We start from the raw sequence: 178,610 nt of genomic DNA, 5'->3' as shown, positions 1-178,610 counted from the left end.
TCCTTTTCCATTCCGAACAGGACAGTGAAACGCTTTCGCGCCGATGATAGTGGGCTGCGCGCCTGTGAAAGTAGGTCATCGTCAAGCTCTTATACTAAAAAACCCCTGTTGGTGATCCGACAGGGGTTTTTTTTCGTCTTTTTTGCTGAGTTACAGCACGATTTCGCGCTGAACCCGGGCACACCGTGCTGCCGCGAGGTCCCAGGCGGCACAACCAATGGTTTTATACAGCAAGGGGCGTTGGTGTTTGCGGTGGGATTCATCGTGATACAACGGCTGAACTGCTGCCCAATTCACACGAGCTTGAATTAAGTCGCCTGCTTCTTGGCGTGCCGCATCACTATTATCAACAAAAATATCACTACCCTGTACAGTAGCAGGATGAATTTCAGCCATTTCAGGTGTATAAGCCCCTACAGCAATGACTAAGCGATCTAATAAAGCCGTTTCGCTATAGACAGGCTTTGAGCTGCTTGTAACGGTAATGACCACATCCGAATCGCTAGGAACCGCTTGTACTGCCTGTAAAGTATGAGGTGAGCCAAGTCGCTCGATGAGTTTTTGGGCATTATGTGGCTGACGAGCTAATAAAGAAATAGTGGCTTGGGGATATAACGTCAGCAGCGCTTCGGCGTGACCATAAGCTTGGACCCCAGACCCAATCAATGTGACGTGTTTGGGTTGTTGCCACAGTAATTCAATACCCATCATCGACAATGCAGCAGTACGCCGTTCGGTGACGGTTGGCCCATCTAACACAAATAGCGGTGCGCCCGTATGGCCATCATAAGCACAGACTAAACCTTGAATAACAGGCTCACCTTGAGCGGCATTATGCGGCATCACGTTAACGAGCTTGTGCACCCCTATATCCTGTGCGGTTGCTGGCATAGAAAGTAATGTGCCGCCAGCTGGAAAAGCCAGTGCTTGGCGGGCGGGTGTGCTGATTTTGCCCTGAGCTTTTTCTTGGGCTGCGTGGATCAGCGCTTTAACTAAGGCGGGATAGGGAAGTACAGCTGCAGTTTGAGTTCGATCTAAGGTGGCTAAATGAGCTGGCATTATGGTTCCCTCTTGGAGTTATTCAATTAAGTCGGGTTTAGTACTGATCCACAACACCGTCGCGTCTTCGTCTGTATGATTTAATACGCGGTGTTGCATTCGGCTATCAATGTAAAAACAATCGCCAGGGTTCAGTACCGCAGGTTGGTAAAACTCGGTATGTAATTCAATCGAGCCCGTTAGTACATACACAAATTCTTCGCCAGCGTGGTGACTCCAGCCTTCATCTTTTTCTAGGGTCTGGGCTTTAATGCGGCTAATAAAGGGCATCATGCGTTTATTGGCTAATTGAGAACACAGCACAAGGTGTTCGTAAAGGGGCGTTTCATGCAGTTCCCCTTTGCCTTTACGTTCGATAGTGCGACGTCCTGCGCCCATGTGTTCTTGAGCTGGTGCAAATAGCTCGGCAACATCCAACCCAAACCCTTGAGCTAAACGTAGCAAAACATCATAAGTGGGTGAGCTGAGCCCGTTTTCTATTTTGGATAGACTAGAAGGGGCTACGCCACAGGCTTTGCTGGCTTGATCTAGCGTCCAATTGCGTTCTGTACGTAATGAACGAAGACGTTTAGCCAATGCAGAGGCGCTGGATTTAAGGGTATTAGTTGTCACTGTTGTATCCTAAGAAGTCTAGGGTAATGCCGTACACGTTTGATTGGATTTTCTGCCCCCCAGATAGGCGTCACGAACTTCGGGGTTTGCCAAGAGCTCGGCACCACTACCACACATTGCAATGCGTCCATTCACCAGTACATACGCTCGGTGTGCTAGAGACAGCGCATGATAGGCATTTTGCTCGACCAAAAATATGGTTTTACCTAGACTAGTAATGTCTTTAAGAATGTCAAAAATTTGTTTTACGATAAGAGGCGCTAGTCCTAGACTAGGCTCATCAAGCAATATTGTACGAGGTCTAGACATCAAAGCACGAGCCATTGCTAGCATTTGCTGTTCACCCCCTGATAAGGTGCCTGCACGTTGATTACGTCTTTCTTTTAGACGAGGAAAAAGAGCAAACATGTCTGCTTTGTCTTCTTCCATGTGTTCCATACCTATGGGCAGAGTGCCGATCAGTATGTTTTCTTCGACCGTCATGCCTGGAAAAATGCGGCGCCCTTCAGGGACTTGCGCAATACCGTGCTTGGCAATCTCGTGCGGTTGAAGTTGGTCTAGACGAATACCGTCGTACAGAATTTCTCCTTGTGTAATTTTAGGGTCACCAAAAATACTCATTAACAAGGTGCTTTTACCCGCGCCATTTGCGCCTATTAATGTCACGATTTCACCTGCGTGTACCTCAAGGCTGACGTCGTGCAAAACTTGAATTGAGCCATAACCACTGCAAATGTGGCGTATGTCTAATAAAGGCGTTGTCATGTAATAATCTCCGTGCCTAAATAAGCCGCAATAACGTGGGGGTCTTGACGTACTTCATCGGGTGAACCGTCAGCAATGACTTCGCCGTGGTCTAACACAATCACATGCTCTGAAATATCCATGACCAGACTCATATCGTGTTCAATCAGTAAAACAGTGACTTGATACTCATCACGCAATGCGTAGATTAACTCAGCAAGTTGCTCTGTTTCTGCTGGGTTTAGACCGGCAGCGGGCTCGTCTAGGCAAATTAAACGGGGGCTAGTACACATAGCACGCGCAATTTCTAGGCGACGTTGGCGTCCATAAGGTAAAGAGCCTGCTAGGACGTTAGCATCAGCACTAAGATGTAAGCGCTCAAGCCATTGCATCGCGCGGTCTACCCCGTCTTGTTCCTGCTGCTCGAAGCGGGAGCTAGCCAGCATCCCACGGAATAAATTGCCATCTAACTGTAGATGTTGTGCGACTAAGAGATTTTCTAACACCGTCATGTCTTGAAAGAGACGAATGTTTTGAAAGGTTCGAGCAATGCCTGCCCGAGCAACTAAATGCGAGCCACCAGTAAAAGGGCGCGTCAGCAGTTTGGCAATAGTGTGTTGTTTTTGTCCGTTATCATCATAAAGGTAAATGTTACCGGCAGAGGCATGATAAAAACCCGTCACGCAGTTAAATACCGTGGTTTTACCTGCTCCGTTAGGGCCAATCAAGGCAGTGATGGAGTTTTGATAAACCTTAAAGCTGATGTTGTTGTTGGCGATGATACCGCCAAAGCGCTGGGTCAGACCTTCGACTTCGAGTAGGATTTTTTTCATGGTTCAGAGCCTTTAAAGCTAGGGCGGCGGCCGCGAATCAAGCCATGAGGGCGCCAGATCATCATGGCAATCATGAGCAAACCAAATACCAGAACGCGGTAATTAGCAAAATCCCGCAATAGCTCTGGCAGTAAAGTCAGGACCAATGCCGCAATAATGACTCCTAGCATGGACCCCATACCACCTAACACCACAATAGAAAGAATGAGTACGGACTCAAAAAAGTTAAATGACGTTGGGTTGATAAAGCCTTGGTAAGTTGCAAAAAACACCCCCGCTACGCCGCCTGCTACAGCCCCCATCATAAAGGCTGAGAGCTTAACGTTGACATGGTTAATACCTAATGAACGGCACGCAATTTCGTCTTCTCGCAAGGCTTCCCATGAACGGCCTAAAGGCATATAGCGTAAGCGGTTAAAAAAGCGTAAGGAGATGGCGACAATGACAAACAAGACCACATAAATAAGCAATGACTTGTAGTCGTTGCTGTAAGGGATGCCGAAAAACTCGTGGAAGGGTTCGCCTCCACGTGTGGCTCGGCGTGAGAACTCTAAGCCAAACAAAGTAGGGCTAGGCGCTGCGGCACCGTTGGGGCCGCCAGTGACTTCCACCCAGCTGGTTAAAATTAAGCGAATAATTTCACCAAAGCCCAAGGTGACAATGGCTAAGTAGTCGCCTTGCATACGCAACACGGGAAAACCTAAAAGAGCACCGCTTAAGGCGGCAAAAATAGGGGCTAATAATAAGGCGGTCCAAAAGCCCATATCAAAATACTGATAACCCAAAGCAAGAAAATATGCCCCTACGGCATAAAAGGCGACAAAACCGAGATCCAAAAGCCCCGCCATACCCACTACAATATTCAGCCCTAACCCTAACAACACATAAATTAAGGCCAATGTGAGGTTGTCGAGCCAGGTTTTGGGTAACAGCTCAAAGTAGTTAAGCAAAATAGGCAAACTAAAGCCCAGCACGAAAAGCACTGGAACCAGATAACGCCAACTGTTAACTTGGTGCTTGATTTTAGGAATGCTGATGCCGTAGGCAAACAACACAAAGAGCACCATAAGAATCAAAGCCGAGGCAGCCCCTAAAGGCATATAGCCCAAAAAACCTAAACTGAGCAGCACGACGCAGGCGCCGAGTGCCAGGGCAAATAAACTCAGGGTTTTAGATAAGGGTGGGGCGGTACGCGACTCAACCTGCACATTGTGGGCGTCAGAACGTTTGAAATAATTTAAAAAGCGCACGCCACTAGCTGTTTGGGCCAACACCGCCACAGCAAATCGCCCTAAGCAGACCAGTAAAGCAATAGCAATCCCATTGACTGCCAATGGCTGACGCCAAGGCAGAAATACGAAATCATATTGTTTTAAGACGAGGTTGGTAATGGGACCCAATACCAATAACGTTAGCACCCCAGCTGTAAGCGCGTCTTTTAGTGCATGCAGCCAATTAATGGATAACGTGGTTTGATGGGTTTGAACGGAGGATTTATGCGTCAGTGTATTCATCACACTTTCTCCACCGCAGGTCGGCCTAATAAGCCACTGGGTTTAAATATGAGGACCAAAACTAAAATACTAAAGGCAAAAACGTCTTTGTAATCGCTGCTGACTAAACCAGAAAAAACCGATTCCAGCACACCTAATAGCAAACCGCCTAACATGGCACCTGGCAATGAGCCAATGCCCCCTAGGACGGCAGCACTAAAGGCTTTGATGCCAATGATAAAACCAACATAAAAGTCAAAAGAGCCATAATTCAGTGTGACCAACACCCCAGCAATGGCTGCTAAGGCTGAGCCAATGACAAAAACAGACGAAATGACTCGGCCGGTATTAACGCCTAGCATCGTGGCCATTTTTCGATCTTGTTGGGTGGCCCGAGACTGACGTCCCATACTGGTATTTTGAATAATCCAGGTCAGTACAGCCATCGCAATTAAACTGGCCGCAATAATAATGAGACTCATGTAGCGAATTTGAATGAATTCTGTGGCATTGCCTAAGCGAAAGCTGCCGGCAATTAACGTGGGTACCCCTTGAACATTGGGCCCTTGCGCCAGTTGAACGTAATTTTGTAAGACCAATGACACACCAATAGCGGTGATTAATGGCGCCAAGCGAGTGGTGCCACGTAAGGGTCTGTAAACGGTGCGTTCTATGCTCCAACCGTATAAGCCTGTAATAAACATGGTCACAATCAGTGTGGTGATCAAAGCAAACGGTACGGATTGAATGCCAAAATAACTGATCACTGCCAAAGTAATTGCACTGATATAGGCACTGACCATATATATGTCACCATGGGCAAAGTTAATCATGCCAATAATGCCATACACCATGGTGTAGCCGACAGCAATCAGGCCATAAATGGAACCGAGCGTCAGGCCGTTAATTAACTGTTGCCCTAAAATATAGCTATCCATGGGATACGTCTCCTGTTTCCGGTACAGCAAAGCGCTACGCCTTTAGGCGTAGCGATGAGAGGAAGGTGGGTTAAGGAAGTTCGTTGTAACCGCCGTTACTATCCCATTGATACATCACATAGTCGGGTTCTTTTAGATCGCCTTTCGCATCCCACTCTTTAGGCCCAAGTACCGTATCAACGCGGTTCTTTTTCAACCACTCTGCTAACTCCGTACCGCTCGTGCTATTAGCACCTGCTAGCGCTGCCGCTAAAGACTGGATCCCTGCGTAGGCATAGAGGGTAAATCCATCCGATTTTTGACCGGCGGAGCTAAGTTCAGCAATGACCCCTTTGCTGGATTCCATATTGCGTGGATCACGTGGAAAGCCCATGTACACGCCTTCGGCGTATTGATTGCCCCCAGCGGCAGTGACAAAGGCGGGGTCTACAATACCGTCATCCGACACATACGGCATTTGTAAACCTTGTTCACGAATTTGACGTACTAAGGTGCCTGCTTCCGCATACAGACCGCCAAAAAATACAGCGTCTACATTTTCACCACGAATTTTAGTGACTAAGGCGTTGTAATCACGTTCGCCACGGTTGACCCCATCAAAAAGCACCGTTTCAGTGCCATGGGTTTTAGCGACATCACGTGTGGCTTCTGCCAAGCCACGACCATAAGTGTCTTTGTCATGGACGACAGCAATCCGTTTAGCGCCGAGCGTATTGGCAATAAAATCACCGATCACCGTGGCTTGTTGGTCATCGCGACCACAAATACGCGTCATGGTTTCTAACCCGCGCTCGGTGACATCAGGGTGGGTGGAACCGGTTGCCATAGAAATAATATCGGCGTTGTCATAAATTTCTGAGGCGGGGAGGGTACTGGATGAGCAAAAATGACCTAGCACCGCAGCCACTTTGTCTTGATCAACTAAACGGTTTGCCACGGCGACGGCTTGTTTAGGTTCACACGCGTCATCGGCTTTAACTAAAACAAGCTCTTTGCCGTTAACCCCTCCTGCCTCGTTGATGGCTTTGGCTGCAGCAGTAGCGCCAATCCAAAGCTGATCACCAAAGGCAGCATTTGGGCCAGTAAACGGGCCAGCAACACCAATTTTTACTACCTCCTTCGCTTGCAAACCAAAAGGCAGAGTGCAAGTTAATGCTACAGCAAGTACATGTAAACGAAATCGTTTGTGCATGTTTGTCTCCTTGTCGTAATGAAAGCGCTTGAACCGCTAGAATTTATAGTGTGGGTTCAAACGAATGAGGTGTAGAGCTTAAACAATATTGAATTCCACAATGGGTTTACGCTCTAGAATGCGATCCCAACCAAGTCGGCTTAGATCTAAACTACGGAAGTGGCCATAAACAATGAGTTCGCTTAGGGCCCGTCCTACTGCAGGGGCTTGCTGCATGCCATGGCCACTAAAACCATTAGCAAACAGCACGTTATCAAGTTGGGGGTGCGAGCCGATAATGACGTTTTGATCTAAGGTGTTCATGTCGTAATGCCCTGCCCAACTGCGAACTAAACGCAGCGCTTCGAACGCAGGCACGCGTTCGGCTAATAAGGGCCATAACAACTCATCGAAGAGCTCGTGTTGTACATCAAAGTCGGTGCTGATTGGGTCGTTGTCAGCAGGCGGTGAAATGCCAGCGATAAAGCCGTCTCCTTCGGGGCGGAAGTAGGCACCGCTTGGGTCAATGGTCATTGGGCAATTGGGTAGCTGAGCAGGGCTTTGGAAATAAAAAACACAGCGTTTTTTTGACTCTACGGGTAGCTCGATACCCATTTTTTGTGCTAGAGCCGTAGCGCCTGTACCGGCTGCATTGATCAGCATATCGCAGGTTATTGTGGTGTGATCGTCAAGGGTAACGGCAGTGACAGTTGCATTTTTCTTGACCACATCCACCACGGTGCCTTGATGATAACGAGCCCCTAGCGCGGTGGCTTTACGGCGCATACCTTGCATCATGCCATACGCATCTAACCAGCCTTCACCCGCTAAGCCTAAGGCACCCGCGGTTAAATCAGCGGTATTCATCCAGTTGAATCGCTGTTGAATTTGTGCAGGAGTAAGCAGTTCTATTGCTGCTCCGAGCTGAGTTTGGGTGTGATGATTTTGCTCTAGGTGACGTTTGCCTTCTGCGGTGCTGGCTAAAAATAAATAGCCTCCTTCGTGGAAGGCGGGATCAGGGGCGTCATCGTTCACTTTCATCGTATCCGCAAACTCACGCAAAAACTGGGTACCAAATTGGGACATTTGGATGTTTTCTGGGGTGGTGAACTGATGACGAATAGAGGCTGCCGACAAAGTCGTGGCACAGTACTGATAGCTTAGGTCTTTTTCAATGACTAAAACGGAGCCAGTGAAATCGGGATTAGCAACGAGAAAATAGGCAGCGGCACTGCCTACCGCGGCGCCACCAACCACAATAACATCATAGTGGGAGTTCAACATGAGACGCAGACTCCTGAGTGCGAAGTAAATTAAGGTGACCCATGCCATAAAGCAGGCATTGGCTTATTTACATTATTTTCATAATTCAAAATAAAAGCGCTTGGTGTTTTCCCTTGGGCAATAAATTTCCTAAAAGAAAGGTGTTAACCTTAAAGTGAAAATTAACGTAGTAATAGAAAAGCCAAATGGGAATTTATTTAGCCTGTAGTGACCTCACTAAGGAGTCGATATGCAAATTGAAGAGTTGTTAAAACGCTTGGGTGTGGATCAGAACCACCATGCAGGACAGCAGTTGAAGGTCCATTCTCCGATTGACGGTGCTCAGTTAGCGGCCTTGGCAACACATAGCGTCGAAGACGTCGATACCGCCGTAGAAAAAGCACAAAAAGCATTTAACGAATGGCGTACTGTGCCAGCCCCACGACGCGGTGAGCTCATCCGATTATTGGGCGAAGAGCTACGTAAAGAAAAAGAAGCGTTAGGGCAACTGGTGTCGATGGAGGCGGGTAAGATCGTTGCCGAAGGCCAAGGCGAAGTGCAAGAGATGATCGACATCTGCGACTTTGCGGTGGGTTTATCGCGCCAACTGTATGGCTTAACGATTGCATCAGAACGACCAGGTCATCGCATGATGGAAAGCTGGCATCCCCTAGGCGTAGTCGGGGTGATCACTGCATTTAACTTTCCTGTGGCGGTATGGTCATGGAATACGGCGTTAGCTATCGTGTGCGGTAACCCTGTTATTTGGAAACCCTCGGAGAAAACTCCGTTAACCGCCTTGGCCTGTCAGGCTTTATTTGAGCGTGCCTTAGCTCGATTTGGTGATGCGCCAACGCATTTATCACAAGTGCTTGTAGGCGAGCGCGACGTGGGGGAACGCCTCGTTGATCATTCGGGTGTTGCTTTGGTCTCAGCGACTGGCTCTACGCGCATGGGCCGCGAAGTCGGACCGCGTGTGGCGGCACGTTTCGGACGCTCTTTGCTTGAGCTCGGTGGGAACAATGCGATTATTGTGACGCCGACGGCAGATTTGAGCCTAGCGGCTCGGGGCATTTTGTTTGGAGCGATTGGTACCGCTGGGCAGCGTTGTACTACTACCCGTCGATTAATCGTGCATGAAAGCGTTGCCGATGAACTACTAGAGCAGCTACGCCGTGCCTACCAAAGCGCTCAAGTCGGTAATCCACTCGATGCGTCTACGCTTGTGGGGCCTTTAATTGATAAAGCGTCATTCGACGCCATGCAAGAGACACTTGAGCAAGCTAAAAAGCAAGGGGGCACCGTGTTTGGCGGGGAACGCTGCTTAGAAGACCGCTACCCCGATGCGTGGTATGTCAAACCCGCTCTAGTGGAAATGCCAAGTCAGACCGAGGTGGTTAAACACGAAACTTTTGCACCTATTTTGTATGTGATGCGTTATCAGGACTTTGACGAGGCGATTGCCATGCAAAATGATGTGCCGCAAGGTCTGTCATCGGCAGTATTTACCAACCATTTGCGTGAGGCTGAGCGCTTTTTATCGGCAGCAGGCTCGGATTGTGGCATTGCTAACGTCAATATCGGCACCTCTGGGGCGGAAATTGGTGGCGCATTTGGCGGAGAGAAAGAAACGGGGGGCGGCCGTGAATCGGGCTCCGATGCGTGGAAAGTCTACATGCGTCGTGCTACCAACACCATTAACTACTCTACCGAATTACCGCTCGCGCAGGGCATTCAATTTGGTAGCTAACAACCACTCGCTCCAAGCCCCGTTCTTAAACGGGGCTTTTTATTATAAAAAACTAATAAAAATTGGCGGCTGATAGATTGTGTTAATATGAAGTCCCATTGACTTATAGAATTTACATGTCTAAATCTGCTCCTTATCAAACTCAGCTTCGTACTATTCAAATTCGGGGTCAAAAGCCCTTAGAAATCTATACTTTATTAGACCGCCAACAATACTATGACCCAAAAGGGGCTGCCAAGCGCTTGGGAATTTGTTCCGCCTCATGGCCATTATTCGGCATGTTATGGCCGTCTGGTTTACAACTGGCTAAAAAAATTGTGCAGCGTCCGGTCCAGCCTAATCAAAAAATATTAGAAATAGGTTGTGGGTTAGGGTTAGCGAGTTTGATGGCGCATCGTTTAGGCGCGAATGTCACAGCCAGCGATAGGCATCCATTAGCTCAGCATTTTTTAAATAAAAATGTGGTTAAAAACTTTCTCCCCGAGATTAATTACCGGCATGGTCAGTGGGGCTTAGAACAGGAAGTCAGTCTTCAAGACACAGGGGCAGCGCTCGTTTCAGAGCGTTATGATTTAGTGATGGGCAGTGATTTATTGTATGATCCCAGCAGCCCTAAACAGGTCGCTGACTTTATTCATCAGGTGGCGGCTCTGACTTCGGAAGTGTGGGTGATGGATCCAAACCGCGGCTATAGGAATCAATTTAGTCGAGCCATGGCGGCGTATGGATTCAGCTTGGTACGAGATAAAAAAATTCAGCGCCCCTACACGTATAGTCTGGAAGACACACCCCAACCGTACTCGGGCCGATTTCTCATCTACCGCCGAGACATTGCCCTAAACTAAACACAATTGCCTAGGCAGCAACAGTGTATTGCAAATGAGAACCATTGCTATTTGCAGGCGGGCTTGATACATTGAGGTCCTATCAAGCTATATATACAGAGAGAAATTATGAGCGCCCCTGCATCTGCCTTTACAGTGGAACGTGTACGTCATCCTATTGTGGTGCGTACCCTTACCGTCGTCACTATTGAATCATTATGTCCTAATTATGTCCGTATGGGTCTTGCTGGGCCTGACCTGGATGGCTTTGTTTCAATGGGGTTTGATGACCACGTTAAAATCTTTTTTGCGGCTTCTGCAGCGAAAACCCCAGTTATTCCTTATACGACCGAAACGGGGGTTGGCTTTCCAGAGGGCAGCGAAAAACCATTAGCTCGTGATTACACACCGCGCCATTATGATGCTGAAAAAGGGCTGTTGGAAGTGGATTTTGTATTGCATGATGATGGACCTGCTGGCAGCTGGGCGCGACAAGCTAAGGTGGGCGATACCCTAACTTTAGCAGGGCCTCGAGGTTCAATGGTGATACCTAAGGACTTCGATTGGCATTTGCTTATCGGGGATGAGACCGCCTTTCCTGCTATATCACGGCGTCTAGCTGAACTGCCAAAGCAGGTGGTGCCAATCGTGGTGTTGGCATTGACCGACCCTGAGTTAGCACACCATTTACCTTTTCACCCCCTTGCTCGAGTCCAAGTTGTAGCGCACTCGGATCAAGGCCAGCGGTTAACGGAAGCCATTGATGCATTAGAACTGCCTGCGGGTCAAGGCTACGCCTGGGCCGCAGCCGAATCAGCGGTAGTAAAGCACGTTCGCGAAAGCTTAGTGCAAACGCATGGCCTAAGCAACAAACAAATAAAGGCGTCCAGTTATTGGCGTTGTGGCGCTGCAGGCTTTCATGAAACCTTGACGCATTGACATCCTCCCGCCCTAAACGACGAGGCTTGATGTGCATTTTGGTAAACTGCCCGCGCAGAGTTGCCTAGCATTCATTATGTCTTATATAGACTGTTGTCCTCATACTAGTTATGTTTAAATAAGATGTTTTTAGTTTTGTATTTAGATTAAGCCTAATAGGGCTTAGTCAGTATTAAGGGAAACGGGAATGCAACCGCTCAATACGCTGGTACGAGTTAAACATCGTTTGGTTTTAGGTATGGCCTTAGGGGTATGGGGGCTTGCGAGCCAAGCGCAAAATACCCTTGGGCTGGGCACAGGGATTATGCCTAAGTACGAAGGGTCTAAGCACTATACCTCGCGCCTTTATCCTGTTCTTAGTCATCAAAACGAAATCTTTTTTATTACTCCCAAAGCGGAAATGCCCGCAGTAGGTTTGCAAAGCAAACTGACCGATGATTGGAAGGTAGGCGTATTTGCAGGATACCAATGGGGGCGTAAAGCCAGTGATGCGCATCGATTGACGGGTACCGACAGAATCAAAAACTACGGCAATGTAGGGGTGTTTAGTCAGCATCAAATAGGTGATCTCAATCTGGATGTGACGCTCTATCATGCCCTTAAGAAAGACTATGGCTTAGGGGTACAGCTAGCCGCCTCATACCCTATCTGGCAAGGAGGGTTAAGCGGCTTGCGTATTGGTGGTAATCTTGCGTTTATGAATACCGATGCCATGCAAACGCATTTTGGCGTTAAACCCCACGAGGCCGCAGCTAGCCAAGGGCAATTGCACACGCACAATGCCTCAGGGGGCTTAAAATCGGTGACTATTTATGGTTTATATACGTATCGCCTTAGTGACAGCTTCAGCCTAAACACCGCCTTAGGTTTAAAAAACCTGACTGGCGATGCCCGTAATAGCCCATTAACCGAGCAGAAAACCAGTGTGTATGGCTCAGTAGGTGTGGGCTATTCCTTTTAAGCACTAGCGGTTTAAAGCGGGTTGGTTTTTTTCCAGCACGCTTTTTACCGCAATGGTGATTAGTGCCATACTAGCTAATAATAAAGCGGCACTAAACGCACCAACAACTTTATGGTCATCGCTAAGCTGTTCAACTAACAAAGCCAAGGTTAATGTTTGCCCGCGTATCGCACCCGAGACCACCGAGACTGCCCCAAACTCGCCAATAGCGCGCGCATTACATAACACCACCCCATACAGCAGACCCCATTTGATTTTAGGTAGGGTGACATAGTAGAAGATTTGCCAGCCGGTGGCGCCCAGCGTCAAAGCAGCTTGCTCTTGATCTGAGCCTTGCTCTTGCATCAAAGGGATTAAAAGTCGAGCAATAAATGGGCTAGTCACAAACATCGTCACCATGACCAAACCAGGCCAGGCAAACATAAGCTGAATATCGTGATCAGCGAGCCATTGACCAAAATAGCTTTCAGCGCCGTACACCACCAAATAACATAACCCAGCGACAACAGGTGAGGTTGCATACGGGATATCGATAAGGGTCATGAGTAATTGACGCCCTTTAAATTGGTAGTGAGTGACACACCAAGCAAGCAGCACTCCAAAGACTAAATTAATAGGTACTGTCATGACAGCAACCAACAGCGTCAAGCGAATAGCATGCTGCATGTCAGAGTGAGTGAGCGCTTGCCAAAAACCGCTGAGCCCTTGACTGAAAGCTTGGCTAAAAATAAGCAGTAAAGGCAAAACCAATAAAATAAAAACCAAACTGACCGCTAAGGTGATCAGGCCACGTTGGGTAGCTGTTAAGTTTGTTTTCATGAGCTTAGTGTTTTTTATTAAAAATACGGTTTTGCATAAGCTGTAAACCGAACAGCAAAAGTAGCGAAGCCGCTAGCACGACCGAAGCAATTGCCGCAGCAGAGGCATAGTCGTATTCCGCTAAACGTACAAAGATCATTAAAGAGGACACTTCGGTTTGATAGGGCGAGTTGCCTGCAATAAAAATTACGGCGCCAAACTCGCCTAGACAGCGAATGAACGCTTGGGAGGCGCCTGTAATTAACCCAGGTAATAAAATAGGGACAACGACTAAATGAAAGCGTTGCCAAGCCGTTGCACCCAACGTATCTGCAGCTTCTTCTAGGGATTGATCTAAGTTTTCGATCAGAGGCTGCACAGATCGAACAATAAAGGGCAGGCTAGTGAAGCTCATGGCCAACACAATGCCATACCAGCTAAACGCTATTTTTATGCCCAATGGGGCAAGTAATTGACCCACCCAGCCATTTGGAGCAAATAAGGTAGCCAGCGTCAACCCAGCCACAGCAGTAGGCAAAGCAAACGGCAAATCAATTAAACCATCAATAAAACGGCGCCCAAAAAACTCGTAGCGGCTTAATACCCAAGCAAGCAATAAACCCATTAGGCTTACTAAAACAGTTGACCAAAAAGCGGCGCTAAGTGTGGTGCGATAACTGGCTAAGACACGAGGGTGCGTCACGGCTGCCCAGTATTGAGCTGCACTCATATCGCTGACATACACAAACAAAGCAGACAAGGGCAATAAAATAACGAGGCTAATATAAAGCACACTGACTCCCAGGCTTAAACCAAAGCCTGGGAGCACGGTTTTTTGCTCTATAAAACGCCAGTTAAATGTGGTGCTGGACATAATCAGAGACAAAAAAGTTATTGAGCTAAAAGCTGATCTAAGATGCCATCGCTACCAAAGTGTTGGCTTTGAATATCGCTCCATGACCCTAGTACTTCATTTGGATTAATTAAACGAACTGGCGCTAAATCGGTTTTTACGCTGTCATCATGAACCCGATAGTTATAGCGGCTTAGTAACTCTTGAGCTGGCGTAGCATAGAGATAATCTAAGTAGGCTTTGGCTTGGGCTGTGCTTTTTTGACGTTCCGTTACGCGTTCTACGACGGCAACCGGAAATTCGGCCAGTACGCTAACAGGCGGTACGATAACCTCGAACTCATGGTCTTTGAACTCATCGCTGTTAGCAATATTGATGACTTCGGACTCGAAAGTTAACAAAGCATCACCTTGGTTATTATTAGCAAACGCAACGGTGGCGCCACGGCCACCCGTAGGAAAACTTTCTACGTTATGAAGCAATTTTTTAACAAAGTCTTTGGTCTGAGCTTCGTCGCCTTTAAATTGCTCGTTGGCAAAGAGCCACGCCCCTAAGTAGCTGTAACGAGCATTCCCTGAGGTTTTGGGGTTAGGGAACACCACTTTCACGTCATCGCGTACTAAATCTTCCCAGCTTTTAATATTTTTTGGGTTGCCTTTGCGTACTAAAAAAGCAATGGTGCTGTAGTAAGGCGAGGCATTGTTAGGGAATTGTTCCTGCCAGTTTTTATTGACAAAGCCTCGTGCGGCTAATACGTCAATGTCTGGCACTTGGTTAAAGGTTACTACATCGGCTTTTAAGCCTTGCAAAATGGCTTGAGCTTGGCGTGAGGTTCCCGCATGCGATTGCTCTACAGAAAGCGGCTGTTGATGCTCTTGCTGCCAGTGTTGCTCAAACAAGGGGTTGTATTCAGCAAATAACTCGCGTGCAATATCATAAGACGCGTTCAGTAATTTGTCGTTATTGGCTGTCACCGTAAAAGGAGTCAGTGCAGCGGCACTAAACAAACTAATAGAGACGAGGGTTTTTTTCATTAGACTAGGCCCGATAGAGTAAGAGTGAATGTGTCTATTTTTCCTCAGCCCCTATATATCGGTAAACGATAGTTTTACTGTTTGCTTATTCTTAATTGATCTATTTCTATATTCTATTAAGATATAAAGATGCTTTCGCTTATGCGATAACATTGAGTCATTCCCTCTTTTTTATCGATTGCCATGTCCATTACTGTTCAGCATATTTCGCGTCGCTTCGATGACTACCAAGCTCTAAGCCGTATTTCTTTAGACATTGCTTCCGGAGAACTCGTGGCATTGTTAGGCCCATCAGGGTGTGGCAAGACCACATTGCTGCGTATTATTGCTGGGTTAGAGTCCGCCGATGAGGGACAAGTCTTTTTAGACGGCGCCCAGGCCACTCACACTCCGGTAAGAGAACGAGGCATTGGCTTTGTATTCCAGAACTACGCCTTATTTCCCTCAATGACAGTAGCGGATAATATTTCTTTTGGTTTACGGGTTTTGCCCCGAGCAGAACGCCCCAATAAACAGGCCATTAAAAAAACGGTGACCGAGCTGCTCGAGCTTGTGCAGCTAAGCGCCTTGGCTGACCGATACCCTGCCCAACTATCGGGTGGTCAGCGTCAACGGATAGCTTTAGCTCGAGCCTTAGCCATCAAACCCAAGGTGTTACTGCTTGACGAGCCTTTTGGGGCGTTGGATGCGAAAGTACGTAAAGAGCTACGTCAATGGCTACGCGAATTACACCACGAGCTAAAAATTACCAGTGTATTTGTTACGCATGACCAGGACGAGGCCGTAGAGGTCGCTGACCGTATTGTGGTGATGAACAAAGGCCATGTTGAACAAATGGATACCCCGGCAAAACTGTTCGCCTTTCCGGCCTCACCGTTTGTAAAAGAGTTTTTAGCCGCTTAGGCGAATGTTACACGCCCAATAATTGGCGCAAGTCCTGCAATAGGTCTTGCGCTTTTTGCCGTTCATAAGGCTGGGTGGCTAGATTTAACCAAGCAGGCTGCGGCCAAGCGGGATCCACGTGGTGACGCGCAATAATATGAAGATGAAGTTGAGGAACTTGATTGCCAAACGCGGCGAGGTTCATCTTATTGGCTGTGCTGTAGCGAGCCAGTTTCTCGCTGACGTGGCTGCATTCCATCATGAGTTGTTGTTGATCCGTCGGGTTAAGCTCGTAGATTTCACGAACTTCTGCACGGCGTGGGACTAAAATCACCCATAAATAACTGCTATTATTATTGAGCAATACGTCGCATAGCTCGAGCTGCCCTAAAAAAAATGTGTCTGCTTGCAGAGTGGGGTGGAGTTCGAACATAAATTACTACCCTTTAGAGATAACAATGACAACCAATTCATCTAGTCGAGTGTCTTCAGCGCACATAGCAAAACGCTATGCTGCAGGGCAACCCCCTCAAACGCTAGACCTAGATGGCTTAGCACACCCAGTGCAAGCTAATAGTATCGTGTGGTTAAGTTTAATTCATCCTACTGACGACGAACTACTGGAAATTTTACCGCACTTTATCGGTTCCCAATCGCGAGTACTGGATGAGGTAGTGGTCAAACACCGACGCCCTAAAGTGGTTGAGTACGATGCGGTCAGTCTTGTGGTTGCCATTACTTATAAAGTGGATCATGGGGTGTTACGTTTTGGTGAAACGCAGATTATTTTTGGGGCGGGCTACCTAATTAGCATTTGGCGCCATACTGCTATGACTGATACTGAAAGTCGCGCTGAACTCGAGGCCAAGCCCGATTTGCTTTTACGGGGTGCTGATTATGTCGTGGCAGAACTGTTAAACAGCATTACAGATAGCTATGCCAGTCAGTTGCTAACGCTAGAGTATCAAGTAGAAAAAGTAGAAGCCCAATTTTTTGGGGGGCGTTTTCACCATAAAGATATCGAAAAAGCCTACCATTTACGACGCACTTTATTACGCATTCAAAGCAGCATTGGGCCGTTAGCCGAACTGTCACGTCGTTTTAGTCGACAGCCTGCTTTAAGTTACGTAGGCGCATCTAGCCAAGCCTATTTTGCCGAGGTCGCCGACCGTATTGCCCGTCTATCAGAGCTAATAGGGGTGCTACGCGACACCACTGCTTTTGCGTTTGAAGGGGGCATGATGATTATTCAGCTGCAGCAAAACGACATTAGCCGCAAACTGGCCGCTTGGGCAGCTATTTTAGCCATACCTACAGCCCTAGCCGGTATTTATGGGATGAACTTTACATTGATGCCCGAGCTGGATTGGAGCTTTGGGTATCCGATGGTGATTGGGGTGATGGCCCTGGTGTGTAGCGGCTTGTATTACCGCTTTAAGAAAATGCAATGGCTCTAGCAGCCCTAGCGTAGCACGTCGGTTAAGACTGAATACAAAGCCGCTTAAAAAGACGAATCAGGCCCTTTCAGAAATTCTCGTTCAGCCGCCGTAGAGGCTCGCCCTAAAATGGCATTGCGATGGGGGTAGCGCCCAAATCGATCAATGATGACTTTATGTCGGATCTCATATTCAGTCGTGGTGGCATCGGTGTACTGCTCAAATAAACCCAGCGCTTGGTCATGAATTTTTTTAGATTCCGAATGCATAAATGGCATTAAAATAAATTGCCTCTCGCGTTGAGTAAGCTGTACGAAATGGGGGTGACGTAGCGCTTCTTGGGCCAAGGCTAAAGCCATTGGGTCTTGAGCAAAGGCACGTGGCCTGTTGCGCCAAATGTTGCGCGAGAATTGATCTAATACAATAATTTCAGCTAAACGCCCGTGCAAGCTATGACGCCAGTGTGCGCATTCGCCTTGGGCAACGGCTTCGGTGGTATGTAAAAATTGCTGCGTAAGACGTCGATCAAACTGCGCATCTTTAGTGAACCATTGTTCAGGCGTTGTCACATGTGCCCAAAAGTGTAAAACAGCCTGTGGGCTAAGAGCGGTAGACATAGTGATCCTCGTAGTTATTGCACTAAGATTTTATTTAAGAAGTCTTTGGTACGGGCTTGGCGAGCATCTAGATTACCAAAGAACTCATCGGTAGGGCAGTCTTCAAGAATATGTCCCCCTACATCCATAAAGATCACTCTGTCACTGACGCGACGGGCAAACCCCATTTCATGTGTGACACACATCATGGTCATGCCTTCGTGAGCCAGTCCAACCATCACATCTAAGACTTCACCCACCATTTCTGGGTCTAGGGCGGAAGTGGGCTCATCAAATAGCATGACGATGGGGTCCATGCTGAGTGCTCGCGCAATCGCTACCCGTTGTTGTTGTCCCCCCGAAAGCTGACCAGGAAATTTATCTTTATGGGCGGCAAGCCCAACGCGTTCGAGGTATTTTAAACCATGGGCGTAGGCGTCACTTTTACTGCGCCCCAGTACACGCATTTGGGCAATAGTGAGGTTTTCTGTAACAGAAAGGTGGGGGAAGAGTTCGAAGTGCTGAAACACCATACCCACACGACTGCGTAATTTAGGTAAATGGGTTTTGGGGTCGTGCACAGGCGTGCCCTCTACCCAAATTTCGCCTTCTTGAAAAGGCTCGAGGGCATTGATGGTTTTAATTAGGGTGGATTTTCCCGAACCAGAAGGGCCTGCTACCACGACTACTTCGCCTTTATTCACTACAGTGGAACAGTTAGTGAGTACTTGGAAGTCCCCGTACCATTTAGAGACATTTTTCATTTCAATCATTGTGTATCCCTTAGCTTAGCGAATGATGGCGATTTTTTTATGTAAGCGTTTAACTAGCCACGACAGTGAATAACAAATAATAAAATAAACCACGGCAGCCCCAATATAGGCCTCGATAGGGCGACCAAAGTTCTTGCCGGCGGTTTCAAAGCCTTTAAGTAAATCGTAGGCGCCAATCGCATACACCAATGAGGTATCTTGGAAAAGAATAATGGTTTGTGTTAATAGCACAGGTAACATGTTACGAAAGGCTTGAGGCAAAATAACCAAACGCATGTTTTGGCCATAGGTCATGCCTAGCGCCTGACCCGCAAAGACTTGGCCCCGTGGAATGGACTGGATACCTGCGCGCATGATTTCACTAAAGTAGGCCGCTTCAAAGGCAATAAAGGTAGCAATAGCCGAGGTTTCGGCACCTACGGCTACCCCTAAAATCATAGGCATTAATAGAAAAAACCACAGAATGACCATGACTAATGGGATGCTGCGCATGCCGTTGACATAGATGGTGGCTGGTAAAACAAGCCAAGGTCGTCCTGATAAACGCATTAATGCTAAAAGCGTACCAAACACTACCCCGCCTAATGTAGCGACTAGGGTAAGCCATAGACTGAAGTAAAGCCCTGAAAGAACATAGTCGCTAAGCAGGCTCCAGTTATAAAAGGCGGCATCAAATTGCATGTTAATGCCCCCCTTGTGCGCTGCTAATAAACCCCGGGATTTGTGTGCGTTTTTCTATGAACGCCATGATTCGGTTAATCGCAAAGGCGGTAATAATATAGAGAGAGGTAACCGCTAAATAAATTTCTACCCCTCTTGAGGTTTCTTCTTGGGCTTGCATGGCAAACATAGTGAGTTCGGCTATCGAGACCGCAAATGCAACCGACGAGTTTTTCACTACGTTCATGGACTCGCTGGTTAACGGCGGAATAATAATCCGAAAAGCCATGGGCAAAAGCACATAGCGATAACACTGTATCGTCGTAAAGCCTAACGCTAGACCTGCATAGCGTTGGCCTTTGGGCAGGGACTCGATGCCAGAGCGTACTTGCTCGGCAATACGAGCTGAAGTGAACACGCCTAATGCGCAGACCACAAGGAAAAAGCCCGACACATCGCGTAATACAGGCACAAACGTAGGGGCAACGTGATACCACAGAAAGATTTGAACTAATAAAGGAATATTGCGAAACAGTTCAACCCACGCGTTGCCAAGTCGAACCAGCATAGGCTGGTGCGGCAGGGTGCGGATGGCCCCTACAATAAAGCCTAAAAGTAAAGCAATCGCTAATGCGCTGAGAGAAACAGAAATAGTCCAACCCCAAGCCGAAAGCATCCAATCCAAATACGTCGTGGAGCCGTTTTCTCCAAAACAACCTTTAACGACTTCCATGTCTAGGTCATCTCGACAAAATACTTGCCAATCCCAAGTCATGCGACCCCCTGAATATAAAGCCAACAACAATAAATACGCCTAGGGCATGAGTACGATGTAACGACAAAACCCCTGTAGAAGGGGTTATGCCATAAAACTAAAAGGGAGAGTGATTAGAATTTGTAGTCTTCCATGGGTTTGTCATTGGGGTTAGCCCAAGCGTCTTTGGTGGCTTCGGAAAGCTCGAGCCCAATCACAGTGCCTGCTGGCGGGGTAGGCTGCAAAAACCATTTGTCCCACAGAGTATTGAGCGTGCCGTCTTCGATTTGACGTTGGATGCTCTTGTTGATGGCGGCTTTGAGCTTGTCATCATCTTTGCGCAGCATGCAAGCGATAGGCTCGACACTGAGGGTCTCGCCTACGATTTTGAAATCAGCCGGATTACGGGCTTTTGAAATATTGGCGGCTAGAATGGAGCCATCCATTACAAACACATCAGCGCGACCGGTTTCAAGTAAAAGAAAGCTGTCTGCGTGGTCTTTACCCATGACCTCTTTGAAGTTGATGCCTTCGGCGCGTTTGTTACGGCGTAGCGTTTGGACTGAGGTAGTGCCTGTTGTTACCGCAACGGTTTTACCATCGAGGTCGGCAATAGAGCTAATGCCAGAGTCGGCCTTGGTGGCCATACGCACCTCTTCAACATAGGTGGTGTTGGCAAAATCAACGTCTTTTTGGCGGGCTTTGTTATTAGTGGTTGAGCCGCATTCAAAGTCAACACTGCCGTTTGTCACTAAAGGAATGCGGTTTTGTGATGTCACTGGCTGGTATTTGATTTCTAGTTTTTCCAAGCCTAAGTCTTTGCGTAAGTCGTCTACAATATTTTCTGCCATTTCCGTATGGAAACCGACATATTTTCCATTACCTAAGGTGTAGCCTAAACCAGAGGACTCTCGCACCCCTAAGGTGACAGATCCAGAGTCTTTGATTTTTTGCAACGTATCTGTAGCTTGGGCCAATGCACTGCCTGAGGCTAGAGCAAAGAGTGCAGCAGCGATGAAATGTTTTTTCATACAGGTTCCTTGAGTCGAACTACCAATAGATAATTAACTACTCTTAGGTTAACTAAGCCATTTGATTCTAGAAGCAATTAATTACAACGACTAGTAGGTTTATACCTATATACAGGACTTCCTTTGACATCCTCCCCCGCCTAAAGGCCGGGGATTCCTACGGCGCTCAAGGGAGGCATTGAGCCGTCCCAGAGTCGCTTCGGTGGGTTCCTGCTGCTGGCGGCCTGACTGCACCACTCACTTCACAGGCGAACTGGGCGTGTCCCGCCCTTAATACATTGATCGCACCAACCACATCGGCATGCTCCTCGAAACTGCATTGCACACAGGCGAAGGCCGCTTGCGTAGGACGATTTGATTGACTGCAATGCCCACATTCAGGGCAAGTCTGACTGGTGTAATGCGGGGGCACCGCAACAAGCCACCCCCCCGCCCACGCCATTTTGTAGTCTAGCTGACGGCGGAACTCGAACCACCCTTGATCCAGTATGGCTTTATTCAGGCCGGACTTGGACCGAACGTTTCGCCCCGGTTGCTCGGTGGTGCCTGCTGCCGACTTGCTCATGTGATTTACGGTGACGTTTTTCACTGTGTCCCGTACCTCGCGACGGTTGCGGTAGCGCACCCAGCTCAGTTTCGGCAGAAAGATACGGCTGTTTTCCTGATCGAGTTTGCAGCCTCGCGGGTAACGGAAACGGTCTGACTGGCCTTTTTTCTTGAAGCGGGGAAAAGCGGCGCGTTTGGCAAAGAAGTTTTTGTAAGCACGTTCTAGGTCTAAGACGCTAGCGCGTCCGCGCTATTCATCTGCGCCCTGAACGACGGGGTTTTCCGCGCGATTTGATAAAACAGGTCAACCCACAAGGGGAGCCAATCGGCATGAAAAAAATAACAGCCAACAGTATGCACTGAACACGTTACGTTAATTAAAGCGTACCTCGTCTAAGTCGAGTTTTTGAACTAAATCTCGGGCTAGCTCATCGGAAATCTTGTGCTCTTTGGCAAGCTGATAAATGCTTTGGCGAGCAGCAGTAATAATTTTTAATCGCAACAAGCGCTCGGTATGGTGTTTTTTGTAATCAAGACTTGTGCTGTCAGTAGGATAAGTAAAGCTATTGGCAAAATCAGATAAAAGCCTGGTTTTGACTTCGTCATAATAGGCTTGATCTAAATCGTGTTTATCTAGGCTAGTAATAAGCTCATCAATGTGTTCAGCAGCCACGGCATGGGCTGTTTGAATAGCCATGTGCGTTTGTTTTTCATGAGAAGCGGTGGTTGAGCGAGTGGGTGCTAAATCTTTCAATAACCACGGCAACACCACACTAGCTAAAATAAGCGAAATAATAATGACCGTTGCTGCCAGAAAAATCGCCAGATCACGCCCTGGGAATTGAGCACCGTCAGGCAATAACAACGGCAATGTCAGCACACCCGCCAAGGTCACGGCACCCCGTACCCCAGCAAAAGATAAAATAAGAATATGGCGCCATTGGGTAGCAAGGGTTTCAGGTGTGTGCGTGAACAAGCGCATTAAAAACAAGGAAAGGCTGACCCACACAAAACGCAACGCCGTCAAACTTAAACAGATAACTAATGCATAAATCACTAACCACCACGGGTTGTGATGGCCGGTTTCCTGTACTAAGCGCACGGCATTAGTAAAAATGCCGGGTAGCTGTTCGCCAAGCAACACAAACATAATCCCGTTCAGGGTGAATTGCAACGTGTCCCAGAGCGCAGTACGGCGAACCCGAGTTAATGGAGCAATACGCCCGGAAAACTCAATGGTGCTCATTGTGAGGCCAGCAGCGACAGCCGATAAAATCCCAGAGCCGCCAATTTTTTCAGCCACAATATAGGCAGCGAAAGGGGTCAAAATACTTAAAAGCAGCTCGGAGCCTTGTTCTTCGCCAAAACGGCGGGTAAAACGTTCACGTATAAAGGACAAGCCCCACGTGACCATGACACCTGTCATCAAACCAGCTAAAGCGACCCAGATAAAAGACGATGCGGCTTGCGTCAAAGAAAAAGCGCCCGTCATGGCGGCAAGCACGGCCATTCTAAAAGCCACTAGGCCACTGGCATCATTAAATAGAGCTTCCCCCTCGAGGATGGACATAAGGCGCTGTGGCACAGGGAGGCGACGCGTGATGCCGGCCACCGCCACTGGGTCAGTAGGAGACACAATGGCTGCCAAAGCAAAGCTCACTGCCAATGGCATAGCAGGGATCATCCAGTGAATGATATGGCCTAAGCCCAAAACAGTAATAAACACCAAGCCAAAAGCCAGATGAAAAATACCTGCTTTATCACGCATCAAGGCGTCTTTAGGAATACGCCAGCCATCAAGAAACAGTAGAGGAGGAATAAAAAGCAAAAAAAACACCTCGGGGTTGAGGCTGATGCCCTCTTTAAACACCCCTGCAATCACAATACCAAAAAGGATTTGGATTAAAGGAAGAGGAACCCCCCAAGGCAAGACTCGGCCAATCACGCCGCTAAGCAAAATAGCAATGAGCATGGTGAAAATTAACCCAATGCTTTCCATGACCCTCTCCATATAAACGTGACGCTAAGTATTCTAATCGAGTGTTCTGTAAACAGCATCAAAAATAAACACATAATGCTATGCTAAGGCCATGGAATCCAGAGTACGACGTGGATCCACCGTGCAGTTTTGAATTCAGCTCGTACAATCCCCAGGAGGAGTAAGATGAATTTAATCGATTTGAAACGGTTTGGTATCAGTCTCGACTTTCCCTATAAAAAACGCTATGAAAACTATATAGGAGGAAAATGGGTAGCACCGGTAGGGGGTGAGTATTTTGAAAATATTACACCTATATCTGGCGAAGCATTCTGCGAGGTGGCGCGTTCCAATGCTGATGACGTCAATTTAGCTTTGGATGCGGCTCATGCTGCGTTTCGGTCTTGGGCAGATACACCTGTAGCCGAGCGTTCAGCGGTATTATTGCGTATTGCCGATCGCATCGAGCAAAACCTAGAGCGCCTTGCGGTGGCAGAAACACTGGATAATGGCAAACCCATCCGTGAAACCATGGCAGCAGATCTACCTCTGGCCGTCGATCATTTCCGTTATTTTGCTGGGTGTTTGCGCGCTCAAGAAGGCGCGATTTCAGACATAGAAAAAAACACGGTTGCCTATCACTTCCAAGAGCCCATTGGGGTGGTAGGGCAAATTATTCCATGGAATTTCCCTTTATTAATGGCCGCATGGAAATTAGCGCCTGCCTTAGCGGCAGGGTGCACCATTGTCATGAAACCCGCCGAGCAAACACCGGCTTCGATTATGGTGTTGATGGAAACAATTGGCGATATCTTGCCTCCAGGGGTGGTCAACATCATTAACGGGTACGGTAAAGAAGCAGGAGCAGCTTTAGCATCTAGTCCACGCATTGCAAAAGTCGCTTTTACTGGGTCTACACCCGTTGGCCAACAGATCCTGCGCAACGCGGCAGATACGCTAATCCCCGCAACCGTAGAACTAGGCGGTAAAAGCCCTAACATTTTCTTTGAAAATGTGATGTCGGCTGATGATGCGTTTTTGAATAAAGCGCTCGAGGGAGCGGCTATGTTTGCACTTAACCAAGGCGAGGTGTGTACCGCTCCTTCTCGTTTATTAGTCCAAGAATCCATCTATGAATCCTTTATAGAAAAAGTGATCGCTCGAGTTGAACAAATCAAAAAAGGCCACCCGCTCGATAAAAGCACCATGGTGGGGGCGCAAGTCTCTCAAGCCCAGCTTGATCGTATTTTGGGCTACATTGATCTAGGTCGCGAAGAAGGGGCCACCTGCTTAACGGGGGGCGAACGTAACCGCATGGGCCAAGAGCTTGACGAGGGGTTTTTTGTTAAGCCCACCTTGTTACTGGGCAAGAACACCATGCGCGTGTTTCAGGAGGAAATTTTTGGTCCTGTAGCGGCCGTCACCACCTTTAAAGACGAAGATGAGGCGTTAGCGATTGCAAACGACACCATCTTTGGTTTGGGGGCAGGGGTTTGGAGCCGTGATGCGTCTCAAGCCTACCGAATGGGGCGAGGCATTCAAGCGGGGCGCGTTTGGACAAATTGCTATCATATGTATCCGGCTCATGCGGCCTTTGGCGGTTACAAGCAATCAGGCATTGGGCGTGAAACCCATAAAATGGCCCTAGCTAATTATCAACAGACCAAGTGTTTGCTGGTTAGCTACAGCGACGAAGCTTTGGGTTTTTTCTAATTACTTAGATTAGGTCTGCACCCCACTCGATAGGAGTGGGGTTTTTTTATGGCATCACGCACGGATTGGGTCGGGTCGTGCTAGCCACACTAAGCCTAACAGCACCACAAAAATAATAGCAGACGCATAGAAAATATCAGTAGCCGCTAAGGTTTGGGCTTGTTGGGCAATAATGTCGTCAATCAGATTAAGGGCCTGCTTTGAGCTTAAGCCTAACTCGTGCAATTGCTCTGTATACCAATCAAAGGCGGGCTCTCCGGGACGAGCGAGTTCGGTCATCTGAGCATGGTGCAGACTGGTGCGGTCACTCCATAATGTCGTGGTAATCGAGGTGCCAAAGGCGCCAGCTAATAAGCGGGCAAAGTTTGATAAACCTGCAGCAGCAGGGATGCGATCCGGTGCTAAGCCAGACAGCGTGATGGTGGTAAGTGGCGTAAAGAAGGTCGCCATGGCCGCCCCTTGAATGAACGTAGGCAACATGACGGTGTAAATACTAACATCGGTGCTAAATTGCGAACGCATATAGCTTGTTAATGCAAAAATAACAAAGGCAAAGCTAATGATCCAGCGCGGATCATAATGCGATAAAAGTCGCCCAACCAAAGGAGACAAAATAATCGCTAATATGCCTACGGGTGCTAACGCAATGCCTGCCCAAGTCGCCGTGTAATGCAGTGTGCTTTGTAACCATAAAGGTACTAAGACCACGGCACCAAAAAATACCCCATAGGCAACCGAAATCATAATCACACCAGAGCTAAAATTGCGTTGCTTAAATAAGCTTAGGTCAACAATGGGGTGAGCGGCGGTAAATTCCCAAATTAAAAAATACACAAAGCCCACTACAGTAATAACGGCCAGCGCAATAATAAAAGGGCTAGCAAACCAATCAAGCTCTTTGCCTTTATCTAGCAAGATTTGTAACGCGCCCACCCAAATCAGAAGCAACGTAAGGCCCATGAGATCAATAGGTAGACGACGGCGCTCTGAGTCACGATCTTTGTAGATATGCCAACACACCCAGCCAGCTACGAGCCCAATCGGTACATTAATATAAAAAATCCAAGGCCAACTGTAGTTATCGGAAATCCATCCGCCAAGTAATGGTCCTGCAATGGGACCAACTAAAATGGTCATACCCCACATGGCAAGGGCCATTCCTGCTTTGTCGCGCGGATAACTTCCTAGCATAAGCGCTTGCGATAAGGGAATCATAGGGCCAGCTACCGCACCTTGCAATATTCTAAAAAACACCAACGATTCCAATGACCAGGCTAAACCGCAAAGCCAAGAGGCTAAGACAAACAGCAACATGGACAGGACAAAAAGGCGTACTTGTCCGAAGCGTTGGGTTAACCAGCCTGTCAGAGGTACGGTAACAGCGTTAGCCACACCAAATGAAGTAATGACCCATGTGCCTTGGGTAGTACTTACGCCCAAATCGCCGGCAATAGTTGGTATGGAGACATTGGCAATTGACATATCCAGTGCATTCATAAAGACAGCCACGGATAAAGCAATCGTTCCGGCAACTTTGGCTTTACCTTCTAAAGGTGGGTAGGTTTTAGAGGGGGTGGTGGTGTCAGAGCTCATGAGCTTAAGTTATCAGTGATTAACGCATGTATACGCTGCTCTACTTGTTCCGTGTCTGAACTCAGTGGAATAGAGGGGGTAGACGCCGCCGGTAGGAGTTTTTGTACTGGCTCGTCTAACGCCACCTTGGCATGCATGGATAGACCCGCCCGTAAAGGAAATTGAGCTAACTCATCGGGGTCTAATTGAATACGTACCGGCACACGTTGGATGACTTTAATCCAGTTGCCACTGGCATTTTGTGGGGGTAATAGCGAGAATACCCCACCTGTGCCGGCTGAAATACCTTCGATCACGCCATGAAAACGTTGTTTTTTACCGTAATAATCTGAATACAAACTAACAGGAAGACCTGGTTTGAAATGAGTTAATTGGTTTTCTTTAAAGTTAGCCTCGACCCAAAGCTGCTCGGGGGCAATCACACTAAAAAGGGGTGTGTTCACATTAATGGACTTACCTAACTGCGCAGAGCGTTGCGCTAACACACCGCTAATGGGGGCGCGAATAGTGGTGCGCTCTACGTCCAACCAGGCTTGGCGCACCGCTTGTGCTGCGCGGAGCACATCTGGATGTTGAGCAACCTCCGTATGGGCAGTGAGAGCTTGATTCGTTTTAAGCTTAGCTTGTGCGGCTTCTCGTGCTGCACGTGCTCGAGTTACAGCAGCCTGAGCCTGTGCTTGAGCTGTACGGGCATGTAAGAGCTCTTCACCGCTGACACCACCCGCTTTACCTAGTGTCTGGCGGCGCTTTAGATCTTGATTAGCACGAGAAAGCTCGCTGTTAGTGGCTTCGATATTGGCCTCTGCCTCAAGAATGCTGGCTTTAAGCGCCTCGGTTTCTGTGTATAACGTTTGCGTATGACGAACCACTTGGGCTAATTGGGCCTCTGCTGTTTGCAAAGCAAGCCGGTAATCGGTGTCATCAAGCTGCACAATCACGTCACCTTGTTGTACGGTTTGGGTTTCATCGGCGTATAGCGCAATCACCGTGCCGGGAACCCGGCTACTGATGGGAACCAAATTGCCATGCACATACGCGTCCTCAGTACTTTCAAATTGCGCAGCAAAACTAAACCACCAAATGGCATAACACACGCCAATAACAATGAAAAAGAAGGTGGCAAAGCGCAGCAAGGGTTTGCGTTTAGGATGAGTGGGGGTTTCAGTTGAGCTCATGGTAAGAGACAGGAGAAATTGAAAAAGAGGTTAAACCTGGGGTCGGGTTGAGGTTTCGGTGGCAAGCGCACCATTGGCAATAATACGTTGTAGTAAACGCAAGCAGAGTTGAATTTCATCATCACTAAAACCCGCCACGTGCAGATTTAAACTGTCGGCGACCAAAGGCAAGATGGCTTCGCAGACGTTTTCCCCAGTTGGGCTTAATTTCAGTTTCATGACGCGTCGATCTATAGGGCAGCGCTCTCTGTAGAGCAAGCCTTTGGCTTCTAGACGATCCAGCGTGCGCGTCATTGCACCGGTATCTGTATTTTCTCGTCGTGCTAATTCACCGGCGGTGTCTAACCCTGCATAGCGAATTAAGACTAAAGGCCGCCATTGCATAGCGGTGAGTCCCAATGGGGCGCTTTGCTCATTCAGCATGGCATTGATGCTGGCTAAGGCTTGTCTGAGTAAATGACTGAGATTGTTATTGGCTTGTAATGAGTCGGGAGTGGGCAAGTAATACGTAGAGGGGATCATGAGCACCTAAACAAAATCCAATGTTTAGGTATTTTGCACTCAATTAGCTGCTTAGGCAACTACTGACTAGGCAGTAATGACTTGAAGGGTTAACCCTAGTTACTTTTCAGGTGTAACCTGATTAAGTTTGCAGTGAACTATTTGAGCCATAACCGTAATACCTATACATAAACTGGGGTTTAGATGCTGCAAGGCCAGCATTGGTGCGGCCTAACGGTAATAACCATTTATTTTATTCAAGGAGAATCCATGTCAAACAACAATAAGGCCATGGACGCAGTACCTAAAGCTGCACATAAACGTGTGTTGCTAGCCAGTCTAACGGGCAGCTCAATCGAGTGGTTTGATTTCTTTTTATATGCCACCACAGCCGCATTAGTTTTCAATAAGCTTTTCTTTCCTACCGATGATCCGGTGGTGAGTTTGATGTTGGCTTACTTGTCGTTCTCGTTAACTTTCTTTATTCGCCCATTGGGTGGATTTATTTTCGCTCATATTGGTGATCGGATTGGCCGTAAAAAAACCTTAGTGATTACCTTGTCGTTAATGGGAGCAGCCACGGTACTTATTGGTCTGTTGCCTACGTACGAGATGATCGGTGTTTGGGCACCCATTTTATTGATTACATTACGCTTAGTCCAAGGGATGGGCATTGGGGGCGAGTGGGGCGGGGCGCTGCTTTTAGCGTACGAATATGCACCAGAAAATCGCAAGGGGCTATTTGGTAGCGTACCGCAAATGGGTGTCACGATTGGCATGCTATTGGCGACATTAGCGATGGCGTTAATGAGTCAGCTCCCCGACGAGCAGTTCATGAAATGGGGCTGGCGTGTGCCTTTTGTCGCAAGCGCAGGCTTGGTCTTGTTGGGGTTGTGGATTCGCAATGGCATTGATGAAACACCCGCATTTAAAGAGGCAAAACGGACTGGCGATGTATCTCGTCTGCCTCTGGTTGAAACATTGAAAACGCATAAACGAGAAGTGTTAATTGCCGTCGGTGCTAAAGTCGTAGAAACCGCACCCTTTTATATTTTCTCTACCTATGTGGTCAGTTATGCCACGGGTGCTTTAAGCTTTAGCCGCATTGAGGTATTAAATGCGGTGACGATTGCTACCTTAGTTACCACCCTGTGTATTCCGTTAATGGGGTTGTGGTCGGATTATATTGGCCGTAAGCGTTTATTTATTTTTGGCGCGATTGCCATGGCGTTGTATGCGTTCCCTTATTTTATGCTGTTAAATAGCGATAGCTATGCACTCTTGGTCTTAGCGACGGTATTAGGCTTAGGCATTATTTGGGCGCCGATCACAGCGGTATTAGGCACCATGTTTTCAGAAATTTTCGCCACACGAGTGCGTTATACCGGGATCACCTTAGGCTACCAAATTGGTGCCGCTTTAGCAGGTGGGACAGCGCCACTGATCGCCACATGGCTCATGAGCCGTTATAACGGGTCTTGGGTTCCAGTAGCGGTTTATATTATTTTGACTGCTATTATTTCTTTATTTGCTGTCGCCACAGTACGAGAGCAAACTATCTCGAGGTAAAAATGATTGTCCTGGACTCAACGACTACCAACGAATTATTGCCGTTTGATCAGCTTGTGCCTGCATTACGGCAGGCTTTTCAGGCAGAGATTACGGTTCCTCTGCGTCATAACCACAGCATTGAATGCGGTATGGAAAAAGGCATTACGCTGATTATGCCTGCTTGGGATCAGCATCAGTACATGGGCATAAAAACCGTCAATATTTTTCCTAATAACAGAGAAAAGAATCTGCCTGGCTTACACTCTACCTACTTATTATTCGATGGTACTACGGGGCAGCCGCTAGCTACTATTGATGGGGATGCGATTACATCTAGGCGTACGGCCGCTGCTTCTGCTTTAGCAGCCAGTTATTTAGCTCGTAAAGACGCGAGCCGTTTGTTGGTGGTGGGTTCAGGTCAAGTCGCTGCGTATTTGCCAGCTGCTTATGGGGCTGTTCGTGATCTCACCGAAGTACTGGTATGGAATTACAATCCAGCAAGTGGCCACGCATTGGTTGAACAGCTGCAGCAACAGGGCGTAAATGCGCGTTGGGTAGATGATTTAGAGCACGGGGTGCGTGCCGTAGATATGATCAGCTGCGCCACGTTATCTGAACAGCCCTTAATACGTGGTAGTTGGCTACAGCCTGGACAGCACCTCGACTTAATCGGTAGTTTTACTCCCACTATGATCGAAAGCGACCCAGACTGCTTTAAGCACACTAGTGTGTTTGTAGATACGGATGAGGCACCCATGAAAGCGGGCGACTTGCTAGAAGCATTTAAAGTCGGTGTATTACAGGCTGATGCAATTCAAGCTACGTTATTCGATTTGTGCTTAGGACATCATTGTGGACGTCGTGCCAACGAAGAAGTCACTGTTTTTAAAGCCGTGGGAAATGCACTTGAAGATCTAGCTGCAGCCGTGTTAGTTTACGAAAGCCATACGCGCAGTTAATGGTGTTCTGTGTTGTATAAAAATGGCCTCTTTTAAAAGAGGCCATTTTTTGTTAGGCGCTTTAGCTATCTCTAGAGATAATGGATATATACGAAACTAAAGGAGTTTTATATGGTGGAATGGATTTTAGTCGGGGCCGCTATCTTGCCTTTAGTGGCGGCCGTCAGTGCCAAGGCAGGAGGTTCACAATTTGATAATCACGAGCCAAGGGCTTGGTTAGCGCATCAAAGTGGCTGGCGCGCACGAGCTCATGCTGCCCAAAAGAACACCTTTGAGGCCTTGCCGCTTTTTTATGCCGCCGTGTTATTTGCGCTTTATAAAGGGGTGGACACCGATGTTATTGTTCAGTGGGGCTGCATTTGGTTAGGTCTACGATTAGCATATATCTGGATCTACATCAAAGACTGGGCCTTAACGCGTAGTATTGTGTGGGGACTCAGTTTTATAGTCAGTATTTTTATTTTGTTTTTGTAAAAAAGGACTGAGTACCAGTCCTTTTTGCTTTTGTTATTTAGGTTTTTTGTCTGGGGCAGGCGCATCAAGGCTAATCGTAGCATGCTCGATGGTCTCGATAGACCCAGAGTGCATTTCTATGTGATCGCCCTCGAGTATTTCGTCCTGCCGTTGAATGGCTGAAGGAAACAGATCCCAACATGCCATAAAGATGGCAGCAATAAGAGGGCCGATCACAAAGCCATTTAAGCCAAATAAAGACAGGCCACCTAGGGTGGAAATTAAAATAATGTAATCAGGAATTTTAGTGTCTTTACCAACTAATAATGGGCGCAGCACGTTATCTACTAGGCCAATGACAAGTAGGCCATAGGCGGTCAAGACAATGCCTTTGACTAATAAACCGGTACTGAAATAATAAATAGCAACAGGGATCCAGATAAGCGAGGCGCCCACGGCAGGTAGTAATGACAACACACCCATCAGCACACCCCAAAATAACGCGCCCTCAACCCCTAACACCCAGAAAATAATGCCCCCCAACGCCCCTTGCGTGGCTGCCACGGCGATGTTGCCTTTGACTGTAGCACGAACAACAGTGGTGAACTTTTTAAACAAATGGGATTTTTGATCCTCGCTAAGTGGCACTAGCGAACGACAATGTCTGGCAAGATCAGAACCATCTTTCAAAAGAAAGAAAAGCAAATACAACATAATGCCCAGACTAATAATGAATTGGAACGTATTTGAACCAATGTTAACGGCTTGTTTGGTTAGAAACTGCCCAGCACTCATGGCAAATTGAGAAAATTTAGTGCTGACGTCCTCTAGGTTTGTAATGCCAACTCGCTGTAAAGAGTCTGTGATAAAAGGAGGTAGCGAAGCAATAATTTGCTCTAAATAATCGGCCACATCAATTTCACCGTTATCCATGCGTTTATAGAGCATACCGATCTCTTGAGCGAGCGCACCAGTAAGTAAAATAACGGGAATAATGACAATTAGAATAATGAACACTAAGTTCATTAATGCAGAAATCGTACGCCGGCCTTTAGTAAATACCAGTAAACGGCGCTGTACGGGGGCAAAAATAATTGCAAGGATCACCCCCCAAAAAATAGCCCCATAAAACGGTAGTAAAATCCATATAAAAGCGACAGATACTATACCTAGCAAAATAATAAAGCTACGAAAATAGAGACGGCTTTTCGTTGACATATGGACCCTTAAGCTAAAACGATGAATGCCATGATTATATTCAAAGCGCTACCCCTAAGGGACATATGTTTGCGACCAGTCGTATAAACAACGTAAAATAGCAACATTATTGCTATACCCTTATTAAGTCAGAAGGTCTTTTATGGTTTTGAAAGCGTTTAGAAATGGCTTGGGCAATTTGATTGCCTGTGTGGAAACATTAACTCGACCTGCTAAAAAGCAGCGTAGTCCAGAGGCACAAGCGCGAGTTGACCAAGAGGCTGCCAGTCTTGCCTTGTATCAGTTTCATGCGTGTCCTTTTTGCATAAAGGTACGCCGAACGCTGCATACCCTAAATGTACCCGTCACACTGAAAGAGGTTCAAAAAGACAAAGTCGCCGAGCTAGAGCTCGTGCAAAAGGGCGGCAAGCGTCAGGTGCCGTGCCTACGTATTACTGAAGACGACGGCCAAGAGCGTTGGCTTTACGAGTCTAAAGCTATTATTGATTACTTAACGACGCGGTTTGGGGATAAATAACATCCCATTGTCAATGATGCTAACCCCAGCCCTCATGCTGGGGTTTTTTTTGTCTTAAAGAATGGCTTCAGGGGATTCAGGCAGTACCTGACCACCATCAACGACGATGCCTTGACCTGTGATGAAGCGGGCTTCTTTAGAAGCTAGAAAGCAGACGGTATAGCCAATGTCTTCGGGTTTGCCTAGAGCTTTGACAGGAACGGCTCGCGTCATTTGTTCTAGGTAAGCCTCGCCTTGATCTGCGAGCCCTTCGGTGAGGATATTGCCGGGCATCACTGCATTAATAGTGATCCCGTATTGGGCGTATTCTAAGGCGGCGCTACGCATAAAACCCAGTTGACCCGCTTTGCTAGCTCCGTAGTGGCTCCAGTGGGGGTAACCGGTGATAGCGCCAGTAATGGAAGAGGTGATCACTATGCGCCCGTAACGTTGTGCTTTCATGATGGCAAGGACAGCCTGAGCCATGAAAAACGTGCTTTTTAAATTCACTGCTTGCATTTGATCCCATTGGGCTTCGGTCATTTCCTCTAGGCTGGCTTGAGGAAAAATACCGGTATTGGAGCAAAGAATATCGATACGACCCCATTCGTCGACGACTTCTTGAACAAGCTGCTGACAGGCACTTTGCGATGTGACGTCTAAGGCTTTAAAGTGGCAGTTAAGTTCAGCCGCAGTGCGAGCACCACTTTCGGTATCAATATCTGCCACAATAACCACTGCACCGGCTTTAACTAAGGTAGCGGCAATTCCTTTGCCAATGCCCTTGGCACCGCCCGTTACGATAGCGATGTGTTGGCTTAAGTCGAACATAGTCTCTCCTTGATAACTCAATGCGAACTGGACATCTAGTATACGAGATACATCACTGAGGCAAGCTGGCGACTAAGGGTTTGTTAACTTAAATCAAGGTTCTAGGCCCTCGTGAGTCTCGTCTGTAACACGACGCGATGTATTGGCCTTTTCTATTGATGGATAACGAGACGAGGCAAAACGAACCACCAATACGGCAATGGCTAAAAGCAAAATGGCACCCGAAATATACACAACCCCCATGTTCGGTTCATTGTGATGCGAAATGTCAGAGATCATTAAACGAGTTAGGGCGGTGATGGCAACATAGATCAAAAAGCGCACTGGCATATGGTTGGTTTTGAAATAAATGCCGACCATAGCCCCCAGCTCTAAATAAATAAAAAGTAGCAAAATGTCATCAATAGAGGCTTTGCCTTTTAGGAAAATTTCAATGGCTGTTAATGTGCCGGCCCAGACAGTCATACCACCGATGGCAAACAAAGCCAGATAGTGAAACGCTTCAACAAGCAAGTTGCCCACCGATTCGGCGTAATTATGCAAACAGTCGCGCCATTTGTCTGCTTTGTTTTTGTGCATAACGGGATCCTAAAAGAGAATTAATCCAAAAAAGCCTAACTAATTAAGTAGATTAAAAAATAGAAATAATGAATTGTAATCATCCCTGATGTGCTGTGCCATGAGATTTTAGTTAAAGGGAGTCTGTTAACCCGTAAAAATTCAGTGCAAAAAGGCGTTATAAGCGATAAAAAAGGCTTTAGCTGTGACGCTAAAGCCTAATTTTCTAAAACGCTATTCAGTACAAAGCAGACTTAGCTTGCTTTTTTAAATGCAAGCGACATAAAGCCTTCTAGGCTGTCATCCTTAATCTCTAACCAAGGCCGTGGCAATTGGGCTGCCAACGTACCGGTAATGGTTGAGGCATAAGACTTATTACGAAAACCCATAATATCGGCTTGCTTATCTTGCAGCCATTGCTTGAATAAGTCAGCTTGTTGGTGCACAGGAAAGCTAGGGTAGTCAGTGACGCGAGTTAGGTCATCAATATAATTGGCTTGAAAATCAATGGATTTTGCGTCGGTATCCAGTTGCTCGTGACGGGCTAGCCATGCATCAATATCTTGACGTCGGGTTACAGCGTCGGGAAGCGAAATTTTGCCCATAATGACATCGCGCACAAACCAGGCTTGGGCATCAAACATATTGAAGGTGAACCATTGGTCTTGCATGCCTAAATACATCAGTTTGGGGTTTGACTGGAACACCACCCCTTTGTAGAGATTGTCTGGGTACAAACAGTTGTGGGTTTCCAGACGGAGCTCGTCCGGCAAGAAAGGGAAATGGAACAAGTAGCCAGTACACATGATGATGGCATCTACCGTTTGAGAGGTACCATCAGTAAAATAAACCGTATTGCCCTCAATGTGATCTAAGCCAGGTTTTTCACTGACATTGTTAGGCCAATCGTAACCAAACGAGCCACCGCGATGGCTAATGGTCACGGATTTAGCACCGTATTTATAACATTGTGAACCTATGTCCTCGGCAGAGTAGCTACCGCCCACTAGTAACACATCTTGGCCTTCAAACTCGAGCGCATCTCGGAAATCATGAGCATGCAATACACGACCTGGGAATTGTTCCATACCCTTGTAGTAGGGCATGTTGGGTGTAGAAAAATGGCCAGTAGCAACAATGACGTAATCAAACTCATCGGTTTCTTGCTCGCCCGTTTTGTGATTCATGACTGTTACGGTAAAGCGTTCAGTCTGCTCATCATAGGTTACCCAACGAACCGGACACTCAAAGCGAATGTAATTAAAGATAGCGCGCTTATCAATACGGCCCATGATGTAATCTTTTAAGACTTCACGGGGTGGGTAAGACGGAATCGGCTGATTAAAGTGTTGATCAAAACTGTAATCCGCAAACTCTAAACACTCTTTGGGGCCGTTAGACCATAAGTAGCGATACATACTACCGTGTACTGGCTCGCCATTGCGGTCTAAGCCTGTACGCCAAGTGTAGTTCCACATGCCACCAATGTCGTTCTGTTTTTCATAACAGGTGATTTCTGGTAGGTCGGTTACGCCTGCTTTGCGCAAGGCTTCAAACGCACGCAACTGTGCCAATCCACTAGGGCCAGCGCCTAGTATAGCTATTTTTGTTTTAGCCAAAATAAAACTCCGTTTCTTTGTGAGGCGCTAATACATTGAGCGCTCTTTTTGTAATAATTGTTAATAAAGAAAGGCCGTTTTTAAGTGTTCATACTTGCTTTGTATTGAACTTAAAAAATGCCCTCAGACCCATCGTAGCGATAGTGGGTACAAGTAGTGAATGTACCTATTGTACCACGGCTTGAGTTTTAAGGCCATTAGGGCTAACAGTAGGTGTTTGAAAACATTGTGGTTTTTATTGACTAGCACGAAAAACCCGCTCTAAAGGGCGGGGAGGGGTCAAGTCCACAGCCAGACCCATAAATGAGTTAAGTATTGTCCAGCGACTGTATTTTGATGCGCGTATAGCCAACTGCCTACACCAAAGAGGGTAAAAACAGTCACCATCATTTTTTCGTTTTCACCCGAGCGCCATAAACCACCAAATATGGCAATGCGTTTATGCGGCAAAACCCATGGAATGCCCAGCGGATTAGGGGCATCGGCAAGAATATGCGCTAAAGCGCCTACGCTCATGCCTATCAGTGCACAGGCATAATAAGGCTCTAAGTAGTAATAAGCCCCATACATGATTCCAAACCACAGAGGGGGCCAATGGGTAATGGTGCGATGAGGAATCAGCGTCCGCGTTCGCGCGCCTCGCTTATAAATAGGAATTTCTATTAAATCAGGTAGTGTGGTTGAAAAAGCGGCGGCAAGTGCTGCAATGGCCTCTGCGCTATAGGAAAAACCTAAAACATGGACGAATGCTGCAGCAAAAAAACCTGCGCCGACTCCGGTTAGTCGATGTCCTTTACCTGTCATGTGTTTCTACTGCCTTAGTGATACTGGGAAAAAATCCAGTACCCTATCATAGCAGCTGTGTAAACACCAGAGATTTTGTTAACCGTGGCTTTAAAAAGCTCAGCAGGAACAACTGCTGAGCTTTTAGGGTAAGCAGATCTACTTTAGTTAAGACAAATTAACAGCCTGGTTCAAGAACTCTTTCACACTATGATTAAAACTTTTTGGTTGCTCTAAATGCGCCACATGACCCGCAAAAGGCAATATGGCTAAATGCGCGTGGGGTATAGCAGCGTGAAGCTCTAATGCACTATGCGGTGGATGGCTGCGCTCCGCTTCGCCTAAAATAATAAGCGTAGGCACGTCCACTTGCGCAAGCAAGTGAGTAAAGTCAGCATTTGCCATCGCTTTTATGGCTGCGCTGCCGGCCTCGACTGTCATGCCGTCAGCTGCATGCATGCACTGTTGCAGCGCGTGTGGGTCGCGATCTAAATCATAAAACCACGAGTGAATCACGCGCTGTGCACTGACTGCTGCGCCATCGTGATGCAACCGCTGTAATGTAGTCTCAATGCTTTCAAAACGTCGTGTGGCATCTAACTTTAACCCCGCCCCATATAACACCGCACTAAGCAATGCTTCTTTATGCTGTGATAATAGTTGTTGCACCACAAAACCGCTCATGGAATGTCCCAGAACATGAAAGTGCGGGATCTTTAACTCTTGAGCTAATTCCAGCAGACCTTCAGCAAAATCCTCAAGCTTCGTATAGGGCGGCAGCATGTGACTGGTTCCAAAGCCAGGCCAATCGATAGCAATTACATCAAATTGTTTCTCTAAGTCTGAGATTAAAGAGTGCCAAATCGCTGATGATGAAGCATAACCGTGTAATAAAAAGACGGGCTCTCCTGCGCCTGAGCGGCGATAACTCATCATACTAGTTCACCTCTAGATTGGCTTTTTGAATAATGGTTTGCCAATACGACGCTTCGCTTTGCATTTCCTCTTTAAATTGTTGTGCCGTACTGGATGTCACCACAAAGCCTTGGGTGCTTAATGCGTTTTGAAGCGCTGTGTTTTGCAAAACAGTATGCAAAGCGTGCTCTAATTGAGTGAGTATAGCGGGGTCAGTGTTAGCCGGAGCCGCTAAGCCCCACCAGTTACTAAGTACCACGTCTTCGATACCTACCTCTTTGGTGGTGGGAACCTCTGGCAGCTCAGCATAGCGTTCAGGTAATGCTACAGCTAATGCCCGCAGCTTTTCACTTTCAAGATGCGAGGAGGCAATACCATAGCCACCGATGTACACCTGAACTTCATTAGCTAATAATGCCAGCACGCCAGGTGGGGAGCCACGATAACTGACTTCAATCATGTCGCCTTGTATTGCCTCGGAAAGCATCCAACCCGATAAGGCGGGGGTAGTGCCAGCGCCGGGCGTACCATAATTTAATTGCCCCGGGTGACGCTGCGCATAGTCTTTAAACTCAGCAAAGTTTTTGGCTGGCACCTCCGCATTAATATAAATAAATGCAGGCACATAGACAACTTTAGTTATAGGATCTAAGTCAATCAACGGGTCATAGCCAAGATCTGTAAATAAGAACTGGTTAATAACAAAGTTATTGGTGGCACCTAATAGCAGGGTATAGCCATCCGGTTTTGCGCGGGCTACGTACTGTGCGCCAATATTACCGCCAGCCCCTGATTTATTTTCAATAATAATAGGTTGGCCTAGCTCTTCAGTTAATAACGGCTGTATTTGGCGAATAGCCAGATCACCCGTAGACCCCGGTGCGTAGGGCACCACAATACGAATGGGGTGCTCTGGGTAGGTACTAGCCAACGCTGTACTGCTTATACCAGCGGCTAGGGAAAAGAGCATCGGTTTTACTAGTTTTTTTAGCATGGTTGTCTCCTTAAATCGTCCTACTTATTGATGTAAAAAGGACTGCTCAGATGTCATTTAAGCAAACGACATGCAAACACTATAGTCTAAAAGTCCTATCTTTAGAACTTTAGGGTTTTTACTTGGATGACGTCCATTGAAAGAGACTAAGAGCAAGAAAACTCTATGCTAAATGACGGTTGGGGGTATGATGGGTAGGGTAAAAACAAACTAATAGACTTACCAATTTATTTATTTGTTCATATTTTGCCTTTATTTATATTTAAGTAGTACGTGGTATATGTTGACATCCTCATCTGAGCCAGATGCTTTTATTATGCAAGGTAGCCGCGAATACAAACGCGCTACCTTTGCTTTATTTTGTGCGGGTTTTGCTACTTTTGCATTACTTTATTGTGTGCAACCCTTATTACCTCAATTAGCTATTTACTTTTCTATTACGGCGGCTAATAGCAGCCTAGCACTTTCTGTCACGACATTTAGCTTGGCAGCAGGGTTGCTTATTTCAGGGGCTTTAAGTGAAAGCTGGGGGCGCAAACGGGTCATGGTGGTGGCCCTGATTGGTGCCTGCACTTTGGGCTTAAGCACAGCTTGGGTAACAAACTGGCATGTATTGCTCGTGCTGCGCACTTTGCTGGGAATTATGTTAAGTGGTTTGCCCGCCTTAGCGATGGCATACATAGTGGAAGAGTTCGACCCCAGTTCATTATCGGTAGCCATGGGCACCTATATCAGTGGTACGGCGTTAGGTGGGTTGTTAGGGCGATTAGTGACTGGCATTCTTAGTGATTGGGCAGGCTGGCAAGTGGCCTTAGGGGGCATTGCCACCTTAGCGCTTATTGCTTGTGGTTTATTTATTTGGTTGCTTCCAGCCTCTAAACATTTTTTTGCTCAGCCGCTCTCCTTAAAAGCAGTGGTGCAAAATTATGTTCAGCATATAGCCAATAAACAATTACGAATTTTGTTTTGGTTGCCTTTTTTATTAATGGGCAGCTTTGTGGCTTTATTCAATTACATTGGCTTTTATTTATCACAGGCCCCTTTCGAGTTATCAAGCAGTGTCATTGGCTTTTTGTTTTTGGTGTATTTACTTGGGATTTGGAGCTCAAATATTGCGGGGAAGCTGGTCGCAAAAAAAGGCGCACGTCCTGTCTTACTTAGTGCTATTGGGGTAATGCTGCTTGGGGCCTTGTTGTGTCTGACTTTTCAGCTCAGTGTGATTATTATCGGCTTAGCTTTGTTTACCGCTGGGTTTTTTGGTGCCCATTCCGTTGCGAGTGGGCTGGTAGGACGCACAGCAACCAAAGCACGAGCCCAAGCCTCAGCGCTTTATCTTAGTTTTTATTATTTAGGATCCAGTGTATTAGGGTATGCCATTGGGTGGTTTTGGCTGCATGGAAGTTGGCAATGGGTAGTGGGTGTTATCAGTATCATTTTGTTGGTGGCGTATCGACAGGCACAACTGATTACAAAATAACGAGGGCAACCCAGTCCAAACGCTTGCGCTCTCGTTGACTGCTTAGGGCAGGAGGTAGAAATATCTTTTCATATGGATACCTCTTGTAGCGCTTGCATAAGGCTAGCCGACTATGATGAGACCTCTAATAACAACCCGATCGAATTAGGCTAAGCGAAATATAAATAAAGATCTCGCTCCGCCTCGCTCAATACAAAGGAGCCTCCCGTGCTAGCTGCAAAAACACGAATCAAATGGAATGTCATGATGGCTATAGGTACCCTCTACGCACTTCCCACTTTCGCGCAAACTGTTCCCAATCCTCATGCAAAAGAGGAAATTGGCACGGTGCAACAAGTTTATGATGGGGTGTTACTACCTGACGTTCAAGCCAATACGTTTCGTAATATTGACCGCCTATTTGCTACACGAGCAGTAAAACACGATCCGGCGCATGTTTATCCTCTGCCTCAAAGTGACAAGAAGCTGACCCAAATCGAGGTCAAAGCACACGACAAAACCTACGACTTAGTGGATTACATTACCATCAATCGCGTAGCAGGTTTGTTAGTGCTAAAAGATGGCAAAATTGCTTACGAGACCTACCAGTTGGGTAATACCGACCAAACCCGTTGGATGTCCATGTCAGTGGTTAAATCCATTACTGCGACCTTAATCGGTGCCGCCATTAAAGATGGTCATATCAAAAGTATTGATGACCCCATCACGAACTACTTACCCGAGCTTAAAGAAAGCGCCTATGACGGCGTAACCGTGCGTCATTTATTGCAGATGGCTTCCGGGGTACAGTGGAACGAAACCTACACCGATCCCAAGTCCGACCGCCGTGCCATGCTCGAGGTGCAGCATGCCCAAGAGCCCGGTGGCGTGCTAAAACTGATGGCCTCTTTACCCCGTGCCGCCGAGCCCGGCACAAAATGGAATTACAGCACAGGGGAAACGCAAGTTGCCGGTGCCTTAGTTAAAGCAGCAGTAGGTAAACCCGTAAGCGAGTACTTATCCGAACGTATCTGGAGCAAGCTCGGTATGGAGTCGGATGCCACCTGGTGGCTTGAGTCCGATGATGGCTTAGAAGTGGGTGGCAGTGGTCTATCCGCTACCTTGCGTGATTACGGTCGCTTTGGTCAGTTTTTACTTAATGATGGAGTGATTGACGGCGAAGAAATATTGCCTAAAGGCTGGGTTAAAGAAGCCGGCTCACCTAAAGATATCAATGGCGAGCGTGTTAATTATGGGTATATGTTGTGGCCTATCCCTAATGCAGACGGTACCGTACACGAAGGCGCGTTTGAAGCGCGCGGTATTTTCGGGCAGCATGTATACGTGAACCCTAAGCACAATGTGGTCATTGCGGCGTGGGGTGCATTGCCTAAACCTCAAAACAAAGCCACCGTACCCGATAATGATGTGTTTGCGGCTATTGTCCAAGCATTAAAATAAATAACGGTTTGGTTTTTTAAAAATGCGCTCGCGACGTTTAAAGTCCGAGCGCATTAGTATTGGCTTAACATGACTAAGTTGGCGTTGCACGAACACGACAAGCCCATTGGCCAGTGGCTTAGGCGGGTCGTTTTCTGTGTGCCAAGTCCTTAAATGCCATCCACAACGACAAACTCATAATACATAAAATAGCAATAAAACCAATAATCACGGCTGCGGTCCAAGAGGTACGCGGCTGCAAGCTAAATACCAAGGCGGTAATAACGGCTATACCTACTGAGGTGCCAATACGTTGCCCGGTTTGCATGATAGCGCCCGAGCTGCCCGCGTAATTAAGTGGCACTTCAGCTAGGGTTAAAGTCTGGTTGGGGCTGATCGTAGCGCCTTGACCTAAGCCAAAGAGGCCAAGACTGACTAACAGCCACCAAATACTCAGCCCAACGTAATAATGCAGCAAAATGAATCCAATGCTGAGCACAAGGCCAAGCATGGCCATACAAAGCCCACCAATCACGATTTTACGTCCGTAGCGATTAATATGGCGTCCAGACCAGTTTGAAGCCAGCGCAGAAAGTAATGCCGATGGAATACCAATTAGGCCTGCCTCAAAAGCCGTAAAGCCAATATCCTGCTGTGTATAGATAGGAATCAGCACCCACACGCTGGTCATACCTAAAAAATACAGGGCCATAATTAAGCTGCCATTACGATAGCTAGTAATAGAGAAAATCGTTAAATCCACCATGGGGCTATAACCACGACGCGTATACCAGTTTTCCCATTGAACCCATAAATAAAAAAGTAACAGCCCTAAGGGAATAAGCAGCCAAATGAACCCAGAAGATTGGGACTCCACAAAGGGAAACAACACGCTGAGCACCCCCGCGCCTAATAACAAAGCGCCAATGGGATCCAAAGAGCTTAGGCCATGGGGTTTTTTCAATTCGGAAAAGTTGACTAAAGGACGAGGGAACCAGAGCCAAGCTAAAAATAACGTTAAGATACCGATAGGGACATTCATTAAAAAGGTTAAACGCCACCCAAGATCGGGACCTCCTAACTGGATAAGAAGCCCCCCTAACACAGGGCCGATAGCAACAGACACCCCCACGGTGGTGCCAAACACTCCAAAAGCACGACCGCGTTCAGGCCCTTTAAAATACTGCTGAATCATGCCTATACCTTGGGGGTTCACTAAACCTGAGCCCACCCCTTGGATAAAGCGTGCAATGTTTAATGATTGCGCATCGGGGGCAAAGCCTGCCGCAATAGAAGACAGTGTAAAGATGCTCACCCCCAGCATAAACAAACCACCTCGACCAATCAGGTCTCCCGCTCGTCCTGCACTCACCAGTACCACTCCAAAAGTGAGCGCATAGCCAGACAGCACCCACTGTAAATCAGAGTGGGTGGCTTGGAGTCCTGTTTGCACAGCAGGTAACGCCACGTTAACCACGCTCACACTGATGAGCGTCATGAAAATGGCTCCGATAATCACAGTGAGTAAGCGCCAACGCATGGCATTAAAGGAAGAGGAAGGGGTTGAGGGGGCAGAGGAGGAATCAGGAATAGGAGGCGGGATAGGCATAGGCAATGAGGTCATTGAAAAAGACTAGAGCTTATACAATACAACATCATAGGCAAAAAGGCTGTGCCTCTGGACGCGATAGAGGAGCTGTGAGCACATTAAATTGAGCTTAAGCAATATGGAAAGATACATTTTTACTCTGATTAGCTTCACTCGGTTGGGTAAAATATGCTTACATAAAGATAGAGCCCCTACGTTACTCAAAATGAAGCGCAACCAAACATATCATTAATAAAAAAGTGAAGAGTCGTCTTAGGGGTTGATGCAGTTATCGGGGTGAAGAAGCTCAGGATGATCAACATACATTTTATGTACTAAATGCTGCATGGCTTGGATATACCACGAGTTGTCTTTTTTGCGGTGACTGAAAATGATGGGAGAGCTGACGTCATCATCACGAATTAAGCGATAGAAAATGTCCTGACGGATTCGAGCAGCAGTAGGAATGACACAGAAACCTTCACCAGCAGACACCAGTCCTAAAGCAGTTTGTAAACTAAGAACCTCTTGAATATCCGCAGGGTAGATGCGTTTATCGTGGAGTACATTTAACACATAATCCGCAAAACTCGGTCGAGGTTGGGAAGGATAGGTGATTAAGGTTTGGTGATTTAAAGCGCTTAAACAGATAGGTTCTTTTTCTAAAGCAAAAGGGCTGGTTGAGGCCATCGCTAAGGCGAGACGTTCTTCTCGGAATGTGATTCTTGCAATAGCTGGATCATGGACTCTGACACGACCAAAGCCGATATCAATTCGTCCTGATTTTAAAGCTTCGAGCTGCTCGGTAGATGTTAGCTCTAAAAACTGTAGCCGTATATTTGGGTACGTTTTTCTAAAGCTTTGAATCAAAATTGGCAGCCCACCGTATAAAGACGAAGCAGCAAAACCAATAGTTAAACGCTGCTGATAACTTTGGCCTAAACGGCTAGTAGCTAGCTGCATATGCTCAATACGTAGCAGTATTTGTACACTTTGCTCGTAAAAAAGTCTTCCGGCCTCGGTAAGTTGTAAAGGGCGGCTATCGCGCTCAATAAGCTGGACCCCCAACGACTGCTCAAGCAACTGAATCTGTCGACTAAGGGGGGGTTGAGTTATGTGTAATTGTTCGGCAGCTAAGGTAAAACTACGGGCCTCTGCAACTGCGACAAAATAGCGAATTTGTTTTAGATCCATGGTGTTCAGAGTACTAGTTTAGTAATGGTTATTTTAATAAAAGAGCATGGGGGTATCTTTTAGCTGATGATAATGCTGCGTCAATATGATCCTTAATTAAAGCCTTTTTAATGCTAAATCCGTGTCTAGGGAAAACCATATGTTTTTGTTTTATTCGCTTTTATCTTTTTGATTTTATTGAGTTTTTTACTGATTATACCTTATCTGAATAAAGCTAGGTAGAGAAGGTATTGGACGCTTAAACGCCCTAGTCTTTAAATAAAAAAACAGACAAAGACATATCTTTACAAAGGGTTTAGGTGAAATGGTAACAATCGATCGGGTGGAGACACTGCTGCTAGATTTGCCCACTATTCGACCTCATCAACTTTCCATGACCACCATGCAAGGTCAAACGTTGATGATAGTGCGTATCTATTGTTCGGATGGCTCGGTTGGAATAGGTGAAGGTACGACCATCGGAGGTCTTGCGTACGGAGCAGAGTCGCCTGAAGGGATGAAGCTCGCTATTGATACGTATTTTTCTCCTTTACTACTTGGTCAACGTGCTGATGATGTGTCTCAGTTAATGCAACGTTTACAGTTAGCAATCAGAGATAATCGTTTTGCGAAAAGTGCAGTAGAAACAGCGCTTTACGATGCACTTGGACATCGTCGTAATTTACCTGTATCCGAGCTATTGGGGGGGCGTATCTGTGACCGTTTGCCTGTGGCTTGGACATTAGCTTCAGGTGATACAGCCAAAGATATCGATGAAGCAGAAGCCATGTTGTCTATGCGTCGCCATCGCATATTCAAATTAAAAATTGGTAAACGTACTGTAGCTGAAGATGTAGCGCATGTCGCAGCCATAAAAAAAGCATTGGGTGATCGTGGTGCTGTCCGTGTGGACATTAATATGGCTTGGAGTGAGCTAGATGCCCGGTATGGTATTCCTGCTTTGGCTGATGTGGGATGTGAGCTCGTCGAGCAACCTGTAGCAAGCGCTGCGGCGTTAAAGCGTTTATCAGGAAAATATCCTATTGCTGTGATGGCGGACGAATCCTTAGTGGGACCAGAATCCGCTTTTGCCTTAGCACAAGCAGAAGCCGCTGATGTGTTTGCTATCAAAATTGAACAGTCTGGTGGATTACGTGCGGCACAAAAAGTCGCTGCAATAGCAGAAGCTGCGCATATTGAACTTTATGGTGGAACCATGCTTGAAGGCAGTATAGGAACGGTTGCCTCAGCCCATGCTTTCTCTACCTTTCATGCTTTGGAATGGGGAACGGAGCTATTTGGTCCCTTGTTATTAACCGAAGACATCGTAACAACCCCCCTAATTTATAAGGATTTTGAGCTTCAAGTTCCACAAGGAGCGGGATTAGGCATTGCGCTAGATGAGGAGCGGGTGCAGTTTTTTAATCGAGAGCAGCGCAAAAAAAGCGTGATTTTAGCAGCAGTCAAGTAACAGGCTGTATGTGAAAAAGCCGTTTGTTGACTATTTACATTTAAAGGGAGACATCATGAGTGTAAAGCTTTTTGACACAGAAGAAGTCCAAAATTTTCTTAATTTAGCCTGTGGGTTGAGCTACGAGGGAGGCAATCCACGAGTTAAAGAAATTATTCACCGTATCGTCACTGATTTGTATAAAGCTATAGAAGACTTAAATATTACGCCAGATGAGTATTGGGCTGGTATTGCTTATTTAAATCGACTCGGTGAACGCCAAGAGGCAGGCTTACTTTCACCTGGGCTTGGCTTTGACCGCTATCTAGATATGCGTATGGATGCTGAGGATGAAAAGCTAGGTGTGACAGGCGGTACGCCTCGTACCATCGAGGGTCCATTGTATGTAGTGGGAGCACCCGTCGAGCATGGCTATGCCCGTCTGGATGATGGCAGTGATAAAGACGGTCATCCTCTTATTATGCATGGCACTGTGTATGGGGCAGATGGTCAGCCTCAGCCTGGAGCCAAAGTGGAAGTATGGCATTGCAACACCAAAGGCTTCTATTCTCACTTTGATCCGACAGGTGAACAAAAGCCTTTCAACATGCGCCGCACTATTATTGCCGATGATCAGGGACAGTATAAGTTTCGCAGTATTGTTCCAATGGGCTATGGCTGCCCACCTGATGGCCCCACACAAGAACTATTAAATTGCTTAGGCCGTCACGGAAACCGTCCCGCACATATCCACTTTTTTGTTACAGCAGATAACCATCGCAAATTAACTACGCAAATCAATATTGATGGCGATCCACTTGTTAATGATGACTTCGCTTATGCAACGCGTGAAGGGTTGGTACCGCCATTGACGGAGTGTACTGATGAGGTGCGTATCAACGCAGAGGGCTTAGACGGTCCCTTTGCTGAAATTCAGTTTGATATACATTTGACTCCTTTGGTTGACAGTAAAGACAACCAAATTGTAGATCGTCCTCGTTTAGTTGGTGCCTAACCCCACTGAGCCGTTTGTTTTTCACAATGGTTTGTGCTTGCTGCCGTGCTAGGGATTGATCATAAGTAGGCACAAACTAACGTATTGGAAAGGATAAGTCATGGATAAGCTTTATGACGTTGAGCAGCTTTTAAATACAGCAATGCAGGTCGATGAACAAGCGGGTATTTACCGCTGCCGTCGTGATGTGTTCACAGATCCAGATCTGTTTGAGCTGGAAATGAAGTATTTATTTGAAGGTGGATGGGTATATTTGGCGCATGAAAGTCAAATCCCTGAAGTGAATGATTACTTCACCACCTACATTGGACGACAACCGATTGTAATTACTCGAGGCCGGGATCAACAGCTTAATGCCTTAATAAATGCTTGTGCCCACCGTGGAGCAACATTGTGTCGTCGTAAACGGGGAAACCGAGGCAGCTTTACCTGTCCTTTCCATGGTTGGACATTTAGTAATACGGGTAAGTTGCTTAAAGTAAAAGACGAGAAAACTACTCAGTATCCAGAGCAGTTCAATACTAATGGCTCGCATGATTTAACTCGTGTCCCTCGTTTTGAAAGCTATAAAGGGTTTTTGTTTGGCAGTCTCAATCCTGACGTGCCCTCACTTGATGACTATCTCGGAGAGACAAAGGTGATTTTAGATCAGATTGCTGATCAGTCTCCTGATGGCATTGAGGTAATTCGAGGTAGTTCAACCTACGTATATGACGGTAACTGGAAACTGCAAATGGAAAATGGTGCAGATGGTTATCACGTCAGCAGCGTGCACTGGAACTATTTAGCGACCATGGGACGTCGTAAAGAGGGCGGTACCCAAGCAGTAGATGCGCAAGGGTGGAGTAAGAGTGTTGGGGGTGTCTACGGATTTGAAAATGGACATATTTTGTTATGGACCAATACGTTGAATCCAGAAGTGCGCCCAATTCATCAGCAGCGAGAAATGCTTAAAGAAAGGCTAGGTGAGCACCGTGCTGAAATGATTATCAAGCAAACGCGAAATTTGTGTCTCTATCCAAATGTTTACATTATGGATCAGTTTTCCACACAAATACGTGTAACGCGTCCTATCAGCGTAGATAAAACAGAAGTCACTATTTATTGTTTTGGCCCAAAAAATGAGAGTGCTGAAAACCGTGCGATACGACTGCGCCAATATGAGGATTTCTTTAATGTGTCTGGAATGGGGACTGCAGATGATTTAGAGGAGTTCCGTGCTTGCCAAGAAGGCTATAGCGCCCTTAATGCGCCTTGGAACGATCTAAGTCGTGGTGCGCCTTTGTGGGTTAAAGGACCGGATGAGAATGCGAAGCAGTTGGGGATTAACCCTTTACTAAGTGGAGAGCGCAGTGAAGATGAAGGCTTATTTGTGTGTCAACACGAGTATTGGCTCAGTGTAATGAAAAACGCATTACAGCAAGAAAAAAATCAGTTAGAGCAAAAAGATCCGCAAGTGGTGGGGGTATAAGTCATGGATTATCAAACGGTTTGCACTTTTTTGTATCGGGAAGCACGTTATTTAGATGATAGAGAGTGGGATGCTTGGTTAACGTGCTATGCAGAGGAGGCTGAGTACTGGATGCCGTGTTGGGACGATGATGATCAGCTCACAGAAGATCCTCAAAGTCAGGTGTCCTTAATTTATTACGCGAATCGCAATGGTTTAGAAGATCGTGTATTTCGTATTCAAACAGAGCGGTCTAGTGCTTCTACGCCTGAGCCGCGCACAAATCATATGTTAAGCAATATAGAAATACTTGAAGCACGAGATGGCGAAGTGGATGTTCGTTATAACTTCCATACGCTTAGTCATCGCTATCGCTCTACAGATCATTACTTTGGCACAATTTACGTCACTTTAATGAAAAAAGATACTGATATAAAAATCAAAAAGAAAAAAATCGTCTTAAAAAATGATTATATCCGACAAGTGATCGATATCTATCATATCTAAGTAGTAAAGAGGAGAGCGAGATGAGCAGTTACCAAATTGCTTTAAATTTTGAGGACGGAGTGACTCGATTCATTGAGTGCGGATCGCAGGAAAAGGTATTAGATGCGGCTTACCGTCATCGAATTAACTTGCCTATGGACTGCTCAGATGGCGTATGTGGCACCTGTAAATGTCATGCTGAAAGTGGTGAGTATGAGCTGATTGATGACTACATTGATGAGGCATTAACTGAAACAGAGGCCCAAGAGGGGCTAGTGTTAACTTGTCAAATGATCCCGCACTCTGACTGTGTAATTCGAGTGCCTGTTGATTCCACTATGTGTAAAACCGGTATCGAGGGTTTCACAGCATCTGTAACAGAAGTTTGTCGGTATGACGATGCTGCCTTTGAGTTAACCCTAGCTGCTAATGACAAGCAACCGTCTTTTCTACCTGGGCAGTATGTCAATATTACTGTTCCGGGTAGTGAGGAGCACCGTTCTTACTCGTTTAGCTCCGCGCCCGGAGAGCAGATTATGAGTTTTCTGATTAAACATGTTCCTAACGGTTTAATGAGCGGGTGGCTAGAGCAAGCCAAACTAGGACAAGAGTTACAGGTAGTAGGACCTTTAGGTAGTTTTTACTTGCGCTCTGTAACTCGTCCCTTATTGTTTTTGGCGGGTGGAACCGGTTTAGCGCCGTTCCTATCCATGCTAGAGGTTTTGGCACAAAAAGGATGTGCGCAACCCATTCAAATGATTTACGGGGTGACACGAGAACAAGACTTGGTTTTGGTTGAACAGCTCGAAGCCTATGCTGAGCGTCTAGCTAACTTTTCTTTCATCACTACAGTCGTCGATCCTGAATCTAAGCACCCACGTAAAGGTTACGTAACACATCACTTGGAGCCCACCATGCTGTATGAGGGCAATGTAGATGTGTACTTATGTGGCCCTCCCCCAATGGTTGATGCGGTCAGTGATTACATGCGTGAGCAAAATATGACGCCAGCGCAATTTTATTACGAACGTTTTATTCCTAGCGTATAACGCACCTCCTCAGCTTTGACATCACCTCCAATCAAATTAGAAAGATTGTGATGAGGGCTGAGGTTTTATTTCTAAGAGGAAAACATGAATCAAGAGCGCTTTCGCAATAAAGTGGTATTGGTCACAGGAGCAGCTCAAGGTATCGGACGCAGAGTGGCAGAGCGACTAGAGCAAGAGGGCGCAACCCTTGTTCTGGTGGATCGCTCTGAACTTGTGCATGAGTTGGCTAATGAGCAAGTCGTAACCTTAACTGCAGATTTAGAAACTTATGCGGGGGCTGAGAAAGCAGCCAACGCTGCATTAACCCGCTTTGGACGCATTGATGTGTTAATCAATAACGTCGGGGGAACGATTTGGGCGCGTCCTTTTGAGCATTATTCTCCTGAGCAAATAGAGAAAGAAATCCAACGTTCCTTGTTTCCAGCTTTATGGTGCTGCCGTGCAGTATTACCCACCATGTTGGCACAACAACAGGGCGCAATTGTGAACGTTTCATCAATTGCTACACGTAGTGTAAATCGTGTCCCCTATGGAGCAGCCAAAGGGGGGGTCAATGCGTTGACAGCCTGCTTAGCATTTGAGACAGCTGACCGAGGAGTACGAGTTAATGCTGTTGCCCCAGGAGGTACCGAAGCGCCTCCACGAAAAATTCCACGCAATACAGAACAACCAACAGCGCAAGAACAAGAGTGGTATCAGCAAATTGTGGATCAGACTGTACAGAGTAGCTTAATGAAACGCTATGGCAGTTTAGATGAGCAAGCAGCAGCTATTTTATTTTTAGCTTCAGATGAAGCGTCTTATATAACAGGAACTACCTTACCCGTTGGCGGAGGAGATCAGGGCTAATTCGGAAAGAGGTACCACATAAAAAAAGAGAAATAGGGTATGAGAAAAATTGACATTAACGAAGTAATAGACCAAGCGAGTTTTAATCGTTTTCATTGGTCTGTTATATGGGTCTGTGCGTTGTTACTTATTTTCGATGGGTATGACCTTTTTATTTATGGTGTGGTTTTGCCCGTTTTGATGGATGAGTGGGGACTGACTCCTGTACAAGCAGGAGCATTAGGCAGTTATGCCTTATTTGGCATGATGTTTGGTGCGTTTATTTTTGGTCCACTTGCAGACCGAATTGGACGAAAAAAAGGGGTCATTATTTGTTTTGTAATTTTTAGCTTTGCGACTTTTTTTAACGGTTTTGCAACTAGCGTTGCAGAGTTTGGCATTTATCGCTTTATAGCTGGTTTAGGGTGTGGTGGCCTTATGCCAAATGCGGTGGCGTTAATGAATGAGTACTCGCCTCGTCGTTCACGCGGAACTCTGGTAGCGGTGATGTTTAGCGGTTACTCATTGGGTGGGGTGCTATCGGCGGGGATGGGTATTTACATGTTGCCTCGTTTTGGTTGGCAGTCTATGTTCTTTGCAGCAGCCGTACCTTTGCTTTTGTTACCACTACTTATGTGGAAACTGCCTGAGTCAGTCGGCTTTTTACTGCGCCAAAATAAAGAAGACACTGCGCGCCGTATGTTAACTAAAGTTAATCCTCATTTGGATTTAGCTAATGTTCAGCTAACTCAACCAGTGCAGAAAGCGGCTACCGTGCCAGTATTAGATCTATTTAAAGATGGGCGCTTACTCGGTACGTTAATGATTTGGTTAGCTTTCTTTTGTTGCCTATTAATGGTTTATGCACTTGGGTCGTGGCTACCTAAATTGATGGCGAATGCAGGTTATAGCTTGGGTTCTAGCTTGTCTTTCTTATTAGCTTTGAATTTTGGCGGAATGTTTGGTGCCATTTTAGGTGGTTGGATGGGGGACCGATTTGGTCTACCTCGTGTTATGGCCTGGTTTTTTGTATTGTCGGCCGTCTCTATTGGTTTACTCGGCTTTAAGAGCCCCATGATAGCGCTTTATGGGTTAATTATCGTGGCGGGAGCGACCACCATCGGTACACAGATTCTCTTATATGCCAATGCTGCTCAATACTATCCATTAGCAATGCGTTCATCAGGTTTAGGCTGGGCCTCAGGTATTGGTCGCACGGGGGCAATTGTAGGACCTTTTTTAGGGGGGACCCTAATGGCCATGGCATTGCCGTTAAAAATGAATTTCTTGGCCTTTGCAATACCCGGAGTGATCGCTGCGCTAGCTATCGGTGTATTCATTATTTCAGTTCAACAGCAAGCTAAAGGGCAGCGGCTAACTGCAGTTGCAACCTAAGGAGTACGACACAGTGATTGATAAAACCGTAGCCAATGTGGCAGAAGCTTTAAAAGATGTACAAGATGGTGCCACGATTCTAATCGGAGGGTTTGGGACAGCAGGTATTCCAGAAGCACTCATTGAGGGGTTGATTGAGCAGGGGGCTACCGATCTAACTGTTGTTAATAACAATGCAGGAAATGGTGATCAAGGTTTAGCCGCTTTGTTGAAAATAGGACGGGTACGAAAAATTATTTGTAGCTTTCCTCGCCAAGTTGATTCGTATGTTTTTGATGAGTTATACCGTAGTGGAAAAATTGAACTCGAACTAGTCCCTCAAGGAAACTTAGCAGAACGGTTACGAGCAGCAGGAGCCGGAATAGGTGGGTTTTTTTGTCCCACTGGCTATGGCACCCAGTTGGCAAAAGATAAAGAAACCCGTTTTATTGATGGCCGTTGGTATGTGTATGAAACCCCTATTCATGGCGATGTAGCGTTAATTAAAGCGGAAGCGGGCGACCGTTGGGGAAATCTAACGTACCGTAAAGCGGCACGGAATTTTGGTCCTGTGATGGCAACAGCGGCTAAACAAACCATTGCTAGCGTGTACGAGTTGAAAGAATTAGGGGGGCTGGATCCCGAGAGCATCGTAACCCCTGGTATTTATGTGGAAAAGTTAGTAAAAGTTCCGCGAGTTGTAACACAAGCCGGCGGTTTTTGAATCATTTGAAGGAGATGTAGTGATGAGTTTGTATCAACCCCGTACTCGTGATGAGTTAGCTGCTCGTGTTGCACAAGATATTCATAACGGTGCTTATGTCAATTTAGGGATTGGTATGCCAACAATGGTAGCTAATCATTTACCCGATGGGTTTGAGGTTGTTTTACACAGTGAAAACGGCATTTTAGGAATGGGGCCCGCTGCAGCAAAAGGAACAGAAGACTATGACCTAGTTAATGCAGGAAAACAACCTGTAACTCTGCTTTCAGGAGGAGCTTATTTTCATCATGCCGATAGCTTTGCCATGATGCGTGGAGGTCATTTAGACATTTGTGTTCTGGGAGCATTCCAAGTTTCAGCAAAAGGGGATTTGGCTAACTGGAGTACAGGCGAACCTGGAGCGATCCCAGCGGTAGGGGGCGCTATGGATTTAGCTATAGGGGCTAAACAAACTTGGGTCATGATGAGCCTGTTAACGCGTGATGGGAAAAGCAAGTTGGTGCCTGAGTGCACTTATCCGTTAACGGGAATTGAGTGTGTGAAACGGGTGTACACAGACTTAGCCACATTTGCCTGCTCGCCAGATGGGTTACATGTTATTGACCGAGTTTCTAATCTTACGCATGAAGAGTTAGAGCGTTTAGTAGGAATGCCTTTGCATTCGTAAAAGAGATGATTCATACATGTGTAACTAATAGGAAAAAAGATGAGTGATTCTGTTTTTATTTGTGATGCTGTGCGTAGCCCTTTTGGTAGATATGGTGGCGGGCTTGCCCCTGTGCGTCCAGATGATCTAGCAGCGGCAGTCATTAAAGAGTTAGTGCAGCGACAGAAACAGCTCGATGTCAGCTTAGTAGATGATGTGATTTTAGGGTGTGCAAACCAAGCGGGTGAAGATAACCGAAATGTGGCCCGCATGGCGACACTATTAGCTGGACTACCTTTAAGCGTACCGGGCAGCACAATCAACCGTTTGTGTGGTTCGGGCTTAGACGCGATTGGAACTGCTGCGCGTGCAATTAAGTCGGGTGAAACGCAACTAATGATAGCGGGCGGAGTAGAAAGCATGAGTCGGGCTCCCTTTGTTATGCCTAAAGCGACTCAAGCTTTTACACGGCAAAATAGCATTGAAGACACGACAATTGGATGGCGCTTTATTAACCCCTTAATGCGCGACATGTATGGGGTAGATACTATGCCAGCGACTGCAGAAAATGTAGCGCAGCAGTTTGCAATTAGTCGAGAAGATCAAGACCTTTTTGCTTTAAGAAGTCAGAAAAACTATGCCGCAGCTCAGGCCAGAGGCTTTTTTCAGAGCGAAATAGTTCCTATTGAGTTAGCACAACGTAAAGGTGACCCGATCATTATTAGTGCAGATGAGCACCCCCGGGAAACCTCTTTAAATGCTTTGGCGCAACTTCGTCCAATTGTGCGTACTGACGGTAGCATCACAGCGGGTAATGCCAGTGGGGTAAATGATGGTGCTGGTGCTGTGCTTTTAGCTAATGAAAAAATAGCGCACCAGTTTAATTTAACGCCTAAAGCCCGTGTTATAGCGATGGCTACATCGGGTGTTGAGCCTCGAATCATGGGAATTGGTCCTGTATCAGCAACGAAAAAAGTATTGGAAATTGCTGGTTTAACCCTTGATCAGATGGATGTGATTGAGCTTAATGAGGCTTTTGCAGCCCAGGCATTAGCTGTGACCCGAGAGTTAGGTTTAGAGGATGATGATTTACGTGTGAATCCTAACGGAGGCGCAATTGCTATAGGTCATCCTTTAGGAGCAAGTGGTGCAAGGTTAGTGGCAACGGCGATAAACCAATTGCAGCACAATCAAGGCAGATATGCTCTCTGCACTATGTGCATAGGTGTAGGTCAAGGTATTGCGCTCGTGCTTGAGCGTATCTAGGAGTAAAAAAATGAACCAATTTCCTTTTCAGCTGGATACGGTCCGAGGTGTATTCAGAGTCATGGTGGAAGGAGATGCGCACGCGCCAACGTTATTATTAAGTAACTCGCTTGGAACCACTTTAGAGATGTGGGATCCCCAAATTAACGCGTTAACAAAGCAGTTTCGGGTTGTTCGTTACGATACCCGTGGGCATGGTGGAAGTGATATTACCTCCGGCCCTTATAGTTTTGAGCAGTTAGGGCTTGATGCTCTTGCTATTTTAGATGCTTTGCAGATTGAAAAAGCAAGTTTTTGTGGCGTGTCCATGGGTGGACATACGGGGCTTTGGTTAGGTATCCATGCTGCAGAGCGTTTTGAAGCCATTGTTGTATCTAACAGCGCAGCAAAAATAGGTACTGAAAAAGGGTGGGAAGAGCGTGCTGCGCTTTTAAGACAGGGCGGCCAACAATCGATGCAGGAGCTTGCACAAACAGCACCTGAGCGTTGGTTTACCCCTCAATACATTCAGCATCATGCTGCTACTGTGCAAGAGGCTCAAGCACAATTAGCACAGCAAAAAGTAGAAGGATACGCTGCTTGTTGTGATGCTCTGGCGCAATCTGACCTACGAGCCGATTTACATCGTATCGCAATACCGACGTTATTTATTGCTGGTTTATTTGACCCGGTTACTACAGTTGAAGATGCAAAAAACATGCAAGCGGCCGTAATAGGGTCTGAGCTAGTTGTTTTGGATGCTTCACACCTTTCAAATATTGAAGTGCCTCAAGCTTTTAATGATGGCTTGGTGTATTTCCTAAACTCTGTGCTGAACCTAGCATAGAGAAGTGAATCTTCTCGATTTTTTCAAGGATAGAACTCCATGTTATTTCTGGTACATATGATTGTCGATATTCCTAAAGATTTGCCACAAGATGAAGTGCAAAGGATTGTGACTAAAGAAAAGGCGTATTCCCAAGACTTACAACGAGCAGGCAAATGGCCTCATTTATGGCGTGTGGTTGGTGAGTATGCGAACTACAGTATTTTTGAAGCGGAAAGCAATGATGAGTTGCACGAAATGTTAAGTCAATTACCTTTGTTTCCTTATATGACGATTAAAATAACTCCACTGGCTAAACACCCTTCCGCAATCTAGTTACAGGCGTTCTGTAGCTTTTTACGCTCAACATCTACTATAAAAAGGGGGCGGGATGCGAGACTGGTCCGTCACAGCATGGATGACAGGTTTTCTAGCTGTGCTTATTTCTTATAGTGGCCCTTTGGTTATATTTATTCAGGCGGCACAGGCTGGTGGGATGTCAGCAGAGATGTTGAGCTCTTGGATTTGGGCTATTTCTATCGGTGCGGGCATTAGCGGTATTGTTTTAAGTCTATGGTTACGCGCACCCATAATCACAGCGTGGTCGGCACCCGGTACTGCTTTATTACTGAATTTATTTCCTGCTATTTCGATGGCTGAAGTGGTTGGCGCGTATTTAAGTGCCGCGGTGATCACGACAGTCATTGGACTCAGTGGGTATTTTGAGCGAATTGTTCAATTTATTCCGCGTGGCATTGCGGCTGCAATGATGGCTGGTATTTTGCTGCAATTTGGGCTAGAGGCATTTGCTGCGATGAAAGAGCTGCCCTCCGTCGTTTTACTGATGTTTATTGTGTATTTACTAAGTCGACGGCTACTTCCAAGTTTTAGCATTATTTTAGTGGCCTTAACGGGTTTTGCCAGTGTCTATTTTTTAGGCAGTACTGAAATTGCTCCAATTCATTTGTCGCTAGCTACGCCAATTTTTACTTGGCCTGAGTTTAGCATGGCGGCCTTCTTTAGTTTTACTGTACCGTTAGTTGTAGTAAGTCTAACGGGGCAATTTTTGCCAGGCTTGGTAGTGATGCGGTTGGCCGGCTATGAGTCATCATCGCGTGCCATTGTTAGTGTGACAAGTCTGGTGTCAATCGGAGTGGCTTTTTTTGGTGGGATTTCAATCGTGTTGGCGGCAATTACCGCAGCATTATGTACAGGCAAAGAAACCCACAAAGATCCAAACAAGCGTTACGTAGCAGGTATAGCAAATGGCGTCTTTTATTTAATAGGCGGTACTATTTCAGGCACATTGGTTCTGTTGTTCGGTGTTATTCCTTCTGCTGTGATTGCCGCTTTAGCTGGCTTAGCGCTTATTGGTGCCATCCTATCAAATATCAAATTATTTAGTGCTGATTCTGCCTATGTAGAGCCAGCAGTGATTACTTTTTTAGTCACCGCTTCTAACATGAGTTTAGGTGGTATGGGGTCTGCTTTTTGGGGCATTGTGTTTGGGATGGTTTCCTATTGGGTATTAGGCCAAAAAGCTGAAAAAAAAGTTAACCCCTCTTCCTCATAGCAGGGGACTGTATCCCTAACCGATATAGTCAAAGGAGAATTAATAATGAGTAGTACAAAACAGTTGGCAGATAAAGAGGTTGTTTTAATGGTGCTGCCACAGTATGAAAATAAAGTGAAACGATTAGAGGTATTACTCCATAATGAAGCACCGGTAGTAACTGTTTTAGGTAAATATAATCACGGCAAAAGCCGCTTACTTAATGAGTTGATTGGTTTGCCTTGCTTTGCTGTTGCAGATAAAAGAGAAACCATTGCATTGCAGCGAGCGGAGCACAATGGAGTGGTATGGTTAGACGCTCCGGGTTTGGATGCTGATGTGGATCAGCAAGATGATCAGTATGCTGAGCGCGCGCTTTGGGTTGAGTCTGATATACGTTTGATGGTGCATGCTGCAAAAGAGGGGGAGCTAGATGCAAGTGAGCTTGATCTGTTCGCCCAGTTAGAGCTGGATTGTGAACAAACCCAGCGTCAGTTCGTTTTTGTATTGACTCAAATTGATCAAGTGGCAGATGAGCAGACTCTCGACCAAATTATGCATCAGCTACGCCAGCAACTAGGAAAAGTGACCATTCATCCGGTATCTGCAGAGCGTTACCGAAAAGGGCTTGATACAGAGATTTCTCTATTTGTAGAAAAAAGCGGTATTCCTGCTTTAACAGAGCATTTGGCCGCAGTGCAAAAAAAGGTAGTTAGTGCACGTCATTTTGAGCAAAAAAGTTACCTAACACAGCTGCAGAAATCATTGTCCCAAAAGCAAAAACATCATCACGGACAACTAGAGCACTATAGTGAAAAAGCGCATGCTGAAGAGATAAATTTCAGCAACGACTTACGACGGACTCTTGAAAAAATTGCTGAGGATTTGTCGGATATTATGCAAGAGCCAGAGGTGGATCATGCATTAGATACTGATACGATTCAAGACGTTTTCAAGGTGACAGCTGGCAAATTAGAACGATCACGTTTACAAATAGCGTATTCACGGGCCTGTATACTCATTCGCAGTGTGCTGACCCAATATGGTGTAGTGCATTTACCCAAAACAGGGCAAGTGGGTGCTGCTAGCCTAAATACTGTAATGATAGCGGTGCTAGGAATCTCGGTAAAATATCGTGCAGATTTGCGTAGGCTATTCGGTAAAGAGGAAGGGAGAGATCGTTTATATCAAGATTTTAAAGTTCATTTTGACGCATCAGAGAATCGTGTACAGCTCTTTAGCGAAATTGCCCGTCAGCATGCCATATTAGAGCAGGTAGAGTCAGCATCGAAAGTAGTACAAAGTTGGGAGTGCAACTGATGTCGCAGGCTTATCATAGAGAGCAAAGCTGGATTGAGCACTTACAGGATGTGGATTTTTTAAATCATGACATGACTGAGCAACAAGGCAGCCTAGATTCGTGGTTAAGCGAGCTAGAGAGTGCTCTAACTGCCCATACTGTCTTGTCTTGTGGTTTAACACCGTGTCATCCGCTAGCTCAGGTATTACAAAGCCTTAAACAGCATCTGGCTGTGTATCCACAGCAATGGCACCTAGCAAGACAAGCATTAAAACCAGCATTAGACTTAGCCTATCATTTTGACAACAGCATAGTATTACTCGTTTTTGGAAAATTTAATGCGGGTAAGAGTTCTTTTTGTAATTTAATTGCGGAACGCTTTCTATTTCATAAACAGTCGGTGCGTTATTTTGTCTGGGACAATGGAGAAATCCAATATCACAGCGGTCCTTTCCAAGAAGGAAGCACCGAAACGACTGCTCAAATTCAAGGTGTAATCCTGGCGGATCGCTTAGTATTAGTAGACACACCGGGCTTGCACTCAATGACGGGCGAGAATGCACAATTAACGCAGCAGTTCTTAGAAAGTGCAGATGGGATGTTGTGGTTAAGTAGTTCCACTTCCCCTGGGCAAGTGCAAGAGTTAGAAGAGCTTACCCAAGAGTTGAAACGTAATAAAACACTCCTGCCTGTTATTACCCGTAGTGATTATTTGGACGAGGTGGTGGTAGGGCAGACTATTCAGAAAGAGCTAAAAAATAAATCGGATGAAAACCGTGAGTTACAAGAAAAAGATGTGTGGGAACGAGCGCAAAATAAATTACAAGCAATACAGCTCGATCCGCAATTGGTAGCTGCTCCTATTTCTATCTCTGTCTATAGTGTACGACAACAAGAAAATACAGATCAGGCGTTAGAAGAAGCAGGAGTCTACCGTTTATACGACGCATTGTTAGGCATAATTAAACCTGTAATTACATATAAAAAAAATAAACCTGTAGAGGTTTTTTTTCATTACCTGGAAGAAACCGTCCTTGAGGATGTAAAAGCACTCGTACAGCGGGTAGAGGAAATACTGGCTCAGCTTAGTATCTATCGACAGGAAGCAGAGGGAACGGCTTATCAGATAGCGCAACGAGTTTGGCAACGGACTATGTCTACTGTTCCAACGTTATTAGATAAATATCTATCTCGTGAGCAGGGTGCAAGCTTATTAAAGCAAGCATTAATCCAAATGGTTTTGGACTCTTGGGTAACAGCTCTTGAAACAGATTTTTCACACTATAAGCTAGACTCTAAAGAACTCTTTTCTGAAGACCCTGTAATGATTAATACGTCAGTCGTTCCGTGGGGAATAGAAAATTACGAAACTATTTATTTAAGTATTGAGACGCAGTTAGAGCAGTGCTTAAATGACTTAGCTAAATGTGTGATCGAGCCAATTCAAGATGATTTATTGCTTATACGTCAAAGCTTGGAGAACTTGATTACTTTGCTTCAAGAAAAAACATCACAGCTAGGTGCACTTAAAGCTACCTAGGCTACAGGGTTATATGTTTAATTACCTTGATTTTTTCTCACCCTATATAGGGAAAGCCTTATGTATTTTGATAAAAAGCTAGTTGAGAACAATAGCTGTACTATTGATAATTAATGATCTATAGCTAGGGATTAATCTTTCATTTGACATGGACTCAGCCTCGCATCGGGTTATACTTGCACACTCATAGCTAAAATGAGCTCACCCCACATCGCTACCGCCATGCTTTAACCAGCGCGTTTCAGTAAAAACGTTTACGCCGCGCGTAACAAAAAATCATTTCGATTCTTAGGTTTTGTCGTCACATGACTCGTTTTAAGCATGGGTTTAGGTAGCTAGGGTTAATGTTATCTTGACTAGTGAAACAACGCTTACATACACTCAGAGACTATTTTGTTTCACTTAGAAAAGTAAATAATAAGACGCAACAGTCGGAGTCATCCGATTGTTTATTTGTCAATGAAAGGAGAGGTTTACTGATGAAAGTAAAAAAAACGCTTTTACGCTTCACGGCAGCGAGTGTCGTCTCGATGGTTGCTGCATTAAGTTCTGCCCAAGCAGCTCGTATTGCTATTGGCCCGCCCGCCAGTGAAACCAACTCGGTGTCCAAGGTTATTTTAGAGGCCTATGGCATCAAAGATTACCAGCCTTTCCAAGAAAGCTTCGGTAACGCCGCTGATTTAGTTCAAGATGGCAATATCGACATCTCTTTTGGTATTCTTGGTGTACCAGCAGGCAGCATTGAAAGCCTTAATGCTTCAACAGGCGATGTGGTGATGCTTGGTCTTTCTGACGAAGTCATTGCCAAAGCCGAAGAGTCTAGCGGCTACAAAAGCTACAATATCTCTAAAGATGCCTACGGCTTTTTAGATGCCGATGTGCCCACGATTGCGGCGTTTGCCATTATGGTCGCCAATAACGACACCATTGACGAAGAGCTAGGCTATCAGCTGGCTAAAATTATGGTGGAAAACGCCAAAGAAATCACCCATGCCCAAGGTGCACAGCTTACCTTGGAAAATGCGCTTAACGGTGCCGAAGGTCTGCCTATTCATCCTGGCGCAAAGCGTTACTACGAGGAACAAGGCCTAAAAGTCGAAGGCCCCGTAGCAGAGCTTAAAGCCAAGGCCGACAAGCGCAAAGCCGAATTCACCCTCGGTACAGGTAGTCAAGGCGGTACCTATTACCCACTGGGCGGTGAAATTGCCAATATCTGGAATAAACACAGTGATGGTAACTTTACTAACGTAGAGACAGGGGCTTCGCTGGAAAACCTAGCCAGTATTGGTCGCGGCCGTATGGACGTAGGCATGTCTGTGCACGTTCCTGCGCTAGATTCAGTCAATGGTACTGGCCAGTTTAACGGCCGTAAAGTAGAAAACGTGTCCTTTATCGGTCACGTTTATCCTGAGGTTGTTCAGATTGTGACCCGTAAAAGTACTGGTATTAACAGCCTAGCTGATCTTGCCAAGTAATTAAAAAAGCAGAAAGGACTTTATAGTCCTTTCTGCTTTTAGTAGATTTTCTCAGTGCTATAACTCAAAGTGGTGTTTCTATGGTTGACACAATTAACAAGTTAACCCCGTCTGAACAAGCAGCAAAAGCTGAGCTAGACGCAAAAGCCTTATTACAAAAATACGATCGCGAAAGCAACTTCCGCGAGCAAATCGGCGTCTGGGCATGGGTAGTAACTTTTCTAGGGATATCACTCACCGTATTCCACATTTACACCGGATACTACGGCACGTTCCCCTCACAAAAACAGGGAGCAGTGCACTTGGGTACGGCCTTAGGCCTTATTTTTCTTTTATTCCCTCTAAAAAAAGGGCAGCAAGTTTTTCAAAAAACAGTGCCTTGGTATGACGTGCTGTTAGCCTTCTTGGCGATGTATGTCACCTATTATAAGATCATTAATTTTGACTCCCTCATACAAAGCATTACGTGGGGCTACGACCAATACGATACCTATTTATCGGTGCTTGGGGTATTGCTGCTTTTAGAGGCTACACGCCGAACGGTTGGGGTACCTATTGTTATTGTTGCAGCGGTCATGATTGGCTATGCGCTGTATGGCAACTATATCCCTACGGCTACGTTATCGCACCAGGGCTATGACTTTACCGATGTCACCACTCGACTGTGGTACAGAGACAGCGGTGTATTTGGTACACCATTACAAATTTCGGCCAAATACATTTATTTATTCTTGTTTTTTGGCGTCATTTTAGTTAATACCCGTATTGGCCAGTTTTTTAATGACTTGGCTTTTGGCCTGACAGGGCGTTTTACGGGTGGCACAGCCAAGGCCGCTGTGGTGGCAAGCGCTCTGCAGGGCATGGTCTCGGGCAGCTCCGTAGGTAATACAGTCGCTTCGGGTTCATTTACTATTCCTATGATGAAAAACTCAGGCTTTAAGCCCGAGTTTGCTGCGGGTACAGAAGCCTCTGCCTCGACGGGTGGGCAAATTATGCCTCCTATTATGGGTGCGGCCGCCTTTATTATGATGGAATACTTAGGCGTATCCTATGCGGTCATTATGGCTGCTGCGGTAATTCCCGCTACCCTCTATTTCCTCGGCATTTTTATTGGCACTCACTTCGAAGCCAAGCGCCTTGGTATTCTGGGCTTACCCAAATCGGAGCTACCCGATATAGGGCAGCAAATGAAGCAATATGGCTATATGCTGCTGCCCCTGATCGTCATTATTACCACGGTCATGATCGGGTACACGCCACAGCGTGCGGTGATTTATGGTATAGCTACGGCCTTTTTGGTCAGCTACGTACGCAAAGAAACACGCTTGGGCTTTAAAAAGTTTTTTTATGTGCTCGAGCAGGGTGCGCGCGTCGCATTACCTGTGATTGCAGCAGTGGCTACCGCAGGTATTATTGCCGGTGTGGTTAGCATGACCGGGCTCGGCGCAAAGTTTGCTGCTAGCATCATTGCTTTATCGGGTGGGCATTTATTCTTAGCGCTGTTCTTTACCATGATTGCGTGTTTGGTGTTGGGTATGGGCTTGCCAACCACAGCTAACTACGTAGTCACTGCAACCATTGCTGCGCCTGCATTAATCAATGGCTTTGATTTAACGCCTTTGTCGGTACACATGTTTGTGTTTTACTTTGGCATTTTGGCAGATATTACTCCACCTGTTTGTTTGGCAGCGTACGCGGGTGCGGGTATCGCGCAGGCTAATCCATTCAAAAGCGGCGTAACCGCGGTGAAACTAGCTATTGCCGCCTTTATTGTGCCTTATATCTTTGTGTATAGCCCGATTTTGGTTATGGAGAACGTAACGGCTTTACCATTGATTGGCACCATTATTACTGCTGTATTAGGTATGGTGGCTGTCAGTAGCTCTATGATTGGGTTTTTCATTCGCTATTCACGTTTTTACGAGCGCATTCTACTTTTTGTTGCTGGTATTATGCTGATCATTCCGGACCTGTTAGGGGCGGTGATTGGTATACCGCTTATCGCTCTCGTCTGGTTTTTACAAAAACAGCGTGTGGATGATAGCGGTGCCGCAGTTAAAGACACGGCAGCAGTTTGATTTAAACCCTAACTAAACGCAACCTCAGGCCTCTATTTTTTACTCTTAGTCTAGGACGACGAGTGTAAAAAAAGAGGCCTGATCGTTTAATGGTTGTTTTAATGTCATGTCTTTTTGTGCTTGTAGGGCTTGATGAGGCCAGCTGCTTTTAATATAAGCTAATACAGCTCTAATCGCCTCGTCGGATAATACCGAGCCATAGGCTGGCATATCACTTTAATACCCAAAGGTGCGGTTCTGCCTGGAATCAAGTCACATGTTGCTCGTACAGCTCAGCCGCAAGCCTTAGCGCATACAGGGCCGCTTGTTGGCAGCGCTCTTTTTCAGAGCCAGAGAAAACGTGGGTGCGCGTAAATAGTTCAGGCTGTGTAGCATCCCTTTTATACAACCACGCAAAACAAACTGTACCTGCTGGAATTTCAGGTTCAGCCGTATCATCTAACACACCAGTTGTAGCGATCACAGTATTAGCACGAGTCAGCTTTGCTGCGCCCAATACCATCTCTTTAGCTACTTTTTCACTGGTAAGGTTGTATTCCTTGAAAATATCAGGGTGAATACCTAACAGATCCATTTTTGATTCAGGCGTATACGTTACAAGACCGCTTTCTAATAAGCTGCCCGCTTTTGGGTGTTCAGATAAAAGCGAAGCCAACAAACCCGCCGTGCATGACTCAACCGTAGTGATAGTTAGCTTGAGCTTAAATAAACGATCTATTAAAGGCTGGGCTTGGGTAGACATGACTAGATCCTTTCTAAAAGCTTGGCTTCAGTAAGAGTACAAAAGTATTCTAATATCATTCTATGGTATTTTCGTCGCTCTGAAGATTAATCTCTCTTGCTAAGGTCAAATGTCGGTAGGCTATTACTTCAGTAGATGATTTAGCTACCTTTCTCTCCTACAGCTTAATTTATTATGTGTTGAAACTAACACGCACGTTAACCTTTTAACTGTATATCCGTTCAGTGAAATATTATCTATTGCCCCAATTGACAATGGGGCTAGCGAATTCTTTTCGCAATTGAGTCTCAGGAATTAAGGATTATATAAGTAGCATTTTGGGTTAAGTCTTAGCTGTTCTATATAGTTAAGCTGGTCAAACCGACTGGATGTTTCAGAACAGATTTAGCATTTTATAAGCATAAATATAGTTTAAATATTTTACAAACCCGTCAATATAAAAATTAAAAAATTAAATTATAGCTATTTAAAAAGTTATCAAAATAAGAGTGATTTTAAAAAATGGAGTATTAAGAGAACAGAAGCTTTTTTAAAGATGGCTTTTAAAGGATATGTACCAACTAGGGTTTATACCTAATTGATAATAAAGTTAAAAAAATCTCCTGTTTTATAGCGTTCTCTTAGATATCATGCCTAAATTGTATAGTTTTAGAGTTAAATGGTCTTAGACTAAGATGCATGATTAATATAAAAATCAATCTAGAATGAAAAAATTACATCTTGCTTATAAAGATTATGGAGACAAATATGAAAATTAAAACAGCTTTTCTTGCAACAGCATTGGCGCTAGGAGTGAGCCATTCCGCACTTGCTGTGGTTAAAGTTGGTTTTATGCTGCCTTACAGCGGAACATATACGGCCCTAGGCCAAGCCATTGAGAATGGTTTTAAAATGTATGTGGACGAGCAAGGTGGTAGCCTAGGTGGTGAAAAAATTGAATTCTATCGTGTGGACGATGAATCTAACCCTGCAAAAGCATCAGATAATGCAAACCGGCTTATTAAACGAGATCAAGTAGATGTATTAGTTGGTACTGTCCACTCTGGTGTCGCTATGGCATTAGCAAAAGCTGCTCAAGATACAGATACCACATTAATTATTCCTAATGCTGGCGCAGATATGTTAACAGGTGCCTTGTGTGCGCCTAATGTTTTCCGCACTTCTTTTACGAATTGGCAACCTGCTTATGCTATGGGGCATGTGGCACGCGAAAAGGGTTATGAGAAGGTAGTTAGCGTGACATGGAACTATGCTGCGGGCAAAGAAGCGATTAGTGGCTTTAAACAAGGCTTCGAGGAAGAGGGCGGTAAAGTAGTAAAAGAGCTTTTGTTGCCTTTTCCTGATGTGGAGTTTCAATCTATCTTAACTGAAATAGCCGCTTTGAAGCCCGATGCCGTCTTTACTTTTTTTGCTGGTGGCGGAGCTGTGAAATTTGTTCAAGATTATGCTAGTTCAGGTTTAGGAAAAGAGGTTCCTTTACTTGGTAGTGGCTTTCTAACTGATGGAACACTAGAGGCTCAAGGCGAGTCCGCACAAGGATTATTAACCACATTGCATTATGCGGATGGTTTAAATATAGAAAAAGATAAAGCTTTCCGAGCGTCATACTCAGAACGTCATCCGAATATGGTGCCCGATGTCTATGCTGTGCAGGGCTATGATGCGGCACAGTTATTAGATGCTGGCTTAGCTGCTGTTAACGGAGATAAAAGTAATAAAACAGAACTACGTAAAGCAATGCGTAATGCCACGATCGATAGTCCAAGAGGGACATTCACTTTATCTGCAGCAGGAAATCCTATTCAGGATGTCTATTTACGTGAGGTTCAGGGTAAAGAGAATATTATGGTTTCTATAGCCAGAGAGAAGTTAGAGGACCCAGCTTTAGGTTGTCGTTTGTAATTTAACGAAAAGAGGGATTTTGTGGAAATAAAAATTTTCCTCATACAAAGCTTAAATGCTGTCCAATACGGCTTGCTACTTTTTCTAGTAGCAAGCGGTTTAACACTGATATTTGGCATTATGAATATCATTAATTTGGCACATGGTAGCTTTTATATGATTGGGGCCTATATGGCCTTTGCTTTGCAGCCAGTAGTTAATAATTACCTAGGTGGAGGATTGTTTACTGTCTTATTGCTATGTACTTTATTAGCGGTGTTAATTGGTTATGTATTAGAGTGGGCTTTCTTTAGTTACTTATACCATCGAGATCACTTACAACAAGTGTTAATGACTTATGGCTTAATTTTGGTTTTTGAAGAGCTTAGAAGTTTACTCGTCGGTAATGATGTGCATGGAGTCACTGTTCCAACTTGGTTGAGCGGCACTGTCTCTTTAGGAGGGGTAATGACTTATCCCGTTTATAGGCTATTTATTTCTGCAGTTTGTCTTTTACTTGCAGGGGGCCTGTATTGGGTTTTAGTGCGGACTCGACTAGGGATGAAAATCCGAGCAGGTGCTTCAAATCGTGAAATGATCGGTGCTTTAGGGATTGATATTAATCGATTGTTCCGGATTGTATTTGCTATGGGCGTTGCATTAGCTGCATTTGCAGGTGCTGTTGCTGCGCCAGTAACCTCTGTCTATCCAGGAATGGGGCATTCTATTCTTATTATTTGTTTTGTGGTTGTGGTGATTGGTGGCATTGGCTCGATTAAAGGGGCTTTTATTGCTGCAATGCTAGTTGGATTTGTCAGTACATTTGGACTGGTGTTTTTCCCAACCGCTTCAGGTATGTTGGTGTATGTACTGATGGCCATAGTTTTACTATTAAAGCCAGACGGTTTGTTTAAACAAGGGTAATAGGTATGGAAAGCAATACGAGCAAAAATTATATCTTTTTAGCTTTGGTCATTGGGTGCGCCTTTTTATTCCCCTTATATGCAAATAGTTACTACACAGGTTTGGCTTTAGAAATCATTATCTATGCAATATTTGCGCTAGGGCTACAGCTTTTAGTAGGTGGAGCAGGCTTGGTGAGCCTTGGACATGCCGCATTCTTTGGTTTAGCTGCTTATACAACAGTATTAGTTGCACCTGAAATGGGTCCAGCTAACCTATTTGTGGTGTTGTTTGCTTCAGTGGTAGTGACTGGAATTTTTGCTTTGGTAACAGGAGCTTTAGTGCTTCGAACCACGGGGATTTATTTTATTATGGTCACGTTGGCTTTTGCGCAAATGGCCTACTTTATATTTCATGATACTAATTTAGGTGGGGGCAGTGACGGAGCGTATCTATATTTTAGGCCAGAAGCAAGACTAGGAGACACAGTTCTTTTCAGTATTGGCAATAATCTGCATTTTTTCTATTTTTCTTTAGTTTGCTTGATCATTGTCTGGTTTTCACTTTATTTAGTAATGCGATCACGGTTTGGCGCGGCTTTAACAGGTATCCGTCTTAACGAGCAACGCATGAGATCTGCAGGCTTTCCCACTTACGCGTATAAGCTTGTCGCGTATGTCATGTCTGGAGTTATTGCTAGTTTAAGTGGGTTGTTATACGTGGTTAAAGATGGTTATGTTAACCCTGAGATTTTGTCTTGGGAGCAATCAGGGTTGGTTTTATTAATGGTGATTCTGGGGGGGCAGTTTAGATTATGGGGGGCAATAGTAGGTGCTGCTGCATTAATTTTGCTTCAGGAACTATTTCAATCCCACGAGATTTTCGGGAACTTCGCATCACATTGGAACTTGAGTTATGGCCTAGCGATTATGGCGCTAGTGGCCTTTTTACCAGAGGGTATTGCTGGGATAAAAGTACGCTTCACAAAAAATAAAATAACTAGATTGTCAGAGGCACAGGATTCTATATGACTAAACAAGTTTTATTATCGACTAAAAACATTAAGCGTAACTTTGGTGGTTTACAAGCGATTAAAAATGTTTCTTTAGATCTATGTAAAGGTAGAATCCATGCTGTGATTGGTACGAACGGTGCAGGGAAATCTACGCTAATTAATATAATTTCTGGTGAAATTCCGCCCAGCGAAGGGTTCATTGAACTTAACGGACAGGATGTGACTAGCTGGGCGCAACCTAAACGAGCTCAAGCCGGATTAGGGCGTAGTTACCAGAGAACAACAATATTTGCCCCTTTAACTGTACATGAAAACTGCAGGTTAGCAGCGCAGGCTACTCACCAAAATGTGTGGAGCTGGTTGCCAGCAAAAAAATGTAAATATAGTGTGGAGCTAGCAGATGAGTCCTTAGAGCTTGTGGGTATGCTTGAGGACAGGAACTTAATTGCGGGAGAGCTTTCTCATGGACGAAAACGCCAATTGGAAATTGCAATGAGCTTAGCAACCAAGCCTTCTGTATTGCTATTAGATGAGCCTTTAGCTGGTATGGGAGCAGAAGAAACAGAAAAGCTTTTGTGTTTATTAAATGATTTACGTTCATCAAGAGCCATGATGTTAGTTGAGCATGATATGGATGCCATTTTTAGAATAGCTGACGAGATCACTGTGATGGTAAATGGTGAAGTCATCGCTTATGGCAATCCCGAGGCAATTCGTAATAATGCCGAGGTTCAACGTGTTTATCTTGGAGAGGACGAAGAATGAGTGCATTGTTACGAGCTGAACATATCCATACGCATTATGGTGAAAGTCATATTTTGCATGGTGTAAATATTGAAATTAAACCAGGTGAGGCAGTAGGGCTATTAGGACGAAACGGAATGGGCAAATCCACTTTAATTCGTACTATGCTTGGGCATGTCAAAGCGACGACAGGAAAGGTGTATGTAAGAGGTCAAGACAAAACAGGAGTAGAGCCCTTTAAAATTGCACGATTAGGCGTAGCGTATGTGCCCGAAGGAAGAGGGGTCTTTCCTAACTTAACCGTGCAGGAAAACTTAATGGTTGCAGCTCGCCCTGGGTATAGTCAACAAATGGATTGGGGTTATGAGCGTGTGCTAGAGACGTTCCCTCGCTTGGCTGAACGGCTTAGTCATGGAGGTCAACAGCTTTCAGGGGGAGAGCAACAAATGCTTGCAATAGGTAGAGCATTAATGACAAACCCAGATGTGTTGATTTTAGATGAGGCGACTGAGGGTCTAGCGCCTATTATTGTGGCTGAGATCTGGAAAGTAATTGCTACTGTCAGTGCTACGGGAATGGCAATTTTAATTGTAGACAGAAATTATAAAAAAGTATTAGCACACACTAATCGTAGTGTAGTGTTAGAAAAGGGCTTAGTTGTTGAGGCTAATGAGAGCGCTACATTGCTAGCGAATCCAGAATTACTTACGCGCTATTTAGGTGTTTAAGTAAAGTTCGTCTTCTTAACTTTACCTGCCAGATTAATTAAGAGGACGAGCAAATTATTCCGAAAGATAAAGATAGTAACTTTATATGCAAGACTCTACTGAACATGTCTTTTATCTCGTCTTTTTGGTGCTAGAGCTTTTTCATTGGTAATCCGTAGCGCTACTGAGACCATGCTCGCGACAAATAACGATTACCCTATATGCTCTCCGAGTCCTTAGGTATTAAAGCCATCATGCATGGTTTAGCTCTGGTCGTGCCCACGCGCTATCTGAGATACTGATAGCAACCTTATCGAGTAACGAGCTCGACCCTTTGCATTGAGCCGAAGAGGGTTACGATGTCTTTATTGCGACCCCTATGAGTCGTAGTCAAGATCATTGATTAGTGTTCGGTAAATGGTGTGACAGAACCAGGTTTGAGCACTAAGTTCCTCTAATTGATTTTTCCAAAAAATGCCGACTTCGAAAGTAGGAATATCTATTGGTAAAGCGAGCACACGTAAGTTGTCGTGCTGTTTTGCATAGAGTTGGGCGACCCGGGTAGGCAAGCAAGCAATCAAATCACTGTCAGCAATAATATTAGGCAATACCGCATAGTGTGGAACTTTGAGCGAGATTTTAGATTCGGATTGAATTTTATTAAGAATGTGGCTGATGTGTAAGTGGCCTGTGCTTTGAGAGATCTCTACGTGCTGCTCTTGGGCAAACTGCTCAAAACTAATGTGCTCTGTTATACGTGGGTGATGAGCGCTGATTAAGCAGGAGTAGTTTTCATCCATGATTTTTTTAGACTGAAGTCGCTTTTTAAGAAAACCAAGATTACCGACAGCAGCATCAATCCGCTCGCGTTGAAACCAACTTTCTATTTCCTCCACTTCGCTTGAAATTACCTCCAGACGAATTAAGGGGGCTTCTTTTTTGAGAGCTCTCATGATCTTAGGTAGAAAATAGACTGTGCCTAAGTCAGACAGGGCGAGTTTGAAAGTACGGCTAGATTTAGCCGGATCGAATTTTTTTGTAAAAGCTAAAGCATCTTCAATTTCATTAATCGATTTAAAAAAAATGGGATAGAGTTGATCCGCCATTAGGGTGGGAACCATACCTTCTCGAGTGCGCGTGAATAAAGGATCATTCATTTGATTTCGTAAGCGAGCGAGTGCATAGCTAACTGAGGGCTGCGTTAAGTGTAGGCGGCGTCCTGCTTCGCTGACGCTACCTCCTTCATAAATCGAAAGAAAAACTTTAATTAAATTCAGATCTGTTTTAGATGTCATATTGAAAAAAGCTGTAAATGAGATGACTCTCTAATATAGATGATATCTATATTAAAAACAAAAAAATATCGATTGGATTAATAAGGTGAGGGGTGTTAATTTAAATAGAATATAAATAATTATGGAGATAAGTGATCATGTCAGCACCATTGCCTACCGTTCGAGAAATGGTCTATGAGTTACTGCGCAAGCAGGGCATAAACAAGATTTTTGGTAATCCTGGGTCAAATGAAATCAATTTTTTAAAGGATTTTCCTGAGGATTTTGAGTATATATTGTGCCTGCATGAAGGGGTTGCGGTAGGGATGGCTGATGGCTATGCTCAAGCGTCTGGTAAAGCATCTTTTGTAAACCTACACTCTGCATCAGGTACGGGTAATGCGATGGGAGCATTAACGAATTCGTACAATGCGCACAGCCCTGTCGTGGTCACAGCAGGACAGCAAGCGCGTAGCTTGGTTTATACCGATCCTTTGCTAAAAAATACAGCGGCGAGTTTATTACCTATGCCTTTAGTTAAGGTGAGCTATGAGCCCTTAAGTCCAGAGGAGGTGCCACATGTGCTCAGTCGCGCGATGCATGCCGCTATGGCTCCGGCGCGAGGTCCTGTGTATGTCTCTATTCCATATGATGACTGGGACAAGCCGGTAACTAGTGATGCTTTGCCTCTACCTCAACGTATGGTGCAGTATTGCGGCGAAGCAAGTGCCGAAGTGGTAGAACGACTAGGATCACAATTACAGCAAGCTAAAAATCCAGTTTTAATATTTGGCCCTGAGGTCGATCAGCAACGAGCAAATGCGATTGGAGCGCAATTAGCGGAGAAGTTGCGGGCTCCGGCTTGGGTAGCTCCTTCAGCTCCTCGTTGTCCTTTTCCTACGACGCACCCTTGTTTTGCGGGCATTTTACCAGCAGGTATCGCTAGCCTCTGTCAAAAGCTAGATGGACATGACTTAGTGGTAGTTTTTGGTGCTCCTGTATTTAGATATCATCAAAATGATCCAGGGACACATTTACCCAAAGACTGTGAGTTGGTTCTTGTTACTGGAGATTATCAAGAGGCAGCACGAGCACCTGTGGGGAATGCTATCGTAGCGGATGTCGGCGCGATTCTAAAGGATCTAGTACGTATCTTGCCAGAAAAAAATCGAAAAAAAGTTAATTATAATCCGGTGATTCAACGCCATACGGTAGATGATACCGTGCTTTGTAGCGAGTCAGTTTTTGATATTGTTGAATCGCTTAAGCAGGAGAATACAGTTTATTTAAATGAGGCGACGTCAACGATTGCTACTCTGTGGGAGCGGGGTGGGATGACGGAGCCTGGCAGTTATTATTTTGCGGCCTCTGGGGGGCTTGGTTTTGCGATGCCTGCCGCATTAGGTGTGAAGTTGGCACAGCCAGATCGTCCTGTCGTAGCTTTTGTGGGGGATGGATCAGCCCATTACAACATTACGGCGCTCTGGACGGCGACTCATTACAACATTCCTGTTGTTTTTATCATTATTAATAATAAAGGCTATAAAGCCTTACAGCAGTTTGTTGAGTCCTTTAAGGTAAATGAAATTCCGGGTTTAAAAGTGGACGGAGTGGATTTTGTGAGTCTAGCCAAAGGCTATGCGGTAGAGGCATGTCAAGTTAATACCAAGCGCGAGTTTAAAGAAGCTTTCGAAAAAGCGTTGCAACATAAGGGACCTTTCCTCATTGACGCCCAAGTGGAAGCGATTTAGAGCACAAGGAGAGGCTTAGGATGACAAAAATCTATGAGCTCAGACGCCAGGCTAGAAAACGTCTACCACGAATGGTATTTGATTATTTAGAAGGTGGGGCTGAGGATGAAATTACATTAGAGCGTAACAAAACGGATTACGATCGCTGTCAGCTGATCCCCCAACGGCTGACTGACTTATCGTCTGTTCATACGGCCACCACGTTATTTAATCGTTCGATATCTTTTCCCTGTTTGATAGCCCCAACGGGGCTAAATGGCTTATTTTGGCCTAATGGTGATATTGCGTTAGCACGTGCTGCTGATAAAACAGGCGTTCCTTTTGTGCTTTCTACTGCGTCGACTAACTCGATTGAGGAAGTGGCTGCTCAAGCAGGTGGGCAATTGTGGTTTCAATTGTATGTTATAGAACGCAGCTTAGCAGAAAGCTTGGTACGGCGGGCTTTGGCAGCCGATTACGAATGCTTGGTGTTGACAACGGATGTGGTCGTCAATGGTAAACGCGAACGGGATATTCGCAACGGGTTTGGCTTGCCTTTTCGCTATACCTTAAAAACCGTTTTAGATGGAATCAGGCATCCGGCCTGGAGCTACGATTTTTTGAAACATGGTGTACCGGGTCTGGGTAACATGAACTCCTCAGAAGCACATACTCCTCAGGCTAAAGCAGCCCTTTTACAGCGCTCTATGGAGTCCTCTTTCGACTGGGAGGATTTAAAGCGTTTAAGAGAGCTTTGGCCCAAAAAGTTGGTTGTGAAAGGGGTTTTAAGTGCAGACGATATTAGGAAGTGCGTGGAGTATGGTGTGGATGCAGTGATTTTATCCAATCATGGTGGTCGTCAACTCGATACTGCCATTTCTGCCTTTGAGGCATTACACCTGGTGCCATTCCCTCAGTCTATACCTATTTTATTGGATGGAGGTATACAACGAGGTAGAGATATCGTTAAAGCCATTGCTTTAGGGGCGACGTCTGTATTAAGTGGACGGGCAGTTTTGTATGGGTTGGCGTCCCACGGGGAGGATGGAGCTCTGGAAGCATTGCGAATTTTAAAAGATGAGTTTAGTAACAGCCTGACACAGCTAGGGTGTGCTTCAGTTAGGCAGCTAGGTGTACAGCATGTGTATACAAGAAACGTTTAATAAGTAGTACATATTTTAATGGAGACAAACATGAAAATTGTTGATGTAAAAGCAACTGCAGTGAATATTCCGGCAACATTTGATTTTTGTAACACACAACGTACAGCGACATTGGGCGTATGTATTGTGGAAATCACAACGGATGAAGGGCACGTTGGTGTTGGGATGACGGCCATTACAGAAGAGGAGGTCATTGCTTACACCATCAATCAGATTATGACACCGGCTCTTATTGGGAAAGACCCTCTTTGTAACGATCAAATCTGGAACCAAATGTACTGGCTGATGACGCCTAGGGGGCAGTCAGGCTATGCAATGCACGCGATTGCTGCGGTGGATTTGGCCTTGTGGGACATTAAAGGACAAGCGCTAACGCAACCAGTTTGGAAACTCTTGGGTGGGGCTCGGTCCCGTGTCTCGACGTATGCAACGGTTGGTTTTGATTTCTTTGATCAAGAGCAATTGGTTGCGGTAGCTAAAGATTGGGAAAAACAAGGGTTTAGTAAATTTAAGATGGTGGTGGGACATGGCGCGTTAAAGCGCAAAGACGAGCCTAGGCCTTTGTTGGAGTTATTACGCGAAGATGTGATGCGCGTGAAGTTGCTACGAGAGGCTATCGGTGATCAGGCTGAATTGTTTATTGATGCAAACTGCAATTTGGATCTTTATCATGCAGCTTGGTTGGCTAAACGTGTTGAAGAGTATGACATCTCGTTTTTTGAAGAGCCTATTAAAGGCAACGACCCCCATACATTAAGTGATTTACGACGTCAAACTAGTATTCCTTTAGCGGGGGGGCAAAATGAGGGTCAAGCCAGTAAGTTCAAAGACCTGTTGTTAAATCGTTCATTAGACATATTGCAACCCAACGTTGCTATTACGGGTGGTTATACACAGTGCCAGAAAATTGCAGGTATGGCCGAAGCATTTGGGATTGGCATCGATAACGGAGGTGCGTGGCCCTTCCATAATATGCACTTACATGCCGGCTTAAGCAATGGAGGCATGGTTGAGTATCACATTTTCGCCGTGGAGTGTTTAAGGCAGATCTTTAATGACTTACCGATTCCTAAAGACGGTTGGATTGAGATGCCGACTACGCCAGGTTTAGGCTTCAGCTTAAATCAAGAAGCATTAAAAGAATTAGCCAAACAGCCCACTTCTCGTGGCTTAGGTAAATAAAGAGTTAACCGTTCATAAATAAAACTCAGGAGACAAAAAATGAAGAAATTCACACTACGCGCTATTTTAACAAGTTTAGCGGTGATGTTGAGCTTACCGGTAGCAGCTCAGGACGCTTTTCCAAAGAAGCCCATACGATTGGTGGTGCCGTTTGAAGCAGGAGGGGGGTCGGATGGGTTAGCGCGTGCCATTCAATCAGAAATTGAGTCACAAAAGCTGCTTCCCGTTCCGTTTGTGGTGACGAATGCCACGGGGGCCGGTGGGGCGGTAGGTTCAAGACAAGTCTTAAGAGCGACACCAGATGGATACACCATTTTACAAATTCACCAAGAGCTATTCGCTGCCGCCGCATTAGGGCGTGTGGACTACACTCCGCTGGACTTCGAGCCTGTGATACAGGTTAGTGAGGCTTGTTTGTTTATGGCGGTAGCGGCCGATTCGCCGCTCAATAGCTTCGATGATTTCCTTAAAAAAGTGAAAACAGATGGAGCAAATTTCCGTCAGGGGGATGAGATAGGCGGAGCAACGCATTTTCCTTCCGTACGCTTAATGAATTTAATTGATACAGAGTGGGTGGTTGTTCCCACAGGAGCGACTTCTAAACGTTTTACGGCCTTAAAAGGTGGCTTTGCCGATATGGCTCTTATGTCTCCTTTATGGATAGAACGAAGTGGAGGGGAAGTCCGGCCCTTAGCTGTACTTGGAGAGGAGCGCTATGAGCAGGTTCCCGACTTACCAACTGCAAAAGAATTAGGGTATGACGTTAAATCTTGCTTAAACCGCCGTTATTGGGCTCCAAAAGGCACACCAGAGCAGAACATTGCTGTCTTGGCTGATGCGATAGAGGCGGCTGCCAATTCTGAGCGTGTGCGGAGCTACCTAGACCGGTCTGGGGAAAAATTAAAAATTGTACGAGGAGAGCAACTAAAACAAGAGATTGCTGCCGAGTATGAGGATTTTATCGAGGTAGCAGATGCCGTTAAAGGCGGGAAAACCAATTAAAACGTAGAGTTGCTGTTTGTCTTTAGGAGATAACGGATTATGGCTAAGTATATAATATATCGTTATGAGTTCTTTGTTAGTCTGGTTTCTTTAGCGCTTTCTGTTTTAATTTATTCTGGCGTTTATGGTCTTGCTAAGACTAATTTTGAGTTATTGGGTTCAGCGGCTATTCCAAAGGTTGTGGCAGCTAGTTTGTTTTTTCTATCTTTAGTTAAGTTGGCTCAAACCATTAAAGCGGCTAATGCTAATGTTGGGGTGAAAAGTAGAGAAGAATATTCTGGTAATAACTATAAGTCATTTTTTTTATTCTTATTGGTATCTGGATTTGTTTTTTGTGTTTTATATTTAAATATAAAATTTTGGATTGCATCCTTCTTTTTTGTATTTATATCAACGGTTTTTTTAAAAAAACCAGATGATGTATTAGGCGTAATAAAGATTATTTTTTTCGCTTTATTATTTTCTTTAGGGGTAAGTTATCTTTTTACTAAGATTTTTTACTTTGGTTTGTAAGGCAAAGAAAGGAATAAATGATGTTCGCCTCATATACAGAAGTTTTTTCTTTTGGAGGACTCCTTTGGGTCCTCTTAGGTAGCATGATCGGTATTTTTGTTGGTGCCATACCAGGTCTGTCCGGTGCGATGGTAATTGCGCTTGCCCTTCCTGCTACGTATTTTATGAATGCTTATGATGCCTTAATTTTGCTTATTGCAATTTATATTGGATCAACTACAGGAGGATTAGTCAGCGCAACACTTATGCGTATGCCTGGTACAGAGGCGGCGATCATGACGACTCTGGATGGCTACCCTATGGCGCAACGTGGGGAGCCCGCTCGAGCCTTAGGTTTGGGGGTGGGCGCTTCATTTTTGGGCGGTATGTTAGCTTGGGTTGTATTGGCTACGCTATCACCAGCATTGTCTCGATTTGCTGTACAGTTTGGGCCTTATGAAATCTTTTCTATGACCTTAGTTGCCTTAGTGCTCATTGCAGCCATCTCTAAAGATGGATTTACCAATGGTTTGATTGCAGCAGCGTTAGGAGCCTTGTTTGCCTTGCCAGGAATCGATCCTGTATCAGGATCTTTGCGCTTAACGTTTGGTTTGACTTCACTAGACAACGGTTTTACGTTATTGCCAGTGATGCTGGGGCTTTTAGTCCTGAGTCAGGTATTTCTAGAGGTGGGCGATAAGGCCAATACAAAAACTGAAAAAGTATCTACCTCTGCCAAAATTGCGTTTAAGGTCAAAGATTTTAAAGACAATGGTTGGAATTTAACACGCTCTTCAATTATTGGTACATGGATAGGTATTTTGCCCGGCATAGGAGGGACAACGGCTTCCATTGCTTCGTATGGTGTGGCAAAAGCAACATCTAAAAACTCAGATCAGTTTGGTAATGGAGCAAGTGAAGGAATTGTTGCTGCAGAGTCGGCAAATAATGCGGCAGCGGTCGGTGCGTTGGTACCACTTATTACCTTGGGTATCCCAGGCTCTGTGATTACTGCTATGTTGCTAGGAGCAATGGTAATTCATGATTTGAACCCTGGCCCTTTATTGTTTGTACAAACACCTGAAGTTGCCCATGTAATTATAGCTGGGGCTTTGGCTGCCAATTTATTGGTGCTTGTAGTTATGTGGTTCTCTACCCCATTACTAGCCAAGCTGATGTATGTTAACAAGTCTTACTTGTTACCACCCATTGTTATTTTCTGTTTTATTGGATCTTACTCCGTATCAGCCAATATGTTTGATGTGGTTGTCATGATGGGTTTTTCAGTTTTAGGGTACTTGCTAAATAAAGCAAAAATTCCTATCGGTCCATTTATTATTGCATTTATTTTAACCCCTCTCGCTGAGTCAAGCTTGAGATCAGGGCTTGTTGTATATGGAGACAGCTTCCTTCCTTTGTTAACGCGTCCTATTAGTTTGTTTTTTATAGCAATAGCTGTGTTGACTTTATTTATGGTGGCTTTATCTAATTTTAAGAAAAATCGTTTAACGAATTAGGGGAGAGGGTGAATATGAGTTTATTTTTTAATACTAGAGAGTATGAGGGAAAAATCTTTTCAGGCACATGGAGTCAAGGTCAAGCGCTTATTCATGACACCATAGAGCCAGCTTCTGGGGAGCCGTTATTCAAGCTCGGTATGGGTTCACGCGAAGATGTGGAAACTGCCGTTTCAATAGCAGCTGAAACCCAGGCTGCTTGGGCAGATCTAGCCTTTGATCAACGGGCTGGAGTTATTCGACGTGCTGCAGAGCTCTTGCAAATTCATGCAAAGGATTTTATTGAGTGGAACGTGAGAGAATGTGGCTCTACGTATTTGAAAGCACAGTGGGAATTACATGCTGCATACGAGCAGTTAAATATGGCTTCTGCTTTGCCGATGCAAGCGGATGGGATGACGTTTCCTTCAAGCATGCCACAGCGTCGTAATACATGTCGTCGTGTTCCATTAGGGGTGGTAGGTGTAATTGCACCGTGGAACTTTCCTTTGTTGCTGAGTATGCGGTCAGTAGCACCTGCTTTGGCTTTGGGAAATACGGTGGTATTGAAACCGGATTTTCATAGCGGTGTAACAGGGGGACTACTTATCGCGCGTCTTTTTGAAGAGGCAGGCTTGCCAGAAGGGGTTTTGCATGTAGTTCCCGGTGGTGCTGATGCAGGAGATGCATTAGTTCGCCATCCTAAAAGCGCGATGATTTCATTTACTGGCTCAACAGCAGTAGGAAAATCCATTGGCAAAATTTGCGGAGAAATGCTGAAGAAAGTGGCATTAGAGCTAGGTGGGAATAATGCTTTTGTCGTACTTGAGGACGCGGATTTAGATGCAGCAGCTTCAAATGGCGCGTGGGGATCTTATTTACACCAAGGTCAGATATGTATGCAAGCAGGTCGTCATTTTGTCCATGAAAGCGTGGCAGAAGCCTATGTGCAAAAGCTTACTGAACGTGCTCGACAATTGAAAGTCGCTGATCCCTTTAAAGATGAAACAGCAGCAATAGGTCCTTTAGTTAATCTCAAACAACTAGAGCGTATTGAGGCTATTATTCAATCTAGTATAGAGCGAGGCGCAAAACGCGTAACGGGTGGGCGGGGCGAAGGGTTGTTTTATCACCCTACAGTATTATGTAATGTGACAGCAGAAATGCCTGCTTTTTCTGAAGAGCTTTTTGCGCCAGTAGCGCCTGTGATCACATTTACATCAGAAGACGAGCTGGTTGAGTTAATTGCTCAATCCCCGTATGGTTTGGCTGCTGCTATTCAATCTGCTTCTGTGAGCCGAGCTATGCATCTCGCACGACGTATAAAAGCAGGAATGATTCACATTAATGACCAGACTGTTAATAATGAGTTTCATGTGCCATTTGGTGGAGTAGGAGATTCCGGAAATAGTGGACGTTTTGGTGGGCCTGCTAACTTAGAGATGTTTACTGAATTGCAATGGCTAAGCATTATGGATACTCCAATACATTACCCATTTTAATTTATATGTGATCAATTTAACTATTAGAAAATAGTTTTATTTATAAGGCTAGCCCAAGGGTATTGTAATAACTAGCCTTGGGCTTCTTCAAATTTCAGATGTATGCGTTTGTTGTGATTACCAATACTTGAAGATTTTTGTATTCAGTTATCATTATTGTTTGTTTTAATAAACTATAGAAAATTACAAGAGCTAAATTTTACGGAAATATTTTATTTCATAGGGATTTTTCGCGTAAAAAACTTATCAGGACTTGTACTTTGTGAATAAAGTAAAGAGATCATGAGCAAAAATCATCATGGCTAACAGTTTTTGAAGTAGATGTGCTCTTTGCACATACGGTAGGTAAAGTAAAGAATAGTGTTTAGTTGATGTCTACTTTGTTTCAGAGAGATTCAGAGGGGCTCGTTGTTTAGTAGAAATCGAACTAATTCAGAGAAGCATTAGAGGCCACAAGAAATCTGTCGTGAGAATTTTAATTTTTAAAGAAAGTATTGTCTTTTTTCTCTTTAGTGAAACAGTGTAGAGAGTGTTTAAGCCAAGGATGTTTTTCCTTATAAGTTTCTATAAGTAAATCAAGCATGAGCTCTATTATTTCTGTATTATCATTAGTTCGATAATTTAGAATGATGGGGGTTGTTAGACTTTCATCACCTAGAAGTCTATAGCAGAGATCTGAGCGCAAGCCATTTATAGAACTTGGGGCAATACATATCCCCATATTTGCAGATACTAAACCTAACGCGGTTTGTAATTGGCTTACTTCCTGTATTTTTTTAGGTTGAAAATTGTGATCTCGTAGCATAGAAAGGACGCTATCGCCAAAATTTGGACGGTGTTCTTTGGGAAAAAGAATTACATTTTCTCTTTCTAGCTGGGTTAAAGCGATAGGTGAATCGTCAGGACTAGCTAAAGGGTGTTCTTCAGGCGTGGCCACCATTAAACGCTCTTCTCTTAATACTAATCGAGAGATGTCAGGAAAGTTGAGCCGTAATCTTCCAAAGCCCACGTCAATAAGACCTGTTCTTAAAGCTTCTGGTTGTTGAGAAGATAATAATTCAACTAAATTAATGTTCAGATGTGGGCGTAATATACGCAACCTTTTAACTAATGTAGGCAGACCTCCGTAAAGCATAGACGGCACGAATCCTAAAGATAAACTATGCCGTTCATTTCTTCCTACTTGTTGTGTAGAGCGCTTCATTTGTTCGACACGACTGAGTATTTGAACAGCTTGCTCATAAAACACTTTGCCTGCTTCGGTTAGCTTTAAAGGACGACTGCTTCGTACAAAGAGCCTAACATCAAGCGTTTCTTCTAAAAGTTGAATTTGACGACTGAGAGGTGGCTGAGAAATATGCAGTATTTCAGCAGCTCTAGTAAAATTTTTCTCTTGTGCAACTATTACAAAATAGCGAATTTGTCTTAGGTTCATAGTAGTTTGATTTTGTCCCCAGTTGTGATTTTATGAACCAATTATACCGTAATGGTATTGTTTTAATACTAAATAAGTCTCAATGGCTTTTTAAATTATTAATAAAAAAGATGAAAATCTAGATGGGATTGTAAATTTTTTACGTTGCTATAGAAATTTTAATTAATGGGCTTGGGTAATAAAGTGACCATAGATATTCCCAATAATGAGAAAATTACAGTAGCTACCCAAGCCCATTGCCACCCGCCTAGCATACTCACTGACCAAGCTACTACTGGGGCACCTAGAAACTGTCCCATAGACGAGCCTTGTTGTACCCAACCTATAGTTGATGCCGTAGTTTGAGGTGTAGGAGCAAAAATGACGGCCAATAAATACAAAGTAACAGGAATTACTCCTCCTGCAATAGAAAAAAGCAAAATTGAAACAAACTGTATGGCAATATTGGTTTTTAGACCAAAAGCAATGAAAGTAGTTATTGCCATAGTAAAAAAACCAACAATAAGCAATTTCTTTGCGTCCACTTTTTTATGAAGTAAGCGGCCAGCATACAGATTTCCAATTATGTTTACACCAGCAACCAAAGCCGTTAACGAACCGACAGCTAAACCAGAAATACCCATATCAGCATAAATGATAGGTAGAAAACCAATGATGGCAGTCCACTGTGCAGCATAGGCGCTAAATAACAAAGCGACTAGCCAAACCTGTGAAGATCGCAGTGTGCTTATTACATTGTAGCTAATGGAAAGACTGCTGTTTGCTTCTGAGCTAGTATTCTGATCTTTTTCATGGGTTATTTTTAAGAAGAGAAGAAGAACAATAAAGGTAAGGCCTGATAATATCAGCCACAAAGTACGCCAAGAATAGCCAATGCTAAGTAACCACGATCCACCCAATAGAATAACTACAGCGCCTAAAGACATATAACAGCCCCAAAATCCAAAAATTTGGCTAATAGCTTCTTTAGGGACTATTTGTCTTATTAAGGCAGGGACTGGTAAAACCACCATAAGAAATCCGCATCCTTCTATTGTCCGGCTCAGCAAAAGAGCGTTTTTGTATGGAAATAATACGACACTTAAAGACGCTGTAGTTAAAATGATTAGTCCTATTGCAATACACCTGCGTAATCCAATTCGCTCTGCAAAAAGACCTGTGATTAATCCCAGCGTCATACCAGCAATCTGTACAGAAGATAGTAAAAATCCGGCGTCAACTAAATCTAGTTTTAATTCATTTTTAAGTAGGGGAAGTGCGGGGGAGATTTTCCAAATATGCATAGATGAAAAAATACCAGCTATTACTAAAAACAGCGAGGTAAGTATAGATTTTTTGTAATGTATTGACAGCATTTTTTCTTAAGATGATACAGGTAATATGTATGTGGTAATTAAAGAGAGTGCTTATTTTAGCGGTAAAAATAAAATCGGCTTTGATTCTATAAAAATTAAGAGGTGCATTTATTTTATTATTTGAATTTAAGTATAATGAAAAAAATTTACCTAGTTATTAAGAAAGGTTTTTTGTTTAAGTAATGATAATAGTGCATTTTTTTCTGCATGAGCTATTTCACTATTAGTAGAGGTATGTAAACCAACACTAAGCTTTTCTATATTCATACCTTTAAAGCATAGCTAACAATTTTAATTATTAGATTTAAGGCTTAGCCATACAAGTAAGAAAAAATTTCATATTTTTCCTTAACTTAGGTGGGTTAACTATACTTAATTTATTTATATATTATTGCCAATCAAGCTGCTTTCTGGCCTTATTTAAATCGGTTTCCATATTATAATTCCACAGCCAATCGAAACGATTTGTGAGGCTTTCTGCAAGAGAATCTTTTTGTGTGCTGATTGCTGGATTTCTAAATTCATATAGCTCACCGGCTTCCCAAGATGTACGCTGTACGCGACAGGCTCGAGGCCTACGAATAGAATCATAGACGCTCAGTAGTTTTTTAAGATCGGTCTTAAGTACTTGAGCATCACCAAGAAGACGAGTTAGTAACCAAGCATCTTCTAGCCCTTGACCCGCTCCGGCGCCTTGGTGGGGAAGCATGGCGTGGGCGGCGTCACCGACCAGACCCACGAGCCCATGGTTGTAATGACTTAATTCCTCTAAGTCGTGTAATGCCCAATAGGTAGGCTTTGGGATGCATTTAAGTAGCTCAATCACGGCAACGCTCCAACCTGAAAAGTCCTCTAGCATTCGTTCTTGAGATATAGCTTGAGTCCAAGGAGCATTGTTAGGCCAAACGGGCTCTGGATTACTTCTGTCGGAGACAAAGGCAACGACATTGATTAGGCGTCCTTTTTTCACAGGAAATGTGAGAACATGCGCATCAAGCCCTAAATACATTTGTGGGACGTTAATTAGGTGTTCATCAACACCTGTTGCGCGGTAAGCGTTGCGTAGTTGCTCGCTATCTATCAAACCCCGATAAGCGCAAGTGCCACTGAATCTTGGTTCTATTAGCGGCTTAGAAAGATTGTGAAGTACGTAATTACGAAGATTTGATTTAATGCCATCTGCCCCAATGAGCAAATCACACTGATAGTCTGTACCATCCGTAAAACTAACAGTTACCTTGTGCTTGTTTTCTCTGACTTTAAATGCTCGCTTACTGAAAGATATGACATTTTCTGGTAATTGTTGTGCTAACAAATTTAAAAAATCAGCACGATGCACTGAAGATTGTCCAACGCCTGGAGAAAGACTGGTGGCAATGTATTCAGCATTACTTCCTTTGCGCCACTCAAACCAAACATTTTCCCAAGGAGCGGGAGTGCGATCAGCTATTTCTTCATAAGCTAAACTCATGCTTAAGTCTTGGATCGCCCGTACCGCATTTGCACCAAACGATACGCCCGCGCCGACCTCACCTAGCGCAGCAGCTGACTCAAATAACCTTACCTTTAAGTGAGAATAGCGAGAAAGTCCAAGTGCTAATGCAACCCCTGTGATTCCGCCACCGACAATGCCAATTTCTATCGTTGAGTAATAGCTATTCATAAGAACCCCTTTTATCTAATATATAGTGCTTTGAGCATAACTATTTACAATGCGTTATAAAATAGCTAAAAGATTATAGTGACTATTGATGTTGTGAATAGTTTGATTTGTAATCATCTTAAAGTGGGTTATTGAAATGCGTTTGCGTGATCTTGATCTCAACTTACTTGTAATCTTCCATCAAATAGTGGTGGATAAGAGTGTTTCAGGCGCAGCTGAAAACTTAGGGATAAGTCAGCCAGCGGTCAGCAATGCTCTAAAACGTTTGCGAGCTGCGTTTAATGATGAGCTTTTTGTTCGTACTAGATATGGCATGCAGCCCACTCCTTATGCAAGCTTGTTGGTTGAACCCATAGCGCAAACGATTGATTTACTAAATACAGCTATCAATCAACAGGATTCTTTTGATCCCTTAAAGAGTAAAAAATGCTTTTATGTGGCGATGACAGATATTGGGGATATTTATTTTCTTCCTCGACTTATAGATACATTGCTTACGCAATATCCAGGCATATCAGTCAAAACATTGCGAAGTCATGCTGGACTTGCAACGAGTCTAGCTGAAGGGGAGATTGACTTGGCTATTGGCCTACACCCAGAGCTGCAGGCTGGCTTTTATCAGAGGCGCCTTTTTCATCATCGTTATGTTTGCTTATGTCGTAAAGATCACCCACTTATTCGCCTACCTATAACTCGAGAAAATTTCTGTCATTATGGGCATATTAAAATAACCTCACCCGGTACAGGTCATGGCGAGATAGATACTATTATGCAACATGCAGGTCTAGAGCGAGACATACGCCTGGAAATCCCTCACTTCATAGCCGTAGCCCATATTTTGCAGAATACGGATTTGGTAGCGACTGTACCTGAACGTTTTGCACTTAGTTGTCTTGGGCCTTTCAATCTCCGAAGCTTACCTTTGCCTATTGATCTACCTGAAATTGCTATTAACTTATTTTGGCATAGTAAATACCATAGAGACCCTGCTAATAAATGGTTTAGGCAGCTTATATTTGAGTTGTTTGTTGATTGAACGTAGACTTCAATCAACTATAGGGCATGTTGTATGCTAGCTTCTCTTACCGAAATGATTTCTAATTGCTAAGTTTTAGAAAGATTACACTTTGTCTTTAAGAGCGGACACAAATTTATTATATATTTTGCGTAATGACTTTGAGTTTAATGTATCAAAATTTAGTTGTGGTTTAGAAAAATACGGAGCGTGTACTAATTTAATTGATGGCATCGCTACCCAATACTCCTTAGTTCCTGTCAAAGGTGCAGTAGAGAGTAAAGTAATGACTCTATAGGGGGTGAGTACAGGAGATAGTCTAGATCTAATGCAATAGGAATTTATTAATAATCAAGCAGTGCAATCCAAATATTGCACAAATGTTAGACATACCGGAAGACGCGTTGCATATTAGTCGCATAGAGACATCTGGCTCTACAGTAGAAACTTTGCTAGTAATGCTGCTGCAGGAACAGTATTACTGGTTATCAAATTAAAATGTGCTGTACATGTGCATTTAATAAGCGAAGAAGAGCACGTGTGGGAGCCTAAAAGTACAGCGTACGTAATGGATATTATAGGATGTGTTATGAGTAAGAGTTTTTTGGCGTATAAACTCATCACTCATTGTCCCTCAAATGGATCGCCAGTTTTGTCTATTGGGATGCCTGATGTTGAGTCAGAACGCCCGGCTGTGTTTGAAATGACCGACCAAGTTGAAATTTATTTAATACGATGGCTCTGACCTAATTGTAACCGCTTTGGATTAGCATCCTAATTTAAATATAGTACAAGCCGTTGTTCAGGTTCGTGATGAAATTGTCATCGACCTCGCCATGATAGATAATAGCTTTTATGCGAAATACCCAAAATATTAAGCATTGCGGGGTTATTTTTAGGTGGCTAACTTACAATATGTAATCGCACGCCGCGCTAATCCAATAAATAGAAGTCGCTATAAGTCGAATATGACGACGCAAAAAAGCCCAGCTAAATACATAGCTGGGCTTTTGGAATTTTGGCTCCCCGAACAGGGCTCGAACCTGTGACCTGCGGATTAACAGTCCGTCGCTCTACCGACTGAGCTATCGGGGAATTGCTAAAAAATCTACTATAACATGCTTTTTAAAATTAAGTCAAATTACTTTAAAAAATTAGTTAATTGAGACTTTTTATTTCTTTTTGGACTGCTTTTTGTTGCTGTGTCCGCCAAAGAAATAAAACTATAGCAAGGATTTTTGAAAAGTGCAACCTTATCGTAGAATATTTCTTTGATTAGGCGAGGCACTTATGAGTTCAACACGTCGTACCTTCTGGATAGGCTTTCTTTTAGCGGGCTTAGGCTCGATTTTGTTTTCAGCCAAAGCCATCGTGGCCAAACTGACCTATATGCATGGGGTCGATGCGCTAACGGTGATTGGCTTCAGGATGCTCTTGGCCTTGCCAGCCTTTCTGACCATTGCCGTATGGCAAGCCTACAAAGCCTATCGGGGCCAACAGGTCGCTTTGTCGACCAAGCAGCGTTGGCAGGTGGTGGTGTTAGGTTTTATCGGCTATTACTTGGCAAGCTTGTTAGATTTTTTGGGTTTGCAATACATTACGGCAGGTTTAGAGCGGTTAATCTTATTTTTAGCGCCTACCTTTGTGTTGCTGTTTTCCGCGCTTTTTTTGAAGAAACTGATTTTGCCCAAACAGTGGGTGGCCTTAGCCATTTCTTATCTGGGCGTAAGCTTGGTGTTTGTTCAGGATTTAAGTCTTGAGGGCGATCACGTTTTGTTGGGGGCGGGCTTGGTGCTGGGTTCAGCGCTTTCTTATTCGTTTTACTTAATTGGCTCAGGCGAGCTCTTAAAACAAATCGGTTCTACGCGATTGGTGGCTTATGCCATGGTGACCTCAGCTATCTACACCTTAATTCATTTTTTTATTGTGCAGGGTTGGGCAGGCTTGGATCAGCCTAAAGAGGTGTATGGCTTATCATTGATTCATGCCACCTTAAATACTGTCTTCCCGACATTTATGATTATGTGGGCAGTAGAGCGTGTCGGTGCACCCATGACAGCCCAGTTAGGGCTAATTGGGCCGGTCTCTATTTTGTTTTTAGCGTATTGGTTTTTAGATGAGCCGATCACCCTGATGCAAATTGGCGGCACGGTTTTAGTTTTGACCGGAGCAATGGTGTTGAGTCGCAAAAAATAATGGTGTCCAAAAACAAATTGTTTTAATATAAAAATACAGTATAAGTATATTTCTGGATATTATTATGAGTGTAAGTAGTGTAAAGCCTGTCCTGCCTCAATCTGCTTCGGCTATTGCCCCCGCTGTGCCTTGTACATAGGCCTCTATTTGGTCTGGGCTACTTTTAACTGCTGTGGTAGCTGAGGTGCCTTGGGTTTTAGCAGACTGGATGCCTAAAATTGGGTTAAGCAGTCACTTACGGGAAATGGTAATTAACGCGATAAATCATCATTAAAGCCCGTCTTTTGACGGGCTTTTGGTTTAGTTAAACATATTAAGCGGGATTTTTAAGTACGAAACCTGGTTGGCTTCGGCCTGCGGCAAGTGTCCCGCTTGAATGTTAATTTGTAATGCGGGAAGCATAAGCCGAGGTAGGCCCAAAGTTGCATCACGAGCGTTACGTAGTTGTACAAACTGGGCTTCAGTCGTGTTATTTTTTAGATGAATGTTGTGTGTTTTTTGATCGGCTACGGTGCATGAATAATGAGGGGCTCTGTCATTAGGCGGGTAGTCGTGACACATGAATAAAACGGTGTCATCGGGAAAGCTTAATAACCGCTGCATGGATTGGTAGAGCTGCGTGGCACAACCACCCGGAAAATCACAGCGTGCCGTGCCCACATCAGGTAAAAATAAGGTGTCGCCGACAAAAATGCCCAGACCTTTCACGTGGTAAGCCATATCAGCAGGGGTGTGACCGGGTACATGCAATACTTGGACTTCTAGCGACCCAATATGAAAAATATCGCCGTCGTTCCAAAGCGCATCAAAAGGGCTGCCATCGGTGGGCTGTTCAGCGCCTAAATGGTAGATGTCTTTAAAGCAGCGCTGCACTTGGGAAATGGGGGCTCCGATAGCAATGCGAGCCCCTGTTTTGTCTTTTAGCCATGCAGCGGCCGATAAATGGTCGGCGTGGGCATGGGTTTCCAGGATCCATTGCACCTCAAGGTCATGAGCGTGGATATAGTCCAGCAGTTTTTGCGCTGACGCTGTACAGGTTTTCGCTGCAGACGGGTCATAATCTAAAACTGGGTCAATAATGGCACAGGCTGTCTGCCCAGGCTGATGAACCACATAAGAGTAGGTAGAGGTCTGGGGGTCAAAAAAGGCCTGAGCATGAGGATGGGGCATAATAACTCCAGCTGTCATTTCAAAATCGTTAGTATATAATTAAGTATATTAAAGCACTATGAAAAACACAATGATGACTGATAATGCAAAGCTATTAACGGAACTGAACGCTGTCGCTGACGAGGCTGCTGGCTTATTAGGATGCATGGCTAACCCTGACCGACTGATGCTGTTGTGTATGTTAGTACAAGGAGAACGCAATGTATCTGAGCTTCGGGATTTAACCGGCATAGAACAACCGACTTTATCCCAGCAGCTCACCGTATTACGAAACGAAGGCCTTGCTCAAACACGTAAAGCCGGCAAGTACGTGTATTACCGGATAGGTAACCCAGACGTGTTGCGCATTATGCAAACTTTGTACGACATTTTTTGTGCGCCAGACCGCTCGGAATCCGACCCAGGCCTTGGCTAATTGGTTGTTTAGTGCACACCAAAAGGGTGTGGTGGGGCTCAACACCGGGGCTTTTGTTTGATCTAACGCAGAAAACACGTAAATCGGGTAATTGCGTAGTGGTTATTTCATGAAACTTTGCTACAGTCAGAGGTGGCGTTAAAAAACTACGTTTACGTCATCGCTGTTCCAAATTCATTCAGTGCACTGCAAACCCCTTAGACCTCAATCTAACGGCCTATCGCGCTGTCACCACGGGTGAACCATCTGTGTGTAGTACCTTATAACACCCTTCGGGGTGTTTTTTTTCTGTTCAATTGCACATTAGCCCAAGTGAGTCTCGTTATCAGGTAATGGGTCCATATTGCTGATTTGATCCAAAATACCGCAGGCTTGGTCAGGGTTTTCGTGTGCGCACGCCGCTTTAAGTTGAAGCAGTTGTTGGCGTAATTGGGTCAACTCTTCAATGCGAACATCAACGTGGTGTAGGTGATCAGAAATTACGGCAGTTACTGGCTCGCAGCCGGCCTCGGGGTGGGCAATAAACTGCAGCAGGTGTCGAATTTCTTCGTGGGTCATGTCTAGACTGCGGCAGTTCCGAATAAAGCGTAATCGCTCTTTATGCAATGGGCCGTAGTGTCGGTAATTGTTGTCTGAGCGCTGCGGCTCGGGCAATAAATTAATTTTTTCATAATAGCGAATGGTTTCTGGGCTGCAATTTGTCTGTTCGGCTAATTCACCAATTTTCATGATGCCTCCTTGGCTTGACCTTGTAGTTACTTTAAGGTGTTTACTACTAAGCATACAAGATAGTGTTAAAGGTGCGTGATGAAAAAAGAGCAAGTACAAAAAGATTTAGACCGTACAACCGTAGCCAAGTCGGTGTCATCATGTTGTGAAACGCATACTCATCATGATCACAGCCACGATAACCATCAACACCATACTGCTGCCTCTACTGTAGCGCCGCTAACACCAAGTGCTGATCAGGAGCTCACTCAGTTCTATATTGCACAAATGGATTGCCCAGTGGAAGAGCAATTAATTCGTAGCAAACTCGAAACAAAAATGGGTGTGGTGCAGCTTCAGTTTAATTTGATGCAACGGCGTTTAGACGTAGTCCATGCGCAGGGGTTAGCCGCAGAGATAACGCGAGACTTAACCCGACTAGGCATGGCGCCACAACAAATTCATGAGACTCAAGCGCCAACACAGACCCCATCGGCATCGTATCGCCCATTGGTTAAGATTGGGATTGCCGTCGGCTTAGCTTTAGTTGCAGAGGGCATGACATGGCTAGATTTGTCCGCCGCATGGGTCTTACCTGTGGCCTTGGCCGCATTATTACTTAGTGGGTTGAGCATTTATAAAAAAGGCTGGATTGCTTTAGCCAATCGCAATTTAAACATTAATGCGCTCATGAGCATTGCGGTAACCGGAGCCGTGCTGATTGGAAGCTGGGCCGAAGCCGCTATGGTGATGTCTTTATTTGCCTTGGCAGAATTAATTGAAGCACGCTCTTTAGATCGTGTACGGCATGCTGTGGATGGGCTCTTAAATCTTGCCCCCGAACAGGTCGAGGTATTGACGGCAGACGGGCAGTGGCAGCTGCAACACGCACAACAAGTACCCTTGGGCGCCGTCGTACGTGTGATGCCGGGTGCGCGTATTGGTTTAGATGGAGTGGTGCAAGCAGGCCGCTCTGTGGTGAATCAAGCGCCTATCACTGGGGAAAGCGTACCGGTGGATAAACAAGAGGGCGATGAGGTCTTTGCTGGGTCCATTAATGGATTCGGCGAGCTGCAATTTATCACGCAGGGCACCTATGACAATACATTATTAGTGCGCATTGCGTTGGCTGTACAAAATGCTCAGCAAGGTAAAGCCCCCGTACAGCGGTTTGTGGATCAGTTTTCACGTGTCTATACCCCTATCGTGACACTTGTTGCGTTGGCTTTGGCCGTGTTGGGGCCTTGGGTATTTGGTGGGGCGTGGCTTGATTGGGTATATAAAGCGTTAGTGTTATTAGTCATTGCTTGCCCATGTGCTTTAGTCATTTCCACACCGGTGGCAGTGGTCAGTGCGTTAACACGGGCTGCCCGGATGGGGTTACTGATTAAAGGGGGCGTGTACCTAGAACAAGCCCGTCATTTGCGTTATTTAGCGTTAGATAAAACAGGCACCCTAACCGTTGGTCAGCCGCAATTACAAGACCACTGGTTGGCAGCGAATGCAGACCAAGCGTTAGCACTTGCCTATTCGTTAGCTCAGCGTTCAGATCACCCCGCATCCGTGGCAGTAGCGGAAGGGTTAAGCGGACAGGGCTTAAACGCGTTGCCTTTAACTCAGTTTGAAGCCATTCCCGGCGCAGGAGTGCAAGGCCTTTGGGATGCTACGGTGTGGCGGCTTGGAAAGCTCAGCTGGATGCCTACTGCGGCGCTTTTACCTGATGCCCTTCAGGACTGGGTACGTCTGCAACAGCAACGGGGGGCAAGCTTGGTTTTTTTAGGTTCGGATCAGCAGATTTGGGCTGCCTTTGCGGTCTTGGATCAAATTAAACCAGCTGTAGCCGAAGCGCTGCACCAGTTGCAAACGCTTGGGGTTCAAGTGGAAATGTTATCGGGCGATAATCAAGCCGCCGTGCAACATGTTGCGCAGCAAGTGGGTTTGCAACATGCCCAAGGTGATTTACTGCCCGAGGACAAACAGCGTATTGTCAGTGCACGCACCCAACGTGGCGTCACCGGTATGGTCGGCGATGGCATTAACGATGCACCGGCTTTAGCGCAGGCTTCGATTGGCTTTGCTATGGGGGCATTGGGTACAGACATGGCCATTGAAACGGCCGATGTTGCCATTATGAACGATGACTTGCGTCAGATTCCTCGTACCATTCGTTTATCGCAGCGCTTACATCAGATTCTGGTACAAAATATTAGTGTGGCCTTGGGCATTAAGGCGGTGTTTTTGGTCATGGCTTTGATGGGGAGTGTGACCATGTGGATGGCAGTGTTTGCCGACGTAGGGGCGAGCTTATTAGTTATCGCTAATAGTTTGAGGTTGCTAAAGTTGCGTGTTAGCGCTTAAATAAATAGACATCGTTTATTAATAATACATAAAGGATAGCTAACTGTGATCGCATTGCTTGAGGCAAAGCGAGCTGGGTTGCTGGCTCGCAATAATTGGCTTAGAAACTGTATTGCGGGCATTATTGTCGGGGTCGTGGCATTGCCTTTGGCTATGGCGTTTGCTATTGCCTCTGGGGTCAAACCAGAGCAAGGCATTTACACCGCCATCATTGCTGGGCTGGTGGTATCACTGTTCGGGGGCAGCCGCGTACAAATTGCAGGCCCCACCGGCGCATTTATTGTGATTCTTTCCACCATCGTGGCACAACATGGCATAGAAGGTTTGCAAATTGCGACCCTTATGGCGGGTGTCATGTTGTTGGTCATGGGGTTTACACGGCTTGGTGTCATTATTAAATACATTCCTGTGCCAGTCATTATTGGTTTTACGGCGGGTATAGGGGTCATTATTTGGGTGGGACAATGGGAATCTTTTTTTGGTTTACCCGCTCCGACCGGCACAAATTTTCACGAAAAGTTGTGGCACTTACTAGGGGCTTTGCCTCAGTTCGATGGCGCCACCACAGCGGTAGGGGTGCTGTCATTATTTTTAGTGCTCTATACCACGCGTATGCCATTATTGAAAAAGGTGCCGGGGCCGTTAATTGCGCTCATCGCACTAACCCTGCTGCAAAGTATTTTCCAATTTCCTACGGTGGCAACCATCGGCACTGCCTTTGGTGAAATTCCTCGTGGTTTACCTTCTTTGCAGCTACCCCATTTAAGCCTATCGCGCATGATAGAGTTAATTGGGCCGGCTTTTGCCATTGCCATGCTCGGAGCGATCGAGTCATTACTTTCTGCCGTCGTGGCCGATAACATGGCAAATACGCGCCATAACTCAAACCAAGAGCTCATCGGGCAGGGGTTGGCGAATGTATTAACGCCTTTATTTGGGGGTATTGCGGCAACGGGTGCCATTGCACGCACGGCGACCAATATTCGTAATGGGGGTAACAGCCCTATTGCTGGGGTGGTGCATGTTTTGGTGCTGGTATTAGTGTTGGTGTTGTTAGCGCCACTAGCGGTGAATATCCCCTTAGCAACCCTTGCCGCAATTTTATTTGTCGTGGCTTGGAATATGAGTCAGCCGCAAACCGTTATACGGCAGTTAAAAACCGCCCCGCGCGCCGATGTGGCAATTTTACTGATTACCTTTGCCCTAACGGTATTTGCTGACTTAGTCGTTGCCGTCAATATAGGTGTGGTATTAGCCATGCTGCACTTTTTGAAACGGATGTCAGATAGTGTAGAAGTGCGCCGTCAAACCACTCAGCAATTAAAGCGCGAGTTTGCCCTAGATAATTTGCACTTTACCGATGATGTGGTGGTGTTGAGTGTCAATGGGCCATTTTTCTTTGCCGCCCTCGACCCGCTTGATGCCGCTTTAAATGAGTTAAACCCTTCCGTCCGGGCCGTGATATTGCGGTTAAATCAAGTGCCTTTTGTTGATGGCACAGCGCTAGGTGCATTGGATCGTTTTGTCCATAAAGCCCATAAAAAAAATATTAAGGTCTTTTTGTCCGAAGTGAATCCGGCGGTTTATAAAACTATTACTCGTATGGGCTTAACCAAACGGTTAGGTGTAGAGCGTATCTGCGATGGCATTCCTACTATTATGGCCATCCTTGGTCATGAGGCGGGGACAGCTGGCTCAGCACCTGCTGCAGCGCCTGCAAAAAATCGGTAGGCCCTAAACCCAGGCGCGCCAAGCTGCAAATTTTATCTGCTTGGTAGCGTCGGGGTTGATGTAAAAGCTGTTCGACCAAATTGGTTTTTAGGGTCAAGGCTTTTTCATTGATATCCATCAGGATCACCGCATGCACCAAGCCTACATGCCATCCAGTAGGGTCGCCCGGTTGGCGTGGTTGATCAGCAAAGCGTAAGGGTGGGGGCGCAAGACGCCAGACCTGAGCCGTCCCCACGATTTTTTGGTAGGGATCATTGCCTACGGCTAGATTAAAGCGGCCGTCGCAAAATGAGCCGTCAACCGCTTGGGGTGAGCTCGGTATTCCGCATCGTTCAAGCGCCTGCTGCAAAATACGACAAATAAAGGGATATGCCGCTTGGGCTAAGTCAAATGGCTTTCCATACTGTCGCCAGCTTAGGCTGAGGTTCCAAACCCCAGGCCCTTGTGGAACCACACCGCCCCCTGATTGACGTACTTCGATGGGCCACCCAGCACTGGCTAAGGCGTGTTGGGTAGCCTCAAAGTGCGGATTGCGCCCATAGGTGCGAGGCACCACTATGCCTTGGGTGCCTTGCCAAATCAGCGCCTGAGGGCCATGCGTCAGCACGCGGTCCATCAGCAAGATATCGCTGGTGTTCGCTTGTGGGGTAGCAAGTTGAGTATGCGTTTCAAAACAAATATCACTCATAAGCGCAGCATGAACTCATCGTCACTCATTAACGCGTAGCGTAGGGCATCAATCCAACTCAAAATCACACTAAGCGGAGCGAATAGGTAGAACAGGACTAAATACATCAAGCCCCAGCCTAATTGACCGATGTAGAAACGATGAATACCTGCCCACCCTAAAAAAAATGCCAGAAAAATAGCGGTTTTGCGTTTAGAAAGACGTCGCGGTGTAGAAGTATCGTTTGATTGGTGTCTACGGCTTAGCCAATAGCTAATAGGTAGCGTCAAAATGAGCGCCAAGGCCACCTTGCCCCAGTTCAAGCGTAAATACTGCTGAATGGTGTGAATAACATCCTGAAAATTATGGAACGCCAGGCCAGTAAGATATGACAGCCAGTGAATGAGCTCGGTGCTGATACGCTCGCCAAAACTTAGGCTGACTAGCAATACAATAAACACACCTATCGCTAATGCTATATTTTGCATGCTTCTTTTTACTCCACACACGTTTGACGAATGGCTTTTTGCCATTGGGCAAGCCGTTCGGCTACGACATCACGCGATAGTTGAGGCTCAAAAACTCGATCTACCCGCCATAACGCTTCAATTTCAGAGGGATCAGCATAAATACCACACCCCAAGCCTGCTAAATAGGCCGCCCCTAAGGCCGTGGTCTCGATAAGAGTTGGACGCACGACGGGTAAACCAAGTAAGTCAGCTTGGAACTGCATTAAGAGGTTATTTTGGCTAGCACCGCCATCAACCCGTAGCTCAGACAAAGCGGGAGCCCCCGTTTGAGCGGCGTCTTTAGCCATGGCTTCGAGTAAGGCACTGCTTTGAAAAGCAATACTTTCCAAAGCAGCGCGGGCAATATGCGCCATGGTCGTACCACGGCTTAAACCGGTGATTGTACCCCGTGCGTTGGCTTGCCAGTAGGGGGCGCCTAAACCGGTAAATGCAGGTACAAACATGACGCCGCCTGCATCGGGCACGCTTAGAGCTAATTGTTCGATTTCAGCACTATGAGTGAACGCATCTAAGCCATCACGCAGCCATTGCACCACCGCACCTGCTACGAACACACTGCCCTCTAAGGCATACGCAGGGGCACTATCAATTTGTGCCGCACACGTACTGATCAGACCATTTTGCGATTGTTCGATGGTGGATCCGGTGTGCATCAGCATAAAACACCCCGTGCCGTAGGTGTTTTTAGCCATGCCCGCCTTAAAGCAGGCTTGTCCAAACAGAGCGCTTTGTTGGTCGCCTGCGACACCGTAAATAGGCACAGCATGCCCTAAATGCTCGGCGTTGGCTTCAGCAAACAAGCTGCTAGAGGGCTGAACCTGAGGCAGGAGATTGGCAGGTATATCAAAAAGTGCTAAAAGTTCATCATCCCACTGTTGGGTGTGAATGTTATAGAGCAAGGTGCGTGATGCATTGCTGGTATCGGTGCAATGGACTTGGCCGTTTGACAATTGCCACAGCAGCCACGTGTCGACGGTGCCAAAGGCTAAGTGACCCTCTTCGGCGAGTTGGCGTAGGGCAGGCTGCTGCAAGAGCCAAGCAATTTTAGTGGCCGAGAAATAGGCATCAATACGCAGGCCGGTCTTTTCAAAAATAACGGTTTCATGGCCTTGGTCGCGCAATTGTGCACAAAGGGGTTCAGAGCGTCGGTCTTGCCACACAATAGCGTTATAGACAGGTTGTCCAGTGCGCCGATCCCACAGGACGGTGGTTTCACGTTGGTTTGTGATGCCAATGGCCTGGATCTGAGCCGCACTAAGGTGGGCTTTTTTTAAAGCTTGTTGTGCAGTGTGCAGTTGGCTGCGCCAAATTTCCAAAGGATCGTGCTCTACCCAGCCTGATTGGGGATAAATTTGGCTAAACTCCAGCTGTGCTGAGCTAATCACTTGACCTGATTGGTCAAAAACGATGGCACGAGAGCTTGAGGTGCCTTGATCTAGTGCAAGTATGTAGTTCATAACACATAAATTTATTTTGAATGCCTAAGTTTACCTGTAGCTTGAATTAAACTATAGGCCACGTTTGTTTTTTTATTGGTTTTTCTCAATGACATCAAGAATTTCTCCCCTCCTTACTGATAGATCCCAGCTTTTAGCCGCGTTAGAGCGCACTCAACACGTTGATGTCGTGGTGATCGGGGGTGGAGCGACAGGGTTAGGGGTGGCGGTAGACGCTGCATCACGAGGCTTATCGGTTGTATTGCTCGAGGCCGAGGACTTTGCTAAAGGTACCTCATCGCGTGCTACAAAACTGGTGCACGGTGGGGTGCGCTACTTGGCGCAAGGCAATATTTCACTTGTGCGCGAGGCGTTACATGAGCGTACCGCTTTATTGCGCAATGCGCCCCATTTAGCTGCACCCCTAGGCTTTGTGATGCCTTCCTATAAATGTTGGGAAACTCCTTTTTATGGGGTGGGGCTAAAGGCTTACGATGCATTGGCCGGTAAAGACGGGCTTGGCTCGACCCGATTTTTAACTAAACGCCATGTTGAAACGGCCTTGCCAGGGGTGCGTACTCAGGGTTTAAAGGGCGGGGTCATGTACTGGGATGGCCAATTCGATGATGCGCGATTGGCGTTGGCGTTGGCACGTACTGCTGCGCAGCATTCCGCCTTATTGGTCAATTACTGTCCTGTCTCAGAGCTGCTTTATACCAATGATCGCGTCACCGGTGTGGTGTGCCATGATGCAGAAACCAAGCAGTCTTTTCAGATTCATGCGCCATGCATCATTAATGCGACGGGTGTGTGGGTTGATCATTTACGCACCCAAGATGCTCATCATACCAGTCAGCCCACCGATAGCTTAGTCAGCCCGAGTCAAGGCGTGCATTTGGTAGTAGATCGCGAGTTCTTACCTAGCGAACATGCATTGCTCATACCTAAAACTGCCGATGGTCGTGTGTTATTTGCGGTACCTTGGCTAGGTAAAGTGATTTTAGGCACCACCGACACACCTCGCCACGATTTGGCACTCGAGCCTACACCATTTGAAAGTGAAATTGATTTTATTTTGTCCGAGGCGGCCAACTACCTAACAAAAAAACCCACACGCGCTGACGTAAAAAGTATGTGGGTGGGGTTACGTCCTTTAGTTAAAGCGCCTAGCACCGAGGGCAATACGAAAAAGCTAAGCCGCGAACACACTATTTTGAGCAGTCATTCCGGGTTAGTTACTGTAACAGGTGGTAAGTGGACGACATACAGAGCAATGGCAGAGGATGTCTTAGATCATTGCGAGGAACACGGGTTACTGGATCTAAAAACCAAACCTTCTGTAACAAAGCACTTACGTTTAGTGGGGGCTCCTGATCACAACAGTTGGCGCATGGTGCATACGCAGCCAGATAACACGGCTTATGGCACCGAAGCCACCTGGGTACAAAGCCTCGAAGGGGCCGATACCGAAATTCTGCCAGGGCTTACTCAGGCTATGGTACGTTTTGCTGTGCGTTATGAATACGCTCGCACTGTAGAGGATGTGTTGGCTCGACGATCACGCTGGTTATTTTTGGATGCCAAAGCCGCAGCCGATGCAGCGCAAAGCGTTGCAAACATACTACAAAGCGAGGGCGTTACAACTCCACAGCTCGAAGCCTTTTATGAATTGTGTCACCAATATTCACTCTAATACTATTGGTAAATTGATATATATCATCCTTTGTTAGCGAAATAACGGTTTTAATAAAGAAAAGAAGCTACGTATTAGCCGGCATGGCTTATGTTACTAATTGTATAATATTGCCGCCATCCATATGTATATGACACAATTTTGTTATATTTGCGTGGGCACACATATCTGTTAACATTTATTAAACAATTTAACATGTGTCATTTTGTTGCTACATACACCAGCTAAACTTTCACTGGTTTTCGTTCGCTAACTCCCTACTCATTATTGCCGAGGCTTCACCTCAGAGAGTTGGTCGAACTTTGTTTCGAAAAATTCAAGGAGGGGCGTATGCCCGTTTCAGACAATACGTTATTGGGTGACATTCAAGAGGTCAATTTATCCTACTTGCTTTTAGCTCAGCGTTTGTTACGTGAAAACTTTTCTGCAGGCATGTATCGTTTGGGTTTTGATCAGGATGTGGCTGAAACCGTATTAAATTTATCTCCTGCACAAGTTATACGCTTGTCTTCATCCAATACTTTGTTGTGTGGATTTAGACTTAATGACTATGAGCTGCTCTCCACCCTCACACAGGATGTGTTGGGTGGGGTGTTGCAACAAGCGCATTCCACTATTTTGTTGTCGCAACGTGCGGTTGCTGCGGTAGAGCTTGCAGAGACTCCCGCTCTAGATAGCTAATATGGCAACACGTAGCGTTTCTCAAGAAGCAAAGGATATCGAACTAGCGACCCAAATGATTCATTTGGGCGCGCGTCTACAAGTGCTTCAAGCTGAAACTGCCCTTAGCTACGACCGTCTTGCGCGCTTGTATCGAGAGGTACGAGGTTGCTCGCCACCCAAAGGCATGCTGCCTTTTTCGGTGGACTGGTTCACTACCTGGCTCCCTAATATCCATTCCACTTTGTTCTATAGCGTGTATTGCTATATGGACAAGCTCACGCCTGCGCACAAGGTCAATGCACTTATCGAGGCCTACAAGCTCTACCTAGAGCAAGCCTGTGCAGGGCGAGTAGAGGGCATGGGCGAAGAGCCCGTGCTTAGCTTTACGCGTGCTTGGATGCTTATTCGTTTTTTTGAAAGTGGCATGTTGCAATTGACGCAGTGTGAGCGCTGTACTGGCCAGTTTATTGCCCATGCTCACGACCCAGAGACGGGATTTGTCTGTGCCATCTGTAAACCACCACCTCGGGCAGGAAAAACGCGTTCAAGCAAAAAGGTGCGTACGGCTAAAACAGCTAAAAAAATCATAGGCGCCAAACAAGCGACTAAATCAACTCCCAAAAAAGTAATAAAGGAAAGCTCAAGCACAGCGAAAACTGCAAAAATAATTGCTAAACCTCAAGATAAGGACTAAAAGGCCGCCTAACGGTGGTTTTAGCTTTAGAGGAAACAAGCGACTATTAAGGCTGTGTCAGAGTACAGAATCAAGGCTGAGCCGTGTTTATAATTCTTGGATATTTAATTGTTTTTTTCTCGGTCTTCGGTAGTTATGTAGCCCTCGGAGGATCGCTAGGGGCTTTGTATCAACCGTTTGAGTTGTTACTAATTGGTGGTGCAGCGTTAGGGGGCTATTTTGCAGCCAGTAACGGTCGCTCCATCTCGATGCTTTTTAAAGCCATCAAAGGGGCCCTGAAGAGCTCGCCTTATAACAAGGCGCTGTACATGGAGCTCATGAGCTTGTTGTTTGCTTTGCTGACCAAAGCGCGACGCGACGGCATGATGGCGATCGAAGCCGATATCGAAGACCCCAAGCAAAGCGCTATTTTTACGGCCTATCCGGCCATTTTGCGCGACAACTTGCTGATTGAGTTTATCTGTGATTATTTGCGCATTATGATCAGCGGCAACATGAGTGCTTTTGAAATTGAGGCGCTCATGGACCAAGAAATCGACAGCTTCCAAGATGAACGCTCCATTCCTTCTAACGCCTTACACGTAGTGGCCGATGGACTGCCTGCGTTTGGTATTGTGGCGGCGGTATTAGGGGTTATTAAAGCCCTAGCCTCTGTGGATCAACCTCCAGCAGTGCTCGCTGATTTAATTTCTAAAGCGATGGTAGGAACCTTTTTAGGGATTCTATTGGCTTATGGCTTTGTGTCGCCGCTGGCGAATGTGATGGATAGCCGCAATGCGGCAGCCGTCAAAGTATTGGAATGCATCAAGGTGACGTTGCTCGCCAATTTAAACGGCTACCCACCGCCTGTGTCCGTAGAGTTCGGGCGCAAGGTACTGTTCTCAAGTGATAGGCCTTCATTTATTGAGCTTGAAGAGCACGTGCGTCAGTCTCGCGCCAGTGCAAACAAATAAAGCGATAGCTCATGAGTAAAGACAATATTATTGTTGTTCGCCGTAAAGGAAGGCGTTCCGAGCGGCGTCATGGCGGCAGCTGGAAAATTGCTTATGCGGATTTTATGACCGCTATGATGGCGTTTTTTCTTGTCATGTGGATCTTGACGTTGGTGCCTCGCGAGGAACTCAAAGAAATTGCCGATTATTTCCGTATGCCATTAATGGAAGCCATTACTGGCGGTGCGCGGTCCGAGTTTTCGCATAGTGTGATCCCCGGGGGAGACCCAAGTATCGTACCGCAATCTTACCCCTCTGGTGGGCAAGACGGCGAGCATCCACGCGATATGGAGCGTCTGGAAGATCTAAAGTATGAACTCGAGGCGCTCATTCAGTCCGATCCAGATCTAAAACAATTTCATCCGCAGCTGTTGTTAAACATGACCGAAGATGGGTTGCAGATCCAAATTATCGATAAACAAAATCAACCGATGTTTGCTATGGGTAGCGCGAGTGTGTTGCCTTATATGCGGACTATTTTGCGGGCTATTAGTGGGCTGTTAAACGAAATGCCTAATCGTATTCGTATTGTGGGTCATACGGACTCCGTACAATACGCAACGGGCGAAAGGGAATACAGTAACTGGGAGCTTTCTGCTGATCGAGCAAATGCGGCACGCAAAGAGCTAGTGGTAGGTGGACTGAGCGAAGACAAGGTGAAACAGATTATCGGCCTGTCATCCACTGTAAGTTTAGTTAAAGAAGATCCCGCTGCTGCCGTGAACCGACGTATCAGTATTACGGTCTTGAGTAAAGCCGCTGAACAGCGTATTGACGCCGAAAACGAGGCGGCTTTGACAGATCAAGAGCTGGAACTGTTGCGTCAGGACACCTCGCTGTATGAGCCACCGCACATTGAAGACAGTACGGCGATGCCAGAGCCAGACGATGCAAGCCACACCACAACCCCTGCAGATTCTGATGCAGATCAGGGCGAAGGCACAAATTTAACGAGTTCACCATAAATATATGTTATATATTTTGAATTCAAATTACATTTAGCAATAAAAAACACAAATACGCGATATCTATAGCCTGACTCTGGGTTTTGATAGGTTGTAATGGGGTAGTTATGTTACTAAGGACGCATGTATGAGCTCCGGGGTAGATTTAAGTCAATTTTACGATACCTTTTTTGATGAAGCCGACGAACTGCTCGCCGATATGGAGGGCCTGTTACTCGAGCTGGACATAGACGATCCAGACAGTGACATGCTCAATGCCATCTTCAGGGCAGCGCACTCCATCAAAGGGGGCGCGGCGACATTTGGCTGTTTTGGGCATTTGGCCGAAACCACGCATTTGCTAGAAAATCTGTTAGATTTCGTGCGCGATGGCGAGATGGATCTACGCCAAGACTTAATCGATTTGTTTCTGGAAACCAAAGACATTTTAAGCGATCAGGTTCTGGCCTATCGTAACGAAGCCGAGCCCGATGACGAAGCTTTTGAGCGTATTTGTGTACAGCTACGTCAAATTGCTAAAGATCACGTCGAGGGGAACCTTAGCACGGCAGCCGACTCGCAAACTATGGATGACTTGCTCGTAGAGGCCCAAGTAAGTCAAGACGTTGTCATGGCGGCTGCCCCCACACCTCCCTCCGTACCCACACCGAACCCCAATACAGACGGCGTTTTGCCGCTGTGTGTTAAGGTCAGCAATGCCTCAGATAAAGACTTAGCGGTCTTGCGCGAAGAAATGGCATTAATGGGCGACATTTTGCACGAGCAAAACGCCCCAGGTGCGCTAACGCTTTGGTTAACCACCACCGCTTCGGCAGCCGATATCGAGGCCGTATGCTGTTTTGTTGTGAATGAAGATCAACTGCACATTGCGTACGAAGCCTTGCCCACTACCACAGCAGTGCCAGCTCCTCAGTCAGAGCCCGTCGCAGCAGCACCTGAAACGGTGGCTGCTCCTGCGCCTACGCCTCCTGTTCAGCCAGCACCAGCTCCTCAGGCTGCAGTCGAAGATAAAGAAAAAGAAAAAGCTGCACCCCGTGCGCCTAAATCGAATGGCGCTAGCGCACGCAGTGAATCCAGTTCGCTTCGAGTTGGAGTAGAAAAGGTAGATCAAATTATCAACCTCGTGGGCGAGCTTGTCATTACTCAAGCCATGTTGGTGCAAACGGCTTCTACACTTGATCCAGTTATTCACGACAGACTGTTAAACGGCATAGAGCAACTTGAGCGTAACGCGCGCGATCTCCAAGAGGCGGTGATGTCCATTCGTATGATGCCCATGGATTACGTATTTAGTCGGTTCCCTCGTGTGGTACGTGAAAACGCAGCGCGCATGGAAAAAGAAATCCGTCTAGTTACCAAAGGTGCTGGAACAGAACTAGACAAGAGCTTAATTGAGCGCATTATTGACCCCTTAACGCACTTGGTGCGTAACAGTATTGACCACGGCATTGAGTCACCTGAACAGCGTGTGGCCGTAGGCAAAAAAAGCGAGGGCACCTTAACGTTGTCAGCTCAACACCAAGGGGGCCATATTGTGATTGAGGTCACTGACGATGGCGGTGGGCTCAAACGCGACAAAATCCTTAAAAAAGCCTTAGCAAATGGCTTGATTACGAATGAAAACATCTCGGACGACGAGCTCTGGCAGCTTATTTTTGCCCCAGGTTTTTCTACCGCCGAAGAGGTCACCGCGATCTCTGGACGCGGTGTGGGGATGGATGTAGTGCGCCGCAATATTCAAGGCATGGGAGGGCATGTGCAGATCTTCTCTTCTGCAGGCCAGGGCACGACGACGCGTATTGTGCTGCCGTTAACGTTGGCTATTTTAGACGGCATGTCAGTCCAAGTAGGCCAGGAAACCTTTATTTTGCCGCTCAGTCATGTTACCGAATCCATGCAACCCACCGAAGAGCAAATGCGTAACATCACCGTCGAAGATCGCGTGATGTATGTGCGTGGTGAATACTTGCCCGTGGTCTCTTTAGGCGAGGTATTTGGGGTCGAGGGCCATCAGACCAACCTCAAAGAAGCCATTGCCGTGGTATTACAGGCCGAAGACATGCGCTTTGCATTGATTGTGGATCACTTAATTGGTCAGCATCAAGTGGTGGTGAAAAATCTAGAGGCCAATTACCGCAAGATTCCGGGCATTTCAGCGGCCACCATTTTAGGTGATGGCAGTGTGGCTCTAATTGTGGATGTATTTGCTTTGCATCGTCTCACGCGCGATCGAAATCAATCCAGTCCCACCGCGCTAATGAATTAATAAAAATACGGAGTAATCATGAGCAAAAACGTAGTTGCCGATGTTGAGCAAAGCGATAACAAAGAGTATTTGGTTTTTATTCTTGCCCAACAAGAGTACGGTATCGATATTCTTAAAGTGCAAGAAATACGTGGCTACGAGGCCCAAACCGTCACACGCATAGCTAATGTCCCATCTTTTATTAAAGGGGTCACGAACTTGCGTGGCGTAATTGTGCCTATTGTGGACTTACGCATCAAGTTTAATTTAGACGAAGTGTCTTACGACCACCAAACGGTAGTGGTTATTTTGAACCTTGAAAATCGCATTGTAGGCGTAGTGGTTGATGGCGTGTCCGATGTGCTGAATCTGCAAAACAGCCAAATCAGTGATGCCCCTCAGTTTGGTGGCTCTGTGTTATCTACCGAGTATTTAACCGGTATCGGAACCGTCGATGAGCGTATGTTGATTTTAGTTGATATTGAAAAACTGATGACCAGCGAAGAAATGGCATTAGTGGACAGTGCCACGCTGTAATTTACCCTCATTTTCATAGGCTCATTGGTTAAACGCACCATACAACGGGGATGGCATGAACTTAGCAAACTTGAAGGTCAGAACCAGTTTAATTCTTGTTCTGTTGTTTTTTATTTTTGCCTTGATTGGTGGGGCGGCATTAGGCATTTTGTCTTTAAAACAAAATAACTACGCCTTGCAGCAAATCATGCAACATCAACGCGCGATGGTGATGTTGAATGCAGCCATAGATTCCTATAAGGATGGTCAAAATTACTTAGGTCGTGCTCTCGCTAGCTATGCGCAAAACATTGGTGCTAACGATTACACGACGTCAAGCTCGTGGGTAGAAGACGGGGCCGGCACTGCCAAAAGCTTAGATATCAGCACGACGCACCTGCTTGAGCAAGCTCGTGCGCAGTTTAATGGCTCCGAGCAACGCTTCGAGCGCTACAAGGAATTGGGCCAAGAAATTCCCGATTTAGGCGAGGACTTCGGGCGTATTGTGGTGGCCTACGACGCCCTTATGGCCGAGGGGGTACCTCCTTTGTTTGATCATTTACTTAAAGGCGATACCACCGGTTTTAATCATCATTTAATGGGTGTAACCCACCAATTAGAAAATGAAGTGACCTCATTGGTCATGCAGCTTTCAATTCAACAGCAAGATGTAGTAGAAGGCCATGCTTCACGTGAAGAAAAACAATACGGTTTTGTGTTGAAGCTCGTCGGCGTGGGCATGGTGGCAGCGGCCTTGATTTCTGCGCTGGCCTATTGGTTCCTGAATCGTATGGTGTTGGCGCCCCTGCGCCGTATTGATGACCATTTTGCGCAAATTGCGCAGGGCAACCTCACTGATGCGATCTCTGTTACCTCCACTAACGAGCTAGGCATCGTGTTCCAAGGCCTGCATGCTATGCAAACCGAGCTACGTCGTATGGTGTTAAGCGTGCGCGAAGGAGTGGACTCCATCCGTTTGCATGCGACGGAAATTCATGCCGGTACCGATGATCTCAGTAGCCGTTCAACCCAGCAGGCGGCGGCACTACAGCAAACCGCTGCGAGTATGGATGAGTTAGCCAGTACAGTACGTCAAAATACTGACAATGCACAACAAGCCAGTGGTGTAGCAGAGCAAAGCGCCAAAGTCGCCCAAGAAGGGGGCGGGGCTGTCAGCTCAGTGGTGCGGACGATGGAAGACATTTCCGCGGGCTCGGCAAAGATCTCTGACATTGTTAGCGTCATTGACAGCATTGCTTTCCAAACAAACATTTTAGCGTTGAATGCTGCCGTAGAAGCAGCACGTGCCGGTGAACAAGGCCGAGGCTTTGCAGTCGTAGCAGGTGAGGTACGTTCTTTAGCTCAGCGCAGTGCTCAAGCAGCACGTGAAATTAATGAGCTCATTACCCAGTCTCAAGAGCAGGTAGAAAAGGGAGTCTTGCAGGTAGGTCATGCTGGTAAGGTAGTAGGAGAAGTCGTTCAAGCCGTTTCAGGCGTGTCTGTGTTAATGACTGAAATCTCAGAGGCCTCACATGAACAGTCCATGGGTATCGATCAAGTGAATCGAGCCGTGATTGAAATGGATGCGGTGGTACAACAAAATGCACAGCTAGTAGAAAACACCGCTTTGTCTGTAGAGGCGCTTGAAGACGAAGCCAGACGGTTGACTCAGTTAGTGGCAGCATTTAGAGTGAGTGCCCAAGATGCGATAGTATCGCCTCAACACATAGCGCCTGAGGACGAGTCGACCCATTATTACGCTGGTGGCTCAACCCCCTATTTACTGGAGAGCTAATTAATAGCTGTTATATGAAGCAGTCAACTGAATCACCCATTTCGTTTGCATTGCCGGGCATGCCGGCCATGTCAGCGGCGGATTTTGAGCGAGCTGCTCGTTTGATTAAATTAAGATCAGGTATTGTTTTAGGTAGCCACAAAGAAGACATGGTGGCTCGAAATTTAGGTTTATGCACCAAGCGTTTGGGGTTAACTCGAATAAGCGACTACTTGGATCATCTAGATAGACACCCCGAGTCAGCCGAGTGGGATCAATACATTTCTATCTTTACGATTAATCACACCGCATTTTATCGAGAACAACACCATTTCGATATTCTTAGCCACTTTGTAAAAGAGCTAAAAAGACCGATCTCTATTTGGAGCAGTACCTGCTCCACTGGCGAAGAGGCGTATTCGATTGCCATAACGGTTCAAGAGGCGCTTGGCACCTTAGATAGTAGTATCCATATACTGGCTACCGATATCGATATTGAAGCCGTAGAGCGTGCCAAAAAAGGCGTATTCACCCTAGATCGTGTGCAGCCAGTGCCTCAGCCGCTGTTAAAAAAATATTTTTACCGTGGCACAGGTGCTTATGAGGGTAGAGCCAAGGTGAAACCGCATCTACAACAGGCGATCGAGTTTGGCGTCACTAATTTAGTCTCTGAGTCGGGTTGGCCACATGGGCGTCAGTTTGATGTCGTTTTTTGTAGAAACACCATGATTTATTTCGATAAGCCAACCCAGACAAAACTGTTAAGCCGTTTTGCTCAGTCTATGAAATCTGGTGGCTTGTTATTTGTAGGGCACTCAGAGAATTTCTCGCAAATGACAAACGATTTTAAATTACAAGGCCAAACCGTCTACGTACGTGTTTAGCTCATACCGATTGATTGAGTTATTAGTATTGTCATGAAGAAAATACGTGTTTTGTGTGTAGATGATTCGGCACTAGTGCGCAGTCTAATGGTGGAGATCATCAATAGCCATGATGATATGGAGGTAGTTGCTGTTGCTCCAGATCCCATTGTGGCTCGGGATCTAATAAAAGAATACAACCCCGATGTGTTGACCTTAGATGTGGAAATGCCACGTATGGACGGCTTGGACTTTTTAGAACGCCTAATGCGTTTACGTCCTATGCCAGTGGTGATGGTATCCTCGTTGACCGAACGAAATTCAGATATTACATTGCGTGCTCTAGAGCTCGGTGCAGTGGATTTTGTGACGAAGCCTCGATTGGGGTTACGCGATGGGTTGATGGAATATTCCGATATTATTGCAGAAAAAATCCGTGCAGCCGCCATGTCTAGGCCACGTCGTCGCGTCGCTCAAACCGATCAACCGGCTACCTCTCGCCGTGTATTAACACGGGGGTTTTCCACCACAGAAAAACTGATTATGATTGGTGCCTCTACGGGGGGCACCGAAGCCATCCGTCAGGTGTTAGAGCCTTTGCCAGCAAACAGTCCAGCCATCATGATTACCCAACACATGCCAGCAGGCTTTACGCGTTCGTTTGTACAACGGCTTGACTCGTTATGTCAGGTTCAAGTGCACGAGGCCGAGCATGGTCAGCGTGTGCTACCCGGCCATGTGTATTTAGCGCCAGGCGGGATTGCGCACATGAAATTAGCGCGCTCAGGAGCCAACTATGTGGTAGAGCTCGAGGACAGCGAGCCAGTCAACAGGCATCGCCCGTCCGTCGATGTGTTGTTTAATTCAGCAGCAGAAATAGCAGGGAAAAATGCGATCGGCGTTATTTTAACCGGTATGGGCAAAGACGGTGCCCAAGGCATGCTTGCTATGAAAAAAGCAGGGGCAATGACCTTTGCCCAAGATGAAGCCAGTTGTGTGGTGTTTGGTATGCCACGCGAAGCCTTAGCGATTGGGGCAGCAGAGCATGCTGTTCCTTTGTCAGAAATGAGTGAGCGAATTCTCGCCAGCGCTGGGTCTTTCGGTCATCGCGTGTAAGGCGCGAGACTCAGTGCCTATTATTTGTTATTGGAGAGTACCTGAATGACCAATAAAAATCTAAAGATTTTAGTGGTAGACGATTTTCCCACCATGCGTCGTATCATTCGTAATCTATTAAAAGATTTGGGTTACGAAAATGTAGACGAAGCCGAAGATGGGGTGATGGCCTTAGAAAAATTACGAAATGGCAGTTTTGACTTTGTGGTCTCAGACTGGAATATGCCCAATTTAGACGGTTTGGAAATGCTGAAGCAGATCCGAGCTGATGGAAACTTGAGCTCTTTACCTGTACTGATGGTTACAGCCGAAGCCAAAAAAGAAAATATTATTGCGGCGGCTCAAGCAGGTGCTAGTGGTTATGTGGTTAAGCCATTTACTGCAGCGACGCTTGAAGAGAAACTCAATAAAATTTTCGAGAAAATGGCCTCTTAATCAGGAAAAGGAGAGAAACAAATGTCTGTTTCTGATCAGATTCCGGGGGATACGCGGCCCCAGCAACCATCAATGGATGTGGTGCAGCGTATAGCTCGTTTAACCCGAATGCTGCGTGAAAGCATGCGCGAGCTAGGGCTTGACTATGCAATCAAAGAGGCAGCGCAGTCCATTCCTGATGCGCGTGATCGGTTGCGCTATGTAGGGCGTATGACAGAGCAAGCCGCAAACCGAGTGTTGAATGCCGCCGAGCAAGCTCAACCTTTGCAAGATGAGCTCAACGCAGATGCTAAATCGCTGCAAGAGCGTTGGAATCAACTGGATCAAGGAGTCTGTAATGAAACACAAGCGGATTTGATCGCAGATACCCGACAGTTTATTTTAGATATTCCGAATAAAACGCAGCAAACCCAAGATAATTTAATGGAAATTATCATGGCGCAAGACTTTCAAGATCTGACAGGGCAAGTCATTAAGGGCATGCTCGGTGTCATTGGTACGCTTGAAACGGAGCTAGTTCAGGTATTGATGGATAGTGTGCCTGCCGAGAAACGTGACGATGCAGAAAGTTTATTAAATGGCCCTGTTATTGATACCACCTCGGATAACGTAGTCAGTGATCAAGACGAGGTCGATGATCTGCTTTCTAGCCTAGGCTTTTAGGCCGAGTTTGAACAACGCCGTTTTTACGCCTCTACTCCATGATTTAGTTCACATGCTTTGTTTTAGAATAACTAAAATTAAGCAGTCTTGTGCGCTTTTAAAGCTCAGCTACTGCTGAGCTTTTTTATTCATCGACAAAAGACATGGCTGAAGAAAGTGATGTGGAAAAAACCGAACCGGCGTCGCCCCGGCGGTTAGAAAAAGCAAGAGAAGAGGGGCAAGCCCCACGATCCCGCGAGCTCAACACCTTTATGCTGTTAATGGTGGGGGTATCGACCATCTGGCTAATTAGCCAAAGTCTCTACAGCACATTAAGCGGGGTGATTCGTTCCAGCATGTGGTTTGAGCCCGCGTTGGCTCATGACGACAGCGTGATGGTAACCAATGCGCTTTTATCTGCATGGAATGCGCTGCTTGCCTTATTGCCCTTATTTGGGGCGCTTTTTGTTATTGCTATTGCCTCATCGGTGTTGTTGGGGGGCTTGATCTTCAGCGCAAAGCCTTTGCAGCCCAAGCTAGAAAAATTGAATCCCTTAAAGGGTATCAAACGTATGTTTTCGGCGCAAACTGGCATTGAGCTCTTTAAAGCGTTAGGTAAAGCCACCTTAATTGGGCTGGTGTCGATGTTTGTTATGTGGCACTTCAGAGATCAAATGCTAGGTTTGATGCAACTGTCTCCTACCGAAGCCATGGCAAAGGGGTTAAAATTAGTTGCCTTATGTTGCCTTTTGATTGTTTTTAGCTTGGTTTTAATTGTGGCTATTGATGTGCCGTGGCAGATTTACTCGCACCACAAAAAGCTACGCATGTCTAAACAAGACCTCAAGGAAGAACATAAGCAAAGCGATGGCGACCCCCATGTTAAAGGCCGTATCCGTGCTCAGCAACGGGAAATGGCACAGCGGCGCATGATGGCAGCAGTGCCACATGCCGATGTGGTCATTACCAACCCAACGCATTATGCCGTAGCCCTAAAGTACACCGAGGGCGAGGGCGGTGCGCCCAAGGTCATTGCCAAGGGTAAAGACTTGATTGCTCAGCGCATTAAAACGCTGGCTACCGAATCCAACATACCTTTATTTGAAGCACCTCCTTTAGCCCGTATTTTGCACAAACACGTAGAGTTAGACCGAGAGATCCCCGTCGAGTTGTATTCGGCTGTGGCTGAAATCCTAGCCTGGGTATTTCAGTTACGAGCCTGGGAGCAAGGTCAGGGATTTATGCCTGCTACACCAACTCATTTAACCATCCCAGAGGGCATGGATCCCCTTGACTCCAGCGCGGCTGGAAACACCTAAGTATGAACCATTTAATTGCCTTTTTCCGAACGTCTGGTGGTGAGCAAGCAAAGCTGCTAGTTGGGCCGGTACTGATTTTAATGATCTTGTCCATGATGGTGCTGCCATTGCCGCCCTTTATCTTGGACTTGCTCTTTACCTTTAATATTGCGCTGTCCATCATGGTGCTGTTGGTGGCTATGTTCACCAAAAAAGCCTTAGATTTTGCTGCGTTCCCCTCTATTTTATTGTTTACAACCTTGTTGCGTCTGGGGTTGAACGTTGCCTCTACTCGGGTCGTATTGCTTAATGGCCACGAGGGTCCGGCTGCCGCAGGGCGTGTGATCGAGGCCTTTGGGCAATTTTTGGTGGGGGGGAATTTTGCCGTTGGTTTGATTGTGTTCATGATATTAATCATCATTAACTTCATGGTCATCACCAAAGGGGCAGGGCGCATTGCAGAGGTGGGCGCACGGTTTACCTTAGATGCGATGCCTGGCAAACAAATGGCCATTGATGCCGATTTAAATGCTGGCCTAATTGGCGAGGATGAGGCACGTCGGCGCCGCACCGAGGTGTCTCAGGAAGCCGATTTTTACGGCTCCATGGACGGTGCCAGCAAGTTTGTACGCGGCGATGCCATTGCGGGCTTATTAATCATGGTGATTAACGTGGTGGGCGGCTTAATTGTGGGCGTGGGGCAACATGACTTATCTTTTGCAGAAGCGGGTCACGTCTATACCTTGTTAACGATTGGTGATGGCTTAGTAGCCCAAATTCCAGCATTGATTATTTCCACAGCTGCGGGTGTGGTGGTGTCGCGCGTTGCCACCACCGACGATAACGATGTGGGCTCACAAATGGTGGGGCAGTTGTTTAACAACCCCAATGTGATGTTTTTAACCGCAGGTATTCTAGGCATTATGGGTTTAATTCCCAATATGCCACATGTGGCTTTTTTAGCCCTAGCTGCTTCGTTGGCAGGCATGGGGTGGTATACGTTAAAGCGTCAGCAACAAGGTGGGTTAGACCCCGAGCTTTCTGGTCCTGATGCCGTCGCCGAGGCTGCCGAAGCAGCCGCTGCCGAGGCCAGTTGGGATGATGTGTCGCTGGTTGACCCGCTAGGTCTAGAAGTCGGGTATAGGTTAATTTCTCTCGTTGACCACGCTCAAAATGGCGAGCTCTTACATCGTATTCGCAGTCTTAGAAAAAAATACGCTCAAGACATTGGTTTCTTACCACCCGTTGTCCATATACGCGATAATCTAGAGTTAAAACCCAATGATTACCGTATTTTGTTGCATGGTGTCGAGGTTGGGCAGGGCAGCGCCTTGCCTACTCAGTGGTTAGCTATTGATCCTGGTGGGGTGTCGATGAAATTGCCTGGCTCACCTACCACAGACCCTGCCTTTGGCTTGCCGGCGTATTGGATTGATGTGAGTTTGCGTGAACAAGCACAAATTGCGGGCTACACCGTAGTCGATGCCAGTACCGTGATTGCTACGCACTTAAACCACTTGCTGCACCGTTTTGGTTCCCAGTTATTGGGTCGCCAAGAAGTCCAACAGTTATTGGATCGAGTGGCACGTGACTTGCCGCGCTTAGTAGAAGACTTGGTACCCAAGGTGGTGACATTGGGCTTATTGCATCGTGTATTGCGTGGTCTCTTGGAAGAAGAAGTCCCTATTCGTGACATGCGTACCATTCTCGAATCCCTAGCAGAAAATGCGCCGCGTTTACAGCAGCAAATTCAAGCGGGGGCACAATTTGATGAGGGCGCCGAACTGCTGGTATTAGTGCGCATCGCCTTAGGGCGCGCGATTACCCAGCAATGGTTCCCTGGTGAATCAGAAATGCGCGTCATTGGCTTAGAGGGGCGATTAGAAAACGTGCTAACACAAGCCTTAACCACGAGTGGGGCATTGGAGCCCGGTTTAGCAGAAAGTGTGCTGATGCAGGCTCAACAAGCCGTACAGCAACAAGAGTCCATGGGGGATGCGGCGGTGTTGGTCGTGAGTCCGACGTTACGTGTGCCATTAGCGCGTTTTTTACGTCAGCATATTCCCCAGCTGGGGGTTTTATCTACCCAGGAAATTCCTGAAGAGCGCGTGATGCGCGTGACAGCGGTCATAGGTAGTTAACAATGAATATCAGTCGTTTTTTTGGTGCTACAAGTCGAGAGGCTATGCGTCAGGTGCGCTTGGCGCTTGGCCCCGATGCACTTATTGTGTCTAACAAGCGAGTGAATGGGGGCGTAGAAATTTTAGCTGCTGATGGCACGACCGAGCCCGAGGCGTTAGCGCCCGCGGCCCCGGTCACACCCAGCGCCGCCAAATCCATGTATGAAAGTATGCGCGCAGAGCCAGCCCCAACTGCAACACCGCAAGCTGAACGCCCAGCTATGGTGCCACCGCCACGTCAACCAGCTCCTACTCCCGCACACGAGCTAATGACGGCTATTAGCTCTTTAAAGGGTTCGCTTGAGGGGCGTATTGAAGAGCTCTTATGGAGCAACGAGCTGCGCGCTAACTCAAACCAGTTAACTCTGTTTCAAAACCTATTGGCATTTGGTTTTAGCACCGCGTTATTGCGCGCCATGTTAAAACGGCTGCCCCCTAACTTGTCGTTACGCGCGGCCATGCAATGGGTACGCAAAGAGCTCGACAGCCATTTGCCTGTATTAAAAAATGAACATCATTTATGGCAGCCGGGTTTGGCTTTGGCCCTAGTAGGACCAACCGGTGTGGGCAAAACCACTACCTTGGCTAAGCTAGCCGCCCGTGCGGTGCGTCAATTTGGGGCCGAGCAGGTGGTGCTCATCACCACCGATACGTACCGTATTGGCGCAGATACCCAACTGAAGATTTACGCCGATTTGCTCCATGTGCCCATTCATGTGGTGCGCAATGCGCAAGAACTACGTCAAATTATGTTAGGATTGCGCGCTGATCAAGTAATTTTGATCGATAATGTGGGGGTTAGCCAACGCGACAAGTACGTTCAAGATCAGGCCGCTATGTTGGCCAGTGCTGGGCGTCGTATTCAGCGTCTGTTAGTGTTAAATGCGGCCAGTCATGGCGATACCTTAGACGAGGTGGCGCGTACCTACAGCAAGGACGGCGGTTCGCCCTTAGCAGGCTGTGTAATCAGTAAAGTCGACGAGGCCAGCCGTTTAGGCGCGGCGCTTGATGTGGCCTTACGTTACCAACTACCTATTCATTATGTCTCTGATGGTCAGCGAGTCCCTGAAAATTTACGTTTTTTAAATGCATCGCAATTAGTCGATATGGCATTGGCTAAAAGCCCAAACAGTCGCGTTTTGTTTGCACCGACCACAGCGGATTTAGCGGCGCTAATGACGGCCTCTGAGGTCCAAGAACAAGCCCAACATCAACATGCTGCCAACCAAGATCACATGATTAAACAAGTATTAGCTCTGAGTCATCTCGCCGATGAAAATATAGACGTATTACGCCAAATCATCAGTCAGGTCGATCAGCACGCCATGAGTGCTACGGCATTTGATTTTTGGCGTGCCACCAAACCCGATCAAGCTCGGCCAGACTTGGCGCAATGGGCTCAAAATCAGCTGCGCTCCGCGGTGCTAGAGGCCACCGAGCTAGCGCCTGAAGCGCCCGTTGTCATGCATCACATTAAACAGCGTTTAACCGGTGCGCAATCGCAGTTGTACGCCTCGCTCGTAGGCGCTAGTACAGGCCAGCTTTTAGCCATGCCGATGTTGCAGCTAAGTGATAAAAAAACGTGGTATGCCAATAGTGGTATTCACAAGTCCGCCCCTAAAACGCCGCGTTTTGAGCTAGCGCATGCGCTGCAATGGGCGCAAGACCACACCCCACCTGCACAAGTCGTCCATTGGGTCGAAGAACACAACAATCAGTGGTGGGGGCAGTGGGCTAATACCCGTACCAACGTGATGGCGATGGTGGCGCCTGCTACACGTTGCTGGCACGTAGACGGTCATAGCACTCCCGCAGCGATCAGTAAAAACCTCGAGTTTTATGCTTTAAACTACCCCAAAATGGCGTTGCCTTATCAGTTGTTAGCAGGCATGTCTGGTACGGCGGTTAGTTTTTGGTATGCCCAAGCCCCCGTCGAGCTGCGGACTCGAGGTGGTCAAACCCAGCATGTGAACTTGTTTGTTTTGCAAGCGTTAAATGCTCAGACCCTTAAAGAAGTCAAAACCTTTTATTGTTTTTGCTTGTTAGATCGTCAGTTATCCTCCACGCCGGAACAGCTAGCAAAGTGGGTATTGCAGCACGTGGAAGCTAAAAACCTCTTACGTGCAGTAGGACGTGCCTACCATAATCGCCCCTTACAAACCTATACCAAGCAACAGCAGCTACCCATGGCCTATGGCCTAGAGTTGGCCGCGTTGTTCGGCGCAACGGCTTGGGAGCTAGATCAATACAAAGAGCTGGCTTCAGTGCGTCGAGTGCTTGAGCAATTGATTGGGCCAAACGCAGTGAATCAAAGTCAAATTCCGTCTTCATTATTAAAATTATGGAATTTAAAAGATTTGCTGCAGGCCCAGCACGACTAGGAATAAGTAACCCGCCGCCCTAGGCTTGGATATAGCCACGTCTAGCGGCTAAGCCCGTTTGTTTTTTGCCCTGAGCGTCGTACACGTCCTGATTGGGCGAGGTGGCGGCCTGGCCAAAAGCAGACAGCGCTTCGGTGGTGTAGTTTAAATAGGCCTGAATCAACACACCGTTTTTTTCATTGAGTGTTTTGGCTTGTTCGGCTAAAGCCAATAAGGTGTCAACGGCTTTAGCTAAGGCTGGATCTAAAAGACGAGCTTCAAGTAAACCTGGGCGTCCGGCGGGTAGATTTAGCTGCTGTAAAAGCTGCTCGCGCTGCTGGGCGGCGTTATCTAAACGTTCGGCGTATTGGTTTTTAATTTCAGTTAAATCAAAGAGCTCATCATTGCTATAGCTGCTTAATAACGTCTCGTGTTCTTTTTCTAAGGTGAAAATGAAATGCTCGATGAGCTCGAGTTCAGATTGAATTAGAGTTAATAAAGCAGAAGAAGTCATAGAGGGAAATTATTTTAAAAGATCGCGCGCTGTATGAATGAGACGATCGGCAATGCGAGACGTATCGATTTCAAGTGTGCCATTAGCGAGTGCCGTGCGCAATGCATTAACACGATCTATATCAATATCGTTGTGATCAGAATGCAATTGTTGCAGTTGACGCGCGGCCGGGCTGAAATCCACCGAGGCGCTGCGTGAAGCCTGTGTGGTTTCTGCTTTAGCCTGCGTGGTGGACTTGGAGGTCGTGGCGCGATCGCTAACAGTAGGGCGGTAATCGTTAGGTGTAATTTTCATGATGGGCTCCGATCTGATTTTTCTCTATGTGAAGTATTAACGGTGCACAAATAAATTAGTTTAGGGCTTGATTTGCAAGCAAAGGTGTTGACTTACATCAAAACTTGAACGGTTTGCGCATCAAGCACTGTACCAGTGATGATTTGACCTGAACTGACACGAACTTGAATTTGGCTGCCGGGCGACCCGCTTTGCAGGGCTTGGCCTTCGCCAGTCGCAACAAAACCAGCGCCCCGCGCCAGAGTGCGAACCATTTGGCCTCGTTGAATGGATTGCGGGTCGCGTAAAGCACTGCTGCGAATCACACTGCCTGCATTAATGCGCTGGGTAGCGATATAACCAATAGCTAGACTTGGATCAATGATTGTATTGGGCGCTAAGCGTAAAATATCGCCTTCACGACCAATTAAGTCATCCATGCCCAGTGTATCACCGACTTGTAACGTACGGTTGCTAACGTAGTAATAGCCTTGAACGGTGATTTGAGCCTGCACATGAAGGCTCCAGGGTTGTGGGGCTAAACAATGCACAGTTAAGGTTTGCCTAGAACGTAATCTAGCCCCAGAGGACAGCACAGGTTGCAACTGGTCGCATTGGGGTTGGTTGCGAATGGTAGGCGGGCTGATATGTACACTAGCGACCCCAGGATAAGCCGCCGCTTGCTCAAGGAGAAATTGCTCTGCGACCTCGGCCACCTCGTCAGGGTTTTGTAGACTTTGTGCAAAAGTCAGCGTCGATAAAACCAATGCCGCAAGAAAAAAAGGAAGGCGTTTTAGGGTCATAGATGCAATGCGTGTCGAGGTCGTAGCCTATTCAATAGTGAAACTGGAGCGCTTTTAGTCGCTTGTTTCTTAGTTTAACCGCAATGACTAGGCGTTACTATCGAAGTTACTGTGTCATAAAGTCACAATTTTTCACTTTTTCTCATTACGTGCTGGCAGTGATACATCGTTATGGTTGATCGTCTTTCCCAACATTTTGCATTCCACCAAACTGCATTGGCCTTGCGCCAACAGCGGCAGGAAATCCTTGCGTCCAATATTGCTAATGCAGACACGCCCAATTATAAAGCGCGTGATATGGATTTTAACGCTGCCTTAAAACAAGCGATGGGTGGGGCTACGCAACCCTTGCCTCCTACCCAACTTGCTTTAACTTCCAGTCGTCATATTCCTGGTGCAGCCATGCCGCCGCCGTTGAATTCCAACGTGCTTTATCGTCAGCCACTACAGCCAGCCCTAGACGGCAATACCGTAGATATGGATGTGGAACGCATGGCCTTTGCCGATAACACCATGCAGTATCAAACCAGCCTAAACCTTTTGTCACAGCGCATCAAGGGCTTAATGGCTGCTGTTCAACAATAATGGGTAACTCATGAGTAGTTTTTCTATTTTTCAAATTGCTGGGTCTGCATTAACTGCACAGTCACAACGTTTGAACGTATCAGCAAGCAACATTGCCAATGCAGACAGCGCGGTCGGTCCCGACGGAAAACCCTATCAAGCTCGCCATGTGGTGTTTCAAGTGACCCCTTTAGCCAACCCAGCTGCCCAGACGGCAGGGGTAGGTGGCGTGCGTGTGTCACAAGTAACCCAAGACAACTCCCCGGGGCGTTTGCAATACGACCCAAAGCATCCTCTTGCAAACGAGGACGGATACGTGTTGATGCCTAATGTCGACGTGGTGGCTGAAACGGTCAATATGATTTCTGCCTCGCGTTCCTATCAGGCCAACGTCGAGGTGGTCAACACCACCAAAAACCTCATGATGCGCACTCTGACTTTAGGACAATAATGAGCACCGTAGACTCAATTCAAAATCCTGCCGGCGCAGCGTTGGCTTCAGCGCGCGGTCGGGTCGATCTGATGGGCGATACCCAAGATCGTTTCTTAACTCTGCTGATTACGCAATTGCGTAATCAAGATCCCCTTAACCCTATGGACAACGAGCAAATCACTAGTCAACTCGCTCAACTCTCCACCGTACAGGGCATCCAGCAGCTAAACGACACCTTGTTGGCGTTATCGGGTCAGATGGATGTGTCTCAGTCCATGCAAGCAGCCAATTTAATTGGCAAGCCGGTGTTGGTGCCGGGGTCAAAAATTTCGTTGGGTTCTGATCCCGCTAACCCCGATGTCAAAGTTGCCACGCCATTTGGGGTGGACTTAATGAGCACCGCCGACAAGGTCACAGTCAATATTCTTAATAATGGTGGCAGTGTGGTGCGAGAAATCGAGCTCGATATTCGCGAGGCAGGCGTGTACTCCTTCGAGTGGGATGGGCGTGATAACACCGGTCAGGTGCTTCCTGATGGTGCGTACAACGTAGAGATAAAAGCCTCTTTGGCTGATGCACCCGTTAGCGCCGAAGCCTTACGCTATGGCGTGGTTGACAGTGTGGCCTATACCACCAAAGGGTTGCGCTTAGATTTAGGTCTAGCAGGCGATTACTCGCTGCTTGATATTCGCAAAATAATGTAATTTTTGGCAGGCAGGCCAACAGTATCCGGCTGCCGCACTATTCGGACTGAAAGAGGAAAACTATGGGTTTTGGACAAGGTTTAAGCGGACTAAATGCCGCTTCCCAAAATTTAGATGTCATTGGTAATAATATTGCTAACTCCGCCACGGTAGGTTTTAAAGCCTCCACCATCGCTTTTGCTGATGTGTATGCCAATTCCCGTGTGGGCTTGGGGGTACAAGTTGCAAACGTAAATCAGCGTTTCACAACGGGAAATATCAGCGTATCAGGTAACCAGTTTGATATGGCCATTGACGGTGCCAAAGGGTTGTTTCGCCTAGTAGACAATAACGGAGCGGTGTCTTACTCACGCAACGGTCAGTTTTCAGCAAACAAAAATCTAGAAATCGTGAATGCGCAAGGTCAGCGTTTAACCGGCTTTACGGTAACCGAAGACGGCATGATCACCAATCAAGTGGCGCCTATTAAAGTGCCAGTGGGTAATATTGCCCCAAAATCCACGGGTGCTGTCGACCTAAAAGCCAACTTTGATTCCAGATCCCCTGTGATTGTCGGGACCAGTGAAGGCATTGTTTCAACAGGAACGCCTGCCGTAGTCAAGCCCAGTTTTAATGTGGCCCAGCCTGAAAACCATACTCATACCTTGCCTGTCACGGTGTACGATTCATTGGGTAACCCTCATCAGTTAACACAATACTTTGTCAAAGTGGCTGAAAACGAAGGCAATAGCGAATGGAAAGTGTATTACCAGTTCGATGGTAAGTTTCTAAGTAGCCCTACAGGTACGGTAGCAGGTAAAAGTGGTAAGCCTGGTGAACCAGGTACGCCGGCTTCTGGCACAGGGGTGGCCTCCGGCGATTATGTAACGGGCGATACCATGCTGGTTCATAATCTCAGCTTTGATTCCGCTGGACGTTTGATCGGGCCGTATGCCAATGTGGACGAAGACGGTAAAGCCAGTGTGTTGCCGTTCGAGCTTTCTATTACCGGCATTGGCGAGGACGGTTCGCCAGCGGCACCGCTAAATGTCACATTAAGCTATAACGGTTCCACGCAGTTTGGTGGTGAATTTAGCCCTTCATTTACGCAGAACGGCTACGCGACTGGCGAATACTCCAGTATGTCCATTGCCACTGACGGCACGATTGTCGCTAACTACACCAACGGTGAAAGCAAGATCATGGGGGCGTTAGCTTTGGCTGATTTCAACAACATGAATGGCTTGCAAGCAATAGGTGGGAATGCTTGGGTAGAAACGGGTGCGTCGGGTCAGCCTGTTTTAGGTCAACCTGGAACCAACGGTTTTGCTACGGTTAAAGGTCAGGCGGTGGAAGAGTCCAACGTCGACATGAGCCAAGAGCTGGTCAACATGATCATTGCACAGCGCACATACCAAGCCAATGCGCAAACCATCAAAACCCAAGATCAAATCTTACAAACGCTAATTACATTACGTTAATTAGGGTATTAACCCACGAGTACACAGTATGGATCGCATTGTTTATACCGCTATGAATGGTGCCCAGCGTTTGCTTGAGCAGCAAGCTACGGTCACCAACAACATGGCTAACATTAATACCACTGGCTTCAGAGAACAGCTTGCTATCCAGCGTGCTGTGCCGTTGCAAGGCGGGGCCGTTTTTCCTACTCGGGTAGGCAATGCAACCGTTACACCGGCTTCCAATCATACGCAGGGCGCGTTGGCAGAAACCGGTCATGCCTTAGATGCGGCCATACGAGGTGACGGTTGGTTTGCTGTCATGACACCGGCAGGCGAGGCCTATACACGAGCAGGGGATTTTGCGGTCAACCAAAATAATCTGCTAGTCAACCAACAAGGCTATCCCGTGTTGTCCGCCGATAATGCGCCCATTGAGGTGCCGGATCGTGGCGCCATCACCTTTTCCACTGATGGGCAAATTACCGCCTTAGGCGCGGGCGATAATCCGCGCGATATCCAAGTCATTGGTCAACTAAAGCTCGTTAACCCAGACAATAACCAGTTAGTACGCGGTGACGATGGTTGGTTCCGCCTCGCAGATGGTACTGTGGCTCAACCTAGCCCCGAGGTCACTATCGCTCCAGGCTTTTTAGAAAAAAGTAATGTGAATCCAGCCGAGGTCATGGTGGCGCTCATCAACAACACGCGTCAGTTTGAAATGCAAATGAAAGTGATTTCTGATGCGAGCCAACGCGAAGAAAAAGCCAACAGCATCCTCTCTACCAACGGTTAATTAACCCGCTCCTTTTTATCTCTAGGTTTTATTATGATTCGTTCACTTTGGATAGCTAAGACGGGTTTAGAAGCCCAACAAACAAACTTGGATGTCATTTCCAATAACTTAGCTAACGTCAACACCGCTGGCTTTAAGCGCAGCCGTCCTGTGTTTGAAGACCTGATGTATCAAACATTACGTCAGCCGGGGGCTCAGGTTGGTGCAGCTAACCAGCTGCCCACCGGGTTGCAAATTGGTACCGGTGTGCGCACCGTAGCGACCGAGCGCATTCATAGCCAAGGCGGTTTAAATAATACCGGGCACTCATTAGACGTCGCCATTCAAGGTCGTGGCTACTTTCAGGTGGAAATGCCAGATGGTACCTTTGCCTATACACGCAATGGTCAGCTCCAGCTCGATCAAAATGGTCAGCTTGTGACTGCCGGTGGGTACCCAATCCAGCCTCCTATTAATATCCCCGATAATGCGTTGCAAATTGAAATTTCCCGTGATGGCACGGTGTCAGTGACACAGCCAGGCGCAATTGGTGCCAGCGTAGAAGTAGGGCAGTTGCAATTAACCACCTTTGTGAATACCAGTGGTTTGCAAAGCGTAGGTGAAAACCTATATGTGGAAACCGATGCTTCAGGTGCGGCTAACTTTTTACAGCCCGGTATGGATGGGGCAGGGTTGGTACTACAAGAATACACCGAAACCTCGAACGTTAACGTGGCCGAGGAGCTCGTGAATATGATTACAGCCCAGCGCGCTTATGAAATGAACAGTAAAGCCGTGCAAACGTCCGATCAGATGTTAGGTCGTCTCACACAGATCTAATACACACAAGGTAAATCATGATGGGGTCTACGTTTAGTCGGTTTAGTGTGGTGATGCTGGTGGCGTTAGTTAGCGCTTGTGCTATGGTGCCGCCCGAGCCGGTCGTAGTGGGGCCCCTAAGCGCCCCACCTCCTGCCCCTTTGCCACCCCAAGCTGTGGCAAATGGTGCTATTTATCAACCCACCGCTTACGGCAACTACCCACTGTTCGAGGACAGAAGACCGCGCAACGTAGGGGACATTGTCACGATTGTGATCCAAGAAAAAACCAACGCTGCCAAAAGCGTCTCTACCAACACCGATCGCAATAGCGAAGCGGGTATGAATATTGGCCTTTCTCCGAGTATCCTGCCCAGCGAGCTCGGCACTCGGCAGAATTTTGAAGCCACAGGCACCAATAGCGCTAAAGGTTCGGGCACCAGTCGCGCGGACAACATGTTCTCGGGTACCTTAACCACTACCGTGATTGGGGTTATGCCAAATGGCAATCTTCAAGTCGCAGGTGAAAAGCAAATTGCTATTAACCGGGGTAGCGAGTACATGCGTTTTTCAGGTGTGGTCGATCCCCGCTCTATTTCTGGCTCGGGTACCGTAGTTTCCACACAGGTTGCTGATGCACGTATCGAGTTTCGCAGTAAAGGTGTGATGGACGAGGTACAAACCATGGGTTGGTTACAGCGTTTCTTCTTAAATATCTCCCCCTTCTAGTTATGAAAAATAAAGCCGCCTCCTCACGCTTTTCTCTCTGTTTCGCATTCGCTAAAACCGCATTGGTGGCGCTATTGCTTTGGCAGCCCCTAACGAGTCACGCTGAGCGCATCAAAGATTTAGCGTCCATTCAAGGAGTGCGAGAAAATCAGCTCATTGGCTATGGCTTAGTGGTGGGTTTAGATGGCAGCGGTGATCAAGTGCGCCAAGCCCCATTTACGCAACAAAGCTTAACCAATATGCTGTCGCAACTAGGGGTGACCATTCCTCAGGGCAGCAATATGCAGCTTAAAAACGTAGCCGCTGTCATGGTCACAGCACGTTTACCCGCCTTTGCGCGTCCAGGCCAAGCCGTGGATGTGGTGGTGTCATCAATGGGTAATGCCAAAAGCCTGCGCGGTGGTACGTTATTGATGACGCCCTTAAAAGGTGCCAACGGTCAGGTCTACGCCATTGCGCAGGGGAACTTGTTGGTGGGTGGGGCAGGTGCTGAGGCCGGTGGCTCCAGTGTACAAGTCAATCAGCTAAACGGTGGCACCATCCCAAGTGGTGCCATTGTCGAGCAAAGTGTACCCACCACATTTATTTACGATGGGGCGCTCACGCTAGAGCTCAACAGCACTGATTTTGGCACGGCGCAAAACATGGTGGCAGCCATTAATCAACGGTTTGGCGCTAACACGGCTACCGCTTTAGACGGACGCGTTATTCGAGTTCAAGCCCCTCTCGAGCCCCAAGCCCAAGCCGCCTTTTTGTCGCAAATTGAACATTTGAATGTGCAAGTACCGCCGGCGCGAGCGCGGGTAGTGGTGAATGCGCGCACAGGCTCTGTGGTCATGAACCGTACCGTCACCATTGATGAGGCAGCGATTGCCTACGGCAACTTGTCGGTAGTGATTAGTTCACAGACCGGGGTGAGTCAGCCCGATACCCCTTTTGCGGGTGGGCAAACTGTGGTCACCGACCGTACAGATATTGAAATGCGTACCCAAGAAGGCAGCCTGCAACGTATTACGACCAGCGCTAATTTAGCAGATGTGGTGCGGGCGTTAAATGCCTTGGGTGCTACGCCGCAAGACTTATTGTCTATTTTACAAAATCTGAAAAGTGCCGGCGCATTACGCGCTGATTTGGAAATTATTTAAGCAAGGTATAGAGACGTGTCGGCTCAGTTTTTCCCTCGCCCTGGTTCTACCCCCCAAGTTTCTATTTTTGATACAGGGCAGTTAGCCTCGTTGCGTAAAGCGGTAACGGGATCACAGGTTGATAGCGATGCCCAAGAAAAAGTCGCGCATCAATTTGAAGCCCTAATGATTCAACAGCTATTAAAGCAAGCACGTCAAACGGCCAGCGGTAATGGGTTGTTTGATAGTGAAGCCGTGCGCATGTCGCAAACCATTGGCGATGAACAGTTAGCGTTAAATTTATCAAACCCTGGGTTTGGTTTTGCCCAAGCATTAATTGATCAAATGAAACAAGCCCAAGGTTTACAAAGCCAGGGGCTGCCTGCGCGCACCGTACCCGAAGCGGCTTCAACACGATTACCGCAGTTACGCTCCCATGTGGGCGAGGCAGGGCGCATTATTGATGCGCCGTCACTCACCGCATTAATTAAAAAGCTCAATGGCCCTAAATCGGTGGATGCGATTGCGTCGGCCATTCAAGGTGCGCCTAAACATATCAGCTCTTTTATAAACAAAATGCGTGATGCGGTGCAGGTTGCAGCAGCGGAATCGGGGCTGCCCGAAAAACTGATCATGAGCCAAGCCGCCCTCGAGTCGGGGTGGGGTAAACGCGAAATTCTCTTCGAGGACGGTTCTACCAGCCATAATTTATTTGGTATCAAGGCCACCTCCGGCTGGAAAGGCAAGGTGGCGCATGTCATGACCACCGAGTTTATTGATGGCAAGAAAGTCAAAGTCAAACAGCCTTTTCGCGCCTATGATTCCTATCAAGACTCCTTGGCTGATTACGCGCGCTTATTAAGCCAAAATGAACGCTATGCCTCGGTACGTGATGCAGGCTCAGCCGAAGAGGCCGCTAAACGGGTCCAAGCGTCTGGCTACGCGACGGATCCTAACTATGCCGATAAATTAATTTCTATCATGGCGTACTTTGACTCCAGCGCGGTGCGCTAAAGATTACGCCCAAACGGTCGTTAATAAAACAAATACGCTTTTGGGTGGGTGTAGCAGCACGCTGCTACTCAAATAAACGGATACTTTTATGAATTTATATGGCCTAGGTCTTTCAGCGCTTAATACAGCTCAAGTCAATCTCATGACCACTGGGCACAATATTAATAATGCCGCCGTAGAAGGCTACAACCGTCAAACGGTACTACAGCAAACAACCGGGGCACGAGCCACTGGGGCTGGCTATATAGGTCGTGGCGTCCAAGCGGTTACGGTACAGCGTGCTTACGACAGTTTTTTGCATAACCAAGTGGTAAAGTCACAAAGCCAAGGGGCGGCATTAGTCACCTATGGCAATGAAATTGCTCAGTTAAATAATTTGTTTTCTGACCGTACCGCAGGCGTTAGTCCAGCCATTCAAAAGTTTTTTGAAAGTGTTCAAGCCGTTGCCTCTGCACCGGCTGACCCGGCCGCACGTCAGGAAATGTTAGGGCGTTCCGACAGTCTTGTGACCCAGTTTAAAGAAGCCAATCGCTTTATTGATAACCAGCGTCATGACATCAACACCCAACTCACGACGGTTGTGGCGCAAATCAATAGTTATGTCAGTCGTATTCACGACATGAACGACCAAATTACCAAAGCGCGTGCTTCGGTAGGCGGGGCGCATGCACCTAACGATTTATTAGATCAGCGCGAACAACTCGTGGCCGAGCTCAATCAACTGGTTGATGTCAAAGTCTATGAACAAGACGGCAACTTTAATTTGGCCTTAGGTTCAGGGCAAATTTTATTAGGGGGGCCCACCCAGTTTCCGCTGACAGCCGTCCCCTCACAAGCCGACCCCACCCGTCATGTGGTGGCTTATACCTACGGTCACACCAATGGTCAGCCAAACTTAGCGGAAATTGATGATGGCAGTTTTTCTGGTGGGCAGCTTGCCGGTTTGATGAAATACCGCACAGATACCCTAGACCCAGCCCAAAATGCCTTGGGCCGTCTTGCGATCGCTATTTCAACTGAATTCAATGCCATTCACAACACCGGTTACGACCTAACAGGTGCTAAAGGCGGTGATTATTTTTCCGTAAAAATCGGGCAACCGATGGCTTCAGATAAAAACAAAAGCGCAGCCAGTCTACGCGTAGAGCTAGACTCCGCCAATGCATTGACGGGGCAAGACTACGAGTTTGTGATGGAAGACTCAGCTCTGAAATATCGCACATTGCCAAATGGGAAATTGACTGATTTACCCGCGGCAAATGATAAGGGTGAAATCATTATTGATGGTTTGAAAATTGACCAAAGCGCCATGGCAGGGGCTGTGGATGGCGATTTATGGCGTGTCACCCCAACGCGAAACTCAGCCGATAGTTTTGCTGTCGAGATCAAGCAGCCTGGCGATATCGCGGCAGCCGGCCAAGATGCCGACGGCAATCCATTGGGTTCAGCAGACGGCAGCATAGCGCTTAAATTAGCCGAATTGCAAAACAGTAAAACCATGGGCAAGGGCAGTTTAAGCTTTAACGATGCGTTTTCTCAGCTTGTAAACCGGGTAGCGGTAAATGGGCAGCAAAATGCCACGGCCGCCAAAGCACAAAAAAACTTAATTGAGCAAAACTTCTCAGCACAACAAGCCCTATCCGGTGTGAATCTCGACGAAGAATACCTAAAACTTAACCAGTATGCGGATCAGTACCGCGCGGCCTCACGTTTAATTGATGTGGGGACAAATTTGTTTGACACGCTTTTAAACTTGCGTGCATAGAGTGATTGAGTAAAGGAACCCTAGAATGCGTATTAGTACAGCCGCTTATTTTCAAACCGGTCTCAATTCCTTAAATCGCCAGCAAAGCGAGTTGATGCACGTTTTCCAACAAGTCAGCAGTGGAAAGCGCATGATTACCCCAGCGGATGACCCGCTGGCCGCCGCGCAAAGTCTCACTTTGGCCCAGGCCAAATCCATGAACAGTCGTTTTGCCGAAAACCGCCAAGTCGCTGTGCGCAATTTGGGCGAGGAGGAAAATGTACTGATGTCATTGATCCCACAGGTCAATGGCGCTAAAACGCGTTTGCTCGAGGCTGCCAATGGCACCTTGTCAAACGCAGACCGCGAGGCCTTAGCCACCGTATTCGAGGAAATGCGTGATTCCATTGCTAACCTGGCTAATGCCCAAGATGCTAGCGGTCAGTACATGTTCAGTGGTTCGCAGGGCACATTACAGCCCTTTAGTAAAAATACTGATGGTAGCTATAAATACGTAGGTGACCGCTCCGATCGTAATATTCAGGTGGATCAAACCCGCCAGTTACCAAGCAGTGACCATGGGGTGGATGTGTTTTTGCGCGCCACGCCAGGTAGTCTTGTGTTTTTCACGTCGGGCCACTTGGCTAACAGCGGCACCGGTGAAATAGGTGGTGTGTCTATCGCGGATTCCAGCAAAGCGACTCAAGTGCAAAGTATCGACATTGCTGTTACCGCTGGGGCTACGCCTGACAGCCCTAATCTCACCATTACGACCAAGGCCTTGGACGAGAACGGTGTGTTACAGGAAACAGAAAAAACCGTCGTGCACGAGGCGGGTACCACAAGACTGGATTTAGGCAATGGCTTGACAGTGGCGCTGAATGGCACACCTAAAGCAGGCGATAGCTTTTCGTTAACGAACTCCCAAAATCAGTACGGTAATGACGAGCTAAACCTGCTTAATACCCTAAATGATGTGGTCAATGCATTACGTTTAGATGTAGATGGCAACCCAGCCAACAAAGCCACCATGCAAAACGTATTAAATCGAGCCATGCAGCACACGGATTTAGCCTATGACAATATTCTAACCATACGTGCCTCGGTTGGTGCACGTATGAACGAGGTCGACGCATTGTCACATGTAGGCTCGATGCAAGCCTTGCATTTGTCGTCCGAGATTTCTCGTATCGAAGACTTAGACTATTATTCGGCATCAACCCAATTGGAAATGCGCACCTCTGCACTCGAGGCGGCGGCCATTGCGTTTAAAAAAATACAAAGCACAAACCTATTTGCATTGAATGCGCGCGGGTAATCTTCTTTTTTCTCTATTGGTGAACGATTCATGTTGAATAACCTCAAGCTAAGACATCTCTTTGCTCTATTAATGGTGTTGATCGTGGCAAGCGCTACGGCAATCGTTGCCGTGGCTATGACACAGATGCAAGCCGTAGTCGCTCAACTTCAAACGGCCTCCGTATCTAAAGGGGTTTTGGGTGCAGCACAGTCCAGCTACACCACCACCTTAGTTGTAGGTGGTATTGCGTTGGCAGTGCTAGTGGTGTTCAGTGTGGCCGCCTTTTTGCTAGTCAATGGGCGTATTCTTAAACCTTTGCATTTTTTAGCTACGCATTTTGAATCCATTGCTAAAGGCGACCTGACCCAACGCATTACACGCAAAAGCAATAATGAAATCGGGCAGGTATTTGGTAGCTTGCAGCATATGCAAGACAGCTTAATTAAAACCTTTAGCCATATCCGCGTAAGCGCAGCCCAACTGCATGCAGGTAATGAAGGCATCGCTGAGGGTAACTCCAGTCTTACTGCACGTATCGAAGAACAAGCCGCCGCCTTGCAACAAACCGCTACCAGTATGGAACAACTATCTAGCACCGTACGTCAAAATGCGGATAATGCGCACCAAGCTAACCAGTTGGCTGTGACGGCGTCCAATGTTGCCCAGCGCGGTGGGCAGGCCGTAGGGGAGGTCGTCAGCACCATGCAAGGCATTTCTGCTAGCTCCAGCAAAATTGCTGACATTGTGGGTGTGATTGACAGCATTGCCTTCCAAACCAATATTTTGGCATTAAACGCCGCTGTCGAGGCCGCTCGTGCAGGTGAACAAGGGCGTGGTTTTGCCGTGGTTGCTTCCGAGGTACGCGCTTTAGCCCAACGCAGTGCCCAAGCGGCACGTGAAATTACGGGGCTTATTGACGATTCCGTGGGTAAAGTGAACGAGGGCTCGGGTCAGGTCGAGCGCGCCGGAGCGACCATGCAGGAAATCGTTGACTCCGTAAAACGTGTGACGGACATCATGGGTGAAATCAGCGCCGCTACCATCGAGCAATCCAGCGGTATTGATCAAGTCAATTTAGCGATTAGCTCAATGGATAGCAGCACCACGTATAACGCCGAGCGTGTAGACGAAACAGCACGCTCTGCCATCGAAATGAGCAAGCAGTCTCAGGCACTGTACGAGGCATTAAATGCCTATCAATTACCTGAGTCGCAGATCATTGATATCGAGGCTCAAGTAAAAAGCCAGCGGGCTCAAACACAAAAGAAAGCGCCGCTGCCACACTCAACTCAATCTCTTACAGCCAAACGTGCTTTGCCCCCCAAGGCCATTAATAGTGCTAAACCCGCAGAGCTGTCTTCTGTAAAAAAGAGCCACGCTGACATTCCCGGTATGAACGCCAGTTCAGGCACAGGTAAAGACGCAAAACTATTACGTCCTGATCTCAGTGGGTCAAAGAAAACCGCTTCGGCTGAAGATGATTGGGTGGAGTTCTAGCCTATTATGGTCTCTCTGATGCGTGGTGGGTTACTGGCGTTAATCACTCTGTTAAGCGCGTGCACAAGCACGGGCAATTCCTTTGACTTAAACGCCATTCAAGCGCTGCAGATAGGGCAAACCACAAAGCAGCAGGCGGTCACCCTGCTGCAAGCCGAGCCCGTGAATTATTATCATCAATCAAATGGTGCGTACTTGGCTTTGTGGCGCTTTACAAAGACCGTTTTAACGGATGCGGTCTACATTGAACGCGAGTTGCTGCTAGAGTTCGACAGCCACCACACCTTGGTCGCCATTAAAAAGCAGCCGTCGGTGTATCACCCCGAGCCCACGCCAGTAGAGCCCAGGTTAGGGCGCTAATATGCATTTTTTAAACGTCTTTTTCAAGGCGTTTTTTTATGGCGTTAGGGATAGTGTCTATCGTAGCGTACGTAGAATTAAATAGAGAAAAAAGCAAATAAAACCATCCGGATAATTACTGAATTGAAGTCGCGGTAACAGTAGCAACACATTGTGGCGTTTATGTTAAATTCAGTAATAATATTAAATAAGTGTAAAAAAATACTGGGGAGCCTATGTTTAAAAAAGTCATTTCGATGTTAAATCGACTTCGAATTAGTACCCTATTAATGACCGTCATGGGCTTGTCCCTGCTTGTGGTTATCGTGTTAGGGGGCACGGCCTATCATTTTCTTAGCCAAAATGGCGAAATGGTGCACGACCTTCGGGTGCAGAGCCAACGTCAGGTTCAAATTATGGAACTTAACGCCGTCACTGCCGAGGCCCGCGCTACGCTCATGCTCGTGGCTCATCAAATGCGCGAGGCAGGCTACAGAGGCGATTCAGATCTACTCGGTTATGCCGACCAAGAGCTCGAAAAGGTTAAATACAGCATCGACCTAGCCGATTTTGAATACAAACGATTTAGCAGTATACCGGCTGCCACCCCCCAGGAAGCCGACTTATTGGAAAAGGTAAACACCCATTATGTGCGCTATATGGACGAGGTTTTATTCAGTTTGATTGACTCCCTCGAGGAGCGTAACTACACCCATTTCTATGAAATCAATGAAAATGTGGGTTACGTACGCGCCGAGGAATTCCAAGTCACTTTACGTGCCCTAAGCGCTTATATCCAAGAGCAAACCAACGCCTCGATTCAACTGGCCGAAGACCGCATTCAGTTGGCAATTTTAATCATCATCAGCAGCGTAATCCTAGGCATACTATTTACCTTGCTGATTCGTTATGTAATTCAACACAGCATTATTCGTCCCGTACGCGATTTAGGGGTACTGTTTGATCACATTGCCAATGGCGACCTCAGCCGCCAAGCGCGTTTCGATGGCGATAATGAAATTGGTTTTTTATATGCCTCTTCGCAACGCATGCAAAGCAGCCTACAAGCCATGGTATTACAGGTTCGCCAAAGCGCAATCCAAATCCATAACAGCGCGCTTGAGCTATTCAGCGGCAATACCGAGCTAAACTCTCGTATGGAACAATCAGCCAGTGCACTACAGCAAACGGCCAGCACCATGAGCGAGATTGCTATGACAGTGCGTCACAACACCGATAATGCGAATCAGGCCGACCAAGTCACTAAAAAAGCCGCTGATGTAGCAGAAAAAGGGGGCGTAGCCGTGCGCACCGTGGTAGACACCATGGAAGACATCAACAAAAGCTCCAGTCAAATCACTGATTTCGTCAACGTCATCGACAGTATTGCGTTTCAAACCAATATCTTGGCACTGAATGCTGCGGTCGAGGCCGCTCGTGCTGGCGAACAGGGTCGTGGCTTTGCCGTGGTGGCGTCCGAGGTGCGTGCTTTGGCGCAGCGCAGTGCGCAGGCAGCCCGCGAGGTCAAAGATTTAATTGATAGCTCTGCCCAGCAAATCAAAGCCGGGTCCGACCAAGCCGCCAATGCGGGGCAGGTTATTACTCAAGTCGTTCAAGCCATTAACTCGGCTTCCACCCTAATGACGGATATCAGTCGCGCCTCAGACGAGCAAAGCGATGGGGTGAGTCAAGTCAACATTGCTGTCACGCAAATGGATAGCGTGGTACAACAAAACTCGACGTTGGTGGCACAACTGACGGATTTGGCCGGTTCGCTCCAAGACCAAGCCCAGCACTTAACGGCTGCCGTGGCACAGTTTACGGTTAACGACACCGAAGACCACTCGCACTTTATCAACCACAGCACGGCTTCCGCACCGGTAGGGTCACAGTTAGCTTATCAAACCGATTAATTCCCCTTGCACCATGCCAAGACGCTTTATTTCGCAGCGTCTTGGCATGGGGGTAGCTAATCCGTTAGGGCAATTAGCGTGTGCTTAACGCCTGTATAAAACGCATCATGGTTTCATAGCCAGACTCAAATAGCTGCATTAAAAAGGGCGCAGTTTGTGGAATAACAATCATTAAAACCACTAGCCCTGTCATCAACGTAATGGGAAAACCCACCGCAAAAATAGTAATTTGCTGGGCAGTTCGGTTTAAAATTCCAAAGGCCAAATTCATGGTGAGCAAAATAATAATCAGGGGCAAAGCCAATAGCATTCCCGATAAAAACAGCTCGCCGCTCCATTCTAAAATGACGCCCCAGCCATTAATATCTAAGCTCCCTATTGCAATAGGTAATACTTCAAAGGTCCGCATAAAAGCATGCAGCATGACCAAGTGCCCATCTACGGCTAAAAAGCACAGCATGGCAACAATATTCAAAATGCGGGAAACGACTGCGGTTTGCGCACCCGTACCGGGATCAAAAAAGGAGGCAAATGACAAGCCCATTTGAAACCCAATGAACTCACCCGCCAAGATCACGACGGCAAATGCAATGCGCATAATAAAACCCAACGCAAAGCCTATTAAAACTTGTTGAGCGGCAAGCCATAACGCGGCCCATGATCCGGTGGGGATATCGGGCATGGGCAGGCCGGGAGCGATGACTAACGTAATTAAAATAGCGGCACCAATCTTGACGTGCAAGCTGATGCTGGACTCACTGAAAAGTGGGGCGGTCATAAACAACCCCATCACCCTAAAAAGTGGCCACAGAAATGCGTTGATCCAAAGATAGAGTTGATCGAGGGTGAAATTAACCATAGCCGACAGGCTTACATAGCTAGGCTAGGAATTTGGTTAAACAAGCTCTGCATGTAATCCACCATGGTGGTGATCATCCAAGGGCCAATTAAAATCACCACCACCACAATGCCTGCAATTTTAGGAATGAAGGTTAAGGTCATTTCATTAATTTGAGTGGCCGCTTGAAAAATACTCACCACTAAACCCAATACCAGGGCGGTTAATAAAAAGGGCCCAGCTAAGGTCAATGCCATCTTTAAAGCCAGGTGTGTCATGCTCATGACGGTTTCAGGGGTCATTGTCTATACCTATTGGTAAAAGCTGCGTGCTAACGAACCCAACAGCAAATGCCAGCCGTCAGCCAACACAAACAACATCAGCTTAAAAGGCAATGAAATGGTAATGGGCGGTACCATCATCATCCCTAAAGCCATTAAGGTGCTGGCCACAACTAAGTCAATAATTAAAAAGGGGATAAAAATGGTGAAACCAATTTGGAATGCGGTTTTAAGTTCGCTAGTAATAAAAGCTGGCATCAGCACGCGCAAGGGCAACTCATTGGGGCTTTGTAACTCTCCGATATTGGCCATCTCTGCAAAGAGCTGCAAATCGGTTTCGCGGGTTTGATGCAACATAAAGGTCTTAAATGGCTCGACCCCCACGGCCAAAGCCTCTTGAAAACTCATTTCATTGCGCACTAACGGCTGATACGCCAGCTCGTACACCTGATCAAACACCGGTGACATAGCAAAAAAGGTCAAAAACAAGGCAATCCCAATTAATACCGGATTAGGAGGCGAGTTGTTGGTACCCATGGCATTGCGCAACAAGCCCAATACAATAATGATGCGCGTAAAGCCCGTCATCATCATCAGCATGGATGGCAAAAAGGACATCATGGTCAGCATGACCAAGGTTTCTATGCTAAGAGACCAGGTTTGGCTGCCATCGGGATTGGGGTTGCTGTTAATTGAGGGGAGCTGAATGAACTGCTGGGCTTCGGTTGCAAATGGAGCTAAGAGCAACACGAGCGTAGTCAGGCCATAAAAAAGATTAAGACGCGTTATTTTCACTTGAAAACTGCTGTTGTTGAGCCGTTACCGCTTGATCCAAAGTGGTTTGGAATTCGTCCTGAACCGGCTGGGTATGTAACACGTTGACTTGGTGAGGACTGACACCGAGCACCAGTCTTTTTTGGTCAACTTCGATCACCACTACGCTGGTTTTATTGCCTAGTGGGTGCGAAGCGATAAACTTGATGACCTGAGAGTGAGCGCGCATAAAACCACTGCGGCGCGCGAGCCACGCCACAAGTAGGATTAACAGTACGACGACCACTAAGCTGAGCGATAGTCGTAAAAGATCGGCTTGAGTCATTAACGACGATTATTAAGACGATGAATACGGTCAGACGGGGTGACAATATCGGTAATACGGATCCCATATTTGTCTTCGACGACCACCACTTCGCCTTGGGCAATAAGGTAACCGTTAACAAACACGTCTAGCGGCTCACCTGCTAGGCCGTCTAACTCTACTACCGAACCTTGGCCTAATTGCAAAATGTTTTTTAAGGTAAGGCGAGTGCGACCGAGCTCAACGGAAAGTTGAACGGGGATATCCATAATCATATCGATATCGCTACGGCCAGCCTCGCTGGTGGGTTTATTCAGCGGTTGGAACACATGTGGGGCAGCGGCTTCGGCGGGCTCGGGCTTGGCGCTAGGGCTAGCACTGTCTTCGGTATCCATGGTTTGCTCTGCTAAGGCGCTGGCCCAGTCATCTGCACTGACACTGCCTAAGCCATCGGCTTGGGTGCCTGCATCAGCAGCCGACTGTTCGCCGGCTTGTTGCTCCGCCATGGCGGCGGCCCAATCGGCTTCGAAGTTATCGCTTTCTTGGTTTTCGTTCGCTTTATTTGGATCTGTCATGGCGTTTAGTCTTAAGAAAATCAGGTTCTGGTTGGGTCAAGAATTGTTGAATACGGACCGCGTATTTGTTGTTTAGGCTGCCGTAGGTGCCCTTTAATAAGGGAACACCATCGACATTGGCGGTAACATGCTCAGGGATAGCGATGGGCAAAACATCGTTGACTTTGAGTTTAAGTAAATCGCGTACAGACAGGTTGATCTTGGCAAAGTCCACACTGAGCTCGACCTCGGCACTGCGCACTTGACGAGTTAGTTGCTGAGTCCAACGTTGATCAATGGCATCGCCACTGGTGTCCTGAAGAGGGCGTGTGAGCAAATCACGTACGGGCTCGATCATGGAGTAAGGCAGACAAATATTTAAATTGCCGCCTTGGGCACCAAATTCGATATTAAATGAGGTCACCACCACTAAATCGTTACCCGAGCAAATGTTCGCAAACTTGGTGTGCATTTCTGAACGAATGTACTCGGACTCAATCTTATAGACCGGTTCCCAGGCGCTGCAATAGCTGTCTAAGGTTAAGTCTAATAAACGCAAAATAATGCGTAGTTCGGTGGTGGTGAAATCACGCCCTTCGATACGCGTATTGTAACGACCGTGCCCACCAAATAAGCTGTCAATAATCAAAAAGACCAGATTGGGGTCAAAGGTAAATAAGCCAATGCCACGCAACGGTTTGAACGTAACCATGTTTAAGTTGCTGGGTACTGGCAGGTTGCGCTCGAAATCGCTGTATTTTTGTATGCGAATGGACCCCACCGTGATGTCGGCATTACGGCGCATAAAGCTAAGCAGGGTGCTGCGCAAACGACGAGCAAATCGTTCGTTGATTAGCTCAAGCGTTTGCATCCGATGCCGAATAACACGATCGGGGGAAGCAAGATCATAGGCCCGTACCCCACCGGGCAAGTCAGAGGCCTGTGCACTTTGTTCCGACTCTTCGCCTGTAACCCCCGCTAGGAGCGCATCGACTTCGTCTTGAGATAGAAAGCTTTGATACGACATTATTGAATCACAAAGGCGGTAAATAGGACGTGAGTAATATCAGGACCTAACGATTTCGCATCGTAAGGTTGGCTTAGGGAGTGCTTTAATGAGGCCACCAATTGCTCGCGCCCCTCGGGGGTTTGAATGTACTGCGGATGTTGGGCCGACAAGATTTGTATGACTTGATCGCGCACCATTGGCATGTATTCGCCCATTAATGCACTGGATTTTTCATCTGCCACACGTAATGTAATGGCCACATGCAAAATACGAGAACGACTACCGCCCTCGGAAATGGTAACGGTAAAGGGCTCGAGCCGCACAAAAATTGGCTTTTCAGGAGGCAGGACAGGGGCAGGGGCTTTAGCCGGTTCGGGTGCAACGGTGTCCGTTGGTTCGTTAGCCACGGCTTCGCTTTGAGGCATAAAACTAAGTAACGATGCCCCGGCTGGCCAAGTGTAGTAAAGGGTAGCCCCCACACTTGCTGCAATAATAATGAGCACCAATAAAACAGCCCGCAACAGGCGTTTAAATTTTGAGGGTTTGCGCTTTCGACGCGCAGAACTGTCTGCTGTCGCAGCAGGCTGTTCAGGGGCTTGACGTTTACGGGCGTTAGAGGAGCTGGTGGCCATGAGTGTTAACTGCTTGTATTAAGTAACTAAATGTTATGCGAATGTGTCGATTATAGCATCGGGTGTACGACGCTGCGTTGCGTCGTGAGGCTCAGACAGCAAGGCAGAATCCGAATGGCCGGTACCGTTGCTAAGACTAAATGGTTGAGCCCCTGTCTGGTTTGCCGAGGAAGAGTCTTGGTGGGCTTGACCGCCAAAGCCGTGATCGCTGACATTGGCCTCGCCTAGACTGAGCCCCGATTGGGCGAGTTGCTGCTGTAACTGGGGCAGGGCGTGCTCGAGCGTTAAACGGGTTTGAGCATGCGCAGCAAAAATAGTGGCATTGGCGATGTTATCGGTGATGGACAACACAATGCGCATGGGCCCGAGTTCGGGCGGATCCAAACGAATTTCTGCATTTTGCGGGCCGGTGTGCTGGGCCTGTTGGGTTAATGTCACCATGACACGCCCGAGGTCTTGGCTCCATTGGCTGTGCGTTAACGGCGTAGCAATGTGAGCGCTGTAAGTGGGTGCCGCATTGAATGCGATCTGGCTTGCCGCACTTTTATGATTGCTATTGGCTAATTGCAAGTGAAACTCAGCCCCCGTCTGCAGACTAGGCGAGCGTGTGAGGTCTTGCGAGTTTAACGCGATAAAAGGTTCGGCCTCGGTAGATAAACGTCCAAAAAACGCCGTGCCTTTTAGGCTAGGTTTTTCTGAGTCTAAGCCCGTCGTTACGCCATGTTTTGCCTCGTTGTGTTGAGCTACTACACCGGCTTTATGGTTGAGCTTGGCCAACATAGCCGGAGACAAAGCATTAGAGGCACCATGAGCTGCACCAGCGCCAGTACGTAAATGAAAAGACTCTTGTGCAATAAATAAAGTGCTTTGAATAAAAGCTAAAGCATCGGGCGGGATGTCGGCAGCGAGCTCGTTCTCGTGACGACCCAACTGGTCCGAATCCAAAGCCAACCCTGCCGCTGTGGGCTTACGTAGCGCCGCCACATCAAGCCCTTGATCTTTAAGAAACGCCTTGAGGTCGCTACCCGTAGCAGACGTAGTGTGCCAGGCATGAAATAAAGCGTTTGGATTGAGCCCAGCAGCACGCAGTGCATCCATAACGGCGTGGGCATCAAAACCTAGGGCAGTCAGTTGTTGTTCAAGCGCTGCATCAATTTGCGCGGTCTCTTGACCTAATAGTTGGGCAAACGAAGAGGTAGACTGGGTTGTCTTGGCGTCCAGCAAGGTACTGGGGCCACTTTTGGCCGAGCCATCTAATCCTGACAACAAAATTGCGTTCATGCTTTATTAACCCATCTAATTAAATTGCCTGAGCCTATAGTGCATCGCAGCAGAAAGCTCATCGTTTTCTCGTTGTTCTACGCGCGCTCGATGCTCTGCCTGAGCTTGGTCGCGACGATCTTGTAGCGTTTGGTAGGCGTTTAAACGTTGCTTAGCGGCCAGCCATTGTTGCTGCTGCTGCGTAATTTTCGACTCGAGGTGTTCCAGTAGACTATTTTGCTGTGTAATGGCTTGATCTAAAGTGCCAATAAAGCGGTAAAAATTATGGTAGTTCGACATCGTGACGCCCGATTGACTGGCTTGCAGCAATCGATCGGAGTAATCCAAGCGATATTGGTGCAGCGTGCTAAGTTGGTGCGAGGCTTGCTGACGTTCACTATTCAAACGTTGTAGGTGATCCGTGTGCTGCTCGACTTCATTTTCTGCCAGTTGAATCAACGTATGCATAGAGGCATTAGGCATGGCCAGTCACTCCTAAAATAGCCTGTAATTCATCCAGCGCTTTCTCGAAACTTACTGGGTTATCGACGTCTTGACGTAAAAAGCTTTCTAACCACGGGTAGCGCTCTATGGCGTTATCAATCGTGGGGTCATTGCCGCGTTGGTAAGCGCCCACGGCAATCAAATCGCGGTTGCGCTGATAAATAGATAGAATCTGCTTAAATTGATGCACTAACTTAATGTGTTCAGCGCTGACCACAGCAGACATCACCCGTGAAATCGAGGCTTCCACATCAATGGCCGGATAATGACCACTGTCTGCTAAGCGCCGTGAGAGCACCACATGACCATCTAAAATGGCTCGTGCCGAGTCAGCAATGGGGTCTTGTTGGTCATCGCCTTCGGTAAGCACAGTATAAAAAGCCGTGATAGAGCCAGCGGCTGCACCATGATCTGACTGGGCGCCATTGCCAGCACGTTCAACCAACGCGGGCAATTTATTAAATACCGAGGGCGGATAGCCTTTGGTTGCGGGCGGTTCACCCACCGCCAAGGCAATTTCCCGTTGTGCCATGGCATAGCGGGTCAGGGAATCCATAATCAGCAACACATGCTGACCTTGATCACGGAAATACTCCGCGATACGGGTGGCATAGACCGCGCCTTGTAAACGCAACAAGGGCGAGACATCAGCCGGCGCTGCCACCACAACTGAACGTGCTAAACCTTGGGGCCCTAGGTTATGTTCAATGAACTCTTTGACCTCACGGCCTCGTTCCCCAATTAAGCCCACAACAATCACATCGGCTTCGGTATAGCGAGCCATCATACCGAGCAGTACGCTTTTCCCAACCCCGGAGCCGGCAAACAAGCCCATGCGTTGCCCCCGACCAATGGAAAGCAACCCATTAATGGCACGTACGCCAACATCCATGGTTTGAGTAATAGGAGTACGCGCTAAGGGGTTAATCAATTTGGCATTTAAGCTGGCTTTATCGCTGTGTTCTAGTGAACCGAGGCCATCTAGGGCTTGACCGGCGGCATCCACCACACGCCCCAGTAAATGCGCACCCACCGGCAATTGGTGAGCTAAAGCCGGAGCAGGAGGGGGCTCGATAGCGGCGTCTGGGTTCAAGCGCAAAGCACTTTCGGTAATGGGCTCGATAGGAAGCACCAGTGCACCCGGGCGTAGCCCCATGATTTCATGGTGCGGCATTAAATAAAGGGTTTCGGCCTCAAAGCCAACTACCTCGGCATGAGCCCAGTGATCCAATGCTTTAGACACTTGAATACGACACGCTGCACCTAAAGGTAGCTGTAAGCCCGTGGCCTCAAGCACTAAACCCGTGGCTTTGGTGATATGGCCACTGCGCGCAATAGGCTCGCTACTTTGAGCGCGTAACTGGGCGCTGGCCAGCTGCGCACGCCATTGATCGGCAGGACTGGGGCTGTGACTCATGATGCGCTAGGAGGGGTGTCAATAGGCCCTAAACGAGCGATGACACGACGCCAGCGGTTTTGCAGCGTCGCATTGACCTCGCCCAAGGCCGTTTTAATAATCAGTCCGCCAGCGCTAATGGTGTCATCCGCTTTGATGCGCCACTGCGGGTGATGTGCTAAATCCTCGGCTAAATGCGTCAGAATAATGGCATGGTCATCAGGGTGAACCCATACCGTCAAACTTTGGTCAGTGTGTTCCTCGTCTTTGAGCAGTTGGGTGACCAGGGTCGCAATGTGATCAGGATGCTGACGCAGTTCGTCTTGCAGCACCTGCTTTGCAATATCAACCGCCAATTGCAATAGCGCTTGGCCTACTTCCTCGTGGAGCTCTGCCAAGGCGGAGCCTGATCGTGTCACCAGTGTAGCCAACTGGGCGCATTCCGCCGCGGCTTGCTGACTGCCTGCTTGATAGCCTTCGCTATGCCCCTGTTGCACTGCCGCGGCATGACCAGCCTCGAAACCGTCTGCATGCCCTTGGATCTTGCCTTGTTGTAAACCTTGATCAAAGCCGGCCGCATAGCCTTCGGCATGACCCTGTTGGCGCGCTAGCTCTTTTAACTCGGCCACCTCGGCCAAGATGGCCTCCATATCGACCGTAGGTTCTGGCTCGGTAGGGGTTTGAGCAGGGCGGCGCTCGGCATCCAAGGATTCTATTTCCCAAGGACGCCAATCCAAGTCCGCATACGGCGAGGAGGAGCCAAATCTAGACATATTCGTCGCCCGCTGGGCCGCTTAGGTTGATTTGACCTTCTTCGGCTAAACGACGCGCCACTTCCACAATGGCTTTTTGTTCCTCTTCCACCTTGGACATACGAACGGGGCCTTGCGCAGCAATGTCTTCGCGCAGCATATCGGCAGCACGGTTTGACATATTGCGGAAAAACTTCTCGCGTAGCTCGTCGGTAGTGCCTTTAAGCGCAATAGTAAGCGCCGTGGTTTCCACCTCTTTGAGAATAAGCTGAATCGCTTGGTCTTCTACCTCTAGGAGATTATCAAACACAAACATCTCTTCGACAATGCGATCAGTCAGATCAGCATCCATGGTCTTGAGGTTGGTGATAATGGCCTCTTCGTGCGCCGAAGACATGTAGTTAATAATTTCGGCAGCGGTGCGAGGCCCACCCATTTTGCTGCGTTTAGCGCTTTGACCGGCCAACAATGAGTTCAAGACCTCGGTGAGCTCTTGAAGCGCATTGGGTTGAACCCCGCCAAAGGTGGCGATACGCAGCACCACATCATCGCGTAAGCGCTCGTTGAGCTCAATCAGCACATCGGCTGCGCGATCACGCTCTAAGTGCACCAAAATGGTGGCAATAATTTGGGGGTGCTCATCAGCGATGAGCTCAGCCACGCTGGTAGCGTCCAGCCAGTTCAATGCATCAATGCCCGAGCCCGTACCACGCTCGGCATCCAAAATATCCTCGATAATGCCGGCCGCCCGATCCGTACCGAGCGCTTTGTTCAACACCGAGCGAATGTACTCGTTGGAATCCAAGGTGACCGACATAAATTGATCGGCTTCTTGGCGGAAGTCCTCGAGGACTTGGTCCATGTCGTTGCGTGTTAACTGGGTTAGGCTAGCCATGGCTGAACCTAGCTCTTGTACCTCTTTGGGGTTCAGGTACTTAAAGACTTCAGCCGCTGCGTCTTCGCCAAGGGCCATCATCAAAATGGCACTGTCACGCAGTTTATCCTCGTTAGTTGTCATCGTTATCTTCTTTATTCATCCAAGCGCGTAATACCATCGCCACCGCGCGTGGGTCTTTTTCTGCCATCAATCGAGCGGTGCCCATGTTGTCTTCGTAGCGGTTGATTTCTGCCGCCCGTTCTTTGGCTACTTTTTGACGTTCAATATTTTCTTCTGCCTCTAGGCGCATCGTCTGTGCTTGGAGGCGTGCTTGAATTAACCCTTGAATAATGGGGTTAATCACAATGCGCCAGAAAGCAAAGAACAAGATGGCAATGACGAGGTACTTAAACAAGGTCATAGCAGCCTCGATGTAGGTGTTGTTTTTCCAGAAAGGCACACTGTGGTCTTCTGGCTCGCTAAAGCGACTGTTAACGACACTAATGCTGTCGCCCCGTTCGGCCGAATACCCAACGGCTTGCATCACCAGCGAACGGATGCTTTCCAGTTCATCGTCGGATAGGGCTTGGTATTCTTTATCTACGTAACGGTGATTAATTACCACCGCAATGGATAAGCGTTTTAGCTCGCCCACGGCCCCTTTGACATGACTAATGGTGCGATCCACCTCGTAGTTAGTAGTGATGTCGGTGCGCGCATTACCCGAGGGCGAAACCAGTTTGGCTTGGGCTTCGAGTTGCGATAAACGCGAATCCAGCTCGGTCGTAGCGGTAGCAGGGGCTTGAGTATCAGCTGCGGTATCGGGCGCTGTGGCGTTCTCATCCACAATGGGCGCCACCGGATTTAATGGAGGTTGATTGGTTAATGCCCCAGGTACCCCTTCGGGGTTGGTCGCGGTGTTGTTAAGCGCCACGCTGCTTTGTTCGCTGCGCACGGCGGCTTCGCCTGGTTTTTGATTGGGTCTATAGACCTCAGAAGTGTGCTCACGGGCTGAAAAATCAATATCAGCGCTGACTTGAGCACGCACATTGCCTGTGCCTAAGAGCGGGTTGAGCAACGTCATAATGCGTTGGACGGCGCGATGTTCAATGTCGGTAGTGAAATCACGTTGTGCACTGTTGGCACCTGCCTGACCGCTTGGTGCGGTTAATAAGCGGCCGTCTTGGTCTACTACCGATACATTATCGGCCGATAAAGAAGGTACGCTGGATGACACCAACCATTGAATGGCAGAGACTTGGCTTTCCGATAGGCTACGGCCCGAGTACAGCGTTAACAACACCGAGGCCGTCGGGGCTTGGCGATCACGCACAAAGAGGGTTTCCCGAGGAATGGCTAAGTGCACACGGGCGTCTTGCACCGCATGCACGGCACTAATGGAGCTAGCGAGCTCGCCCTCTAGGGCACGCTGGTAGGTAACCTGTTCAGTGAATTGACTGGCCCCAAAACGGGCTTGGTCCAGTAGCTCAAAACCCACATTGCCACCACGCGGCAAACCTTGGCTGGCTAACTGCATACGCACTTCGTGGACCCGTTCTTTAGGGATAAGAATGGCGCTGCCATTATCCGAAAACTGATAGGGCACATTCATTTGCCCTAATGCTGTCACAATAGCGCCACCGTCTTTATCATCTAAATTAGAAAACAGCACATTGTAATCCGGCGCGCGAGACCAAAGAGCAGCCACAAGCACTAAAGCCACCACACCCGCCGCACCGGCGATCTGGGCGGTGCGGGGTAGGTTGCGGAGAAAATCTAAGCCGGGGACTCGGTTAATGGTTGAGGAGGCCTGGCTCATTTAGGGTCTCGCAAATTCATGTTTTGATACCATGTTGACATGGATTGTAGTAAGACGTAAGAAATAATCAGATACACAATCAGGGAAAATAGCCCACCGTGTTGGGGGAAATTAGACCGGCATACTGGAGACGGTTTTGTAGGCCTCGACCAGACGATTACGCATTTGTAGAGTTGTTTGAAAAGCCAAGCTGGCTTTTTGCGAATCAATCATGACATCGTTTAGAGAGATGCCCGGCGCACCTGCCATAAAGGCTTCGGCTTGAGTATTGGCGTGATTTTGGGTAGCAGCCAGTTTATTTAGGCTACGTTGCAGCTCTACCGCAAAACTGGGGGGCGAGCCTACAGGTCCAGCGTTAACAGACCGAGTCTGATTGGCGGCCACGTCGGCCACACTGCGCAGCTGAGATAGCACAGAGTCGATGGCAGAAAGAGAAGATGGGGTCATATCGCTAACTCGTAGAAAATCGGTAACCTAGTTAAAGCACAGGTTTGCTCTACGACATAATGTACAGTCAGATGTGTCTACCTAAGCCGTTTATCAAACGTCAAAAACCAAGGCTTTTTACGCCTTATCATTTTTTAACAGTTGGGCTAGGGTCAAGAGAAGGGGGTGTCGAGCCAAGCAGGGGGTCAAGTTCAGCATCGCCAGACTCCAAAGCATAAAGCCATGCCAGCAATTCTGCAATCACTAGATAGAGTTCTGGGGGAATATGTTGATCTAGATCTAATTGCATCAATAAACCCACTAGCTCGCGGGATTCATGTACGTAAAGGCCGTGTTCGTGGGCTGTCGCAATAATCGCATCGGCAACATGGCCATAGCCTTTGGCGACCACGCGTGGGGCTTGATCTAATGATGGGTCGTAACGCAAAGCCACGGCGTGCTGAGGGGGCTTAGTCGTAGACATGAGAGTACTCGTCGGGGTCAGCGTACAACGGGTCTTGGCGTAGTACCTGAAGCTGTTGAATGGCGATGCCGCGTGTTTCCAGGCGCTCGACCAAGGTAGCGAGGTGGTGCTTTAAGGTATCGCTGGCCGTGGGGGCCTCAATCTGAATGCGCACAGTGTGATCATGAATATGCAAGCGAGCTTGCACCGTACCTAGTGTAGGCAGCTCTAATTTTAAACGACTTTGCCAGGGCGCCTCGTCCTCGTCGTGAAAGGTGTCAGGGTGTTGTTGGGCGTCGTCGTCGCGGCGGCGTTGTATTTCCAGATCTAAAGGCACCCCAGGCCATGCCTCGCCACGCCAGTTAAACATTTGGCTGGCTAAGACCTCGAGTTGTTGACGCACCAGTTGCTGGGTAGATGGGTCTATGCCCGATTGCAACAAGCTAGTCGCAGGCGTGTCTTTACCTGCCGCGTTAGCCAGTTGGGCTAATACCGTTGCGTTTTGAGAGCTAGCTTTGGCTTGCGTAGACGCCTGAGGTTGTTGGTGTAGCGCCTCAGGGCTGATTTGCCCTTTAACGAGTTGGGCCAACTTTGACTCGTAGAACAAGCCACTTTCCGTGACGCTTTGTTGCAACATGTGTGCAATGGCGTGCGTAAGCGCTTGGGGTGCAGTCGGCGTGGGGGCGGTAGCGGTCAAGAGTTGAGTTAAGGCGTTGCTGGCGGAGGGGGGCGTAGTAGCGGTAGGCGCTGTGGTGGTCGTAGTGCCAGCCGGCACAGGCATTCCAGTTGGGGCTGTTGGCAAGCTGCGTTGAGCTGCATTGGCCAAGGTTTGGGGCGTTAACAAAGGACGTTGGCCCTGTACAGGCTGATGTGCATACTGAGTTAACAGAGCTAAAATGGTGCGTGCCGTTTTACCCAATGTGGTGGGCGCAGAGGGGGTAAAGCGGTGATCCGTGTATTTTTGGAGTTGGTTTTCCAGACGCGAATCGGCACGGTTTTGTAAACGGGTGGTGTCTTGCTGTTGGGCCTTATCGACGCTTTCTCGTGTCGAGCGAGCCGTCGAGGTGTCACTTTGAATTAAGCGCTGAATCGACTGCGTATGACGCAAGGCATCTGGGTGCGCACCCGTACGATGCTGAGCGGTTTGACTAACACCCAGCGCCGAATCCAAGCGCTGCACGAGTAGATTGCCGAGGGTCGACGGGCCAATGCTCATGCGCTATAGGTGGGCGAGCAATAGGCATTGACTACTGATTGCTGGCGTTTCATATCACCCAAAATGTGCCCTAAGCGACGCAGCTCGGGCTCGGCTAGAAGACGAATTTCTGCATCGTCTTCGAGGATTTTGGTTAACAAATCGCGTCGCGCATGACGTTCTGCGTTGTTTAATTCATTGAGAGCCTTTAGCTGCTCGACGGCTTGCACGTATTCCTGGCTAAGAGCAATCACTTGCCCCCATTGCTGTCGACGCGCCTCGTCAAGCATACGATGGCTGAGATCAGCAATGACTTGGTATTGTTGCAGGGTGACAGAGGGAGAGCTGGGCATGTGTAGATACCTTTACAAATAAATTCCACTATTTTTTAGTGGCCTCTCGCCATGTTTCCAATAGCGAGGTCAGCATGGACTCAGCGATGTCCAAGCGCCTTTTGTCGCTGTGGAGATTCGCTTGCATTAAGTGGTAGAGGATAAGGTCGTAAGCATGCAGTAGCTGTGCGGCGACCTCACCGCCTTTTTCCTTATCGAGCACGGCTTTTAAACCGGTATCGACGATATCAATGGCCTTGGAAATAGCCTGCCCGCGCTCGGCGATTTGGTTATTATCAAGGTGAATTTTGGCTTTAATGACGGCAACCCGTGCACCATCTAGCAATAGGCTGATGAGCTCTTCGGGGCTGGCGCTGAGCACTTGGGTCTCTAGACCAATATTGGAATAAGACTGAGCGGTAGGGCGGCCGCCGGGGCCGCGGCGTAAAGCAGAATAAGTCATTACTTGTTATTACTACTGTTCATGTTGCCTAACATAGATAGCTGCTGGGTTAGGTAGTTGCTGATGCCACTCATTTGGTTCATCATCACATCGAGCTGACTAAATTGACGACGATAGTTTTCCATTTTGTTTTCAATGCGGTCGGAAGTGGCCTGATATTGTTTTTCCAAGTCCTTGATGGTTCTGTTTAAACCATCGGTGGCATTTTGGATAAAACCATTGGACTTAATGTATTCATTGGCTGCCTTGTCCACATTTTTACCCACGCCGTTAGCGCCGCTTAAAAACTCGGTCACATCACCTAGGTGATCGCGCACTGCTTCGGTAAGCTTTTCCTCGTTAATTTCGAGCTTGCCGGTTTTGTAATCGCTTTTAATGCCTAGGTCGGCTAAGGTGTGGATATCGCCCACACTGGATGCGCTGTTTAATGCCCCACGCATCTGGCTTTCTACACGACGCACTAACGAATCACCCGTTAACGCGCTGCTTTTTTCGTTTTCCACATCAAACGACGTTTGCGCTTTGATGGTGTCTAGCAGACTGTTGTACGCTTTTACAAAATCCTTGACCGCATTAATAGCCACGGAATCATCACGCGTAATGTTGATTTTGACTGCTTCGCCATTTGCAGGCAAGGTTTTAAGGTCGAGAGTGACGCCCTCGATAACATCTTTAAAGGTATTGCTTTGGTTGGTGATCTCAATGCCGTTAACGGTGGCCTTAGCGTTAGTGGCCTTGGTGGTTTCCTGATAATTGGCTGTAGAGCCTGTGGCGTCATACGCTAAAATAGCATTGAGCTCGTCATTGCCTGTGACCGTGATTTCTTTAATGCTGGCCTCGGTGCCGGTGTCTTTAGCCGTCAACATTAAGCGATAGGGTGAATCGGAGCCGACATTAACCAGTGTGGCCTGTACGCCTAGGTCGGGGTTGGCATTGATGGCTTTCATCACGCCTTGTAGCGAGGTGTCGTCGCCCAAATCGATGGTAACAGGACCCTTGCCGTTATTCAGTTCAATACTAAGCTGCCCACCCGTGCCAATTTTGTCAGTGCGACTGGCTTGGCCAGCTAGAGCGAGAGACTGCTGCGTGGCAAGTTTAATACCGGTTAGGGTGTAAGACCCTGCGACCGCATTTTTTTCTACCTTGACCCCGACTGCCTCGTTAGATGACGTGCCTTTCAGAGCGCCGTATTTTTCTGTTTTGGTTAAGGCCTGAGAGGCTTTTTGGAGGTCGGTCAACGCGCCCTTGATAATGCCATAACCCGATAAGCGCGCCTCGGAAATGACCTGACGCTGCTGGATAAGCACCAACGGTTGGTTTTCGCTTTTGCGAAAATCGCTGAGTAGTTGGTCTAGGGGCAAGCCTGAACCCACCCCTATGGAAGAAATAGCCATAATTTAATGCTCCTGTCCATCATAGTATGCCTTAATTGCAGTTCGATTAAAGGCAATGAGTATGCAGAGAACTGACGGTAGTTTGCGTTTATTCGTTTGCACACTAGGATAATACGTTAGGCTTTGGTGTTGATGCCATTGCCTTGAAATTGGGTGATCATTTTGGAAATCTGTAATACTGCCTCGGACGGTACCGTGCGGATCACTTCGCCAGACTCGTTGTCGACTAAAGAGACAATTAAACGTTGGGTGTCGGGGTCTACATCAAACCGCACACCGGTCGCCCATGCTTTTAGGTTGTTGTTGAGCTGTTCAAGCGCGGTGTCAAGCGAGCTTTTCGGGGGCTCGATAATATCGCCCATGGGCTTGCGCAGTGGCCAGGTTTGGGGCGGCTTAGGGTGTTTTTGTCCTTGGGCTTGGGTTTCAACCTGATTGCTAGCATTGACGTGTGAGTCCACGTTAATGACGACTGTTTCCTGCTGACTATCAAGCGAGGCGGCCACAGAAGCAGTGGCGGCAAGTTGAGATGCTATGGGGTTTACCATGGTAGGCTCCTGATCAGATGAGAGCTGGGCCATTGTGCCCAAGACACTATTTATCTAATTAACGGCAGCGTCTAAAAAGAATTTAGCTTGGCTAGCCAACGCCCAAGCTAAGCGCAAAATGGGGTGCTGTTTTGCATTATTAAGCCCATGGGCTTCAGGCATAATGGTGACAGGGACCTTATTTTGCGTTTTTCTATGTTCAAGTCTGAAGAAACTTTAATTGCTCAGTATGCGCCACTCGTGCGCCGCCAAGCCTTGCAAATGCTGGCACGGCTGCCCGCTAGCGTAGAGCTAGACGATTTAATCCAGGCTGGCATGATGGGGCTACTGGATGCGGTACGGCGTTACCAACAAATGGCCGATGCCCAATTTGAAACCTATGCCATTACACGCATTCGAGGGTCTATGCTTGACGAGCTACGCAGCCAAGACTGGCTGCCGCGCAGTGTGCGCTCAAAGTCCCGGCAAATTGAAACCGCGGTAGCACAGTTACGTCAGCGCCTTTTGGCCGAGCCCACCGATCACGACATTGCGAACGAGCTAGGCTTGTCATTAGACGACTACTACGCACTGCTCGAGGACGCAGCTGGGGTGCAAATCCTGTCTTATGAAGACTTAACCCATCGCAGCGAAGACCGCGATGGCGATGCCCTAGACTTTTTACAGGCTGAAACCGAAACCCACGACAACCCCCTGCAATTATTGATGTCCAAAGAATTGCGTCACGTGATTATCGAGGCGCTCGACTTGCTGCCCGAACGGGAAAAACTGCTCTTTGCCTTGCAGTTCCAAGAGGACTTAAACCAAAAAGAAATTGCAGCAGTTATGGACATTACCGAAGGGCGGGTGTCGCAGCTGCGATCCCAAGCCATTGCTCGCATTCGCAGTCACTTAAAAGCCGCCAGTTGGCAGCAGCGCCCCAGCGATATGCCCGATCACCAACTGCTTTAAGCTTATAAACCGCTGTCACGCAGCAGTTTTAAAATCAGCTGCGGCGCTTGGTTGGCTTGAGCCATAATAGATGCTGTGATCTGTTGTTGAATCTGGGCGCGCACCATGTTGGAGACCTCTAAGGCATAGTCCGTGTCCTCAATACGGGAACGCGCTGCGGCCAAATTTAACGAGGTGGTTTGATTGACGCGGATCACAGACTCAAAGCGGTTTTGAATTGCCCCTAAATGACTGCGTAAACCATCAATGCGATTCAAGGCTTCGCTTAAAATGGCTAAGGGGCTAGCAGTAGGGGGCTGTCCGTTAGGTGGGCTTAGGGTAAAACCATCCAGTCCCAGCGCCTGCACATCCATAGCAAGCAGTTCAATAGCTATGGTTTGACCATCGTTAGCGCCCACTTGAATGGTCATGGGTTGGGCGCCGGCACCCAATAGATGGATGCCATTGAATTCGGTTTGATCCGCAATACGTTGAATTTCCTCTAGGCGTTGCTGTATTTCGTCTTGAATAAAAAGACGATCGGTGTCGTTATACGAACCATTTAAAGCTTGTACTGTTAGCTCGCGAATACGCTGCACATTGTAATTGATTTCATTTAGCGCGCCCTCAGCCGTTTGCGCCACTGAAATGCCGTCATTGGCATTACGGCTGGCTTGGTTCAACCCACGAATCGTCGCACCCATGCGGTTTGCTATGGCAAAGCCCGCTGGGTCGTCTTTAGCGCTGTTGATGCGTTTGCCCGATGACAAGCGCTCTATGGCTTGACCCAAGGCCGATTGGGACTGCGCAAAGTGGTGCTGTGCTAACAGCGCGTGGTGGTTGTAGTGAATGGATAGCATTGCATCTTAACGGCAATAAAACCTAATACTTTATGCTAGGGCCTATGGACTGAACTAGCTGCGACTTCGCCGTCTGTTGTACGCACTGACTGGACTGAGTCGTTTCTAAAATACGCCAACGCTAGGCGTAGTCATCCGAATCCTACAAGCCGTATTGCTCAAAGCGAGCCATGAAATCTAGCGCCTACAAGATCAGTGCTTGAAGGCGATCTAAAACCAAGGGGGATGAAAAAGAATGACTCATAAAAAGCGCAATCAAAGCGCACAGATGTCTCCGTTTTGTGATTAATATCAGACTACATCGTTAAATACTTGTTACAATCTTAAATCAAATATCTAGAGGTAAAGGCTAAGGCTGACTATGGCAACTCCACAAAAAGAAATTGATGAACGCACCAACTTAACCGGCTCAAACATGTTTGAGCTGTTGCTATTTCATTTGGGGGCTAACGACCAAACCGCACAAGCCGAGCTCTTTGGCATCAACGTATTTAAAGTCCGTGAAATTGTCATCATCCCCGAAATCACAGCCATTGCGGGGGCGCCGGCGTATTCTAAAGGGGTAGTGCGCTTGCGTGATCAAGTCATCCCCGTATTTGACCTGCCCGCCATTGTGGGCTGCAAGCCCGCCAAAGAGCCCACGCTTATGATCGTGACCGAGTACGCCCGCAGCGTCCAAGCCTTTATAGTGGATTCGGTCGAGGACATCGTGCGTTTAGAGTGGAGCCAAGTTATCTCTGCCGAGGCCAGCGAGGTCGGTGAAAGCCTAGTCACTAGCATCGCCCACCTTAACGACGAGCGCATGGGCTCTAAACTGGTGCAAGTCCTAGACGTAGAGGAAATCCTACAAAAAATTTCCCCCGTCAAAGCCAAACACAAAGATCAGCTTAAAGTAGTACAAAACCAAACTCAGGTCACCATCAAACCGGGCACCATTGTATTGGCCGCCGATGACTCGGGCGTAGCCCGCGCGCTTATGGCCCAAACCCTCACCACCTTGGGCTTGCCATTCGAGATGATGAAATCCGGCCAAGAAGCCTGGAACCGCCTCATCGCACTAGACCAACAAGCTAAAACCGAGGGCAAAACCCTCTACGACAAAGTGTGCCTAATGCTGTCCGACTTGGAAATGCCCGAAATGGACGGCTTTACCCTAACACGCAACATCAAAAACGACCCCCGCTTTAACCGGCTGCCCGTGGTCATCCATTCTTCCTTGTCGGGTTCCACCAACGCAGAGCTCGTGCGCCGCGCTGGGGCAGATGGCTATGTGGTGAAATTTGCTACCGATGAGTTGGCTAAGGCGTTGGCGGAGGCTTTGCAAAAAGCGCCTTAGGTGGTTTTTCTGGGAACTACGGTATTCATGAGTTCGCTAGGCAGTGCTCGCTGCACTTCGTTCGCTGCGCGCTGAATCGCTCACTCAGGAATGCCTCCGTTCCCGATGAAAAGTTACCTTTGATGGGGATTGTGTCTTTAGCAGCAATACACAGTTCCACCTTTACGCCTTTGCGTCACAGCAATTATTCCCTACACTAAAACAACTACATATCGGGGGAATACGATGATAGAGCTTCGACCATTTAGCTCCTTAGGGGGCGCAAACCATGGCTGGCTAGATGCCAAACACCACTTTTCTTTTGCGCAATACCGCGACCCACAGCGTGATCATTGGGGGGCATTGCGCGTTTGGAACGACGACACCATCCAACCTCAGTCGGGTTTTCCACCGCACTCGCACGCCGACATGGAAATCATTACCTATGTACGCGAAGGCGCGATTACCCATACCGACAGCTTAGGTAACAAAGGCCGTACCGAGGCGGGCGATGTACAAGTCATGAGCGCCGGCAGCGGCATTGTGCATTCCGAGTACAACCTTGAAGACACCGTGACTCGACTTTTTCAGATATGGATATTTCCAGACGAAAAAGGCAACCCACCCGCATGGGGTACCAAACCTTTTCCTAAAACCGATCGAAGCGGGCAGTTTGTAGCTCTGGCTAGCGGTTTTGCTCAAGATGAAGACGCACTCACCCTACGCACCCAAGCCCGCGTCTTAGGCGCTACGTTAAGCGCCGGACAACACACCACCTATGAATTTCTAAACCCGAATCACTATGGGTATTTAGTTGCCGCTAAAGGCCGGTATGTGGTGAATGGACAAACGGTAGAGCAGGGGGATGGGGTGGCGATTCACCAAGAAAAAGCACTGCATATTGAAGCGTTGGAGGAGTGTGAGTTGGTGTTGGTAGAAGCCGAAATGTAAAAGCAGACAGTGCGTGTTTATAGCTAATTTATATAAGACCCACCAAGGCTATGCGCGAAAGCGTATCCTCAAACCGGCGGGTTACTCATTTCTGGGTCAGTGAGTCGTCGGTCAACAGATTGCCATCCTCTGGTCACGTGGTATGCCGACGCCGAAGCAAAACCTTTAAATCTCTCAATTTGCATAAAAGAAGCCGAGTTTTTGCTCAGTCAGGCACACAAACCATAAATGATGGTGTCGTCGTACTGGTAGCGGTCTTGGAGACGTATTTGTCCTCTTCGAAAAGTTCCGGTGGGTTGATAGCTTAAAATAACCTCTTTCTAAGTCATTTTTCGACATAATCGTGACCGACTATGCACGGAGTGTGTAGGCTTTTATAGCAGATTGGATTTGAAGATATCGTACGCCTGGAGTGGGGCCAGATGGTCTTTGCTTAAGTCAGCGGAACAGGAGAAAGCCTTGTTATAAGCATCACTCACTTGAACGACGAGAGCATGGGTACCAAATTGGCGCAAGCTCTCAAGGCGGAGGAAATCCTACAAAAAAATCTCGCCCGTCAAAGCCAAATACAAAGACCAAATTAAAACAGTCCAACACCACGTGGCTATCTCTGCTGATACCATCATGTTGGTTGCCGACGACTTTGGCGTGGCTCAAACCATGATGGGGCGAGCTCTAGAAGCTTTTAATGAACAAGCTAAAGCCGAAGGCAAAACTAATTACGGTAAAGTGTCTCTGGCTTTTTTTGTGGGTGGGAAAAAGTTTGCAGGGATGTTGAGCTGTTAAGGTGTGAGTTAAGGGGGCTCGTGGAGATAAATAATATGCTGTTCTTATGCTTAGATGTAAATAAATGTTTTTTTGTAGTATAAGAGATGCAAATGTAATTTTTATGTTAATTGGAATTGAGTGGGGGAGGAGATGGAACCGTTGCAATCAAAGGAAAAGAAAACTGTTATCGATCTTGCTAATAGTGCGAATGCACGTTCATTTGCGTCTGATGAAGATGCTTTTATTCAGACTAAGGTCTATAACGCATTAGAAGAATTAATTGATCAAGGGTTGAGTGCGACGAATACACTAAACAGAGGAAGAGAGTCATATCAGCCTCCGTGCGAGAGCGTTCGTTTTTATGAAGAGCGTGGGCACTATAGTGTGTTAATAAACGGTTCTAGGGGGTCAGGTAAAACAACGTTTGCATTGACTGCACTGCAAAAATTACAAGAAAAGCAGGATAAAAAATATATAAGTTTGGGGGTATTGGACCCGACTTTGGTTGATAGTAGAGAGCATGTGCTGTTGGCGGTAATATCAAAAATAAAAAAAGAAGTCATCAATCGTACTCACCATAGTCGTTATCCGCATTCAGAACCTCTTAGCATTTTTTCTAAAAATGTGGATCCTTTAGCAGAGTGGCGGTCGTGTCTAGAGAGTTTGGCACGGGGCCTACGGGAGTTACGCGATGTGGATAAAAAAATAAACTCCGATGTCGTGTGGGAGGATGCTGTGACGATTCTAGGTGAAGGGCTTGCTGATATAGATGCAGGTTTAAGCCTTAATCAACGCTTGCATACGTTTATTGATAAGTCTTTGCAGGTACTACAGGCGAATGCTTTTTTACTTGTGCTGGATGACATTGATACTTTTTTTGAGAGTGGCTGGCCGGCCTTGGAGGCGTTACGGAAATACTTAACCAGCCCAAAGCTAATTACTATTGTTTGTGGCGATTTGCGTTTGTATGAAACGTTAATTCGGAAAAACCAGTGGAGTCAAATAGGTGATCTGGCTGTTAAGTTTGAAAACACAGAACAGAGTAGAAAGCAGCATGAGCAGATGGTCTATGAGCTAACAGAACAGTATATGTTGAAGGTATTACCAGCTGAGCGGCGTCTAGATCTTATTACCCTTGCTGAGTTAGAGGATGCACTAGTAAGAAGACAGGGTAAAGAGGAGTTGCTGCTGAATGATTTAATAGGGGATATGTTGCAGCAAAGTTTTGGTGTTGCTAGAAATTCTGAAGAAGGTAGGCTATTTCATAGTTATTTTTTTCAAAAACCGTTGCGTTTGGTAATACAGTTGCTGCAGTGCCTGAGTAAAGAGGGAGTGATTCCTTTAGAGGCCGGCCCCAGTGTTTTTGCTGAGTGGGCTTACAGTCATAGTGGGGAAAGCAGTATTTTTCAACATATCAAAGGCAGAGCAATGCTGATCCAAGAGGTCTTGTTGCTGATGTACAAAAGTGAGCTGCTAATTGATGACCTAGAGCTCTTGCCTTGCCACATCAATACAAGAAAAAATGCGGGGGCAGCAGCTTTAAGTCGTTTGTTGTATGAGTTGTTTTCATTGCAGCCCGCTGCAGGCTTAGATTATATGTTACGAGGAGGCATGGCGCGGCAGGCATTGTACTATGCTGGAGACAAAGGCGAGGGGAGGCCAAAAGACGAGCTGATCATGCATGTGCTTGGTTCAAGTACTGGTGATGAGTTGTTAAGCGTAACACGACACTGGGCATCAGTCGTTGTACACGGTTTAAGCAATGCCAGTGCAAGGGTACTAAGTTTAGGCACAATTCAACTGATCTCGGAAGGTAGAACTCGCAAAAATCGTAGTAAAGCTGCGTTAACCAATTTATACCGCACTAGATTACCCGAGTTGGTGAGGGCTTATGTTCGTTTAGAGAAAGATAAATCGATTTTTTCTGAAAAAAGTAAGCATGAAGCTCTAGCAAGAGGCATGAGATATTTGGCTCACTATTACGAGCGACATGAGATCGCTGAAAATAGGCGTCATTATGCGATTAGCCCTGTGGATCTTCAAGATATTTTAAAAAATGAAAATCTGGGTGGGTTAGCTCAATTGATAGGGGTGGTGGTCAGTGAGGTTTCTCAAAATGGTAACCATTACTATAGAGCTTCTGTGTTCAATCTAATGGCATGTGTGAGCATGCTTTTACGATTACCGTTTGCGCAAAATGAAATAACAGAGGATAGGTTGAGACGGCTAGTTGCTCAGCTATTACATCGCGTTGGGCAGATTCGTACTTTTCCTGTGCCTGTTAGCTTTACCCTTTTGGAGCAAAAACCTACTGAAACGGCGAAAAATAATGTGGCTTCAGATGATGATGAGGAGGACGACCTAGAGAGTGAGGATGTGGGGAGTGATCAAGAAGAAGTAGAGGGACAGGATTACGTTGCCGAGGTTACCAAATGGTTATGGGAGCATAAGGAGAGTGCGACGGAGGGAGTTAAGCGTACGTTTAATTACCCAGCTTTTGTTTGGTCTCGTATTTGGCAGCGTTTTTATCATACTATTGAGCGTTATGAGGAAAAGATCCCCACTCATTTACGCTATTTAGGTGTGATGTTGCATCGTCAAATAGTTGTGTTTCTAAATGCGGCTTTGGTTGAGGAGTATCGATACTTAGTTTCCCTCAACGAGATTCAGGAAGATCCGGAAAAACAAATCACCCTCAATAACCCCACTCATGAGGATAAGGTTTACATAGCCAACTTTAAAAAAATTAAGGAGTTAGAGGTTTCGTTGCCTTTACATCAGGTGTTGCGTTCGAGTCCAATTTTAATTCCTTTTTTAAGCCAAAGTCTTCTTAAAACAGACAGCTCTGATGAGGTGGAGGTGAGTTGGAGTTATGTTAAAGCGCAGAGTGAGACCCGTCTTTCTGATTTGTTGAATATGATACCACTAGCCAATGACCAGCTTAGAAGTTTACCTACTTTTTGGACGCATGCAGACTTAAGAAAAGAGGTGTTAAGCGATCCGGAAATAAAAGGAATCATCAGAGGGAGAAGTGAACTGAGCAAAAGCAAGGTGTCGGCTGAGGACTATAAGCGTTTCATTCTTGATCATTTTGCTGGCTCCGCTACGGATAGTGAAACGATTGAAATGCTGAAGGAAATAATAGAACAGAGCTCTGGTGATGAGTCTACTAAAAAAAGCAAAATGGATTAAGGTGCTCTAGTTATGATTTCTGCTGCATTGTTGCTTAGTAGTTCTACGTTGTTAAATCGGTACTTAAAGCAGGAGCTGCCAAGTGCTGAGGAGGTCTATATGCAGACTCAATTGGCACTGCGACAGCAGCTGACTTATTTGCCAGATTTTGCCATTACCTCTCGTATGCAAGAGGCTGGATTGCAAGAGGGTGCAAGCTATGTGGAGCTGTTTTTACGTGCTATGCATTATTTGGCTCAGCCTTTGCACGTACGTGGTGAAAGGTTATACGTGAAGCCAGAGAGTTTTTTAGGGTGGCAGGAAGTCTTAACATATATCATGCCTCTGCCTGTTATTGCTTTTTTTGCGGCGACACAGGATGGGGGAGAGCAAAAAACATTAAGTTTTTTTACGAGTGTATTAAGTCAGTTTAGTTGTTTGCCCGGTCCATATATTCCTGAGTTAGAGCAAGTATTTCAACAGGGGGTCAGTGAACATCATTTGCATATTATGGGAACAACAGAAAGTGACTATGTGTGGATTGATGCAATAAAGAGCCCTAAAGCGTTATTGGCTAATCTTAAAAAAGCAGATAAAAATAAAAATGCGCGGCAGCAAATAGCACAGCTAAATGAAGAGTTGACGTTTAGTGATATGCATCATCTGCTTCAGATGGCAACAGGGTTACGGGCGTTGCTTTTACGTCAAGTGGAGGAAACACCACACCCTACGACTAAAGGTGAACTTGTCGCTATTTTAAGAGAGTGGCCCGCGACCTACAAAAGGCCGGAGTTGAGACGGCCAGGCCTAGAAACAAGAAACCCCTTGGTATATGAGGCCATGCTTTTGTACGTGCATTATAAACATCTAGGAGCGACTCAATGTGAGGAGTCGGCACGGACTTTACACCTTTATTTATTGATACAAGCGATGGTTCATAGGTTGCTCAACCAGCAGCTACTGGATAAAGGTTTTCAGCAGTTTGAAAAGATTACACAAAATGAATTGCGGGAGGCGGTGGAGGAGAGGTTTCAGCAGCGTTTTTTGCAAATGCACAGTATGTATAATCATCCTATTCGTTTGCTAGAAGCGCGATTTGCCCCTAAAAATGAAGCAAAAAAATTACGTGATCTTTTGAGGGCAATATATGATGGGTATAGGTTAAGTAATAAGGCTGCTCCTTTGTCTTTAACGGCACATTTCATTAAGTTGCCAGATAAACCGAATGCATTGCACCCGTGCCGTCACTATGCATTGCGTAAACGATTGGCGATGCAGAGTACTCAATTGCAGCTGTATCGAAATACGCCCGAAGGTCAACGGCTTAATGTGATAAGTATTGATGCAGCAGGGAACGAGTTGCATGCAGGTCCTGAGGTGTTTGCACCGCTCTACAGAGACTTACGTTTGAAGGGGCTGAGTTGTTTTACGTACCATGCGGGTGAGGATTTTAAGCACTTGTTGTGTGGTATGCGACAAGTATATGAGGCTATGCACTTTTTGGATCTCAGAGCCGGAGATCGAATAGGTCATGCGACAGCTATCGGAATCCATCCCCAACTTTGGTTAGAGCGTGCAGCCTCTAGACATCAAATAGGTAGAGGGGATCTTTTGGATAATCTTGTGTTTGCACACCACCTTTTGTTGCAACAAAAAGATCCCATGGCGGCGAGTGAAGCCTATAAACTTGAAGCTAAAATACATGAGGTAGCAGGCTTAATTTTTCCGTATGACCAAATCCGGTTGCAGACATTAAAAACAGCTTGGGCGAATCGATGGAGAGACCCTTTAGATATGGCGGGATACGAAGGGTTGTCGGAGCATGTTAGGGGAGTGTTGCGTGCGTGGCATAGCCCTGAGGTGTATAAGCGCGCAAGAGAGCAGATGGAGGTTGAGTCTAACTTGCTGTCGGTGCAGTGGTATATTGAGCTACAAAATCATATACTGAAAGAGCTGCACGACAAGCGCATTGCTCTAGAGATTTTGCCGACGAGTAATGTGCGTATCAGTTATTATAAAAACTATTCAGAGCACCATGTGCATAGGTGGCTCGCTGATACAGCTCCTCCTACTCCTGCTATTGTAGTGGGCAGTGATGATCCGGGTATTTTTGCGACTAATATTTTCAATGAGTATGCGCATATTTACCTAAGCGCTAAACAAAATTCAACGTTGCCAAATGGAAAAGCGCTTGCAATGATTGAAACCCTGTTGAAAGGAGGGAGGCAGTATGGATTTAGAGCGAGTTTCGATTGACTGTTGAGTAAGAGAAAGGATAACTCGAGAGTTGAGGTGTAGAATGCCGAGTTGCTGAATACTCTATGCGAGGGGGGCTAGTCATTGTCTTCCGAGCAGCAGCTCAACATTCCTCTTTTGTTGTCCGCACTAAAAAAGAATATATATCAGGGAAATAGTGTGATGGAGCTTCGTCCATATAGTGCTCTAGGGGAAACCACGGTTGGTTAGACGCCAAACACCACTTCTTTTTGTGCAATATCATGATCCACAAGGCAGTCATTGAGGTGCTCTGCGTGTTTGAAACGACGATACTCCCTAACCTCAGTCTGACTTGTCATCACACTCGCACGCTGACATGGAAATCATCACCTACGTCCGTAAAGGCACCATCATTCACACCGATAGCCTAGACAAAAAAGGCTGCACCGAAGCCGGCGATGTGCAAGTCATGAGCACTGGCAGCGGTATTGTGCACTCCGAGTACAACCTTGAATAGATGATGACGGGGATTTTTTAGATATGGATATCTCCCAATGAAAAAGATAACTCACCCGAGTGAGCTACTAAACCCTTTCCTAAAGGCGACCGCTCGAGTGGTAAAGGTGCTAGGAATCTAGGAGCGAAACATAGGTGAGACTAAACCCCGACTATCCGATACGGTTAACAGAGAAGTTTTAATTTCTGAGATCTTAGGTAAATTTTGCTAATGCTTTAGAAAAGGTAGCGGATTTTGATTGTTGAAAAAAAATTTAAGAATCTATAAAAAACTATAAAACCGTTATGGCTGCCGGCTCTTTTTTTTCATAAAGTAATAGGTCTTCTACACTATCGACCTCTAGCCAACCCCCATAAATTAATGCTGCACGAACATTCCAGTTCGCATCAATTAAACTTTGTATGAGGCTAGTCATGTACATATTCTTAAAGTCTTTTCCATCGTATTTGGCATTTTTATCAAGTTGGGCATAGTGTTGAAGAAAATCTTGGATTTTATGGCCTGTTACTTTAATAAGACCTATGTATTGAGCCTGAGCATCTGAGCGTTGTTGCGGTTTTTTGCCCAGTTCTATCACTCGGTTTTCATCAATCATTTTAAATGTTTCTGCATCATCTAAAGGGTTGGGCATGCGTTGTGACCATAGACTGTACCAGTTTAGGTCAGCTGCAATTACTATGTCACCTTGTGTGGAAAGAAGCTTTTTGAATACATCGGGAGTGTAAATAATGTCTCCATAACTAATAATTAAATCTTCGCCTGCTTGAATAAAGTCTTTAGCGCTAAAGAGGGTGGCAACCATATTGGTGGATGCGTAGCACTTGTTAAAGAATTGTCTGATATTCGGTGCAATAATGGCCTCGTGTAAATAGCCTGTAGCTAAAGCAATATGCTCTGGATCAATATGGCAGTGCTTTAGAGTTGCAAGTTGATGATGCAGTAATGGTTTGCCTTTTAAGGACACCATACATTTAGGGCGATCATTAGTGTAAGGGCGTAAACGGGTACCTTGCCCAGCAGCTAAGATAATAACGTTCATGGTTTTTTTTGTAAGGTGGAGGTTAAATGAGTGTGTAGCAGTAGGTGATCAGAAGAGCTTAATCGAGCCTCTCTTTCGGGATGCCACATAATTCCTAACCAAGGTAATGTTTTGTGTTGTACCGCTTTAATGACACCATCTGTGGATGTGGCTAAGACTTCGAGTTCAGAAGCTAGAGTATCATTAGTCGCAGCAAAGCTATGATAGCTATTTACATCGTGGTAACCATACTTTTGAGACCATGAACCTATTAATATTTTACGAGTGGCGATATGCCCAGTTATGCTAACAACAGATCCTCCCAGATAGTGATTCATCATTTGCATACCGCGACAAATGCCCAGTACGGGAAGGTATTGTTGAGTAGCATAATTGAGTAGTTCTTGTTCTAGGAGATCGCGTTCAGGCTGTTCTTCCAAGTCATTACCACCAGTGAGTACAATCGCGTCAGGTTGTAGTCTTTCTATGTATTCGGGCCTGTTGTAAAGAGCGCTGCAAACGGGAATAGGGATAAAACCCAAATTATAGAAAATGAGAGCAATTCTAGTATCTAGGCTATCGCGTATTTCATTGCGATTCCTAACAGGGTCTCTGCGCTGACTAATAAGAATTTTCTTCATTAGTTTAGAACTCGAATAGTTTCCCCTGCCGGATCTAGCTCAAGAGTTGTAGCGCGGGCAAAAGACTTGTAGAGTTGTTCTCCCACGCCTATTGCGGCAGGTAAGCCAAACTCAGCAGAACGAATTGCCATGTGTGAGTTTGCTCCACCATACATGGTAATTAGTCCGGCAATTTTTTGGCCAAAAAGCCAGTCATATCCAGGATCCGCTTGGGGGATGAGGACTATACACCCATCTATATTTATTTTTTTCTCATTACTTTTTATATGAGCTGCAACGGCAATTATCCGTTTGGAGCCAATGTAGTTTGGTTTTTCTGCCGTTAAGATAAAGGCATTAAAGTCGGTTTCTTTGCAGAGCAAAGGGGGCAATTGACAGGCTAGACTAATTTGACGCTCTTCTTTGAACTGCTGGCTTGCCTCTTTAAGCTTGTTTGTAATGAACTTTATAGGACGTTGAGAGCGAAAAGCTTCGATAATCTCAGTAAGAGGTAGATTTGCTAAGTCATCAAGACTTAAATTATAACGTTTACCTTCTTGGCCCAACAAGCTGAGGGCTGTAGACAAGTTGCGTGTAAAAATAAATTTTGATTTTTCCCTGCCTTCAATGGCTTCGCGTAAAAATAGCTCAAACTGTTCGTCAGGAGCTTCTAAGCCTAGTGTGCGTAACTGTTGGAAGAAAAAGCTTTTTTCTTGTTGCCATTGCTTTGATTTTTCAGAGACAGGTTTTGGCTTTGAGGCTCGATCTATTAATGGTCTTAAAAAGAGCTCAGGCTGTTCGTTATAAGCAGGTGAGGTAATGTCATAGGTACCGGGCCGTAAATGCCCGTACTTTTCTACGAAGTCTGACCAACTCTTTTCGTTTTTCGCAACTAGCCAAGCATCTAAGCTAAGTTCATAGGAAACAGTTTGTAGGGTTTCCATAAACCCATCTCTAGCCTCTGTGCTCAACCATTGTGCTTCTACCCCTTCTTTTAGTAGGGTGACAGCTACAAAGCCGCTACGAGCTAGGTGTGCAAAAGGCAGCGTACCATAGCGTTTGCAGTCCTCCAATAAAATACATATTTTTTCAGCAGTAGGTAGCGATGAGTTTAATGTGAGTAGGCGTTTTTGCTCTAGTAGCTGGAGATGCGCAAGGTCTGCACTATTGCGTCTTAGAGCTTGTTGAGTAATTTTGAGCAAGCTGCGTTTGAGCAGCTTTATATTTTCTGAGCTGATGTTGGCTTTAGTGGCTAGACGATGCTCCCATTTAGAAAACTTAGGTCCAATGCAAGTGGGTAGGACGTCAAACTCAATCTTGTCGTGCAGGTGAGGGTGGGCACTTAACCAGTCTAAGTAAAAGTTAACAAGCTGCTCTGTTAAGTTTTGGGGTAGATTGTTGGGGATAAACGAATTAAAGCTCGCTCGAATATCAATATAAGGCTTACCGGCAAAAATGCGTAATAATGGTTGGGGGCGGACATCTTTGTACCCATATTCAGCACGCTGTTGTGCCCAGACATCATTTAAAATTAAATGCTGATATAAGCTGATAGCTAGCTGGCTAGGATTCGTACCAATAATTTCAGCTGGGTTCCAGTCAGGCATCACGCCAAAAAGGGCTTTGTTCCCTTTAAGTTGTGAGGCCGGAGGCTGTAGATCCAACCAATATTGTTGTGCTCGCGTTTGGTAATCCAGGATTTTTGAATTAATAGCTTCTGGAGTTGTATTTTCTGTTACGGTAATAGGGCGTACCTGTAAAAGATAAACTTGACCAGCATGGTCGAGAGCAAACTCGATATCTAAACTGTCGTAATTGAGGAGTTGTTCAACCTCTTGAATGGCAAGTATTAAGGGGCTTAGAGCAGGATCAGGAATATCTTCCAATGTAGCATCTTTGCGAAATATTAAGGATTTATGTAATATCGAGCTACCAGATGTTATGCCTGTAGTACAACCTGTTTCCTCATAGTTAATAACATAAAAAGGAGCACCTTGATCTAGGGTGCGAGTAAAAGCCACTCCACTGAGCTGTACAGCTTTTAACATAGGTTGTATAAGCACCTGATCATCGTCTTGGCAGTCAGTATAAGAGCAAATCACTGTGGCAATGGCTTGTTTTAATTCTTTTTCTGAACACACACTTAATACGCTGGTATAAGCGCCTGCATTGGAATGGGTAAAAGCGTCTTCACTTTTGGCGCTGGAACGCACCACTAAAGGTTGTTTTGCAAATTGTTGGTGTATAAGTGCGAGTAAGGCCTCAGGTTTGCTTCTCCAGTCGGCCACAGTAAACGCGATTAAGTCTAGCACCAGAGAGTATTTCACCATGTGCCTTAAGCGCGCTAAAGTTTCGGCTTTGGTGCCTAGTATAAAATGTGCTAGGTCTTTAGGCTCATTGAGTTCAGCCCAATCTCCTTGTACGTCAATAGCAGTGGTGCTGCAGCCCTGAGTGCGTAGCCATTCTACAAGTTCAGAAAGAGATAGTGACTCTAAAAAACAAGGTGGGTTGTCTTGTAGAGCTTGTAATGTCGTGAGCGCTGTGCCTTGAAAGCGCACTAGTCCAATAAACTCGCCACTGGCCCAGTCTAAAGGCAGCTGTTGTCCTGTGCGCAGCAGCTGTTGATTGCTAACAATTACTTTTTCTGCGTTAATTAAATCTTCTTTTTTTCGATCCGCGAATCGTTGTTTCCAGTGACTATCGTAAGCCAAAGTAATATCAGTGTTGGACTGCTGGAATTGCTTGACTAAATTAGGGCGATAAAGAATATCAGCATAGCTGACTAATACGGCCTCACCGGAAAGGTTGGCACTAAGCAATGAGTAGCCACTACCTGAGCACTGCCATTTTGGGTTGAAGCAAAGAGTGGTGCGTGAGGCCAGTTGCGCAAAATAATCGGCAGCGTAGCCTATAACGATTTGAGGCTGAATGGTGGGTGCGGCGGTAGTGATTAGCCATTCGAAAAGGCTTTGGCCTTTTACCTGAGTTAAAAGAGAAGGTTGCTCTCCTTGATGAGGCTTACCGGCAGCGAGAATAATAAATTGTTCTTTAATGGCCATAGGTTATTATTTGCGACGGCTTTCTAGGCGTGATAAAACTTTTTTAATTAATGTGTCATTAGGTTCGTAAGATAGGACGACACGCGTGGCGGCAAGGGCTTTAGGGATATTGTTTGCAGTCCAATGCCCAAAAATTCGACTGTATGCAAAACACTTGGTAAGCAGCGAAAAAGACCGCAAATTTTTTGCTGCAAGTAGGGTGTCAAAGTGCTTATCTGGGGTGCGCCAGTCACCATAAATAGTTTCAAGCCAATGCTCTGGGTTTTTTAAATGCCAGACGTGGTGTTTGCCGTCGGGTGTCTTTCCTTTTTCTAACTCTATGTGATCAAAGTCCCACAAAATATTCCAGTCTTTGGGTGTATCTGCAATGACTATACCTAGACAGGTAGCGTGTTTAGTTTCTTCATCAATCATAAAGCCAAAGAGGTCTAGGCTAAACCCGCTTTCTTGATGCACTAATGCTCGGGGGCTAATATAGCCGAAAGAGTTATTGGCTTCCTTCCAGCCATTTTTTTCTAGAATACGCACAGCACGTTGCATTTCTGAATAGGGGAGTCCTACATCCACGTCTTTGTCATGTAAAAGTAGTTCTCCGTTGCGTACAATGCCTAAGAGACTACCAAATGCCATAAACACATGAATGCCGTTTTCTGTAAGTAGGCCTAATGTTTCCCAAAGTAATGCTTCCGCTTCGTGGATTTTAAAGTCCTCTTTCGATATGTGTGGTTTTTCGGTAATGGGATTTTTTAGCTGTAGCTCAATGGCCTTTCTGTAATAGTCTACCGCTCTGGGAAGATCGGCTTTTCTTTGGTTTAGAGCGCCTAAGGCCGCTTGGACGCTCGGGTTTAATGGTGCAGTTTCTAGCGCTAAATGAAAGTACTGAGCGGCTTTTTTAACATTGCCTGGTTTTAAATAGATATCGCCCAGTTCAAGTATCGTGTTTAAATGCGTTGGGAATTGCTCTAAGGTAGCCTCTAGTTTTTCAATCCCATCCTTCACTGACTTCTTGCGGGCTGTAAATTTTCCCACTAAGTAGGGAAAGTTCGGCTGGTCTGAGTGTTTGGATTCTGCTTCAGCTAGTAGGGCTAGGGCTTCGTCAATGTTATTAGCTTCAAATAGTTGTTCTGCTTGGGTGATTAGAGATTGAATGTGCTGGGCGGCGGCATTAGTTTTAGTGGGTAGACGACTCATTATCAATTTTTTGCTTAAATGTTGAATTAAATAACAGGTTTTGATGCCCAAATATCAGGACTATAGCTTTCGGTAAGAGTGAACTCAGTTTCCTCTTCATTAACCGGCCATAAAAAACCTTCAGCGACAAGGTAGTCGTGTGCTAATGCCTCGTCTATTAAAGAAAGCATTTTGTAAGCTGTGTCTTTGCAGCGATACACTGTATGCAACAAGAAACCTAGCTTGGAAAGTTGGTTGATAGGTAGGTTTTTTAAGCGTTCTTCGGTGGGTATAAATAGCGCGGTAGCGCTTAAGGTGTCGGAGTATTTGGTTTTTTCTAAATAAGTATGTCGGGGTAGGTCGGTACTGTACGATAGGTTTTGGAAGCGGAAAAATCTAAAACCCAGATCATTTAAAAAATAGTTGATCACAGTAAAGTCAGCTTGACCTTCATGTGTAGCTTGGAATGGGATATGTACGTCAATCAACAATGTGTTTCGTAGCGTTTTGTTGCCATTCTTTAATATAGCGGCATTGTCGTTTAAGGCATCAAGCACTAACCAGTCAAGTTGTTTTAAATCGTTGATATCATCCAATGCAATACTTGGAATAGTCGGCTGTACGACTATTCGGTTAGGGCCTGAGTCTTTATTATTTTGGATGGCGTAGGTTTGATCCAAAGTGGATGGTAAAGGAGGTAGTGTGGCGCTACAAACCTCATTTAAACAGTCATAGCGCGTGATGGGCTGGCCGTTGCCCAAAGTGATATTTGGCACAATTTGCAATTCGTCTATGTCACTGAGATCATCAAGTTGAGCAGTTTTGTTTAGTGGATCAAAGCTGACTACAGAAAAAGTCTCTAAAGACATGAGCTCTTTGAAGTTTTTTTCTTGTATTAATCTGGAGCCATTATCCAAAGTCATAATGCGGCCAGTAATAGACCAATGATATTGAGCCTGATTTTCTTTACTGCCAGGTGTGACGAGTTGCTGTGTCATAAGAGTATCCGCAATAGCAAAAATGCCCACCGTATGGTGGGCATTTGCCATCATTTTATAAAAAAGATGGTTTGGCTGTATTAGCCCCTACGTATTAACGTAATAAGGATAGTACACCTTGTGGCACTTGGTTAGCTTGAGCTAACACAGAAGTACCGGCTTGTTGCAAGATTTGGGCGCGCGTCATATTGGAGACCTCGACAGCGTAGTCGGCGTCTTCAATACGGCTACGAGCAGCGGAGAGGTTTGTGACGGTGTTTTGCAGGTTGGTGATTGTGGATTCGAAGCGGTTTTGGATCGCACCAAGGTGACTGCGCAAGTCATCAACCTTTTGTAAGGCGTTATCTAGGGTTTTGAGAAGTCCGTCCTCACCTTCTGCAGCATGCGGGTATGTGCCAGGCACAGTGAAGCTTTCAACTGCAGAGCCAGCTCCATTTAGTGTTATGTTAGCATCTTTGACGGCATCGCCTAAGGCCACTGCTATACTTGTATTTGTTGTGCCGCCAGATGGTGTTAAGCTTTCAACTTTATATACAGCTGCTGTAGTACCGGAACCGACTACAGCATACATAGTGCCGTTGACGTCTCCGTATACTTTTGTATTGCTTGTGTTCGCGCTAGGTACGCCTGTGAAAGTCAATGCGCCGGTACCTGCTACTCCTAATGTTGTGGAGCTAACATTTGCTGTAGCAGCAAACTCGACATCTGCGGTGCGAACTGAAAAAGCGTCAATCTCTAGTGTTTTTGTGTTGATTGCCTGTAAGTTAATGCTAATGGTTTGTCCGTCATTGGCACCCACTTGGATGACCATGGGAGACATAGCTAACTCAGTAGCGTCGCGGCCACCTAGGACCTGCACGCCGTTAAAGTTAGTTTGCTCGGCTACACGGTCGATTTCTTCCATGCGCTGCTGAATTTCATTTTGGATGGACTGTAAGTCATCTTTGGAGTTGGAGCCATTAGCTGCTTGAACAGTTAGTTCGCGGACACGCTGCAAGTTGTTGTTGATTTCGTTTAATGCACCTTCAGTCGTTTGTGCAATAGAGATACCATCGTTCGCGTTACGACCAGCTTGAGTTAGACCTTTGATATTGGCAGTAAAACGGTTCGCAATGGCTTGACCCGCTGCATCGTCTTTAGCGCTGTTAATACGCAAGCCAGAGGATAGACGCTCGATAGCGGTACCCAAAGCACCTTGGGATTTTGTGAGGTTGTTTTGTGAGGTTAACGCTAATACGTTAGTGTTAATAACAGACATGTTGACTCCTTAGAGAATGTCGTGGGTAATTTGTTGAGTTGTTTCTAGTAACGACAGGAGTTAAAAAAACTTTAGGCTGTCGTTGAACCTGTTACAAAATTAACTGGCTGTTAGGAAAAACAGGTGTTCTGTTGATCTCTGGGTAGGGTTACGGCAATTGGATAAGAAAGTTTAGAGAGAGCGTTAAGAGGAGTCAGTGCTCTCGTTCTGTCACACGTAAAAGTTGTTCACGACGCGAGGATAAGGGGCCAAATTCGTGTGTGATGTATTGCATAGAGGCACCTTGCGCTAGGGCGTCCCAAATATCAGCCCAATCTTTTTAGGGGGTTGGAGGCGAAGGTTAGAAGTGAGAAGGCGAGGCGGTGGGTTTATACAGCGACTGGTATTTGGGTTAGAGATTTTGAGTGTCAACTTGTAACGGTCAGTTGGCTGAGTATTGGTGGAAACCGCAATATATCACTAAGGACAATTGCGTCCAGATTAATTAGCCCCGCACATGCGGGGCTTTTTGCGTTTAAAGGAACGGTGACAAGCCAAGGGTTGCCATCCATAACCTGCCAGTCGATATTTAAACTGCCTTTAATAAGAGGTTTTTCTTAGGGGGTTTAGATTAAAGCTCAAAAGGATTTATAGGGATTTGGTTTTTTACTAGCGAATTACCGTCTTGATCTCTAGCGCCATGTTTTTTTAAGTATGCAATACCTTCATTAGGAGAGTACTTAAGAGCATTAATGGTCCTGTAAAAGCTAGGGAATTTTTCTTGAGTAATGGAGAAGATACCTGTGTTCTCTAAAGAGCTAGTAACTTCCTTAACAGCTTGCCTCGTATTGCGGTATGGAGAGTCGGCGGGTAAAAAGTATAGACGAATTAAAACATCTAAGCCTGGGTACTGTTGGCTTTCAGGAGTTTCATAGCGTTCCATTAACTTACTAAGTACTTCGTTTCTTGCATCAATTGGTAGACTATCAACGCCTTTCTCATGCATTCGGTGAAAAAAATCCACTAAGCGGATTACATTTAAAGATGAGCCTTTACTATAAGGAAGGGGTATTTCAGTAACGTCTGAAACAAAAATCGATTGATTATATTGATTGGCATCCTTTAGGAGTTTCAGGTATTCGCCATAAGGAATAACCGCAAAAATAGGAGTGCCCTGCTCATCTTTTAATAATTGTGTATTCGTCATTTGTAATCCTTAATTAGCTGTTCTATGAAAGTACAGTCAAATAATACTATGAAAATACAATGAGCGTATACTATGAAATTACAATGAAGGGATCAAGCTATATGGAATTTTCTTATAAGGCGGAAAATTACCTCCTGAGCATGAGTGCCAATTATTTGCAAAAGTTAGAGTCTGGTGCTCGAGTTATCAACTTTCGTTGTGTATAAGATTTTTCAGAGGTGGAAGGCATCAATGAGTAATGATGTTAAAAGCAAAAAACGGCGGCGACTACAACGACTTTGTCTTGCTCAGGGTTGTACTGTTATACATAGAAATAACAATAGTTTTTGTTATGCTCACCAGTCTAATTTAGTAGGGTGGGCAAGAATCCAGCTTAAAAAGGGAAATACAACAAAGCGGGGTTATGGGGCAGCATGGCGCCGCGTTCGGGGTGTTGTGTTGCAGCGAGATAAACATCTTTGCGCCCCATGCTCTAATGTAGGTCGAGTTACTGAAGCTAGGGAGGCTGACATAAGTGTGCGCATTCTTAAATGGTGGCTGAATTAAGTTTTCAGCGGGAATGCCAAGCTCTGTATGAAGCTTCCAAATCCTAGGCAAAGTGAGCTGGCGCTTGCGATTTAGTATTTCGTAAATACGATTACGTCGGCCAATCATTGGCTCAAGGTCTTTAGCGGTAAGACCAGCTTGCTCCATACGAAATTTAATGGCCTCAATAGGGTCGGGTAAATCAATCGGAAAGTTTTTAGCTTTGTAGGCTTGGATCAGTGTAGTCAATACATCCAGCTGATCGCCTTCAGGTGTATCACTATCTGGATCAAGCTCAACCAAGCGAGACACTATTTTTAGGGCAGCTTTATAGTCTGCTTCAGTGCGAATAGGGCGGATTTCCATAGTTCACTCCATTTCAACCGTTTCAGCGTCAATCTCCTAAGCCCCCAACGCCGCAATCGCATGATGCATATTTTGGTTTTGCTGACCTAGGTCACTCACGGTACGATGGAGGGTGGCGACTAGGGTGTGGTTTTGTTGGCTCAGGTCTTCTAGGTTTTTTAACGCGGTTTGCAACTCATTCAGGCCGTGCTCTTGGTTGAGGTTGCTGTGATTGATGGTCTGTATGGTGCGTTGAACGTTTTGGATGGCGTGCAAGATATGCTGCATGCTGTGGCCGGCTTGTTCCGCCTGTTGTACGCCTGTGTGGATTTGGTGTTGGTTGTCTTCCAACAGGCTTTTGATTTCTTGGGCCGCTTGGGTGCTGCGTAGGGCCAGATTACGGACTTCGTTGGCAACTACAGCAAAGCCGCGGCCGGCTTCGCCTGCACGGGCGGATTCTACCGCGGCGTTAAGTGCCAATATATTCGTCTGAAACGCAATGCCCTCGATAACCGTGGTTATGTCGGCGATTTGGCGTGATTTCTGATGCAGGTCTTGCATGGTGTGCACCACGGCTTGTACGTCTTGGCCGCCTTGGTTCGCGGCCTGTTGGGTCGAGGTCGCTAATGTGCTGGCTTCTTGGGCTTGGTCCACACTGGTAGCAACCAGTTGGCTAAGCGCTAGGCTGCGTTCTTGGGTCTGGTGCAGAGCGCTAAGCTGTTCGTTAGTGCGTTGGGCTAGGTGGTCGCTACTTTGATAGAGTTCTGCTGCTACATGGCGCGAGGCATGAACGGCGCGCGAGCTATCTGTAATCACACTGCGTAAACTGCCGCGCATATGTTCTAAAAAGAAATACAGTTGGCGCGATTCAAACACGGTGCGGCGGTAGTCAACGCGGGTGTTTAGGTTGCCAATGGCTATTTGCTGTGCGATGTGGGTGCTTTCTGCTAGGGTGTGTAGCAGTTTCTGGGTGATGTTCCAGCCATACGCCAATAAGGTAATTAATGCCAAGCCTAATCCAGCAAGAATACCGGGCGTGGGGCCGTAATGGCTACCTGCGTAATACGCACCTATGACCAAAGCGCTAAATAAACTCGTAAAGCGTAACAAATGCGATCGGTAATTATTCCCAAAAAACAAATGCCGTGCTTGTTTTAATCGCTCAGCAAGGGGGCGGTTTTTTATAGCGGTGTCTTGGTCGGGGTTTTCTTTAAAGGGGGCGTAGCGCTGTTCTGCTGCGCGGATTTGCTGTTCCGAGGCGCGCACCCGTATTGATGCAAACCCCGTGTGTTGGCCGTCTTCAATAATGGGAATAATGCGTGCATGCACCCAATAAAAGGCGCCGTTTTTGCAGCGGTTTTTAATAATGCCTTGCCATTGTTGGCCTTTGCTAATGCGTTGCCACATATCCCTATATACGCTAGGGGGCATGTGGGGGTGACGCACGATGTTGTGCGACTTGCCTATCAGCTCCTCCACGCTAAAACCGCTGATTTGCTCAAACAGTGGGTTCACATAGCTAATGCGGCCTTTTAAGTCGGTTTTAGAAATTAAGTACTGGTTTTTAGGAACTTCAACTTGTTCTTGGGTAATAGGAATGTTGATGCGCATTGTTCTCTAATGGCTCGCAATAATTTGATTACATTGTCTCTCTCTATTGTAACGATACGTAAATGCAATGGGAGTGCAACTGGACTTTAGTGGCAAATTACGACTACCGCCTTGCTGTAGCTTGACCTGAGTCAAAAAAAACCCTCTTTTGTGGTCAAAAGAGGGAATACCTGGATTGCTGCATGAATAAAGCCATTTAACCCAACAAGCGCTCCGCCGTTTGCTGCGGTGGCACCGTATGGGTGGCACCGGTGTTCAAGACGCGGATGGCCTGATCCAAGCTCTGTGCATGGGCAGAGAGCTGTTCGACGGTACGACCGAGTTCGCCTACGAGTTGGTTGTTCTGTTGGGTCACGCCGTCCATTTGTTCCATGGCGCGATGCACTTGTTGTAGACCGGTGGCTTGTTCTGTCGAGGCGCTGGCAATGTCATGGATAATTTGATTGACTTGATCGACGGCGGTGACCACATCGTGCATGGTGGTGCCGGCGTGCTCTGCTTGACGCGCGCCCGCGGCGACCCGTTCCACCGACGCATCAATTAGGGTTTTAATTTCATTGGCGGCTTGGGCAGAGCGTTGTGCTAGGCTGCGCACTTCGCCAGCCACCACGGCAAAGCCGCGGCCAGCTTCGCCAGCTCGGGCTGATTCCACGGCAGCATTAAGCGCTAAAATATTCGTCTGAAACGCAATGCCATCAATGACGTTAATGATGTCAGCAATTTGTTTTGAGCGGTGGTGGATGTCTTGCATGGTGGTGACCAACTCGTTGACCTCCTGTCCACCTTGTTGAGCGGTGTGCATGCTGCGCTCGGCCAGACGTGAGGCTTCTTGAGCATTATCTGCGTTTTGTTGGACAGTGGTGGTCAGTTCCTCCATGCTGGCTGCGGTTTGCTCTAGAAAAACAGCTTGATCTTGGGTTCGGCTGGCAAGCAATTCATTGTTTTGATGTAGGTGATGCGCTACATGAAGTGAGGCTTGAATGCCTTGGTGGGTATCGCCTGCAATGGCGCTAAGTCCTTTACGCATAATGGAAAGAATAAAGAACAGTTTTTGGCTGTGGCCACGGTGTTGGCTTTCTAGGCGGTCCGTATCCACCATTAAATTACCCGCCGCAATTTGTTGTGCTACGTGCGAGGCATTGATTAATGGCGCGGTGGCTTGTCGCACCAAGCGCCAGCCTAACACGCTAATACTGATGCCTAGCGCAGCGGCAATGCCCATCAACCAATAAGCCCCTCCCGATGTCACCAGACTGTTATTGAAAAAAGCCAGGTAAAAACAGAACGCTATACTAAGCAGGCTTAAGAGCACTAAACGAAAAGTGGCTGCAGCGATGGTCGGTTGAAGGGGGGCGCCTAAACGTGCTAGATGCTTGCGCCAACCTGTGCGTACGAGCTGCCCGTGTTGTAGGGTGTAGCCATGCAAGGTGTTTTGATTAAGTTTGTCATAGGCGTTGCTAGCATCAATGACTTGTTGGTCAGTAGGCCGTACGCGTACCGAGGAATAGCCGGTAATTTGTTCATTTTCAATGATGGGCGATACAAGTGCTTGAACCCAATAAAAACCGCCGTCTTTGCGGCGGTTTTTGACTAAGCCTAGCCAAGGCTTACCGTCTTGCAAGGTTTGCCATAAGTCGGCAAAGGCTTCGGCTGGCATGTCTGGATGGCGCACGATGTTGTGGGCTTTGCCGATGAGCTCATCATGAGTAAACCCGCTGATTTCAATAAAGGCTGGGTTGGCATAGGTAATTCGACCTTTTAAATCTGTTTTAGAAATCAGATATTGGTCGGGTAGGACTTTGATTTCGGTGTCATGCACCGGGTAGTTTTTTCGCATCGAGCACCCTGCAACGTATTTTTAATAAGCTTTAGCTATAAGTACTTGGTGTACGTATATGTAAAAGAGTACAAGTTAACGTTGCAGGTTTCGCGCTAAAAGGTTCTATTTATTACTAAATGTGTTGAGTGATGGCTTAAACCGCCAAAAAGACTGAATTAGTTACTTTTCTATTCAGCTAACTGTTGCCCAAATGCGAAGGGATGGCTGGGCAACCCTGTTTAGCTAATGAGGTAACGCCGCAGTAGGCCGAGCAGAAAGGGCGGGCGCTTTGTTGACGGCAACGAGGCGTGGTGATTGCCCAGTATTAAGTACTCGTATGGCTTGGTCCAGCATTTCTGCCTGAAAGGCCAGCTCGCCAACTGTGGTGCCTAGATGGTTGACCAAGGCCGAGTTTTGTTGGGTGAAGTCATCAATTTGCGATACGGCCGTATGAATTTGATGCAGGCCGGTGGCTTGTTCCTCGGAGGCAACCGAGATTTCACCGATGATGTCGTTGACTTGTTGCACGGCGTTGACGATGTCTTGCATAGTGTTACCAGCGTGTTCGGCTTGTTGAGCGCCGGTGTCCATGCAGGATACGGATTCCTCGATTAAGGCTTTGATTTCACCGGCGGCCTGTGAGGAACGTTGCGCTAGGCTGCGTACCTCGCCAGCGACCACAGCAAAGCCACGGCCTGCCTCGCCTGCACGGGCGGATTCCACGGCTGCGTTCAGGGCCAAAATGTTGGTTTGGAAGGCAATGCCTTCGATCAGCTCGACGATATCGGCGATTTTTCTAGAGCTAAGATGAATAAGCTGCATGGTATCGACCAACTGCTGCACGGCCGAGCCGCCCTGTTGGGCGATACCCATGCTTTGTTGCGCAAGCTGCGTGGCTTGGCGTGCGTTGTCGGCGTTTTGTTGCACGGTAATGGTGAGCTCTTCCATGCTGGCTGCGGTTTGCTGTAACGAGTCGGCCTGATTTTGTGTACGAGCAGACAAGAGGGTATTGTTGCTGTGAATTTCCTGGGCGACGTCTTGGGATGCCTGAATGCCTGCGTGGGTATCGGTAGCAATAGCGGTTAAGCCTTTACGCATCAAGTCTAAGCAGAAATACAGCTTGCTGGTTTCATGGTGACCCTCGTGGTTGGCGGTGTCGATGTTAAGCAATAGGTTGCCTGCAGCTATTTGCTGTGCCATTAGGGCCGCGTTTTCCACAGGTTTGGTCATGCCTTTGGCAATTTTAAAGCCGTAGGCGTACACCACTACAAGCAGTGCAGCTAAGCCGCCCAGCGCCAAGGGAATGTGTTCGGGGGGAATACCGCCGGTGAATGCAAAATAGGCCATGGTCAAGGTGGCAGCAGCGTTCAGGGTGACCATGCGCAGCATACTGAAAGAAAAAGTGCGTTTAAAGGGAAGCTTTAACCATGAAAGTACCTTGCGCCAACCGGTAGGCACCACATTGCCCTCGCGCAGCGTATAGCCATTTAAGGTATTGTTATTTAGTTTTTCATATAAGGTTTCGGCGGTTTGGATTTGCTCGTCGGTGGGGCGTACCCGTACTGATGCATAGCCGATGACCGTATCACTTTCTATAATAGGGCAGACCAAAGCATGTACCCAATAAAAACCCCCGTCCTTGCGACGGTTTTTTACAATTCCTGTCCATGGTTTGCCAGCTTGAAGCGTATCCCACATGTCTTTGAAAACAGAGGGGGGGATATGAGGGTGCCGTACAATATTATGGGCTTTGCCTAAGAGTTCCTCGCGGTCGAAGCCGCTGATTTCAACAAAAGCTGGGTTGGCATAGGTGATGCGCCCTTTTAAATCGGTTTTAGAGATCAAATACTGATCATGACGAAGCTTGTGCTCAATCGTGGTGATAGGGAAATTTTTTCTCATGCTCTGGGGCTGGTGTAAAGATAGGAAAAGGCGTTGCGTGAAAATTGTGCTATTTGTAGCAAAGCTTAGCTAATTCTAACAATGGTAACAGTAGTTACGGTTTTTTTGTGCGTTCTAATGGTTGAATTGTAAAATAGTAGCGTTCGGGTTTTCATGATATTGCGCAAAGGATACGTACACCCTTATATAATCCCCAAGCCTATCTTTTTATTAAGTGAGTTGTATGACAATGCATGAGGCCGCGTTATCGGCAGAACTGGTGGCGGTGTTGGTAGCAGTAACTGGCGACCAGCCACGCGTATTGACGACCCATTGTGCCCGCGCTTTGCCTGCTGGTCCGTTGCAGCATTCCCATCGTTCATTACAAAATGGATTGCGCCAGTGGGTAGAGGAACAAACGCATCATAAGCTGGGCTATGTCGAGCAGTTGTACACCTTTGCTGACAAAGGGCGGTTTTACGCTTCAGGCGAACGTGTGATTTCGGTTAGCTATTTAGCTTTAACCATCGAGGCCGCCGCACATGAAAGTGGGGTGGGGTGGCAAGACTGGTACCGTTATTTCCCTTGGGAAGACTGGCGCGACGGCACACCAGCTTGTTTAGATGCGGTGATCTTGCCTGCGTTGCAGGCGTGGGCGGTGTCCGAGCCCGAGTTCGAAACGGCGCGGTGGCAGCGTATGGTGTACGCGTTTGGCCTAGACGGTTTCACCTGGAGCGAGGACATGGTGCTACAGCGTTACGAGCTGCTCTACGAGGCCGGCTTAGTGGCCGAGGCCACCCGCGCCCCGCTAAGTGACGAGCTGGGTGCTGCGGATCCCGTCTATGGGTTAGCCATGCGCTATGATCATCGTCGCATTTTGGCGACGGGTATGGCCCGTTTGCGCGCCAAAATTAAATACCGGCCCGTTATGTTCGAGCTGATGCCCGATGCGTTTACCTTATTGCAACTGCAAAAAACTGTGGAAGCCATTGCCGGACGCGCACTCCATAAACAAAATTTTCGCCGTCTTATCGAGCAACAAAACTTGGTCGAGGAAACCGGTGTGTCCACCGTAGGCCGAGCCGGTCGCCCCGCTAAGCTCTTTAGTTTTAAAGGCGATGTGATTGCCGAGCGTGCCATTGCAGGCACCACCTTGCCGTTGGCGCGTCAAGCTCGTTAAGGGGCTTGGCAAAAATATCTCTTATATAAGACTGCTAAATGCTTTATACTCAAACTAAGTATAAATAAAGGTGCGTGTAGCGCGCTCTTTTATTTGCCTGTTTAATACTCTATTTGAGCATAAAGGACGACGCATTGTGCAACAGCCTGCTTTACCTACACTTATTTTGCAGCCTTTAGTGGAACAGACCTTACGCGAAGACTTGGGTCGGGCTGGGGATCTCACTAGTGCGGCCATCATTCCGGCCAATACCACCACCGAGCTATTTATGGTGGCCCGTCAAGCCGGGGTAGTGGCGGGGTTAGAGCTAGCTCGACTGGCCTTTCAGACGTTAGACCCTAACGCACGCTTCGAGGTGTTGCAGCCCGATGGCTCGGCCGTTCAAGCAGACACGCGATTGGCGCGTATTCACGGCTTGGCGCAGGCATTACTTAGTGCTGAACGTACGGCGTTAAATTTTGTGTGCCATCTTAGCGGCATTGCCACCGCCACCGCGGACTTGGTGGCGCGCGTCCAGCCGCATGCTTGCCGTATTACCTGCACACGTAAAACCACACCATTATTACGTGCCATAGAGAAATACGCGGTGCGGTTAGGCGGCGGCATGAATCACCGCTTTGGTTTGGATGATGCCGTGCTCATTAAAGATAATCACATTGCCATCGCGGGTAGCCTAAGCGCAGCTGTCGAGCGGGCGCGAGCCGGGGTCGGGCAATTGGTAAAAATTCAAGTCGAGGTGGACACCTTGGCACAGTTGGATGAGGCCTTAGCCCTAGGTGTGGACTTGGTGTTGCTAGACAACATGGATCCGGCGATGTTGCGCGAGGCCGTGCAGCGTTGCCAAGGTAAAGCCTTGACCGAGGCCAGCGGTGGTATCACCCCTGACACCATTGCGGCGGTGGCCGCCACGGGCGTTGACACCATTGCCGTAGGTTGGATTACACACAGTGCCCCCATTCTGGATGTGGGTCTTGATGTGGTGTCTTAGGAGGCCATCATGCAAAAACGCGTTATCTATTGGGCATCTCTGCTTTTTCTGACTGGGCTCATCGTATTAGCATCGGTAAGCCAAGCTCTGCATCCAAAAGGCACCGATACTTTTCCGCAGCGACCCGTGACAATAGTAGTGACCTTTCCCCCCGGGGGCGGCACTGATCTACTTGCACGACGCCTTGGCACAGAGTTGGAGCACTACTGGCAACGCCCGGTGGTGGTAGAGAACCGACCCGGTGCCAGCGGTGTGGTCGGTGCTCGTCATGTGGTAGATAATGCTACCGACGGCCATATGCTGTTGATGGTAAATAGTTCATATGCCATTAACCCCAGTGTGTTCAACGAGCTAGGCTTTGACCCCCTAGAAGACCTAACCGGCATCATGAACGTGGCTTGGGTGCCCTCGGTCTGGGTGACGGCTCCAACCAGCGCGGTTACGGTAGAGCAGTTGGGTGTGGCTAGCAGTAAACCGCTTAGCTACGCCTCGTGCGGCAACGGCACCCCGCAGCACTTAGCTGGCGAGTTGTTCCAACAAAAAACCAACACGAAGCTACTGCACGTGGCGTACCGTGGCTGCGGACCGGCATTAACCGATGTGATGTCAGGCCAAGTCGACACCGCCATTGTTACCGTTTCTAGTGCAATGGGCTTAATCGAAGCCGGCCAATTGCGCCCCTTAGCCGTGACCTCTGAACAGCGTAGTCCCGTCTTGCCCGACGTGCCTAGCCTTCAAGAAAGCAAGGGCTTTGCGTTTGACATCAACCAATGGCACGGGTTGTTAGCCTCTAGCCACACCCCGAACGAGGAGTTAGAGCAGTTACACGCCGCGCTGGATCACGTGATGCAAAATAAAAATATCCAAGACAATTTAAAAACTTTGGGTTATACTTCGTCTCGTACTTCAGCACGGGAATTTAATCAGATCATAGCCACGGACTTACAGCGCTTTCAGCAGCTTATCCAAGACGCTCAGATCCAAATCAATTAAATTCAAAGTTAGTAAAAAACACTTGCACTAATTTTAAAACCGCGCTATATTACAGGTCTTGGCTCATTAGCTCAGCAGGTTAGAGCGACGGAATCATAATCCGCAGGTCCCCTGTTCGAATCAGGGATGAGCCACCAAGAATACTTAAAAGCCCCGCGTTAAAAAACGCGGGGCTTTTTTCATTGTGTGCAAGATAAAGCCACCTTAACGGGTGGCTTTTTGTTTTCTTGCTCCGCGTTTTATGGCGTAGGCCCCCTGGCTCTACAGCCATAACGGGAAATGGAGCATTTTTACACACGATTAATCGCACCCTCCCAACCACAATGAGCCAACAGGTATTTAACCCATTAGTTCATTTTTTCTAATATAGACGGCGGTTATCGCCGTCTATTTACTTTTAGTTAAACCTTTTATCTGCTATGGTTTGCTTAATGACATATTAACGGCGCTTGCCGCCGTCTTTTCGGGTAAAGTTAAACTATGAGTGAAGAACTATCCACCTATTGGTTATCGCTTGTTCATCATGGGCAGCTAGTGACTCGACAATGGTTGCTTAGCCAAGGGGCCACTGAACATGCGCTAGACAATGCAGTTAAATCAAAGCGACTAAAGGTTTTGACTAGGGGCGTATTGGCACGTTATGAGGTGCCTATAACGTGGCAGGGCGTTGCTGCCTCATTAAACCGTATAGACGGCCCTGTGTATGTGGGCGGGATATCTGCGTTAGCAGAGCAAGGCTTAGCACATTATCTAGAATTTTCAAAAAAAATTAATCTGTATTCTTCTAAACCATCACCCAGCTGGTTAAATAAGATCGGGTTGGAAACGGAATTAATCTGGCACAGCACAAGAAGGCTTTGGGATATACCCTGTTTATTAATGGCTAATAGTTTTAGAAAAAATGAAATAAATAATGGCCATTGGTTAATGGCATCAGCAGAGCAAGCCATTTTTGAAGTGCTGGTTGCTGTGCCTAACACGTTTAGCTTTGAGTATGCAGATAGCTTAATGCAGGGAATGGTAAATCTTTCTCCACGACGATTAGATGCCATTTTAAGGGCCTGTAATCATATTAGAACCAAGCGCTTATTCTTCTTTTTTGCAGATCGATACGCGTACTCATGGCGTAAAAAGATACAGCCGGAAAGCTATGATCTTGGCTCTGGTAAGCGAAGTATTATCGTAGGTGGAAGGTTAGACAAAAAATATAATATTACGGTGCCAGAAGAATTTTATGGATAAAAATAGTCGTTATTACAAACAAGTGCAGCTGTTGCTGCGTATATTGCCTTTTATTGTAAGCAAGTCCTGCTTTGCATTAAAGGGTGGCACTGCCATAAATTTATTTGTTCGCGATTTCCCAAGGTTATCTGTTGATATTGATTTGGTTTATTTACCAAACAAGGATAGAGCCGCAGCTTTACATCATATTCAAGAAGCGTTAGATGAAATTAGTCATGAGTTAACAGCCATCTTTCCTAAGCTGAAAATCACTAAAAGCTATCAAAGTAAAGTGGATGCGCTGCGTTTAATTGTTACTCAAGAGGGTGTTTCAGTGAAAGTCGAGCTTTCACCCGTGTTAAGAGGAACGGTATTTACGCCTACGCTTAGAGAAACAACGGAAACGGTAGAACAAGAGTTTGGTTATGCAGAGGTAAATGTAGTTGCAATCGAGGACTTATATGCAGGAAAATTGTGTGCTGCATTCGATCGACAGCACCCCAGAGATTTTTTTGATGTTATGTTGCTGCTGGAGAACGAAGGAATTACAGACGGTATTAGACAGGCGTTCTTAGTTTATCTCACGAGTCACGGTAGACCCATTAATGAGCTTTTAACACCCAATTGGAAATCGATTGATGATGTTTTTAAGAGTGAGTTTCAAGGAATGTCATTTAGAGCCTGTAGTGTTGAAGAGCTAGAGCATGCAGCTAAGCAAGCACTACAGCACATTCTTTTCGATTTAACTGATGAAGAGAAGCAATTTCTTTGTAGCATGTATGAAAAAGATCAAAAGTGGCAATATTTAGGTTGTGATCATATAAAAGATTTACCTGCTATTAAATGGAAGCTCATGAATATTAAGAAAATGGATCCTCTCAAAAAAGAAGAAGCATTGATGATGCTTAGAATGGCATTAAGATAAACGCGCCAAAAGAGAGGGAACGTGCCAAAACCGTGTCAAGATCGGCGTACTGCGTCAGATGCTCATTACCTAAGTGAGCTACTTCTTTACCATCTCCAGTGTTTTCTAACCGTATTAGAAGCACTTAGGTATGGGGTGTTGAGCGAAGCCGCAGTACACGATGTGTAGGGGAAGCCGTTTCATAGCTGAATTTTGTTACTCGGCGCTTTGTTTTGAAGTCAGGGCTTCGTGCTGTAATTCAGCGGCTGAAACTCTTACTACTTTGCCATTTCTTTCTACGATAATGCCGGTATTGGTTTTAATGGCATCCTGACGAGCTAGTTGTGCTGAGCGCAATAAAGCTGCCGAGACTT

Annotated in this window: 163 protein-coding genes, 2 tRNA genes, 1 rRNA gene and 3 pseudogenes; 91 read left to right on the top strand and 78 right to left on the bottom strand. The window is 46.8% G+C overall.

The window, feature by feature from the left end:
* Window positions 1-87: ribosomal RNA gene (rrf, locus tag GGR41_RS13355) — 5S ribosomal RNA — on the top strand; the annotation flags it as partial.
* 63 nt (window positions 88-150) lie between these two features.
* On the opposite strand, the gene GGR41_RS11595 is transcribed toward rrf, so the two are convergent.
* The 8 genes from GGR41_RS11595 to GGR41_RS11560 form a co-directional block, all read right to left on the bottom strand.
* Window positions 151-1,059 carry a delta(1)-pyrroline-2-carboxylate reductase family protein gene (locus GGR41_RS11595; RefSeq protein WP_167661972.1) on the bottom strand — a complete coding sequence of 303 codons (909 nt, stop codon included), beginning with the start codon at window positions 1,057-1,059 and terminating at the stop codon, window positions 151-153.
* An 18-nt stretch (window positions 1,060-1,077) separates the two neighbouring features.
* A complete protein-coding gene (locus GGR41_RS11590) occupies window positions 1,078-1,671 on the bottom strand; it encodes a helix-turn-helix domain-containing protein (RefSeq protein WP_077734859.1) in 594 nt (197 codons plus the stop codon).
* Window positions 1,672-1,689: 18 nt separating this feature from the next.
* Entirely contained in the window at window positions 1,690-2,436 is a 747-nt protein-coding gene (locus GGR41_RS11585) for an ABC transporter ATP-binding protein (protein ID WP_167661971.1), read from the bottom strand.
* Window positions 2,433-3,248, bottom strand: a complete 816-nt coding sequence (locus GGR41_RS11580; protein WP_167661970.1) for an ABC transporter ATP-binding protein — start codon at window positions 3,246-3,248, stop codon at window positions 2,433-2,435. The genes GGR41_RS11585 and GGR41_RS11580 overlap by 4 nt, the downstream gene beginning before the upstream one ends.
* The gene (livM, locus tag GGR41_RS11575; protein ID WP_420873525.1) at window positions 3,245-4,414 is read right to left on the bottom strand and encodes a high-affinity branched-chain amino acid ABC transporter permease LivM; all 1,170 of its coding nucleotides are present in this window, start codon (window positions 4,412-4,414) and stop codon (window positions 3,245-3,247) included. Before livM ends, GGR41_RS11580 begins: the two co-directional genes overlap by 4 nt.
* Before the next feature lie 347 nt (window positions 4,415-4,761).
* Window positions 4,762-5,679, bottom strand: a complete 918-nt coding sequence (locus GGR41_RS11570) for a branched-chain amino acid ABC transporter permease (RefSeq protein WP_077734862.1) — start codon at window positions 5,677-5,679, stop codon at window positions 4,762-4,764.
* Between the two features lie 70 nt (window positions 5,680-5,749).
* Window positions 5,750-6,871, bottom strand: coding sequence for a branched-chain amino acid ABC transporter substrate-binding protein (locus GGR41_RS11565; RefSeq protein ID WP_167661969.1), 1,122 nt, complete (start codon window positions 6,869-6,871; stop codon window positions 5,750-5,752).
* A 78-nt stretch (window positions 6,872-6,949) separates the two neighbouring features.
* Window positions 6,950-8,134 carry an NAD(P)/FAD-dependent oxidoreductase gene (locus GGR41_RS11560; RefSeq protein ID WP_167661968.1) on the bottom strand — a complete coding sequence of 395 codons (1,185 nt, stop codon included), beginning with the start codon at window positions 8,132-8,134 and terminating at the stop codon, window positions 6,950-6,952.
* A 229-nt stretch (window positions 8,135-8,363) separates the two neighbouring features.
* On the opposite strand from GGR41_RS11560, the gene amaB reads away from it, so the two are divergent.
* From amaB to GGR41_RS11540, 4 genes are all read left to right on the top strand, one after another.
* On the top strand, window positions 8,364-9,863 hold the full coding sequence (amaB, locus tag GGR41_RS11555; protein ID WP_167661967.1) for an L-piperidine-6-carboxylate dehydrogenase: 1,500 nt from the start codon (window positions 8,364-8,366) through the stop codon (window positions 9,861-9,863).
* Window positions 9,864-9,979: 116 nt separating this feature from the next.
* Window positions 9,980-10,708: a class I SAM-dependent methyltransferase gene (locus tag GGR41_RS11550; protein ID WP_167661966.1), complete on the top strand. Its 729-nt coding sequence runs from the start codon at window positions 9,980-9,982 to the stop codon at window positions 10,706-10,708.
* A gap of 108 nt (window positions 10,709-10,816) precedes the next feature.
* Window positions 10,817-11,626, top strand: a complete 810-nt coding sequence (locus GGR41_RS11545) for a siderophore-interacting protein (RefSeq protein ID WP_167661965.1) — start codon at window positions 10,817-10,819, stop codon at window positions 11,624-11,626.
* Between the two features lie 187 nt (window positions 11,627-11,813).
* Window positions 11,814-12,587, top strand: a complete 774-nt coding sequence (locus tag GGR41_RS11540) for a MipA/OmpV family protein (RefSeq protein ID WP_167661964.1) — start codon at window positions 11,814-11,816, stop codon at window positions 12,585-12,587.
* A gap of 3 nt (window positions 12,588-12,590) precedes the next feature.
* On the opposite strand, the gene cysW is transcribed toward GGR41_RS11540, so the two are convergent.
* Genes cysW through cysP form a run of 3 tightly spaced genes read right to left on the bottom strand, consistent with a single transcriptional unit; the run spans window position 12,591 to window position 15,272 of the window.
* Window positions 12,591-13,406, bottom strand: a complete 816-nt coding sequence (cysW, locus tag GGR41_RS11535; protein ID WP_167661963.1) for a sulfate ABC transporter permease subunit CysW — start codon at window positions 13,404-13,406, stop codon at window positions 12,591-12,593.
* 4 nt (window positions 13,407-13,410) lie between these two features.
* Window positions 13,411-14,259, bottom strand: coding sequence for a sulfate ABC transporter permease subunit CysT (gene cysT / locus GGR41_RS11530; RefSeq protein ID WP_077734868.1), 849 nt, complete (start codon window positions 14,257-14,259; stop codon window positions 13,411-13,413).
* Between the two features lie 17 nt (window positions 14,260-14,276).
* Window positions 14,277-15,272: a thiosulfate ABC transporter substrate-binding protein CysP gene (gene cysP, locus GGR41_RS11525; protein WP_167661962.1), complete on the bottom strand. Its 996-nt coding sequence runs from the start codon at window positions 15,270-15,272 to the stop codon at window positions 14,277-14,279.
* 183 nt (window positions 15,273-15,455) lie between these two features.
* On the opposite strand from cysP, the pseudogene GGR41_RS11520 reads away from it, so the two are divergent.
* Window positions 15,456-16,166, top strand: a pseudogene (locus GGR41_RS11520) (sulfate/molybdate ABC transporter ATP-binding protein); the annotation flags it as partial.
* A 16-nt stretch (window positions 16,167-16,182) separates the two neighbouring features.
* Here the strand turns inward: GGR41_RS11520 and GGR41_RS11515 are convergent.
* Window positions 16,183-16,587 carry an HIT domain-containing protein gene (locus tag GGR41_RS11515; RefSeq protein WP_167661960.1) on the bottom strand — a complete coding sequence of 135 codons (405 nt, stop codon included), beginning with the start codon at window positions 16,585-16,587 and terminating at the stop codon, window positions 16,183-16,185.
* Window positions 16,588-16,612: 25 nt separating this feature from the next.
* Between GGR41_RS11515 and GGR41_RS11510 the strand changes: the two genes are divergently transcribed.
* Complete coding sequence (locus GGR41_RS11510) at window positions 16,613-17,611, top strand: CorA family divalent cation transporter (RefSeq protein WP_167661959.1); 999 nt, start codon at window positions 16,613-16,615, stop codon at window positions 17,609-17,611.
* Window positions 17,612-17,655: 44 nt separating this feature from the next.
* On the opposite strand, the gene GGR41_RS11505 is transcribed toward GGR41_RS11510, so the two are convergent.
* The 7 genes and pseudogenes from GGR41_RS11505 to GGR41_RS11475 all read right to left on the bottom strand — a co-directional run bounded on the left by GGR41_RS11505 (window position 17,656) and on the right by GGR41_RS11475 (window position 23,949).
* The gene (locus tag GGR41_RS11505; RefSeq protein WP_167661958.1) at window positions 17,656-18,207 is read right to left on the bottom strand and encodes a DUF924 family protein; all 552 of its coding nucleotides are present in this window, start codon (window positions 18,205-18,207) and stop codon (window positions 17,656-17,658) included.
* Window positions 18,208-18,221: 14 nt separating this feature from the next.
* A complete protein-coding gene (locus GGR41_RS11500; protein WP_077734875.1) occupies window positions 18,222-18,959 on the bottom strand; it encodes an amino acid ABC transporter ATP-binding protein in 738 nt (245 codons plus the stop codon).
* A 15-nt stretch (window positions 18,960-18,974) separates the two neighbouring features.
* Window positions 18,975-19,640 (bottom strand): amino acid ABC transporter permease, encoded by a 666-nt coding sequence (locus tag GGR41_RS11495; protein ID WP_077734876.1) that lies wholly within the window; start codon window positions 19,638-19,640, stop codon window positions 18,975-18,977.
* A gap of 1 nt (window position 19,641) precedes the next feature.
* Complete coding sequence (locus tag GGR41_RS11490; protein ID WP_077734877.1) at window positions 19,642-20,394, bottom strand: amino acid ABC transporter permease; 753 nt, start codon at window positions 20,392-20,394, stop codon at window positions 19,642-19,644.
* A 113-nt stretch (window positions 20,395-20,507) separates the two neighbouring features.
* A complete protein-coding gene (locus GGR41_RS11485; protein WP_167661957.1) occupies window positions 20,508-21,404 on the bottom strand; it encodes an amino acid ABC transporter substrate-binding protein in 897 nt (298 codons plus the stop codon).
* Window positions 21,405-21,509: 105 nt separating this feature from the next.
* Window positions 21,510-22,179 (bottom strand): annotated as a pseudogene (locus tag GGR41_RS13150) (RNA-guided endonuclease InsQ/TnpB family protein); the annotation flags it as partial.
* A 144-nt stretch (window positions 22,180-22,323) separates the two neighbouring features.
* On the bottom strand, window positions 22,324-23,949 hold the full coding sequence (locus GGR41_RS11475; RefSeq protein ID WP_167661956.1) for a Na+/H+ antiporter: 1,626 nt from the start codon (window positions 23,947-23,949) through the stop codon (window positions 22,324-22,326).
* 165 nt (window positions 23,950-24,114) lie between these two features.
* On the opposite strand from GGR41_RS11475, the gene GGR41_RS11470 reads away from it, so the two are divergent.
* Window positions 24,115-25,641: an aldehyde dehydrogenase family protein gene (locus GGR41_RS11470; protein WP_167661955.1), complete on the top strand. Its 1,527-nt coding sequence runs from the start codon at window positions 24,115-24,117 to the stop codon at window positions 25,639-25,641.
* Window positions 25,642-25,695: 54 nt separating this feature from the next.
* Here the strand turns inward: GGR41_RS11470 and GGR41_RS11465 are convergent, their stop codons facing one another.
* From GGR41_RS11465 to GGR41_RS11455, 3 genes are read right to left on the bottom strand one after another with little or no spacing between them, the layout of a single operon-like run.
* Window positions 25,696-27,234: a DHA2 family efflux MFS transporter permease subunit gene (locus GGR41_RS11465; RefSeq protein ID WP_167661954.1), complete on the bottom strand. Its 1,539-nt coding sequence runs from the start codon at window positions 27,232-27,234 to the stop codon at window positions 25,696-25,698.
* Window positions 27,231-28,409, bottom strand: a complete 1,179-nt coding sequence (locus GGR41_RS11460) for an HlyD family efflux transporter periplasmic adaptor subunit (RefSeq protein WP_167661953.1) — start codon at window positions 28,407-28,409, stop codon at window positions 27,231-27,233. The genes GGR41_RS11465 and GGR41_RS11460 overlap by 4 nt, the downstream gene beginning before the upstream one ends.
* Window positions 28,410-28,439: 30 nt before the next feature.
* Window positions 28,440-28,931, bottom strand: a complete 492-nt coding sequence (locus GGR41_RS11455) for a MarR family winged helix-turn-helix transcriptional regulator (protein WP_167661952.1) — start codon at window positions 28,929-28,931, stop codon at window positions 28,440-28,442.
* Window positions 28,932-29,180: 249 nt separating this feature from the next.
* Between GGR41_RS11455 and GGR41_RS11450 the strand changes: the two genes are divergently transcribed.
* From GGR41_RS11450 to GGR41_RS11440, 3 genes are all read left to right on the top strand, one after another.
* The gene (locus GGR41_RS11450; protein ID WP_229711209.1) at window positions 29,181-30,479 is read left to right on the top strand and encodes an MFS transporter; all 1,299 of its coding nucleotides are present in this window, start codon (window positions 29,181-29,183) and stop codon (window positions 30,477-30,479) included.
* A 2-nt stretch (window positions 30,480-30,481) separates the two neighbouring features.
* Window positions 30,482-31,420 carry a bifunctional Delta(1)-pyrroline-2-carboxylate/Delta(1)-piperideine-2-carboxylate reductase gene (gene lhpI, locus GGR41_RS11445; RefSeq protein ID WP_167661951.1) on the top strand — a complete coding sequence of 313 codons (939 nt, stop codon included), beginning with the start codon at window positions 30,482-30,484 and terminating at the stop codon, window positions 31,418-31,420.
* Between the two features lie 111 nt (window positions 31,421-31,531).
* Entirely contained in the window at window positions 31,532-31,894 is a 363-nt protein-coding gene (locus GGR41_RS11440) for an MAPEG family protein (protein WP_077734883.1), read from the top strand.
* Between the two features lie 33 nt (window positions 31,895-31,927).
* Here the strand turns inward: GGR41_RS11440 and GGR41_RS11435 are convergent, their stop codons facing one another.
* Window positions 31,928-33,091 (bottom strand): AI-2E family transporter, encoded by a 1,164-nt coding sequence (locus GGR41_RS11435; RefSeq protein WP_167661950.1) that lies wholly within the window; start codon window positions 33,089-33,091, stop codon window positions 31,928-31,930.
* A 142-nt stretch (window positions 33,092-33,233) separates the two neighbouring features.
* Between GGR41_RS11435 and GGR41_RS11430 the strand changes: the two genes are divergently transcribed.
* Window positions 33,234-33,608 (top strand): glutathione S-transferase N-terminal domain-containing protein, encoded by a 375-nt coding sequence (locus tag GGR41_RS11430; RefSeq protein ID WP_077734884.1) that lies wholly within the window; start codon window positions 33,234-33,236, stop codon window positions 33,606-33,608.
* Window positions 33,609-33,662: 54 nt separating this feature from the next.
* Here the strand turns inward: GGR41_RS11430 and fabG are convergent, their stop codons facing one another.
* The 6 genes from fabG to GGR41_RS11400 form a co-directional block, all read right to left on the bottom strand.
* Complete coding sequence (fabG, locus tag GGR41_RS11425) at window positions 33,663-34,418, bottom strand: 3-oxoacyl-ACP reductase FabG (RefSeq protein WP_077734885.1); 756 nt, start codon at window positions 34,416-34,418, stop codon at window positions 33,663-33,665.
* A gap of 93 nt (window positions 34,419-34,511) precedes the next feature.
* Window positions 34,512-34,997 (bottom strand): phosphate-starvation-inducible protein PsiE, encoded by a 486-nt coding sequence (locus GGR41_RS11420; RefSeq protein ID WP_167661949.1) that lies wholly within the window; start codon window positions 34,995-34,997, stop codon window positions 34,512-34,514.
* A 233-nt stretch (window positions 34,998-35,230) separates the two neighbouring features.
* Window positions 35,231-36,595 carry an NAD(P)-binding domain-containing protein gene (locus GGR41_RS11415; RefSeq protein ID WP_167661948.1) on the bottom strand — a complete coding sequence of 455 codons (1,365 nt, stop codon included), beginning with the start codon at window positions 36,593-36,595 and terminating at the stop codon, window positions 35,231-35,233.
* Between the two features lie 279 nt (window positions 36,596-36,874).
* Window positions 36,875-37,399, bottom strand: coding sequence for a metal-dependent hydrolase (locus GGR41_RS11410; protein WP_167661947.1), 525 nt, complete (start codon window positions 37,397-37,399; stop codon window positions 36,875-36,877).
* Between the two features lie 147 nt (window positions 37,400-37,546).
* Window positions 37,547-38,314 carry an alpha/beta fold hydrolase gene (locus GGR41_RS11405; protein ID WP_167661946.1) on the bottom strand — a complete coding sequence of 256 codons (768 nt, stop codon included), beginning with the start codon at window positions 38,312-38,314 and terminating at the stop codon, window positions 37,547-37,549.
* Window position 38,315: 1 nt separating this feature from the next.
* Window positions 38,316-39,287: a Bug family tripartite tricarboxylate transporter substrate binding protein gene (locus GGR41_RS11400; RefSeq protein WP_167661945.1), complete on the bottom strand. Its 972-nt coding sequence runs from the start codon at window positions 39,285-39,287 to the stop codon at window positions 38,316-38,318.
* Between the two features lie 280 nt (window positions 39,288-39,567).
* On the opposite strand from GGR41_RS11400, the gene GGR41_RS11395 reads away from it, so the two are divergent.
* Entirely contained in the window at window positions 39,568-40,764 is a 1,197-nt protein-coding gene (locus tag GGR41_RS11395) for an MFS transporter (RefSeq protein ID WP_167661944.1), read from the top strand.
* Window positions 40,765-40,971: 207 nt separating this feature from the next.
* Window positions 40,972-42,204, top strand: a complete 1,233-nt coding sequence (locus GGR41_RS11390; protein ID WP_229711207.1) for a serine hydrolase domain-containing protein — start codon at window positions 40,972-40,974, stop codon at window positions 42,202-42,204.
* Window positions 42,205-42,322: 118 nt separating this feature from the next.
* Here the strand turns inward: GGR41_RS11390 and GGR41_RS11385 are convergent, their stop codons facing one another.
* Together GGR41_RS11385 and GGR41_RS11380 are read right to left on the bottom strand one after the other, a co-directional pair.
* Complete coding sequence (locus tag GGR41_RS11385) at window positions 42,323-43,807, bottom strand: MFS transporter (RefSeq protein ID WP_229711206.1); 1,485 nt, start codon at window positions 43,805-43,807, stop codon at window positions 42,323-42,325.
* A gap of 237 nt (window positions 43,808-44,044) precedes the next feature.
* Entirely contained in the window at window positions 44,045-44,965 is a 921-nt protein-coding gene (locus GGR41_RS11380; RefSeq protein ID WP_167661943.1) for a LysR family transcriptional regulator, read from the bottom strand.
* A gap of 304 nt (window positions 44,966-45,269) precedes the next feature.
* On the opposite strand from GGR41_RS11380, the gene GGR41_RS11375 reads away from it, so the two are divergent.
* The 17 genes from GGR41_RS11375 (at window position 45,270) to GGR41_RS11295 (ending at window position 63,982) form a co-directional block, all read left to right on the top strand.
* On the top strand, window positions 45,270-46,415 hold the full coding sequence (locus tag GGR41_RS11375) for a muconate/chloromuconate family cycloisomerase (RefSeq protein ID WP_167661942.1): 1,146 nt from the start codon (window positions 45,270-45,272) through the stop codon (window positions 46,413-46,415).
* A 55-nt stretch (window positions 46,416-46,470) separates the two neighbouring features.
* Window positions 46,471-47,409: a catechol 1,2-dioxygenase gene (gene catA / locus GGR41_RS11370; protein ID WP_167661941.1), complete on the top strand. Its 939-nt coding sequence runs from the start codon at window positions 46,471-46,473 to the stop codon at window positions 47,407-47,409.
* A 100-nt stretch (window positions 47,410-47,509) separates the two neighbouring features.
* Window positions 47,510-48,880 carry a Rieske 2Fe-2S domain-containing protein gene (locus GGR41_RS11365; protein ID WP_167661940.1) on the top strand — a complete coding sequence of 457 codons (1,371 nt, stop codon included), beginning with the start codon at window positions 47,510-47,512 and terminating at the stop codon, window positions 48,878-48,880.
* Window positions 48,881-48,883: 3 nt separating this feature from the next.
* Entirely contained in the window at window positions 48,884-49,366 is a 483-nt protein-coding gene (gene benB / locus GGR41_RS11360; protein WP_167661939.1) for a benzoate 1,2-dioxygenase small subunit, read from the top strand.
* Between the two features lie 20 nt (window positions 49,367-49,386).
* Complete coding sequence (gene benC / locus GGR41_RS11355; protein WP_167661938.1) at window positions 49,387-50,394, top strand: benzoate 1,2-dioxygenase electron transfer component BenC; 1,008 nt, start codon at window positions 49,387-49,389, stop codon at window positions 50,392-50,394.
* Between the two features lie 84 nt (window positions 50,395-50,478).
* Entirely contained in the window at window positions 50,479-51,243 is a 765-nt protein-coding gene (locus GGR41_RS11350) for a 1,6-dihydroxycyclohexa-2,4-diene-1-carboxylate dehydrogenase (protein ID WP_167661937.1), read from the top strand.
* A 39-nt stretch (window positions 51,244-51,282) separates the two neighbouring features.
* The gene (locus tag GGR41_RS11345) at window positions 51,283-52,617 is read left to right on the top strand and encodes an MFS transporter (protein WP_167661936.1); all 1,335 of its coding nucleotides are present in this window, start codon (window positions 51,283-51,285) and stop codon (window positions 52,615-52,617) included.
* A gap of 13 nt (window positions 52,618-52,630) precedes the next feature.
* A complete protein-coding gene (locus GGR41_RS11340; RefSeq protein WP_167661935.1) occupies window positions 52,631-53,320 on the top strand; it encodes a 3-oxoacid CoA-transferase subunit A in 690 nt (229 codons plus the stop codon).
* A gap of 22 nt (window positions 53,321-53,342) precedes the next feature.
* Window positions 53,343-53,987 (top strand): 3-oxoacid CoA-transferase subunit B, encoded by a 645-nt coding sequence (locus GGR41_RS11335; RefSeq protein ID WP_167661934.1) that lies wholly within the window; start codon window positions 53,343-53,345, stop codon window positions 53,985-53,987.
* Window positions 53,988-54,026: 39 nt separating this feature from the next.
* The gene (gene pcaF, locus GGR41_RS11330; RefSeq protein ID WP_167661933.1) at window positions 54,027-55,232 is read left to right on the top strand and encodes a 3-oxoadipyl-CoA thiolase; all 1,206 of its coding nucleotides are present in this window, start codon (window positions 54,027-54,029) and stop codon (window positions 55,230-55,232) included.
* A gap of 10 nt (window positions 55,233-55,242) precedes the next feature.
* Window positions 55,243-56,058, top strand: coding sequence for a 3-oxoadipate enol-lactonase (pcaD, locus tag GGR41_RS11325; RefSeq protein WP_167661932.1), 816 nt, complete (start codon window positions 55,243-55,245; stop codon window positions 56,056-56,058).
* 39 nt (window positions 56,059-56,097) lie between these two features.
* On the top strand, window positions 56,098-56,373 hold the full coding sequence (gene catC / locus GGR41_RS11320) for a muconolactone Delta-isomerase (RefSeq protein WP_167661931.1): 276 nt from the start codon (window positions 56,098-56,100) through the stop codon (window positions 56,371-56,373).
* A 55-nt stretch (window positions 56,374-56,428) separates the two neighbouring features.
* On the top strand, window positions 56,429-57,610 hold the full coding sequence (locus tag GGR41_RS11315) for a benzoate/H(+) symporter BenE family transporter (protein ID WP_167661930.1): 1,182 nt from the start codon (window positions 56,429-56,431) through the stop codon (window positions 57,608-57,610).
* 45 nt (window positions 57,611-57,655) lie between these two features.
* The gene (locus tag GGR41_RS11310; protein WP_167661929.1) at window positions 57,656-58,909 is read left to right on the top strand and encodes a GTPase; all 1,254 of its coding nucleotides are present in this window, start codon (window positions 57,656-57,658) and stop codon (window positions 58,907-58,909) included.
* Complete coding sequence (locus GGR41_RS11305) at window positions 58,909-60,429, top strand: dynamin family protein (protein ID WP_167661928.1); 1,521 nt, start codon at window positions 58,909-58,911, stop codon at window positions 60,427-60,429. The genes GGR41_RS11310 and GGR41_RS11305 overlap by 1 nt, the downstream gene beginning before the upstream one ends.
* 479 nt (window positions 60,430-60,908) lie before the next feature.
* Window positions 60,909-61,904, top strand: coding sequence for a TAXI family TRAP transporter solute-binding subunit (locus GGR41_RS11300; protein ID WP_167661927.1), 996 nt, complete (start codon window positions 60,909-60,911; stop codon window positions 61,902-61,904).
* 80 nt (window positions 61,905-61,984) lie between these two features.
* A complete protein-coding gene (locus tag GGR41_RS11295) occupies window positions 61,985-63,982 on the top strand; it encodes a TRAP transporter permease (protein WP_167661926.1) in 1,998 nt (665 codons plus the stop codon).
* 247 nt (window positions 63,983-64,229) lie between these two features.
* On the opposite strand, the gene GGR41_RS11290 is transcribed toward GGR41_RS11295, so the two are convergent.
* The gene (locus tag GGR41_RS11290; protein ID WP_167661925.1) at window positions 64,230-64,724 is read right to left on the bottom strand and encodes a CinA family protein; all 495 of its coding nucleotides are present in this window, start codon (window positions 64,722-64,724) and stop codon (window positions 64,230-64,232) included.
* A gap of 747 nt (window positions 64,725-65,471) precedes the next feature.
* Between GGR41_RS11290 and GGR41_RS11285 the strand changes: the two genes are divergently transcribed.
* Genes GGR41_RS11285 through GGR41_RS11265 form a run of 5 tightly spaced genes read left to right on the top strand, consistent with a single transcriptional unit; the run spans window position 65,472 to window position 69,995 of the window.
* Entirely contained in the window at window positions 65,472-66,626 is a 1,155-nt protein-coding gene (locus tag GGR41_RS11285) for an ABC transporter substrate-binding protein (RefSeq protein WP_167661924.1), read from the top strand.
* Between the two features lie 21 nt (window positions 66,627-66,647).
* Window positions 66,648-67,529 (top strand): branched-chain amino acid ABC transporter permease, encoded by an 882-nt coding sequence (locus tag GGR41_RS11280; RefSeq protein ID WP_167661923.1) that lies wholly within the window; start codon window positions 66,648-66,650, stop codon window positions 67,527-67,529.
* Window positions 67,530-67,534: 5 nt separating this feature from the next.
* The gene (locus GGR41_RS11275) at window positions 67,535-68,539 is read left to right on the top strand and encodes a branched-chain amino acid ABC transporter permease (RefSeq protein ID WP_167661922.1); all 1,005 of its coding nucleotides are present in this window, start codon (window positions 67,535-67,537) and stop codon (window positions 68,537-68,539) included.
* A complete protein-coding gene (locus GGR41_RS11270; protein ID WP_167661921.1) occupies window positions 68,536-69,288 on the top strand; it encodes an ABC transporter ATP-binding protein in 753 nt (250 codons plus the stop codon). The genes GGR41_RS11275 and GGR41_RS11270 overlap by 4 nt, the downstream gene beginning before the upstream one ends.
* Complete coding sequence (locus tag GGR41_RS11265; RefSeq protein ID WP_167661920.1) at window positions 69,285-69,995, top strand: ABC transporter ATP-binding protein; 711 nt, start codon at window positions 69,285-69,287, stop codon at window positions 69,993-69,995. The genes GGR41_RS11270 and GGR41_RS11265 overlap by 4 nt, the downstream gene beginning before the upstream one ends.
* 356 nt (window positions 69,996-70,351) lie before the next feature.
* Here GGR41_RS11265 and GGR41_RS11260 read toward each other — a convergent pair whose 3' ends face one another.
* Window positions 70,352-71,269 carry a LysR family transcriptional regulator gene (locus GGR41_RS11260; RefSeq protein ID WP_167661919.1) on the bottom strand — a complete coding sequence of 306 codons (918 nt, stop codon included), beginning with the start codon at window positions 71,267-71,269 and terminating at the stop codon, window positions 70,352-70,354.
* Between the two features lie 137 nt (window positions 71,270-71,406).
* On the opposite strand from GGR41_RS11260, the gene mdlC reads away from it, so the two are divergent.
* Genes mdlC through GGR41_RS11225 form a run of 7 tightly spaced genes read left to right on the top strand, consistent with a single transcriptional unit; the run spans window position 71,407 to window position 79,815 of the window.
* Window positions 71,407-72,999 (top strand): benzoylformate decarboxylase, encoded by a 1,593-nt coding sequence (mdlC, locus tag GGR41_RS11255; RefSeq protein ID WP_209279805.1) that lies wholly within the window; start codon window positions 71,407-71,409, stop codon window positions 72,997-72,999.
* Between the two features lie 20 nt (window positions 73,000-73,019).
* Window positions 73,020-74,141: an alpha-hydroxy-acid oxidizing protein gene (locus GGR41_RS11250; RefSeq protein ID WP_167661918.1), complete on the top strand. Its 1,122-nt coding sequence runs from the start codon at window positions 73,020-73,022 to the stop codon at window positions 74,139-74,141.
* A gap of 30 nt (window positions 74,142-74,171) precedes the next feature.
* On the top strand, window positions 74,172-75,323 hold the full coding sequence (locus GGR41_RS11245; protein WP_167661917.1) for a mandelate racemase/muconate lactonizing enzyme family protein: 1,152 nt from the start codon (window positions 74,172-74,174) through the stop codon (window positions 75,321-75,323).
* A gap of 39 nt (window positions 75,324-75,362) precedes the next feature.
* Window positions 75,363-76,325 (top strand): Bug family tripartite tricarboxylate transporter substrate binding protein, encoded by a 963-nt coding sequence (locus tag GGR41_RS11240; RefSeq protein ID WP_167661916.1) that lies wholly within the window; start codon window positions 75,363-75,365, stop codon window positions 76,323-76,325.
* A 39-nt stretch (window positions 76,326-76,364) separates the two neighbouring features.
* Complete coding sequence (locus GGR41_RS11235) at window positions 76,365-76,838, top strand: hypothetical protein (RefSeq protein WP_167661915.1); 474 nt, start codon at window positions 76,365-76,367, stop codon at window positions 76,836-76,838.
* A gap of 17 nt (window positions 76,839-76,855) precedes the next feature.
* Window positions 76,856-78,334 (top strand): tripartite tricarboxylate transporter permease, encoded by a 1,479-nt coding sequence (locus tag GGR41_RS11230; RefSeq protein ID WP_244951467.1) that lies wholly within the window; start codon window positions 76,856-76,858, stop codon window positions 78,332-78,334.
* A gap of 14 nt (window positions 78,335-78,348) precedes the next feature.
* Window positions 78,349-79,815 (top strand): aldehyde dehydrogenase family protein, encoded by a 1,467-nt coding sequence (locus GGR41_RS11225; RefSeq protein WP_167661914.1) that lies wholly within the window; start codon window positions 78,349-78,351, stop codon window positions 79,813-79,815.
* 475 nt (window positions 79,816-80,290) lie between these two features.
* On the opposite strand, the gene GGR41_RS11220 is transcribed toward GGR41_RS11225, so the two are convergent.
* The 3 genes from GGR41_RS11220 to salA all read right to left on the bottom strand — a co-directional run bounded on the left by GGR41_RS11220 (window position 80,291) and on the right by salA (window position 84,268).
* Entirely contained in the window at window positions 80,291-81,250 is a 960-nt protein-coding gene (locus GGR41_RS11220; RefSeq protein ID WP_167661913.1) for a LysR family transcriptional regulator, read from the bottom strand.
* A gap of 158 nt (window positions 81,251-81,408) precedes the next feature.
* Window positions 81,409-82,605, bottom strand: a complete 1,197-nt coding sequence (locus GGR41_RS11215) for an MFS transporter (RefSeq protein ID WP_167661912.1) — start codon at window positions 82,603-82,605, stop codon at window positions 81,409-81,411.
* A gap of 388 nt (window positions 82,606-82,993) precedes the next feature.
* Window positions 82,994-84,268, bottom strand: coding sequence for a salicylate 1-monooxygenase (gene salA, locus GGR41_RS11210; RefSeq protein WP_167661911.1), 1,275 nt, complete (start codon window positions 84,266-84,268; stop codon window positions 82,994-82,996).
* A 136-nt stretch (window positions 84,269-84,404) separates the two neighbouring features.
* Between salA and GGR41_RS11205 the strand changes: the two genes are divergently transcribed.
* Both GGR41_RS11205 and GGR41_RS11200 read left to right on the top strand, forming a co-directional pair.
* Entirely contained in the window at window positions 84,405-85,304 is a 900-nt protein-coding gene (locus GGR41_RS11205; protein ID WP_167661910.1) for a LysR family transcriptional regulator, read from the top strand.
* Between the two features lie 568 nt (window positions 85,305-85,872).
* The gene (locus GGR41_RS11200; RefSeq protein WP_167661909.1) at window positions 85,873-86,028 is read left to right on the top strand and encodes a hypothetical protein; all 156 of its coding nucleotides are present in this window, start codon (window positions 85,873-85,875) and stop codon (window positions 86,026-86,028) included.
* Window positions 86,029-86,302: 274 nt separating this feature from the next.
* On the opposite strand, the gene GGR41_RS11195 is transcribed toward GGR41_RS11200, so the two are convergent.
* Window positions 86,303-86,378, bottom strand: a tRNA-Asn gene (locus GGR41_RS11195).
* A 195-nt stretch (window positions 86,379-86,573) separates the two neighbouring features.
* Between GGR41_RS11195 and GGR41_RS11190 the strand changes: the two genes are divergently transcribed.
* Complete coding sequence (locus GGR41_RS11190; RefSeq protein ID WP_167661908.1) at window positions 86,574-87,479, top strand: DMT family transporter; 906 nt, start codon at window positions 86,574-86,576, stop codon at window positions 87,477-87,479.
* Between the two features lie 300 nt (window positions 87,480-87,779).
* Here the strand turns inward: GGR41_RS11190 and GGR41_RS11185 are convergent, their stop codons facing one another.
* Window positions 87,780-88,667 carry an MBL fold metallo-hydrolase gene (locus GGR41_RS11185; protein WP_244951465.1) on the bottom strand — a complete coding sequence of 296 codons (888 nt, stop codon included), beginning with the start codon at window positions 88,665-88,667 and terminating at the stop codon, window positions 87,780-87,782.
* Between the two features lie 40 nt (window positions 88,668-88,707).
* Between GGR41_RS11185 and GGR41_RS11180 the strand changes: the two genes are divergently transcribed.
* Window positions 88,708-89,064 carry an ArsR/SmtB family transcription factor gene (locus GGR41_RS11180; RefSeq protein WP_244951464.1) on the top strand — a complete coding sequence of 119 codons (357 nt, stop codon included), beginning with the start codon at window positions 88,708-88,710 and terminating at the stop codon, window positions 89,062-89,064.
* Window positions 89,065-89,367: 303 nt separating this feature from the next.
* On the opposite strand, the gene cadR is transcribed toward GGR41_RS11180, so the two are convergent.
* Window positions 89,368-89,793, bottom strand: coding sequence for a Cd(II)/Pb(II)-responsive transcriptional regulator (gene cadR / locus GGR41_RS11175; protein WP_077734905.1), 426 nt, complete (start codon window positions 89,791-89,793; stop codon window positions 89,368-89,370).
* A gap of 78 nt (window positions 89,794-89,871) precedes the next feature.
* Here cadR and GGR41_RS11170 point away from each other — a divergent pair, with 78 nt between their 5' ends.
* Together GGR41_RS11170 and GGR41_RS11165 are read left to right on the top strand one after the other, a co-directional pair.
* Complete coding sequence (locus GGR41_RS11170; RefSeq protein WP_167661907.1) at window positions 89,872-92,130, top strand: heavy metal translocating P-type ATPase; 2,259 nt, start codon at window positions 89,872-89,874, stop codon at window positions 92,128-92,130.
* Between the two features lie 45 nt (window positions 92,131-92,175).
* Window positions 92,176-93,861: a SulP family inorganic anion transporter gene (locus tag GGR41_RS11165; protein ID WP_167661906.1), complete on the top strand. Its 1,686-nt coding sequence runs from the start codon at window positions 92,176-92,178 to the stop codon at window positions 93,859-93,861.
* Here GGR41_RS11165 and GGR41_RS11160 read toward each other — a convergent pair.
* Genes GGR41_RS11160 through glpK form a run of 3 tightly spaced genes read right to left on the bottom strand, consistent with a single transcriptional unit; the run spans window position 93,788 to window position 96,515 of the window.
* Window positions 93,788-94,549: a lipoyl protein ligase domain-containing protein gene (locus GGR41_RS11160; protein ID WP_167661905.1), complete on the bottom strand. Its 762-nt coding sequence runs from the start codon at window positions 94,547-94,549 to the stop codon at window positions 93,788-93,790. The two genes, GGR41_RS11165 and GGR41_RS11160, sit on opposite strands and share 74 nt — an antisense overlap.
* A complete protein-coding gene (locus GGR41_RS11155; protein ID WP_167661904.1) occupies window positions 94,546-95,016 on the bottom strand; it encodes a TM2 domain-containing protein in 471 nt (156 codons plus the stop codon). Before GGR41_RS11155 ends, GGR41_RS11160 begins: the two co-directional genes overlap by 4 nt.
* Window positions 95,017-95,024: 8 nt before the next feature.
* Complete coding sequence (gene glpK, locus GGR41_RS11150) at window positions 95,025-96,515, bottom strand: glycerol kinase GlpK (protein ID WP_167661903.1); 1,491 nt, start codon at window positions 96,513-96,515, stop codon at window positions 95,025-95,027.
* A gap of 88 nt (window positions 96,516-96,603) precedes the next feature.
* Here glpK and GGR41_RS11145 point away from each other — a divergent pair, with 88 nt between their 5' ends.
* The 15 genes from GGR41_RS11145 to flhF all read left to right on the top strand — a co-directional run bounded on the left by GGR41_RS11145 (window position 96,604) and on the right by flhF (window position 114,951).
* On the top strand, window positions 96,604-98,187 hold the full coding sequence (locus GGR41_RS11145) for a glycerol-3-phosphate dehydrogenase/oxidase (protein ID WP_167661902.1): 1,584 nt from the start codon (window positions 96,604-96,606) through the stop codon (window positions 98,185-98,187).
* 330 nt (window positions 98,188-98,517) lie between these two features.
* Entirely contained in the window at window positions 98,518-98,868 is a 351-nt protein-coding gene (flhD, locus tag GGR41_RS11140; RefSeq protein WP_077734911.1) for a flagellar transcriptional regulator FlhD, read from the top strand.
* Window position 98,869: 1 nt separating this feature from the next.
* Window positions 98,870-99,544, top strand: a complete 675-nt coding sequence (gene flhC / locus GGR41_RS11135; protein WP_167661901.1) for a flagellar transcriptional regulator FlhC — start codon at window positions 98,870-98,872, stop codon at window positions 99,542-99,544.
* A gap of 83 nt (window positions 99,545-99,627) precedes the next feature.
* Entirely contained in the window at window positions 99,628-100,497 is an 870-nt protein-coding gene (motA, locus tag GGR41_RS11130) for a flagellar motor stator protein MotA (RefSeq protein WP_167661900.1), read from the top strand.
* Between the two features lie 11 nt (window positions 100,498-100,508).
* Window positions 100,509-101,501 (top strand): flagellar motor protein MotB, encoded by a 993-nt coding sequence (gene motB, locus GGR41_RS11125; protein ID WP_167661899.1) that lies wholly within the window; start codon window positions 100,509-100,511, stop codon window positions 101,499-101,501.
* Window positions 101,502-101,628: 127 nt separating this feature from the next.
* A complete protein-coding gene (gene cheA, locus GGR41_RS11120; RefSeq protein WP_167661898.1) occupies window positions 101,629-103,767 on the top strand; it encodes a chemotaxis protein CheA in 2,139 nt (712 codons plus the stop codon).
* A gap of 18 nt (window positions 103,768-103,785) precedes the next feature.
* A complete protein-coding gene (locus GGR41_RS11115) occupies window positions 103,786-104,283 on the top strand; it encodes a chemotaxis protein CheW (protein ID WP_167661897.1) in 498 nt (165 codons plus the stop codon).
* 55 nt (window positions 104,284-104,338) lie between these two features.
* Complete coding sequence (locus GGR41_RS11110) at window positions 104,339-106,057, top strand: methyl-accepting chemotaxis protein (RefSeq protein WP_167661896.1); 1,719 nt, start codon at window positions 104,339-104,341, stop codon at window positions 106,055-106,057.
* A gap of 14 nt (window positions 106,058-106,071) precedes the next feature.
* Window positions 106,072-106,920 (top strand): CheR family methyltransferase, encoded by an 849-nt coding sequence (locus tag GGR41_RS11105; protein ID WP_077732865.1) that lies wholly within the window; start codon window positions 106,072-106,074, stop codon window positions 106,918-106,920.
* A 33-nt stretch (window positions 106,921-106,953) separates the two neighbouring features.
* On the top strand, window positions 106,954-108,015 hold the full coding sequence (locus GGR41_RS11100) for a protein-glutamate methylesterase/protein-glutamine glutaminase (RefSeq protein WP_167661895.1): 1,062 nt from the start codon (window positions 106,954-106,956) through the stop codon (window positions 108,013-108,015).
* Window positions 108,016-108,060: 45 nt separating this feature from the next.
* Window positions 108,061-108,450: a chemotaxis response regulator CheY gene (gene cheY, locus GGR41_RS11095; RefSeq protein ID WP_167661894.1), complete on the top strand. Its 390-nt coding sequence runs from the start codon at window positions 108,061-108,063 to the stop codon at window positions 108,448-108,450.
* Window positions 108,451-108,471: 21 nt separating this feature from the next.
* Window positions 108,472-109,113: a protein phosphatase CheZ gene (cheZ, locus tag GGR41_RS11090; protein WP_167661893.1), complete on the top strand. Its 642-nt coding sequence runs from the start codon at window positions 108,472-108,474 to the stop codon at window positions 109,111-109,113.
* Window positions 109,114-109,256: 143 nt separating this feature from the next.
* Entirely contained in the window at window positions 109,257-110,411 is a 1,155-nt protein-coding gene (flhB, locus tag GGR41_RS11085) for a flagellar biosynthesis protein FlhB (protein ID WP_167661892.1), read from the top strand.
* Window positions 110,412-110,413: 2 nt separating this feature from the next.
* Window positions 110,414-112,531 (top strand): flagellar biosynthesis protein FlhA, encoded by a 2,118-nt coding sequence (gene flhA, locus GGR41_RS11080; protein ID WP_167661891.1) that lies wholly within the window; start codon window positions 110,414-110,416, stop codon window positions 112,529-112,531.
* A gap of 2 nt (window positions 112,532-112,533) precedes the next feature.
* Window positions 112,534-114,951, top strand: a complete 2,418-nt coding sequence (gene flhF / locus GGR41_RS11075) for a flagellar biosynthesis GTPase FlhF (RefSeq protein ID WP_167661890.1) — start codon at window positions 112,534-112,536, stop codon at window positions 114,949-114,951.
* A 19-nt stretch (window positions 114,952-114,970) separates the two neighbouring features.
* On the opposite strand, the gene GGR41_RS11070 is transcribed toward flhF, so the two are convergent.
* The 3 genes from GGR41_RS11070 to flgA form a co-directional block, all read right to left on the bottom strand.
* Window positions 114,971-115,444 carry a flagella synthesis protein FlgN gene (locus GGR41_RS11070; protein WP_167661889.1) on the bottom strand — a complete coding sequence of 158 codons (474 nt, stop codon included), beginning with the start codon at window positions 115,442-115,444 and terminating at the stop codon, window positions 114,971-114,973.
* 9 nt (window positions 115,445-115,453) lie between these two features.
* Window positions 115,454-115,738 (bottom strand): flagellar biosynthesis anti-sigma factor FlgM, encoded by a 285-nt coding sequence (flgM, locus tag GGR41_RS11065; protein ID WP_167661888.1) that lies wholly within the window; start codon window positions 115,736-115,738, stop codon window positions 115,454-115,456.
* A gap of 92 nt (window positions 115,739-115,830) precedes the next feature.
* Window positions 115,831-116,520: a flagellar basal body P-ring formation chaperone FlgA gene (flgA, locus tag GGR41_RS11060; protein WP_167661887.1), complete on the bottom strand. Its 690-nt coding sequence runs from the start codon at window positions 116,518-116,520 to the stop codon at window positions 115,831-115,833.
* A gap of 171 nt (window positions 116,521-116,691) precedes the next feature.
* On the opposite strand from flgA, the gene flgB reads away from it, so the two are divergent.
* From flgB to GGR41_RS10990, 14 genes are all read left to right on the top strand, one after another.
* Window positions 116,692-117,105, top strand: coding sequence for a flagellar basal body rod protein FlgB (gene flgB / locus GGR41_RS11055; protein ID WP_167661886.1), 414 nt, complete (start codon window positions 116,692-116,694; stop codon window positions 117,103-117,105).
* A 10-nt stretch (window positions 117,106-117,115) separates the two neighbouring features.
* Complete coding sequence (gene flgC / locus GGR41_RS11050) at window positions 117,116-117,535, top strand: flagellar basal body rod protein FlgC (protein WP_077732875.1); 420 nt, start codon at window positions 117,116-117,118, stop codon at window positions 117,533-117,535.
* Window positions 117,535-118,221, top strand: a complete 687-nt coding sequence (locus GGR41_RS11045; protein ID WP_077732876.1) for a flagellar hook capping FlgD N-terminal domain-containing protein — start codon at window positions 117,535-117,537, stop codon at window positions 118,219-118,221. Before flgC ends, GGR41_RS11045 begins: the two co-directional genes overlap by 1 nt.
* A 62-nt stretch (window positions 118,222-118,283) precedes the next feature.
* On the top strand, window positions 118,284-119,681 hold the full coding sequence (flgE, locus tag GGR41_RS11040; RefSeq protein WP_167661885.1) for a flagellar hook protein FlgE: 1,398 nt from the start codon (window positions 118,284-118,286) through the stop codon (window positions 119,679-119,681).
* A 28-nt stretch (window positions 119,682-119,709) separates the two neighbouring features.
* Window positions 119,710-120,456 carry a flagellar basal-body rod protein FlgF gene (flgF, locus tag GGR41_RS11035; RefSeq protein ID WP_167661884.1) on the top strand — a complete coding sequence of 249 codons (747 nt, stop codon included), beginning with the start codon at window positions 119,710-119,712 and terminating at the stop codon, window positions 120,454-120,456.
* Between the two features lie 33 nt (window positions 120,457-120,489).
* Window positions 120,490-121,275: a flagellar basal-body rod protein FlgG gene (gene flgG, locus GGR41_RS11030; protein ID WP_077732879.1), complete on the top strand. Its 786-nt coding sequence runs from the start codon at window positions 120,490-120,492 to the stop codon at window positions 121,273-121,275.
* 20 nt (window positions 121,276-121,295) lie between these two features.
* Complete coding sequence (locus GGR41_RS11025; RefSeq protein ID WP_371020363.1) at window positions 121,296-121,982, top strand: flagellar basal body L-ring protein FlgH; 687 nt, start codon at window positions 121,296-121,298, stop codon at window positions 121,980-121,982.
* A 2-nt stretch (window positions 121,983-121,984) separates the two neighbouring features.
* Entirely contained in the window at window positions 121,985-123,127 is a 1,143-nt protein-coding gene (locus tag GGR41_RS11020; RefSeq protein WP_167661882.1) for a flagellar basal body P-ring protein FlgI, read from the top strand.
* 15 nt (window positions 123,128-123,142) lie between these two features.
* On the top strand, window positions 123,143-124,120 hold the full coding sequence (gene flgJ, locus GGR41_RS11015; RefSeq protein WP_167661881.1) for a flagellar assembly peptidoglycan hydrolase FlgJ: 978 nt from the start codon (window positions 123,143-123,145) through the stop codon (window positions 124,118-124,120).
* Between the two features lie 88 nt (window positions 124,121-124,208).
* Window positions 124,209-125,885, top strand: coding sequence for a flagellar hook-associated protein FlgK (flgK, locus tag GGR41_RS11010; RefSeq protein ID WP_167661880.1), 1,677 nt, complete (start codon window positions 124,209-124,211; stop codon window positions 125,883-125,885).
* Window positions 125,886-125,910: 25 nt separating this feature from the next.
* On the top strand, window positions 125,911-127,182 hold the full coding sequence (gene flgL, locus GGR41_RS11005) for a flagellar hook-associated protein FlgL (protein ID WP_167661879.1): 1,272 nt from the start codon (window positions 125,911-125,913) through the stop codon (window positions 127,180-127,182).
* A gap of 30 nt (window positions 127,183-127,212) precedes the next feature.
* Complete coding sequence (locus GGR41_RS11000) at window positions 127,213-128,661, top strand: methyl-accepting chemotaxis protein (protein ID WP_229711202.1); 1,449 nt, start codon at window positions 127,213-127,215, stop codon at window positions 128,659-128,661.
* A 6-nt stretch (window positions 128,662-128,667) separates the two neighbouring features.
* A complete protein-coding gene (locus GGR41_RS10995) occupies window positions 128,668-129,021 on the top strand; it encodes a hypothetical protein (RefSeq protein WP_167661878.1) in 354 nt (117 codons plus the stop codon).
* Window positions 129,022-129,236: 215 nt separating this feature from the next.
* Window positions 129,237-130,913: a methyl-accepting chemotaxis protein gene (locus GGR41_RS10990; RefSeq protein WP_167661877.1), complete on the top strand. Its 1,677-nt coding sequence runs from the start codon at window positions 129,237-129,239 to the stop codon at window positions 130,911-130,913.
* Window positions 130,914-130,986: 73 nt separating this feature from the next.
* On the opposite strand, the gene fliR is transcribed toward GGR41_RS10990, so the two are convergent.
* From fliR to GGR41_RS13145, 20 genes are all read right to left on the bottom strand, one after another.
* Window positions 130,987-131,772 carry a flagellar biosynthetic protein FliR gene (fliR, locus tag GGR41_RS10985; RefSeq protein WP_167661876.1) on the bottom strand — a complete coding sequence of 262 codons (786 nt, stop codon included), beginning with the start codon at window positions 131,770-131,772 and terminating at the stop codon, window positions 130,987-130,989.
* 11 nt (window positions 131,773-131,783) lie between these two features.
* Window positions 131,784-132,053 (bottom strand): flagellar biosynthesis protein FliQ, encoded by a 270-nt coding sequence (gene fliQ, locus GGR41_RS10980; protein WP_167661875.1) that lies wholly within the window; start codon window positions 132,051-132,053, stop codon window positions 131,784-131,786.
* Between the two features lie 9 nt (window positions 132,054-132,062).
* Complete coding sequence (fliP, locus tag GGR41_RS10975) at window positions 132,063-132,794, bottom strand: flagellar type III secretion system pore protein FliP (protein ID WP_209279811.1); 732 nt, start codon at window positions 132,792-132,794, stop codon at window positions 132,063-132,065.
* Between the two features lie 13 nt (window positions 132,795-132,807).
* Window positions 132,808-133,131 carry a flagellar biosynthetic protein FliO gene (gene fliO / locus GGR41_RS10970; protein WP_167661873.1) on the bottom strand — a complete coding sequence of 108 codons (324 nt, stop codon included), beginning with the start codon at window positions 133,129-133,131 and terminating at the stop codon, window positions 132,808-132,810.
* The gene (gene fliN / locus GGR41_RS10965) at window positions 133,131-133,685 is read right to left on the bottom strand and encodes a flagellar motor switch protein FliN (protein ID WP_167661872.1); all 555 of its coding nucleotides are present in this window, start codon (window positions 133,683-133,685) and stop codon (window positions 133,131-133,133) included. The genes fliO and fliN overlap by 1 nt, the downstream gene beginning before the upstream one ends.
* The gene (gene fliM, locus GGR41_RS10960) at window positions 133,669-134,691 is read right to left on the bottom strand and encodes a flagellar motor switch protein FliM (RefSeq protein ID WP_167661871.1); all 1,023 of its coding nucleotides are present in this window, start codon (window positions 134,689-134,691) and stop codon (window positions 133,669-133,671) included. The genes fliN and fliM overlap by 17 nt, the downstream gene beginning before the upstream one ends.
* Entirely contained in the window at window positions 134,691-135,305 is a 615-nt protein-coding gene (locus tag GGR41_RS10955) for a flagellar basal body-associated FliL family protein (RefSeq protein WP_167661870.1), read from the bottom strand. Before GGR41_RS10955 ends, fliM begins: the two co-directional genes overlap by 1 nt.
* Before the next feature lie 33 nt (window positions 135,306-135,338).
* Window positions 135,339-136,586, bottom strand: a complete 1,248-nt coding sequence (locus GGR41_RS10950) for a flagellar hook-length control protein FliK (protein ID WP_167661869.1) — start codon at window positions 136,584-136,586, stop codon at window positions 135,339-135,341.
* 15 nt (window positions 136,587-136,601) lie between these two features.
* Window positions 136,602-137,048, bottom strand: coding sequence for a flagellar export protein FliJ (gene fliJ, locus GGR41_RS10945; RefSeq protein ID WP_167661868.1), 447 nt, complete (start codon window positions 137,046-137,048; stop codon window positions 136,602-136,604).
* Window positions 137,041-138,486 carry a flagellar protein export ATPase FliI gene (gene fliI / locus GGR41_RS10940; protein WP_167661867.1) on the bottom strand — a complete coding sequence of 482 codons (1,446 nt, stop codon included), beginning with the start codon at window positions 138,484-138,486 and terminating at the stop codon, window positions 137,041-137,043. The genes fliJ and fliI overlap by 8 nt, the downstream gene beginning before the upstream one ends.
* Window positions 138,483-139,238, bottom strand: a complete 756-nt coding sequence (locus GGR41_RS10935; protein WP_167661866.1) for a flagellar assembly protein FliH — start codon at window positions 139,236-139,238, stop codon at window positions 138,483-138,485. Before GGR41_RS10935 ends, fliI begins: the two co-directional genes overlap by 4 nt.
* Window positions 139,231-140,235, bottom strand: a complete 1,005-nt coding sequence (gene fliG, locus GGR41_RS10930) for a flagellar motor switch protein FliG (RefSeq protein ID WP_077732896.1) — start codon at window positions 140,233-140,235, stop codon at window positions 139,231-139,233. The genes GGR41_RS10935 and fliG overlap by 8 nt, the downstream gene beginning before the upstream one ends.
* Window positions 140,225-141,913 (bottom strand): flagellar basal-body MS-ring/collar protein FliF, encoded by a 1,689-nt coding sequence (gene fliF, locus GGR41_RS10925; protein ID WP_167661865.1) that lies wholly within the window; start codon window positions 141,911-141,913, stop codon window positions 140,225-140,227. Before fliF ends, fliG begins: the two co-directional genes overlap by 11 nt.
* 111 nt (window positions 141,914-142,024) lie before the next feature.
* Complete coding sequence (fliE, locus tag GGR41_RS10920) at window positions 142,025-142,360, bottom strand: flagellar hook-basal body complex protein FliE (RefSeq protein ID WP_077732898.1); 336 nt, start codon at window positions 142,358-142,360, stop codon at window positions 142,025-142,027.
* Window positions 142,361-142,487: 127 nt separating this feature from the next.
* Window positions 142,488-142,823, bottom strand: a complete 336-nt coding sequence (locus tag GGR41_RS10915; RefSeq protein WP_167661864.1) for an EscU/YscU/HrcU family type III secretion system export apparatus switch protein — start codon at window positions 142,821-142,823, stop codon at window positions 142,488-142,490.
* Complete coding sequence (gene fliK, locus GGR41_RS10910; protein WP_167661863.1) at window positions 142,810-144,018, bottom strand: flagellar hook-length control protein FliK; 1,209 nt, start codon at window positions 144,016-144,018, stop codon at window positions 142,810-142,812. The genes GGR41_RS10915 and fliK overlap by 14 nt, the downstream gene beginning before the upstream one ends.
* Window positions 144,015-144,350, bottom strand: a complete 336-nt coding sequence (locus GGR41_RS10905; RefSeq protein WP_077732901.1) for a flagellar protein FliT — start codon at window positions 144,348-144,350, stop codon at window positions 144,015-144,017. Before GGR41_RS10905 ends, fliK begins: the two co-directional genes overlap by 4 nt.
* A gap of 28 nt (window positions 144,351-144,378) precedes the next feature.
* A complete protein-coding gene (gene fliS, locus GGR41_RS10900; RefSeq protein ID WP_167661862.1) occupies window positions 144,379-144,792 on the bottom strand; it encodes a flagellar export chaperone FliS in 414 nt (137 codons plus the stop codon).
* Window positions 144,792-146,186: a flagellar filament capping protein FliD gene (fliD, locus tag GGR41_RS10895; protein WP_167661861.1), complete on the bottom strand. Its 1,395-nt coding sequence runs from the start codon at window positions 146,184-146,186 to the stop codon at window positions 144,792-144,794. The genes fliS and fliD overlap by 1 nt, the downstream gene beginning before the upstream one ends.
* Window positions 146,187-146,302: 116 nt before the next feature.
* Complete coding sequence (locus GGR41_RS13145) at window positions 146,303-146,731, bottom strand: flagellar protein FlaG (RefSeq protein WP_229711201.1); 429 nt, start codon at window positions 146,729-146,731, stop codon at window positions 146,303-146,305.
* Window positions 146,732-146,926: 195 nt separating this feature from the next.
* Here GGR41_RS13145 and GGR41_RS10885 point away from each other — a divergent pair, with 195 nt between their 5' ends.
* Window positions 146,927-147,682, top strand: a complete 756-nt coding sequence (locus tag GGR41_RS10885; protein ID WP_167661860.1) for an RNA polymerase sigma factor FliA — start codon at window positions 146,927-146,929, stop codon at window positions 147,680-147,682.
* A 2-nt stretch (window positions 147,683-147,684) separates the two neighbouring features.
* Here GGR41_RS10885 and GGR41_RS10880 read toward each other — a convergent pair whose 3' ends face one another.
* On the bottom strand, window positions 147,685-148,521 hold the full coding sequence (locus GGR41_RS10880) for a flagellin N-terminal helical domain-containing protein (RefSeq protein WP_167661859.1): 837 nt from the start codon (window positions 148,519-148,521) through the stop codon (window positions 147,685-147,687).
* 361 nt (window positions 148,522-148,882) lie between these two features.
* Here GGR41_RS10880 and GGR41_RS10875 point away from each other — a divergent pair, with 361 nt between their 5' ends.
* From GGR41_RS10875 to GGR41_RS13140, 6 genes are all read left to right on the top strand, one after another.
* Window positions 148,883-149,857, top strand: a complete 975-nt coding sequence (locus GGR41_RS10875) for a chemotaxis protein (protein ID WP_167661858.1) — start codon at window positions 148,883-148,885, stop codon at window positions 149,855-149,857.
* Window positions 149,858-150,082: 225 nt separating this feature from the next.
* Window positions 150,083-150,787, top strand: coding sequence for a pirin family protein (locus GGR41_RS10870; RefSeq protein WP_167661857.1), 705 nt, complete (start codon window positions 150,083-150,085; stop codon window positions 150,785-150,787).
* Window positions 150,788-151,387: 600 nt separating this feature from the next.
* Window positions 151,388-151,573 (top strand): hypothetical protein, encoded by a 186-nt coding sequence (locus GGR41_RS10865; protein ID WP_167661856.1) that lies wholly within the window; start codon window positions 151,388-151,390, stop codon window positions 151,571-151,573.
* 132 nt (window positions 151,574-151,705) lie between these two features.
* Window positions 151,706-154,747 carry a gas vesicle protein GvpD P-loop domain-containing protein gene (gene gvpD / locus GGR41_RS10860; RefSeq protein WP_167661855.1) on the top strand — a complete coding sequence of 1,014 codons (3,042 nt, stop codon included), beginning with the start codon at window positions 151,706-151,708 and terminating at the stop codon, window positions 154,745-154,747.
* A gap of 12 nt (window positions 154,748-154,759) precedes the next feature.
* Window positions 154,760-156,982, top strand: coding sequence for an amidohydrolase family protein (locus tag GGR41_RS10855; protein WP_167661854.1), 2,223 nt, complete (start codon window positions 154,760-154,762; stop codon window positions 156,980-156,982).
* 337 nt (window positions 156,983-157,319) lie between these two features.
* The gene (locus GGR41_RS13140; RefSeq protein ID WP_229711200.1) at window positions 157,320-157,460 is read left to right on the top strand and encodes a pirin family protein; all 141 of its coding nucleotides are present in this window, start codon (window positions 157,320-157,322) and stop codon (window positions 157,458-157,460) included.
* Window positions 157,461-157,731: 271 nt separating this feature from the next.
* Here GGR41_RS13140 and GGR41_RS10845 read toward each other — a convergent pair whose 3' ends face one another.
* The 11 genes and pseudogenes from GGR41_RS10845 to GGR41_RS10795 all read right to left on the bottom strand — a co-directional run bounded on the left by GGR41_RS10845 (window position 157,732) and on the right by GGR41_RS10795 (window position 172,971).
* On the bottom strand, window positions 157,732-158,499 hold the full coding sequence (locus GGR41_RS10845; protein ID WP_167661853.1) for a phosphocholine cytidylyltransferase family protein: 768 nt from the start codon (window positions 158,497-158,499) through the stop codon (window positions 157,732-157,734).
* Window positions 158,496-159,119 (bottom strand): gamma-glutamyl-gamma-aminobutyrate hydrolase family protein, encoded by a 624-nt coding sequence (locus GGR41_RS10840; RefSeq protein ID WP_167661852.1) that lies wholly within the window; start codon window positions 159,117-159,119, stop codon window positions 158,496-158,498. Before GGR41_RS10840 ends, GGR41_RS10845 begins: the two co-directional genes overlap by 4 nt.
* Window positions 159,119-162,157, bottom strand: a complete 3,039-nt coding sequence (locus GGR41_RS10835) for a PEP/pyruvate-binding domain-containing protein (RefSeq protein WP_209279804.1) — start codon at window positions 162,155-162,157, stop codon at window positions 159,119-159,121. The genes GGR41_RS10840 and GGR41_RS10835 overlap by 1 nt, the downstream gene beginning before the upstream one ends.
* A 6-nt stretch (window positions 162,158-162,163) precedes the next feature.
* Complete coding sequence (locus tag GGR41_RS10830) at window positions 162,164-163,348, bottom strand: tetratricopeptide repeat protein (RefSeq protein WP_167661851.1); 1,185 nt, start codon at window positions 163,346-163,348, stop codon at window positions 162,164-162,166.
* 26 nt (window positions 163,349-163,374) lie between these two features.
* Complete coding sequence (locus GGR41_RS10825; RefSeq protein WP_167661850.1) at window positions 163,375-164,379, bottom strand: class I SAM-dependent methyltransferase; 1,005 nt, start codon at window positions 164,377-164,379, stop codon at window positions 163,375-163,377.
* Between the two features lie 40 nt (window positions 164,380-164,419).
* Window positions 164,420-165,583, bottom strand: coding sequence for a FliC/FljB family flagellin (locus tag GGR41_RS10820; protein ID WP_167661849.1), 1,164 nt, complete (start codon window positions 165,581-165,583; stop codon window positions 164,420-164,422).
* Window positions 165,584-166,193: 610 nt separating this feature from the next.
* Entirely contained in the window at window positions 166,194-166,769 is a 576-nt protein-coding gene (locus GGR41_RS10815; RefSeq protein WP_167661848.1) for a hypothetical protein, read from the bottom strand.
* A gap of 531 nt (window positions 166,770-167,300) precedes the next feature.
* Window positions 167,301-167,660, bottom strand: a pseudogene (locus GGR41_RS10810) (helix-turn-helix domain-containing protein); the annotation flags it as partial.
* A 36-nt stretch (window positions 167,661-167,696) separates the two neighbouring features.
* Window positions 167,697-169,250: a methyl-accepting chemotaxis protein gene (locus tag GGR41_RS10805; protein ID WP_167661847.1), complete on the bottom strand. Its 1,554-nt coding sequence runs from the start codon at window positions 169,248-169,250 to the stop codon at window positions 167,697-167,699.
* A gap of 196 nt (window positions 169,251-169,446) precedes the next feature.
* The gene (locus GGR41_RS10800; RefSeq protein ID WP_167661846.1) at window positions 169,447-171,087 is read right to left on the bottom strand and encodes a methyl-accepting chemotaxis protein; all 1,641 of its coding nucleotides are present in this window, start codon (window positions 171,085-171,087) and stop codon (window positions 169,447-169,449) included.
* Between the two features lie 225 nt (window positions 171,088-171,312).
* A complete protein-coding gene (locus tag GGR41_RS10795; RefSeq protein ID WP_167661845.1) occupies window positions 171,313-172,971 on the bottom strand; it encodes a methyl-accepting chemotaxis protein in 1,659 nt (552 codons plus the stop codon).
* A gap of 223 nt (window positions 172,972-173,194) precedes the next feature.
* Between GGR41_RS10795 and GGR41_RS10790 the strand changes: the two genes are divergently transcribed.
* From GGR41_RS10790 to GGR41_RS10765, 6 genes are all read left to right on the top strand, one after another.
* On the top strand, window positions 173,195-174,130 hold the full coding sequence (locus tag GGR41_RS10790; protein WP_167661844.1) for an NUDIX hydrolase: 936 nt from the start codon (window positions 173,195-173,197) through the stop codon (window positions 174,128-174,130).
* Between the two features lie 136 nt (window positions 174,131-174,266).
* Entirely contained in the window at window positions 174,267-175,118 is an 852-nt protein-coding gene (gene nadC, locus GGR41_RS10785) for a carboxylating nicotinate-nucleotide diphosphorylase (protein ID WP_188372619.1), read from the top strand.
* Between the two features lie 9 nt (window positions 175,119-175,127).
* Entirely contained in the window at window positions 175,128-176,111 is a 984-nt protein-coding gene (locus tag GGR41_RS10780) for a tripartite tricarboxylate transporter substrate binding protein (protein ID WP_167661843.1), read from the top strand.
* 60 nt (window positions 176,112-176,171) lie between these two features.
* Window positions 176,172-176,248: transfer RNA gene (locus GGR41_RS10775), tRNA-Met, on the top strand.
* A 343-nt stretch (window positions 176,249-176,591) separates the two neighbouring features.
* On the top strand, window positions 176,592-177,353 hold the full coding sequence (locus GGR41_RS10770) for a type IV toxin-antitoxin system AbiEi family antitoxin domain-containing protein (protein ID WP_167661842.1): 762 nt from the start codon (window positions 176,592-176,594) through the stop codon (window positions 177,351-177,353).
* Window positions 177,346-178,257, top strand: coding sequence for a nucleotidyl transferase AbiEii/AbiGii toxin family protein (locus GGR41_RS10765; RefSeq protein WP_167661841.1), 912 nt, complete (start codon window positions 177,346-177,348; stop codon window positions 178,255-178,257). Before GGR41_RS10770 ends, GGR41_RS10765 begins: the two co-directional genes overlap by 8 nt.
* Window positions 178,258-178,452: 195 nt before the next feature.
* Here GGR41_RS10765 and GGR41_RS10760 read toward each other — a convergent pair whose 3' ends face one another.
* Window positions 178,453-178,593, bottom strand: coding sequence for a hypothetical protein (locus GGR41_RS10760; protein WP_167661840.1), 141 nt, complete (start codon window positions 178,591-178,593; stop codon window positions 178,453-178,455).
* Window positions 178,594-178,610: the final 17 nt, after the last annotated feature.

Origin of the sequence: Paenalcaligenes hominis (assembly GCF_011927625.1) — a bacterium.
Lineage (GTDB): Bacteria > Pseudomonadota > Gammaproteobacteria > Burkholderiales > Burkholderiaceae_B > Paenalcaligenes > Paenalcaligenes hominis.
The sequence above is the reverse complement of the archived record's forward strand: the minus strand, read 5'-3'. Positions and strand labels throughout refer to the sequence as shown.

Coding starts and splice junctions, on each gene's coding strand:
- GGR41_RS11595 (WP_167661972.1), bottom strand. CDS start 1,059: ATGCCAGCTCATTTAGCCACCTTAGATCGAACTCAAACTGCAGCTGTA.
- GGR41_RS11585 (WP_167661971.1), bottom strand. CDS start 2,436: ATGACAACGCCTTTATTAGACATACGCCACATTTGCAGTGGTTATGGC.
- GGR41_RS11580 (WP_167661970.1), bottom strand. CDS start 3,248: ATGAAAAAAATCCTACTCGAAGTCGAAGGTCTGACCCAGCGCTTTGGC.
- GGR41_RS11570 (WP_077734862.1), bottom strand. CDS start 5,679: ATGGATAGCTATATTTTAGGGCAACAGTTAATTAACGGCCTGACGCTC.
- GGR41_RS11565 (WP_167661969.1), bottom strand. CDS start 6,871: ATGCACAAACGATTTCGTTTACATGTACTTGCTGTAGCATTAACTTGC.
- GGR41_RS11560 (WP_167661968.1), bottom strand. CDS start 8,134: ATGTTGAACTCCCACTATGATGTTATTGTGGTTGGTGGCGCCGCGGTA.
- amaB (WP_167661967.1), top strand. CDS start 8,364: ATGCAAATTGAAGAGTTGTTAAAACGCTTGGGTGTGGATCAGAACCAC.
- GGR41_RS11550 (WP_167661966.1), top strand. CDS start 9,980: ATGTCTAAATCTGCTCCTTATCAAACTCAGCTTCGTACTATTCAAATT.
- GGR41_RS11545 (WP_167661965.1), top strand. CDS start 10,817: ATGAGCGCCCCTGCATCTGCCTTTACAGTGGAACGTGTACGTCATCCT.
- GGR41_RS11540 (WP_167661964.1), top strand. CDS start 11,814: ATGCAACCGCTCAATACGCTGGTACGAGTTAAACATCGTTTGGTTTTA.
- cysW (WP_167661963.1), bottom strand. CDS start 13,406: ATGAAAACAAACTTAACAGCTACCCAACGTGGCCTGATCACCTTAGCG.
- cysT (WP_077734868.1), bottom strand. CDS start 14,259: ATGTCCAGCACCACATTTAACTGGCGTTTTATAGAGCAAAAAACCGTG.
- cysP (WP_167661962.1), bottom strand. CDS start 15,272: ATGAAAAAAACCCTCGTCTCTATTAGTTTGTTTAGTGCCGCTGCACTG.
- GGR41_RS11515 (WP_167661960.1), bottom strand. CDS start 16,587: ATGTTCGAACTCCACCCCACTCTGCAAGCAGACACATTTTTTTTAGGG.
- GGR41_RS11510 (WP_167661959.1), top strand. CDS start 16,613: ATGACAACCAATTCATCTAGTCGAGTGTCTTCAGCGCACATAGCAAAA.
- GGR41_RS11505 (WP_167661958.1), bottom strand. CDS start 18,207: ATGTCTACCGCTCTTAGCCCACAGGCTGTTTTACACTTTTGGGCACAT.
- GGR41_RS11500 (WP_077734875.1), bottom strand. CDS start 18,959: ATGATTGAAATGAAAAATGTCTCTAAATGGTACGGGGACTTCCAAGTA.
- GGR41_RS11495 (WP_077734876.1), bottom strand. CDS start 19,640: ATGCAATTTGATGCCGCCTTTTATAACTGGAGCCTGCTTAGCGACTAT.
- GGR41_RS11490 (WP_077734877.1), bottom strand. CDS start 20,394: ATGACTTGGGATTGGCAAGTATTTTGTCGAGATGACCTAGACATGGAA.
- GGR41_RS11485 (WP_167661957.1), bottom strand. CDS start 21,404: ATGAAAAAACATTTCATCGCTGCTGCACTCTTTGCTCTAGCCTCAGGC.
- GGR41_RS11475 (WP_167661956.1), bottom strand. CDS start 23,949: ATGGAAAGCATTGGGTTAATTTTCACCATGCTCATTGCTATTTTGCTT.
- GGR41_RS11470 (WP_167661955.1), top strand. CDS start 24,115: ATGAATTTAATCGATTTGAAACGGTTTGGTATCAGTCTCGACTTTCCC.
- GGR41_RS11465 (WP_167661954.1), bottom strand. CDS start 27,234: ATGAGCTCTGACACCACCACCCCCTCTAAAACCTACCCACCTTTAGAA.
- GGR41_RS11460 (WP_167661953.1), bottom strand. CDS start 28,409: ATGAGCTCAACTGAAACCCCCACTCATCCTAAACGCAAACCCTTGCTG.
- GGR41_RS11455 (WP_167661952.1), bottom strand. CDS start 28,931: ATGATCCCCTCTACGTATTACTTGCCCACTCCCGACTCATTACAAGCC.
- GGR41_RS11450 (WP_229711209.1), top strand. CDS start 29,181: ATGTCAAACAACAATAAGGCCATGGACGCAGTACCTAAAGCTGCACAT.
- lhpI (WP_167661951.1), top strand. CDS start 30,482: ATGATTGTCCTGGACTCAACGACTACCAACGAATTATTGCCGTTTGAT.
- GGR41_RS11440 (WP_077734883.1), top strand. CDS start 31,532: ATGGTGGAATGGATTTTAGTCGGGGCCGCTATCTTGCCTTTAGTGGCG.
- GGR41_RS11435 (WP_167661950.1), bottom strand. CDS start 33,091: ATGTCAACGAAAAGCCGTCTCTATTTTCGTAGCTTTATTATTTTGCTA.
- GGR41_RS11430 (WP_077734884.1), top strand. CDS start 33,234: ATGGTTTTGAAAGCGTTTAGAAATGGCTTGGGCAATTTGATTGCCTGT.
- fabG (WP_077734885.1), bottom strand. CDS start 34,418: ATGTTCGACTTAAGCCAACACATCGCTATCGTAACGGGCGGTGCCAAG.
- GGR41_RS11420 (WP_167661949.1), bottom strand. CDS start 34,997: ATGCACAAAAACAAAGCAGACAAATGGCGCGACTGTTTGCATAATTAC.
- GGR41_RS11410 (WP_167661947.1), bottom strand. CDS start 37,399: ATGACAGGTAAAGGACATCGACTAACCGGAGTCGGCGCAGGTTTTTTT.
- GGR41_RS11405 (WP_167661946.1), bottom strand. CDS start 38,314: ATGATGAGTTATCGCCGCTCAGGCGCAGGAGAGCCCGTCTTTTTATTA.
- GGR41_RS11400 (WP_167661945.1), bottom strand. CDS start 39,287: ATGCTAAAAAAACTAGTAAAACCGATGCTCTTTTCCCTAGCCGCTGGT.
- GGR41_RS11395 (WP_167661944.1), top strand. CDS start 39,568: ATGTTGACATCCTCATCTGAGCCAGATGCTTTTATTATGCAAGGTAGC.
- GGR41_RS11385 (WP_229711206.1), bottom strand. CDS start 43,807: ATGACCTCATTGCCTATGCCTATCCCGCCTCCTATTCCTGATTCCTCC.
- GGR41_RS11380 (WP_167661943.1), bottom strand. CDS start 44,965: ATGGATCTAAAACAAATTCGCTATTTTGTCGCAGTTGCAGAGGCCCGT.
- GGR41_RS11375 (WP_167661942.1), top strand. CDS start 45,270: ATGGTAACAATCGATCGGGTGGAGACACTGCTGCTAGATTTGCCCACT.
- catA (WP_167661941.1), top strand. CDS start 46,471: ATGAGTGTAAAGCTTTTTGACACAGAAGAAGTCCAAAATTTTCTTAAT.
- GGR41_RS11365 (WP_167661940.1), top strand. CDS start 47,510: ATGGATAAGCTTTATGACGTTGAGCAGCTTTTAAATACAGCAATGCAG.
- benB (WP_167661939.1), top strand. CDS start 48,884: ATGGATTATCAAACGGTTTGCACTTTTTTGTATCGGGAAGCACGTTAT.
- benC (WP_167661938.1), top strand. CDS start 49,387: ATGAGCAGTTACCAAATTGCTTTAAATTTTGAGGACGGAGTGACTCGA.
- GGR41_RS11350 (WP_167661937.1), top strand. CDS start 50,479: ATGAATCAAGAGCGCTTTCGCAATAAAGTGGTATTGGTCACAGGAGCA.
- GGR41_RS11345 (WP_167661936.1), top strand. CDS start 51,283: ATGAGAAAAATTGACATTAACGAAGTAATAGACCAAGCGAGTTTTAAT.
- GGR41_RS11335 (WP_167661934.1), top strand. CDS start 53,343: ATGAGTTTGTATCAACCCCGTACTCGTGATGAGTTAGCTGCTCGTGTT.
- pcaF (WP_167661933.1), top strand. CDS start 54,027: ATGAGTGATTCTGTTTTTATTTGTGATGCTGTGCGTAGCCCTTTTGGT.
- pcaD (WP_167661932.1), top strand. CDS start 55,243: ATGAACCAATTTCCTTTTCAGCTGGATACGGTCCGAGGTGTATTCAGA.
- catC (WP_167661931.1), top strand. CDS start 56,098: ATGTTATTTCTGGTACATATGATTGTCGATATTCCTAAAGATTTGCCA.
- GGR41_RS11315 (WP_167661930.1), top strand. CDS start 56,429: ATGCGAGACTGGTCCGTCACAGCATGGATGACAGGTTTTCTAGCTGTG.
- GGR41_RS11310 (WP_167661929.1), top strand. CDS start 57,656: ATGAGTAGTACAAAACAGTTGGCAGATAAAGAGGTTGTTTTAATGGTG.
- GGR41_RS11305 (WP_167661928.1), top strand. CDS start 58,909: ATGTCGCAGGCTTATCATAGAGAGCAAAGCTGGATTGAGCACTTACAG.
- GGR41_RS11300 (WP_167661927.1), top strand. CDS start 60,909: ATGAAAGTAAAAAAAACGCTTTTACGCTTCACGGCAGCGAGTGTCGTC.
- GGR41_RS11295 (WP_167661926.1), top strand. CDS start 61,985: ATGGTTGACACAATTAACAAGTTAACCCCGTCTGAACAAGCAGCAAAA.
- GGR41_RS11290 (WP_167661925.1), bottom strand. CDS start 64,724: ATGTCTACCCAAGCCCAGCCTTTAATAGATCGTTTATTTAAGCTCAAG.
- GGR41_RS11285 (WP_167661924.1), top strand. CDS start 65,472: ATGAAAATTAAAACAGCTTTTCTTGCAACAGCATTGGCGCTAGGAGTG.
- GGR41_RS11275 (WP_167661922.1), top strand. CDS start 67,535: ATGGAAAGCAATACGAGCAAAAATTATATCTTTTTAGCTTTGGTCATT.
- GGR41_RS11270 (WP_167661921.1), top strand. CDS start 68,536: ATGACTAAACAAGTTTTATTATCGACTAAAAACATTAAGCGTAACTTT.
- GGR41_RS11265 (WP_167661920.1), top strand. CDS start 69,285: ATGAGTGCATTGTTACGAGCTGAACATATCCATACGCATTATGGTGAA.
- GGR41_RS11260 (WP_167661919.1), bottom strand. CDS start 71,269: ATGACATCTAAAACAGATCTGAATTTAATTAAAGTTTTTCTTTCGATT.
- mdlC (WP_209279805.1), top strand. CDS start 71,407: ATGTCAGCACCATTGCCTACCGTTCGAGAAATGGTCTATGAGTTACTG.
- GGR41_RS11250 (WP_167661918.1), top strand. CDS start 73,020: ATGACAAAAATCTATGAGCTCAGACGCCAGGCTAGAAAACGTCTACCA.
- GGR41_RS11245 (WP_167661917.1), top strand. CDS start 74,172: ATGAAAATTGTTGATGTAAAAGCAACTGCAGTGAATATTCCGGCAACA.
- GGR41_RS11240 (WP_167661916.1), top strand. CDS start 75,363: ATGAAGAAATTCACACTACGCGCTATTTTAACAAGTTTAGCGGTGATG.
- GGR41_RS11235 (WP_167661915.1), top strand. CDS start 76,365: ATGGCTAAGTATATAATATATCGTTATGAGTTCTTTGTTAGTCTGGTT.
- GGR41_RS11230 (WP_244951467.1), top strand. CDS start 76,856: ATGATGTTCGCCTCATATACAGAAGTTTTTTCTTTTGGAGGACTCCTT.
- GGR41_RS11225 (WP_167661914.1), top strand. CDS start 78,349: ATGAGTTTATTTTTTAATACTAGAGAGTATGAGGGAAAAATCTTTTCA.
- GGR41_RS11220 (WP_167661913.1), bottom strand. CDS start 81,250: ATGAACCTAAGACAAATTCGCTATTTTGTAATAGTTGCACAAGAGAAA.
- GGR41_RS11215 (WP_167661912.1), bottom strand. CDS start 82,605: ATGCTGTCAATACATTACAAAAAATCTATACTTACCTCGCTGTTTTTA.
- salA (WP_167661911.1), bottom strand. CDS start 84,268: ATGAATAGCTATTACTCAACGATAGAAATTGGCATTGTCGGTGGCGGA.
- GGR41_RS11205 (WP_167661910.1), top strand. CDS start 84,405: ATGCGTTTGCGTGATCTTGATCTCAACTTACTTGTAATCTTCCATCAA.
- GGR41_RS11200 (WP_167661909.1), top strand. CDS start 85,873: ATGAGTAAGAGTTTTTTGGCGTATAAACTCATCACTCATTGTCCCTCA.
- GGR41_RS11190 (WP_167661908.1), top strand. CDS start 86,574: ATGAGTTCAACACGTCGTACCTTCTGGATAGGCTTTCTTTTAGCGGGC.
- GGR41_RS11185 (WP_244951465.1), bottom strand. CDS start 88,667: ATGACAGCTGGAGTTATTATGCCCCATCCTCATGCTCAGGCCTTTTTT.
- GGR41_RS11180 (WP_244951464.1), top strand. CDS start 88,708: ATGAAAAACACAATGATGACTGATAATGCAAAGCTATTAACGGAACTG.
- cadR (WP_077734905.1), bottom strand. CDS start 89,793: ATGAAAATTGGTGAATTAGCCGAACAGACAAATTGCAGCCCAGAAACC.
- GGR41_RS11170 (WP_167661907.1), top strand. CDS start 89,872: ATGAAAAAAGAGCAAGTACAAAAAGATTTAGACCGTACAACCGTAGCC.
- GGR41_RS11160 (WP_167661905.1), bottom strand. CDS start 94,549: ATGAGTGATATTTGTTTTGAAACGCATACTCAACTTGCTACCCCACAA.
- GGR41_RS11155 (WP_167661904.1), bottom strand. CDS start 95,016: ATGCAAAATATAGCATTAGCGATAGGTGTGTTTATTGTATTGCTAGTC.
- glpK (WP_167661903.1), bottom strand. CDS start 96,515: ATGAACTACATACTTGCACTAGATCAAGGCACCTCAAGCTCTCGTGCC.
- GGR41_RS11145 (WP_167661902.1), top strand. CDS start 96,604: ATGACATCAAGAATTTCTCCCCTCCTTACTGATAGATCCCAGCTTTTA.
- flhD (WP_077734911.1), top strand. CDS start 98,518: ATGCCCGTTTCAGACAATACGTTATTGGGTGACATTCAAGAGGTCAAT.
- flhC (WP_167661901.1), top strand. CDS start 98,870: ATGGCAACACGTAGCGTTTCTCAAGAAGCAAAGGATATCGAACTAGCG.
- motB (WP_167661899.1), top strand. CDS start 100,509: ATGAGTAAAGACAATATTATTGTTGTTCGCCGTAAAGGAAGGCGTTCC.
- cheA (WP_167661898.1), top strand. CDS start 101,629: ATGAGCTCCGGGGTAGATTTAAGTCAATTTTACGATACCTTTTTTGAT.
- GGR41_RS11115 (WP_167661897.1), top strand. CDS start 103,786: ATGAGCAAAAACGTAGTTGCCGATGTTGAGCAAAGCGATAACAAAGAG.
- GGR41_RS11110 (WP_167661896.1), top strand. CDS start 104,339: ATGAACTTAGCAAACTTGAAGGTCAGAACCAGTTTAATTCTTGTTCTG.
- GGR41_RS11105 (WP_077732865.1), top strand. CDS start 106,072: ATGAAGCAGTCAACTGAATCACCCATTTCGTTTGCATTGCCGGGCATG.
- GGR41_RS11100 (WP_167661895.1), top strand. CDS start 106,954: ATGAAGAAAATACGTGTTTTGTGTGTAGATGATTCGGCACTAGTGCGC.
- cheY (WP_167661894.1), top strand. CDS start 108,061: ATGACCAATAAAAATCTAAAGATTTTAGTGGTAGACGATTTTCCCACC.
- cheZ (WP_167661893.1), top strand. CDS start 108,472: ATGTCTGTTTCTGATCAGATTCCGGGGGATACGCGGCCCCAGCAACCA.
- flhB (WP_167661892.1), top strand. CDS start 109,257: ATGGCTGAAGAAAGTGATGTGGAAAAAACCGAACCGGCGTCGCCCCGG.
- flhA (WP_167661891.1), top strand. CDS start 110,414: ATGAACCATTTAATTGCCTTTTTCCGAACGTCTGGTGGTGAGCAAGCA.
- flhF (WP_167661890.1), top strand. CDS start 112,534: ATGAATATCAGTCGTTTTTTTGGTGCTACAAGTCGAGAGGCTATGCGT.
- GGR41_RS11070 (WP_167661889.1), bottom strand. CDS start 115,444: ATGACTTCTTCTGCTTTATTAACTCTAATTCAATCTGAACTCGAGCTC.
- flgM (WP_167661888.1), bottom strand. CDS start 115,738: ATGAAAATTACACCTAACGATTACCGCCCTACTGTTAGCGATCGCGCC.
- flgA (WP_167661887.1), bottom strand. CDS start 116,520: ATGACCCTAAAACGCCTTCCTTTTTTTCTTGCGGCATTGGTTTTATCG.
- flgB (WP_167661886.1), top strand. CDS start 116,692: ATGGTTGATCGTCTTTCCCAACATTTTGCATTCCACCAAACTGCATTG.
- flgC (WP_077732875.1), top strand. CDS start 117,116: ATGAGTAGTTTTTCTATTTTTCAAATTGCTGGGTCTGCATTAACTGCA.
- GGR41_RS11045 (WP_077732876.1), top strand. CDS start 117,535: ATGAGCACCGTAGACTCAATTCAAAATCCTGCCGGCGCAGCGTTGGCT.
- flgE (WP_167661885.1), top strand. CDS start 118,284: ATGGGTTTTGGACAAGGTTTAAGCGGACTAAATGCCGCTTCCCAAAAT.
- flgF (WP_167661884.1), top strand. CDS start 119,710: ATGGATCGCATTGTTTATACCGCTATGAATGGTGCCCAGCGTTTGCTT.
- flgG (WP_077732879.1), top strand. CDS start 120,490: ATGATTCGTTCACTTTGGATAGCTAAGACGGGTTTAGAAGCCCAACAA.
- GGR41_RS11025 (WP_371020363.1), top strand. CDS start 121,296: ATGGGGTCTACGTTTAGTCGGTTTAGTGTGGTGATGCTGGTGGCGTTA.
- GGR41_RS11020 (WP_167661882.1), top strand. CDS start 121,985: ATGAAAAATAAAGCCGCCTCCTCACGCTTTTCTCTCTGTTTCGCATTC.
- flgK (WP_167661880.1), top strand. CDS start 124,209: ATGAATTTATATGGCCTAGGTCTTTCAGCGCTTAATACAGCTCAAGTC.
- flgL (WP_167661879.1), top strand. CDS start 125,911: ATGCGTATTAGTACAGCCGCTTATTTTCAAACCGGTCTCAATTCCTTA.
- GGR41_RS11000 (WP_229711202.1), top strand. CDS start 127,213: ATGTTGAATAACCTCAAGCTAAGACATCTCTTTGCTCTATTAATGGTG.
- GGR41_RS10995 (WP_167661878.1), top strand. CDS start 128,668: ATGGTCTCTCTGATGCGTGGTGGGTTACTGGCGTTAATCACTCTGTTA.
- GGR41_RS10990 (WP_167661877.1), top strand. CDS start 129,237: ATGTTTAAAAAAGTCATTTCGATGTTAAATCGACTTCGAATTAGTACC.
- fliR (WP_167661876.1), bottom strand. CDS start 131,772: ATGGTTAATTTCACCCTCGATCAACTCTATCTTTGGATCAACGCATTT.
- fliQ (WP_167661875.1), bottom strand. CDS start 132,053: ATGACCCCTGAAACCGTCATGAGCATGACACACCTGGCTTTAAAGATG.
- fliO (WP_167661873.1), bottom strand. CDS start 133,131: ATGACTCAAGCCGATCTTTTACGACTATCGCTCAGCTTAGTGGTCGTC.
- fliN (WP_167661872.1), bottom strand. CDS start 133,685: ATGACAGATCCAAATAAAGCGAACGAAAACCAAGAAAGCGATAACTTC.
- fliM (WP_167661871.1), bottom strand. CDS start 134,691: ATGTCGTATCAAAGCTTTCTATCTCAAGACGAAGTCGATGCGCTCCTA.
- GGR41_RS10955 (WP_167661870.1), bottom strand. CDS start 135,305: ATGGCCACCAGCTCCTCTAACGCCCGTAAACGTCAAGCCCCTGAACAG.
- GGR41_RS10950 (WP_167661869.1), bottom strand. CDS start 136,586: ATGAACGCAATTTTGTTGTCAGGATTAGATGGCTCGGCCAAAAGTGGC.
- fliJ (WP_167661868.1), bottom strand. CDS start 137,048: ATGCCTAATGCCTCTATGCATACGTTGATTCAACTGGCAGAAAATGAA.
- fliI (WP_167661867.1), bottom strand. CDS start 138,486: ATGAGTCACAGCCCCAGTCCTGCCGATCAATGGCGTGCGCAGCTGGCC.
- GGR41_RS10935 (WP_167661866.1), bottom strand. CDS start 139,238: ATGTCTAGATTTGGCTCCTCCTCGCCGTATGCGGACTTGGATTGGCGT.
- fliG (WP_077732896.1), bottom strand. CDS start 140,235: ATGACAACTAACGAGGATAAACTGCGTGACAGTGCCATTTTGATGATG.
- fliF (WP_167661865.1), bottom strand. CDS start 141,913: ATGAGCCAGGCCTCCTCAACCATTAACCGAGTCCCCGGCTTAGATTTT.
- fliE (WP_077732898.1), bottom strand. CDS start 142,360: ATGACCCCATCTTCTCTTTCTGCCATCGACTCTGTGCTATCTCAGCTG.
- GGR41_RS10915 (WP_167661864.1), bottom strand. CDS start 142,823: ATGTCTACGACTAAGCCCCCTCAGCACGCCGTGGCTTTGCGTTACGAC.
- fliK (WP_167661863.1), bottom strand. CDS start 144,018: ATGAGCATTGGCCCGTCGACCCTCGGCAATCTACTCGTGCAGCGCTTG.
- GGR41_RS10905 (WP_077732901.1), bottom strand. CDS start 144,350: ATGCCCAGCTCTCCCTCTGTCACCCTGCAACAATACCAAGTCATTGCT.
- fliS (WP_167661862.1), bottom strand. CDS start 144,792: ATGACTTATTCTGCTTTACGCCGCGGCCCCGGCGGCCGCCCTACCGCT.
- fliD (WP_167661861.1), bottom strand. CDS start 146,186: ATGGCTATTTCTTCCATAGGGGTGGGTTCAGGCTTGCCCCTAGACCAA.
- GGR41_RS13145 (WP_229711201.1), bottom strand. CDS start 146,731: ATGGTAAACCCCATAGCATCTCAACTTGCCGCCACTGCTTCTGTGGCC.
- GGR41_RS10885 (WP_167661860.1), top strand. CDS start 146,927: ATGTTCAAGTCTGAAGAAACTTTAATTGCTCAGTATGCGCCACTCGTG.
- GGR41_RS10880 (WP_167661859.1), bottom strand. CDS start 148,521: ATGCTATCCATTCACTACAACCACCACGCGCTGTTAGCACAGCACCAC.
- GGR41_RS10875 (WP_167661858.1), top strand. CDS start 148,883: ATGGCAACTCCACAAAAAGAAATTGATGAACGCACCAACTTAACCGGC.
- GGR41_RS10870 (WP_167661857.1), top strand. CDS start 150,083: ATGATAGAGCTTCGACCATTTAGCTCCTTAGGGGGCGCAAACCATGGC.
- gvpD (WP_167661855.1), top strand. CDS start 151,706: ATGGAACCGTTGCAATCAAAGGAAAAGAAAACTGTTATCGATCTTGCT.
- GGR41_RS10855 (WP_167661854.1), top strand. CDS start 154,760: ATGATTTCTGCTGCATTGTTGCTTAGTAGTTCTACGTTGTTAAATCGG.
- GGR41_RS13140 (WP_229711200.1), top strand. CDS start 157,320: ATGGAAATCATCACCTACGTCCGTAAAGGCACCATCATTCACACCGAT.
- GGR41_RS10845 (WP_167661853.1), bottom strand. CDS start 158,499: ATGAACGTTATTATCTTAGCTGCTGGGCAAGGTACCCGTTTACGCCCT.
- GGR41_RS10840 (WP_167661852.1), bottom strand. CDS start 159,119: ATGAAGAAAATTCTTATTAGTCAGCGCAGAGACCCTGTTAGGAATCGC.
- GGR41_RS10835 (WP_209279804.1), bottom strand. CDS start 162,157: ATGGCCATTAAAGAACAATTTATTATTCTCGCTGCCGGTAAGCCTCAT.
- GGR41_RS10830 (WP_167661851.1), bottom strand. CDS start 163,348: ATGAGTCGTCTACCCACTAAAACTAATGCCGCCGCCCAGCACATTCAA.
- GGR41_RS10825 (WP_167661850.1), bottom strand. CDS start 164,379: ATGATGGCAAATGCCCACCATACGGTGGGCATTTTTGCTATTGCGGAT.
- GGR41_RS10820 (WP_167661849.1), bottom strand. CDS start 165,583: ATGTCTGTTATTAACACTAACGTATTAGCGTTAACCTCACAAAACAAC.
- GGR41_RS10815 (WP_167661848.1), bottom strand. CDS start 166,769: ATGACGAATACACAATTATTAAAAGATGAGCAGGGCACTCCTATTTTT.
- GGR41_RS10805 (WP_167661847.1), bottom strand. CDS start 169,250: ATGCGCATCAACATTCCTATTACCCAAGAACAAGTTGAAGTTCCTAAA.
- GGR41_RS10800 (WP_167661846.1), bottom strand. CDS start 171,087: ATGCGAAAAAACTACCCGGTGCATGACACCGAAATCAAAGTCCTACCC.
- GGR41_RS10795 (WP_167661845.1), bottom strand. CDS start 172,971: ATGAGAAAAAATTTCCCTATCACCACGATTGAGCACAAGCTTCGTCAT.
- GGR41_RS10790 (WP_167661844.1), top strand. CDS start 173,195: ATGACAATGCATGAGGCCGCGTTATCGGCAGAACTGGTGGCGGTGTTG.
- GGR41_RS10780 (WP_167661843.1), top strand. CDS start 175,128: ATGCAAAAACGCGTTATCTATTGGGCATCTCTGCTTTTTCTGACTGGG.
- GGR41_RS10770 (WP_167661842.1), top strand. CDS start 176,592: ATGAGTGAAGAACTATCCACCTATTGGTTATCGCTTGTTCATCATGGG.
- GGR41_RS10765 (WP_167661841.1), top strand. CDS start 177,346: ATGGATAAAAATAGTCGTTATTACAAACAAGTGCAGCTGTTGCTGCGT.